This is a genomic window from Methylobacterium fujisawaense, from assembly GCF_039619325.1.
Lineage (GTDB): Bacteria > Pseudomonadota > Alphaproteobacteria > Rhizobiales > Beijerinckiaceae > Methylobacterium > Methylobacterium fujisawaense.
The window spans coordinates 6144719-6368888 of the sequence record NZ_CP155000.1 but is presented as its reverse complement, the minus strand read 5'-3'; the positions used below and the strand labels follow the sequence as shown (position 1 = coordinate 6368888).

Genomic DNA, 224170 nt, shown 5'->3' with positions numbered 1-224170 from the left:
AGCCGGCGAGGCCGAGGGCGGCGAGGCCGAGGGGCAGCAGAGCTGCGGGTCGTCGCATCCTCGTCATCCCAAGAGGGTCCCAGCCCGCGGCCCGGATCCGCCGCCTTCCCGGCGGGGCGCCGCGGTGCATTGAAACGGCTCCGCTTGCGCCGTCAATGCGTTTCTCGACCTTGCCCCCGCGAGCGCGGAGCGACGCGCCAAGCGTAGCGGTGCCGCCCTTGCGGAACACTTGCGGAACGTTTAACCTGTTCGTGATTTGTTTCAGAGACCGTCACGGGGCGGTCTGCCAAGCCGCGAGTCCCCCTTCGATGCTCACGCGCAAGCAGCTGGACCTCCTGCGTTTCATCCAGAGCCGGATGCAGGAATGCGGCGTCCCGCCGTCCTTCGACGAGATGAAGGACGCCCTCGACCTCAAGTCGAAATCCGGCATCCACCGGCTGATCACGGCCCTGGAGGAGCGCGGCTTCCTCCGGCGCTTGCCGAATCGGGCGCGCGCCATCGAGGTGATCCGCATCCCCGAGAGCCTGAGCCAGACGGCCCCATCTTCGGCCCCGGCCGAGCCGCGCCGTTTCACCCCGAGCGTGGTCGAGGGCGGCAAGTCCAAGCCGCCGCCGGCCCCGGCCAGCACGCGGATGATCGATGACGCCGGTCGTGCCATTTCGATCCCGGTGATGGGCCGGATCGCCGCCGGTACGCCGGTCTCGGCGATCCAGAACCAGAGCCATGCCATCACCCTGTCGCCGGATTTCGTGGCCGGCGGCGAGCACTACGCCCTGGAGGTGCGCGGCGACTCGATGGTCGAGGCCGGCATCCTCGACGGCGACCTCGTGGTGATCCGCAAGCAGGACACGGCCAATACCGGCGACATCATCGTGGCGCTGATCGACGACGAGGAGGCGACGCTCAAGCGTCTGCGCCGCCGCGGCTCCTCGATCGCCCTGGAGGCCGCCAACCCGGCCTACGAGACGCGCGTCCTCGGGCCCGACCGGGTCCGGATCCAGGGCCGCCTCGTCAGCCTCGTCCGCCGCTACTGAAGCGGCTCGGCCGGCGCGTCGCCGGGGGCGAGGTCCCCGCCCGACGCATCGGTTTCCGGAGGCGTTGTCGCCCCGTCGTCAGAGGCGCGGGCCTCCGCGGAGGGCGCGGTGACCGGTTGTGGTGATCCCGGCCCGTGTTCCGAGCGTGGTCGCCAGGGCACGGCGCGGCCATCGGCCCGGGCGTGACGGGCGACGAAGCTCTCGCCGTCGGACCTGAGGGCGACGGCGCCCTGGGCGGCCAGGACGCGCCGATCGATCACCAGGGGGCCGGTGCAGGTCGGTGGGGCCACGAGACCCGTGATCAGCACCGCGGCGCGGGCGCAATCCTCCGGGAAGGCCCGCCGGTCCCGGACCAGGGCGACCGCCCGTCCGTCCGGCAGGCGCGCGGTGCATCCGAGCCGGTCACAGCGGCCGCTGCCCGATCGGACGATCAGTGCCCCGGCTCCCCGTCCGTCGCCGTCCGCCTTCAGCCATTGTTCGAGGACGAAGCCGGACGGGCTGCCGAGGGCCGCGAGCCGCCCGTCCGCCGCCCGCACCGCGGCCCCCGCGCCCTGCCGATCGACATAGAGGTCGTAGCGGTCGGGTCGGGCCGCGACGACGAGCCCGAGCAGGATCGGCGGCACGGCGAGCCAGCGCAGGCGGGAGGCCGGTAACGTCGCCAGCAGCAGGCCCGCGGTCAGCAGGAACAGCGCCGCGGTGCCGAAGGCCGGCACGACCACGATGGCCCGCTCGAACCCGGCGATCCACTGGGAGACGGCGAGCATGCCCCCCACCGCCTGACCCATCAGCCACCAGATCGGGCGGTCGAGGGCGAAAGGATAGGCGAGGATCCCGATCACCGCGGAGGGCATCACCACGAGGGAGACGAGCGGCAGGGTCAGGGCGTTGCCGACGAGGCCGAAGGGCTGGATCGTCTGGAAATGGTAGGTGGCGAAGGGTGCGGTCGCGACCTGCGCCACTAGGGTCGTGGCCAGGGTCCCGGTGACCGCCGAGAGGCCGGTGCCGACGAGCCGACCGAGCCGGCCCGCCCCGGGGCGCACGAACAGCCGCCCGTCGATCAGCCGCGCGCAAGCGATCAGCCCGGCCACGGCGCCGAAGGACATCTGGAAGCTCGGGCCGAGCAGGCCCTCCGGCTCCCGGGCCAGGGCGATCAGCGCCGCGAGGGCGAGGTTGCGCATCGACAGGGCGGGCCGGTCCACCAGGATCGCGCCCAGCATGATCAGGGTCATGATCAGCGAGCGTTCGGCGGCGATGTCCCAGCCCGAAAAGGCGCAGTAGGCGGTGACGCCGACCATGGCGAAGCCGGCCGCGATCTTCTTGATCGGCCAGAGGAGCGCGCAATGGGGGACCAGCGCGAGCAGCGCCCGCACCAGCCAGAACACCACGCCGGCGGCCAGCACCATGTGGAGGCCCGAGATCGACACCACGTAGTCGCAGGTTAACCGGCAAGGTCCAGGGTACCGATCCCTACGAAGGATGGGCACTATGGATCTTGAGATCGCCGCGCAGCCGCGCGAGCCGGCGCTGGCCTTTTCCTACCTGCGGCTGAGCTCGAAGCGGCAGGCCAACTCGGACGAGCGCAAGAAGTACCGCGACGGGTTCCGGCGCCAGATCATGATGCGGGACCGGTACCTCGCGAAGAACCCGCACCTCACGCTCGACACGCGCCTGGCCCTGCACGACATCGGCGTCTCAAGCTTCCGAGGCGACAATGCCCGGAAGGGCAGGCTCGCGGTGTTCCTCGCCGAGGTCGAGGCCGGGAAGATCCCGCGTGGCAGCTACCTCCTGGTCGAGAACCTCGACCGGATGAGCCGCCAACAGGTCAACCTCGCGCTCGCGACCCTGCTCAGGATCGTCAACGCAGGCATCGTCGTCGTCTCGCTCCATGACGGGCAGGAGTACCGCGAGGACGCGCACCCCCAGCAGTTCCTCATCTCGATCATGAGCCTGGCGCGTGCCAACGAGGAATCGGCGGTTAAGTCGGCGCGACTCAAGGAGACCTGGGAGCGCAAGCGCAGCGTCGCAGGGACCCGGCGCATGTCCGACCGCGTGCCGGCTTGGTTCAAGGTGGTCGACGGAGATCTGGAGCTGAACGGCGATCGGCCCGAGATCGTCCGTGAGATCTTCGGCTACCTCGCCGCCAGCTGGGGGCGCGACCGCATCGCCGCCCTGCTCAACGCCCGTGGGGAGAAGCCCTGGGGCCATGGGAAGCTCTGGCACGGAGGGACCGTCCAGAAGATCACCGACAACCGCGCGGTCCTCGGCGAGTTCCAGCCCCATCGGATCGAGCACGTCGCCCAGGGCGGTATCCTGGTGGCCCGGCGCGTTCCCGTCGGCGACCCGATCCCCGACTACTACCCCCGGATCGTCGACGAGGACCTGTGGCTGGCCGCGAGGAAATGGGCGGTGATGAGGCGCCGCAAGGGCAAGGTGGCCAACGCCGGCGGGCGCCTGGGGACCGTCGTGTCCAACCTATTCGGCATGATCGCGACCTGCGGATGGTGCGGGGCGTCGATGACCTACCGGGACCGCGGCCCGCGCTCGACGCCGGTCCTGCGCTGCTCGCGCGAGCGGGGCGGGTCATGCGACAACGCCTATCGCATCCCGTACCAGGACACCGAGAACGCGATCCTGTCGTGGCTGGTAGACCTCGACGTGTCGGGCGCGGCTCCCGGCGAGCGCGCCCGCGTCGACCAGGCCCTCACGACCGCGATCGCGCGCCGGGACGACCTGGTGGCACGCGGCGACGCCATCGCCGACGAGATCGGCAAGGGCAGCCGCTTCGGCGCGCGCGCGATCGAGCGCGTCGAAGCCGAACTTCGCGAGGCCGAGGCCGAGATCTCCGCGTTACGGGACCGGCTGGCGGCCCTCGCCTCGGCCGGCATCGACGACGGCCGCAAGGCGGCCATCCTGGCGCTGGTCGCCCTCGACGCCGAGACCGGGCTCGCCGACGAGGAGAGGCTGGAGCGTCGGTTCGCCCTCAGGTCGCGGATCCGCCAGGTCATCCGCAACACCTTCGACGAGATGGCGTGCATGCCCGACGGCCACGTGTCGATCCGGACGGTCGACGGCCGCCAGCACCTGTTCCGGGACGGCTTTTGGTGGAACACGGAAGCCAACGGGTGGATGCCGTGGGCCGGGTCCCTGTTCGGCATGGGCTATCACGCCACCAAGGCGGAACTACGCCGGCGCGCAGAATGGCTCGCCGAGGCCGAGGCGGCCTCTCCGCCCCTCTCACGGACAGACATGGAGGCGCCCGCGTCGCCCTAGCCCGGTTCTCGCCGTCGGAGCGGATCCGAAAGCGGCCGGGGGCGAACGGACGACCTTGTCCCATCGGCGAGAACCGGGCATGCTCTCACCTTCAACCCTAGGTCAGATGCCCTTTCGATCCGCTCCGCCGGATCCCGACGATCGCTTCGGACCAGCCCTCCTGGCTCACATCAACCTGACGTGATCGTCTCGTTCGAAACCGCCGCCCTGCGCACGTTGTGCGCCACTCAAGACGCTGCCGAGCGCGAACTCGGGGTGGCCGATGCGCGCTCGCTCCTCACGATCCTGTCAGACATCGAGGCTTTGGATACCGCCAATGAGTTCCTGGAACTTGCGGTGGACGATGCTAGAGTCTCCCCAAGCGATGAAATCGAGGTGACCGTCGGACCGGAGCGTCATGCGGTCCTCGTGCCGGTCGGCTCGCGCTACCAGAAACATCCCGACGGGAGCCCCGATTGGTCGACCGTCAAATATCTCAAGCTGACGGCCTTGCCGCCGCGCCCATGATGAACGAGCCCGCCTTCGACCGCGACTGGTTTTCGAAGCCCGCCGATTCGATGCTGGCGATGATGCAGCGCAAGCGGCTGGCCCCCTCCGACGTCGCGCGGGAGTTGCCGGGCGGCCTCGCCACGCTCCGCGGCTTGCTGACAGGCGACGTCGCGATCGACGAGGCTGTCGCGGGAGGCCTCGCGGCCAGCGTGGGCGGCACGACGACGTTCTGGTTACGCCGGCAGGGATTGTACGAGGCCTGTCTCGGCCGCGTGGTCGACGCGGTGCTGGCAACCGACGGCGACGCATGGCTGGCGAAGGTCCCTGTCCCGGCATCGGCCGGGCCGGCCACCCGCGGGCGAACGGCCGATGACAGCCGCCGCGCCGCCGTAGAGCGGCGGCTCGTATTCTTCGACGTCAATGGTGCTGAGGCATGGTCCCGCCGCTATGGGGCTTTGCGCTGCGAGACCCGATTTCGTGAGTCCGCCGCGTTCGAGGTGCATCCGGGCGCCACTGCCATGTGGCTGCGGCAGGGAGAGGTCGAGGCCGCGCTGGTCTCAACGGCCGCATGGGATCCCGACGGGCTGCGTGCAGCGATCGGCGAGATCGTCGAACTCAGCCGGATCGGCCAGCCCGTTCGTTTTCTCCCCCGGCTGAGGGCGCTGCTGGCCCGGTTCGGCGTCGCGCTTGCGGTCGTGAGGGCGCCCGAGGGCTGCCGGGCGAGCGGCGCGGCACGGATGCTGTCCCCGACCAAGGCCATGGTCCTGGCGAGCTTCAGGCACCGCTCGGACGACCATTTCTGGTTCACGTTGCTCCATGAGATCGGCCACCTGCTCCTGCACGGGGGACGAACCTTCGTTGACGAGGAGGGCGCGGACGAGGACGGGCCCGAACGCGAGGCAAACGCGTTCGCAGCCGACCACATCATCCCGCCGGGTCGGCGACAGGAACTCGCTAGCCTCCGGCCGGACCACGAGCCGGTCATCCGGTTCAGCCGCGAGCTGCGCGTCGCCCCGGGGCTTACGGTGGGACAGATGCAGCACAGCGGCCTGATCCCGCGCAGTCGGCTTAACAAGCTGAGGCGGACTTGGACCTGGGACGAGATCGATCCGGCGCTGGCCTAGCCCTTGAAGTGGATGAACCTGGTCGGGCTCTTCTGCCAGTTACAGAGCGCGTCCTCCATGACCGCCATCCCAACGCCGATGTCCTTGTCCAGGGCGTCGAGGCCCGTTTGCAACCTCTGGATCGACGAAGGGCCGTCCCGCCGGCCGTCGAGCAGCAGGCGGGCGCCGTTTGCGGGACCGGTGGCCCCTTGGAGGTAGGCCGAGCCCGCCGCGATCGGGGCAATGCCGTACCGGCCGATTAGGGACAGGTAATCGAACTTTGCGAGTCTGCCGAAGGTCGGGACCCGCAGGTCTCGATAGAGGGCATCGTAGATGGCGTGCGGATCGTTGCCCGTGCGCCTGACGACGTTGGCGTAGAAGCGGGCGTGGCCGCCCGGTCCGATCCAGCGGACATAGGCCGCGACGACCGCGGATATCGGCCGGTTCGAGTCGGGTCTGAGGCTCTCGTACTTCCTATGGTTCCCGAACTTGCCGCCGACCGACATCCAGTTCGCGGCGAGCCACGCCGTGAACGCCCCGGGATCCGCGCTCACCGTGACCCAATCCCATCGGCCCGTGCCGAGGCGGCCGTACACGTCTTGCAAGCGTCGCCAGCCGCTATCGGCTGGCCGCGCGAAATGGGTCATGAGGAAGATGAGCCATCCTGCCTCGTCCACGTCGCCCTGACGGACATGGTACGCGACCGCCCGTTCAGCGTCGAAGCTCGCGCTGTTCGGGTCCGCGCGATCCGCAGAGATGGGCTTCGCCTGCACCTGCCTGTAATAGCTTTCGCGCCGCAGGCTCGCCACGAACTGCCATGCCAGGACGTCAAGGGCGCGAGGATCCGCCAAGCCCGGCAGCGGGCCCGCATGGGTCTGGAGGGCCGCGGTCAGACGTGTGTGTTCGGGGGTCCAGCTCGGCCACATCAGTGCCCCCTCCCCCTTGTCAGGCGACACGGCAAACTGACCCCCTGACGCCATGAGGATCTGACCCCCTCGATGAGCGAGGAGGTCGAGATGATCAGGAACGAGGCTCAGGCTCTGACGCGGATGGACGATCCGTGGAGGGCCGAGATGAAGACGCCGGACGACGTGTCGGCGATGATGCGGCTGCAGGCGCTCGGCTGGGGCGCGAAGCGGATCGCAGCCGAGCTTGGCTGTTCGAAGAACACGGTGAAGCAGTGGCTGCGACGGGGGGATTGGCGCCCCTGCGCGACGCCCTCGCGCTCGAAGCAGCTCGACGGCTTGGCGGACTGGCTGGTCGAACGCTTCCGGCAGCATGCGGGCAACGCCGACGTCGTGCGCCAGGATCTGGCGACCGAGAAGGGCATCCACGTCAGCCTGCGCACGGTGGAGCGGGCGGTCGCGCCGTTGCGGCGGGATCTGGTGATCGCCGCGCGGGCGAGCGTGCGGTTCGAGACGCGGCCGGGCGAGCAGATGCAAATCGACTTTGGCGAACGGCGCGTCGAGATCGGCGGCGTGCCGACTCGGGTCTCCCTGTTCGTAGCGACGCTCGGCTACTCGCGCCGCCTGCACGTGCGTGCCTTCGGCCACGAACGGCAGGAGGACTGGTTCGCCGGGCTGGAGAGCGCTTTCCGGGCTTTCGGCGGCGTGCCACACGAGGTGTTGCTCGACAACGCTCGCGCCCTGGTCTTGCACCACGACCCTGTGAGCCGCGAGGTCGTCCTGCACCCGCGCCTGCACGCCTTCTCCCGCCACTGGGGCTTCCGGGTGCGGGCCTGCGCCCCGTACCGGGCGCGCACGAAGGGCAAGGACGAGCGCGGCGTCGGCTACGTCAAGAACAATGCCGTGGCCGGCCGCCGCTTCGCGAGCTTCGCAGCCCTGGAGGCGCATCTCGATGCCTGGACGCGGGACGTCGCCGACCGGCGCGTGCACGGCACGACCGGCGAGGCGCCGGGCGAGCGGTTCGCCCGCGACGAGGCTCGGGCGCTACGGCCGCTCGCGGGCGTGCCGCCGTTTTCCGCCGCGCGCGATCTCGTGCGCCGGGTCGGAGCGGACTGCGCGGTTGCGGTCGACGGCAACGCTTACTCGGTACCCTGGCGGCTGATCGGTGAGCGGGTGCGGGTCACCGTGAGCGGAGCGGTGGTGCGCGTCCACCACGGCGGACGGGAGGTCGCCGCGCATGCCGAACTGAAGGGACGTCACGGCCGTGCGGTCGACGACGCTCATCTGGCCGGGCTCGTGGGTAGCCGTGAGCGACCGGCTCATCGGCGCGACCCGCCTCCTCTCGTGGCGACGCCGGAACTGCTGCGTCCGCTCGCCGAGTACGAGGCTGTCGCCGGGGGAGGCTTCTGATGAGCGAGGAACACGATCACCTCACCGTACTGCTCGACCGCCTGAAGCTGACGGCCATGCGTGACCAACTCGACAGCCTGATCGACGAGGCCGGCCGGGGCGAACTGACGATCCGCGAGGCGCTGACGCTGTTCTGCGAGCGGGAGATCGCCCGGCGCGATCAGCGGCGCATCGACATGGCCTTCGGGCTGGCCCGCTTCCCGTTCGTGCGCGACCTGACCGGCTTCGACTTCGGCGCACAGCCCTCGTTGGACAAGGCGCAGATCCGCGAGATCGCCACCGGCCGCTTCATCGCCAACGGTGAGGCGGTGCTGCTCCTCGGACCACCCGGGGTGGGCAAGACGCATCTGGCGGTGGCGATCGGGCGTGCGGCGATCGTGGCCGGCTACGGCGTGTTGTTCACCCCAGCCACGACGCTCGTGGCGCAGTTGGCCAAGGCGCACGCCGAGGGGCGGCTGGAGGAGCGGCTGACGCACTATGCCAAGCCGAAGCTGCTGATCATCGATGAGCTCGGCTACCTGCCGTTCGAGCCGGATGCCGCGCACCTGTTCTTCCAGCTCGTCAGTCGCCGCTACGAGCGCGGCGCGATGCTGGTGACCTCGAACCGGGCGGTGGGCGAGTGGGGCAGCGTGTTCGGGGACGCGGTGGTGGCCACCGCCATCCTCGACCGGCTGCTGCACCATAGCCACGTCGTCACCATCCGCGGTGACAGCTACCGCCTGCGCGAGAAGCGTCGCAGCGGACTTCTACAGAGGGCCGCTATCGTCCCCAACCCCACGCCCGTCTAGGCGAGGAAACCGGCATGGGGGTCAGATCCTCGTGACGCGAAGGGGTCAGTTCCGGTTGTCGCTTGAAACCCCTGATGAACTGCGCTTGCCGCGGCATGGGCTGACGCCTTGGTTTGTCGCGACGGCTGTCGACGAACATCCTAAAGGCCGGCGTGATGCCCGCCTTGAGCGCATCGAGCTTGGCCTCGTCGCCGGACGCCCAGAACGCCTCAAGGAGACGTAGGAAGTCTGCCCAATAGGGTGCCAAGGTCGTCTCGGCCGCGGAGCGAGGTTCCCCGGCGCGGATCCTGCCCTCCGCCGCGACGAGGGTCTCGGCGAGCCCGAACGCATCGCCCGGGGGCATCGGCGGCATCTCGACCATCTTCTGGTGGCCTTCCGTGATGTAGCCACGGACCTTGTCGAGATCCGGTTCATAGATGTGCATGCTGCCCGCGTAGTGGAGGTACTCGCCCGGCTCCACGTCCAGGCGCCTCGCCATCATCTCCTGGATCATGGTGAAGCAGAACACGTCGTGCGGGAGCCCCTTGTAGGCGTCGTTGGACCGCATGTTGGCCGACAGGTGCAGCAGCCCTTCCCGCAGGTGGAACTGCAGGCTCACGGTGCAAGGCACCTCGCGGTAGATGAAGCCCTCGCCTCGCGCGGCCGCATAGTCGAGGGCGATGTCCTCCGCATCGAAGAGTTGTATGACGGCGCGCTTCGACGTCGGCTTCCATTTGAGGAGCTTCGTGACGTTGTCGAGCTGATCGATGCCATACCGCATGGAGAAGATGCGAGGGCCATAGGCGCCCGGGATCATCCCGTCGACGGCCTCCGCCTCATAGTCCGGAATGTAGGGCCGTATGAACTCAAGTTCCCCCGATCCTGAGAGGTACCAAAGAAACTCGGCGAGGGCGCTGAAAGGTTTGCCCCGGTTCTCAGACCGGCTGAGGCGCGCTCTGGGCTTTCGAAGCCGGATCGCTGCCCCCAGGACTTCATATGTAGAGCCGCGGGATCCAGTGTTAGGACGACCTGATCCCAACAAGGATTGATACAGGTCGATTAGGATCTCATCCAAGCTGTCGCCGCATATCTCCATTGAACGCGCAATCGCTCCCGGGTCGATCAACGACAGGCAAGATGCTCGATATCGGCTCGCTCAACGGATCGCGCAAGCGTGCGTTGAGCGAGCCGACGCCGATGGCGCCTGCTGGTAGAGATGGAGCGGTTGCTGGGTACCAGCGCGGCCATCAGGTGAGCAACGTAGGCCCCGCGGCAGTGCTCACGCCGGACGCGGGGCTTACGTTGCTTCGTATGGGTCTGCGACTGGAGGCGCGGAACTCCGCCGAATGGTTTGCGGCCAGTGCGGCAGGTGGTGAGGGCTTGCAGGTTGGCGTGGCGCCGAGAGTGGCCGGCCAGGATCGTCGTCAGGGCGGAAAGTGTACGGTGGGCCCCCCGCCATTGAAAGGATCAGCGTACGGGTCTTGTGAGACGTTCCCGCCCCGGGTGGAGCGGATACCCTAGGGCGGATCCCGGACGTCCGTTGGACGAACCCCCTACCGTACGAGCGTGAGTGACCGCTCGGGGTGGTTTTCTGCCCGTCCGCTTTCGGGCAAATTCGCGAGGAAGCAGACGTTGAACGCTACATGGACCAGCATACCAACGCCACTGAGGTGCGTGCATTCCACGCGAGGCTGATGGCTGTGGCCAGCGGTGGCGACGACCACCGGCTCGAACACGTGTTTGAAAGCGTCCCGCGAGAAGCGTTTCTTGGTGTCGGCCCATGGAAGATCAGGGTGAACGAGCGCTACGTCGAGACACCGAGTGCGGATCCTGTTTTTATCTACCAAAACGTCCTCGTTGCCCTTGATGCTGCCAAGGGCATCAACAACGGCGAACCGTTCCTGCACGCCCGCTGGATTGGCGCTGTTGCCCCGAAGAGCGGCGAGACCATCGTCCACATCGGGGCAGGTGCTGGGTACTATACCGCGCTCCTGTCGATGCTGGCCTTGCCGAACGGCCGCGTGCATGCGTTCGAGATCGAACCGGCGCTGGCACGTCGAGCATCTGACAATCTCGCACCATTCGAGGGCGTGAGTGTCGTGCAGGGCGATGCAACGGAACTACCTCTGCCGGATTGCGACTTGATCTACGTCAACGCGGGCGTGGTCTCACCGCCCAGCTCTTGGTTGAAGGCATTGCGGCCCGGTGGGCGCATCGTCTTTCCCTGGCGGCCGACGCAGCAACTAGGGCTCGCGCTGATCATGACGCGAGCGGGCGCGGGCTTCACGGTTCGCCTCTTGGGACCGGCGTGGTTCATACCCTGCGTCGGCGCATCGGACCCGGCAAGTTGCGTCAAGGCCCCAACCATGCCCAAGGCACGCTCCATCAGCGCGGCGTGGCTGATTGAGGATCGAGCGCCAGACGACACGGCTGTAGCCGTATGTCGGAATATCTGGTTCTCGGACAAATCGGGATAATGCAGAGCATCGTGCAAGGGCGACAGCATATTGTCCGCTGCTGCCGCATCAATCATTGCTCGCTCTCGAAGCCAACCCGCAAGCCCCGCTTCCTAAAATCTCTTGCGAAGAAAAAAACGACTTTGTCCAATAGGATGATCTTCAATCTTTCCGAATATCTCAAATCCCAACTTCTCGTAAAAACCGCAGGCCTGAAACTCGAACGTATCGAGCCAAATCCCAACGCAATTGTTAGATCTAGCTAGCCGCTCAGCTTCATGTAAAATCATTGTCCCGTAATCGTTGCCTCTGTAATTTTCGTGTATTGCAAGAAATTCTATGTGCAACCAATCATATGTACATTTCCCCCAAAGTCCTCCCACATGGGCCCCGTCCTCGTCGACCAACAATATGGCCACGGGGCGGCGAAGAGGATTTGCTACTTGAGACGCGTTATAAGCGCGTAACGGCTCTATAACAGCGTTGCGATCCGCCTCGCTCGGACTTTCAGGAATGACAACGCGAACCGCCATGGCGTGAGCTTATTCCAACCTCGCCCATTTTCAACGGCTGCTTTTGGGAAGCGGCAACGGTGTTGCGAACGGCTCAGTTGGGTCGCTTGCGGAACGGCTGCGTGGGGTGGATTTCAGCCAATCCGTTTACGAGCGGAAGGGCATTGAAGCCGACGTGGCTGCCTCACCCAATCACGACCCATCGCGGATGGGCGGCGGGGCTCACGAGAGGTCGTGCAAGTCTTTGCCATTGGGACCGCTGATCGAGAAATCGGAGAACGCAACATTCAAGCCTGAGCGCTCGGGTGTGCAGCACATCGGGCCAACACTGTAGTTTGAAGTCGGCGGGAACGGGCAGAGCCGCATCAAAGGCCAGTATTGTCCATCAGACGATACCTGCAAGCGCAGAACGCCGTCGGATACGGTTGCTCTCAGCCAAAAGTCGCTCGCATCGCCGTTGTATGGTGCAGTAGACCAATCGGACTTTCCCAATGTGAGAACGCTGCTAATCATGGGCAGCCCATCAGACAATTCGATCCCAGCTTTGATCCAGCGCTCTCCCGAAATGCGCACCATTATTCCGGCTTGGTCATACAATTGTTCGTAGCTTGCTCGAATGCGCAACTGTGCAGTGAAAGCACTACCCGTATTCACTGCGAAGAAGTGGCCAGTATCGCGGGTGAAGCCGTAATGCGTTTCCCGCCAGAAATCCGTGGCCCTGTCGGTTACGACGAGGAGGCGGCCGTCTTCGATCCGCCAGTCGGTGGGCTCGTTGAGCCACGCGCCATCGTCAAAGCCTACGTGATCCGCCATGTCTCGGTGCCAAGGTGGTTGATACATTCGAAGCCGCGCAACATCGCACTTTGGGGTCTCTCGGCAATGCCCCGTTTTCCACAATTAGCCGGATTAGACGGACGGTTGACGAACGGCCGCTTTGGCGGAACGCCGACTTCGCACCCGGCGACCGGGTCGGGTCGGCTGCGGAAGGTCCGCATTTTGGCGTCCAACGCCCCGCGCCGCTACGACCCGGGGCCGCCGATGTGGGCCCGGACATCCGCTCAAATCTCAGCGACGACCGTCTTCAGGTCCGGCCTCATTCAGGCTTGGGACAGTCGCGGCCGGCATGCCCGGGTGCAGGCCCTTCGAAGGACCGCCCCGGTTAGCGGAGGTCCACGCGGACGGCTTTCCTGCCGGTCGGGCAGCACCGCGCGTCGTCCGGCCTCATGGCCTCGATCGTGAACGTGGCGGTGTCGCCGCGGAAGACGACCTTGCCGGCCGGCTTGGCGTGGATGCCGGGCAGCCGACGCGTGATCCGCCAGCCGTCCGGGCCGTCCCGGAACACCGCGGCGGCGGTCCCCTCGGCGTTGCCGGTGGGATCCGTCAGCCAGGTCAGGAACACCACGGCGGCGGTGCCCGCCGGGTCGAGGCTGACGTTCGTGGTCAGGTCGTCGGACAGCGGGCACCGGCTCGGCCGCCCTTGCGGCGAGACGCAGACGATCGCCGGGTCGGTGCGGTACCAGCGCTGTATGGCGTCCGCGAGGGACGCGCGTGCGGATGCGGGGGCGGCGGGGGCCGCAAGGGCGAGGCCCACGGCCACGCCGGCCGCGCGCCGCAAGAGGATCGACGTCGCCCGGCTCATCCGGCGACCGCCAGCCGACCATCGGCGCCCTTGCGGAAGCGCGCCTTCATTCCGGGCCGGACGATGCCGTTGACTGTCATGGCGAACTCGCAGTCGTACCCGTCGCCTGCTTCGACGGGCTTGCATGCGGTCTTCCTGAGGTCGGACACCTCGATCCGGTCGTCGACATGCCCGGGAGCCTTGCCCCCGAGCTGGAGATTGGCCGCGGCGGTCTCCGGGCCGGACATGGCGGCGACGTTACGGGCGAACGCCGCCTGCATCTCGGGCGCCGACGGCTCCCCGTCGCAGGCTGCGAGGGCGAGGCAGAGCGTCGCCGCGACGAGCGGCGGCGTCGTCTTCATGGTCATCGTTGGTTCCACGATTTCGAGGGGTGACGACGGGCGCCGCGGCCGGGGCGCCCGGGTTCAGCGAGGAGGCTCGGCTGCGAGGCGTGGCCGGACCGCGGCCGGCGCGGGACGGCCGGCTAGCGCAGTAGCTCCGCCCGGTGCCTGTCGGCCCGCTCCGCCTGATCGACGAGGATCCCCTGCATCGCGGCATCCGGATGCCCGAGGAAGCGATAACGCAGCGGAACGTCCCCGCGGCGGCGCTGCACCGCGTACATCCGGCCCGTCTCCGGCACGATCAGCGCGACCACGTCGTTGGCCGCGCAGTTCCGGAGCTCGCAAATCGTGCCGGTGACGTAGCTCCGCCCGTCGTACCGCACGACGAGCATGAGCGTCGCCGGGCCGGCCAGCGACCGCATGAATCCGGCCTCGCGGTCGCCCGCCGGGACTTCGGCGAGCAGGCCGTGCCAGGATGAACGGTAAGCGGCATTCTTCGCGACGACCTGGGGGAAGGTCATCGCCCCGCCCGGCCATGCCGGGACGGGCGCCATAAAGCAAAGGGACGCCGCGACGGCGAGGCTTTGGGAGAGGATCGACATCGCCGGCCTTACTGGGCCATCGCCAGCGTGCCGTCGGCCTTCCTGAAGAAGCGCCCCCGGCCCCGGACGGCGGGGCTGCCGTTGATGGCGGCCTCGTAGCCGCACGTGTACCCGCCGAGGCTCGGCAGAGCGGGCTCGCATCCAACCTTGCGGAACGACGTGAAGGCCAGGTCCGCGCCGCCACCGGACGGGCCCATGCGGAAGAGTTGGGCCTGCTGCCGGACCAGGTCGGCGGCGGCGTCGCGCATCGCGGATTCCGAGGGTTCGTCGGAGCAGGCGCCGAGGCACAGGCCGAGGGCGGCCGCGAGCGGCAACATGGTTTTCGGGATCATGGGACGGGTCCGGGCTGGTGGGAGGCGCAAGGGACGGGGACGGCGGCCCCCGCGACGGCTGGCCGGACGCGCCGGATCGGCCGCCGCGGGGCGGGCGGGATCAGCGCAGGAGCTGGAGGATGCCCTGGTTGGCGGTGTTCGCCAGCGACAGCGCCGAGATGCCGAGCGACTGGCGCGTCGACAGCGCCTGGCTGTTGGCCGCTTCCTCGTTCATGTCGGCGTTGGTCAGGTTTGCCGCGCCGGTGGTCAGCACGTCGATCATCGACTTGGTGAAGTCCTGCCGGTTCTGCACCGTCGACAGGTTCGAGCCATAGTTCGAGGAGAGCGACTTCAGGCTGGCGAGCGCGTTCGTCAGCGCGTCCGACGCCTTTGTCAGGTCGGCGTTGTTCTGGATGCCGACGTCGGCCCCGGCCTGGGTCGTGGCGGAGTCGACGAACTTGCCGATGCCGAGGCTGTCGGTCGTCAGGGCATTGCCCTGGATCGACAGCTTGGACTGCGCGGTCCCGGTCTTCTCATTGAATGCGATGGTCAGGTTGTCGCCGGTGAGCAGGTTGGTGCCGTTGTAGCCGGCGTCCTTGGCGGTCTGGTTGAGCTGGTCGCGCAGGGTGGTGAACTGCGAGACGAGGGCTGAGCGTTGCGCCGACGTGCCGCCGGCCGCCGAGGGCGCGGCGCCGCCGGTGAGCTTGGCGAGCTCGCCCGCATCGGCCGTGAGCGCGCCCGTGGTGGCGTTGAGCTTGCCGGCGGCGACCGTCAGCGTGTCCGAGCCGGTGCCGGTGATCTGCAGCTGCCCCAGGCTGTCGATCGCCGCCGTGGCGATGCCCGACTTGTTGATGTTGTTCACGAGGTCGTTGACCGTGCCGGAGGTCATGCTGACGTTGTAGACGGTGTTGCCAGCTGCGAGTTGCAGCGTGTCGGCCTTGGTGTTGTCGATGCCGACGACGCCGACGGCGGACGAGGTCGCGGGCCCAGCTGTACCAGCGAGCGTCTTGGCCACTGCGACGTCGTGCAGGCTCTTGCCGGTGGCGGTGGCCTCGCCCGCCGTCGCCAGGGCCTGGGTGCCCTGAAGCTTCGGAAGGTTGGTCGCGGCGTTCGACTGCGCCTGCGCGACCACGGACTGCATCTGCTTGACGATGCTCGTGATGCTGTCGATGCCCTTCGACGCCGCCTGGATGGCCTGGATGCCGTTGGAGATGCCGTCGAGCAGGCTGCCCAGGGCGGTGGAGCGGTCGGTCAGACCGGCGGCGGTGAAGTAGTTCACCGGGTTGTCGAGCGCCGAGTTGACCTTCTTGCCGGTCGACAAGCGGTTCTGGTTGGTCGCGGCCAGCGCCGCGGTGTCCTGCAGGGACTGGAGGTTCTGCCGCGTCGCGGCGGACAACGTGATCGACGAAGACATGAAAAGGCGTCCTTCTGAGCCTGGCGCGACGGCGCCTGAACAAGCAAAAGGTTCGGCTCTCGAAGTTTAATCAGCTGTAATATTTTCGATCGATGCAGATGTGTTGTGTCTACTGGCGTCCTCAATATGTCTACTGGCGTCCTTAACACATTTTTGGGGACAATAGTCGGACGATCCAGGTCGGGCGATTGACCCAGGACTTCGGCGTGGCCCAGTGGGGCGATCGCCCGGGGAGCCGCGATGCAGCATCCAGACGTCATCGACCCCGAGTTTCACCGCATCAAGGACGACGGTGCCCGGCGCGAGGCCTGGGTGCGGGCGATCGGCGGCGTCTTCATGCCAATCCTCGACCGGTCGGTGCCGGTCCCGCGCGACGTCGGCTTTCGATGCTGGCGGGTCGGCCCGATCCTGCTCAGCGCAATCAAGGCGGGTCCGCAGGCCGTCGAGCGCACGCAAACCCAGATCGCCACCCAGGCCGTCGACCACGTGATCCTCCGCCTCTACACCGGTGGCCGCTCCAGCATCGACGGGCCGTCCGGGGACCGCGAGATCCCGGAGGGCGCGCTGGCGCTGTACGACCTCTCGCAGCGCTCGCGCTCGGTCTCCCAGGGAATGACCGGGATCAACCTGGCGCTGCCGCGGCGCATGTTCGACGCCCGGATCGGCGAGGTAGGGGCCCTGCACCGCGGGCTGTTCCTGCAGGAGGGGCGCCCGCTGCTTCGGCTGCTGTCAGAGCACATGCGCGCCACCCGGCACTGCCTGGACACATCGGACGCCTGGCAGCGCGAGCTGCTCGCCACGGCTACCGTAGCCCTCTGCAACGCCGCCCTCGCACCGACTACCGATAGCGCGCACAACCGGCCGGCGATCCTGGCCATTGAGGTGAAGCAGTTCATCGAGGCCAACCTCGGTCGGTCCGATCTCGGCGTCGACGTGATCCGCGCGCGGTTCGGGCTGTCGCGCTCCCCGTTGTTCGCGATGTTCGAGGCGGAGGGCGGCGTAGCGACCTACATCCGCAACCGCAGGCTCGCCCGGGCGATGCGGATACTGTCCGGGGTCGAGGGGGGCAAAACCCAACGCGTCTCCGCCGTGGCCTACGCCTGCGGCTACGAGAACCTGAAGAGCTTCAGCAAGGCCTTTCATACCCGCTACGGCGTCGTCCCCCGCGAGGTCGACGAGACGTTCCGCCCGGACGCCCGGTGGGAGACGGGCAGCACCCTGCTGTCTTGGATCAGGGAGCTCTGAGGATGTCGGTAGAGCTGCCGGGCCGCTGGCTGGACCCCGCCGGGGTTGAGCGGGACTGCACGGTCGTCGGGGACACGCTCGATGCGCTGCAGGTCAGGACCGCCGCGGCACCACTGGAGGGTGCGCGGGTCGTGTGCCGGGTTCCGGATCTAGGCACGCTGAGGGGCCTTGCCTCGGGCCCCTCGGCGGACGGCTTCCGCCTGGAGCTGCAGGCGGGCGAGGAGGCGCTTCGCCGGCTGTCCGCCCGCCTGCGCTGGCATGCGGCCGGTCCCGGGCCAGGGGCCGAGCGACGGGACGCAATCCGGATCGTGCCGCACCGGCCCGAGGTCCGTGTCGCCTGGGACGGTGGCGGCGGTCTCGGACGGCTGCGCGACGTGTCCACCCATGGCGCAGCGGTCGAACTCGACCCACTCCCCCCGGTCGGGGCGGCGGTCACGGTCGGGTGCCGCCGGGCTCACGTGGTTCGCCGGATGGACGCGGCCGTGGGCTTGCGCTTCATCCTGCCTTTGAGACCGGCGGACGTCACCGAGGACGTCGTCCTGTAACGGGCGTGAGCCCCGGTCCGGGGGTTGCAGGCAAGGATCCCTCGGGATCGCCGGTCATAAGGGATCGGCGAAGCGATCGTGGCCGTGGCAAGGGAGGCCCGGACGTCCGGCCGCTCGGCGGCTGGCGAGCGCTACACGAGCGGGACGCCCCAAATGTCGGTGAGGCCCCATAAGGCCCAAGCTCGCTCTCGCTCGTAGTGCGCCTCTTCCTCCATGCGTGCGACCGCTGCCCGGGCGCGCCCGGCGGCCGCGATGCAGGCGTCGTGACGCGGATCCAGCGCGCTCAGACGCCGGCGCAGGATCATGGCCCGGCCGGCCGGCATCGCGCGCAGCCGGCCGAGCGCATCTCCTGCACGGCCACGGTCACGTCGGCCACCGCCTCCGTCAGGTCCGCTAGCACCGCGACCAGGTCCTCGAATCCCGAATTCTCCGATTCGGCCGGATCCGGGGCCAGCGCCGCCGCGATCAAGTGCAGGAGACTGTTCTGCGCGTCGAGGCGCCGTTCGATCTGCGACTGTTCCATCGTCCATCCCTTTCAGTTCCAGCCCCGCGAGCCGCGCGCGGACGGTCGCCGCCAGGACCCTTTCCCCCTCGAAGCGGCGCGCCGCCGCCCCGATCAGCCGCGTGGCGAGGTGGGCGGCACCGCTCGCGTCGACGACGACCGGCCCCTTGCGGCCCGCCCGCAGGTCGAGGCCCCGCGCGCGCAGCGCGGCCACGAAGGCCGCGCCGTCCCCGCCTTCCCGCCATGCCGACAAAGCCGCGCGGCGCACGTCGTCCAGGGCGACACCCGTCCTCACCTGTCGGAGGCGCTCCATCGGCGTCAGGGGGGCGACGGGACGGGGCGCCTCCGTGCTTCCCGAGGCCGCCAGCCAGTCCGCGACGTCCGCCATGCCGTCGCGCCGCAATCCCCGTTCGACCGCGCGCGCGTGCTTGGAGGCGACGGGGCGAAGGCCGAATTGCCGCTCGACGATGCGGCTGATCTTCTCCCGACGGGGGTAGTCGAAGGACAGGCCGACGACCGACCCGTCCGGCCTGACGAGCCCGTAGACACGATGGTCGTGCCGCCTGCCATCCTTGACGTGCTCGACCCCGCAGAAGGGTTGTCCCGACAGGCCGAATTCCGTCTCGAACCGGCGCCACCATTCGGCGCGCGCGGCGTCTGCGTCGCGCAGGTTCGGGTCGGGGGACAGGTGAACGTGGTAGACCGGGCGATCCGTCCGGCCGCCCGCGGACAGCGCGACGAGCTCGCGGATCTGGCCGGCGAGGTCGGCGCTGCCGAGCCCGCGGGCGGGGATCACGACGACTTCGGTGTTCTCCGTCTTGAGCAGGTGGCGGGCGAGCGCGTCGCCTATCCCCTGTCCCCGCGTGGCGCCTGAGATCATCGCGGCGGCAACCGCACGACCATCGGGATCAGGATGGCGCGCACTTGGTCGAGGCTCGCCCGCGCCGCGCGGCCGTCGTTCATGGCCAGCGCGGCATTGACCGCGGCGAGCTCGCGCACGGCCGCCGAGATGGCGACGATGTCCTCGGGCGGGCGCCGCGTCGGCTGGGCGCTTTGGGCGTCGATGGGGGAGCGGAGCCCGATCGCGTCGAGGAGACGCTGCCGGGCCCAGGCGCTGGCGGTGACGCCCTCCTCCCCGGCGCAGGCCGCGATGGCCGCGTCGAGCGTCGCGCTGATGCGGATCACGAAGCGGACATCCAGGGTTGGCCGCCTGCTCCTGTCGGGCGTGCCCGAGGTGACCGTCCCGGCCGGAGGATGGTCGTCTCGGTCGGGTAGCGTCGTCGACATCCGGCTCGTCCTGTGGGTCGCAGCGGCCGGCTCAGGCCGGCTTTGACGGGAGGGGTGGGTGATGCGCGCCTTCGTCCGGGACCGGTGCCGGTCCCCCGGAGGCGTCCGTGGGCCGGCCGCGGCGCCGGCTAAGGCGATCCAGCGCGGCCTTGCGGCGCGCTTCGAGGCCGAGGCGGACTTCCTGGGGCAGGGCCAGCGGGGGCGGTATCGGCAGCTCCCCGACCCGGGCCCGATCCATCCTGGCGTCGAGGACGCGGATCGCCCGGTCCCACGTGTCGAGGTCCGCGATCATGAGGCGGTTCGCGATCGCGCGCTCGATCCGCTCATCGGTGCCGGGCCGAGCCCGCCACGGGGCCTGCCCGGTGAGCCGAAGCGCATAAAGCCAGGACCAGATCTCCGGTCCCATGGCCTCGGCCAGCGGCCGTAGGTCGGCGTCGCGGGCGCTGTCGAGCAGGCCGCTCTCCAGCCTCCTAGCGTAGTCCCTGGTGGCGGTAGCGAGAGTGAGCATCCGGACGGGGCGGAGACCGCTATCACCGCGACATGCCGGCGGTGCTGGAGCTGCGTTCTCGACCGGAGGCAAACCACTTGATGCCGTCACTGCCGGCTTCTGGCGCACAGAGCGGAATATCCGTAAGATTTTAAGCATCTGCCTCGCTCCAATCGGCAGAGCTTCCGCTTAGATACGCCTCCCGAGAAGAGGAGATGCAGCATTAAATCGGACCAGCAGGCCGGGGAGCGCAGTTTAACCATGATGCATGCCGTCCGCATGCCAATCGCATGACGCCAAGCGAGGATAATCAGCCTGATTCTACTGACAGTTGCTGCAGACGGAGCTTCAGATTGCGCTCGTCGGCGAATCGGCGATCACCGCCGGGTGAGCCGGGACGGCAGCCCCTGATTCGTCCCGAAAACCGTCTCCGAACGGGGATGCGACGGCACGGCCGCATGCCAACCATGGCCTGTGATGCCGCCCCACCCTGCCTCAGGTCTCCATGGATTTGGCTGCACGGGACCGCACCGGGATCATCCGTGTCCCACCGCGGAGCCGAGAGCCATGATCAAGACCCTTCGACGCCTATTCGGACCGATCCTCGGCACCGGCGCGGGAATGACGGTCCCGGTATCCGTCCCGGCCCACCGGCGTGCCCCACCGGGGCAAGACGGTCTGCGTCGCACCGCACCGGTCGTGGGCGGCGTCATACAGGCGCATAACAAGCGTCTGCCAGAGGGGCGCGAGGGGAAGGCCGGGGCTAGGGATGAGCCAGCCATGGCCGTCATCCCGAGGGATGACGTCCAGATGCCGCCACAGGCGGCGGCACCAGGGCTCCCGCCCGTGGACCCGGTGAGACGGCCGATGTCCGGGATGACGAACGCCGCCGGAGCGGCGCCGAATAGATCGTCGGGATTGGCGCCCACGGTCGTCCCGCCCCCGGAATCGACCCCTCCGATCCCTCCCGCGAATCAGCTTGGCAATAAGGATTGCGGTACGGGGAAGCCCAATGAGGAGCACTGCCGGACCCAGGCGGCGTGGCAGGGCGTCGCACCCGGCGGCAACGGCCTGCCGTCCGGGGGGCGGGAACCAACCGTCAATCCAGCTATCGACGGGAAAGATCGCCCGATCGATCATGAAGAAGAGCGTGACCTCTCTCCTTCCATGGATTTTTTTGATGACCTGACAGTCGCCTACGGGCTTTCAGTAGTGCCTGCCGCTGCGACGGCGGGAGCGCCTTCCATGGATTGTTCCCTGGACGAGGCACGCCTGCCGAACGATGCCCCCGTGGCCGCGCGGGTCGATCCGAGGCCTCCGGGCCCAGGGATTGACGACCCGGCGCGATCCGGGGTGTCTCGTGCGGGAGAGCCGGCCGGTCGGGGTTCCCGGATCCCCCCACGGATCGCCGACCGGCCCGGACCCGAGGACTGGAACGAGGACGAGCTGCTGACCCTGCCCGAGGCCGCCGCCCTCTTCTGGCCAGCGGGCCCGATCACCACGAACACCCTACGGACCGCGGGCAGGGACGGGACGCTGGCAATCACGAAGGTCGCGGGAAAATTCTTCACCACCCCGATGGCGATCCGCCGGATGGGCGTGGCTGACGACGGTGGGATGCCGGACCCTGCGCCAGCGAGGACCTCGGAGATCTCTCCCCAGGCCCTGTTCGCGGCAAAGCTGGAAGAAGCGCGGCGCCAGGGCCGCGACAGGAAACGCCGACAGCGAGCGGCCAAGAGATCCGTCGCGTCCCTCGACAAGGGGCCCGGACGGTAAGCGGCGGACACGGGGCGCGTTCAACTTGGCGGAAGATCCGCCCCGCGTCCGCCTCCCGGAACGCCCGCACACGTGCGGGCACAGGATGCAGGACCCTAGAATCGTGAGAGAGACGATGCAAGTGGGCGCGCTCGCGCGCGCCTCGGAGGACATCCGCGTCGCGCTGATGACGACCGCGGCGGCCATCCCCGAAATGGATCGTAGGCGTGGGCCGGCCCCGAAGGGACCCCACCTGATCGAACGGACGTCGAGGACCGACGCCGCCAAGGTCACCCTATACATCCGGGACGGCCGAAACGAGATCTCGACGCGGCTTCCACCGGCGCGGCGGGCCGAGGCCGAGACGCTCCTCGACCTGTACAAGCTGCAGAAAGGCGCCCGCGAGCGCGGGATCGTCGGTCCGAGGATGGTGCCCGTCGCGGCCGCGCTGGCGCATCTGCTCGACGCCGCCCGGCCTGTCGGCAAGGTCGCGCAGATCGAGCATGACAAGCACATCGCGCTCGCAACGAGGCTCGCGACCCTCGCCCGTTTCTTCGGCGAGGCCGCGTTCAAGGACGTCACGACCGCGCGGTGCAAGGCGTTCATCGAGTGGCGCACCAGCCAGCCGGACGCCCGCTATCGGCCAGGTAACCCCGATGCGCCGTTGGCCAAGGAGGCCAGCGCCCGGGAGGACCTGTTCGAGCTGAAAAAGGCGATCAAGCTTTTCGCCGACGAGAACGCCCTCGCATGGCATCCGGAAGTCTACGTGCCGAAGTCCGGTCCGGGACGGACGCGGTGGCTGCGACGCACCGAGGTCGCGCGGATCATGTGGGCGATCCGCGGCCGGATCTGGGACCCGGAGACCCAGGATTGGAAACGCGAGACCGTCCTCGGCGACGACGACAAGGTCGTCACCCGCTACGTGCTGCGCGACCCCGATACGATCGCGAACCGTAAGATCCTTCGCCGCTTCGTCACCCTCGGCCTCTACACGGGAACCCGGGGTGGGGCCATTCGGGACCTCCGCTGGGAGTGCTCCGCGGACGGCGGCTGCATCGATGTCGAGGGACGCTACATCCACCGGCGCGGGTTCGGCCTCGATCCAAGCAAAGGGAAGCCGCGGGCGAGCTCACGCATCTCCCGCAAGCTCGCGTCTACGGTGGCGCGATGGAGGAACGCCGACCGAGCCGCAGGCATCGACTACATCCTCCACCAAGCCAACGGCGAGAGGTACCTGTCCACACCGGTATGGATGTGGAACTGCGTGATGGCCGATGCCGGCATCGGCATTGACGTGGTGAGACACACCCTTCGCCATACGGCGGCGACCTGGCTGCGGATCGCACGCGTCGATGTGCGCGCCGCCGCGGACCTGCTCGGCATGAGCATTCAGACGATGGTGCGCATCTACGGACAATGGACCCTGGAGGGGCAGGACGACGCGGCCGACGCGCTCGCGAGCGGCACCGGGGTCAAGGCCGCGACCTTCTTCGGGGTACCGAGACCGTCTCCCGCACCAGACGTGTTGGTGCCCCCGGTGGGGGACTCGCCGCGACCGGCACCCCACGTCGCCCTGCGGCGCAAGCGCGAGCATGTCCGGGCGAACGGTGCCAGCCTCAGGGCCCGCGTCGGCTACGCACCGGCCGGGATCAGGGGCGGCAGGCCGGCGTAGGCCGCGCGCGAACGGACGGAAGGGTCGCATCGTGCCCTGCCGCCCCTCGCACGCCGGATGCCTTCGAGGCGGCGGGAGGGCTTGATCGGCCTCTTTCCGCCGCCTCGCGGCCGGGACGGCCCGGGATCGGCCGATCGGCCGATCGGCCGATCGACCGCGTGGCCGCGCGCGAGATGGGCTGGCGTAGGACACAACCCGTGGTACTAGGAACAAACGACGAACCGCTGGGACGGTCGGGTTGGGGGGCGCATGCCGGTCTTGAGCCAGGGGGAGCGGGATGCGCTCACCGTCGAGCACTTCATCTTTCACGTGGTGCACCACGGCGGGGATGAGCCGATCCTGTTCGAGAGCACCCCGATCGGCGACTTCGAGCGGTTCTTCGTCGGCCGGATCGTCGACACCCTGTCCGGCAACCGTTTCGTGTTCTCCGAGGGGTCCGAGACGCATGCTGCGCTCCGGACCGCGGAGGCGGACCCAACGCAATTCGTCGAGATGTCGAAGACGCTCGCCCGCCGGTTCCACAGGAACGATGGCCGCTTCCAGCGCGGCATCCTCATCGTCACCGCGCTGCGCGCCGGCGATCGCCGGTTCCACTCCCTGATCAAGTACGACCACGAGCGCATGGTGGCGTTCGAAGTGATCGACGCGGGCGCGGCCCTGCGCGACGTGGTGAACGGCCTGACTGAATCGCGCAAGGCGCTGCAGAAGTCGGCGTTGATCGAGCTCGGGGACGCCGGGGGCGACCTCGTGGTGGTCGATCGCAGCAAGCCGACCGGGATCACCGATTTCTTCCGTGAGTTCCTCCAGGCCGAGCGCCTGCACGGCGAGGGCGAAATGACCGCGACCCTGGCGAAGGCCCTGGTGCGGACGGTTCGAGACCATGCCGACGCGCTCCCGGTCGCGATCACCGCGCACGTCCGCCCACGGCTGGTCGAGATCGCGCGGCAGCGACCCGACTTCGAGCCCGACGTCTTCTTCACGGACTTCTTCGGCGCGCACGGTTCGGAGGCGGTCCGCACCGGGTTCGACGCCAACCTCGCCCGGCTCGGGCTCGACGGCGAGAGCTTCACCTTCGAGCCGGCGGCCCTGCCCGCAGTGGGCCAGCGTCGTTTCCGCACCCGCGAGGGAGTGAGCATTGTGGTGCCCGAGCAGGCGAGCGACACCGTGGCGTTCGAGCCGCAGGAGGACGGATCCACGGTGGTCCGCATCCGCACGGGCCACGTGACCGAACGATGAGCGCCGGGTTCGGCCCGTACCTCGCGGAGCTCGCCGACGGGCTCGCGCGGGCGCCCGGCGCGTCCGTGACCGAGACGGCGACGCACTGGCGGCTGGACGGCGCTGCCTCCGCCGACGCCGCGGCGCTCGCCCGGATCGCCGAGGCCGCGCGCCTCGCGACCGTCGAGGGCTGCGGGTCGCTGCGCGTCTACGCCGAGGTCGCCGGGGAAGTCGACCCGGCCGCCTGCTCGCCGGAGGATGTCGCCGAGGAAACGCTGACGCTGGTCCTGGCCAAGTTCCGGGAGCCGGGCTGGTGCTACTTCCTGACGGTGGCAGGCTTCGAGGGGGCCCTCGACGACGCCTTCGCCGCGGCGCCATGCGCCGTATGGGTCGCGATGGATTTCGCGCCCTTCGCGACGGCGACCTTGTCCGTGACGCCCTGGGGAGGCCCGAAGGAGCCGCCCGCGCCGGGCGAGCGGACCGAGCGGCCGCGCAAGTACGTCCGAGACTTGACGCACGGGCACACGCCGTCCGAGGTCGGGCCTTGGCTGCCCACCGGGCCGCTTCCCGCAGATTCGGCCGTGTTCGCGGCGTGGCGCGGCAAGGCCGCCGATCGCCTCGCCGCCTGCCTCCCGAGCGAGATCAGGCCCTTCGAGGACGGCCTCGCCGTAGTGCTCAAGGGGCCGCGTTCCTCGCCGGTGCCAGTCGCCCCGGCCCCCGCGGGATGGGCGGCGGGGGCGCTCCCCGCGCTCGCCGAGGCGGCGGGCTGGGTCTACGGCCAGCCTCGGGAGACGGAGGCGCGGTTCCAGTTCCTGAACAACCACCTCTCCATCGGTTGGCGGGAAGGCGAGACGTGGCCCATCGGCTTGGCCGGCGCCTTGCCGGGCGGCCTGGCGAGCGCCCGAGAGGCCTATGCCTTCCACCTGCAGGATCAGAGCAAGGACGCGCTGAAGACGCTCGGCGACCTGCGGAAGGCGCTGCAGGACGAGGTCGCCCGCGCCCAGACGGCGACGCGGGATCTCCTGTCCGCTCTGTGGCGCGACCTCGGCGTCGCCGGGATCGTCCTCGCGCTGCGGTCCCCAGCCGCGGCGCAGATCGCATCGGCGCCGACGCTTCGATGGGTGACCCTGGCGACCGCCGTGGTCCTCGTGGTGAGCCTCGTCGTGACCGTCCTGGCGAACCGGCGCTTCAACCGGCTCGCCGACGAGGGCCGCGCCCAGTGGCGCGGCCGCCTGTACGCCTTCCTCCCGGATGCGGAATGGGACAGGCTGGTCGAGGGGCCGATCCGGGACGGGCGGCGCGCCTACCACGGCGCCCTGCCGTTCATCATCCTCCTCTACGGCGCCGCCGTCCTCTACCTGCTCGTCCTGTCGGTTCCGTCCCCGAGCCCGCCGCCGCAGGCCGACACGGCTTCGTCGTCCGGAGCGATGCCGCCGTACCGAGCCTTCCGCGTGCCTTATCGGATGCCCGGCTCGATGCCGTAGTCACTGCCGGACGGGCCTTCATGGGCGCGGTCCCGGGAGGCGTCCGGCCGTGGACATACCTCGCCCGGGCCTCCCGCCGGGCCGATCCCGTGTCGGCAATCTCCGGCCTGGCGAGCATTCGCTGGCGCCCGTCGAGCCGGAACGGTGGTGCGGATCCCGGCTCTCCCCCATATCCTCGGGGCCGACGTTCAGATCGGCCATACGGAGTTGAGCGGGTGGACGAGGCGATCAGAGCAAAGCTCGTTGAGATCTTGAAGCGGGCCTACGTCGACGGGGCGGCGGCGGTCTACGACGCCTGCCTCGCTGCGCAGGACGAGCTGGCCGAGGGCGAGAAACGGGTCGTGGCCGACGGCATGCGATGCCTGCGGGCGGAGGACGTGACCGTGAGGGTCACCCCTTTCGCCTTCCACGCGTCCGGCCGCAACCACGTCGTGCGGTTCCATTTCGAGCTGTCGGGGTCGGCTGGCAACGCGTTCGGTTCCGTCGATTGCGAGGCCGCGCTGAAGTCCATGACGCGGTGGCCGGTCACCGCCGCCGCCTTAGTGCCGCTGATGGACGTCACGGGGGGGCTGCGGGAAGCGATCCTGGCGGTGGACGCGGCGGCCCTGGAGCGCGCGGACTGTCCCTGAGACGGGGGAGTTCACGGGAAACCGTCGGGAATGGCCCTCCGGCCCTAGGCGTCGTTGTTGATGGGTAAGAAACAAGCTGCCCACAACTCATTGAAAATGAACGATGCCGGTTCGACACCATTCGCTCCGGTTCGTTCCCGTCCCTTCGGGCTGAGCGAAACCTGCGGGAAACCTGCGGGACCGATTTCGAGGCCCAGGAATGCTTTTTCGGTGCGATCGAAGCGATGCGAAAAGGCGTTCCCGCGATGGTGTGTGGTGCCCCCGGTTCTATTCCACCGGCCTTCAGACACTGTCGAGGCGACAGCGCCTTCCCTCCGATCGTATGAGCCCGGCCCCCACCAGGACAGCCTTCGCCGTCTCCGCTGTCCCCGACTTGAGGCCGGCCGCGTAGGCTGCGTCTGTGAGCTCCCGGGTGGTCATGCCGTCAGCTCCGGCCGCCTTCAGGATCCGAAGCATCACCGTCATCGCCTCGGCGGTCTTCGTCCCGGCCGGGGCCGGACCGCCACGCGGCGCGGTGCCCTGGATGGCCTCTATTGCGAGGTGCAGCTCCTCGATCCGCCTCCCCTGACGGTCGATCGCCTCCGCAAGCTCCGATGAGGCCGAGGCGGAAATGGGTGCGACCGGCGCCGGATCCGCACCGACCTGCCGTCCGCGGGCTTCCAGGAATTCCCGGGCGGCCTCGACGTAGACCGAGCTTATGCGTCGATCCCCTTCGAGGGCGAACTGCCCCATCGCCCGATGAACGTTCGAGGCGACGTAGATCATGACCTTGCGATTGCCCGGAAGCACGCCCGGTTTCGAAGCGGGTTTCGTTGTGGGCACGGCGGATCGCCTCGTTGCAGGCCGACAGCAAAACAGCATGACAGCAAACGATTAATACCTTCTCGTCCGGGTGCCGGGTGGGGAAGACCCAGCCGACGGACACAGTCCCAAGATCTTTCCGTCATCTCCCGCCTTTCGGGGAAGCGGCGAAGGGACGGGTGGCTGGCCGTAGACGTGAGCCTCCACCCCGTAGAAGCCGGGGACAGCGAGACAGCATGACAGCTTGCTGTCCCAAGGACGCTGAAAGGGCCCGGGGCGGGGCCCCTTGCCCTGGTGGGGCTTCGGCACCCAATCCTCAGTCGAGGTCGCTCCCGGCCGGGCCTCTCGGTAACGTCTTCTGGGATGGGAACCCAGCGCCGGCCGCCGCTCGTCGGCACGTCGTAAGTTGAGTTCCTGGGGGAATTGCCCGAGGTGGCAACTGTCCGGCACGAGTAGCTTGAGGGGTCGCATCCCCGAAGCGTGTTCCTTCGTGCGCAAGCCGAGCCGTTGGGAACGGCGATCGACGTCACCCCCTCCCCGTAGGCTTGGCGGGGCCCAAGGCATCGCTTTCCACCGAGATCGATCGCCGCGGCTGCCGGAACGTATGGCGCGGGCCCCCGGGAGATCGTTCCCACTGTTCCCGAGCCGTCGGGCGCCAGGGAGGGCATCGACTGAGAAAAAAGCCTGCCGGCCAACCCGCTACATCAACACAACGTGGTAGATTCCGGCGGCGCGCAGCGCATCGTTGGTCGCCGGGCCGATGAGGCCGCGCTTGCCGGTCACCAGGGCCGCCGCCACCGCGCCCGCCTGGCCGCCGGCGGCCTCCGCGATCCGGCGGGTGAGCCCGTTCCGGGCCGCGTCGAGCGCGGCGGCGAGCCGCAGGCGGAGGGGCGGCGGCTCGGTCGGCGCCCGGATCGTGACCGCCCCGACCAGGGAGCCCACCGCGCCGATCCCCTGGAAGTAGGCGTCTCGGGCAAAATCGTAGCCCCCGGGCCGGGCCGCCTCCGGGGGTGGCAACAACCGGGCGGTGGCGGCGACGACGTCCCCGGGAAGCGGTGTCGGGGTCTTGCGGAATGACACCCGCACCCGGGCGGGCCGCGCCTCCGGCGCAAGGCCGGCGAAGCTCTCCACCCGGATCAGCAGCCGGGCGCCGACCTCGCGCTCGTCCAGGGCCTCGACCGTTCCGATGAGGGGGCCGATGGTGGTGCGGGTGAGGACCGGGGCGGCGACCTCCGCGACCCGCCAGGCTGCCGCCGCGAAGCCGAGGAACGCGGCCGCCACCGCGAGCACCGCCGCCAGCGCCGCCGGGCGCGCGCCGAGGAGCGGGATCGGCGCCAGGGCAAGGGCGGCGGCGACAAGGGGCGCGGCCAGGCTCGGCGCGCCGTCGGTCGCCGCGAAATAGACCAGGATTCCCCCGCCGAAGGCCACCGCCAGCCAGGGGAACAGCCGGCGCTGCTCGGCGTCCCGGGCGAGGCCTTCGGCCACCCAGTGGCGGATGACCGGGAGGGCGGGCGCGCGGGGGCCGGCCAGCACCACCGCGCCGCCCGCCAGCCTCGCGCCGATCCGCCGCATCGCCGCCGCCCCGTTCCGCGCGACCTGTCTCGGGGCCGGGCGATTCTGCGGGCGATTCTTAACGCATCCTCCGGCTCGTGCTACAGCCGGTGCTTCGTGCTACGGGCGCCCTGTCGAGCCCCTCGCCGCTCCGCCGCCCCTTCGCCGTCCGTCGCGCTCCGTCCGCGACCAGCCCCGGAACATACCGGACCGATGTCCTCAGCCGTCGTCACGCGCTTCGCCCCCTCGCCCACCGGCTACCTGCATATCGGCGGGGCCCGCACGGCGTTGTTCAACTGGCTCTACGCCCGCCACACCGGCGGCAAGATGCTGCTGCGCATCGAGGATACCGACCGGGAGCGCTCCACCAAGGGCGCGATCGACGCGATCCTCGACGGCCTGTCCTGGCTCGGCCTCGACTGGGACGGGGACGTGGTGTTCCAGTTCGCCCGGGCCGAGCGCCACCGGGCCGTGGCCGAGGAACTGCTGGCAGCCGGCCGTGCCTACCATTGCTATGCCACCGCCGAGGAGCTGACCTCGATGCGGGAGACCGCCCGGGCCGAGGGCCGCGCCCCCCGCTACGACGGCCGTTGGCGCGACCGCGACCCGTCCGAGGCCCCCGCGGGGGTCAAGCCGGTGATCCGCCTGCGCGCGCCGACCGAGGGCGAGACCGTGGTCGAGGACGCCGTCCAGGGCCGCGTGACCTGGGCCAACAAGGACCTCGACGACCTCGTCCTGCTCCGTTCGGACGGGACGCCGACCTACATGCTGGCCGTGGTGGTCGACGACCACGACATGGGCGTCACGCAGATCATCCGCGGCGACGACCACCTCACCAACGCGGCGCGCCAGAGCCAGATCTTTTCCGCCTTGGGCTGGGACATTCCCCGGATGGCCCATATCCCGCTGATCCACGGGGCGGACGGAGCCAAGCTCTCGAAGCGCCACGGGGCGCTCGGCGTCGAGGCCTATCGCGATCTCGGCTACCTGCCAGCGGCCCTGCGCAACTACCTCGTGCGGCTCGGCTGGAGCCACGGCGACCAGGAGGTCTTCTCCACCGAGGAGATGGTCGCGGCCTTCGACCTCGGCGCGGTGGGGCGCTCCGCGGCGCGGTTCGACTTCGCCAAGCTCGCCAACCTCAACGGCCTCTACATCCGCACCAGCACCGATGCCGATCTCGTCGCGGCGATCGAGACGATCCTGCCCAATGTCGGTCCCGGACGCGGCCTGTCGGCGCCGCTGCAGCCCGACCTCAAGGACAAGCTCACCCAGGCCATGCCGGGCCTGAAGGAGCGGGCCAAGACGCTGATCGAGCTCCTCGACAGCGCCTATTACCTCTACGCCCAGCGGCCGCTGGCGCTGGACGACAAGGCCCGCGCCCTCCTCTCCGACGAGGGCCGCACCCGCCTCGCCGGGGTGCGGCCGGTGCTCGAGGCGCTGCCGGACTGGAATGCGGCCTCGACCGAGGGTGCGGTCCGCCAGTACGCGGAGGACGCCGGCTGCAAGCTCGGGCAGGTGGCCCAGCCCCTGCGCGCGGCGCTGACCGGCCGCACCACCTCCCCGCCCCTGTTCGACGTGATGGCGGTGCTCGGTCGGGCGGAAACCCTCGCCCGCCTGGGCGATCAGGTGCCGCAGGTCTGAAGCCACCGGGCGTAGCCGGGGAACTGCCGGCCCCGGCTCGAATTGCGCTTGGTGGAATTTGCTTGGCGTCGGGGTCGGGTTGTCACCGACCCCGTTGCTGCTGCAGTGCCGTTTGGGTAACCCATGCCTGTGAGCACCCGCAGCATAATGCGTGTGCTCAGGCCCCCGGGACCGACTCGGGCAGCCCGAGCCCGGCATCCGCCACGTCGCCAGAGAAGGGTCCACGATCCATGAGCGCACCCAGCACCATCACCGTGGACGGCAAGTCGATCGAGCTGCCGGTGAAATCCGGCACGATCGGGCCGGACGTGATCGATATCGGCAAGCTCTACGCCCAGACCGGCGCCTTCACCTTCGACCCGGGCTTCACCTCGACGGCGTCCTGCGAATCGAAGATCACCTATATCGACGGCGACGAGGGCGTGCTGCTCTATCGCGGCTACCCGATCGAGCAGCTCGCCGAGAAGGGCGACTTCCTCGAGACCTGCTACCTGATGCTGTTCGGCGCCCTGCCGACCGCCGCCCAGCGGGCCGATTTCGAGTATCGGGTCACGCGCCACACCATGGTGCACGACCAGATGAACCGGTTCTTCACCGGCTTCCGCCGCGACGCGCACCCGATGGCCGTGATGGTCGCCTCGGTGGGCGCCCTCTCGGCCTTCTACCACGACTCGACCGACATCACGGACGAGAGCCAGCGGCTGATCGCGTCGATCCGCATGATCGCCAAGATGCCGACGCTCGCCGCGATGGCCTACAAGTACTCGATCGGCCAGCCCTTCGTGTACCCGAAGAACGACCTCGACTATACCTCGAACTTCCTGCGCATGTGCTACGCGGTGCCGTGCGAGGAGTACGAGGTGAACCCGGTCTTCGCCCGGGCGCTCGACAAGATCTTCATCCTGCACGCCGACCACGAGCAGAACGCCTCGACTTCGACCGTGCGGCTCGCGGGCTCCTCGGGCGCCAACCCCTTCGCCTGCATCGCGGCCGGCATCGCCTGCCTGTGGGGCCCGGCCCATGGCGGCGCCAACGAGGCGGCGCTCAAGATGCTGATGGAGATCGGCACCCCGGAGAACGTCGGCAAGTACGTCGCCAAGGCCAAGGACAAGAACGACCCGTTCCGCCTGATGGGCTTCGGCCACCGGGTCTACAAGAACTACGACCCGCGCGCCCGGATCATGCAGAGCACCACCCATCAGGTGCTGAAGGAGCTCGGCAAGACCGACGATCCGCTGCTCCACGTCGCCATGGAGCTGGAGCAGATCGCCCTCAAGGACGAGTACTTCATCGAGAAGAAGCTCTACCCGAACATCGATTTCTACTCGGGCATCACCCTCAAGGCGATGGGCTTCCCGACCGACATGTTCACGGTGCTGTTCGCCGTGGCCCGCACGGTCGGCTGGATCGCCCAGTGGGCCGAGATGATCGAGGATCCGTCGCAGAAGATCGGCCGTCCCCGCCAGCTCTATGTCGGTCCGACCCAGCGCGACTACGTGCCGGTCGACCAGCGCGGCTGAGGCAGGACCACCTGTCCTGTGACGCGAGCGACGGGGCGGCCGAGAGGCCGCCCTTCGTGTTTGCGGGGGCGATCGAACGTCGCCTGCCCGTCCGGCCGCCCTACGACTGGGCGGCGATCCGCGCGTTCCTCGCCAAGCGGGCGATCCCGGGCGTCGAGGCGGCCGATCCCGCGGCGGCCTACGCCCGCACGATCAGCATCGCGGGGCGGCACGGGCTCCTGACGGTGGCGCCCGGCGCGGATTGCCTGCACGTCGCGCTGCGCGGCGTCGAGGCGGGGCACGCCGAGGCGGTCGCGGGGCGCCTGCGCCGCCTCTTCGACTGCGACGCCGATCCCGGCGCCATCGCGGCCTGCCTTGTCGGCGATCCGGTCCTGGCCCCGCTCGTCGCCGCGCGGCCGGGATTGCGCCTCCCCGGGGCCTGGGACCCGTTCGAGACCGGCTGCCGGGCGATCCTCGGTCAGCAGGTCTCTGTGGCGGCCGCGATCGGGCTCGCGGGCAAGCTGGTGGCGGCGTTCGGGACGCCCCTCGCGGAGCCGATGGGCGGGCTGACCCACGTCTTTCCCACGCCGGCGGATCTGGTCGAGGCGGATATCGCCCTGGCGCTCAACATGCCGCGGGCCCGCGGCGCGGCGATCCGGGCGCTGGCCGCGGCGGCTTTGGCCGATCCGGACCTGTTCGCCCCGGCGGAGTCGCTGGAGGCCGCGGTGCTCCGCTTCACGGCGATCCGCGGGATCGGTCCCTGGACGGCGCAGTACATCGCCATGCGGGCGCTCAAGCTGCCCGACGCCCTGCCGGTGGGCGATGTCGGCCTGCTGCGAGCGCTGGAGAGCCGCACCGGGCGTCCGAGCCCGGCGGCGCTCCTGGCCCGGGCCGAGGCGTGGCGCCCGTTCCGGGCCTACGCGGCGCAGCACCTCTGGGCGGCGGACGAGGCGGCTGTGAAGGCGCGGTGATAGGGGTGCTAACCCGTCGCTTCGGCGCCGCTGTCCTTGCGAGCGGAGCGAAGCAATCCAGTCGGCACCACGCTAACGTATGCCGCTAGCCCTGAGTCACTTTGCTGTGCTCGCGATGACGGAGGGGCTGGTCGACCCGGTGCCCCCATGGTCGTTGTGGGGCCATGGATGGCGCCCTACAGGGGGCGGGTGGCACGCACCACGGACCCTTTGCCCGTGACGACAGCCCAGCTCTTTCTTCTGGCGGTTCCGATCGGCGGCGTGGTGGCCCTTGGCGCGCTCTGGCTCGATCAGCGTTCGCGCTGAGACCGTCTCCGAACGAGGTGCGGGTCCCCTCTCCCGGGCGGGAGAGGGACAGGGTGAGGGATGAGAACGATCCGGAAGAGGCGCGACCCAAACGCGCGTCGATGACGGGGTCTATTCTGATCCTTCTCGACCCTCACCCCAACCCTCTCCCGAACGGGAGAGGGAGCCTGTCGCGCCTACATGAACGGACGTGCGTATGGCCGTCCTCTTTCAGTCGGCCCCGCTTCAGCGCCCGAACCGTTCGAATTTCGGGAAGCTGCGCGCCATCATCAGCCCGACCTCGGCGCGGTGGCCGAGCCACTTCTCCAGCACCGACGCGTTGGCGAGCCGGCCCTCCGGTGAGCCGTCCTGCCAGGGCAGGCCGTCCGCCAGCTTGAACACGTGCGCGTCGAGCAGCCCGCCGCTGCGGCAGCGCTGGAGGCGCACGCCCTTGCCGCGGGCGAGTTCGGCCACCTCGGAGATCGGGAAGATCAGCAGCAGCTTTTCCGTGTTGACCACCGCGACGTGGTCGCCCTCGGCCGGCACCAGCACCGCCGCGGTGGCGTCGCCGTCGAGGCCCAGCACGTTCTTGCCCTTGCGGGTGTTGGCCACCAGCGCGTCGGCGGGCGCCACGAAGCCGCGCCCGTCCGAGCCCGCGATCAGCAGCTTGGTCTCGGGCCGGTAGGGCAGCGCCGCCACGATCTCGGTGCCGTCGTCGAGGTCGGCCATCAGCCGCACCGGGTCGCCGAAGCCGCGCCCGCCCGGCAGCTTCGAGGCTTCCAGCGTGAACACCTTGCCGTTCGTGGCGAGCAGCAGGATCTTCTGCGTGGTCTCGGTGGGGAAGGCGATCTTCAGGGTGTCGTCGCCCTTGAACGCAACGCCCGAGAGGTCGGCGACGTGGCCCTTGAGCGCCCGGATCCAGCCCTTGGTGGAGACGATCACGGTGATCGGCTCGCGCTCGACCAGGGCCGCGGTGAAGTCGATGCCACCGACATCCGGGGGGCTCGCCAGCGTCGTGCGGCGCTTGCCGAGCTTGGTCTCGGGCCCGAAGGTCTTCTTCACGGCGCGGATCTGCGCCTGGATCGTCTTCCACTGCGCCGGCTCGGAGGCGAGCAGGGCGTCGATCTCGGCCTTCTCGGCGGTGAGCGCGTCGAACTCGCGCTTCAACTCCATCTCCTCCAGCTTGCGCAAGCTGCGCAGGCGGGTGTCGAGGATGGCGTTGGCCTGGATCTCGGTCAGCGCGAAACGGGCCATCAGGGCGGCCTTCGGCTCGTCCTCCTCGCGGATGATGCGGATCACCTCGTCGAGGTCGAGATAGACGATGAGCAACCCGCCCAGGATCTCCAGGCGGCGGTCGATCTGGCCGAGGCGGTAGCGCGAGCGGCGCTGCAGGACGACGCGGCGGTGGTCGACCCATTCCCGCAGGCACTCGGCGAGCCCGATCACCTTCGGCACGAGGCCGCCGACCAGGACGTTGAGGTTGAGCGGGATCCGCGCCTCCAGCTCGGTGAGCCGGAACAGCGATTCCATCAGGATCACCGGATCCACCGTGCGCGAGCGCGGCTCCAGCACGACACGCACGTCCTCGGCGGATTCATCCCGCACGTCGGCGAGCAGCGGCAGCTTCTTCTCCTGCAGCAGCTCGGCCATCTTCTCGATCAGCCGGCCCTTCGGGATGCCGTAGGGGATCTCGGTGACGACGATGTTCCAGGTGCCGCGGCCGAGATCCTCCTTGGTCCAGCGGGCGCGGACCCGGAAGGCACCGCGGCCGGTGCGGTAGGCCTCGGCGATCGACTCGGCCGAATCCACCAAGATGCCGCCGGTCGGGAAGTCCGGCCCCTGCACGAACTTCGCGAGCTGCCCGGACGTCGCCTCGGGATGGTTGATCAGGTAGAGCGCCGCGTCGCACAGCTCGGCGGCGTTGTGCGGCGGGATCGAGGTCGCCATGCCGACCGCGATGCCCTGGCTGCCGTTGGCGAGCAGGTTCGGGAAGGCCGCCGGCAGGACGATCGGCTCCTCCTTCTCGCCGTTGTAGGACGGCCGGAAATCGACGGTGTCCTCGTCGATCCCGTCGAGCAGGAGGCGGGCGACCTCGGTGAGCCGCGCCTCGGTGTAGCGGTAGGCGGCCGGACCGTCGCCGTCGATGTTGCCGAAATTGCCCTGCCCGTCGACCAGCGGGTAGCGCTGGGCGAAGTCCTGGGAAAGCCGCACCAGGGCGTCGTAGATCGCCTGGTCGCCGTGCGGGTGGAAGTCACCCATCACGTCGCCGACGATCTTGGCGCATTTCTTGTGCGCGGTGTTGGGGTCGAGGCGCAGCAGCCGCATCCCGTAGAGGATGCGCCGATGCACGGGCTTCAGCCCGTCGCGGGCATCCGGCAGCGCCCGGTGCATGATCGTGGACAGCGCATAGGCGAGGTAGCGCTCTTCCAGCGCGGATTTCAGCTCGACGCTCTCGATCCCGTCGCCGGACGGCGGCTCGAAGGGCTGGCCCATGACGGCTCCTGTCTCAGGGCGGGGCCGCCGACCGGCAGCGCCGCCTTTCCGGATGGTTCGTCAGTCCGGGGCACCGAAGGCGAGCCCGGAATCCAGAACCACCGACCCTGTCCGAGGAGGCGGACGAACCTTGCGGGCCGAGCGATTCTGGATTCCGGGCTCCGCTTCGCGGCCCCGAAACGACGGGATGACACAGCCCGGGTTGAGCCGCGCTCAGACCCGGGCGCGATTAGAACATAGCGCGAACATTACCCGGCCTCTCGGCCGAGCGCAACGAATCGCGCCCGCTCCTCGGACGGCGCGAGGCCCCGAGGGCCCCAGACGTGCCGGTCGAGGAAGTACCCCGTCAAGGTAAACCCTTGGGCAACGCCGTCCGGACCCGGGGATCCGCCGGCGAGCAGGAAGGTTGGAAGCGCGAGAAGACGGTCCCGATAGGGCTCGCCCGCCGAGGCGCTGACCGCCCGGCCGCTCTTCGGCGAGACGTAGGCGAGGGCGTCGTTGCCGCCGGTGGCGGCGCAGGCTGTCAGGTCCAGGCCGAAACCGAGCTCCGACAGGATGGCCAACTCGAACCGCACCATCAGGGGCGGCGCGATGGCGGGGTCGTCGAGGTGCTCGACGAGGATCCCCGCCGCCGCGTAGAGCGCCGGATGCGGGTCGCGCTCGGGGAGGAGCCGCAGCAGCGCCGCGAGGTGTCCGATGCCGTATAGGGCCAGGCTCGATCCGATCAGCCGGGAGACCTGCGACTCGAGGGGCTCCACCGCGTAGGCGCCGAGGCCCTCGTCGAGGCGCGCCCGCCAGGTCAGCCGGACCCGGTTGCCGGGCTGGAGCACCGGCTGCATCCGCCGCGAGCGTCCGCCATGGACGAGGCCAAGATGGCGTCCATGGGCCTCGGTCATCGCCTCCAGGATGACGCCGGTCTCCCCGTGCCGGCGCAGGCCGAGCACCAGGGCGTCGTCGGTCCATTGCATCGAACGTCGCGTCGTGAGGTGAAAGGGGCGCGGCGCGCGACGGGCGCGTGCCGCTCGTTCTCCTCATATAGGGACCCGCAGCCTTCGGCGCTGTCCAGCCTCAGGCAGCCTTGGCCGGATAGCGAAGGCCGATGCCGCCCCGCGCCGCTCTTGCCATCATCTTCGCCCTCGCCTCCGCCGGCGCGCAGGCCGGGCCGCGCAAACCGAAGCCCGCGGCCGAGGACGTGCCCTCCCCGGCCCTCCTCCAGCGGATCGCCGCCCTGGCGCTCAAGCAGGTCGCCTTCGGTTCGATCTCGCTGCTGCCGGTGCGCTTCGAGGGCAGCCGGATCGCCGGGCCGATCGCGGATGGCGGCCGGGTGATCTACTGCGTGTCGGGCCGGATGTACGGCCGGACCTTCGGCAAGCCCGAGCGCCCGAAGGTGACGTTGCTCTACGAGGCCGACCGGCTCACGGTGCTCGACGACGACGAGGTCTGCACCGGCCACCGCACCCGGCCCTTCCCCGAACTCGACGCGCTGGGCAACAAGCCGTGAGGCGGCTGCGTTGAGGGCCATGCCCTGCGCGCCCGCCCGCACCCTCGACCTCAGCCTCGACCTGATCGCCCGCGCGCATTCCGTCCCGGTCCCCGACGACCCGAGCGCCCTCGACGTGCTGTCGGATTCGGAGTTGCGCCCGGGCCTGGAGGCGATCGTCGCCGGGCGCGAGGGCTGCGATCTCTGGGTCTTCGCCTACGGCTCGCTGATGTGGAATCCGGAATTCGAGGTCGCCGAGCGCCGGATCGGGACGGTGCGCGGCTTCCACCGCCGGTTCTGCCTGCTGCAGCGCCGGTTCCGCGGCACGCCGGAGCGGCCGGGCTTCGTCCTGGCGCTGGACCGCGGCGGCCTCTGCCGGGGCGTCGTGTTCCGCCTGCCCGGGATGGAGATCCGCGAGGCGCTGATGCCGGTCTGGCGCCGGGAGATGCGGGGCCGCGGCTACGTCGCTCGCTGGCTGCCGGTCGCCACCGAGACCGGGACCGTGTCGGCGCTGACCTTCCTGGCCAACCGCGCCAGCGACCGCTACGCCGGCCGCCTCTCGGACGCCGAAATCGCGGAAAAGATCGCCGCCGCCTGCGGGCACAAGGGACCGAGCGCCGAATACCTGTTCCGGACCGTGGACGCCTGCGAGCGCCTCGGCATCCGCGACCGCCATCTCTGGAATCTCCAGGCCCTCGTGGCCGCGCGGCTCAGGGCCTGCGCTCCGGGGGCGTGAGGTTCAGGTCCAGGCCCGCTTCATCACCACGGCGACACGTCCGCCCGCATGCTCGGCATCCGGATTGCGCGGCTCCCGGATCCCGGGGGCGCGGCCGGTGGTGACGTAGACCAGCAGGGTGAGGGCGAGCAGGATCTTCGTGCGCATGGCGACGCTCAAGCTTGAGCGCCGGTGCATAGGATCGATCGCTTTTTAAGGAGTTGCTGCGGTGCACACGGACGGGATCGCGGCCTGGTTCCTGCGGACGTGGTGAAGGAAGGGTTGCGGGCCGGCCGCGATCGTCTATGCCGCCGGCCCGGGATGTCCACAGGTGGAGGATGAGATGCGGCTCCGGATCGGCGTAGCCCTGGCGGTCGTCGGCATCGCCGCCGTGGCTCTCCTGGCGGGGCCGCTGAGCCGCGGCGACAGGCTGTCCGACATCCTCACCGGGCGGACGCCGCTGCTCGCCGGCGGCACCCGGGCGCCCGGTGGCGGCGCGAACCTCACCGGCACTGCCGACCTGGGGACGGATCAGCGTCCGGCGACCCTTTACCTCGCCTGTGATCCGGGCGGGACCGGCCTGTCGGCGGCGCTGACGCTGCCGCGCTTCGCCGAGCTGGCGCCGCGCTTCGACTTCGCCGGGCTCGAAGGCTCCGGCAGCGCGACGCCGCTCACCGGCATCCTCGTCTCCAGTGCCGGCAGCGTGCGCTCCATGCGGATGCCCGTGCAGGGCGCGGCGACCGGGGCGGATTCGGGCTTCACCCTGACGGTGACGGGCGCCCGCCGCGGCGAGGATCCGCTGCGCGGCCTCGCCGTGGCGCTCACCCAGCCCGGCACCAAGCTCACCTGGACGCAGGCGAGCCCGCGCTCCGGCGATCCGGCCCTTACGGCGGTGTTCACGGTGGCGGAGAGCGACGCCGCCGCGCTGAAGGGCGCCCTCACCGGCTGCCTGGCGGCCCCGTTCTAGCTCACCTCCACCTGCACCACCCCCGGCACGGTCCGGAGCTGGCCTGCGAGCGTCGGCGTCGCCTGGAACTTGCCGGGCAGGCGGATCTCCACCTCGCGGCTGCCGCCGTCGAGCTTGAGGATCAGGGAGACCTCGCTCTCGCCGCGCATCGACAGGCGCTGCTGCACGGGGGCGACGCCGCGCGGGTCGCTCAGGTGGATGCGGATCCCCTTCTGGTGGCGGGCCACCGCCTGGTCGAGGGGCTCCGCGGTGAGGATCCGGGCGCGGACATCCTCGCCCTCCAAATTCGCCTGGAGCTGCAGCACCAGCGGGCGGCCCGGCTCCAGGATGTCGCGGTACTGGCCGAGTCCCTCGGAGAAGATGATCGCCTCGAAATGCGCGGTCCGGTCCGAGAGGGTGACGATGCCCATCTTGTTGCCGGTCTTGGTGCGCCGCTCCGCCCGGTCGAGCACGGAGGCCGCCACCCGGCCGACGCTGGAGGTCCCGGCCCGCACCGCGCGGCAGAAATCGGTCCAGCTCTGCACCCGCAGCTTGTCGAGCAGGTCGCCGTACTCGTCCAGCGGATGACCGGAGATGAAGAACCCGATCGCCGCGTATTCCCGCTTCAACGTGTCGGCCATCGGCCAGATCTCGTGGGGCGGGATCCGCAGGGACACGTCGTCCGCCACCACGCCGCCGAACATGTCGGTGACGCCGGCCGATTCCGCCTCCGCCGCGCTGGCGGCGAGCTTCATCATCGGTTCCACCGCCGCGAAGGCCCGGGCCCGGTCCGGCTCGATGCAGTCGAGTGCCCCGGCCTGGACGAGGCTCTCCAGGGTGCGCTTGTTGATCTGCCGCGGGTTGAGGCGGCGGGCGAGACAGGCCAGGTCCTTGAACGGTCGGTCGCCGCGGGCCTCCACCAACGCCCGCACCGCCTCCCGGCCGACGCCCTTGATGGCGGCGAGCGCGTAGAAGATCTTGCCTTCGCGCACCTCGAACACCTCGCCGGAGGTGTTGATCGAGGGCGGCTCCACCGTGATCTTGAGGCGCTGGGCGTCCTGGCGGAATTCGGCGAGCTTGTCGGTGTTGTCGATGTCGAGGGTCATGGCGGCGGCCAGGAACTCGACCGGGAAGTTCGCCTTGAGATAGGCGGTCTGGTAGGTCAGCAGCGCGTAGGCCGCCGCGTGGCTCTTGTTGAAGCCGTAATCGGCGAACTTCGCCAGAAGGTCGAAGATCTCGTTGGCCTTGGCCTTGGTCAGCCCGCGCTCGGTGCAGCCCTTCAGGAACCGGTCGCGCTGCGCGTCCATCTCGGCGCGGATCTTCTTGCCCATCGCGCGCCGGAGCATGTCGGCCTCGCCGAGCGAGTAGCCGGCCAGGACCTTGGCGATCTCCATCACCTGTTCCTGGTAGACGATGATGCCGAAGGTCTCCTTCAGCATCGGCTCCAGCTTGGGATCCGGGTACCACGTCGCCTCATTGCCGGCGTCGCGGCCGAGCTTGCGCTCGCAATAGACCGGGATGTTGGCCATCGGGCCCGGCCGGTAGAGCGCCACCAGGGCGATGATGTCCTCCAGCCGGTCGGCCTGCATTTCGCAGAGCGCCTTGCGCATGCCGGCCGATTCCACCTGGAACACGCCGACCGTCTCGCCCCGGCCCATCGGCCCATAGGTGTTCGGATCGTCGAGCGGCAGCGACGCGAGGTCGATCTCGATGCCGCGCTGCTTCAGGAGATCGGTGCAGCAGCGCAGCATGGTCAGGGTTTTGAGGCCCAGGAAGTCGAACTTCACCAGCCCGGCCTGCTCGACCCACTTCATGTTGAACTGGGTCACCCGCATGCCGGTCTTCGGGTCGCGGTAGAGCGGGACCAGCTCCTCCAGCGGCCGGTCGCCGATCACCACGCCGGCCGCGTGGGTCGAGGCGTGGCGGTGCAGGCCCTCCAGCTTCTTGGCGATGTCGATGAGCCGGCCGACGATGGGCTCCTCCTCCATGGCCTGCTGGAGCTTCGGCTCGCCCTCGATCGCCTGGGCGAGGGTCACCGGGTTGGCGGGGTTCTGCGGCACCAGCTTGGTCAGCTTGTCGACCTGCCCGTAGGGCATCTCCAGCACGCGGCCGACATCGCGCAGCACGCCGCGGGCGAGCAGGGTGCCGAAGGTGATGATCTGCCCGACCTGCCCCTCGCCGTAGCGCTGCTGCACGTAGCGGATCACCCGCTCGCGGCCCTCGACGCAGAAGTCGATGTCGAAATCCGGCATCGAGACGCGCTCGGGGTTGAGGAAGCGCTCGAACAGCAGGCCGAAGCGCAGCGGGTCGAGGTCGGTGATCAGCAGCGACCACGCCACCAGCGAGCCGGCGCCGGAGCCGCGGCCCGGACCGACGGGGATGTCGTGGTCCTTGGCCCACTTGATGAAGTCCGAGACGATCAGGAAGTAGCCCGGGAACTTCATCGACACGATGACGTCGAGTTCGAAGGCGAGGCGCTTGCGGTAATCCTCCTCCGAGAAGCCCGGCGCCGTGCCGTGCTGCTTCAGGCGCAGCTCCAGCCCGGCCTCCGCCTGCCGGCGCAACTCGGTCGGCTCGTCGGCCGAGACCGCCTGCACGCCCGTGTCCGCCGCCTCCGCCAGGGCCTCCGCCATGGGAGGCGTCTCGCCCGCCGCCACGGCGCCGAAATTCGGCAGGATCGGCTTGCGGGTCCGCGCCCGCACGGCGCAGCGCATGGCGATCTCGACGGTGGCCTGGAGCGCGTCCGGCAGGTCGCGGAACAGCGCGGCCATCTCGGCGCGGGTCTTGAAGGCGTGGCTCGGCGTCAGCCGGCGGCGGCGCTCGTCGGAGACGACGCGACCCTCCGCGATGGCCAGCAGGGCATCGTGGGCGTCGTAATCGTCGGGCTTGGCGAAGTAGGGCTCGTTGGTGGCGACGATCCCGAGGCCGTGGCGGCCGGCAAGGTCGAGAAGTGCGGTCTCGACCCGCCCCTCCTCGGGCAGGCCGTGGCGCTGCAACTCGACGTAGAGCCGGTCCTCGCCGAATGCCTCCTTCAGCCGCTGCAGGCGGCCGAGGGCCAGTTCCGGCCGCCCGGCCCGGAAGGCGGCATCGAGGGGCCCCGACAGGCCGCCGGTGAGGGCGATCAGTCCCTCCGAGGCTCCGACGAGGGCCGCGGCGTCCAGGCGCGGCGCTTCGCCGAGCGCCGTGTCGAAATAGGCGCGGCTCGCCAGCCGCAGCAGGTTGGCGTAGCCGGCCTCGTCCTGGGCCAGGAGCACGATGCCATGGTGCGTCGGCGCTTGGCGCTGGTGCGGATCAGCGGCCTCGAACGCCACCGAAAGCTGGATGCCGGCGATCGGCTGGACGCCCTCGCCGGCCGCCTTCTCGGAGAATTCGAGGGCCCCGAACAGGTTGTTGGTGTCGGTCAGCGCCAGGGCCGGCTGCCGGTCGGCGACCGCGGCCTTGATCAGGGAGCCGACCTTCAGCGCCCCTTCGAGCAGGGAATAGGACGAGTGGACGTGGAGGTGGACGAATCCGACCTCCTTGAGCTGGCGTGGCATGGCCGACCTTGTTCCGGGGTCGGCCAGCATCCCCGCTCGCCGGCTCCAAGTCGACGTGTGCCGGGCCGACGAAAGGCGATATCCACCGGTCGTGCCCCGGAAGCAGCAGTTCGGGCCAGGCCTGTGGATTATCGGCCGCGCCGGGCGGATCGCCTGTGCATAACCCGCCCATCGCAGGAACCGGGGGCGCCTTGGAAAAATCCGGCTAACGAACCGGTGCCAAGGCTATCGCCCAGGCGCCGACCGCCGCGAACAACAGCCCGAACGCCATGAACTCGACCATCCCGGTCAGGACCAACCGCTTCAGCATCGATCTGCCTCCCGTGTTCCGGTCCTAGTATGTTCATGTTTTGTTCCAATGGAAGGGCGTTCGGGCCACAAACCGGCGCCCGCTTATCGGTACAGTAAAAAGTGTCTTGATGCGGATCGGGCGGGCTGGCATGCCCCGCCTTCGAGACGAGCTCGTCACCGCTTGGGGGGTTCGAAGGAGTAAGCCATTCCCGCGCACCGGACGGTCGAACGGTTCGACGTCGCCCTCGTGGCCGTCGGCACGCACGGTGACGTGCTGCCGTTCATCGCGCTGGGTCACGAACTCCTGAAGCGCGGTCACGGCGTCTCGCTGGCGGCCCCGGCGCCCTTCGAGGCGATGGCCCGCCGGGCCGGACTCGCCTTCCAGCCCCTGGGTACGGTCGCGGATTACGAGGCGGTGATCCGCCAGCCGGATCTGTGGCACCCGCAGCAGGGCTTCCGCCCGATGTTCGATTACGCCCTGCAGGTGGCCGAGCCGGCCTGCCTGTGGCTCGGTGCGACCCGCGCCCGGGGGATCGACCTGCGGGTGGTCGCCTCGCCGCTGGGTTGGGGCGCCCGGCTCGCGCAGGATCTGTATGATCTCCCGACCGCGACGCTGCACGTCATGCCGTTCCTGATCGAGAGCCGGTACGATCCGCCGCGCCTGCCGGGCCTGCCGCTGCCGCGCGTCCTGCCGGCCTCCCTGCGGGCCTACGTGAATCTCGGCGTCGACAAGGTGGCGGTCGGCCCGTTCACGCTGCCGCCGCTCAACGCCCTGCGGGCCCGCCTCGGCCTCGATCCGGTCTACCGGCTGCGTCACTGGTGGAACAGCCCGACCGGCATGCTCCTCATGTTCCCCGACTGGTACGCGGAGCCGCAGGCCGACTGGCCGGGTCAGGCGGTGCAGCTCGGCTTCCCGCTGGTCGACCGGTTCGGCGACGTGGCGGCCATGCCGCCGGAGCTGGAGGCGTTCCTCGCGGCGGGCGACCCGCCGATCGTGTTCACCTACGGCTCGGCCATGCGCCAGGGGGCCGGCTTCTTTGCCACCGCGGTGCGGCTGTGCCGGCGGATGAACCGGCGCGGCGTCCTGCTCGCTCCCCAGGGCGGCCAGATCCCGAAGCCGCTTCCGGCCGGGATCATCCACCTGCCCTACGCGCCCCTGAGCGCCCTGTTGCCGCGCAGCGCGGCCCTGGTTCATCACGGGGGCGTCGGCACGGTGGCGCAGGCTTTGGCCGCGGGGATCCCGCAGCTCGTGGTGCCCGTGGCTTTCGACCATTTCGACGAGGGGCGGCGGCTGAAGGACCGCGATCTCGGCGCCACCCTGAGCCGCCGCGCCTTCCGTCCCGCACGGGCGGCGCGGGTGCTGGGCCGGCTGCTCGCCGATCCCGCCGTGGCGCGGGCCTGCGCGGCGGCCCGGGCACGGATGGCGGGGAGCTCCGACGCCATCATCGACGCCTGCGACTACGTCGAGAGACTGATGCCGACCGAGGCCGGTTCCGGCCCCTCCGTCGCTCCCTGACCGCACCGGTCGCGCGGGGCGGCCCGAACGCGAGCGGCGCCGCCCCGGGGGGGCGGCGCCGTCTGCTTACTGGCCGAGCAGAGTCGTGGCCGAGCCGACGAGCGTCATGAGCAGGCCGCTCACGAAGGCACCGATCATGACGTAGGAGAGAGCCTTCAGCTTCATCTGTCCTCGCGTCGGATCAGCAGCGGTAACCGCCGGCGGTCTGGCCGTACTGCTTCACCGGCCGGGTCTGCTGATCGGCGTTGCCTTCGGCGGCCGAGCTCATCGGGCAGCCCACGTAGTTGGGATTGTCGTGGACACCGAGGCCGAGGGAGCCGGTCGTCTCAACCTCGTAGGGAGCGAAGCCGGTCCAGCGCGCGCCGTTCTCCGCCAGAGCGGACGAGATCGGAGCGGCACCAAGAACAAGAGCAGTGACGGCGGCGGCGATACGGGTCTTCATGGCAGGGCTCCAGAGATCACGCAGTACAGGCCGGTTGTTCGGCTCTGTTTTATCTAGCGTGATGATAAGATAGGGAGCCGGTGTCTTCCGTGACGTGACTCGCCGCACGCGACGGGACGGATTAAAAATCGTGTGCATTTATGGAGGCGTGAAGCCAGGCATGGACTTCGCCGACGGCGCGGGCGGGGCGAACCGCGGGGTTGAAGGACCGCCCGCATGGCGCGTTGGGGGTGACGTCCGGGCGCACGAAGTCCGCCGCCGCCTTGACCGGAAGCGATCTTGAGCCGAGCCCGTCCGCGTCGATGCGCGCGGCGCCGCGCGCGCCGATCCGCGGACACACGGGACGGTCCGTGCGGACGCGTCGCCGGACTCAGTCGAGCTGCGTGATCAGCCCGTCGCGGATGGTCACCCGCCGGTCCATCCGGGCGGCCAGCTCGAGGTTGTGGGTTGCGACCAGAGCGGCGAGGCCCGAGGCGCGGACCAGCGCCATCAGGACCGAGAAGACGTGGCCTGCCGTCCCGGGGTCGAGATTGCCGGTGGGCTCGTCGGCCAGCAGGAGGCGCGGGCCGTTGGCCACCGCCCGCGCGATGGCGACGCGCTGCTGCTCGCCGCCCGACAGCTCGGCCGGGCGGTGCGGGAGCCGTTCCTTGAGGCCCAGGAAGCTCAGGAGTTCCGTGGCGCGGGCCTTCGCCTCCGGACCCTTCAGACCGCGGATGAGCTGCGGCATCACCACGTTCTCCAGGGCGGAGAATTCCGGCAGGAGATGATGGAACTGGTAGACGAAGCCCATCTCCTCGCGCCGCAGACGGGTGCGCTCGGCATCGGCCATCGCCGCGGTGGGATGGCCGCCGATAAAGATCTCGCCCCCATCCGGCCGCTCCAGAAGGCCGGCCAGATGCAGCAGGGTCGATTTGCCGGCGCCCGACGGCGCCACCAGCGCCACCAGTTCCCCCGGCCAGATCGCGAGGTCAGCCCCGCGCAGGATCTCCAGGGCACCTTCGGCCTGGGGATAGCGCCGCTCGACGCGGGAAAAGAACAGGGCCGGGACCGGCTGGTCGCCGGTTGTCTGGCTCGACTCGCTCATCGGATGCGGCCCGTCAGCCGTAGCGGAGGGCCTGCACCGGATCGAGCCGGGCGGCGCGCCAGGAGGGATACAGCGTCGCCGCGAGCGACAGCAGCAGGGACGTGATCACCACGGCGGTGATCTCCTTCGGATTCATCTGGGCCGGGATCTCGGCGAGGAATCGCACGGTCGGATCCCAGGCGCCGGGAAACAGCACGTGCTGGATCGGCTTGATGTTCAGGGTGATCAGGACGCCCAGCGCCAGCCCGCTCAGCGTTCCGACGACGCCGATCAGGGCGCCGTTGATGAGGAACACCCGCATGATCGTGCCGGGCGTCGCCCCCATGGTCCGCAGGATCGCGATGTCGCTCGACTTGTCGCGCACCAGCAGGATCAGGCCGGAGACGATGTTGAGCGTCGCCACCACGACGATCAGGCTGAGGATCAGGAACATCACGTTCCGCTCCACCTCCAGGGCTCCGAAGAAGGTCCGGTTGCGCTGGCGCCAGTCGGTGAGCAGGATCGGGCGCTCGGCCGCCATCTCCAGGGGCTCGCGCATGTCGCCGACATGATCGGGATCGTCGACGTAGATCTCGATCATGCTGACGTCGCCGTCCCTGTTGAAGAACGCCTGCGCCTCGGCCAGGGGCATGAACACGAAGGTCTGGTCGAACTCGGTCATGCCGACCTCGAACACCGCCTTGACCGTGTAGCTCTTGGTTCGCGGCGCCGTTCCGAAGGGGGTCGACGAGCCCTTGGGCGTCACCAGCGTGATCGTATCTCCGGCCTGCAGGCCGAGGGTGTCGGCGAGCCGCCGGCCGATCAGCACGCCCGTGCCGTCGTCGAAGCCCTCCAGGGTGCCCCCGCGGATCGCCGAGGATACCGCCGCCAGGGCGTCGAGGTCGGCGGCCCGCACGCCGCGGATGATCACGCCGGAGCCGCCATATTGCGACGACGCGAAGGCCTGGCCCTCCACCAGCGGCACCGCGGCGCGCACGCCCGCGACCTTCGACAGGCGCTCCGACAGGTCGGTCCAATCGTTGAACGGCCGGTCGATCGGGGTGGCGAACAGGTGACCGTTGATGCCCACGATCTTCGAGAGCAGCTCCGCCCGGAAGCCGTTCATCACCGACAGGACGATGATCAGCGTGGCGACACCCAGCGCGATGCCCAGCACCGAGAAGAACGCCACCACCGAGACGCCGCCGCCCCGTCGGCGGGCGCGCAGGTAGCGGCCGGCGAGGATCCACTCGAACGGCGCGAACGGGGCAGTGGTGCCCGCACGGAACGACGCCGCGAAGGTCCTGACCCGGTCCAGCGCCGCTGATGCCGCCATCGGCACGCCTCAGACGCGCCGGATGCGTGCCAGCAGATCGACGATGGCGAGGCTCTCGCGCTCGCCCCCGGCACGCCGCTTCAGCTCGACCTTGCCCTCCGCCAAGCCCTTCGGCCCGACGATCACCTGCCAGGGCAGGCCGATCAGGTCCGCGGTGGCAAACTTGGCGCCGGGGCGCTCGTCGCGGTCGTCGTAGAGCACCGACAGGCCGGCGGTCTCGAGATCCGACTGGATCTGCGCGCAGGCGGCATCGGTGCCGGCATCGCCGACCTTCAGATTGATCAGGGCCACGTCGAACGGCGCGACCGAATCCGGCCAGATGATGCCGGCCTCGTCGTGGCTCGCCTCGATGATCGCCGCCACCAGCCGGCTCGGACCGATGCCGTAGGAGCCCATATGGACCGGCCGCTCGATCCCGTCCGGCCCGGCGACCTTGGCGCCCATCGGCTCGGAATACTTGGTGCCGAAATAGAAGATGTGCCCGACCTCGATGCCGCGTGCCGCGAGGCGGCTGTCCTCCGCAACCTCCGCAAAGGCCTCCGGCTCGTGCATCTCCTCGGTGGCCGCGTAGTGCGAGGTCCAGGCATCGACGATGCCCTGGAGGGCGGCGACGTCGTCGAAATCCACGGTCTCCGGCGGAATGTCGAAGTCGAGATAGGCCTTGTCGCAGAAGACCTCGCTCTCGCCGGTCTTGGCCAGGATGATGAATTCGTGGGACAGGTCGCCGCCGATGGGGCCGGTATCGGCGCGCATCGGGATCGCCTTGAGGCCGAGCCCGGCGAAGGTGCGCAGGTAGGCGACGAACATCCGGTTGTATGCGTGGCGGGCGCCGGCCTGGTCGAAATCGAACGAGTAGGCGTCCTTCATCAGGAACTCGCGGGAGCGCATCGTGCCGAAGCGCGGCCGCACCTCGTCGCGGAACTTCCACGAGATCTGGTAGAGGTTCTTGGGCAGGTCCTTGTACGAGCGCACGCTCGCCCGGAAGATCTCGGTGACCATCTCCTCGGCGGTGGGGCCGTAGAGCATCTCGCGCTCGTGCCGGTCCTTCAGGCGCAGCATCTCCTTGCCGTAGGCGTCGTAGCGGCCGGATTCCCGCCACAGCTCGGCGGATTGCACCGTCGGCATCAGGATCTCGATGGCGCCGGAACGGTCCTGCTCCCGCCGGATCACCGCGCAGACCCGCTCCAGCACCCGCAGGCCGAGCGGCAGCCACGCGTAGATGCCGGCCGACTCCTGACGCACCAGGCCGGCGCGCAGCATCAGCCGATGCGAGACGATCTCGGCTTCCTTGGGCGTCTCGCGCAAGGTCGGCATGAAATAGCGGGAGAGACGCATGTCGTCAGAGTCTTGGAAGAGGATCGGCCGGGAGGAGCCGCGGCGCGCCGGCACACAACACGCCGGAGACGCAAATTACAAGCACTGCGCGACCACGGCGGGGCGTAATCGCGGCGAACCGGAGGCGGCGGCCCGGCCGCGGTTGGGCCGCTGCCTAGGCGGAAAGCGGTATGCCCATTTGCCGGCAAGAAAGCGCAGATTTTTCTCGCAGACCCGGTGACAACACGAATTGTTGTTCCTATAAGCGTCCGGCGATGTTTGCGACGCCCGGAAGAGGTGGCGCAAGGTCCGAGTCTCGGGAGGAAAAGCGACCGCTCCGCAGCCAATGCGTGGGATATTCAAAGGTCGAGCCATTGAAGCTTGAAAGCAAGGCCTCGGGCCTTGCTTTTTTTATTCTTGGCGGCGGGCTGCGTTGCCCCGTCCGCCGGGCGCTTGTCGAGGGACAGCGCTGAAGGCCGCCGGAGGCGATCCGTTCAGCACCGAGAGCCGGGCGGGTCCCGACCCTTCGACCCCCGGGAGACAAATGGTCGCCGTCAGACCGCTGCGTGCGGCGGGCCTATCCCTCCGATGACGTCCCGCACGCATCGCCCGGAGACGTGAGCCCGGGCATGGCCTGTCTTACGGCGAGCTCAGAGAAACCCCGGCTCTGAGCCGTCCTACAGCCCGGCCAGGGGGAACACCGCCAGGGCGATCAGGAAGGCGGCCCCTGCGACCAGCGTCGTCCAGATAGCCTTCTCGCGCAGCCGCGGCGCCGCCGGAGCGCCGGGATCCTGTCCCGGGACCACGTGGGTGGGCCGCGTCTCGGGCTGGTTGCGCAGGGGCAGGACCGCGAAGAGCAGCGTCCACCAGACCACGAAGTAGAGGGCGATCGCGCCGCCCACCGTCAGCTTGAACAGGCTCACCGCCGCGGCCACGAAGGCGGCGATCAGCACGGTGATCACCGCCAGGGTCACCGGCGTCGAGCGGGCCAGGCTGTGCATCATCCGGCTCACACCTGCTCCAGCTCGACCAGGGTTCCCAGGAAGTCCTTGGGGTGAAGGAACAGGACCGGCTTGCCGTGGGCTCCGATCCGCGGCTCGCCGGTGCCGAGGACCCGGGCGCCCTGGGCCTTGAGCTTGTCGCGGGCGGCCAGGATGTCGTCGACCTCGTAGCAGACGTGGTGGATTCCACCGCCCGGGTTGCGGGCCACGAAGGCTTCAATCGGCGAGCCCTCCCCGAGGGGGGACATCAGCTCGATCTTGCTGTTCGGCAACTCGACGAACACGACCGTGACACCGTGCTCCGGCTGCGGGAGCGGCGGGGTGATCGTGGCGCCGAGCGTGTCGCGATAGACCGCGCAGGCGGCGTCGAGATCCTGTACGGCGATGGCCACGTGATTGAGACGGCCGATCATGTTGCTTCCTCCCCGTTCGCGTACCGATCGGCAGGCCGCTGCTTCCAGGCGCACCCTCATCCTCGGGGCCTGCGCGGGCCGCCGCGAAGGCGCCCGCCAAGGAACGCGCCAAGGATCGCGCGTCCCGCTGGAGGGCGCCCCTGAGACCCCCTGTGCAGGGGTCTCAGGATGAGGGTCTGGACCGGACCTGCCGTGGTCCGTTCGTCTGTTGTCGTAACTTAAACTTCGACCACCTGCACGTGGCAGGCGGGCTTCTTGCCCCAGACCTCGTTGACCGCGGTGCGCACCGCCCGGTCGACCGTCTTCTCGACGCTCTCCGAGTCCTTGAGCTTGCCCCGCGACATCCCCGACAGGGTGCGGGAGACCGCATCCACGACGGTCTCGATCAACGGCTCGCCGGACCGGCCGCGGTTCGGCAGGCCGATGATGTCCACCGCCGGCTCGCCGAGAACCACGCCGTCCTCGTCGATGGCGATCGCCACCGAGACCAGGCCGGCCTGCATGAGCTTGCGCCGTTCCGGGATCGCCCGGTCCTTCTCGTCGATCAGGACGTCGCCGTCCTTGAACAGCCGGCCGGCCTTCACGTGGTCGACCACCGCCGGCGTGCCGGGGCTCAGGCGGATCAGGCTACCGTTGCGGGCCTTGACCACGTTCTGCACGCCCTGCGCCCGGGCGAAGCGGGCATGCTCGTCGAGGTGCAGGGCCTCGCCGTGGACCGGGATCGCCGTGCCGGGACGGGTCCACTTGTACATCTCGACCATCTCGTCCCGGCGCGGGTGGCCGGAGACGTGGACGAGGTCGGTGCGGTCGGTGATCACCTCGACGCCTTGCTCGATCAGGTCGTTGATGATCGATCCGACATCGCGCTCGTTGCCGGGAATGGCGCGCGAGGAGAAGATCACCTGGTCACCGGCGGTGAGGCTGATATCCGGGTGGTCCCGGCGGGAGACCCGGGCCAACGCGGCCCGCGGCTCGCCCTGCGATCCGGTGAGCAGGGCCACGACCCGCTCCCGCGGCAGGCTCTTCCAGGAATCGGCGCGGCGGAATTCCGGCAGGCCGTCCAGGTAGCCGCATTCGCGGGCCACATCGATCACCCGGTCCATGGCGCGGCCGACTGCGATGACCTCGCGGCCGCAGGCGACGGCGGCTTCAGCGACCGCGCGGATGCGGGCGACGTTCGACGCGAAGGTGGTCACCGCGACCCGGTGGGGGGCGTCCGCGATCAGCGTCTTGAGGGTCTCGGCCACGGTCTTCTCGCTGGGCGAGAAGCCCTCGCGCACGACGTTGGTCGAGTCGCATACGATGGCGAGGATACCCTCGTCGCCGAGCGCCGTGAACGCCTCCGGCGAGGTGACCGAGCCGGCCACCGGGGTCGGGTCGATCTTCCAGTCGCCGGTGTGGAGCACGAGGCCCGCGGCGGTGCGGATCGCGATGGCGTTCGATTCCGGGATCGAGTGCGAGACCGGCACATACTCGAGCTCGAACGGTCCGACGGTCACACGCCGGCCGGGCTTGACCTCACGCAGCTCGACCTTCGGGGCGCCGGGCTCGGAGAGACGCCGGGTCTCCAGCAGGTTCTTGGCGAAACGGGTCGCGTAGACCGGCACCTTGAGCCGGGGCCACAGCTCCGAGATCGCCCCGATATGGTCCTCGTGCGCGTGGGTGATGAAGATCCCCAGCAGGTCCTTGCGCCGCTCCTCGATGAAGGAGAGGTCGGGGAACATCAGGTCCACCCCCGGCATCTGCTCTTCGCCGGCGAAGCCCATGCCGCAATCGACCATGATCCATTTCCGGCCCTTCTCCGGGCCGAACCCGTAGAGCGCCGCATTCATTCCGATCTCGCCCACGCCGCCGAGCGGCAGGAAGACCAGCTCCTCCTGTCCCATTGCCATCTGTCGTCGTCCAAACTCAGGCCGCCGTCGCGGCCGTTCCGAAATGCACCTCGCCCGCCGTCACGGTATGCCGATTCCCATCGGGGGCGAGGATCACGAGCCGCCCCCCCTCGTCGATCGTCTCGAACACGCCCCGCAGGATGTGCCCGCCGCTGCGCACCGCGATCTCGGTTCCGAGACCCGCGGCCCGCGCGAGCCAAGCCGCGCGCAGGTCAGCGAAATTCCGTCCCCGGTCCCAGGCGCGCGCCTGCGCGGCCATCCGGTCCGAGAGATGTTCCAGTAGCGCCTCGGCGCCCCCGGCGTAACCCGCCGCCGCCAAGCTCATTGCGGCGAGCCCGTCCGGGGCCGCCGCGACGTTGACGCCGAAGCCGATCACCGCGGCGCGCCGGCCGCCCGGCAGCGTCTCGGCCTCCAGAAGCAGGCCGGCGAGCTTGGCGCCGCCGAGCAGGACGTCGTTCGGCCACTTGAGCTGCAGAGATCGGGCGGCGCTGCCGGATCCGGTATCCGGCAGGGTGCCGCAGGTCGCCTCCAGCGCCTCGATCAGCGCGAGGCCGGCCACGAAGCCGAGTTCGGCGAGGTGGTCTGGCGCTACCCCGGCGATGGGCCACAGCACGCTCGCCGCGAGGTTGCCCGGCAGCGAGGCCCAGCTGTTGCCGCGCCGGCCGCGGCCCGCCTCCTGACGGTGGGTCACCACCCAGAGGGGGCCGGTCTCGCCCGCGCGCGCCTGAGCCATCGCCTCCGTGTTGGTGGAGCCGAGGGTCTCGTGGACATGCAGGCGATGGCCCTCGGCGCGCGCCGCGGACCCCAGTCGGTAGGGCAAGGCTGTCCTAGAACAGAGACCGGGCGGCCCGGCCTGCGGCGCCGACCAGCGGCCCGGGCAGGAGGAAGAACAGCACCACCACGACGCTCGAGAGGGCGAGCACCACGCGCAGGCCCGGCGCCATCGTCTCGTAGGGCTCCCGGGGCTCGTCGAAATACATGATCTTGACCAGCCGCAGGTAGTAGTAGGCGCCGACGACGCTGGTGACGACGCCGATCACCGCCAGGGTGACCAGGCCCGCCTTGATCGCGGCGGCGAAGACGTAAAACTTCGCGAAGAACCCGGCCAGCGGCGGGATGCCGGCCAGCGAGAACATCATCGCGGCGAGGCAGAAGGCCAGCCACGGATGCGTCCGCGACAGACCGGACAGGTCGTCGATCTTCTCGAACATCACCTCCCTGCGCCGGAGCGACAGGATGATCGCGAAGGTGCCGAGGGTCATCGCGAGGTAGATGATCATGTAGATGACGAGCCCGCTGATCCCCTCCTCCGAGCCGGAGGCCAGCCCGATCAGCGCGTAGCCGATATTGGCGATCGACGAGTAGGCCATCAGGCGCTTGATCGACGTCTGGCCGATGGCCGCGAAGGAGCCGAGCGCCATCGACGCGATCGAGACGAAGATGAAGATCTGCTGCCAGATCGCCGTCACGTCCGGCATGGCGCCGATGAAGACCCGCACGGTCATCGCCACGGCGGCCATCTTGGGCGCCGAGGCGAAGAAGGCCGTCACCGGGGTCGGCGAGCCCTCGTAGACGTCGGGCGTCCACATGTGGAACGGCACGGCCGCCAGCTTGAAGCACACGCCGGCCGCCAGGAACACGATACCGAGCACGATGCCGAAGCCGGCATTCTCGGTGAGCGCCGAGACGATGCCGGGGAACGAGACGGTGCCGGTGAAGCCGTAGACCAGCGAGGCGCCGTAGAGCAGCATGCCGGAGGAGAGCGCGCCGAGCACGAAGTACTTGAGGCCGGCCTCGGTGGACTTGACGTCGTCCCGGTGGAAGGCGGCGATCACGTAGGCGGCGAGCGACTGAAGCTCGAGGCCGAGATACAGCGCGATCAGGTCGTTGGCCGAGACCATCACCATCATGCCGATGGTGCAGAGCACGATCAGCACGGGGAACTCGAACCGGTCGATGCGCTCGCGCTTGAAGAAGTCGTGCGCCAGCAGGATCGTCGCAGAGGAGCCGAGCAGCACCAGCGACTTCATCACCTTGGAGAAGGCATCCGACACGAACGCGCCCGACAGGGTGGTCACCCGACCTTGGGCCGGCTGGGAGATCACCACCGACAGGGCGACGAGGAGCAGGACCAGGGCGCCGATGCTCACGGTCTCGGCGGAGCGTTCGCCGCGCCAGGCGCCGTAGAGGATCAGGACCATGACGCCGACGCCGAGGATCAACTCGGGCAGGAGCGGCGCCAGTGAGGGCAGGACGGAGTGGACGGTTGTCATGGTGTCCGCCTCAGCGCGGGATCGGCAGCGCCGCGGCGGCCGTCTGGGTGTTCGAGAGGGCGGCCTTCATGCTCGCCATCAGCGCATCCGTGGAGGGCGCGAACACGTCGAGCACGGGAGCCGGGTGCACCCCATAGTAGATCGTCAGCACCACCAGCGGCGCCAGGATGATCTTTTCGCGGGTATCCAGATCCAGGATGCCCTGGAGGTTGGGCTTCTCCAGCTTGCCGTAGACCACCCGGGCGTAGAGCCACAGGGCATAGGCCGCCGACAGGATGATGCCGAAGGTCGAGAAGAAGGCCACATTCGGGTTCGCCTTGAAGGCGCCGAGCATCGCCAGGAACTCGCCCACGAAGCCGGAGGTGCCGGGCAGGCCGACATTGGCCATGGTGAAGATCAGCATGGCCACCGCGTAGAGCGGCATCCGCTTCACGAGGCCGCCATAGGCGGCGATCTCGCGGGTGTGCATCCGGTCGTAGACGACGCCGACGCAGAGGAAGAGCGCTCCCGACACGATGCCGTGCGAGATCATCAGGAACAGAGCGCCCTGGATGCCCTGCTCGTTCAGGGTGAACAGGCCGAGCGTCACGAAGCCCATATGGGCCACCGACGAGTAGGCGATCAGCTTCTTGATGTCGGTCTGCATCATCGCGGTGAGCGAGGTGAAGATGATCGCGATCACCGACAGGGCGAAGACGAAGGGTGCGAAGTCGTGGCTCGCCACCGGCAGCATCGGGAGGGAGATCCGGATGAAGCCGTAGCCGCCCATCTTCAGGAGGATGCCGGCCAGGATCACCGAGCCGGCCGTGGGCGCCTCCACGTGGGCGTCGGGCAGCCAAGTATGGACCGGCCACATCGGCATCTTCACCGCGAAGGAGGCGAAGAAGGCGAGCCACAGCCATGTCTGCATCTGCACCGGGAAGCGGTACTGCAGCAGGGTCGGGATGTCGGTGGTGCCGGCCTGCCAGTACATCGCCATCACGGCCAGCAGCATCAGCACCGAGCCGAGCAGGGTGTAGAGGAAGAACTTGAAGCTCGCGTAGATCCGGCGCGCGCCGCCCCAGATGCCGATGATCAGGAACATCGGGATCAGGCCGGCTTCGAAGAACAGGTAGAACAGCAGCAGGTCGAGGGAGGCGAACACGCCGATCATCGTCGTCTCGAGGACGAGGAAGGCGACGAAGTACTCCTTTACCCGGAAGTGGATCGAGTGCCACGACGCGCCGATGCAGAACGGCATCAGGAAGGTGGTCAGCAGGATCAGCGGCATCGAGAAGCCGTCGACGCCGAGCTTGAACCGGATCGTCTCGGTGAGCCACGCGTGGCTCTCCACCAGCTGGAAGCTCGACGAGGCGGCGTCGTAGCGGTTCCAGGCCACCAGGGAGAGCAGGAAGGTGACGATTGTCGTCGCGAGGGCGGCCCAGCGGCTGTTGCGCGCGACCGATTCCTCGTCGCCGTTCAGCGTCAGGATGAAGGCCGCGCCGCAGAGCGGGACGATCAGCAGGCCGGAGAGGATGCCGAGGCCGAGCATGTCAGTGAGCCCCCTTGGGCAGGCCGGACATCAGGTACCAGCTGATCAGGCCGGCGACGCCGATGAGCATCACGAAGGCGTAGTGGTAGACGTAGCCGGTCTGGAGCCGGACCACGCCGCGGGTCACGTCCACGACGCGCGCCGCGATGCCGTTCGGCCCGAGGCCGTCGATGATCCGTCCGTCGCCCTGCTTCCAGAGGAACAGGCCGAAATCCTTGGCCGGGCGGACGAAGATCCGGTCGTAGATCTCGTCGAAGTACCACTTGTTGAGCAGGAACCGGTACAGCGACGGCTGCTGCGCGGCGAGCTCGCCGGGCAGCTCCGGCCGGCGGATGTACATCCAGTAGGCCAGGACGAAGCCGAGGATCAGCATGATCAACGGGGAGTAGGAGACCAGCGCCGGGACCTCGTGGATCTCGTGCATGATGTGGTTGTTCGGCCCGTGCGCCAGGGCGTGGCCCCAGAACGCGTCCATCCCCTCGCCGATGAAGCGGTCGTGGAAGATGATCCCGGCGAACAGCGCGCCGAAGGCGAGGATCGCCAGCGGGATCGTCATCACCAGCGGGCTCTCGTGGGGCGTGTGGTCACCGTGGTGGCCGTGCCCGTGATGGTCGTCGGCGACGAGGTCGCTCCTGTGGGCCGGCTCGATGTCGTGGCCGTGATCGTCGTGGGCCGCGCCCTCGGTGTGACCGGGCAGGCCGTCGGCCTCGTGCGCCAGGGTGGAATGCGCCACCGCGGGAGCGTCGTGATGGTCGTGCGCGGCATGCGCACCCCAGCGGGCCGGTCCCTCGAAGGTCATGAAGAACAGGCGCCAGGAGTAGAACGAGGTGAAGAACGCCGCCACCACGACGCACAGGAAGGCGAGCGTGTGGCCCGGCCGGGTCGAGGCGTAGGCGGCCTCGATGATCGCGTCCTTCGAGTAGTAGCCGGCCGTGTAGGGGAAGCCGATCAGCGCGAGGGAGCCGATCGCCATCATGGCGCTGGTATAGGGGATGTAACGGCGCAGGCCGCCCATGTTCCGCATGTCCTGCTCGTGGTGCATCGCGTGGATGACCGAGCCGGCCCCGAGGAACAGCAGCGCCTTGAAGAAGGCGTGGGTGAACAGGTGGAACACGCCGGCCGAATAGGCGCCGACGCCGAGCGCCACGAACATGTAGCCGAGCTGCGAGCAGGTCGAGTAGGCGATCACCCGCTTGATGTCGTTCTGCACGAGGCCGATCGTTGCCGCGAAGAACGCCGTGATGCCGCCGATCACCGTCACGACGATGAGCGCGTTCGGCGCTTCCTCGAAGAGCGGCGACAGGCGGGCGACCATGAACACGCCTGCGGTCACCATGGTGGCGGCGTGGATCAGCGCCGAGACCGGGGTCGGGCCCTCCATGGCGTCCGGCAGCCACGTGTGCAGCAGGAACTGCGCCGACTTGCCCATGGCGCCCATGAACAGGAGCAGGCAGGCGAGCGTCAGGGCGTTCCAGTCGTAGCCGAGGAAGTGGAAGGAGAGCGTCTTGATCGCGTCGACCTTGTCGAAGATCGCGTCGAACGCCACCGAGCCGGTGAGGACGAAGGTCAGGAAGATGCCCAGCGAGAAGCCGAAATCGCCGACGCGGTTGACGATGAACGCCTTCATGGCGGCGGCGTTGGCCGAGGGCTTCTCGTACCAGAAGCCGATCAGCAGGTAGGAGGCGAGGCCCACGCCCTCCCAGCCGAAGAACATCTGCACGAGGTTGTCGGCCGTCACCAGCATCAGCATGGCGAAAGTGAACAGCGACAGGTAGGCGAAGAAGCGCGGCCGGTGCGGGTCCTCCTCCATGTAGCCCACGGAGTAGAGGTGCACGAGGGTCGAGACGGTGGTGACCACCACCAGCATCACCCGCGTCAGGGTGTCGACCTTGAAGGCCCAGTCGACCTGGAGGTCGCCGGCCGCGAACCAGGAGGCGACCTGCACGCGCTCGGCCGGACCGCCGTCGATGAACACGCCCCAGGCGATCAGCGCCGTGAAGGCGAGGAAGGATGTGGTGATGTACTCACAGGCCCGCGCCCCGATGTACCGGCCGAACAGGCCGGCGATCAGGAAGCCGATGAGCGGGAAGAAGACGATCGCGTGATACATCGCTCTATTGCAGTCCGTCCTCCGGGCCGACCGCGGGGCGGCGGCGTCCGGATGTCACTCGGGGCGCGCGAAGAAGAAGGCCCTAGCCCTTCATCATGCTGACGTCTTCCACCGCGATCGACCCGCGATTGCGGAAGAACACCACGAGGATGGCGAGGCCGATCGCCGATTCGGCGGCCGCCACGGTCAGCACGAACAGGGCGAAGACCTGTCCGGTGATGTCGTTGAGCTGCGTCGAGAAGGCGACGAGGTTGATATTGACCGAGAGCAGGATCAGCTCGATCGACATCAGGATGACGATGATGTTCTTGCGGTTGATGAAGATGCCGAGCACGCCGAGCGTGAACAGGATCGCCGCGACGGTGAGGTAGTGGCTCAGGCCGATCATCGTTCGAAACCTCCGGCGGACATCAGACCTCGACACCCTGGCGCGACGGGACCTTGCGGGTCTCAACAGCCATGGCCTGGGTGCGGGCGTTCTGGACCGCGATGTCCTGGCGCTTCACGCCCGGCCGGTCGCGGAGCGTCAGCACGATGGCGCCGATCATCGCCACCAGCAGGATCAGGCCGGCGAGCTGAAAGAAGTAGGCGTAGTCGGTGTAGAGCACCCGGCCGAGCGCCTGGGCGTTGGTGAGGTTCTCGGCCGACGCGACGTTGCCGAGGGGCGCCTGGACGAGGCCCGGATCGATGCTCCAGGAGCCCACCACCAGCAACAGCTCCACGAGGAAGATCGCCCCGATCAGGCCGCCGATCGGCAGGTATTGCTGGAAGCCCTGGCGCAGCTCGGCGAAATCGACGTCGAGCATCATCACCACGAACAGGAACAGCACCGCCACCGCGCCCACGTAGACGACCACGAGGATCATCGCGAGGAACTCGGCGCCCATCAGGACGAACAGCCCGGCGGCGTTCACGAAGGCGAGGATCAGGAACAGCACCGAGGCTACGGGATTGCGCGAGGCGATCACCATGAAGCCCGACGCGACCGTGACGCTCGCGAACAGGTAGAAGAAGGCGGCTGCTGCGGTCATGCGCTGATCGGGATCGGCCGCCGGAGCGGCCCCTTCTGCCGTGCGTTGAAACGGTCCGCAGCGGGCGGCCCGTCTATAGAACCCGGTCGGCGGGGGCACAACAGCGCCTCCGTCATGTCTCGCGCATCGTCATGGACAACGGGACCGGGACGATGCGCCATCCCCTTGCGACTCACCGCCTTCTTGCGAAAGCAGGTGGCCGCCTTTCGGGACGATGCGTCAGCGATACGGTGCGTCCATCGCGATGTTGCGGGCGATCTCGCGTTCCCAGCGGTCACCGTTCAGCAGGAGCTTCTGCTTGTCGTAGAGCAGTTCCTCACGGGTCTCGACCGAGAACTCGAAATTCGGCCCCTCGACGATCGCATCCACCGGGCAGGCCTCCTGGCACATGCCGCAATAGATGCACTTCACCATGTCGATGTCGTAGCGCGTCGTGCGGCGGGTGCCGTCATTCCGGCGGGGGCCCGCCTCGATGGTGATGGCCTGCGCCGGGCAGATCGCCTCGCAGAGCTTGCAGGCGATGCAGCGCTCCTCGCCGTTGGGATAGCGGCGTAGGGCATGCTCACCCCGGAAGCGCGGGCCGCGATGGCCCATCTCGAAGGGGTAGTTGATCGTGGCCTTCGGCTTGAAGAAGTAGCGCATGCCGAGGACCATCCCCGACACGAACTCTTTCAGCAGAAGGCTTTTGGCGACCTGATCGAGCTTCATGCCCGGATCTCCGATTCGACGAGTGGGCTCAGGCGCCCGGCGCGAGGCCGGTCAGCTTGAGCACGAAGGCGACGACGACGACCGAGACCAGCGAGATCGGCAGGAAGACCTTCCAGCCGAGGCGCATGAGCTGATCGTAGCGGTAGCGGGGGACGATGGATTTCACCATCGCGAACAGAAAGAACAGGAAGCTCGCCTTCAGGACGAACCAGATCACGCCGGGAACCCAGGTAAAGGGCGCAAAGGGGATCGGCGAGAGCCAGCCGCCCAGGAACAGGATGGTTCCGAGCGCGCACATGCTCATGATGGCGACGTACTCGCCCAGCATGAACAGCAGGTACGGGGTCGAGGAATACTCGACCATGTAGCCGGCCACGAGTTCCGATTCGGCCTCCGGCAGGTCGAAGGGCGGGCGGTTCGTCTCGGCGAGCGCCGAGATGAAGAACACCACGAACATCGGGAACAGCCACAGCCAGTACCAGCCGAAGATCCCGAGGCTCGTGTCCTGCGCCATCACGATGCGGGAGAGGTTGAGCGAGCCGGCGCAGAGCAGCACGCAGATGATCACGAAGCCGAGGGAGACCTCGTAGGAGATCATCTGCGCCGCCGAGCGGAGCGCCCCGAGGAAGGCGTATTTCGAGTTCGACGCCCAGCCGCCCATGATGACGCCGTAGACCCCGAGCGACGAGATCGCGAAGATGTAGGTGATGCCGACATTGATGTCGGCGATCGCCCAGCCGTCGGCGAGCGGAATCACCGCCCAGCTCGACAGGGCGAGCATCGCGAAGACCAGCGGCGCCAGCAGGTAGATCGCCTTGTTGGCCCCGGCCGGGATCACCGGCTCCTTGAGCACGAACTTGATCAGGTCAGCAAAGGACTGGAACAGGCCGAAGGGTCCGACCACGTTCGGCCCGCGCCGAAGTTGCACCGCCGCCCAGATCTTCCGGTCGGCGAGCAGCGCATAGGCGATGAAGACGAGGAGCGCCGAGAGCAGCACGAAGCTCTTCAGCACGATCAGGAGCACGGTCCCGAGGATTTCGAGCGACGTCATCGGTGGGCTCCTACTCGGCCGCCGCGAGGGGCTGCGCCTCGGCGGCGCGCTCCCGGGCAAGGCGCGAGCACTCGGCGAGGATCCGCGAGGCGCGGGCGATCGGGTTGGTGAGGTAGAAGTCGGTCACGGGCGAAGCGAAGGCCGGCCCGCCGGTCGCGCTGCCGAGACGGATCAGCTTCTCCGCCGCCTCCACGACGTCGCCCGGCTCCACGGCGCCGATCGCCGCGAAATGCGGGTGGGCGGCATAGAGCGCTTGGCGGAGCGCGGTGAGCGAATCGAAGGGCAGGCGCTTGCCGAGGACGTCCGACAGGGCGCGCAGGATCGCCCAGTCCTCGCGGGCGTCGCCCGGCGGGAAGGCGGCGCGGTTGCCCATCTGGACCCGGCCTTCCGTGTTCACCCAGGTCGCCGACTTCTCGCTGTAGGCGGCCCCCGGCAGGATCACGTCGGCGCGGGAGGCGCCGCGGTCGCCATGGCTGCCCTGGTAGATCACGAAGGCGCCCGGGGCGACGTCGCGCTCGTCGGCGCCGAGGTTGAACAGGACGTCCAGCGCGCCCGACTCCAGCATCTGCGCGAAGGTCAGGCCGCCCTCCCCCGGCACGAAGCCGAGATCGAGCGCACCGACGCGGGCAGCGGCCGTGTGCAGCACGCCGAAGCCGTTCCACTCGGCCGAGATCGCGCCGATCGACTTCGCCAGCGACGCCGCCGCGGCCAGGACGCCCGGCTCGGCATGGGCGCCGACGAGGACGAGCGGCGCCTTGGCCTCCTTGAGGACGTCGAGGAAGCTGTGCTCGCCGCGGGCGAGCGCCGCCAGCGAGTCGGGGCCGGCGCCGATATAATGGCTCGGATAGGTCAGATCGACCGGCTCCCCGATCACGCCCAGCGCCAGCGGCGCCATGCGCCAGCGCTTGCGGATGCGGACATTGAGCAGCGAGGCCTCGGTGCGCGGGTTGGCGCCGACGATCAGGATCGCGTCCGCCGCCTCGATGCCCGGAATGGTCGGGTTGAAGATGTAGGAGGCGCGGCCGAGCGCCGGGTCGAGCCCGGCATCGGTCTGGCGGCAATCGAGGTTCGGCGAGCCGAGGCTCTTGATCAGCTCGCGGAGCGCGAACATCTCCTCGACGCCCGCGAGATCGCCGACCACGGCGCCGATGCGCTTCGGATCCGCCCCCTTCACCTTGGCGGCGATCGCCTGGAACGCCTCACCCCAGGAGGCGGGCCGCAGCCGGCCGTTCTCGCGCAGGTAGGGCCGGTCGAGGCGCTGCATCCGCAGCCCGTCGATGTGGTAGCGGGTCTTGTCGGAGATCCACTCCTCGTTGATCTCCTCGCTGATCCGCGGCTCGATCTGCATGACCTCGCGGCCGCGGGTGTCGATGCGGATCGCCGAGCCGACCGCGTCCATCACGTCGACCGACTCGGTCTTGTTCAGCTCCCACGGCCGGACGTTGTAGCTCTGCGGCCGGTGCACGAGGGCGCCGACCGGGCAGAGATCTGCGACGTTGCCCTGGAGCTCCGAGGCCATCGACTGCTCGAGGTAGCTCGTGATCTCCATGTCCTCGCCGCGGCCGATGGCGCCGAGGTCGGGCACGCCCGCCACCTCAGCGAGGAAGCGCACGCAGCGGGTGCAGTGGATGCAGCGGTTCATCGCGGTCCGCACCAGCGGGCCGATATGCTTCTCCTCGACCGCCCGCTTGTTCTCCGTGTAGCGGGTCGAATCGACCCCGTAGGCCATGGCCTGGTCCTGCAGATCGCAATGGCCGCCCTGGTCGCAGATCGGGCAGTCGAGGGGGTGGTTGATGAGGAGGAACTCCATCACCCCCTCGCGGGCCTTCTTGGTGCCCTGCGAGCGAGTCAGCACCTCCGGCGGCTCGCCGTTCGGGCCAGGGCGGCAATCCTTCACCGCGTAGGCGCAGGAGGCCACGGGCTTGGGCGCGCCCTTCAGCTCGACGAGGCACATGCGGCAATTGCCGGCGATCGACAGGCGCTCGTGGAAGCAGAAGCGCGGGATCTCGGCCCCTGCGGCCTCGCAGGCCTGGAGCAGCGTGTAATCGGCGGGGACGTCAACCTCGGTGCCGTCGACGAGGATTTTTGTCATCGGATCGTCTCGTAAACTGGCCCAAACGCACGAGGCCGGATCCCACCCGCACCCTCATCCTGAGGTGCGAGGCGCAGCCGAGCCTCGAAGGAGATGTCCAGCCCGCCTCGCGATCTCGGGAGGCCTCCTGCGAGGCCCGCCGACGCGGGCATCTCAGGCTGAGGCTGTGGGTTGGACACCGGCATAGCGCCTTTACTCCGCAGCCATCGGCACAGGCTCGCTGTGCGGGTTCGCGGTGTAGCGGTCGATGCGCTTCTCGATCTCGGGGCGGAAGTGCCGGATCAGGCCCTGGATCGGCCAGGCCGCCGCGTCGCCGAGCGCGCAGATCGTGTGACCCTCGATCTGCTTGGTCACCTCGAACAGCATGTCGATCTCGCGCTTCTGGGCGCGGCCCTCGGTCATGCGCTGCATCACCCGCCACATCCAGCCCGTGCCCTCCCGGCACGGCGTGCACTGGCCGCAGGATTCGTGCTTGTAGAAGTACGAGATCCGGGTGATCGCCGCGACGATGTCGGTGGACTTGTCGAGCACGATCACCGCTGCAGTGCCCAGGCCGGAGCCGAGGTTGCGCAGGGTGTCGAAATCCATCTTCGCGTCGATGATTTGTTCCGCGGGAACAAGGGGGACTGAGGATCCGCCCGGGATGGAACACAAAAGATTGTCCCAGCCGCCGCGCATGCCGCCGCAATGACGGTCGATCAGCTCCCGGAAGGTGATGCCCAGCTCCTCCTCGACGTTGCACGGCTTGTTGACGTGCCCGGAGACGCAGAAGAGCTTGGTGCCGGTGTTGTTCTTGCCGCCCAGGCCCGCGAACCACGCGCCGCCCCGGCGCAGGATCGTGCCGGCAACCGCGATCGACTCGACGTTGTTCACCGTCGTGGGGCAGCCGTAGAGGCCCATATTGGCCGGGAACGGCGGCTTCAGCCGCGGCATCCCCTTCTTGCCCTCCAGGCTCTCGATGAGCGCGGTCTCCTCGCCGCAGATATAGGCGCCGGCGCCGTGGTGGACGTAGATGTCGAACGGGTAGTCGTGCACGTTCGACTGGCCGACGAGGCGGGCCGCGTAGGCCTCGTCCACGGCCTTCTGGAGGGCGTGCTTCTCGGCGACGTACTCGCCGCGGATGTAGACGTAGCAGGCATGCGCGTTCATCGCGAAGCAGGCCAGCATGCAGCCCTCGATCAGGAGATGCGGGTCGTGCCGCATGATCTCCCGGTCCTTGCAGGTGCCCGGCTCGGACTCGTCGGCGTTGACCACGAGGTAGTGCGGACGCCCGTCGGACTTCTTGGGCATGAAGGACCATTTGAGGCCGGTGGGGAAGCCCGCGCCGCCGCGGCCGCGCAGGCCAGAGGCCTTCATCTCCTCGATGATCCAGTCGCGGCCCTGTTCCAGCAGGAACTTGGTCCCGTCCCAGGCGCCACGCTTCTTGGCGGCGTCCAGGCCCGGCGAGTGGAGCCCGTAGAGGTTGGTGAAGATGCGATCCTGATCCGACAGCATGTCAGGTCCTCACTGAGCCGGCGCCGACAGGGCCTTGGCCTGCCCCACCCAGTTCTCCCGGTCGATGCGACCCGGGAACGCGAGGTAGGTGCCGACCCAGGTGATCTCGTCGCGGGACCACGCGGCGATCTGGTCGAAATGGTAGATGCCGAGCCCGTTCAGGCGCTGGCTGTTGCCCGGGCCGACGCCCGTGATGCGCGTCAGATCGTCCGGCTTCCCGGCGCGGGCGGCGTCGAGGCCCGGCGGGCGCTTGCCCACGGCGTCGGCCTTCCGCTCCGGGCTCGCATCCTTCGGCAGGGCCGCGAGGGCGCCGGCGATGCGGGCTTCCTCGGCCTCGGCCGCGACTTCGCCCGCGCTAGCGCCCGACGCTTCCGGCTGCTGCGGGACGGCGTCGCGCGCCGGCACGTCCTGATGGCCCTGGTCGCCGGCGGCGGGCTCGCCCTCGGCGACACGCTTGGCCGGCGAATCGAGCACGTCCGCGTCGCCCGGCCGGGCGGAGCCGTGCTTCGCGGTGGACCGGCCGCGCTCGGCCGCGTCGGCGCGATCCTCCGCCTTGACCGGCGTCTCGCCGTTGGCGGCGCGCTGGGCCGGCGCGTCGGAGGCCGGACGCTCGATCGGCCGGCCGGCATCGGGCCGCGCCGGCTTCGGGTTCTCGGCGGCCTGCTGCGTTCCGGAGGCCGCCTCGCCGGTCTGGGCGGCCGGCGCCTCGACCTTTCCGGCCTCCTCGAAGCGCTTGCGCCACGCGCCGACGCGCGAGCCGTCGAACAGGGTCGGGTCGGTGAGCGTGTTCACGGCGCCCTGGGGCTCGGACGAGACGCGCCCGGTCTGCGAGCCGACCTTCACGGGCCGTCCGGCGGCGAGGTCGTCCATCAGCTGGCCGAGGGATTCGGGCGTCAGGTCCTCGTAGTAATCCTGATTGATCTGCACCATCGGCGCGTTGCAGCAGGCGCCCAGGCACTCGACCTCGAGCCACGAGAAGGTGCCGTCCGCCGAGACGTGGCCGGGGGGGCCGAGCCGGGCCTGCAGCATCGCCTTGAGACCCCGCGCGCCGCAGGAATCGCACGGCACCGTGCCGCAGACCTGGATCCAGAAGCGACCCACGGGCTCGAGAGCGAACATCGTGTAGAAGGTGGCTACCTCCAGCACGCGGATGTTCGGCATGCCGAGCTCGGCCGCCACCGCCTCGATGGCCGCCCGCGGCAGCCAGCCGCCGTTCTGCTCCTGCGCCCGCCACAGGAGCGAGATCACCGCGGAGGCCTGACGGCCTTCCGGGTATTTGGCGATCTGGGTCTTGGCCCACTCGGCGTTCTCGGGGGAGAACGCGAAGCTCTCGGGCTGCTCCGAGGCGGGGGCGAGTCTGCGGTTTGCCATCGCTCTAACTTACCGATCCACTTCGCCGAACACGATGTCGAGCGTGCCGAGCACGCAGGACACGTCGGCCAGCAGGTGCCCGCGGCACATCCAGTCCATCGCCTGAAGATGCGCGAAGCCCGGCGCGCGGATCTTGCAGCGATACGGCTTGTTGGTTCCATCCGACACGAGATAGACGCCGAACTCGCCCTTCGGCGCTTCCACGGCGGCGTAGACCTCGCCCTCGGGCACGTGGAAGCCCTCGGTGTAGAGCTTGAAGTGGTGGATGAGCGCCTCCATCGAGCGCTTCATCTCCCGACGCGGCGGCGGGGCGAACTTGCCGTCGACCGAGGCGATCGGCCCCTGACCGGCGGGCTCGCGCAGCTTGGCGACGCATTGCTTCATGATGCGCACGGACTGACGCATCTCCTCCATGCGGATCACCTGGCGATCGTAGGTGTCGCCGTTCTTTCCGACGGGGATGTCGAACTCCATCTCCTCGTAGCACTCGTAGGGCTGCGCCTTGCGCAGGTCCCAGGGAATCCCTGAGCCGCGCACCATCACGCCCGAGAAGCCCCACTCCATCGCCTCGTCCACCGACACGATGCCGATGTCGACGTTGCGCTGCTTGAAGATGCGGTTGGCCATGACGAGGTCGTCGAGATCCTGGACGACCTGCAGGAACGGGTCGCAGAACGCGTCGATGTCGTCGATCAGCTTCGGCGGCAGGTCCTGGTGGACGCCGCCGGGCCGGAAGTAGTTGGCGTGGAGCCGGGCGCCGGAGGCCCGCTCGTAGAAGATCATCAGCTTCTCGCGCTCCTCGAAGCCCCAGAGCGGGGGCGTGAGGGCGCCGACATCCATCGCCTGCGTGGTGACGTTGAGGAGGTGCGACAGCAGGCGGCCGATCTCGCAGAACAGCACGCGGATCAGCTGCGCGCGGCGCGGCACCTCGATCCCGGCGAGCCTCTCGATCGCCAGGCAGAAGGCGTGCTCCTGGTTCATCGGCGACACGTAGTCGAGCCGGTCGAAATAGGGCGTCGCCTGCAGGTAGGTCTTGTACTCGATGAGCTTCTCGGTGCCGCGGTGGAGCAGCCCGATATGCGGATCGACCCGCTCGACCACCTCGCCGTCGAGTTCCAGCACGAGGCGCAGCACGCCGTGCGCGGCCGGGTGCTGCGGGCCGAAGTTGATCGCGAAGTTGCGGATGTTGTGTTCGGTCACGGGCGGTCTCCGCGGCTCATGCCGACGTCTTCTCGTCGCCCGGCAGCACGTAGTCGGTGCCTTCCCACGGGGACAAGAAGTCGAAGTTCCGGAATTCCTGCGTCAGCTGGACCGGCTCGTAGACCACCCGCGCCTGGTCCTGGTCGTAGCGGACCTCGACGAAGCCGGTCAGCGGGAAGTCCTTGCGCAGGGGATGCCCCTCGAAGCCGTAATCGGTGAGCAGGCGGCGCAGGTCGGGATGGCCCGAGAACAGGATCCCGTAGAGGTCGTAGGTCTCGCGCTCGTACCAGTTGGCGGCGGGGAACACCTCGATCACCGACGGGACGGGGGTCACCTCGTCGGTCTGCACCTTCACCCGGATGCGCAGGTTATGGCGCAGGGAGAGCAGGTGATAGACCACGTCGAAGCGCTTCTCGCGCTGCGGGTAGTCCACGCCGCAAATGTCGATGAAGTTGCGGAAGGCGCACGCCGGATCATCGCGCAGGTAGGTCAGCGCGTAGACGATGTCGGAGGCCTGGACCACCAGCGTCAGCTCGCCGAACGCGATGGTGTGGGACACCACCGCGGGCCCGAGGGCGCCGGTGACCCGCTCGGCCAAGGCCGCGACGGCGTCGGCGCCGTAGGCCGGCTGGGTATGGGGCAGGATCGAGATGCCGTTCGTCATGGCCGCTCCTCAGCGCTCGATCGTGCCGGTCCGGCGGATCTTCTTCTGCAGCAGCAGCACGCCGTAGAGCAGCGCCTCGGCGGTGGGCGGGCAGCCGGGCACGTAGATGTCCACCGGCACCACCCGGTCGCAGCCGCGCACCACCGAATAGGAATAGTGGTAGTAGCCGCCGCCGTTGGCGCAGGAACCCATGGAGATGACGTAGCGGGGCTCCGGCATCTGGTCGTAGACCTTGCGCAGCGCCGGGGCCATCTTGTTGGTCAGCGTGCCGGCGACGATCATCACGTCGGACTGGCGGGGCGAGCCGCGGGGCGCGAAGCCGAACCGCTCGCAATCGTAGCGCGGCATCGACATCTGCATCATCTCGACCGCGCAGCAGGCGAGGCCGAAGGTCATCCACATCAGCGAGCCGGTGCGGGCCCAGTTGATCAGCTCGTCCGTGGTGGTCAGCAGGAAGCCTCGATCGGCCAACTCGTCGCTGATCGACAGAAAGGTCGGATCGTCCGCGCCGATCGGACGGCCGGTGTTGGGATCGATGATCCCCTTCGGCTGGGGCGCGATCGCGGGGGCGCGGGACAGGGCGCGGTTCGTGTCGGTGATCAGGGCCATCGGCGACTCAGGAATGCAATGCGGGCGGCGAGCGGCGGGGCATCAATCCCATTCGAGGGCGCCCTTGCGCCACTCGTAGACGAAGCCGACGGTCAACACGCCCAGGAAGACGATCATCGACCAGAAGCCGAACCAGCCCAGATCCCCGAAGGTGATCGCCCAGGGGAAGAGGAACGCGACCTCGAGGTCGAAGATGATGAACAGGATGGCGACAAGGTAGAAGCGCACGTCGAACTTCATGCGGGCGTCGTCGAACGCGTTGAAGCCGCACTCGTAGGCCGAAAGCTTCTCGGGATCGGGGCTCTTGAAGGCGACCAGGAAGGGGACGACCAGCAGCGCGGTGGCGATGAACAACGCCACGCCGATGAACACGATGAGCGGCAGGTAATCCGCCAACAATCCGGTCATGCCAGGGCCTCGCGAGAGGAGTGAAACCGCGGTGCGACGCCGACCCGGATCCGCCCGTGGAATTGTTCTTATGCCAGGATGCGCGCGGCCGGAGGCTTAGTCGAGCCGCCGGCCCGTGACAATGGCTTGTCGCGTCGCACAAAGCGCACTGTCAGCCGTCTTGTCAGTCATGTCCAAGATGGGCTTGCGCGGCGCTGGCGCAACACGGCGGAAGCGCGCAGGCCCCGAGTCGGGGTGCCTCGCCGCGTTCCTCAGTCGACGCGCATGCGAATCCGCGCCGGATGCGCTTGACAGGGCCCGAAGCGCCCCATAAACCCCGCCCCGTCGCCGGGCAAAACGCCCCCTCCGAAGCGACCACGCCGTGCGGGCGTAGCTCAGTTGGTTAGAGTGCCGGCCTGTCACGCCGGAGGTCGCGGGTTCGAGCCCCGTCGCCCGCGCCACGTCCCTTCTTCAACATTTGTCGGTCCGATCTCGCAAGAGCGAGGACGCTTGTCATGAGCGGCAGGTCTGCGCGGCGCATGCGGCGGGACTTTGGCGTCAGGGCTGCGGAGCATCCGCCGCGGGGCCGAGGGCGTCCCGCCCTGAGGACCGGACGGCGGACCGGCCGCCCCTGAGACTCAACGCGATCCCGATCAGGATGAGGCTGCCACCGACCAGGATGTCGGCGCTCAGCGGCTCGCCCAGGACGAGATGTGTGCTCAGGATGCCGGCCACCGGCACCAGCAGGGCGAAGGGCGTCACGGCGGCCGCCGGGTAGCGGGTCAGGAGCCCGTTCCAGAGGCCGAAGGCGAGGAGCGTCGTCGGGTAGGCCTGGAACGCGACCGATCCGATCGCCGCCCAATTCGGATGTTCCAGCGCCGCCAGGGCGCCCGGTCCCTCGATGATCAGCGACAGGATCAGGAGCGGCGGCGTGGTGGCGAGGCTGCCCCAGACCATCAGAGCCAGCATGTCGACCCGGCCGATCCGCTTCACGATGACGTTCGCGCAGGCCCAGGACAGGGCCGCGCCGACGACCAGGAGCAATGGGCCCGGCGGGGCGCCCCCGCTCCGCTCGAGCGCCACCGCGGCGACGCCGAGGAGCGCGATCCCGCCCCCCACCACCTGAAGGCCGCGCGGGCGCTCCTTCTGCACCGCCCAGGCGAGCGCCACGGTGAGCGGCACCTGGACCTGGATCAGCAGCGACGACAGCCCGGCCGGCATCCCGAAGCGGATGGCGGTCATGAGCAGCCCGAACTGGCCGACCCCGAGGGCGAGCCCGAATCCGGCCACCAGGGCCATGGGGGCCCGGGGCGGCCGGATCACCAGCGCCGCCGGCAGGGCCGCGAAGCCGAAGCGCAGGGCACACAGCATCAGCGGCGGCACCGTCTCGAGGCCGGCCTTGATGGCCACGAAGGCCAGCCCGAGGATCGTGACCACCAGGATTGCGGCGAGCCCGTCGCGCAGCGTCATGGGCGGATCCTACGCCGCACGCGGCCGCGTCACCACCGCCGCGCCGCCACCCGTGCCTGGCGGCGCTCGTCGCGGCGGCCGATCAGCCGATGGATCGCGTCGCCGGTGCCCGGAACGCAGGCATCCGCCACGTCCTGGCGCGTCAACCCGATATCCTTCAGCTCCCGGTCCGACAGGGTCGACAGGCGGTGGAGCACGCGGCGGTTCATGGCCGCCCGCGACAGGCCGGCGCGGATCTCGGCGGCGAGGGCGAGGACGGTTCCGGCCATCCGGGCGAGCCGCCCGGTCCGGGCCTCGAGGGTGGCGGTTTCGGTCATGCACGGGTTCATGGATCCCCTCCTCCATCGTTCCGGGGCGGGGCGATCCTGGCGCCGCGGGGCTGGCGGCGACAGGAACACTTCGGTACGGTTCCGAAAAATTGTCCGGACGAAAGAGCAGTACGGATGGCGGTCGCAGTCAGAAGTCCCGGGACGCGCGTCGAGGCCGTGGTCGGCGAGATCCGGGAGCGGATCGCGGCGCGGCGGCTGGTTCCGGGCGTGCGGATCCCGTCGGTGCGGGCCTTTGCGGAGACGATGGGCGTCTCGAAATCCACGGTCGTGGAAGCCTACGAGCGCCTCGCCGCCGAGGGCGCCGTGGTGGCGCGGCCGGGCTCGGGCTTCTACGTCGCCGGCAAGACGCGGCCGCTCTCGCTCCAGGCGATGGGGCCGCGGCTCGACCGGATCGTCGACCCGCTCTGGATCACCCGGCAGGCGCAGCAGGCCGGCTCGGATCAGCTGAAGCCCGGGGCCGGCTGGTTGCCCGATTCCTGGATGCCCCACGAGGCGATCCGCCGGGGCTTGCGCCGGGTGGCCCGGGCCGACCTCGCCGAGATGACCAATTACGACCGGCCCCTGGGCTACGCGCCCCTGCGCCACCAGATCGCCCGCAAGATCGGCGAGAAGGGCGTCGGCGCCGAGCCGGACCAGATCGTGCTGGTCGAATCGGCCACGCAGGCGCTGGACCTCGTCTGCCGCTTCCTGCTCCAGCCCGGCGACACCGTGCTGGTGGACGATCCCTGCTATTTCAACTTCCTGGCGCTGCTGCGCGCACAGCGCGTCGCGGTGGTCGGCGTGCCGATCACGCCGGAGGGGCCGGACCTGCGGGCGCTCGCGACCCTGCTGGAGCAGCACCGGCCGCGCTTCTACCTGACCAACGCCGCCCTCCAGAACCCGACGGGGGCGAGCCTCGCGCCGACCGTGGCGCACCGCCTGCTGAAGCTGTGCGAGGCGCACGACACGCTGATCGTGGAGGACGAGATCTTCGGCGACCTCGAACCCGAGGCGGCCCCGCGGCTCGCGGGCTTCGACGGGCTGGAGCGGGTGATCCAGATCGGCAGCTTCTCCAAGACCCTGTCGGCGGCGGCGCGCTGCGGCTGGATCGCGCTCCGGGCCGACTGGGTCGAGCCGCTGGTCGACCTCAAGCTGGCCCTCAGCCTCGGCAACGGACACATCACGGCCGCGCTGGTGCATGCGCTCATCACCGAGGGCGCCTACCGGCGGCACCTCGCCGAGACCCGCCGCCGGCTCGCCGGCGCGATGGTGCAGGCCGCCGCGGAGCTGCGCGCCTGCGGCCTGGAGACCTGGGCGCAGCCCCGGGGCGGCTTCTTCCTGTGGATGCGCCTGCCGGACGGGCGCGACGGGGCCGATGTCGCCCGCCGGGCGCTCGCCCGCGGCATGGTGCTGGCGCCGGGAACCTCGTTCAGCCTGTCGGATGCCTGGAACAGCTACATGCGCTTCAACGTCGCCCATTGCGCCGATCCGCGGATCCGCCCGATCCTGCGGGAGGCGCTGGGCTGAGCGTTCCCGGTCAGGCCGGGAGAACCAGGTCCGCCCGCAGGCCGCCGAGTTCGGACCGTCCGAGGCTCAGGCCGCCGCCGTAGAGTTCGGCGAGTTCCAGGGTGATCGGCAGTCCGAAGCCGTGGCCCGGCACGCCCTCGTCGAGGCGGCGGCCCCGCGCCATGACGGCGGAGGCTGCTGCCGGGTCGAGGCCGGGCCCGTCATCCTCCACCGACAGGGACACACCGCCGTCGCGCGCCGTCGCGGAGACCCGCACGCGGCTCCGGCACCAGCGGCAGGCATTGTCCACGAGGTTGCCGAGCATCTCGTCGAGATCCTGGCCCTCGCAGGGGACCGACAGGGCCTCCGGGACGTCGAGGTCGATCGCCATGCCCTTCTCGGCATAGATGCGGGTGAGCGCAGCCCGCAGGTCCGAGAGCCGGGACGCCAGGGCCGTGCGACCCCGGGCCGATCCCGCCAGGGCCGCGGCCCGGGCGCGCCGGAGGTGGTGCCGCACCCGCCGGTCCATGTCGTCCACCTGCTGGCGCAGGGCACCGTCCGGGTCGCGGGCAGGCTCCGCGAGCGCCATCGACAGGGTAGCGAGCGGCGTCTTGAGGGCGTGGGCGAGGTTGGCGACGTGGCCGCGGGCGCGTTCCAGGTTCTGCGCGTTCTGATCGAGGAGGGCGTTGAGTTCCGCCACCACCGGCGCGATCTCGGCGGGCTGGTCCGCCGGCACGCGCTCGCGCCGCCCCGCCCGGACCGACGCGAGGTCCGCGCGCAGGCGCGTCAGCGGCGCGAGGCCGAGGCGTACCTGGACCGCCAGACCGACGAGCAGGCACAGGCCGAGGATGCCCAGCGCCACCGCGAGGCTGGTCAGCGCCTCGCGCAGCGGCCCGCGCAGTTCTCCCTCCGGCGCCGCCGCCACGATCGTCGCGGGCTCGGGCCCTGGCACGACCAGCACCCGGGCGATGAGGGGCTCGCCGTGCGGCCCCGTGCCGGAGGCCGGATGCGGCCGGCCCGAATCGTCGTCCGGACCGGGGTCGGACAGGCGGATGTCGCCGCCCCGCAGGGAGCCGGAGCGGATCGTCTCGGGTCCCCGGCGCACCTCCCAGGCCCAGCCGGGGCCGGGCCGGTCGAAGGGTGGAGCGTCGAGCGTCTGCGGGAGGATCCCGGCCTCGAGTCCCGCGCGCAGGGCCACGATCTGCGCGTCGAGGCGGCCGTCGAGCTGCCCGCGCACGAACCGGTGCAGGATGACCCCGATGGCGAGGCCCGCCACCACCAGGGCGGCCAGGACCAGCACCAGGGCCGCGGTCAGAAGGCGTGTGCGGAGCGAGCGCCGCTGCGTCGCCTCCGTCATCAGGCGGGCTCCGCGTGCAGGCGGTAGCCGTGGCCGCGCACGCTCTCGATCCGGGCCGGCGCAATCTTCCGGCGCAGCCGCGTGATGATCACCTCGACGGAGTTCGAGTCCACGTCCGCGTCGCCCTCGTAGACCCGCTCGATCAGGTGCAGGCGCGGCACCACGGTCTCGCGGTTCAGCATCAGGCAGGAGAGGACCCGCCATTCCAGGCCGGTGAGCTTGAGCGGCAGGCCCTCGTGCTCGAAGGCGCCGAGCCCCGGATCGAAGCTCAGGGGGCCGCAGGTGATCCGGCTCGCCCCGCCGCCCTGGGACCGGCGGACGAGGGCGCGCAGGCGGATCACCAGCTCCTCCACCCGGACCGGCTTGACGAGGTAATCGTCCGCCCCCGCCTTGAAGGCCGCGACCTTGTCGCTCCAGCCGTCCCGGGCGGTGAGAACCAGCACCGGGAGGGTCCGCCCGGCCCCGCGCCAGGCCCGCAGGACCGAGACGCCGTCGCCCTTCGGCAGGCCGAGATCGAGCACGACGGCATCGTAGCCCTCGGTCTCGCCGAGATGCTGGGCGTCCTCGCCGGTGGCGGCGTGGTCGAGCACGAAATTCTCGGCGCGCAGGACCTTGGCGACCTCCGCCGCGAGGGCCGCGTCGTCCTCCACCAGCAGGATCTTCACGCGTCTGATCTCCCCGTCTGGCCCCCGATGGCCGGTTTCGACCGCCGCCGGAGCGATGCGCCGGGCATCCGGCTGGTTTCACCCGCGGCCGCGGCCGCGAACCCTGCCGCCGCCAGGACTTAGGGCCGTTGTCTCACCTGGGCCGCCGGGACGGCCACGCGGGCGCCGAGCTGCCGGCCCGCATCAGCGCCCGCTGCCAAGCCTTTGAACGCGCACGGGTTCCACACGAGGCGCTCTAGGGCGGCGCGTTTAACCGGGCCTGAACCGCGCGGTTCAGATCGGATTGCCGGCGGCGCCCTACGAAGGGGCATCGGATCGAGCGGATCCGGACCCTTTCAGAGGATGAGATCATGAGCGACGACAAGACCATCGACGGGACCGCGCGGGAGATCCGCGAGCCCGAAGCCGCCGCGCCGGCGTCGAAGGCGATCCCGCGACGGACCTGGGTGGTCGGCGCGGTGGCGCTGCCGCTGGCGCTCGGCGCCGTCGGCCTGTCCCTGGCGCAGGGAACGCCGTTCCAGCCGACGCCGGTCGCGCCGGTGGCGATCCGGGCCCTGGCCCCCTCGGGCGCGACGGCCATCAAGGGCGAGGTCGCGGAGATCTTCGGCAACAAGTTCGTGGTGCAGGACGGGACCGGGCGCGCGCTCGTGGAGACGGGTCGCGAGGGCGAGGACGGCGGCCTCGTCGCCAAGGGCGAGACCGTGACGGTGCAGGGCCGTTTCGAGACCGGCTTCCTGCATGCCCGGATCCTGACCCACGGGGACGGGCGCACGCTGCTGCTCGGGCCGGCGGGCGGTCCGCCGACGGGGAGCCTGGACTGGGCCAAGGACCGGCTCGGTCTCGGGCCGAAGCTCGACACCGCCGCCCTGACCGCATCGGTCCAGGCGGCGGGCTACAGCGACGTGCGGGTCACGGGCCGCGGTCCGCGTCATCTGGAGGTGGCCGCCAAGGACCGGGACGGGCGCGAGCAGCAGCTCCATGTCGGCTTCGACGGCCAGGTGCGCAAGCGGCCGGCACCGGGACTCCCGCCGCTGTGAGGTCCACCGCGGCGGGCGGGACGCATGCAACCCTTCCTCTCCTGCCGCGTCCTCCTGTCTCTCGACCGACAGGAGGTGCGCGCCATGGAACCGATGAAGCCGATGGAACCGATGAAGCCTATGGAACCCATGAAGCCCATGGAACCGATGAAGGGCATGGAGCCCTGGTGGCCGAAGGATCTCGGCGAGCCCGCGACCAGCGGCGCGCAGAACGGGATGAAATATGCCTTCTTCCCCGACAAGCGCCGCCTGCTGATCGACCGCGACGGGCAGGTCTCGACCTACGACAGCGGCGACCACCGGATCGGCGGCGTCGCGCAGGCGGACGGGACCGCCAAGACCCTGACCTTCACCAGCCAGAACGGCGACGTGGATCTCGGCGCCCTCAAGAAGCTCGGCTGAGCCCCGGCGTGGACAGGCCGGGACGGCGCGCTTAAGCCCGGCCGACCATGCGAGCCGTCCCGCTGACACCCGCGACGCCATGCGCGCGCTGATCGACCTCGTCCGGGCCATGCGGGCCGCCGACCGGCGGCGCCTCGCCCTGATCGCCCTCGGGCTCGCGGTGGCGGCGCTGCTGGAGGTCGTGGGCGTCGCCGCGGTGATCCCGTTCCTGACGCTGGTCGGGGATCCGTCGGCGGCGACCCGGGTCCCCTATCTGGCCCAGGCCCGGAGCGTCCTCGGCCTGACCGACGAGCGCAGCTTCCTGCTGGTCACCGGCGGCGCGGCGCTTACCGCGATCCTCGTCACCGCGCTGGTGAATGCCGGGCTGACCTACGCGCAGCTCCGGTTCACCCATCTGACCGGCTACGGCTTCAGCCGGCGGCTGCTGTTCCGCTACCTCGACCGGGAGCGGCTGTTCTTCGCGAAAGCCAACAGCGCCGAGCTTGCCAAGAACGTGCTCTCGGAGACCGACCGGCTGGTGATCGGCGCGCTGACGCCCGCCACGGTGCTCGCCTCGCGGGCGAGTTCGGCGCTCGCGGTGATCGCCTTCCTGCTGGCCTACGCGCCGCAGCTCGCGCTGATCCTCGGGGGCGGCTTCGGCGGACTCTATGTCGGGATCTACCTCGTGATGCGCGCCCGGCTCGCCCGGCTGGGCAGCCGCACCGTCGCCGACAACGAGGCCCGCTTCCGGATCGTGCAGGAGACCTTCGGGGCGCTCACCGAGCTGAAGCTCTACGGGCGCGCGGAAGCGTTCGCCTCGCGGTTCGACGCCCCGGCCCGGGCCTACGCCCTCGCCACCGCGGCGAGCCAGCTCACCGGCCAGATGCCGCGCTTCGTCATCGAGGCCCTGGCTTTCGGCGGGGTGATCGTGGTGGTGCTGTTCGCGCTCGCCCAGGGTCTCGACGTCGCCGGGATCCTGCCGCTCCTCGGCCTGTTCGCCTTTGCGGGCTACCGCATGCTGCCGGCCTTCCAGAACATCTTCACCTCGGTGGCGCTGATGCGCTTCACCCTGCCGGCGGTGCGGGTCATCGTCGACGAGCTCGCCGACGAGCGGGAGCCCCTGCCCCGCACCGCGGACAGGCTGCCCTTCGCCCGGGCGATCCGGCTCGAGGGTCTCGGCTTCGATTACGGCACCGGGCGTCCGGCCCTCGCCGGGATCGACCTGACGATCCCGGTCAACACCACGGTCGGCCTCGCCGGGCGGACCGGCTCGGGCAAGTCGACGCTCGCCGGACTGATCCTCGGCGTCCTGAGCCCGACCGCCGGGCGGATCAACGTGGACGGCCGCCCCCTCGATGCCGGGACCCTGCCCGCTTGGCAGAACCGGATCGGCTACGTCCCGCAGGAGGTGTTCCTGGTGGACGGCACCGTGGCGGAGAACATCGCCCTGGGCCTCGACGCGCCGGACCTCGCCGCCGTCGAGCGGGCGGCGCGGCTCGCCGGCGCCCACGACTTCGTCGCCGCCCTGCCCCACGGCTACGCGGAGCGGGTCGGTGAGCGCGGGGCCCGGCTGTCCGGCGGCCAGCGCCAGCGCATCGGCATCGCCCGGGCGCTCTACCACGACCCGGACGTCATCGTGTTCGACGAGGCGACCTCCGCCCTCGACGACGAGACGCAGGGCGCCGTGATGCGGGCACTCCGCGCCCTATCGGGCCGGCGGACGCTGATCCTGATCGCCCACCGGCTGTCGACCCTGGAGGGCGCCGACGCGGTCCACGTCCTGGAGGCGGGCCGGATCGTCGCCTCCGGGCCGCCCGAGGCGGTCCTGCCGGGGCTAGGCACGGCGGCGTGAGCCGCCCCTTGCTGGCCCCTTGCTGGCCCCTTGCGTCCGGCCCCGCCTCCGTTACCTCGGCTCTCCGAGGCAGACCGGGAGAGCACCGTGACCACGCGCATCGAGCTGACCGCACCGGACGGCACAACCGCGACCCTCGCGACCCACGGGGCCGAGCCGGTCTCCTGGCGGGTCGGCGGGACCGAGTATCTCTGGAGCGGCGATCCCGAGCACTGGAACCGGCACGCGCCCTGGCTCTTCCCGGTCGTCGGCGCCTCGGCGGGCGGGCACGTGACGGTCGGGTCGGAGCGCTACCCGATGGCCCAGCACGGCTTCGCCCGGGACCTGCCCTTCGCGGTGGTCGACCGGAGCGCCGACGCGGTGACCCTGCGCCTGACCGACGGGCCCGAGACGCGGGCGCATTATCCCTTCGCGTTCCGCCTCGATATCACCGCGCGGGTCCGTCCGGCGGGTCTCGATCTCGACGTGACCGTCGCCAATCCTGGCGACGTCCCCCTGCCCTACGCCCTCGGCTTCCATCCGGCCTTCCCGTGGCCCTTCGCGGGGGGCACCCGCGCCCGGGACGGCGGCTACGCGGTGACCTTCGAGCAGGCGGAGCGGCCCTTCGCGCCCCAGGTCGGCCCGGGCGGCCTGCTGCTGCGCGACGAACAACCGATCCCCCTCGCCGGAGACACGCTGCCCCTCGATCCGGTGCTCTTCACCGAGGCCTTCGTGTTCCGGAACGCCCGCAGCCGCTGGATGCGCTTCACCGGCCCCGGACGGGCGATCCGCATGGAGATGGCGGATTTTCCCCACCTGGCGGTCTGGACCAAGCCCACCGCGCCGTTCCTGTCGCTGGAATGCTGGACCGGCTACGCCGACTGGTCGGATTTCGCGGGCGACCTCGCCGAGCGTGATTCGCAGCGCCTGCTCGCCCCCGGCGGCACCGCGCATCACGGCGTCCGCCTCACGCTGGACACCTAGCCCGTGCGCATCTGGGTGGCACGGCCCGAGCCGGGGGCGACACGGACCGGAGCGGCCCTGGCGGCGCAGGGCCACGCGCCGCTCGTCGCGCCCGTTCTGGCGGTGCGGCCGACCGCGGCGGCACCGCCCGCGGGACCCTTCGCCGCCCTGCTCCTCACCAGCGCCAACGCGGTGCCGGCGATCCGGAACGCGCCGCCCCTGCGCGGTCTCCCGGTCTTCGCCGTCGGTGCGCGGACGGCTGCGCTGGCACGCGCGGCCGGCCTCGGTCCCGTGCGCGAGGGGCCGGGCGATGCCGCCGGCCTCGCCGCCCTGGTGGCGGATGCCCTGGCGCCCGGCGAATCCCTTCTCCACGCGACCGGGGCCGAGCGAAAGCCGGAGCCGGCGGCAACGCTGATGGCCGCGGGGTTCCGGATCACTACCTTCGTCGCCTACCGGGCCGAGGCGCTGCGGACGCTCCCGCAGGCGGTGGCCCTCGAGCTCGCCGCGGGACGCCTCGAAGCCGCCCTTCACTATTCCCGGCGCAGCGCCGCCGTCGCCCTCGCCCTCGCGGATGGATCGGGTCATGGCGGAGCTTTCCGCCGCCTGGGGCATTACTGCCTATCGTCGGATGTCGCGGCCCCCCTGGAAGCCGCCGGTGTTCCGGTCCATTTCGTCGCGACACGCCCGCGCGAAGCGGATCTGCTCGACGCCCTGGCGCCGCCACCGGGTTAGCCGTGCGGTGACAGGGAGGCCGGGCCGCCGTATCTCGCCCTCGCGCCCGGCGCCGCCGCGGTGCTAGGGGGGCGCGGCGACGCCGAAGAGTTGGAGGACTTGCCCGTGACGCCACCACCCAGCGACGCCGACAAGCCCGGTCCCGGCGGTCGGAAGCCGGACGCCGCGCCCGGCAAGCCCGGATCGTCCCTGCCGCCCGGGGGCGCGTCCCGGTCGCCCGCGACATCGGCGTCCACCGCCTCGGCGTCGGCCTCGACATCCTCGGCGTCCACCGCCGCCGGTGCGAAGCCGAGTGTCTCGGGTCCGGCCGAGACCGTGAAGGTACCGCAGGGATCCCCGCTCGGAACACCGCCCAAGCCGGCGACCGAGCCCGTCGTGTCCGCCAAGCCCGGCACGAGCGACGCCCGCCCCGACGGCGTCAAGCCGGGGCCCGGTACCGACAGCCTGAAGCCGACGTCCGGCCCGGCCGCCCAGCCGCCCGGCGCCAAGCCCGATGCGCTCAAGGCCGGGTCCGACAGGTTCGAGACGAAGCCGGGCACGACCACCTCGTCGTCGGCCACGGCGTCGTCGTCGACGGCCTCCACCACCGCGTCGGCGGCCACCGGGGCGACGGCCGATCCGAAGGCCTCACAGCCCGGCACCGGCCCCCAGGGCGGTCCCCGTCCGGGCGGTCCCGCTTCGGGTGCCGCGGGTCCGGCGGCCGCCAGCGCGGTGACCGCCGGTCCGATCATCGACCTCAAGGCCAAGCGCATCTCCGATCCGCCGTCGGCCGGCAAAGATTCGGCCAAGGACGCCTCCAAGGACACCTCCAAGGATGCCCCGAGGGATGGCAAGGAGGCGCCGAAGGGGCCGATCCCCGCGGCGGCCTCCGTCGATCCGGCCAGACCTGCGGCTGGATCGTCTGGCCGGGCGCGGGCCGGGTTCGGATCGATCGCCGCTGCCGGGCTGCTCGGCGGCGTGATCGGCGCCGGCCTGCTGTTCGGTGCCGAGAAGGCCGGGATCGGTCCCGATCCGCGCCTGAACGCCCTGGACCAACGGCTTTCCAGCCAGATCGCGTCCCTTGACAAGCGCCTCGACGGGCTGGCCCCGCGCGATGCGCTGGCGGCCCTCGACAAGCGCATCGCCACCGCGGAATCGAGCGCCAAGCAGGCCTTCGACAAGGCCGGCGCGGCGCCGGCGGCCGCGACGGACGGCCAGGCCTCCGGTGCGGCGCCGGCCGTGCCGCCGGATCTCGTCGCCCGCCTCGACAACCTCGACCAGCGCGTCGCCGCGCTTCAGGAGGAGCCCGGCCAGGAGCCGGGCCGGGACCAGTCGGCGGGCGCGAAGCTCGGCGTGGTCCAGGACAACGCGAAGCAGATCGTCGATCTCGAGACCCGCCTGAAGGCGGTGGAGGACGCTGGCGGCGACAAGGGGGCGGCCGAGGACGTGTCCCGGAAGATCGCGGCGCTGCAGGGCGAGGTGGAGCAGAAGACCAAGGCGAATGCCGAGGCCGACGCGGCGCTCGGTCAACGCCTCGACGCGCTGCAACAGGCCCTCGACGCGCGGGTGAAGGCGGCCACGGAGGCGGTCCAGGCCGCCGCCCAGGCGAGCCGCACCGCCGCCGAGGCGGGGCAGACCCAGGCCGCCGAGTCCGCGAAGGCGGTGGATCGGCGTCTGCAGGAGCAGGCCGATCAGATCGCTGCGCTGGACAAGAGCGTGGCGCAGCGCGCCGAGGCCAGCACCGTCCAGGCGGCTCTCCGGGTCGTGGTCGCCGATCGCGTGGCGGCCGCCCTGGAATCCGGCACGGCCTATGCGGAGCCGCTGGCGACCCTGCGCAAGCTCGATCCGGGCACCGAAGCGCAGGCCAAGGCCCTCGCCCCCTTCGCCGAGGGCGGCGCACCCTCGGCGGCGGATCTCGCCGACACGTTCCGGCCGATCGCCGAGCGGATCGCGGCCAAGCGGCAGGCGCAGCGGGCCAAGAGCGCCGCCGAGACCGGGGATTTCCGCTCCAAGCTCCTCAGCATGGCCGACGGTCTCGTGCAGATCCGCAAGGCCGACGCGCCCGCCCCCGAGGCTTCCGACGCTCCGGAGGGCAAGGTCCAGGCGGCCCTCGACCGCGGCGACCTCACGGCGGCCTCGGCGGCCTTCGCGGCGCTCCCGGCCGAGGCCCAGGAGCCGGCCGGCGATTTCGGTGCCAAGCTGAAGGCCCGGGCCGAGGCCGAGCAGGCCGTGCGCACCCTCCTCGACAGCGCCTTCAAGGCCCTGCCGGTCGGCGCCGCCCAACCGGCCCAGGCCGCCCCCGGGCGCTAGTCCGGTGACGGACCCGATCCGCGCCCTGCGCGGCCGCACCCTCTCCGAGCGGACGCGCAGGCGCCCCGCTCCTCCCGCCCCCCGCGACGGCCGCCAGCCGGCCGCCGACAGGAGACACTGACCCCATGTGGCGCGCCCTCGCCTTCCTGGCCCTGCTCGCACTCGCCGCCTTCGGAGCGGTCTGGATCGCCGACAGGCCCGGTACCGTCACCGTCGTCTGGAACGGCTACCAGATCGGCACCAGCCTCGCGGTCGCCCTCGTCGGGGTGATCGCGGCGGCGATCGTCCTGGGCGTGCTCTGGGCGATCGTGCGCGGCGTGATCGGCCTGCCGGAGGCCCTGGTCCGCGGCTCCGCCGAGCGGCGCCGCGCCAAGGGCCTCTCCGCCCTCTCCCGCGGCATGGTAGCGGTGGGCTCGGGCGATCCCCTGGCGGCCCGCCGCTTCGCGGGCGACGCCGAGCGGCTCCTCGGCACCGAGCCGCTGACCCTGCTGCTCAAGGCCCAGGCCGCGCAGATCTCCGGCGACCGGGACGCCGCCGAAAGTGCTTTCCAGCGCATGGTCGACGATCCCGAGACCCGGGTCCTGGGCCTGCGCGGCCTGTTCGTGGAGGCCCGGCGCCGGGAGGACGAGACGGCCGCCCGCGCCTACGCCACCGAGGCCGCCCGCCTCGCCCCGAGCGTCACCTGGGCCAACGAGGCCCTGCTCGAGGCGCAGAGCGCCGACGGCGACTGGGCCGCCGCCCTGGAGACCATCGAGCGCCGCTCGTCCCTCGGCCTGATCGACAAGGCCACCGCCCGGCGGCAGCGGGCCGTGCTGCTGACCGCGATCGCCGGCGAGCGCGAGGCCGGCGAGCCGGAACTCGCCGCGGAGCGCATCCTGCAGGCGGTCAAGCTCGCCCCCGATCTCGTCCCGGCGGCCTGCATCGCCGGACGCCTCCTCGCCCGCCGCGGCGACGTCAAGAAGGCGGCCCGGATCGTCGAGGCGGCCTGGAAGGCCAATCCCCATCCCGACCTCGCCAAGGTCTATCTCGGGCTGCGGCCCGGCGATTCGGTCCGCGACCGTCTCGCCCGCGCCGAGGTCCTGGCGAAGCTGTCCGTCTGGGATCCGGAATCCCGGCTCGCCCTCGGGCAGGCCGCCCTCGACGCGCGGGATTACAAGCGGGCCCGCGAGGCCGTGAAGCCCCTGCTCACCGACCGGCCGACCGCCCGCGCCTGCCTGATGATGGCGGCCATCGAGGAGGCCGAACACGGCGCCGCCTCCGGCCAGGCCCGCGAGTGGCTGGCCCGGGCCGCCCGCGCCCCGCGCGACCGCGTCTGGATCGCCGACGGCATCGCCACCGAAACCTGGGCGCCGGTCTCGCCGGTGACCGGGCGCCTCGACGCCTTCACGTGGCGCGAGCCGCCGAACACCCTGGCCGCCGCACCCGCGGTGGAGCCGGAAGCGGATTCGACCGCCCCGGCCCTCGTCCCGGCCGCGACGCGCCCCTCTGCGCCCGTCCCCGGATCGGTCGCCCCGTCGGCCTCTGCACTGTCCTCTGCATCGGCCTCTGCACCGGTCGCCACCGGACCGGGAACGCCGGTGCCGGTGCCCACCGTCCTGCCGGCGAAGGCAGCCAGCGCGAAGACCGCCGGCGCCGATCCGGTCTCGGCCGGGATGGCGGCCGCAGCGCTGCCGCCGGGATCGGCGGATCGCGCCGTTCGTCGGATGGGATGACCGGCGGCACCAAGCGCCGATCATCCCCGCAGATCATGACAGGACCGGCGCGACTTCACGGAGAGGTCGCGCCGTTCGTCTACTGGCAGTTGAATGTGCCGGCTCGCCCTATAGCGTGTGCTCAGAGCCGTCGACCGAGGGTCCGATCATCCGCCAGACTGCACAGAGCCCGCACGCGGCGTCGATGACGCCGGGTCGGGGCAGCCTTCCGCCTCGCGCAGTGCGACCATGACCCTCAACGACGATGACGGGGAGCCGCGTCGGCAGGTGGGAGCCTTGCCGTTCCGGCGCGGGCGGGATGGCCAGCCCAAGATCCTGCTGGTGACGTCGCGGGAAAGCCGTCGGTGGGTCATCCCGAAAGGGTGGCCGATGAAGGGGCGCAAGCCGTTCGAGGCGGCTGCGCGGGAGGCCTACGAGGAGGCGGGCCTGCGCGGTGCGGTCGGCAAGCGTCCGATCGGCTTCTACCTCTACCAGAAGCGCCTGAGGAACCTCGACACCGTCCTGTGCCAAGTGAAGGTCTTTCCCCTCGAGGTGCGCAAGCAGCTCAAGGACTTTCCCGAGGCGCGTCAACGGGACCTGCGCTGGTTCACACCGGTGGAAGCCGCCGAAGCGGTTTCCGAGCCGGGCCTCGCGGCCCTGATCCGGGCCGCATCGCGCACGTAAAATGCGCGGAAGCGCAACACGGCGTTGCCAACGCGGCGGCGATCCGTTATGGCCCCACTCGGCCGGACGGACACGCCCCCCGCGGGGGCGCCCCGGTCACCTGCTGCGGTAGCTCAGTGGTAGAGCACTTCATTGGTAATGAAGAGGTCGAGAGTTCAATCCTCTCTCGCAGCACCAGAAACCTTCTCGATCTGATCACCGGTCCGGCTGACGCTGCGGGTTCCTCGATGGGTCCCGGCGCAGACTGAGGATCGCAGCGGCTGCCCTGCCGACATCATCCGCGGAAGGGGACGTGCGGACGTGAACTCGACAGCCCTGTTCACCATGCTGGGCCTCGTCTTCGGCTGGGCGGTCCTGGCCGGCGCGGCCCTGATCACCGGCCGGCTCGCCACCTTCGCGTTTCTGATCCTGACGCTGATCGCCCTCTACCTGTATGTGCCGTGGGTCCGGCTGCGCGCCAGCGGGATCGAAGGCTCCAGCCGGCCGGTGCGCTTCTGGACGAACGTCGCCATGCTGGGGGTCAGCCTCGCCGCCTGCCTCGCCTTCGCGATCATGCTCGCCCGCCGAGCCGGGCTCCTCTGAGCTCCGGGACGTCGGTGCGGCATCCTCGTGAGGCCGCACGGGCCGCGACCGCCGGACCGAGGACGCTTGCACGGTGCCCGGCCGGAGATGCCCGCCAAGCGCCCTGAACCGGGGTTGGTCTCCCTTAACATACGTTATGTAATACGAGATGCTCTGGCGAGGGAATGATCGAGATTGACCGTGCCAATAGCCTGATCGAGCTTAAGAAAATAGCTTTGACCAAATATTGGTCGTTATAAATAGATCCAGAAATCGAACCGTCGTTCTGACGCGGGGTTGGACAGGGTGAGAGGCTCGATGCTCCCACGGGGGTGCCGAGCCGACGGCCGCTCGTGCGGTGGGCTTGAGCACGCCTTGCCTCTCGCGAGGGACAGACACCATGTACTATCACGACAAGCGTCTTCAGTATCCGGTCAAGGTCGACAGCCCCGACCCGATCTATGCCCGCATGCTCCAGCAGGCGATCGGCGGAATCGAAGGTGAGATCCGGGTCTGTATGCAGTACTTCTTCCAGGCCTGGGGCAATCGTGCTCCGACCACGAAGTACCGGGACATGCTGCTCGCCACCGCGACCGAGGAACTCGGCCATATCGAGATGCTCGCGACGGCGGTCGCGCTGAATCTTGAGAACGCGCCGACCAAGGTGCAGGAGGCCGGGGCGGCCGACGCGATCGTCGGGGCCATCATGGGCGGTGAGAACCCGCGCCACATCGCCGAGGGCATGCTGCACAAGACATTGCTGTCCACCGGCATGGCCGCCTTCCCGGGCAATTCCGACGGCCTGCCCTTCGACATGAGCCACGTCTACGCCAGCGGCAACATCGCGGCCGACATGTACTGCAACGTCGCGGCCGAGAGCACCGGCCGCGTCCTCGCAGTGCGGCTCTACAACGCCACGAACGACGCCGGCATGCGGGACATGTGGAGCTTCCTCATCGCCCGCGACACCATGCACCAGCAGCAATGGCTGGCGGTGATCGAGGAACTCGGCGGCCACGCGGGCACCCTGCCGATCCCGAACTCCTTCCCGCAGGAGAAGGAGAACCAGAAGTTCAACTACGCCTTCTTCGGGACGTCGGCGGACGGTTCGCCGCCGCCGGCCGGCCGCTGGACGCAGGGCCCGTCGCTCGACGGCAAGGGCACGTTCAGCGTCGTCCAGAACCAGCCGATGGGCGAGGAGCCGGTGCTCGGCCCGGCGCGCCCCGACAGCGGCGCCGAATCCCAGCAGATCGGCTGATCGACCGGACGCTCCGATCCGCGCGCCCTCCGGTCGAGGCGTTTTCCTCGGAGGGATCCGCGCCCTGCGGTCCATCGGTCGGGGCGCGGGGCGGACCACCCGGCACAGTCGGCGAGGGTCGCGGCCGGTCGGCACGGCCGCGACGAGATCCGGCGGATCCGGGCGACGGCCGGGGCCCCCGAGGGGCGCCTCCCGATCGTCGGCCCGCATGGCACCGAGGGGGGGCACTGCGGGCTTGCGCGTGGTGGCGACCCGATCCGGGTCGGGCGTCGGCGGGCCGCGATGCCTGAGACCGGAGCGGCGTTCGGATCTGCGGTCCGGGCGTCTCCCGTTGGCCGGCGGTGGCTCAGTGCCGGGTTCGCGTCCCGACGGCCGTGTCCGGCCCGCTGCGCGCCGCGAAGCGGGCGAGCCGGCCACGGCTCGGCTCCTCGAGGCCACCGGCATGCGCAAAGGTCGTCAGGGCGATGCCGACGAGAAAGCGGGCCTCAGCGGCCGTCACGGCGCGACCGCTCAAGGTGCTGGCCGCGCCTCGCAATGCGCTGACGGCTTCTTGGAAGGCGGGATCCATCTCGAGATCCGAGAGTCTGGTCATGGAGTCGATCCTTGTGTTCAACCCGCCGCGCCTGACCCCGTGTCGAAGACGACATGCGGAGCGGCGCGGTCTCGAACGGCGTCGCCACAGATTCGGCGCCGGGGCGTAGCGTTTTTCAGCGCGTCCAATGCCATCGAAACCCTCCTCGTTCCGGGGCGTTTCTCGTGTCCGCCGCGCCGACCGGCATGTTTCTGTCCATATATATTCGTATTGGCTGATCTATGTTGCGGCGAGTGTGACATATTCCGGGATTAATATCCGAAATCATGTTTTCATCCTGTTTAGGTGATCGGCTATCATGCTCGGAGTCTTGCTGGACGCTGATACAATCGACCCACCGGCGCCCCGGCTCCCCGACAGCGTGCAATCTCATCTCGGCCATCTGCTGGCGGCGACCTACGCGCAGGACGCCGTTGAGCCGACGATCGCGGAGCGCTTCGCCGAACTGCTGAGGTTGCTGGACGGTGCCTTCGGCGAGGCGCAAGACGGCCGTGAGAAGGAATTCCAGGCCTCGCTCCTGGGCATGGTGCCGAACCTGCAGCGCTTCGCGCGCTCGCTGCTGCGCAACCACGTCGGTGCCGACGACCTGCTGCAGAACACGCTTCTGCGGGCTTGGCGCTCGCGCGCCAGCTTCGTACCGGGCACCAACCTGGAAGCGTGGCTGTTCACGATCATGCGCAACGCGTTCTACAACGAGCACCGGAGGCACGGGCGCGAGGTGCAGGACGAGGATGGAGCGCAGGCGGAGCGGATGGTCTCGCTGCCCGAGCAGGGCGGCCATCTCGACCTGAGCGACGTCCAGGCGGCCCTCGGTCGTCTCACGCCGCCGATGCGGCAAGCGCTCGTGCTCGTGGCGATCGAGAACCTGACCTACGAGGAGACCGCCGCGATCATGCGGTGCCGGATCGGCACCGTGAAGAGCCGGGTCTGGCGGGCCCGGACGCAACTCGCGCAGATGCTGGGCTATACCGGCCTCGAGATCGGTAGCGACGACGTCATGCTGGCCGCCGCCGGCCCGAAAGGCTGGAAAACCGCCGCCGTCGCGTGACGGCGACACGGGATCGGGGTCGCAAGCGGCCCGTTCGGGGCGTAGGGTCGCCCCTCGATCCTGGGCTCAGGGAGCCACCGTTTCCCATGTCGCCGCGCGTCCTGATGTCCGGTGCTGTTGTGTTCGGTCTGGCTCTGGCGAGCGGAGCGCAGGCGACTCCAGGACCCGCGGTGCGGGCCTGGCTCTCGGACCTCGTCACGCGGATCGATGCCGCCGACCGCGCTCAGAGGGGATCGGGTACGGCTCGGGGCGGCGGAACCGTGCTGGTCCACGTCCAGATCGGTCCGGACGGGGCGGTGCAGAGCGCGGAGATCGAACAGAGTTCGGGCTCGCCGAAACTCGATCAGCGCGCGCTCCGCGCCCTGCAGGGGATCAGCCCGACCTCCGCCCCGCCGCCCGCTCTCCTGAGCGGGGACGGGATCGTCGATCTCAGCATCCCGGTGGAACTCGGCCACTGAGCTCTGGCAGCCGGTGGTGGCGCCCGGAGAACGGGTTGTGCATCCCGGCTTCGTCTTCGATCGCCCCGCCGGCCTGTCTGCGCCGCTGCGTCAACCTGGCGTCGACATCGCCACGATGATCGCAGCCCACGGGCCGACGATCCGTTCGGTCAAGAATCTTCGCCGAAATCCGCCCCGAGATAGGCGCCGACGAGATACCCGGCCTGATGGGCGGTGAGATAGGCGAACAGCAGTAGGATCTTCTCGGCGTCGAGATGCGTCCATACGAAGGCCCACAGGCCCAGCCACCCGATGCTGACCAGCATCGAGCTGGCTATCAGAACCGCTGCCCGATACCGCCAGCCCTCCCATACGCCCACCGCGAAGAGCAGGGCAGCAACCAGCAACGGGCCGTCTCCTTCCGCGCGAAAAGATAAACTTTTACGCGTTAAGTCTCTGTGGGTTCACAAACATTCAATGGGCTGACCGACCTTCGGGGGTGCGGTTTAATATTGTATGAACTCGGTCCGTCCTTCCGGTCGGCCGATTCTTGGCGATGCATCGGCCGGCTGCCCGCGCGCGGTCTCCTCGAGCCGACCGGTCGATGAAGCGCAGGCGGCAAGGTCCGCCTGCCGAGTCGCTCGGAAACGGAATCGGCACAGCAAACATTGATCGTATCGATATGTGGTATCGATTGCATCTGTTTGGATCATGTTGCTCTGCAACGTAAATACCCCCTCGAAGCCGGGCACGACCCGGACAACGAGAGGACTTCGCATCATGACCGTTCGCACCATCGTTCTCGCCGCCCTCGCCGCCGTTCCGATGATCGGCACCGCCCTGGCCGACGAGACCATCGCGCTGACTCCCCCGCTCTACCGCGAGCAGGCGCGTCCCACCGCCGCGGTTCGTCCGGCCTCGGAGCTGACCACGACGCCGCGTCTTGTCCCGGCGAGCCCGGCCTCGCGGCGGGTCGTCGCCACCGCGGTCTCGACCCGCTGAGGCGGGCGATGGCCGCGATCCGGCGCCACCGGGTCCATCCGGTGGCGCCGGCCGCGTCGCCGGATCGCCCGCGCCGCGCTTGGAAGACCGCCGCCGTGCCCGCGCACCCCGTCCTGCGTGCCGCAGGCGCCATCCTCCATCGCCGACCGGATTGCCGCGGAGGACCGGCCTCCGCTCGACGGGCCTGCCACCGTCGGCCCGTTCAGGCCGGGCAGGGCTTGCCGCCGGGCAGAACCACCTCGCTCTGTCCGTTGTAGATCTCGCCCCCGCGCACCGGCCAGACCTTTCTGGATCGGAAGGTCCACCGGGTCAGCTTCGAGAGCACCGGGAAGATCGGATTATAGATCATCGTCACCTCCGACACGACGAAGCGATCGCCGTTTCGGGTCATCCCCGGGGGCGGTGGGCCGAGGGAGGTGCCGGCCGCGTAGGCCTGCCCGTTGGATTCGGCACTCGAGCAGACTTTGGTCGTCGCCGAGCTGCCGTCGCTGTAGGTGCCCGCGGCCGTCAGCACGATGCTCGCGCCGCTCACGTCGTAGGGGTTGGAGATCGCGCTGGTCGCGGCGAAGACCGGCTTCAGGTCGGCGTAGCTGCCGCGGGCGATCAGATCCGCCATCGTGGCCGACGCGTTGTCGAGCCGCTTCCCGATCATGAAGGCGCGGGGCAGCTCGATCGACCCCATCAGGATCAACAGCAGGATCGGCGCGATCACGCTGAACTCGATCGCGCTGACGCCGTCCCGGCTGCCGATCAGGTCGGTCAGGCCCGCGCGGGGACGGAGGCTCAGCACGGTTTGGGCTCGTAATCCTCGGCCCGGAAGATCTCGGTGGTGACGAGCAGCTGCGACTTGTCGGACATGATCCGACCGGTGAAGTCCAGCATCTGGAAGAGGCGCATCACCGGCACGGCGACCCGGACCGTCACCGTATCGCCGCCCTGCGGGCATTCGAACCGGGTGCCGAAGCCCGTCGTCCACGTCTTCGTGGTCTTGTCGAACGGCTCCGCCGGCTGCGATGCCGAGAACGAAGCCGTCCGCGACACGTCGAGGCGCAGATCGGCGCAGGGGAACAGCGCCGACGGGCCGGCACAGACGAGCTTGCGCAAGCGCTGGCTTGGATCGCTGCCGTCGGCGCCGTCCTGGAAGGCGCCCGTGCGCAGCTGGCGCACGCTGCGGTCGACGGCGATATCGAGGGTCTGCTGCTCGATGGCGACGACGCCGGATTCCGCCACGACGCCCAGAAGTGCCAGGAACGGCGCCGCCAGGAGCGCGAACTCCACCGCCGAGGCGCCGCCGCGGTGGCCGCGCAGCCGTCGGATCCATCCGTCGGTGCCAGCCCGGCCGCCCGGCTCGCGTGTGCGCCAGACAGTCGCGACGCGCCGCAAGATGCCCATCATGACAAACGAACTCTGCAGGTCCTGTGCCTGCTGCCGTCCCGGCTCAACGGCCGGACGAAGCTAGATGTAAGATCGGCTCGTTTAGAAAACGTTCAAACATGAGTAGAATTTGCCACCTTATCGAGGTTCGGCGGCGACGAGTCTGTGGAGGACTGTCTTTTCGCGCTTGAGTTGTATATAATTCGATTATACACTCTTCTGCTTGTATCGCGGCCCTGTGTTCCGGGGCGAGCGGTCTTCGGTCTGCAAGGGGTCCGACGATTTTCACAGCCAAGCGTGGCCGGACGGGTGGCGCTGGCATTTTGGCGTTCCAACGCGACGGATTCTTAGGAGCTGGGCGCTAGCCAGGTCGGGTTGGCGGTTGATGCCGTCGCGATGGCCGCACCGATCCCGCCCGGGGAGAACTGTCCATTTTGCCCTTCTGGAGAGCGCTCCGCATCGGCTCGCGCGCCCTGGCGGACCGATCCGGCTCGGTGGCCCTGACCTTCGGTCTGAGCGCCGTGGTGCTGCTCGGCCTGACCGGCGGCGGCATCGACTACGCCCGCCTCGCCTCCCGGCGCAGCCAGCTCCAGAACGCGGCCGATGCCGGCGTTCTGGCGGCGGGCAATTACCTCAAGCTCGCTGTCGCGACCTCGGCGGCGGCCAAGAGTATCGTGGTCGATACGATCCAGGCCCAGGCGGCGCCCCGCACCGAGAGCCCGTATGCGCTCCAGGTCGACGTGGCGGACGACAGGACCAGCGTCGCCGTGACGGTCGACGAGACCGTCAAGCTCGCCTTCGGCGGCTTCGTCGGCGTGCCGACGGTCAAGGTCGCGGTGCGCTCGAAGGCGCGCGTCGTCGGCAAGATGCGCCTGTGCCTGCTCACGCTGGATCCGCTCGCCGACGGGGCCTTCGAACTGGAGAAGAGCGCCGAGGTCACGGCCCAGGACTGTTCCCTCTACAGCAACTCGCTGAGCCCCCGCGGCATGGTCGGCAAGGACAACGCCTATGCCCGGGCGCAGACCATCTGCACCGCGGGCGGCTTCGACGGCGCCCGCGCGAACTTCGCCCCGCCGCCGCAGACGAGCTGTCCGCCCATCCAGGATCCCCTGAAGGACCGGGCGCCGCCGCCGATCGGCGCCTGCACGGCGATCCCGGCCTCGGCCAACAGCAAGCGCGACACCAGCGGCAATCTCGTCGATCAGAGCGTGACCCTCGATCCGGGCACCTATTGCGGCGGCCTGCACATCACCAAGAGCGCCTCCGTCGCGTTACGCGCCGGCACCTATGTGATGAAGGACGGGCCGCTCATCGTCGACAAGGATGCCGCCATGACCGGTATCGACGTCGCCTTCTACTTCACCGGCAACAAGGGTGGTCTCCTCTTCGACAAGAAGACCACGGTGAGCCTGTCGGCGCCGACCACTGGCGCCATGGCCGGACTGCTGATGATGGAGGAGCGAACGGTCAGCAACCCTGTCGATCCCGCCGTGCTTCTCGCTGCCCTGGCGAACCAAACCCTGGGGCCGCCGCCGCCGCCGACGCCGCCGCCGCTGGCTGCCACCAAGCCCATGCGGACTTACCGGATCATCAGCGACAATGCGCGGACCATGTTGGGCACGCTCTACCTGCCGGCGGGCCGCGTGGTGATCGACGCGAGCAAACCCGTTGCCGACCAATCGGCCTACACGGTGATCGTGGCCCAGCAGGTCAACCTCTACGAGGGTCCGAATCTCTATCTGAACGCGAATTACGACGCGACGAGCGTGCCGGTGCCCAAGGGGGTCGGCCCCCTCTCGGGCAAGCTGCTGCTCTCGCAATAGCGGAGACCACGATGCCGATCCTCCGCTGCCGGCCATTCGTCTGGGAGTGACGCGGTGCTCGCACTGATCATCGACGATTCCGAGATGAACAACCTGCTGGTCATGCAGGCGCTCAAGCCCGTGGCCGGCTGCGAGCCGGTCGCCTTCACCTGCCCCAGGGCGGCGCTCGACTTCCTGCGGGCGCATGTCGACAGGATCGGGGTCGTCGTCACCGACTACGACATGCCCGGCTTGACCGGACTCGACGTCATCGCGGCGGCGCGGGCGGTTCCGGGCTTCGCGCACGTGCCGATCGTCATGGTGACGAGTCTCGACCAGCGCAGCCTGCGCCATCAGGCCCTGCGCGCCGGCGCGACGGATTTCCTCGGCAAGCCCTGCGATCCCGTCGAGATCCAGGCGCGCATCACCAACCTGATGACGATCAGCGCGGCCCACCGGCAGGAGCAGGACCGGGCCGCGGTGCTCGCCCGCGAGGTCGCGGCGGCGGTCGCGGTCATCGAGGCGCGGGAGCGCGAGATCATCGCCCTGCTGATGCGCGCCGCCGAGCACCGGGACACCGATACCGGCGATCACATCGCCCGGGTGGCCGGCTACGTGGGCCTCATCGCCGCCAATCTCGGCTTCGATCCGGCGGAGATCCGGATCCTGAAGCTCGCCTCCACCATGCACGATGTCGGCAAGATCGGCGTTCCCGACGCGATCCTGCTCAAGCCGGGGCCGCTCACGGTCGAGGAGCGCGCCGAGATGGAGAAGCACGCCGAGCGCGGCCGGCGCATCCTAGAGGGCAGCACCTCCGACGTCGTGCGCCTCGCAGCCGAGATCGCCGAGAGCCACCACGAGCGCTGGGACGGAACCGGCTATCCCAAGCGCCTGCGCGGCGAGGCGATCCCGATCTCCGGCCGCATCGTGGCGGTGGCGGACGTGTTCGACGCCCTGGTGACCGAGCGGCCCTACAAGGCGGCCTGGCCCCTCGAGCGCGCACGGGCCTTCGTGGCGGACCAGGCAGGCCGCCACTTCGACCCGCGCTGCGTGGAGGCCTTCCTGGCGGGCTGGGAGATGGTGACGCGGACCTGCATCCGCGCCGCCGCCTGATCCCGCCTCTTCCGCCGCCCCCGTCCCGCGACCGGGCCCCTCCGGGCCGCCTGAAGGAGAAGAGCGTGCATCTCGCGTGGCTCAGGTCGAGACGTTCCCTGGCCGGCCGGCTGGCGCTGGCGGTGACCGGCGCCGTCACGGCGGCCCTCGTCCTGGCGGCGGCCCTCTCGGTCTGGCGCGAGGTCGACCGCTACGCCGCCGACAAGCAAGCGGCGCTGGAGGCCGTCGCCCAGGTCTTCGCCCACGGGGGCGCCCGGGCCACGGCCGCCAACGACGAGGCCGCGGCCGCCGCCTCCCTCCGGGCGATCGGCAACGTGCCGTCCATCGTCTACGGGGCGATCGAGCGACCGGACGGGTCCGTCCTCGCCGAGCAGGGGATCGGCCTGCGGCTGACGCAGGACGCAGCCCTGGACGGGGCGGATCTCTCGCTCCTTCATCTGTTCGCCACCCAGAGTCTCCGGGCGACCGCGCCGATCCTCGAGAACGGGCGCCCCGTCGGTCGGGTCGTCCTGATCGGCGAGACCGACGACATCCGCGACCACGTCTGGGCCGCCGGCCAGAACGCCGCCCTGGCGGCCCTGCTGGCCGTCGCGATCGGGATCGGCGTGTCGTTCTACCTGCAGCGCAGCGTCACGCGGCCCCTGGGGGCCCTCACCCGGACCATGGAGGCGGTCCGCCTGCGCCACGATTACACGCAGCGCGCCCCCGTGGAGAGCGACGACGAGGTCGGCGCGCTGGCGCGCACCCTCAATGACCTGCTCTCCGCGGTCAACGAGCGCGACCACCGCCTCGCCGCCCACAGCGCCCACCTAGAGGCGGAGGTCCAGGCGCGGACAGCCGATCTGAGGGAGGCCAAGCAGGCCGCCGACGCCGCCAACGCCGCCAAGTCGACCTTCCTGGCCACGATGAGCCACGAGATCCGGACGCCGATGAACGGCGTCCTGGTCATGGCCGAACTGCTGGCGAGTGCCGACCTGCCGGTGCGCCAGCGCCGCTACGCCGAAGTCATCGCCCGGTCCGGCCGGTCGCTCCTGGCGATCATCAACGACATCCTCGACTTCGCGAAGGTCGAGGCGGGCAAGCTCGATCTCGAACGCGTGCCGGTGTGCCCCGCCGAGATCGCCGATACCGTGGTGACGCTCTTCGCCGAGCGGGCTCGCGCGGCCGGGCTCGACCTCGCGGCCGACATCGCGCCGGAGGTGCCGCAGGCGATCCTCGGCGACCCGGTCCGCCTGGGTCAGGTGGTGAGCAATTTCGTGTCGAACGCGCTGAAGTTCACCGAGGCCGGACACGTCTCCGTCCGGATGGCGCTCGATGCCGGGGACGGATGCCTCGTCATTGCCGTCACCGATACCGGGATCGGCATCCCCCAGGACAAGCTGGCCACGATCTTCTCGGCCTTCTCGCAGGCCGATCAATCCACGACCCGCCGTTTCGGGGGGACCGGCCTCGGGCTCTCGATCGCCCAGCAGATCATCGCCGCGATGGGCGGCACCGTGGCGGTGGAGAGCCGCGTCGGCGCGGGCTCGACCTTCTCGGCGCGCATTCCCGTGACCGTCGCCGAACCCGCCCGGCCGATCCTGCGCCACGGCACGGTGCCGGCCGCGATCGTGCTGGACACCGCCGGTCCCGCGACCCGGGTTGCCCTCGCCGCCAGCCTGAGCGCGGCCGGCTTCGCGCCGGTCGCGCCGGTCGCGCCGGTCGCGGCGGACCGTGGCGCCGCCCCCGCCCACTGGGTCCGCGACGCGGCCGCCCTCGTGGCGGCGGGTCGCCGGCCGGATCGGGCCGGGCGCGTGCTCGTCCTGGCGGGGGCGGGCGACAATGCGGCCGATCAGGCTCTCCGGTCCGGCCTCGCCGACGCGGTGCTGCGCTGGCCCGTGATCCAGGCGGAGTGGCGGCCCCTCCTGGCGGCGCTGGCCGCGGGCGATCCCTTCACCGCGTCCGCGGCGGTCGCCGTCGCGACCGATCTGCTGCCGCAGTTCTCGGGCGCGCGGGTGCTCGTCGCCGACGACAGCGCGGTCAACCGCGAGGTCGCCCTCGAGGCCCTGGCCCGTTGCGGCGTGACCGATGTCGTGACCGTCGAGGACGGGGCCGCGGCCGTGGCGGCGGCCGGGGCGCAGCGTTTCGATCTGATCCTGATGGATGGCAGCATGCCGGTCCTGGATGGCTTCGCGGCCGCCCGGACGATCCGGCAGCGCGAGGCGGCCACGGACCGGCGCACCCCGATCGTCGCGCTCACGGCCCACGTCCTCGGCGAGGCTGCGGAAGCCGCAGAGGCCGCCGGCATGAACGGAACGCTCCTGAAGCCCTTCACCCTGCGGCAGCTGGCCGATCTCTTGGAGGCGCATGTCCCGTCCCTCCGGGACGCGGCACGGGAGGCTGCGGTGGGATCGGAAGAGGCCCGGGCCGCCTTGCCGACCGGAGCATCACCCGAAGCATCGCCAGACGGCGATCTGCTCGACGCCGAGGTGCTGGACGGGCTCCTCGGCCTCGGAGACGGTGCCTTCCTGGACCGCGTCCTCGATCTGTACCGGGCGCAAGGCCCTGTCGCGCTCGCCACCCTCCGATCGGCCCTCGCCGTCTCGGATCAGCCTGCCATCGCCAGGGCGGCCCACAGCCTCAAGTCGATGAGTGCGAATATCGGCGCCCGCGCCCTCGTCGCGCGGTTGCGCGCCATCGAGGATGCCGCCCGGAACGCAGCCTGCGCCGAGCCGCAAGAGGCCTGCGACGGGCTGGAGACCCTTCTCGCCGCGACGATCCGCGACCTCGAGGGGCGGACGCGCGCCCAGGCGGTGGCCGCCTGAGATCGACACCGGATCGGCGATGTCCTGCGCCGATGGGCCGGAGCAGCGGGGCCCGCTCCGCCCGGGACATCCGCCCCTCAGCCGATCCGCGCATCCGCCGGCCCGTTGGAGCCGGCGCTTGGGGGATGTCACGGTCGCCCGCCGCCGCGCACCCGCGGGGCAGTGGGCGCCAATGCCCCTGAGGAATGCCTCGTGATTTCGCAGACCTGCCCTGCGTTCCCAGGGCTGGTATGCCAGATACGAGCTTCGTAAAGCTGCGCTTCCTCCCAAGCACTCCCTCAGCCCGCCCGGTTCGCCGCGGCGGGCCTTTTCGTCGGTGCGACGCGGGATACCGCCGCCGGCTGCACGGCAGGTTCCGGTGCGATCGGCTCGTCCACCGTCACGGACGAGAACCGATCCGCGCCCCCGTCAGCTCGTGATCATCCGGCGGGTGAACATCGCGGCCGCGAACAGCACGGCGGCGCCGGCCGTGACGAGGCTCGTCATCAGGATCCGTCTCGGCTCCGTGGAAGAGCCGGCCTTGACGGGTTCGACGATCGGCACGAGGGCCACGACCTGTTGCTGGGCCACGATCCGGGCCCGGTCATAGGCCAGTTGCACGTCGCGGTGGTATTTCTCGGCGTTCTCGCGCTCGTGCTCGAGGTCTTCGAACCGCGTGAGCGCGTCCGAGAGGCGCCGCTTCTCCGTCGGTGCTGTGCCGGCCAGCTGCTGCCGAACCTTGGCGATGTTGGCATCGAGATCGGCAATCTGCTGCTTCAGGTCGATGATGCTGCGGGATTGCGGGCCGAGATCCCGCTGAAGCACGGCGAGCTGGATGGCGAGCTTGGTGCGCGAGTCCCGCAGCTCCGACATCGCCTTGATGGTGGCGGTATTCGACTTGACGACGTCGAGCACGCCCTCGCGGTTGCGCAGATCGTTCAATGCGGCGTTGGCCTGCGCCTCCCGCTCCTCGGCGAGCTTCAGGACACGCGCGCTGACGTCCAGCGCGTCCTGGCGGGACCTCATGCTCAGGTCGTTCAACATCCGCTCGGTATCCGCCATCACGGCCTTCGTGATGGCAAGCGACTCGTCGGGGTCGAAGGCCTCGACTGTCAGCGACATGATGCCGGACGCCGACTCGACGTCGACGTCGACGCGGCGCTTCCAGTACTTCAGGAACTTCTCGACCGGCTTTTCCGGGCTGAACCGCGAGAACATGTCGATGCTGTCGCGACCGAACCAGTCGCGGATCGGAAGCTCCGCCGCGACGGCTTCGACCAGCGGCCGGCTGTGGATGTATTCCTGTGCGATGAGCGTTTCCTGGGCGACCGTCGCCTTGATCACGCCGGCATTCGTGCCGACCGTGTCCGGCGTCGCCTTGTCGGCCGTCCCGACGGTCGGCCGGATCGCGAACTGTGCCTCGGTCACGAAGCGGTCGGAGGCGATCAGGCCGTAGAAGATCGCGCCGCCCAGGGTCGGCAGGACGAAGCAGACGACGAAGAGGAGCGGTAGCCAGGGATCGCTTTTGACGTGACTCTGGTACGAGCGCACGCCCTTCTTGGTGTCGGGAAGGCCCGGCAGGCGTGCGAACTGCCGCAGCGAGTGCGCGATCACCTTGTTCCGGTCGATGCCTTTCGAAGGCCTGCCCCCCGCCTTCTCGACCTGCGTGTTCATCGTTGCTTCTCGAAACTCGGGCTGCCACGGGCGCGATCGGCCCGCGAGGCTGTGATGCCGCTCGCGCAGCCCGTCGCACGGCGAGGCGGCGAAAGCATGTCAGCCGAAAGACACCGGAACGAGAACCCGACAGAGGGGCCGGTCCCGAACGCCGTGCCGCCATCGGCGGCGTGCGGCGACCGACAACGGGCCGCACATCCGGCCGCCGGTGCCGTTCGGGACCCCGAGACGTCCCCCGAGGGAGCCCTCGATCTACCGCCTGTATTCCGGCGAGAGATGATCGAGCGGGTTGGTGCGCGCGTCCTTGTTCCGGCCGGATACGGTCCCGGTGCTTCCCCCGCGCATGACGTCCGTCGATGAAGAGAGGGCGCTCGGGGGTGAGACAGGGCCGCTCGGTCGATCGGCAGGGGAAGGGCTGCCCGGCGTGGTGCTGACCCCGGGGGGCAGCGTCGCCGGCGTCGGCTGATCGATCCGGCTCGCCGCCGATTGGGCGAGCACCGGTCCAGAAAGCGCGATCAGCGCGCAGGCCCCCATGGCCGCGCGGCGCACGGCAGTCCGTGCGGAGCCGACAGGGAGAGCGTGCATCAGGATCATCAATCCAGTCATCCTCGAAAGCCGGTCGCCCCGCGTCCGGTGAGCCAATGGATCAGCGCATCGGCAGTTCCGAACTGGCGATGACCGGTGCCGCGCCGAGGCTTCTCCGGCGCGTCGCCTCGGCGGCACCCTGCGCGCATGAGGCGAACGGCGGTCGAGACGGCCGAGCCCGCTTGGGCATCAGCGCAGGGTCAGGGCCTCCACGGCGGCCTTTTCCGACGGGACCATCAGGGCGAAGCCCGCATGCTCCGTGACCAGGATCGAGGCGCGCGCGGCTGCGGCGGAGAAGCACTCCGGGGACATGCTTCGCAGGGCCGCCAGGCCCTTCTGCAGCCGCACGCCGACCTGCACGATCCCGCCGCCCTCACGGGCCAGCGGATGGAAGAAATCCGCAATCAGGTCGTCGGTCGACAGGGCCGGGACCCGGATGCGCGGATGTTCGGGTTCGCGCGGCGGCCGGTCCGGGTCCGGTATCCACTCCGAGAGCACGCGCAAGCCTGCGCCGATCACCGCGATCGCGGTCCCGTAATCGGCGGCCGTCGGCGGAAGCGCCTTCGATCCGATCTCCGCGAGGACGGACAGGCCGAAGCGCGGATCCTGCTCCCAGGCACGATCGTCGGCGATCAGGAAGGCCCGGCGGACGGCCGCCAGGGCGGCGGCCTCCATCTCCGGGTCGACGAAGGCGAGGGGCGTGGCGGCGTGGACGAAGGCGCCAGGGAGCACGGCCACGTCCAGCATCGCGTCGCGGCCGCCGAGGGCCCGCGTCAGCACCGCCAGGTCGACATGCTGGATGTAGCCGATCCGATCCGCGAGGACCGGCCGCGCGTGGCGGTGCGCCGGATCCGGGGGGATGCCACCGAGATGCGGTTGGTCGCGCCGGCAGCGCAGCGCCTGGGCCGCCGCCTGCTCGACCAGCCGGATCGTCTCGCCGACCCGGCCGAAGCGCGTGAGCTGCTGCATCCAACGCAGGAGGGTGACGACGATCAGGCCGATGACCACCACCGTCGCGCCCAGCATGACGAGGCGCCCGCCCGGCCCGTAGAGGCGGGTCGACAAGGCCACGATCCCCACCACCGAGAACAGGAACGCCCCGAGGAACGTGGCGAGCGCGTCGTGCGCCCGCCGGTCCTCGCTCCAGAGGATCGTGGCGCGCGGCGTCACGCCCGACGAGGCGGACCCCAGGGCGTTCACCAGCACGGTCAGCGAGAAGGTCGTCACCGTCAGCATCGAGGAGGCCAGGATGCTCAGGACGTTGCCGACGGCGTCGGCACCGACGCTGAGGGCGAAGTTCTCCTCGACGTGAAACTGGAAGCGCCACGCCACCAGGGCCGCCAGGACGCCCCCGACGCAGTAGAGCGCGGCGCGGACCCAGGCCTGGCGGAGGGTTCGGGACAGGATCAGCCGCCAGCGCGGCATGACGGTCTTCATGCGCGCTTCGGCCCCCTCCCGCCGCCGATCCCGATGTCCGCGCCGATGTCCGCGCCGATGTCCGCGCCACCGGCACTGCGACGGACCAACGCCGCTACTCGGCCGGCAGTGCCGCGTCTCCGGCCCCGGACGGCTCGGGCGCGGCCGGATCGCGGCGCCCGAGCAGCCGCTCGAAGGCGACGTAGAAGGTCGGCGTGATGAACAGGGTGATGAAGGTCGCCACGACGAGGCCGCCGATCACCACGGTCCCCATGGAGACGCGCGCATGCGCCCCGGCGCCGCTGGCGATGGCCAGCGGGATCGAGCCGGTGATGAAGGCGAAGGAGGTCATGAGGATCGGGCGCATGCGGAGGCGCGCCGCGTCCTGGGCCGCCTTCAGCACGTCCTCGCCCTGCCGGCGCAGATCCTCCGCGAAGGACACGAGCAGGATCGAGTTCTTGGCGGCCAGGCCCACGAGCAGCAGGAGCCCGATCTGGCCGAAGATGTCGAGTTCGAGCCCCCGCACCGCCAGGAAGCCGATGGCGCCGAAGATCGCGATCGGCGTCGCGAGCAGGATCACGAAGGGCAGGCGCAGCGACTCGTACTGGCCCGCCAGCAGCAGGAAGATCATCAGGACGCCGAGGCCGAAGATCAGCGGCGCGTAGCCGCCCGCGACCTTCTCCTGATAGGCGACGTCGGTCCATTCCACCGCGTAGTCGGCCGGCAGGCGGCTCTTGGCGAGCGCCTCGACCTCCTTGAGCACCGTGCCGGAACTCGCGGTGGAGGCCACCTCGATCGCCACCTCGATGGCCGGGTAGGTGTTGTAGGACAGGACGGCGGTGGGGCCGGTGGTGAACTCCGCCCGCACCAGGGAGCCGATCCGCACCGGCTCGCCCCGACTGTTCAGGACCGGCAGGGCCTCCAGATCCTGGATCGTGCGCCGGCCCGCGGCCTCGCTCTGCACGTAGACCTGGTAGACGAAGCCGAAGCGGTTGAAGAGGTTGACGAAGCTCGATCCGACATAGGTCCCGAGCGCGTCGAACAGGTTCTGGAGGGGCACGCCGAGCTGCTCGGCCTTGGCCCGGTCGATCTCCAGGCGGATCTGCGGGACGCCGTAGCTCGTCGTCGGGAGCGCCTGGGCGATGTTGGGGCTCTTCTCCATTTCGTCGATGAAGCGCTGCGCCGCCGCGGCGAGCTTGAGGCCCCCGGTGCCGCTGCGGTCCTGGATCTCCAGGGTCAGGCCGCTGCGCGTGCCGAGGCCGGGCAGCGGCGACGGGTTGACCACCCGCACCGTCCCGTCCGGATCGTGCCGGAACTGCTTCTGCACGCGGGCGATGATGGCGTCGGCCGAGGCCGTCCGCTCGCCCCAGGGCTTCAGGACCGGGATCTGGAACCCGTAGAACGGCGCCACCGCGTCGGCGAGGATGCTGCGCCCGACGACGCCGATCGTGTGATCGACCTCCGGCATGTCCCGCAGGCTCTTGCCGAGCCGCTCGACCATGCGGTCGGTGCGCGCCACGGCGGCGCCCTTGGGCAGGGCGACGTCGGCGAAGAAGTAGCCCTGATCCTCGTTCGGGACGAAGCCGGTCGGGCGCTGCATCACGAGGAGCACGGTGAGCGCCGCGAAGGCCGCGAAGGCGAGGCCGACGAGCACCAGATGGCGGCTGAGCCGCCCGATCATCGCGGTGAGGAGGCCCGCGGCCCGCTCCAGCGTCCGGTTGAACCAGCGCAGCGGCGCCTTCCACCGGCTCTGCCGGGCCTGCGCCCCCTCTGGCCGGTGCCTCAGGATCAGGCCGCAGAGCGCCGGCGTCAGGGTCAGCGAGACGACGGCCGAGATCATCACCGAGATCGCGATGGTCAGGGCGAACTGGTTGTAGAGCTGGCCGGTCAGGCCCGGGATGAAGGCCACCGGCACGAACAGGGCGGCCAGGACCAGGGTGGTGGCGATCACCGGGCCGGCGACCTCGTTCACCGCCTCCCGGGCGGCCGCCCGCGGCTCCATCCCCTCGTCCATCAGCCGCTCGGTGTTCTCGACCACGATGATCGCGTCGTCGACCACGAGGCCCACCGCCAGCACCATGCCGAGCAGGCTCAAGGTGTTGAAGGAGAAGCCGAGCAGCGCCATCGGGCCGAAGGTCCCGACCAGCGCCACCGGCACGGCGATGGAGGGGATCAGCGTCGCCCGCCAGTTCTGCAGGAACAGGTAGGTGACGATGACGACGAGGAGGAGTGCCTCGAACAGGGTGTGGACCACCTCGCGGATCGCCTCGCGGACGAACTCGGTGCGGTCGAGGGCGATCTTGTACTTGAGCCCGGGCGGGAACCGCCGGGCCAGCTCTTCCATGGTGGCCTTCACCCCGTCCATCACATGGACCGCGTTGGCGCCGGGCGTCTGGTAGAGGCCGAGCGTCGCCGAGGGCTGCCCGTCGAAGCCGGAGCGCACGCCGTACTGCTCCGAGCCCAACTCCACCCGCGCCACGTCCCGGACCCGGACCACGGAGCCGTCGGGGTTGGCCCGCAGCAGGATGTTGGCGAATTCCTGGGGCTGGCTCAGCCGCCCCTGAGTCACGACCTGCAGCTCGAAGGCGGTGGGCTGCCCATCGGTCGGCGGCTTGCCGAGGGATCCGGTGGTGATCTGCTCATTCTGCTGGCTCACCGCGCGGATCACCGCATCGGGGCTGATCGCCAGGGCCTCCATCTTCACCGGATCGAGCCAGATGCGCATGGCGTAGCGCTTCTGGGAGAAGTTCTGGATCCGGCCCATGCCGTCGACCCGGCGCAGGGGTTTGATCACCTGCGTCTCGGCCCAGTTGGCCAGGAACAGCTCGTCGTAGGGCGAGCCCGGATCGGCGTAGAGCACGATGTTGCCGAGCCGCTGGCGGGAGCTCTTCTGGATCTCCAGGCCCTGCGCGCGCACCGAGGCCGGGAGCTTCGATTCGGCCCGGTTGGCGCGGGTCAGGACCTCTGCGGCGGCGGCGTCGAGATCGGAGCCGATCTCGAAGGTCGCGTCGAGGTTGACGCTGCCGTCGGTGTTGCTGGTCGAAGCGATGTACAGGAGGTGCTGGGCGCCGTTGATCTCCTGCTCCAGGGGCGTCGTGACGGCGTCGTAGGCCTGCTGTGCGCTCGCGCCCGGATAGGTCGCCTGGATGTTGATGATCGGCGGCGCGATCTCGGGAAACTGCGCGATCGGCAGGGTCAGGCCCGCCACCGCGCCGATCAGGGTGATCAGAACCGAGATGACGGCCGCGAGGACCGGCCGATCGACGAAGCGGGCGAACATCGGACCTCGACGGTGGTCGGTGGCCGCGAGGACCGGGCGTGCAACGCGAGCGTGTTTGGCGTGTTCCCTGTCCGGTTCGGCGCCGAGCGCGCCGCAGCGGGGAGCAGGCGGCGTGCGGGCGGGGATTCGGTACGGCTTACTCGGATGTGGCGCCGCGCTGGTCCTTGCGGCGGGCGGCTGGTTCGCGATGGGCCGACCGGACCCGTCCGTGCTGATGGCGGCCCTGCCCTGGTCGGACCGGCCGCCCGAGACCGCTGAGGCCGAACCGCCGATCGCCGTGACGGTGACGACGGCGCGGACGCAGGCGGTGCCGATCAGCTTCACCTATACGGGGACGATCATCGCGCAGCAGGACGCGGCCCTGCGGGCCCGGGTGACCGGCAACGTCACCGATCGCCCCTTCGAGCCGGGTGGCCACGTGAAGAAGGGGCAGGTGCTCTTCCGGATCGACCCGCGTCCGTTCCACGTGGCGCTCGCCCAGGCCCAGGCGCAGGAGGCGCAGGCCAAGGCGCAGCTCCAGTTCGCGCAGGCCGAGGTGAGCCGGACCGACACGCTGGCCGACAAGGGCTACGCGTCCGAGCAGCGCCTCCAGCAGCTTCAGTCGAACGCCGCCTCCGCCGCTGCCCAGGTCCAGGGGGCCGAGGCCGCGATCGCGCGGCAGAACCTCAACCTCGACTACGCGGTGGTGAACGCCCCCTTCGACGGGCGGGCGAGCCTGTCGATCGTCAACCCCGGCGACCTCGTCATCGAGAACCAGACGCAGCTGGTCACGGTGGTGCAGCTCGACCCGATCGACGTGCAGATGGCGCTCTCCTCCGAGGATTCCGAGGCGCTGCGCGAGGCGATGCAGAAGGGCCCCGTGACCGTGGAGGTGCTGGACGAGGCCGGCAAACCCATGCGCGACGCGAAGGTCTATCAGCTCGACAACCGATTTGACCCCCGCACCGCCCGTCGCCTGGTGCGCGCCCTATTACCGAACACCGACGAGCGCTTCCTGCCGGGTCAGTTCATCCGTGCCCGGGTGAAGACCGGCACCGAGGAGAAGCTTCTGGTCCCCACGATCGCGTTGTCGGCCAGACTCGCTCAGCAGATCGTCTACGTGGTCGACGATCAGGGTGTCGTACGCCAGAAGCCCGTGACGACGGGCGACAGCTTCGGCGAGGACACCGCGATCCTGGCCGGGCTCAAGGCCGGCGAGCGGGTGGTGACCGACCACCTTCAGGACATGCGGCAGGACCTCAAGGTTGAGATCCGGTCCGCGGAGGCCGACGGCCCGTCCAAGTCTCCGGCGACGAAGACGGGGGGCCGGGATGCGGACGATCGCGGCTGACCGCGCCATGCGAGCCATCCCCCCGCTCGGGCTGATCCTGGCGCTCCTGCAAGCATCGGCCGCCCAATCGGCCTCGACGGCGGCGCCGGCGGGCTGCCGTGTCGATCATGCGCGGTACGAGGCCCTCAAGACAGGCATGACCTATCGGCAGGTGCGGGCACGCCTGGGTTGCGATGGCCGCCGCATTTCGCACCTGACGATCGGCCGGGTCCGGCGCGCGACCTATTCCTGGCCCGGGCGGGGCACGTATGGGGCCAATCTCACGCTCACGTTCCGCAACGAAAGGCTCACGGACAAGGCGCAGCTCGGCCTGCGCGTGCCCTGAGCGATCCGCTCGGCCCGAGAGCGGCCTTCCCGCCAGGCCTGAGGGGCAAGACGGGCCTCGGAGCCGACCGGGTGATGACCACACGCCGGAGGCGTTCGAGCGCCGCCCCCGACGGTCCTGGCCCGTGTCGGGCGCGGCCGCGCCGACGGCAGGGGGCATCACGGTCGGGAGGGATCGCGTCCTTTTCCGGGAGAGCCCCAGGTTCCGGTCCCGCTTCAGGCGCGGTTTCGGCGAGGGGCGTCGTCGTCCACGCATGGCCGGATCGGCGCGTGACCTTGGCCGCGACAGTGCCGGCGGCCTCACGAGGTTTGATGCAGGGGCGACGGCCGCCTTCCCTCTGGCGGTTCGTTGAGCTCGCGGCCTCGGCGGCCTATGCATAGACCCCATGGAACTCCACGCGCCCGCCAACCGACCCTTGGCACCCATCGTCTGCCAACCGCCGCCCGCCGGAAAGGCGGCGCCGTTCCTGCCGATGAGCCGCGCCGAGATGGCGGCGCTCGGATGGGACGCCTGCGACATCGTGCTGGTGACGGGCGATGCCTATGTGGATCACCCCAGCTTCGGCATGGCCATCATCGGCCGGCTGCTCGAAGCACAGGGGTTCAAGGTCGGCATCATCGCCCAGCCGGACTGGCAGTCGGCCGAGCCGTTCAAGGTTCTGGGCAAGCCGAAGCTGTTCTTCGGCGTCACCGGCGGCAATCTCGACTCGATGGTGAACCGCTACACGGCGGACCGCCGGCTGCGCCACGACGACGCCTACACGGCCGGCGGCGAAGGCGGCCGGCGGCCGGACCGCTCGACCATCGTCTACACGCAGCGCTGCCGCGAGGCCTACAAGGACGTGCCGATCGTGCTCGGCGGTATCGAGGCGTCGCTGCGCCGCATCGCCCATTACGATTACTGGTCCGACAAGGTGCGCCGCTCGATCCTCGCGGACGCGAAGGCCGATCTGCTCATCTACGGCAATGCCGAGCGCGCCGTGGTCGAGGTTGCGAACCGTCTCGCGGCCGGCGAGGCGCCGCAGGAACTCGACGCCGTCCGGGGCGTCGCCCTGTTCCGCCGCGTGCCCGAGCATTACACCGAGCTGCCCGCCGACGATCTCGATTCGACCGACGAGGCCGCCGCCCGCCGCCCCGGCGAGACCGTGATCCGGCTCCCCGCCTACGAGCAGGTCAAGGACGACAAGGAGGCCTATGCCCGCGCCTCGCGGGTGCTGCACCGGGAGGCCAATCCCGGCAATGCCCGCCCGCTCGTCCAGCGCCACGGCGACCGCGACCTGTGGCTGAACCCGCCGCCGATCCCGCTCTCCAGCGCGGAGATGGACGCGGTCTACGACCTGCCCTACGCCCGCGCCCCCCATCCGTCCTACGGGGACGCGAAAATCCCCGCCTGGGACATGATCAAGTTCTCGGTGACGATCATGCGCGGCTGCTTCGGCGGCTGCACCTTCTGCTCCATCACCGAGCACGAGGGCCGCGTCATCCAGAACCGCTCGGAGGGCTCGATCCTGCGCGAGATCGAGAAGATCCGCGACAAGACGCCGGGCTTCACGGGGGTGATCTCGGATGTCGGCGGGCCGACGGCGAACATGTACCGGATGGCGTGCAAGGACCCGAAGATCGAGGCGGCGTGCCGGCTGCCGTCCTGCGTCTTTCCGGATATCTGCCCGAACCTGAACACCTCGCACGACGACCTGATCCGGCTCTACCGCAAGGTCCGGGAGGTGAAGGGCGTCAAGAAGGTCATGGTCGCCTCCGGCGTGCGCTACGACCTCGCCGTCCGGAGCCCCGAATACGTCAAGGAGCTCGTGACCCATCACGTCGGCGGCCGTCTCAAGATCGCGCCCGAGCACACCGAGCGCGGCCCCCTCGACCTGATGATGAAGCCGGGCATCGGCACGTATGACCGCTTCAAGGAGATGTTCGACGCCGCCGCCAAGCAGGCCGGCAAGAAATACTACCTGATCCCGTATTTCATCGCGGCGCATCCGGGCACGACCGACGAGGACATGATGCACCTCGCCCTCTGGCTCAAGAAGAACGACTATCGCGCCGATCAGGTCCAGACGTTCCTGCCCTCGCCGATGGCCACCGCCACGACCATGTATCACACCGAGATCAACCCGTTGCAGGGCGTGCGGCGCGGCGGCAGCGAGCCGGTCGACGCGATCAAGGGGATGCGGCAGCGCCGGCTGCACAAGGCGTTCCTGCGCTACCACGATCCCGAGAACTGGCCCCTGCTGCGGGAGGCGCTGCGGGCGATGGGTCGCGCGGATCTCATCGGGCCGAGGCCGGACCAGCTCGTTCCGCTCTCGCAGCCGCCGGGAACGGGCGCCGGTGCGGGCAAGGCGGGTGGCCAGCCGCGCCCCATGCGCCATCCGGGTGCGCCGCGTTTCACCACGAAGGGCGTGCCGCTGAGGAAGTGATGACCGCGCGCGGCTGATCGACGGATGTTCCGAGAGCTGCGTTCGACCGAGGCTGCATCCAGATGGATCGAGCGCAGACATCCATGGATGTCGGGCGCGGACGAATGGCCACGGCTTGCGCGTGTTCGGGCTCGGATGGCTTTGCGCGGTCGCGCGTGGCGACGCGGGCGCCTTCGATCCGAGGGACACGAAGGACGCCGTCAACCTGCGCTTCGGGGTCGTGGACCCTGATGGAGGATTGCGGGCCGGGAAGGCGCGAGGGCCAAGTCCGACGCGAGCGCCTTCATCCTGAGTATCCCGGCCCCGCTGGAGACGGAAAACAAGGGTTAGCTCCCCCGGCCAGTTCGAGCCGGTCGCGCACCCCTGGATGTCCTGCACGGTGAGCCGGTGCTGCTGGTCGGCGAGGCTCGACAATCCTGCCGCGTGCGAACCCTCCGGGTCGGGCACCTCCCGCCGTTACTTTATCCGGTCGTCGCGGTGCCTGTTGCGCAGAATCGTGAAAAGCCACGCCTTTAAGGGAGCGCCGGGCCGCTAGCTGGTTCGATGCTCCCGGACCTTGAGCAACGTGTACTGCACGAGGTCGTCGCTCTCGGTGGCGTCGCGGTTCAGCGACAGCGCAGACCGGCTCAGATGCGGCACCCCCGCGACAAGTTCGGCCGCGAAGCCATGGCCCGACGGCGTCTCGGCCGTGTCCAGCGCCTCCAAGAGGCGCCGGAAAGAGGCCGCCAACGGGAATTTCTCATCGGGCAGCGCGACGTCTAAGTAGTAATTCTGCAGACCTCGCCGGATTTCGTCGCGCGCAGGCGAGATCACGGCACCGTGTGCGGCGGGCGAACGAAACTGTTCGGCGACATGGGGCACGCGAGTGGGCTCGCCATCGTCTTGAGGGCGGCGCCCAGGACCATCCGGCGGTCTCGCAGGCGCGATGAGCATCAATCTTGGGTCGCAAATCCCCGCGTCAATGATACGTGCGTACCGGGATAATAACATAAATTTTGGAACCTGCTTGTGCGCAACCCGTTTGTGCCCGGCTGCCGAAGGGCAGTGAGCGCGGGACGGGGTGCGGAAGCGGTGACGGCGGACATCGACAAGCATGAACTCCGGCCCATCATCGCCGGCCTGAGTGAGGGCGAGATCCTCGTCGAGCCCGACTGGGCCAGCGCGTGGTGTGCCAACGCGGCCGCCCCGGCGATGCAGGGTGCCGAGAGCCTGAACGAGCGCGGGCCGAACATGGACGCGTACCGGGACCGGCTCTGCCTGCGCGACCGCAGCGACCGTGGCGCCATCGAGAATCTCGCCAATCTGCGATGGCCGGACGTCGGCAAGGCGAAGGCATACGCCGTCCACCTGACGGTGCGCGAGCGCCAGATCCTGAACCTCGCCTGCGCGGGCCGGAATACCGCGGCCAACGCCTGCACGCTCAACCTGTCACGCAATCACGGCGCCGCGCTCCACCGGAAGATCGGCGTCCGCAAAGGGTCGGGGGTGGTCGTCTGGGGTCGAGGGAACGGATCTCCGATACAAGTCTCTGGAGCAAAATGATTACCGTACCGGTATAATTTGCTCATTGAACACGGAGACGGGACGATCATCTCATCGTCGGTGCAGGGTTTTCTCGAACACGACGGAGCACCCATGGCCGAAGACAGGAATTCCACTTCCGCCGAGCACCTCAAGGGCTCGGTCAAAGAAGCCCTCGGCAAGCTCACCGGCGACATCCGGGTCGAGGCCGAGGGGCGACGGCAGAAGCGCGAGGCCCGCGCCGTCAAGTCCGTCGGGATCCAGCCCGCCAAGCCGGGTGGGGACTGACGCGAATTCGACCGGCGCCCCGACGCGGAGGCGCCGACCCACACCACCATCACGCAAGGAGAACGACATGGTTGACACGGATCGGATCACGGGCGCCGCCAAGGAAATCGGCGGCAAGGTGCAGGGCGCGGTGGGCGATCTGACCGGCTCGCGGCGGGACTCGGTCGAGGGGCGCGCCCGCGAGGCGGCCGGCCAGGCCGAGAACCTCTACGGCCAGGCCAAGGACACCGTGCGTGACGCGGCCGAGCACGTCGCCGACACCGCCCGCGATATCGGCGGCCGAATTCGCGAGACCGTGGGCGGCCTCGTCGGCTCCGACGACGTCGAGGATCGGGCGCGCCGCGCGCAGGGCGCCGCCGAGGACCACTTCGACCGGGCCCGTCGCTCCGTGCGCCGCGCCGCCGACGACGCCTCCGATTACGCGGAAGACGCCTACGGGCGCGGCGCTCGCGCCCTGCGCCATGGCCAGGGCGGTGTGAGCGGCCAGGTCGCCGAGTACCCCCTCGCATCCCTGCTGATCGCCGGCGCCGTCGGCTTCGGCCTCGGCCTGCTCGTCTCGGGCACCCGCGACTGAGCCGCCGACCCACGACTTCGAACGACCCAAGACCCGGAGTGAAAGAGTGACCATCCAGACGACCGCTTCCCCCCTCGCCACGACAGCCACGCAGGCCGACACGCGTGCCGTGCTGCTCAACCAGGTGTCCTGGGGGGCCATCTTCGCCGGCGCCGTCACCGCCCTGGTGACTCAGGTCATCGTGAACCTCGTCGGCGTCGGGGTGGGCCTGGCCTCCGTCGGCACCACCGCCGCCGACAACCCGTCGGCCTCCACCGTCTCGATGGGCGCTGGCATCTGGTTCGTGGCCTCGGGCATCGTCGCCTCGCTGGCCGGCGGCCTGATCGCGGGCCGGCTCTCGGGCAAGCCCCTGCCGGGCGCCGCCGCCCTGCACGGTCTCGTCTCCTGGGCGGTGACGACGCTGGTCGTGCTCTACCTGCTGACCTCGGCCGCCAGCGGCCTGGTCGGCGGCACGCTGAGCACCGTCTCGGGCGCGCTCGGCGGCGCGGGCAACCTCGTGGGCGGCACCGTGCAGACGGCGGCCCAGGCTGCGGCGCCGTCGCTGTCGAAGATCTCGAACCCGCTGGACGGCATCGAGGACAAGGTTCGCCAGCAGGCCGCCGGCCAGGACCCGCAGGCGGCTCGTGATGCCGCGGTGGCGGCGGTGCGCGCCGTGCTGACCGGTGACCCCGCCCAGAAGGAGCAGGCCAAGAACCGCGCCGCCGATGCGCTGGCTAAGGCCCAGGGTATCTCGCCCGACCAGGCCAAGGCGCAGATCGACGACTACCAGAAGCAGTACGAGCAGGCCGTCGCTACCGCCAAGCAGAAGGCTGAGGCCGCTGCCGTCACGGCGAAGTCCGCCGCCACCCAGGGCGCGTTCTACGCTGCCATCGCCCTGATCCTAGGCGCGCTGGCGGCCTTCTTCGGCGGTCGCCTCGGCGCCCCGAAGCCGGCGACGCTCCTCTCCTCCTACGACGCCCGCCGCGTCTGAACCCCTTCACCGGCCCCCGCCCACGGGCGGGGGTCTCCACCGGCCGGAGCATCCGGCCTCACTCGCGAAGCAGGAGCGCACGATGAGCAGCACCACCGACAAGCTCAAGGGTCTGGCCAACGAGGCCGTCGGCAACGTCAAGCAGGGCGTCGGCAACGTGACCGGCAACGACAAGCTCGTGGCCGAGGGCAAGGCGCAGGAGCTGAAGGGCGAGGCGCAGAAGACCGTGGGCGACGTCAAGGACGGCGCCAAGAACCTCGCCGACAAGGTCACCGGCAAGCACTGATCGCGACTCCAGCGGCGCCGGTACGGCCGGCGCCGCCCGAGGGAGCCGTGTCCGATGAGCAGAGGAGTGAACCATGAACCGCGACCAGATTCGTGGCGCGTCCCGTCACCTCCAGGGTCGCGCCCAGACCGCCGTCGGCGGCCTGACCGGTGATCCGATCCGCCAAGTGCGCGGCGCCGCCAATCAAGTGGCCGGCGGCGCACAATACGCCTACGGCCGCGCCCGCGACCGGGCCGAGGACCTCGCCGAGGACGGCCGTCACCTCGCTCACGAGGTCTGGGAGCGCGCCGACGACCTCGTCGAGGACGGCCGCCATGTCGCCCAGGATGCCCGCCGCCGGGTGCAGACCCACGGCCGCCGCGCGATCCGCTATGCCGATGCCAACCGCACCACGACGCTGCTCGCCTTCGTCGGCGTGGCCTTCGCGCTCGGCTGGTTCGCCCGTTCCTCGCGCTGACACCGCGCCAACCTGGAGATCCCGATGATCCGCAAGCTTCTGACCGTCTTCCTGCTGCCGCGCGTGATCGCCTTCGTCACGCGCCGCGTCACCGGCCGGGCGACCACGCCGCCACGTCGCGGCTACTGACCGCCAAGCCCGGCGATTTCTGCCGATCCATCACGGAAAGGACGCGACATGAGCAAGGGATACCCCTCGATGACCGCCCTGCTGGGCCTGCTCGCGGTGGCGGGCTACCAGAACAGGGACAAGATCGCGGAGTGGCTCGGCACACCCGCCCGGGACGCCCACGGGTCGGTCGTGCCGCCGGTGGCGCGGACCTCCCCGGCGACCGGGTCCGCGGCTCCCTCCAACCTCGAGCGCGTGCTCGGCGGGGTCGGCTCGGCCGGGGTCGGCGGCCTGCTGGCCAGCGGGCTGGCCGAACTCGTCGAGCACTTCACCCAGGGTGGCCACGGCGAGACGGCGAAGTCCTGGGTCAATCAGGGCGCCAACCGCGACATCGCCGAGCCGGACCTGGAGCGCGCCATCGGCCCGCTGACCCTGGAGCACCTCACCCAGCAGACCGGCCTGAGCCGCTCGGAGATCCTTTCGCGCCTGTCGCGCGAACTGCCGTCTGCCATCGACCGCTACGCGACGGACGGCCGCCGCTTCGCCTGACAGCGAGACCCGAACGTCCCGGTCGTCCCATGGGGCGGCCGGGCAGCCGACCAGGGCCGGCATCAGGCGGCAGCTTGCACGATGCGGGGGAACCGTCACGCCATGATCACCGCCCTGCGTCGCATCCTCATCACGGCGCTCATCGCCGCGCTTGCCGGCCTCGGGGTGGTCGTGGCCCTGCTCGGCCGGCGCCCGAGGACACGCCTCATGCAACGGACCGCGGTCCCGGTCCCGGTTGCGGCTCCCGTGCCGGCCCCCCGCACGACCGGCGGCAGGCGGGGGCTGGCTATCGGGCTCGTGTGCCTGTTGCTCCTGACGGGGCTGGCCGGGATCGTCTACGAGCGCCATGACGCGACCTTCGGGGTCGGGTCTCGCGCGCCGGACGGCGCGGGCCAGCCGCTGGCCGCCCTGCCGCCGTCCGACACCGGGACCGCCCGCACGCCGAGCCAAGCGGACGAGAGGGCGACCCAGTCGGCGCGGACGCGCGAAGAGTCCGGCCCACCGGCCAACCGTCCGGCTACGCGCCCGTCGGCATCGGCCGCGCCGGGGTTCGACGTCGTGCGCGTCGAACCGAACGGCGACGCCGTGATCGCCGGACGGGCGGCGCCGAACGCGTCCGTCGAGGTGCTCGTCGATGGCCAGCCCGTGGCGCGCGCGCAGGCCGATGCCGGAGGGCACTTCACCCTCACGCCACCGCCCCTCCCGGCCGGGAGCAGCGAGATCGGGCTGCGTGCGACGGATGCGAAGGGTGACACGCAACGGTCGTCGACCCGCGTCGCGGTCGTGGTTGCGCCGGCCCAGGATGCCAGACCCCTCGTCGCCCTGTCGTCGCCCGATGCGCCGACCCAGGTCCTGTCCCGGCCGGATGGCCCGGCTCCGGGTAACCCGGCTCCCACGACGGTGCCGGGTCGGGATGCGCCGAACGCCGGGCGAGACGAGCCGGGCGCCGATGCCGGCATCCCGACGACGGGTATCGGGACCGGCGCGAGCCGAGCAGGCGGGGCGACGTCGCCGACCGATCCCAGACCCCGAGGGGCTCGCCCGGCCGAGAAGCCCGTCGCCGACGCGACGACGGCATCGCCCAAGGTCGTCAGCATCGATGCCCAGGACGGAGGCAAGCTCTTCGTCACCGGACGGGCAGCCCCCGGGGCCAGCCTGCGGCTCTACCTGAACGATTCGCCGGTCGCCCCGGCAACGGTGGGCCGCGACGGCGCCGTGACTTTCACCATCGGCCAGGGCGTGAAGCCCGGCCACTACACGGTCCGGCTCGATCTGGTCGATCCCGCGACGGGCAAGGTCCGGGATCGGGCAGAGGTGCCGTTCACGGCGCCCGGTGCCGGCCACGACGAGGGGGTGGAATACGCGGCGACCCAACAGGGCGGAGCTCCGCAGACCGCCGTGCCGGGCCCGTCGGGACGACGGACCCCCGAAGATGCCGCCGCGCCGCGCGCGTATCCGGCGGACCCGGCGCGACCCACCGGCACCGGCAGCTTGACGGCTGACGTTCCGTCCGGGGCCATGGCGGGCTCCGCCGCGGTCTACGTCCCCCGGATCGAGACAGCCCGCATCGTGCGTGGCGACAATCTTTGGACGATCAGCCGCCGGACCTACGGCGAGGGCGAGCGCTACACGCTGATCTTCGACGCCAACCAGGACCAAGTCCGCGATCCGGACCTCATCTATCCCGGACAGGTCCTCGTGCTCCCGGACAAGGACGTCGTCGGCTCCGGCCAGACCGGCACGCGCGACTAACTGGATAATCTCCCACGCTGCGAAGATTGGTTTCGCCGCGTGGGCGGGGTTGTCCGGGTTCGTCTGGGCGGCGGGTCAACCTCGGTTCGGGACGGCTATGACGCCGCCAGGCCGGTCCGATACAGCGACCAACCGGACCTGTGCGACGTGACAGGGCCGGATGGCATCGACAGGCGCTGCCGAGCACTCCGTGCCGGCTCCTGGCGCCTCCCTGTCGGCTTCGACGATCCGGGCGCGTGCGAAGGACGCATCTTGTCGATGCTCCAGCCGCCTGCGTGTTGCAGAGCGGGGCCGCGCCCGTGCGGCGCCGCGCTGGCGCGGCGCCGACTCCGGTTCAGTAGCTGACGTAGCCGCCGGCGCCCTGAGAGGGGCGCACCGGGCCGCCGGTATTCACGGACGGGGCTGCCCGCTGGCGCTCGGCCCGACGGTTGGCCAAGGCGCGGCCGGCGGCGCAGCCACCGACGGCGCCGAGGACGCCATGCCCGGCATAATGGCCGGCGATGCCGCCGACGATGGCACCCTTGATGCAGCCCTTCGCCTCGGCCGCCTGACCGGCGGCCAGAAGGGCACTCGCCGCCACAGCGGCCACAGCGACACGCTTCATCATGATAATCTTCCCTCCGCGGCATCTCCGTGGCCGCAACGACGATTTAGGTATTCAGAGCGCGTCATGAAGATGCCGAGGTGCAAATTTCCATAAATTTCACCACTTGAATTTTCGAGGCATACTACAGAATGACGATCCGTTCGTGTCGATGCTCCGCGATGACGAAGATGAACATTGCTTGAACGGGTGCGAGCCGTCGATTGAAGAGAGGGCTGCCCCTGTTCTGGGTATCCGCCGCGTCAGGTCTTCGTGGCGAGACCGGCCTGGCCTGCCGCCGTGGGCCGGCCGCCCGACCTGATCCTCCGGCGGCTCCGGACGACCTAACGGAGGACGACGGAGATCTGGTCGACCGAGCAGGGGTTGTGTCGGAACTCGAAGCCGTTCGCGCCCTCTCCCGCGTTGGCCGCCATATTGCAGGGCCACGGCGCGGATGCGCTGCCGACCGGTCTCGTCCGAGCGCCCGAGATCGCGCAGAGAACCGTTCTCGACGCACCACCGGAGGGTTCCGCGCTCCGTCGGGCTGAAGCCTTCGCGTTTCAGGCGTGCATCGCGTTCGCTGTCGTGCCCGGCCGCGAAATTCTTCGCGGCCGCCAGTGCCTGCAGACGGGCGAAGACGCCGAAATCCCGCGCATGTTTCCCCATGAGCAAAAACCAGTCGCCGACGAGGGGATCACCCGATGGCAGTGAGATCAGGTTGCAAGCGCGCGATCCGCGCGCTTCGCTCCCGGTCGATTTAGGTCCGAAAGCAGTCGCGGATCGTGGGCGCTACGCATGGAGTGATGATCACGAACGCGCAGACTTTCGGCGTCGCGCCCCCCGCCGCGTGTGCGCGCACCTCATGGGTCTGTGGCGCCCAGGCTCAGAGCGACCGTGGCGGATTTCCCCGCGTCGGGGCGCCGGACGGTCGAGCCCACTCATCGTCAGGAAATCGCCTTCGTCACCCGTATACGACCCCGTGACGGTACACGGTGGAACGAATCGTCAACGGCCCGACCCTGTGGGCCGGCGCGTGCAACAGGTCTGCATACAATCGGCACGGCCGCCGGGGCGGTCGATGGCAGATTGCACTTCGATCGACGACTTAGCGGAGGCTTGGCTGGGGCGCCAGGATTCTCAGCCAAAACCGAAGGGGTACGACATCAAGGGGTTAAGCCCCCGATCACCCGTCTTGAGCGGCATCGGACCTAGGAAATGGACCATCGGATTGGACCCTGGTCAACGCTCGGTTTTAAGCGCTCCACAGCCTGTAGAAATCGGCGGCGGATCCGCAAAGCGCCGTAAGCCGACCTTCCGTCGGCAGGCGCCGAACCGCCGCTCTGGACCTGATACGGACCCTCACGACGTCCACCTCGGGGCATTCCACAGCGCCGGCTCTCTATGAATAGCTTACTTGAGAAAGTCCGTTTCGAATGGCCTCTGACAGTATATAGAATAGATTGTAGATCACGGTGGACAATAAGATTCCAACCGAACTGCCCGAATTAAGTGAAGAAAGCGACGTGACTATTTGTGCGCCAAGAGGTACAACCCGGCAGGCAGAGCCAAAGAAAAAATTACAAGAGCGATTCTCAGCGAAAGAGGCACCATATCCTTCCAAGTAAATTTTCGCTGCTCGTTAATCCATGCTCTCTCTTGCTGTGCGAAAAACTTGTAGTGTGTGAACCAATCGGAAAAGAGTATCTGCTTGCTGATTGATGCAGCATAGAAACTGCTCTCGAGTTCTGCGAGGCGAGCGTGGCTTTGCTCCACGTCAGAACCACCTTGGACTTCATAATATAAATCTCGAAGCTGGTTGTAAATTTGGGTCAGCTTCCGGCCAACCTCATCATATTCTTTACTTCGATAGGCTGCGATATAGACGTTGCACAGTCCAAGCACGGCCAAGCACGCTGAGGGTACCTTTGCGGAGAGGGGCTCCCAAACCAGCGCAAATATTCCGACCGCGCTTGATATGAAGCCGATCCAACCCGGCACTTTCTCGACAAGATCGAAGGTTGCAAAATGCTTCTTCGCGCCGAACCCTACGTTGTAGCCGGTGTTGGCTATCGCCTTAAGAAGACCAGCTCTGTCCACCGGATATCCTACTCGGTTATGGGAACGTGAATGCGATCTTTGGCGACGACGACGCCGTCTTTCACGGCGTAGCATTCTACAATATGGTCGCCCCGAAAGTTGGTCCTTTCTATCTTCTCCAGACGGCCGTCATCCGGTACGATCTCGCCTCGGATACAATCACGTCTCACGGCCGTGGGACCTCTATTGAGCACCTTCCACAGCAACGTGAAAGGCGGAGGTACGTCGGTATCAGTGACGAAGAATTTCAAGTCCTTCTTCGCCTGGAGAACGCGGCTCGCGGCAAGCAAGCTGCGTAGGAGGGATGGGCGAAAGCCATCCTGCTTCACCTCGCACTCCAGTTCGATATCGAAGCGGATATCGATTGGGTACATGTCCTCGATAAAGCGTTCGGTGTTTCGAGCCTCGTAGCCCCCAGACTTGAGAGCGGACTCGAAAGCCGAGTCCGCAGCCGTGGTTGCAACGGGTCTGGGCGGGAAGTTCGATCCGAAAACTTTGCGCCAGCGGTCGTTGCGGTAATCCTGTGTTTCCGCCTCGATCGCTTTCAAGCAAAGATCGTACGCCTTCCCTGCCTTTCTGCGAAAATCCTTCTTTACCTTGACACGCTGGCCGCTCCCCAGTGCGGCGTAATAATCTTGCTTCGGCTGATCCTTGAGAAATGCAAAGAAATCTCGGCTCATCCAGTCGTAATATAGGTAGCTCTTTCCGTCGTAAGCGTCAGTCTTGTGTGGATGGCTCCCGCATTGCAAGCGGCGAATTGAGCTTCTGACGCGTTGGTCGGGTGCAGTCTTGTGTCCGGCCTGTTGATGCAGTCGTTCATGTGACCGCTGGCCCTGATGGTATCCGCGAGCTGGGTCCCACTCTGCTTTGCGGGCTATCACGCCCTGGACTAGCGGCGGGGTGTCCCGGCTCCCGGGCTGACCGGTTCGCCATCAACTCTCATCGTCCTCGCAACCTGGAAAAGTCTCCTTGCCGTGCTGTCAGGCGGCCGCGGCCAGGGGTGCGCGGTAGGTGCCGCCGCGGGTCATGATCGCCCAGGCGACCCGCGCCGTGCGATTGGCCGCCGCAACGGTCACCACGCGCACCGGCTTGCGCTGCAGCAGTGCCGGCAGCCGCGGGTCGACCGAGGTCGGCGTCGCCTTCGCGCGCCGGATCAGAGAGGTCATGCCGACCACGAGCAGGCGACGCAGGTAGCGGTCGCCCATGCGTGAGATCCGGCCCAGGCGCTCCTTGCCGCCGCTGCAGTTCTGAAGCGGCGTCAGCCCTAACGAGGCGGCGAACTGCCGACCGGAGCGGAAGCGCTCGGGCTCGCTCACCGAGGCGGCCAGCGCGGTCGCCGAGACGATGCCGACACCCGGGATCGTCGCAAGCCGCTGCGACAGGTCGCTGTCCCGATGCCAGGCCAGCAACTCCTTCTCCAGCCGGGTGAGCTGGATCTGCACGGCACCGATCTGGTCGGCCAGCCCGGTCACCACGCGCTGGGCGAGCGGCGGCACCTCGGCCGCGTCTCCGGCCGAGAGCCGGGCCGCCAGTTCGAGCGCGTGCCGCAAGCCCCGCGCCATCTCGATCCCGAACTCGGCGAGCAGGCCGCGGATCATGTTCACCAACTGCGTGCGTTGCTTGACCAGCAGATCGCGCGTCCGGTGCAGCGCCAGCGCCGCCTGCTGGTCGGTCGACTTCACCGGCACGAACCGCATGCTCGGGCGCGTCACCGCCTCACAGATGGCTGCGGCATCGTTCGCATCGGTTTTGCCGCGCTTGACGTACGGCTTCACGTAAGCCGGCGGCATCAGCCGCACGTCGTGGCCGAGGCTCATGAGCTCCCGGGCCCAGTGGTGCGCCGTGCCGCACGCCTCCATGCCGACCAGGCAGCGCGGCAGCTTGGCGAAGAACGGCACGACCTGCGCCCGCCTCAAGGCCTTGCGCACGACGACGTGCCCAACTGCATCGACGGCGTGAACCTGAAAGATGCTTTTGGCCAGATCGATGCCGACGGTGGTGATCTCCATGGGGATGGCTCCTGCATGAGCGTGGCTGCTGCTTTGACAGCAACCACATCTTGGCATCGAGATGCCGTCAGTCGGAGCGGGAGCCATCCACCCCATCTGCTTTAGAAAGTTGTAGGCGAGAGTGTCTATCAGCAACCCGCCCATCGCAACGCCATGCTTATTTTTCCAAGCGCGTGCCATCCGAGCCAGCCGACGAAGGTTGTCATTCTTCTGGGCGTTGAATTCCATCATAGCCTTGAGCTCATCTCGCGGCTTAGTAATTTTCCAACTTCCATCCTTGTAGCTATCTGGATATTTGTAAGAGTTATCACTCTGCTCGAAAACAGGCTGAACCTCGATATGGAAGTTCGAATAGAGCACACGTACCACGAGGCGATCGACTTTGACTGTCGTGGAAGGATAGCGGGCCTTTATGGCTGCTGCGCAGTCAGAGAGAAGCCGATACTGACCGCCGTCCTTATAGTCATTCCATGTTTTAGCCGGCATGATATAGAGCATGTCGAGATCGGAAACGCCTTTGATGGCCGTATGACGACCATAGGAGCCGACCTGCAGACTGTTTGCAATTTTTGACTCAGTGTCCCGGAATTTCTTATTCAGCGCAGCCGTGATCTCGCCGTAACGTGCCGAGATCGTCAGGCCGTTCGTAATCTTGATATTGCCAAGAAAGCTTCGAAATGCATCCGCAACGCTCATGGCGCATCCCAGCGAGGCCACGCCGAGCGCGCGACGGCACGATCTAACACTATGATGGATTATCGGACGAGCTGCTAACTTTACGAGTAGCATCTTGCGAGAAAGTTGTGGAATAGTGTCTGGAGGCGAGTATGGCTACGAGGTAGCAAGCCTCATGACCGCACGGCTAAATTTTTGGATTTGCGGCAATAAACGTTGCCTAACTCGCGGCGTCGGAATGTGTTACTGCAGAAAACACTTCGTTAAACCGGCCAATCTGTATCTGCGATCTGAGCGATAGAACGAGATGCAGCCTACTGGATGGCACGGTCCGATTGGGGTGCACTCAAATCAGACCGATTTCTACCGACTTGAACGTCTTCTCTCGACCACGACCCAGAATTTCACTCTCCACCTTGTCCGAATCTTCAGGTGAAACGGGTCAAATGTCCGCAAGGGGTTAGCAATTCGCATGTTGCTTGTTCGGCTTCGAGTCGGAAGCCGGCCTGCAATGCCTAACTAGAATTGGACCATCGCGGCTGGCTTACTCACGCGCGCTTCCAGCTACTGATTCACATCATCTGCGGACCAGCCGGTAGTACCCCGCTTTCCCAGCGCTACCCGACCCTGGATCTGGTTGGTGGAGGGCTCGTAGATGAATCCCGCTTGGCGCGATTTCAGGCCTAATAGCGTGCGGACCTCAGACGCCATGGCGACACGTAGCCCGTTCGGTGACGCGACACCGGCTTCGATCCGGCATTTACCCTTGCGAAGAGCCGCCGCCTCCTGAGCTGCCGCCATGACCCACACATCTTGCCGATCAGTGGCACGGTTGACGCCGTCGAGCAGGGCAACCAGTGGCGCAAGACGCGGTGGAGCAGCATTCGTTGCGAACGTGTAGAGGATCCCGATTCCGGTAAGCGCACAGATCCTAACATCCTCTGGGTGCACAGATTGTCCACTCCAGCCACACGTTTGGGCTTCAGCAGGTAGACAATATACTCCATGCGCGGCCCGCACGGCTTTCTCCTCCAGCATCAGCGCTCCAGAAACGCTACTCGGCACGAGGAGACGCTTTAACGCCCGGTGTCCCGTAACGACGCAACGGTCAAGCTCCGATGGAAGGGCGCGAGTTCCCGTGGCTGCGCAGGACTCCAGGATACCGGGACGAACCAGATGTCCCGTCACCCCGCACCGTTCGCCCTCGCTCGGGGCGAGGAGGGCTTGCGACTGGTGGCAGGCCACGAATTCGTCCTGATGGCCAATGCGCCCGGATACGGCCGACGACGCGGCCCGATCCTCTCGGAACAGCTTGCCTGACAGATCACTCGTCCGGAGCTCGCTTCGCAACGCTTCGTCGCCCGAGAAGACGCAGCGCCCGAAATAGTTGGCCTCTGCATGCTTGCCGCTGACTGCTGATGTTTTGAGATGGTCACGTCCTACGAGTTTGCCAGTCATGGCCGACCGCTCGACCTCATCGGTCAGGAGGCAGCGATTTGTCAGCGCACACCGGACCACGAACTCAGGCAGCGCCCGACGTCCATTAAGTTCCGACACCACCAAGCGATGCCGCAGTTCCCGCTTCCCGCTGATCGCGCATGCATCGAGGCAGGTCTCCGGTAAGGCCTGCTGATTAGGGCCGCATGATACCAGTGCCGGCGCCGCTAAAATGTGGCTAGAGGAGGGGACGATCGTCAGCTCATCTGCATAGCCGCCGTCGCCGACCCGGTAGCTGACCCGCAGCTGCACGTCCCGGAGAACAGCGCCTTCCGCGCCTGCCAGCACGAACGACAGGCGCGGTGTAAAATCCTCCTCCATCTTGGCACGCTTTCGGGCATCCTGGCCCGCCGAGGCCATCTCCTGTCCGCGCCGTTCCAGGTAGAAGCGCGTGAACTCCGCGATGCCCGGGTCCTGACGGGCCGCCTCCATGACTTGGTCGATGCTAAGCCCCAACGCATCGGAGGCTGCATCGAGAACCAGAGGGAGCGGAGCTAAAGCATCACGGGTAAATGAGAACTTTGCCCGATTGCGCGGTGCACAACGCACCTCGATCAGCCGCTCGTAGGCGTCGTGCGCAACGGTCGCCCGTACACGAACCAGGATAACCCCTTCGAACCAGCGGCGCGCGGCCGCGCTTTCCGTGCCGACCAGAGTCCCCCCGAAGCTTTCGACCCATTGTCTCGCCGCTGCATCTGCCCCACGCCGCGGATCCTCGTCGAGGTCACGGACCGCATAGCGGCCGCTGACCACCATCCGCTGTACCATCCGGCTGAAGGCAGGCGACCCCGGCTGGTAAAGCGAGGACCGCGTCCCGCTCATCGCGTCGCGCTCGAAGCGGATCACTTCCTGGCCGCCCTCATCCTCAACCGCGAACAGACGGTTGGCCAACGGCGTGACCCGCGCGCCGAGCTGGCCCAGAGCGCCAAGAGCAAAGGGCTGGTACTCCATCGAGCGCGTCTGCGGCGGCAGGCTTGGTGCCTGCGGCCCGACATAGCCCTGGCCATCCGTGTCCCCGAGCATCGCATCGATGCGTTTTTCTTCCTCTAGGAGCGCCTGCTTAGCCGCCGCGATGCTCTGCTCGGCCATTGCCACGCTTGCTTTGACGTCCGCGCCCTTGAGCGCTGCCACCACAAGTTCGCGGATCCGTTCTTCGAAGCCCGCGGCGCCATCCTCGCCCCCCACGGAGCCTTCCAGCAGAGATTCGATGTCGCCTATGGCGCTCGTCGACATTTGCAGCTTCTCCATGAGCCGCCCGACAATGTACTCCTCGAAAGTCCCCTGCAGCGTGACATTCAGAATGCTGACATGGGCGTGCTGGGATGCAAGCCGTTGTACCCGGCCGATGCGTTGTTCCACGATCATCGGGTTCCAGGGTAGGTCGTAGTTCACCAGCACATTGGCGACCTGCAGGTTCACGCCCTCTGACCCAGCCTCGGTCGAAACGATGACGCGGTAGCCGGGCGGATTGGCGCGGAAGCGTCCGATTGTCTCCTGGTTGCGCGCACCAGACGTGCCGTTGATAATCCCCACCGTCAGGCCGTGTCCCTCCAGAAACTCCTGGATGGTGGTCTGAGTCTCCCGCCGTCCCGTGAAGACGACGAGCCGCCAGCTGTCCGGATTCTCGTGTTTCAATTGGGTGATCAGTCGTCCGAGGCCATCTAGCTTCGCGCTCGTCGTCATGCCCCGCACGACTGACCGCACCGCGCCCGCGAAATCGGGCCCAATCGTGCCGTTGCGCTCCATGTTATCGAGCTGGGCGCTGAGCGCGTGCGGGCTACTTGTCAGCGCCTGGAGGATGCCGATCTGCGCCAGACGATTGAGCTTCTCGATACCCTTGGCGACGATTGCGATCAGTTCGAGCTCGGCTGGTGTCGGCTGCACCCGGTGCAGCTGCACTTTGCGGTCGGGGAAATGGAGCTTGGCGTCGCCGCGACGCACCCGAGACATGTAACCATAGACGATCGACCGGAACGCCTCGGCCGCCTCCGGCTTCAGCTGGCGTGCCTGCTCTCGGTCACCTGCGATGAAGCGCCGGGCAAACTGGCCTTCGTTGCCGAACGGGTTCTCGTGTCCTCTCGCCACGGTGAGCAGATCGACTAGCGAATAGAGGTCCCAAAGCCGATTCTGGATCGGCGTGGCTGTCAGCATCAGCACGAACCGGAACCGCCGCGCCGCTAAGGAACTCCGAATGACCTGCGCCACTTTGGGCGGCTCCGGTGTACCGTAGAGATTTCGTAGCTTGTGTGCCTCGTCGAGGATCAGCAGCTCGAAGCGATCGGCAGGAAGTTTCTCCAAGTAAAGTCGCGCTGAATTGTACGTTGTGATGATCGCGCCGACGCCGTCCGGGTTCGCGCTCAGCAGGTCACGGCCCGTTGCGACCTCGGCCGGAATATCGAACTTCGTTTCCAGTTCCTCCTTCCACTGTGGTCCAAGGAGTTTGGGGCAGACGATCAGGGACCGCGACAGCCGTGAACGCGCGATGAGCTCACTCATCACTAAGCCCGCACTAATCGTCTTGCCGAGCCCAACATCGTCCGCGAGCAGCGTTACAGGCAGGCGGCGACAGAAAGTAATCAGGTTGCTGACTTGATGATGGAACGGCTCGACCCGGTCACGCCACTGCGCTTCCGACTTCACGTCCTTGCGTGACTCAATCACGATCGGATCGGTCAGGTCCCATTCAAGGGCTGCCTTATAGATCCGATATTCCTCAGGCGAGCGCACCGCGCGAAGAAGCTTCGTCTGCCATTCTGAATCAGCGGTTATGTGCTGCAAGGGATTTTCCTTTTCGAAGCTCATAATGCCGGGACCAGGGAGGCTCACTCAAAATTGTAGGGAGTTTGATTTTCGTCCGATGGCAGTCATCAACATCCTCGCGCGCCGCGGCAGCGCAGCGTGCGATGTCATAATGAATTTAGCTCGCCTCAACCCTCGACTTCGTCGTCATCCTTTTAGACAGTGTAGCCATCGCTAGCGTTTCTGGGCATGTCGTAGAGGTCGGCCTCAGGGATCTCCACTTGTACGGCTGGATGGCCGGACGTCGAATTATCACCTGTCGTCGGGGTCGGATCGGCCCGAGGTATGTATCCAGTGGACCGATGGTCGGCTCGGCTCCGATGCTATCACTGCACCGGAGCCGCCACAGAGGCTCGGCGAGCCCATCTGCCTCAGGTCGACCGCGCGCCGTAGTGAACGTCGTCCTCGTAGGCGGAGGCGTCGCTGCCGTCGCCTTTGGGTACCGCTTGCAGCCCGGCGCCCGACGCGAGCCAAGGACGCCCTGGAAGGAGCATGACGAGTTCTTCCCAGACCGGATGCAAAACGGGGTCAATGGGAAAGCGACACCAGTCTTTGTAGTAAGCAAATTTCACCTCAGCCTCCTCAAGCGTCGTCGTTCCGCCCGGGCCGCCCGGCGCTATTGCCAGAACCAATCCATACAATTCGAGGAGATCGGGCCAGACGTGGCGTCGCGCCTGCTCGCGCCAGATCGCCTGCTGGATCGGCTCTCGGTAGCCAGCTCCCCCATCGGACAAGAGCCAAGTCAGCACTTCATCCTCAGCGGCTGGCAGCGCAGACGAAGGGATGTCGCCGATCTCCGGGAGCACCGGCATGAGCTCACCGATATTGAGAGGGCTTAGCTCCCATTGGTCACCAATGCGCATCCCGCACAGCGGGAACCGCGCACTGACGCAGGGCGGCGGCGCGTCGACATCCAGCCAACCGGGCGTTGATGCGGCGACCAGCGCGTACAGCCCCCGCAGATCCAACCGAGGTTCCTCCTCGTCCAGCTCGTCGGTGCCATCCATGATGGCAGCAAGACTGGGAACGTCGTCGGGGCTGTCATAGTCGTCCTGTTCCCAAGGGTCCTCCTCAGGGTCCGGATCGTCCCAGGCTCCCCATTCGGAATGGCATCCGGATAGCGAAAGATGCTCCGCCGAACCTACGGATTGCGCCGATCGCATCCTGCGACCCGCGCGGCGAGCACGCTCCCCGTTCATGATTGCCGTAAAGGTCTCGACCTCGGCGCGATCGACCGCGTAGGAGATCTGCTTGTGCATCAGGACCTGAGAACGCTCGAGGAACTCCCGAATAAGGGCCTCGCCCTTCGCGTTCGTACCCGCGATACCCTTTTTCAGTGCGGCCAGGCGAGCGCCGACCTTCTGCTGGCCCCATGGGTAAGGGTCGTCGGGCTGACGCGTGCGTGATCTCAAGCCGAGCTCGATTCGAACGGCCGCGAACGCCGTCCCGATCATCTGGGTGTACGACAGGGGTTCCACGGGTCTCCAACCTCATCGATCGCCTCATGCGTGAAGGCGACAAGATGACGAGCGAACGGTCAAGCCTCATGCCGGACCGCACGTGCTCCGGATCGGCCCGCTGGGCAGCCACGGCGGGTAGCCTGAACAGCCGTTAAAACCCCGGAAGGGAACCCCGGGAGACGGCCGCCCCGACGGGCGGCGGCCGGGCTTTGCCGTTCGCTCGGGCGCGCGAACCAAAGCCCGACCAGGACCCCGGAAGGACAGCGTTCCCGGGAAGGACGATCCCAAAAAGACGTTCCGGTGCGCCTCGCGTGTCCGAGGCGCACCGGAACAGGGCTCAGCTCCCCTAATCCGGAGCAGCCCGGCGGCAGCTCCAAATTAGGCGACTCCTGCGAGCCGGCTTCGATTTCCCAAATGGAACAGACTGAGTAAGGCGTCTTGCGAAGAGCCGAACGTCGGCCATCCCCGCATTACGAGATCGAACGAGCGTCTCTGCAGAGGCCGTTTGGCGGCGGCCGAACAGAAGTTAACGAGCTGCCAAATTCGATCTGAGGTCAGGCAAACGCTCAGGATGCGGCAGAACAACGCACCCCCCTTTTAAGCGTCCCGGAGCGGTCTTTGGAGGGTTCGATGCTTAATGAATCGCAGCCGTCGCCTAGAGCCTGATTAAATTTCTGGCCTCGATTCGCGCCGAAACCAACTCCACTTGCTCGAATCGAGCGCACCTGCCTAAGCTTGGCCTTGAACATTTGGCGTTGCTTCTCAGGCGGCCACCACCAATGCCCAATATCACCGGCACGCACTGCTTCGTGCGCGAGGCAATCACGCGCCTATGCGGCACCGCGAACGGTCTTGGTACTCTTCAGACCGAGCGCGACCGCGAACTCGCATATCGGCTCTACGCGCAGCCGGGAATCCGCTTCGCCACACGCGAGAGCCGTGAGCGCCCGATCTCGCCGAGTGGTGCGGTGACCTGCCACTTGTCCCAGACCGCGATCTCCAAGACCTCGCCGATCTTGAAGATGATCCGGGCTGCCAAGACGGGGCGGCGCATGAGCAAATCGTACGCTTGCGCGCATCAGGAGTATATTGATCGACCGGGCGCCGCCGAACGCCTCCCGCGAGCAATCGGCGGTAGCGTCGGCGGACGAGGCGGAGCTGAGCAGCAGGCTTATGTTGAGCGGGCGGGCGCGGTCGAGGCAGACCGGCACGGCGGCACTACGCTCTCTTCGTTCGGTACTCTCGGGGATACGGCCGAGCAGCGCGCGCATTTTTGGGAGGTCGTTGAGTCGACTGAGCGCTCTCCGGCCGGCGACCGTGTCACGGTCAAGCCAGGCGAGAACCCTAGTTGGTGGACCCAGGCTCTCGCGGCGATCGATGAGGCGCCACCGGTTGTTCAGGCCGTACTACGAGAGGCGGGTGCGAGGCGTACAGCCCCCCTGAAGCTGAAGCTGTCGACGCAGGATGCCTTCGCATTCTGGCGATGGGCGGAGACGGTCGGAGAACATGCGCCTATCGACATTGCGCCAGGTCGTGGCGGTCGCACACAGACTCGGATCATCGCAGAGCTTCCGTTTGAACTGGATGGCCACGCGCGCCACGCCATCGTTTGCGCATTCACGGAAAAGCTCAAGCAGCGCGGCTTTCCCTTTTGGGCCGTCGTGCATGCGCCCGATGCCAACAACGATCAGCGAAACTTCCACTGCCACATCGTTTACTACGACCGTCCGGCTCGGCGTATTCCGCACCCGGATACGGGCGCGCCCACCTGGGACTTCGCGATCACGCGAACCAAGCGGCGCGCAAACCGCACCACGGTTCTCGAGCGTCCCCATCGACAACGCAAAGATCGTGATTGTCACGAGCGCGCTTGGATCAAGGATCTGCGAACGGACTGGGGTACGTGCTGTAACGCGGTTCTAGCCGAGGTTGGACTGGGGAAGCGGGTCGATCTGAGGAGCTACAAAGAGCTCGGCATCGACCGGACGCCGGGCAAGCACATCCCCGCGCGCCAATATAATAAGGAACGCAAAGGCGGGCTGACGGCGGCGGGCGCTGACCTCGCCCGCCAGCAGTGGGACACCGAGGCTGACCTCATCCTTACGGAGCGGGCGGCTGCGACCGGGATCACGATCAGCCTGATGCTGGCGAATGGTCGCCAGGCCGAGATCATGCAGGTCGGGCGACAGACACCTGTAGCCTACGGCACGATCGAAGGCCCGGCCGACCATGTGCGGGCACTGACGAGGCGTGGCCTCGAACTCATCATGGAAATCGGTCAGCTGGAACTCGCGCGCGATCTCGCCCGGTTGGTCTTCGGGCGGACGATCTCACGGCCGCGCCTCTTGTTGGCGACAAACGAGGCGCAAGGCAAACGAGAGACCGCGAAGGCCGCTCCATTACACTCGGGGGTGACCGATCCAGCCGTCCGGGAAGGTCATAGCTTCGGATTCTCCCGCCGGAGCGAACTGGTCGAGTTCTTTGACCGGCTCGAACAAGGGCACGAGCGTCTGGCCGCAGCCTACGACGCGCAGATCGTAGAACTGCGTCGGCAACTTGGGCTGAAGCGTGCCGAGCTTCTCCATTATGTGGGAGCGGCCGATCGAGTTCAGGCCACTGACGTCGCATCCCGCAGTCCGGCTCGGGTCGGCGGTGGCGACGCAGATGCAGTTGTCGAGCGTCCGACTGGGTACGTTCTGCCGATCGAAGCAGTGCCGGCTTCAACGTTCCGCGACCAAGTTCGAGCAAGCCTCGATCGAAGCGCTGTAGCGCTTTGGGATCGAGTTACAGCCGTCGAGCCGGGGAGGAACGACGCTGCCGTCGCGAAGCTCTCACGCCCTGCGATCTCGCTCGGACGGTCGCCGATTGTGGTCCCGGCGACGCTTGACACGCCAGCCCAATCCCCTGGAGGGGCGGAAGCCTCACCTACGTCATCCTGGGCGAATGCCGTAAGCCAGGCGGCTAAACAGCGTGGCCGTGAGTTAGACGATGCCGCGCGTCGCAGCTTTCGAGCGACCTCTCCGAGCGTGGGGGGCTTTCCCGCGGTCTTGGGCGGTCTGGGAACGTCGCAGCTTCGGCCTTACCACGAGCTCGCTTCCGGCCTCGCATATAGGCGCACGTCGAATGGTGCGCCTCTGATCCATCCGCCCACTCCCGCAACCACCTCGAGTCCGGCCGAGCGGCCGCCAGTCGCCGCGAGTGTTGCGTCACAGCTCCCGGCGACGGGTTCGACTAACACTGCGGTCGGGCAACCAACCTCGGCGGCACACAGCCCCGGTCCGAAATCGGATCGGCCAGCGACGCCGGTAGGCGCAACACCGGCCGCTCCCGAACTTATCGGGACAAAGGCAGAGGTCTCCAGTTCTCGGTCACCGCCGCCGCCCCCTACAGCTGCACCGAAACCCGCTCCAGTCGCGTCGCCTCCGGACGAGCGTAGCGTGGCTCAAGCGGCGGTACACGCGGCGGATCCCCAAACAGTCCAAGCCAACGCTGGATCAGAGTCTCGCGAGCTGCTTCCACCGGCAGGCGCAACCGCCCCGGCCGAGGTCGAGGCAATAGCTTCCGTCCGAGCTGGTTCACCAGGGCCACGTTCACTCAATCCCACTTTGCATCCATCAGAATTGGATCCGGTCCAGGATTGCGGGGCCGAGCCGCAATCCGAGATCCCAAGCCTCATCCGGGAGCACGTCGCGGCCGGGCCGCCAATCGCTTCGGATCAGCATGATGATCTGCCTGCCATGAAGGATCAGCCCCGGTCAGAACCTTCTCTTCTCGCGGCATCCGAGCGCGCCGTCGATGCAAGCCGAACTGCGGTGCGCGTGGCACCTCCTCCCGCCTCCTCGACCGAGACACCGCCGCCGAGCGTGCCTGCCTGGGCAGTCAAGGGCGTGAAGGGGGCGGCGATGAGCAAGGACGAAGGCGTCCGGCCAAGCCTCACGTCCTCGCGGAACGGGCGAGGCGGACGAGGTGGTCGCGGGATCGGAGACTGAGATGAAGAGATCGCATCATATCCTTGGCAGGCAGGAGCCGCGCTGCCGAATTTTCGCAGAAAACGGGAATCGTCGAGCGAAGCATCGTAACGCCGTAGCGTCACGGCGTTCTGGCGCTGCGATGCCGAGGCGCTGGGGCGCTTCGATGGGATGGCGTCGCGATGCCATAAGGCCATGGCACCGCGACGCCGAAACGCCATGGCGCCTTGATGCCATAGCCCCCTCTTGCGGAGGGCGACGCTGATGGACACGGTCGCCATCGCCGGACAGAAGGGCGGTACCGGCAAAACTACCACCGCAGTCAATCTGGCTGTCGCCGCCCAACAGGCCGGACGACGCGTGGCCGCCCTGGACCTCGACCCGCAGGGCTCGCTCGCCGCATGGGCCGCCCGGCGCGAGGTTGACGATCCGGCCGTCGATCATCTCGGGCTCGAACGCGTCGAGCAGTTGCCGAAGATCCTCGCCGCACTCGAGCGGCGCGGTTTCGACCTCATCATCCTTGACACCGCGGGATCCCTAAGCCCCGCGGCCAATCTCGCCATGCGCTCCGCCGGCCTTGTTCTCGTCCCAGCGCGGCCAAGTCTACTCGACTTGATGGCGACCGAGCCCACGCTTCGCGCGCTCGGTCAGATCGGCCTCGCCGGACGCGTGGCGCTCCTGCTCACGCAGTGCCCCACTCAAGGGCAAGCGCGCACCGCCGCTTATGCCGCGCGCCTGCGGCGCTGGGGGCATCTCGCAGAGCCTCCACTGACGCAGCGCGTGGACTGTCAGGACGCGCTGCTGGGCGGGCAGGGCGTCACCGAGTTCGCGTCGGCTGGCAAGGCCGCCGCTGAGATCCGCGCCCTGTGGGCTTGGACCGAGCGACGCTTGGAGCAAACCCATCGATGAGCAAGCCGACCCAACGCCCTTCGAAGCGCCTCTCCCTGCTCAGCGACTTAGACGATCTTGTCGAAGCATCAACCGGCATCGAAGCTGACTCGAAAGATCGGATGCTCACCGGGGGGCATCGTGGCGTCCCGTCCTCAGGCCGTGCTCCGGCACCTACGCGGCGCACGTCGGTCTACCTGCCGGCCGCAACGTTACGGCGCCTGAAAGAGGTCGCCCTCGCACGCGATTGCAAGGTGAACGATCTCCTCGTCGAGGGCGCGGAGGCCGTCCTGCGCGAAAGTGGCCACCTGCCATCGCCGACCTCTCAAGACACGAGCTGAGCGTGCTCGCCTCTCCAGCAAGAGCATCGTGATGCCACGGCGTCACGATGCTCCAAGTCCATGACGCTTTGGCGTCGAGGCATCTCAGCATCACAGCGCACCAGTAGCGGAGCGTCGTGAGCCCTTCATCCTCCGAAGCCGGGCGAAGACCGCCCCGGCCGCCATCCCCCCGCCGCCACGCCCCTCGGCTGGCAACCTCTCAGCATGACTATCGGGAACCGACGATCATGGACGACGCACGATACACCCTCCATCCCTCCTCCGATCGGGATAGCCGTCACGACCCAGCGACCATCGCCACGCTCCTCGGCCACATCCGCCACGACCTCGTCCGCCAGCGCTTCCGCCTGTCCCTGATGGGAGCGCAGGTCCCTGAGGTCGTCAACGTGACGTCAGATCGGCCCGACGTCGCGGTCGCTGACGTCGACCGGTCGGCACAGCATCGCATGACGCCCGAATTCTCGGACGAGGCGCGCCGTCTCGCAGTTCGAGAGCATCTCAACGACCAAATGCGCCCCATCCTGCGCGCAGTCGCTCAGATTGCTGGCCTCGACTTGGCGATCTGGAAGGCGCGGATCGATGGTCCGATGCCGTTGACAGATCCCGATCTCGTGCAAGCGCTGCCCGCGGTGTTCGCGTCCGGTGCCTTCCGGGAAGCCCGCCGAGCGTGTCGCGACCTTACCTTACTGCCACCGGAGCTAAAGGTTTATGGCGAAAAGCCGTTCGACCTCGGCTTCCGCGGACGCCCGCCCGCGAAGATTCTGGCCGATCACCCGTGCTGGGATCTCCCATTCTTACCTGGAGCCCAGACCCTCGATTGCTGGACCATACACGATGCCTCCGAATTCATGTCCAGCTGGCCGCCTGATCCCGGCGACCTGAAGGAACCGATGGATGCCTGGGACGCGCTTACTGCCGACCTCTGGCTTCGCCAGCACAAGCTCTCTGACGGCCAAGAGGCGGATAGGAGAAATCCGGTCGTCGCGTACAGGGAGGGGCGTACGAAGAAGAGCCCGCTCAAGGTTCTGGCCGGACTCGACGAGGACGCCCTGCTAGTCTTAACCGACGCGGTACTCTGCGAGCGTTTGCGCCGCGATGTGATGGCCGTGCTGATGCAGGATCGTGCCGACCTGATCCACGCGGGCCTTGAGATGGTGGCGTGCGGGTACCTATGCCTGGACGACGTGCGCGCGGCGCTTGCATTCCATGACGACGCTCAGGAGGACGCCTTCGCGGAGGCTTTCGCCGAGAACGACGACTGGATGAGTGAATGGATCGTCGATTGGAGTGTTTGGCTGATCAGCAGATATGATTGGCCGCTGGTCGCTGCCTCTCGTGCCTGAGGCTTAGATTGCGGGATACCGAAGCCGGAAGGCAAGGCCGGGCCAGGCACCTGTTGCTGCGAGCGCTGCGAAGACGAGGCAAGGAGCTGTCGGATCGTCCTGATCCGACAGCGGGGCCTGGGGTACGACGCCGTAAGATATCCTGCTTTCGAACAACGGCAGAAGTTCGAGTAGTTGGGCTCAGCCGGCGCCCCTCCGCTCGGACTTAGGATCGAGGTGGTCGCCGTCACGTGGGATATCACCAAAATTGGATAGACGTCGGTTATCACTCCCAACCCTACGTCGGTTATCGCTTTGAGCCTGAAAGACGTTCACTGACAGAGCGTTGCCGCCCGAGAGCCCGGGGGCTGATCGTGCCGAGATCGATGAGACGAGAACCGAGGCGGGGTGAAGCAAAGACAGTTCGCGAACACCGGGAGTAATGCGACGACGGAGGGCGGCGAGGCATCTGTGCTCTCTTCCTCACGAACACGAAGAGATCACAACCTACGACATGCCCGCCGGCGAGAACGAGGCTGGCTGCGATCTCGAGCTGGCGAGGCTCTGGGTGCGCGCTCGCGCCGATCATACGGGCCCATACCGAGGCAGTTTCCCCCACGAACTGCAGCGATTTCATCCGAGCCAGGACGGAAAGCTGTCCGCCCGCATTTGCGACCTTTCGTGGACGCCTGGAGCGCGCCGCGGAGGTGCGGTTATCGCCCGACGAGTTCACGCTCTTCCTATCGCTGACGCTCGACCCCTTGCGAGCCTTGAGCGCTCGGATCGTCGGCGTTGCGGCCCGATCGGGGAGCCTGAAGCAAGTCGAAACACAGCAAACTTAGAAGAACATAATCAAGCGAAAGGCGACGCGCTCCCGAGCCTCTGCGGCTGCGGGAGCGGAGGGGAAAGCAGTCCAATCACAGCAGATCAGGCGAAGGCCCTTCGCCCCAAAAGCCCAAGGAGGACGGGGACGGCAGAACGCGGCGCTCGGACAGCGCTCGCTGGACGGTCGGTGAGGCGCCTTCGCCCCTTCCCCTGACGATGGACATCACAAATGACAGATACAGATCATGACGCGCCCACCGGCGCGAACGAGCCCGGCCGCCCGCACGAGTCGCCGGGCTTGCGGGTGCGCGCACGGGTCGAGCGCCCGCGCCGGCACAAGGACGGCCTTACCCTCGAACTCCAACCTGTCGATCCTGACCGTACCGGAAGGCTTCACGCCTTCCTCTCCGGCGACCTCATCCGCGAGATCCAGGACGCGACCGGCATCCTGCTCGATCCCGGTGCGATCATCGGCGAACACGAACTCAAGCTGACCTTCGTGGCCGAGCCGCTGGGCAACCTCACCGCGGGGGTCGCCGGCTTCGTGCGCGACGCCTTCCTGACGGGATGGGCCGAGCAGGACGCTGTGGTTCGGGATGGCCTGGAAGCCGACTATTTGTGGGTCCGGCAGCACGACCTGCCGGTCCCGCGCCGGCTCCGGCGGGTGTTCCTAATCGAGCCGGATGACGGCGCTCAGCACCCGCTGGTCAATGCCCTCGCCCATTGGTGGGATCAGGGCGCCATCGAGTTGATCCGACATCCGATCGCGTTCGAGCAGCCGGGCTCGGTCGCCGCGCTTCGGCATGCGTTCGATTGTGCGATCGATCAGTACGAGTGGGGTTCCCTGGACGTGGTGGTCGTGGACCCGGGCTGTGGGTTCGCGTTCCGCGAGCTGTCGGACGACGGGCTGATGCGTCAGGTCGCCGTTTTGCCGGTGCCGGTGATCACGCGCCGCGCGTCGTCGCCGACGCTGCTCGACGGCTTGGCCCACCGCTGTTTCGATCACCCGGACGAGATCCTGGCCTTCCTCGCCGGCATCCTCCGGCAGGAGCTGCGGCTGGCCGACCGGGCGCGGCTCGATGCGATCGCCGAACTGATCGAGGCGATCCCCAAGCCCACGCGCAAGGCGAAGACGCCGCACGGCAAGCCCGGGCCGCTGTTCGACTGACGCCACCCTCGACGATCCGGCCGCCGGCATGCTGGCCGCCGGACCACTGCCCCATCCCGACCTCAGCGAACGACACGATGCGACACCACAGATTCTTTCCTAAGACCCACGGGGGGCCTGTACCCCCGGCTGAACCGGGCGATGCCCGTCCTCCTCCTATCCCGCTGGACGACGCAGGGGCGACCCGGGTCGCCGACGAGATCCGCGAGCTCCGCGATCTGCTCGGCTGGCTGCGCCAACGCCTGCGAGGCGAGCACACGGTGCGGGCCAGCGTCCTGACCGTCGCACCCCTCGGGTCCGACGGACACCTGCTCCTGCTCGGCGAGGCCGATCCAAGCAGTAGCCTCGAGCCGCCCCGGCTCAAGGTTCGGCTCGCCGCTGCCGACCTCGCCGCCTGCCGGGATGCGATCGGCGACGCCCTCGATCCGGCGGCCTTGGTCAACAGGACCGTCGTGCTCCGGCTGCAAACCAGCCTGCGTCAGCGCTACGGGCGCGGTGCCGGGGTACAAGCCAGGGTCATCGCTGTGATCTCGGTCGGCGCGGTGCCGGTCGAGGGCGAGATCCAGCGGGAGAGGACGCTGCAGCGCCTGAGGCGCGAGGGGCGCCGCTTAGGCCCGGGGACCTGGGAGGTGCCCGAGGATCCGCGCCACATCGCGCTGATCGCCGCCGAGTTCGGCGATGCCCGTCGCGACGTCGAGCACGTCCTGCGCCCACTGGAGGAGAACGGCCTGATCCGGCTCCACCGGATCTACGCGATGTTCGAGGGACCGTCGGCGGAGCACTCGTTGAGCGAGGCGTTCGGCCGAGCGGGCGAGCTGCACCGCGAGCACGGCCTATCGGCGACCCTGGTCTGCCGAGGGGGCGGTCCGGTCGAGGGCTTCCAGGCCCTCAACGCCTACGCGACCGTGCGCGCGGCCACCGGGGCTCCGAACGTCATCGCAGGGCTCGGCCATGCCGGGACGCCGCTCACCGCCCTGGATGCGGTCGCGGCGCGATCTGAGCCGACCCCGACGGCCGCGGCGATACTGGTGCGCCGGCTTGTCGAGGCCACCGGCGTACGAGCCGAGCGCGCGCTCGCGGCGTTCGACGCCGCCCTCGCGGAGAATCTGGAGGCGGCTGGGCGCATCGCCCTGGCGGGGGCCTTGCAGGGCTTCGCCGCGAGCCTCGGCGATCTCGCGGAACTCGCCGATCGGCGGCTGCGACAGCTCAATCGAGGCGTTGAGCGCAGCCTGCTGACCGGCCTTGCCGCGGCAGCTGGCGTTGGGACCGGCGCGACAGCCGAGATCAAGCCATATGCCGCTCCCATCGAGGTGCTCGGCTTCGGCGATGGGGATGACGACGACCCGGCCTGGGAGCCGGGTTGGGCGCTGGTGACGGCGGCCGACACCGGCCTCGTCATCGAGCGCTATCGCGAGCTCAAGTCCCACATGCCGCTGTTCCTGCACTTCCGCGACGGGACGATCTTCGTCCGGGTCGTGCCGACCTTCGTCACATACAACTGATCTGCGACCAGGAGATTGACCATGTCCAAGACCCGCTCACCCGAGACGCCGAGCTTCCTGACCGCGGTCCGGCGCATCGAGGCGCTGACCCAGGAAATCCAAAAGGACGGATTGTCCGCCTTCGAGAAGGCCGAGGCCGCCTATGTCGAGGTGCAAGAGTTGCGCGCCGTGCTGAACGCCCGGATCGCTGACCTGCGCCGCCGGTCGGCATAGCCCGAGGATCCGGGTCACCGCCGATGTCATACCATCGGCGGTGGCGCCTGAGGAAACACATCCGCGACGCCCGTCGCGGATGCCGCCTCGGGAGAGGCATGGGTACCTATCCAAACCCCGGAAGGGCCGATTACCTCTGCCTCGGACAAAGCGTCAGCTACGGTCGGACGTGTTGCCTAAAAAAACGCCATTCCGGACATGCTCTTGTTGGAGCGGATGACAATCTTTGAGAGCCGCCGGCCGTAATGGGATTTGCTGACGCAAATGCGGACGGACTGATTGCGACCAAACGCCATCGTTCACACGTAGCCCTTCGGATCCCGATAGCGGACGTGTGCTGGACGGCTCCTCTGGCTGCTTTGCGCCCATCCCGGTCATTCACGAAGCCGCGGACGCCACTCCATAGCGGACGTTCACCGTGACGGCAGCGGCCGCCCATTCGCATAAGGGTACGCTATGAAACGAGGAGCGATCCGGTATTCCAAGGCTGTTTCCAGGCTAACAACCGGTTCCGGTCAGCCTCCGAAGGCCGCGTCCCGCTCCACCGGTCGGTGGGCATCGTCCAATCGATGTCGCAGCGTCGCGGCCAGGGTGTCGTGCGCCTCGTCTGGAATGGGGTAAACCGAGCTCGCGTTGATCTCGCAGAGCACGTAAGTGTCCTCGCCGGCGGCGCCCTTCGGCCCGAGCAGGAAGTCGGCGTCCCAGACGACCGGCAGGTCGTCCGGGACCAAGCCGAGCAGAAGCGTCATCTCAGGTATCCATTCCGCTTCCATCAGGCCGCGCAGGTGCTGGAAGCGCGCGTCGTCCGGCCCAGAATAGAGGCGCGGTGGGGCCCGTCCATGCTCGGGCGAGGCGAGCGCGGTCACGTACTGGGCACCGAACCCGGCCACCCGCGTACCGCTCACGTAGCAGCGGACCATCCCCTCCAGGTGCCGCGCCTGGAACGGCTGGTCGACGAGGGGGCCGCCCGCCGCGAAGTCGGCGGCGCGCTCGGCCAGGAACGCGTCGAGTGGCATCGTGCGCCGGCTCCGGTCGCGCGCCTCCTGCACCAGCACGTCGGGACCCGCGGCGCGCTCTACCTTCCAGACGCCGATGCCGCCGTTGCCGCGGCTGCACTTCAGCACCCGCGGCCCCTCGGCGACGCGCGCGGGGAACTCCGCCGCGAGCGCGGCATGGCTGGCGTAGAGGTGCGTATCCGTGCCCCAACCCAACTCCCGCGTCCGGACCAGCACCTCCTTCGTGCCTATCCGGTCGATTACGTCGGGATGACAGCTGACGAGGATCCCGGCGGCCGCCACCTCCCGCAGCACCGCGTCGAGAGCTCTGCGGTCCTCGCCGGTGTCCTCAGTCACTGGGTTCACCCAGACCAACACGGCGTCCACCGCCATAAGCTGGGCCCGGACGTCATCGGCGAGCTCCTCCACCCATACGGCGGGCTCGCCGGCGAGCCCGTGCCGCTCAAGGACGGCGAACACCGCCGCGAACCGGCTGGTTTCCGGACGCGCTTCGGCTCGCGCCCGGGCGTCGCCCCGCCAGACGACGGCGACCTTGAAGGGATGCTGGCCTGGACCCGTCATCTTTGGCACCGGGAGCATTGCTGGCGCGGATCGTGAGGGAGGCGGGCGCGCTCCGGTTCACCGCCCACAGGGCCAGCACTGCCGGAAGGCGAGGCTGGCCCCCGCCAGCATGTCGGTCTGGAGCAGGGCCTCGTTGGCGTGCGCCCAGGCCATATACGCCTCGGTCAGGGCCTCGATGGTGTAGTCGACGGCGCAGATCCCGGCCTTGTCGCCGCCATCGCCGAAGGCCGCCAGCGTATCGGCGACACCCATGAGGTAGGCGCTGCACCAGCCCGACGCCTTGCCCCGCTCGGCGAGGCAGACGCGGTACAGGTCCCCCGACCGCCTCTCGCGGATGTCGACCGAAGCGGCCGGCGGCACCGCCGGGGCACCGACGCCCTGGCCGCCCGCATTCAGGGCGCAGGACGTGCCCTCGCAGCCGGCGGCGTTCGCCGGCGGAACCGTCGCCGGAAGTGAGACGGTGACCGAAGCCGCCGCCAGGACCGCGAGGCACCGCCCCCTGAGGTTCACCGACATCGTCATCATGGCGATGCTCCTGGCATCAGCCCTTCGCGACCTTCACCTGGTCGAGCGCGTCGCGCAGGCCCTTGGCGAGCTTGCCCGCGTCGTCGTTCGCCCAGAAGTGCATGAAGAACAGCCGCGGCTCGTCGTCGAGCATGTGGTTGTGAAGCGCCGTGACCTCAATGCCGCTCGCCCGCAACGCCTTGATCACCGGGTTCACCTCGTCGGCGGTGAGCACGAAGTCGCCCGTGATGGCCGCCTTGCCGCCGCCGGTCGGCTGGAAGTTGATGGCGATCGCCGAGCCCATGGCCTCGGGCACGACCATGCCGTGGTCCTTCGGGGTCTCCGAGCGCGGCACGCTCACGGCGTAGACGCCGCCGTTGACCTTGCCTTTGCGCCCGATGGCGGCGTCGATGGCCGCCGTGTCGAGGTCGAGCGACTGATCCGGCGCGGTCGCCTTCGCCGGCACCGGTCCCTCGCCGGCCGAGGCCGGTTCGGTCTTCCCGGACGGCGGGGAGCCGCCGGCGGTCTCGCCGCCGAAGGGCGTGCGGCTCGCGCCCAGCGCCCCCGCCAGGATCGTGGCGAGCTTCCCGGGCTCGCCCTGCCCGGAGACGTGCATGTAGAGGGTGCTCGGTGAGGCCCGCAGCAGGTGGTTGTGGATGGCGGTGATCTCGACGCCGTTCTCGACGAGGCGCTTCATCACCGGGTTCACTTCGTCCTCGGTTAGGACGAGGTCGCCCATCACCATGACCTCGTTCCCGCCCCCGTGCCGCACGAAGGCGAGCCAGGAGCCAAGGGCGAGGGATGGCTTCAGCTGCACGCCGTCGAGGGTGACCTTCAGGTCGGTCCGGGGCAGGCCGACGCGGTAGACCCCGCCCGGCATGGCGGTCCCGGGCTTGCCCAGCCCGGTGGCGATGGCGTCCTGCCAGGGCTCCGCGGCCGACGCGCCGGTCGCGAGGGTGCCCAGGACGGCGATGGATGCAAGCAAGCGACGCATGGTCGTCTCCTCGATTGTGGTTGCGGTTCGAAGTCCTCAGGACCGGCGTGCCGGTGCCTGCAGCACACCCTCGTCCGGCAGGGTGCCGTCGCCACGCCGGAGCTCGACGCGGTTGCCGGCCATCCAGACCTGGACGCAGGGAACGGCCTCCAGGCAGAGCTCGTCCTTGTCGATCCGCCACCGCGCGGTGTGAGCCCGCCCGAGGGACACGACGTGCAAGCGGCCGCCCGGCTCGAAGCGGTAGGCCCAGTGCACCTCGTCGGTGACCTCCTTGCCGACAAGGCGCGCCCGGATCTCGGACGCGGTCAGGCGCCGGAACGCCTCGCCCGCGGGTGCCGGACCCGCCGCCAGGACGAGAAGGATGACCGCCGCGGTGCGGCGCCCGGTGCCCATCACACCAAACCTCCCAAGTGCAGGGCGACGCCGGCAGCGGCGCAGGCCGCGAGCGTCTGGACCATGCCGACCTTGCACCGGAACACCGCCAGCACCGCCGCGGCCGCCAACGCGAGGGCCCAGGGGTTGAGGCTTGACGGGACCGGCACGTCGAACCGGACAGGGCCGGCCGCGAACGGTCGCGTCTCGGCGAAGACGGTGTGCAGGGCGAACCAGACCGCGAGGTTCAGGATCACGCCGACGACCGCGGCGGTGATAGCCGAGAGCGCGCCGGCCAAGGCCCGGTTGCCGCGCAGCCGCTCAACGTAAGGGGCGCCCACGAAGATCCAGAGGAAGCACGGCGCGAAGGTCACCCAGGTGGTCAGCAGCCCGCCGAGCGTCCCCGCCAGGAGCGGCGGCAGACTTCCCGGCGCCCGGTAGGCGGCGAGGAAGCCCACGAACTGGGTGACCATGATCAGCGGGCCGGGCGTGGTCTCGGCCATGCCGAGGCCGTCGAGCATCTCGCCGGGCTTCAGCCAGCCGTAATGCTCCACCGCCTGCTGGGCCACGTAGGCGAGCACCGCGTAGGCCCCGCCGAACGTCACCATCGCCATCTTCGAGAAGAACACCGCCACTTGGCTGAAGACGTCGTCCGGGCCGGCGGCGAGCAGGATGGCAGCGACCGGTACTAGCCAGATAGCGCCCCAGGTCAGCAGTATCCGCAGCGTTTGCCCGGCGGCGGCCCGCTCCTGCGGAAGCTCGTGATCGTCGAGTAGGAAGGGGCCCTCGACGACCTTGCCACCACCCCCGTGCCCTCCGGCCTTGAACTGCGGCAGGCCGGCTCGGCCGCCGAGGTAGCCGATGACGCCCGCGCAGAGCACGATCAGCGGGAAGGGCACGTCGAAGAAGAAGATGGCCACGAACGCCGCAGCCGCGAGGCCGACCATGACCGGTCCCTTGAGTGCCCGCTTGCCGATCCGGATCACGGCCTGGAGCACGATGGCCAGCACCGCCGCCTTCAGGCCGAAGAATAGGCCGGCGACGAAACCGACGTTGCCGTAGAGCGCGTAGACCCAGCTCAGCGCCATGATCGCGAGCACGCCCGGTAGGACGAATAGCCCGCCGGCGACGAGCCCGCCGCGGGTGCCGTGCATGAGCCAGCCGACGTAGGTGGCGAGTTGCTGCGCCTCGGGGCCAGGCAGCAGCGTGCAAAAGTTCAGGGCGTGCAGGAAGCGGTTCTCGGAGATCCAGCGCCGCTCCTCGACGAGGATGCGATGCATGACCGCGATCTGCCCGGCCGGCCCGCCGAACGAGAGCGCGGCGATGCGCGCCCAGATCGGCACGGCCTCGGCCAGGGTCACGGGCAGCGGCGCTCCCGGGGCAGCTGCGCTATGCTCCGGCGCAGTCTGGATGCCTGCGGTCGCGGCCATGGTCAGGCCTTCCCCTTAGTGCGGTCGCCCACCCAGTCGTGACGCTCCTCCGTTGCGTCCCGGCACCAGCGATAGAAGGCGTCGTAGAGGAGCATGCCGGCGTCGAGCTGCTCCATGTCATTGGCATAGATGCGCGACAGGCCGAGCGATGCCGCGAGCAGCCCGGCCGCCTCCGGCGCCAGGTCTGGCCGGCCCGTGTCGGCCCCGCGCACGAGCGTCGCGAGGTGCAGGAGCGGCGGCGTGGCGAGGCCGAGCTCCTCGACCATGACGTCGAAGGTGCAGAGCTCGCCCCGGTGGCTCCAGAAGGTGCCCGGGTCGTCGATGTCGAAGGGTGCGGCCTCGAACCGTTCCGCAACGCCGACGACCTCACCCGGCGGCACGAACAGGAAGACCGCGTCGGGGTCGACGAAGCGGCGGATCAGCCAGGGACAGGCGATACGGTCGACTTTGGGTCGGGCGCGCGTGACCCAGACGGTTCGGCCCTGCTCGTCGCGGTTGCGGACCTTGTCGGCCGGGACCATCGGCAGTTCGGCGGCCGCCCAGTCTGCGATACCACCCTGCAGAGCCTCGGCGTTCACGCCGGCGCTGCGCAGCCAGGCAGCGACGCCGTGGCTGTGCCGGCGCCCGTCCTCGCAGACCACGACGACCGACCTGCCGCGCAGCGCCGGCGCCCACTCGGCGACCCGGCTAGCCTCCCGGACGAGGGAACCGGGCACGTACCGCTGGTCGGCGAGGAATTCCTTGTAGGTGCGCACGTCGACGACGGCCGGGCAGCCGGGAGTTCCGATCAGGCGCGCGAGTTTGTCGACGGTAATGGTGTTGGGCACAGGCATGACGCGTCCTTGCAGCAAGTGCAGATGGGACGCGATTCTTCAGCCGAAGCCTCGTCGGGGGATCGCTCCCCGATGAGTCAATACATCCCGCCAGCGCCCACCCTGTCAAGCGTCCCCGAGGTCGGAGTGGGCCGGCTCCCGTGTGGCCGAGACTTGCTCGACCCGCCGGGGCAGCTCGCGCGCGAGGGCGGTCCGCCGGTAGGGTGTCATTTTCTTCCACGCGCGGATCTCGGGGATTGTGCGGCCGCAGCCGAGGCACCAGCCGGTGCGCCCGTCCCACTGGCAAACCCCGATGCAGGGATCGTCCTTCTTCATGGTACGGCTCCGCACACACCACGGCATCGACGCCGCTGGACACACATAGGGTACCCCCCTATGTGTCGCCATAACGAGGAAGCCTGTGATGGCCCACACGATCAAGGAAAGGACCAAGCTCCTGGCGCGTGTGCGCCGGATCAAGGGACAGGCGGAAGCCGTCGAGCGGGCCCTGGAGGCCGAGCTCGGCTGCGCCGACGTCCTGATGCTGGTCGCCTCGATGCGGGGTGCCATCAACGGGCTGACCGCCGAATTGATGGAAGACCACATCCGCCACCACGTCGTGAACCCGGACGCCGAGCCGGACACAGAGCGCGCCCGGGGGGCCGCCGAGCTGATCGAGGTGGTGCGGACCTACCTCAAGTGACGAGACCTCATGACCTCCTTGCCTGACCTGCTCCAGCAGGGCACCGCGCATGCCTGGCTGTTCGTGCCGAGCGCGATCCTGCTCGGCGCCCTGCACGGGCTTGAGCCCGGCCACTCCAAGACGATGATGGCCGCCTTCATCATCGCGGTCCGAGGCACGGTCACGCAGGCGGTGCTGCTTGGGCTGGCGGCGACGCTCTCGCACACCGCCGTAGTTTGGGTCATTGCCCTCGGCGGGCAGTATCTCGGCCAGGAATGGGGCGGCCAAGCGAGCGAGCCGTACTTCCAGCTCGCCTCCGCGGTGCTCATCGTCGGCATCGCGCTTTGGATGGCGTGGCGCACGTGGCGCGAGCAGCACCACGACCATCATCACCATCACGACGAGACGAAGCACGTCACGACCAGGGCCGGTCTCCTGACGCTGGAAGTGTTCGAGGACGGGGTGCCGCCGCGCTGGCGGGTGCGTGCGGAGCGGGGTGAGCTACCGGCTCCCGGGAGCATGACCGTCGAGACGCTTCGCCCGGACGGCGGTCGGCAGGCGTTCGCCTTCGCGCACCGCGGCGAATTCCTGGAGAGCCTGGAGGAGATCCCGGAGCCGCACGCCTTCACGGCACGTCTGCGCCTCAACGGGCCGGCCGGAGCCGAGATCCACGAGGTCGCGTTCGAGGAGCACGACCATGACCACGGGCACATGAACCTGGGCGACGAGGACGACGCCCACGCCCGGGCCCATGCCGAGGACATCCGCCGCCGCTTCGCGGGCCGGCATGTGACGACCGGCCAGATCGTGCTGTTCGGCTTGACCGGAGGGCTGATCCCGTGCCCGGCAGCCATCACGGTCCTGCTCCTGTGCATCCAGCTCAAGCAGTTCAGCCTGGGCTTCGCGCTCGTCGTCTGCTTCAGCATCGGCCTGGCGCTGACCATGGTCTCGGCCGGCGTCGTCGCGGCGCTGAGCGTCAAGCATGTCGCCTCCCGCTGGTCCGGGTTCGACGCCTTCGCCCGGCAGGCCCCTTACGCCTCGGCCGCCCTGATCGTCCTGGTCGGCCTCTACACCGGCTGGCTAGGCTGGCAAGGCATCAGCCACGCACACCAGGACCACGCGGCCGCATGGACTGTCGACATTCAAGGCTGACCGACCGGCCATGAGCCGAAACAGGTTCAGTCGTCGGCGATGGCACGCGACCTGGGATCGACCAGGAGGCGGACCTAACGGCCATCACGCTCGCACGGGCTTTCCTCAACGCACTGCCTCGCACAGCGCAGGTTGCCGCACCTCCGTGACACGCACTCCCGTCGCCGCCCGGCCGAAGCGGACGTAGAGCGCCGGCAAGACCAGCAGGGTGAGCAGGGTCGCGCTGACGAGGCCGCCGATGACCACCGTCGCCAGCGGCCGTTGCACCTCGGCGCCCGTCCCCGTCGCCAGGGCCATCGGCACGAAGCCGAGGGCGGCGACCAGCGCCGTCATCACCACGGGACGCAGCCTGGTCAGCGCCCCGTCCCGGACCGCCTCGGGGATGGCCATGCCCCCCGCAACCAGCGTCCGGATATGGTTGAGCAGCACCAGGCCGTTCAGCACCGCCACGCCCGACAGCGCGATGAACCCCACCGCCGCCGATACCGAGAACGGCATGTCGCGGACCCACAGGGCGGCCACGCCGCCGGTCAGGGCCATCGGCACGGCGCTGAACACGATGGACGCGTCGCGCGCGGAGCCGAGCGCCCCGAGCAGAAGGATGAAGATCAGCGCGAAGGCCGCCGGCACGACCACCATCAGGCGTTGCCGGGCGGCGGTCAGGTTCTCGAACTGACCGCCCCAGCGCACCTCGTAGCCGGCTGGCAGCCTCACCTCCGCGGCAATTCGCTCCTGCGCCTCCGCCACGAGCGAGCCGATGTCGCGACCGCGCACGTTCGCGGTCACCACCACGCGCCGCCGCCCGTTCTCGCGGCTGACCTGGTTCGGCCCCTCCGTGAAGGTGAAGGTCGCTAGTTGGCGGAGCGGCACGCTCATGCCCATCGCTCCCGGCGCGGTCGGCACGCCGGTACCCGACCGGGCCGGAGCCGCCTGCGCGGGCGGCAGCGGGACGGGGAGGTTCTTCAGGGCCTCGACGTCTCCTCGGACGTCGTCGGCGAGGCGAACCACGATGGCGAAGCGCCGGTCGCCCTCGAACACCAGCCCGGCATCCTTGCCGCCGACGGCCGTGCCGATGACGTCCTGCACGTCGGCCATGCTCAGGCCGCGCCGGGCGATCTCGCGCCGGTCGATCTTGATCTCAAGGAACGGCAGCCCGACCGCCTCCTCGACCTTCACGTCGGCGGCGCCCTCCAGGCTGCGCAGGATGCCGGCGATCTTACGGGCCCCCTCGACCATCGGACCGAACTCCTCGCCGAACACCTTCACGGCGAGGTCGTCGCGCACGCCGGCGATGAGCTCGTTGAAGCGCATCTGGATGGGCTGGGAAAAGCCGAGCAGCGTGCCGGGGATCAGCTTCGCCTCCGCCTCCATCCGTCCGATAAGCGCCTCTTTGCTCTCGTGCGGGTCGGGCCAGGCGCTCTGCGGCTTGAGGATGAGGTAGGCGTCGCAGGCGTTCGGCGGCATCGGGTCGGCGGCGATGTCGGGCGTGCCGCAGCGCGAGTAGACGAAGGCCACCTCCGGGAACTTGCTCATCGTCTCCTCGACGCCGAGCTGCATCGCCTGCGACTGCGTGATCGACGTCGATGGGATGCGGCGCGCCTCCATGACGATGTTCTTCTCGTCGAGCGTCGGCGTGAACTCCTGCCCTAGCCGCGTCGCCAGCGCTCCGGCGATCCCGAGAACGACCAGCGCACCGACGATGAAGGTTATCGGTGACCGGATGGCACCGCACAGTACCGGCCGGTAGGCCGCCTTCAGGACGCGGACCAAGGCGTTGTCGCCCTCGCTGACCCGCCCGGTGACGAAGGTCGCGATCATCGCCGGGACGAAGGTGAGCGACAGCACAAACGCCGCCACGAGCGCGATCAGGACCGTCAGCGCCATTGGCGTGAAGGTCTTGCCCTCCACGCCGGTGAAGGTCAGCAGGGGCACGTAGACCAGGATGATGATGGCCTGCCCGTAGACGCTCGGCTTGATCATCTCCTCGGCCGAGACCCGCACCGTCTCCAGCCTCTCGTCCAGGCCGAGCCGGCGTCCAAGCTCGTGTTGTCGCTCGGCGAGGTGCCGCAGGCTGTTCTCCGCGATAATGACCGCACCGTCGACGATGAGGCCGAAGTCGAGGGCGCCCAGGCTCATCAGGTTGGCGCTGATCCTCCCCGCCAGCATGCCGGTGGCCGTGAGCATCATCGTCACGGGGATGACCAGGGCGGTGATGACGGCTGCCCGTATGTTCCCCAGCGTGAGGAACAGCACCGCGATGACCAGCAGCGCGCCCTCGGCGAGGTTCCTGCCCACCGTCCGGATGGTCGCGTCGACGAGGTCGGTGCGGCTGAGGAGCGTCCGGGCCTGGATGCCGGGCGGCAGGAGCTTGTTGATCTCCCGGATCTTGGCGTCTGCGGCGGCCGAGACCGTGCGGCTGTTCTCGCCGATCAGCATCAGGGCCGTGCCCAGCACCACCTCGTGCCCGTTCTCGCTGGCCGAACCGGTCCGGAGCTCCTGTCCGATTCCGACCTCCGCGACGTCCTTCACTAGGATGGGCACCCCGGCCCGGGTCGCCACCACGATGTCCCGGATCTGGTCGACGTTCTCGATGAGGCCGCCGGCCCGGACGACGTAGCCCTCGCCGTTGCGTTCGACGTAGTTAGCCCCGCGCGTGGCGTTGTTCGCCTCGATGGCGCGGGTGACGTCAGCGAAGGACAGGCCGTAGCCCACGAGCTTCATCGGGTCCGGCCGGACCTGGTACTCCTTCACGAAGCCGCCGATGGCGTCGGCCCCGGCCACGCCCGGCACACTCTTCATCTGCGGCCGGATGATCCAATCCTGCACGGTCCGCAGGTAGACCGTGCGCTCGAAGTCGGACCTCAGCCGCTCGCCCTCGGGCGTCAGGTAGCTCCCGTCCGTCTGCCAGCCAGAACGGCCGTCCCTCACGGGCACGCCCTCGCCTGGGGGCAGATACTCCACCGACCACCAGTAGATCTCGCCGAGGCCGGTCGAGATCGGCCCGAGCTTCACCTCGACCCCGGGCGGAAGGGTGCCGCGCACCTCGGTCAGGCGCTCGTTGACCTGGGTCCTCGCGAAGTACACGTCGACCTTGTCGCTGAACACGGCCGTCAACTGGGCGAAGCCGTTGCGCGAGAAGGAGCGCATGCTTTCCAGCCCCGGCGTGCCGGCCAGCGCGCGTTCCAGCAGCACCGTGACCTGCTTCTCGATCTCGACCGGCGTCAGCGCCGGGGCGATGGCGTTGATCTGCACCTGGTTGTTGGTGACGTCGGGCACAGCGTCGATGGGCAAGCGCGCGAGCGACCACGCCCCGAAGGCGGTGGCGATGAGGGTCACCAGGATGACGGCGTAGCGGTTGGCGACGGAGAAGCCGAGGATGGAACGGATCATGGTTCAGTCCTCCGCCGCGGCCTTGCCGAGCTCGGACTTGAGCGTGAACGAGTTCGCTACGACCACCGCCTGGCCGGGATCGAGCCCCTCCGTCACCTCCACGTCGTCGTCGTCCGACCGCCCGAGCTTGACCGGGCGCGCCTCGAAGCCTTCGGCCACGCGCACGAAGACGTTGGGCTTGCCCTCCAGGGTCTGGATCGCCGAGGCCGGGACGAGGACGCGCACCGGCTTCTCGGAGATGACGATCTCCGCGGCGACGAACGAGCCCGGCCGCCACGTCTCGTCAGGGTTGGCCAGTTCCGCGACGACCCTGGCCGCGCGGGTGGCTTGGTCGAGGACGGGCACGATGAAGACGATCCGGCCCTTCGCGGCCTCCCCGGTCGCCTCGGCCCGGACGGTCACGGCCTGGCCCTCGCGCACGAGCGGCATGTCGCCGGGACTGACCGCGAGGTCGATCCAGACCTTCGACAGGTCGACGACCGAGTAGAGCTCGGTCTCCAGGTTGTCCCGTCCGACCGCGGCCCCGGGGTCGACGCGGCGCTCGACGATCTTGCCCGCGATGGGCGAGCGGATCTCCTGACGCTCGAACTGAGCCTCCGGCTGCTTCGGCAGGGCGTCGATCTCGGCTTGGCTGAGGCCCAGGAAGGTCAGCTTGCGCCGGGCGGCGTCCTCCTTGACCTTGAGGTCCTGGTAGCTGGCCTGCGAGCGCAGGTACTGCTGCTCGGACGAGATGCGCTTGTCCCAAAGCTCCTTGTCGCGCTCGTAGAGCGTCTTCTGCAGGGCGGCCGAGACCCGCGCCGCCAGGTACTCGCCCTTGGTCTCGGCGATCTCGCGGCTGTCGAGCAGCGCCACGACCTCGCCCTTCGCGACCGTGTCGCCGAGCCCCTTGCGCAGTTCGACGACCGTCCCGGTGGTCTTGACCGCGATGCGGGCGGTCAGGTTGGCGCTCGGGATGACGGTGCCCGGCACGTGCAGGTGGCGCGAGAGGCTGCCTCCGCCGACCGTGCCCGTCCGAATCCCCGCCTTGGCGATCTGGTCGTCCGTCAGCGCGACGAGGCCGGGCCTCTCCGGCTCGCCCTTGGCCGCCGGAAGAGGCTCTGGCTTGGCGGGAGCGTTCCCGCCCTTGGTGGGGGACAGCATCGCGCGGACGGCCTCGGGAGCCCCGGGCCACCAGGTCGCGATCAGGAAGCCGCCGGCGACGGCCAGCAGCACGGGTATGAGGCGTTTGAGCATGTCGATGCCATGGCGGCGTGCCGCGCACCTGCGCGGAGCCGTGGTTCGAGGAAAGGGCGAGGTGAGCGGCCTCAGGCCCTCGGTGGCTCGAACGGCCCCTCGGCAGCGCCGCCGAAGCGGCAGGCATCGTCCGCGCAGGTGAATGGTCGCGCCACCGAGGCCCGGCCGGCCGCGGGAGCCTCGGCCGCGGTCGGCATGACACCCTGCGCGTGCGATTGCGTGTGGTGGATCAACTCGTCGGCATCCTGGTGGTCGGTCGCATGATCCTGCACCGCCGTCGACGGCATGGCGTGCGCGACGGGACCCGTCGCCTCGTGCCGGCCATGGGCGAGCAGCGGCAGCACCGTCACCGCCGACAGCAGCAACGCCACGGCCATCGTCATGAGACGCCGCCCGAATGACACCCGATCCAATCTCCCCGTCGAGCCGTGGTCCGACCGACGCGTCAAATACCCTTCCCTTATCCTATCCAGGAGGATAGCATGTCAACATGGAACACGTGCACGCCTCCCACCCGGACATCGTCAAGCGCCTCAAGCGCGCACACGGCCACCTCGCCGGTGTCATCGCGATGATCGACGAGGGCCGGCCCTGCCTCGACCTCGCCCAGCAACTCCAAGCGGTCGAGAGCGCCATCGCCAACGCGAAGCGCACCCTGATCGAGGACCACATGGAGCACTGCATCGGCGACGGCGTCGCCGACGGCGGCAAAACGGCCAGGGCCGCGCTCGCCGAGTTCAAGGCGCTGGCGAAGTACCTGTGAGGGGTGCCCGATGCTGAGCGTCCTCGCAAACCGGACCTACCGCCACCTGTTCGCCGCGCAGGTCGTCGCCCTGATCGGCACCGGCCTGCTGACGGTCGCCCTCGGGCTCCTGGCCTATCGCCTCGCCAAGGCCGAGGCCGGTGCGGTGCTCGGCACGGCGCTGGCCATCAAGATGGTCGCCTACGTGCTGGTCGCGCCGGTGGCGAACGCCTTCACCGGGCAGTTGCCGCGCCGCGCCTTCCTGGTGACGACCGACCTTGTGAGGGCCGCCGTCGCCCTGATCCTGCCCTTCGTCGACCAGATCTGGCAGGTCTACGTCCTCGTCTTCGTGCTCCAGTCCTGCTCGGCCGCCTTCACCCCGACCTTCCAGGCAACCATTCCCGACATCCTGCCGGAGGAGCGCGACTACACCCGGGCGCTCTCCCTCTCGCGGCTGGCCTACGACCTGGAGAACCTGCTCAGCCCGGCGCTCGCCGCCATCCTTCTGACGGTGATCAACTTCCACTGGCTGTTCGGCGGCACGGTCGTCGGTTTCCTATGCTCGGCGGCGCTCGTCGTGTCTGTCGGCCTACCGAGCCCGAAGCCGACCGAGCGCCGCGGGATCTACGAACGGACCACCCGCGGCCTCCGCATCTACCTCGCGACGCCGCGCCTGCGGGGCCTCCTCGCCCTGAACCTCGCGGTGTCGGCGGCCGGCTCTATGGTCATCGTCAACACGGTCGTGATCGTGCAGGCCATCCTGCACCGGCCCCAGAACGACGTCGCGGTCGCGCTCGGCCTGTTCGGCGGTGGCTCGATGGTCGCGGCTCTTCTGCTGCCGCGGGTGCTCGACCGGCTGCCGGACCGGACCGTGATGCTGCCGGCGGCGGCCCTCCTCGGCGTCGTGCTGCTCGCCTTCGCCGCAACGACCTGGGGCGGCGTGATCGGCTGGCCGATGCTGCTCGCCACATGGCTGGTTCTCGGGATCGGTTACTCGGCCGCTCAGACCCCGACCGGGCGGCTCCTCCGGCGCTCGGCCACGACCGAGGACCGGCCCGCGGTGTTCGCGGCTCAGTTCGCCCTGTCGCACGTCGCCTGGCTCGTCACCTATCCGCTGGCGGGCTGGCTTGGAGCCGAGGCCGGCATGCCGGTCACGCTCGCGGTGCTGGGCGTGCTCACCCTAGCGGCCATCGCGGCGGCGGCCGTGCTGTGGCCCGCCTCGGACCCGGACGTCGTCGAGCATGCACACGCCGACCTCGGGCCAGACCATCCGCACCTGGACGGCGCCGCGGCACGGCGGCACGCCCACGCCTTCGTCATCGACGACCTGCACCAGCGCTGGCCGGCGCACCGCCCTGGATAAGGATGGCGAGGCGCCTGACCGCCCTGCTCCCGTTCGCATTTGGGTGGGGGCCGTCCGCTTATCCGACGAAGCGGCTCGGAAGCGGACCAGCCGGTCACGGCCATTTCCAGTCAATTGCCGAGCGTCTGCTTTTGTCGGACCTGCTCCCTAAACCGGAACAGCTGCAATCCACCCGATTTAGCCGTCCGATTATCGTTTGGAAGGTCCGCTGCGAAGCCGCGTATCTGACATGACAATAGCCCACCAAGGAATTCGCAAAATTTTCACATAAACGAGCCGGCCTAGTTTCTGTAGAAGCCGTGTGGAAGGTCGCTGCATAGCCAAAACAGCGTGCCGATTTCATTTTCAGGCAGTCAGTTGCCGTCGAGTATCAGATACCCGATGTGGTTCGCCGGTGCGCGCGGCCTCGGTCATTTTCTCGATGTTAATTGGTAAGATGAGACGATCAATAACGTCTTTAAGTTTGATCAAGGCCTGACCTTTGTAATAACGCTCCATTTCAGACCGTCTGGTCTTGCTCTCGTGGCCAATCACCTCCTCCACAAAGTTCGGCTGAGCACCTGCGTTTATGATGAGCGTGGTCGCCGAATGTCGAAATGAGTGGAACGTGACGTCAGCACGTACACCGTGGTACGATTTAAAGCGCTGAAACCACTTCCCGAAGGCGCTGCCGTATGGCGAGTTCTCTCCATCATTGAGAGTATCCGTCTTCTCGGCGCCAGCCTCACCCTCAGGGAGGAGCAATTCATTCTCTTCTCGTCCCTCCACCAATGCCTCAATCAACCCGAGACTCAGCAGATTCTGATGGAGAGGGACCCATCGGGCGCTTCCTCCGGCTTTCAGGTCAAGAGTCGGATCCTTGAGATTGAAATGCCAGATTCCTGTCTCCTTGTGTCGTACGACGTGTCGTACCCGGAGTTGGAATATTTCACCGCGTCGCATGCCGCTGTGGCAGCCGATGAGGATGCCCCAGTAGCGTTCGTCACGTAGGACGTGCGGACCCGGCTTCTTCCAGCTTCGGCGACTGCGAATTCCGAAAAACAAATCTGCATTCAGCACGGCCGCGAGTTCGTCACTGTTCCACGCCGGCCGCTCGTCCCGAGCGCTGTGATGCCGACCTCGGACGCGGCTCATGTTGATGTGCAGACCGTCGAAGATCGACGGCGTACCCTTGGGAACGACTTCGTTGACCTGAGCCCATGGCCAGATGCCCGACAAGGCCGCAAGGTGCCGGTTGAAGGTCTGAGGCTTCAGGCGATCGATGTCCGCCTTACCGTTGCAATGCTCGATCAGGCCGCGGATGCCGCTTCGGCGCTGAATGTCACGCCACTCAACGCACTTGTCGTATTTCCCAGGAAGGCTGAGCAGAGCACGCCTGAACTCTGCGGCATCGGCGGGTCCATAGGCCTCGAGCGGCTTGTCGCCACATATCTCGACGAAAAGACGCCCTGTCGACTGGGCTTGGCGAGCAATAGCCTCTTTCCATTCGTTGTGTCTGACGCGATCGTCGCTATAGGCGGTCCAAATCTCGCTGAACAATCTCTCAGATTGATGCGCCATCTTTTTCGTTGGCGCATCGGACCGAGTGGGCGGGTTAGGAACAATCGGACGATGGGCGACCGCGTGCAGGGGGTGATGAGGCCTGACGACGTCGCGCAGATAGGCCAGTTTCTGCTCAGCGATCGTGATTTCGGCGTCGAGTAGCGCGCGGCAGAGCGCGTATTCCTGAGTGGGGGTGTCGAGGTCGATCTCGTTGCGTAAGGCGAGTTCCTGTGCCGCGCTGCGAACGGATGTGAATTTGTTGAGTGACCGGTCGCGCTTTAGGCCGTCCAGTCGGCACTGATAGAGGAACTCCCATTCGGCCGGATCATTGAGGGTCCCCCTCGGACAGTCTCCGACGAAATCGCTGCCATCGGCTATTCCGTCTTCAAGCATCGCGCTGTCGACACCAGGAAGGTCGTCGATCTTGGGGTAGTGCCCGATAGCCGTTATGAGGCCTTCGTGCTTCAGAGATTCGGAGTCTAAGTACTGCTCCGCGAGCCGGGCGATATCGGCGCGCGTGAGCGATCGGTTGAAACGGACGAGGGTGAACAAGGTCTCTGTCCCATCCCACAAGCGTTGCGCCATCCGTCGGGCCTCGCCCGGCGTGGCTTGGCCGAGCGAGCGCAGGATCTCGCGCTGACCGAACCTCTGACGCAGGTCATGGGGGATGATACGGCGAAAAAAGACCGTTTGTCGGCGACGGCGGAGGTGGGTGCGGGGCAAGGCAGGAATCCCTGCCGTCCAGACAAGTGGACCTCCCGAGTGGACCTGGACGGAGCGGTCGGCCCGGGCGGGTCCGAAAACAGCCGGAGAATCAACGGTCGGCTGAGAATCTTGAGACTTTGGCTGGGGCGCCAGGATTCGAACCTGGGAATGGCGGTACCAAAAGCCAATACCCCCAAGTATTAACGTCTTGCACGACTTCGCTTTTCCAGATCAGTCCGCTGCCCCTGTGCCGGCTTTTGTGCGACGATCGCCAAGCCGGTGGCGGCGTCGATCTCCTGCGGAAATGCCTCGCCCTCCCCTGTGCCGGGATTTGTGCCGGCTCCGTGCGCGGCTGTGCGCCGGGCCTCGACCTCGAGGAACGCATAGGCGCGCTCCGTCTGGACGACGCTACGGTGGCCGAGCTGGTCGCGCACCATCTCCATCGTCCACTTTTCCTCCTGGAGCAGGCGGCAGCCATGGGTCCGACGCAGGTCGTGCCAGCGCAGGTCCCTCACCTTCGCGCGGCCGGCCGCGTTCCGGAGCCCTCGGTCGAGGTGGTTGAACCGCTCGCCGTCGTTGCGCTCCGGACGCGCGACCGCCGCCGCTCGGGCCGCGCCACGCTTCGTCGTCGCCGCACCATGGTGGAAGACGTAGGGGCTAGTCAGATGCCGCGGCATCCGGGCGAGCACCTTGAGCGCCGGCTTCAGCAGGATCACCGTGCGCTCGCGCTTGCCCTTGGCGGTCTCGGCCGAGACGGTGAGTTGCTTCCGGGCGAGGTCGATCTGCGGCCACGTGAGCGAAAACTGCTCCTCCTGGCGCAGGCCGGTGTAGATCGCGAACAGAATTGCGTCACGGACGTAGGGCACCGCCGATTCCAGCAGCCTCCTCTCCTCCGCCCGGTTGAGGTAGCGGGTCCGCGGCGGTGCCTCGCGCAACCCGCGCTTCGCCCGCTGCTTGAGGAACGGGATCACCGGGTTGAGGTCGGCCCACTCATTCTCAATCGCGAAGCCGAAGATCGTCGACAGGCAGGCGAGGTCACGTCGGACCGTCGGAGCCGAGGCACCGGCCGTGCGCCGCGCGGTCTCGAACTCCTTCAGATCCTTGGCGCGCAGCTCCAGGAGCAGGCTGCCCTTGAAGTGCTCGTTCAGCCAGTTGATCGACACGCCGTAGCGGCGGAGCGTGCTCGGCCGCAGAGACGGCCCGTGATCGGTGATGAAGGACGCGATGACGGCATTGAGCGTCAGCCGCGGCTTCCCGCCCCACGCTTGGGCTTCGAGGTCGGAGAGCCAGACCGCAAGACGTTGGCGAGCAACGCTTTCAGATCGTGTTCCGAGGGATTCGCGGATGTCCTGGCCGTTCTTCTGGACCCGGGCCCACCACGTCTTACCGCGGAGGTAGATGTCGGCCATTCTGGCACCGTCCTCGTCGAAGCATCCCACCACTGACGCACGGCACGCAGGTCGAACACCCACGATGACCGCGGACCGAACGGCTGTCGAGCACCGGGGATTCGCCCGGCCGCAGCCTGACGGATCCAGTGCCGTTCGGTGAAGCCGAATTCGCGCACCAAGTCGGCGGCGCTGGCCAACTGCTCTCGGGGCATCAGCGCGGGCCCTCCAGCATCAGCGTGTCGGTCGGCATCTGGCCCTTGTCGTAGGCGACCTGGAGCTGCGGCTCGACCCAGTCGCCGACCGTGCTGCCGTCGGGCAGAACGACGTGCGCGAGCCACTCCTGCTCCACGGTGGTGATCCCCTGCGCCACCGCCTCGATCTTGGCCTTCACCACCAGGTGGATCGCCCGCCAGATCGCCCAGCGCTTCTGCTCGCTGGCATCGCCCGGGATCTCAATTCGGAGCCGGATCAGCCGGCCGGCCAACATGAACATCCCGATCGCCTCGAGCGGCTCGTCCATGGTGGCAATGCGGCTGGCGCCGGCCTTGCGCAGGATCGCCTCGATCTGCCCCCTGCTCTGGACGGCCGAGACCTTGGTGTCCTTGGCGTAGACGCGGCGGTTCATGCGGTCCTCCCGCTCGTGCCCTCGGTCGGCCGAATGATGCCGTCGACCGGTTTCCCGGCCTTGGCCCGGATCGCCTCGATGTCCGCGACCATCTTGGTGCGTCCGCGCTGCTGCGCGTCGAAATAGCTGGCCCCGTAGCGATCGGTCTCCAGCGCGCCAGCCTGGATCGCTAAAGCGCGCTTGCCCTTCGCGATGTCGAAGTGGACCCACGAGGCGTTGCGGTGCTTCCCGAACGAGAGATCCGGGTGGCCCTGGATCCACTTCCGGTCGACGCCGATGCAGTCCACCATCGCCAGCAGCTCGTCGAGGCTGTCGGCCCAGAGGTGGCACATCATCATGCGCCCGAAAGGGAAGATGGGCTGATCGACGTAGCAGGTCATTCCGCGGCCTCGGCGATCGGCGCGAGCTGGTCGATGTTGCGCGCGTGGACGGAGAAGGTGACGGCGACCACCCACGGGTTGGCCTGCCAGGACTCGGGCCCGTTGATGTGCCCCCAGAGCTTGGCGAAGCTGCGCGCGGCGTGCCGGCCGCCGGGCTCTTCGACGCCGACGGCAGTGATGCTATGCGGCCAGATCCCGGGCACGTAGTGGAAGGGCGGGTCCGCGCTTTCGAGCTCGACGCCCTCCGCGGTCGCATCCCCCTCGCTGATGTCCTGCAGGCGCTCGACCCGGACGTCCGTCACTAGCAGCGTGAGGCGCGAGGCCCAGCGCGGCATGAACAGCGACGGCCGGAGCTTCCCGAGTGCCCAGAGCCGGTTCCGGTTTTCAGGGTCTGCCTCGTAGGTCACCTTCGACCGGTCGTCGGCCAGATCCCGCGGCTTCAGGCAGTCGACCTTCTGAAGCGTCCGCCACGACTCTCTCACCCACAGCCGATCGCCGACCTGCCAGGGCAGCCGCATCCAGTAGTGCTCGCCCTCGGCATCCACCGGCCACGAGCGCAGGGGCCGCCGCGGGGTCTGCTCCGGCTCGCTCCAGCGCCAGAGGCCGGACGGAACCCAGCGGTGCTCCACGTTGAGCATACTGGGTTGCTGGCAGAACGTCGCCCATTCCGGCGGCTGCGGCTTCAGGAGCCGCCGCGTCTGCGTCTTGCCCGTACCGGGCTGGCGCGCCTCGCGGAGCAGGGCCTGGACCATCGGCGCGCTGAACAGGATGGGACGGTCAGCCACGGGACACCTCCGGGAATCCGTTGTGCTCGACGCCGTCGAGGAGGCGGCCGGCCGCCTTCTTGCCGACGAGAGCCATCATCTCGGGAGCACGGCCCTGCCAGCCGTTCTCGCGGTCCTCGGCCTTGCACGCCGGCATCGTGACGTCAGTCAGGATCCGCCCATCGTTGAAGACGATCCGGTCCAAAGACGGGGCCCGACCCATCGTCGAGCCGTGCTGGTAGGCACCCCATTGCTTGAAAAGGTACGCCACCCCCGCGACCGCGCAGGCGTCGCGGATCTGGCGCGCCCAGTCCGGGTGCATCGGCCGCGCGCCGGGGCCGCTCTCGCCGCCGACGATTATCCACGAGAGGCGCGTGCCGATGCCGTGGCTGTCGGGATGAAAGATGGTCGGGCTCGGGTAGTGCCCCGCGCCCCCGGTGAGGCTGTTGATGCGCTTCGGGTACGCAGTGGTACGCCCTTGCGCGTCCTTCTCCGGCGCCGCCTCGATCCGTGTGAAATCGATCGGCCCGAGTAACGGCTCGGCCGAGACGAACCGCACCGCGGCCGGCGTCGCCAGCAGATCCGGCACGCGCTCGTCGGCACGGCGCTGATCCTCCGCGGAGACGCCGAGCCAGACGTTCGGGAGCGGCCACCCCGGCCACTTCCGCGAGCCGTCCGGGTTCCAGAACCGGTCGCTGTCGGTATCGAGGTCGAGGAACTCGCCGGCCGCCTGATAGACACGCTCGTGTCGGTCATCGCCCTCGGCCTGAGCGGGCATTTCGAAAGCAGGCAGGCCGGGGCACTCGATCCGCTGGGCGGGTGTCGGCTGCCAGCGCTCCTCGAACCATTCCCGCATCCGGGCCGGTCGCTTGGTCAGCACCTGGAAGGTGTGCTGCGGGCAGAGCGCCATCACGGCGAACACCCGGTCGATCCACTCGTCCGGCACGCCCTCGGCGAACAGGTCGCCGTGCGCGCAGACGAAGATCTTGCGCGGCCGGCGCCACGTGAGCGGCTGGGTCAGCCACTCCTCGTTCAGCCGCACCTTCCCGTTCCACACCGGGCCGGCCTTCGTCTGGACGGTGAGCCCCTTCCGAGACGGCAGGTTGCGGAGCCGCGTACCGGCGAGCTTCATCGCGTAGCAGTTGGTGCAGCCCGGAGAGACGATGGCGCACCCGGTGATCGGCTGCCACGTCGCGTCGGTCCACTCGATGGATGAGGTCTCAGCCACGGGCGCCTCCCGTCGCGAGAGCGGGCGACAGGTCGGCGACCTTCTTCTTGGGCCACGCCTCCATGCGGTCGGCGTGCTCCAGCGCCACCGCGATGATGTCCGGAGCCGCGCCCACGTTCTCGGCCTGCTCGACCCACCAGCGCACGGTGTCGGCGGCGACCACATCCTGCCCGCGGAGCAGGAACACCGGCTCTTCTGCGGGGATGATGCGCACCGTGCCGTTGGTCGTGATCGTGGAGCAGGCGACCGCCTCCTCGCCCCACGCCTTGATGCCGGCAAGCGCGAAGTCCCGGCGCTTCCCCGTGTCCGGCTCGTCGGCCGTCATCAGCCACTGCGGTTCCGGGTGCCACTCGGTCGACCCGAACCACGTCGGACCCGGCACGATCCGGCGTACCGACGTCTCGCCGCGCCAGTTCACGTAGAGGATCGGGACCGGCGTCGTGGAGACGGGCGGCTCGCGCGTGATGGTGCTGGACTCGGCCATGCTGCTACTCGGCTGCGGTGAGGGACGGGGACGGTGCGAGGAGGGCTGGAGCCTTCGGCGCCCAGCGCTCGCGGTCGGCGGCAATCTCGCCGTAGTTCCGGGGGTGCTGGACCTTAAAGTCGGGAGTCTTGGGCCCGCGGACCCAGCCCGCCGCGGTCCGCTCCAGCCAGCCGCCCGGGCTGAGCCAGTTCGTCGGCGAGAGCTGGAGGTGCTTGAAGTCGGCGCGGGTCACCGGCCGCTCGTCGAGCAGCACAGACAGCCGGATCGCTTTCACCTTCCAGGCCGTGAGCGCGACCGGCGCCGAGGCGCCCGCGACGACGTCCGGGATGTAGTCCGGCAGCTTGATCCGGGTGAGCGGCGCCCACTCGAACCAGTTCCGAGCATCTGATCCCCAGAAGCTCTCGTGCGGCAGGCTCGGCCCGAAAGCGGGCCCATAGCGCCGCTGCTCGCCGGGCGGATCCGAGAACATCCGGATGACCGTGACGCCGAGCGCCTCGCAGATCTCCGGGAGGCTGTTCTGGACCTTGTCGGCCGGCACCAGCACCGCCCGGTAATCCGGGCCGACGAGACCAGCCGTCCACTCCTGCCGCTTCGGCAGGACCTGCGAGACCACGAGCGGGTTCAGCGCCAGCTTGGCCTCGATCCCGATCTGGACGCCGTCGGTCTGCCGGACGAGCAGGATGTCGAAGCCGCCGGTCTCGGGGTACGCGACCCACTGCGCATGGTCGGTCCGCTGCGGCTTCGCGGTCGCTGCGGTGATGAAGGCGGCGCAGAGATCCGCCTCGGAGAAGGGCTTGGCCTTCATGCCGCCCTCCGGTGATCCGGCAGGACGTCGAGGCAGGCAGCTATAAAGGTCGCGGCAGCTTCCGCGTTGATCGCGTTGCCGTAGCCCTTGAGCATGCCGATCCGCGACTGGCCTTCAAAGGCGCTGCCCGATCCCACCCGGAAGGCAGCCCCATCAACCAGCGGGAATGTGCCGGGCTCAACTGGCCTCCACCGGTCATCCCGGCAGAGGATCCAGTCAGCATCGTCCCAGCCACCGTGATGCGCGCCGGGCCATCTGTGAGACACAGCGCTACCGTCTTCCGGCTGCTGTCCGTGTTCCCCGCCTCGTTGTAGCCCTTCTGCGCTGGCGTATCGGCCATCGGCGTTGGCCAACTGGCCAAGTGCACCACCTGATTGTTGAGTTGCTCGCCCTTCTTCCCGCCGCCCCGCTCCGCGAAGCTCTGGGCATTCGCATGCCGGTAGTCCCGCGCTGCCGGCGTCGCCCAAGCCGCGAGCTGAGCCGCATCCCGCAGGTTCGCGAAGCCCGGCGCTCCCCCGCCCTTCCGCTTCGGCGCTTCCTGTCGTCGTCGCGCCTGCCGCTCCAGCGAGTTCGCTCCCGTGCCGTCGTTCGCCTGCGGCGTCGGCCAAGAGGCCATAGACGCTACTGTCGCGAGGTTCGGCGCGGAACCTCCCCCACGCTGTGATCGAGGTCTGATCGTCCGCTGGTGCTGACCGCCCTGCAAGGGCTCCACCGCGCAGGGCGTGGGCCACGAACCAGGAGCGCTGCCGGATGTGCGGCGCGCCGACGCCCGCAGCGCACAGATCAGCAGCCCCGAAGGCGTAGCCAAGGCCGTCCAGGTCAGCGTGAACAAGGTCGAGCCAGTCGAGGCCGTCCGCGCTCGCAACCTGTTCGCCAAAGACCTCTGAAGGTCCGCACTCTGCGATGAGGTGATGCCACGCCGGCCAGAGGTGCCGCTCGTCAGCAGTCCCGCCTCGGCGGCCTGCCGCGGAGAAAGGTTGGCAGGGGCACGATCCGGTCCAGACGGGCCGGTCCGCGGGCCAGCCTGCGAGGCCCAGGGCATAGTCCCAGACGCCGATGCCGGCGAAGAAGTGGCACCTGGTGTAGCCCCGAAGGTCGGATGGCTGAACATCGACAATTGATCGAGTGTCGACATCTCCCGCCGTGATGAGACCCGACGCGATGAGGTTGCGGAGCCACTGGGCGGCATAGGCATCGACCTCGTTGTAGTAGGCGCGGACCGTCATGCCGCCACCCCTTCGCCGCTCGCCGGGGCGCGCCGCTTCGTGCCGCGGTGCCGCTGGGCCCAGATCCGCACGTCGTCGTAGGTCGTCGCGTGAAGGACGCGCCATGCCTGCCGGAGCTGATCCAGGTTGAGGTGGTTGAGGAGCCCATCCTGGTCGGCCAGATCCAGTTGGTCAGCGAGGAAGGCGCGGACGCGGGCCGCGGCGAGGGTCTGCTCGTTCGGCGGGGCCTGTCGGACGAGCGGCACCATCACCTGCAGGCGGAGCAGCGCGCGGGCATTGACCGTCGCCTGTCCGGCCGGGAGCCCGACGCAGCCGCCGTCCTCGTCCTGATGTGCCCACGACGCGGGGCACACCGGGCAGGCCCAGACCCACGCGTCGGCGATGTCGGGGTCGTGGGCGTCGACATCGCGGCCGTCGACGAGAGCGCATTCGGTGCCGCAGTCGGCGCAGAAGATGGTCGCCACGTCAGACATCAAACATCTCCGCGATGTCGCGATCGACAGGCAGGCCCATGGCCCGGTCGAGCTGCGCCTCAATCACCAGGTCGGCCGTGCTGGGTTCGGGGTCGCCGCCCTGGCGACGCGCGCGGCGCTCGGCCTCGCGCACGAAGACCGGGTGCTCCGGCACGCAGGCGCGGGCCGCCTTGAGCCCGTGCTTCGCCTTCACGTGCGAGAACAGCGCCTCGGTGCTGGCGAGCGTTCGGTTGCAGTGGGGGCAGCGGAGGGCCGTCATGCCGCCACCTCGGCGGCAGGCGCCTGGGCCTTCATCTTGGCGGCCCAGAGCTTCACGGCCTCGAACGCCCAGCGCGATTGCGCCGTGTGCCGATAGAGCGGATCTTCGAAGTCGCCAGTCAGGTTGTAGATGCGTTCGGCCGACATGCTGTCGTCGTCGCGGAACCTACGGACAGCGTCCTTCCGATCGGCCGGATCGTTCTCGTCGCCGCCGTATTCGTCGCAGAGCTGCTTGAACAACTGCGGCTGCCATTTATGCCGCAGGCCCTCGTAGGCGCTCTGGATCAGGGCTTCGACGGTTGCCTCGCGGTCGTATTCCTCCTTGAACTCCGACTTACTCGTGAGATAGTCGAAGTTGGCTTTGTCGACGAAATCAACCGCCCCCTCCAAAGTGTTGAATGCCGGCCAAACCTCGTAGACGGCCGTGCCGAGATCGCCTCCGACCGCCAGCATGCCGGCGGCCCAAGTGACGCGGAATGCGTAGGCGCCCGTTCCCGGCTTGCCGAGCCGCCACGACATTGCAGGTGCATCCTGCATGACATGCTCGGCGAAGCTCAGGGCGGCGATGCGCTGGATGTTCTCGCGCTCGCTCATGATCAGGCGGCCTCCTCAGCGACGGCCGCGAGCGGCACGTACCGCTCGCCGCAGAACGGGCAGAAGGTCGGCGCCATGACGACGGGGCGCTTGCCGCGCGGGGCGACCTTCTCGGTGAGCAGGGTCACGGTGACGTAGCCGGGGACACCGTTGCGCGGGAGCGCGATCGTGCCCGGCAGCTTCGTGTTGTGCTCCGCAAGCAGAGCGTTGGTCTGGGTGAGGCAGTCGCAGGCCATCAGGCGGCCTCCTCGGCGGGAGGTGCGAAGCCCGGGAACCCGTCGTCGTCGGCGACATCAGCGGCGGCGGCGATCCGCTCCAGATCGTCGGCGATAGCGTCCAGAGCGCGGTCGGCCCGCGGGTCGAGGTCAACTCGGAAGGTGCGCAGCGCATCGCTGCCCTTCGCGGCCTCGGCCCGGGCGGCGGCGTACAGGCGGTCGCGCGAGGACGGCTGGCGCGACGCGTCCTGCTGCTCACTGGCCGGAGCAGGATCGTCCTGCCTCTTCTCCGGCGCGCGTGAGCGCTCCTCGGGCAGCGGCCTGACCGTGAACGGCTTGCGGCTGGCCCGGGCCACCGTGAGCGGCATCGTCACCGCCGAGGAGATCCCCGACATGTGGCTGATCCGGATCCCGCCGACGGCCGCGCCGCCGAACTGCACGGCGTCGTCCCGGTAGAGGGTCATCCGCCGACCGACGTAGGCGGTGCCGTCCTGGCCCCAGATCCGCAGGAGCACGCGGCGCATAGACTTGCCGGGCTTGTACGGCTTGCCGCCATCGCCCTCGAAGTAGATCGCGATCGGCTGGTCCGGCTCCTTCATCTTCGACACGCGCGTCACCGTGATGGTGCGCGGGCCGCCGATCAGGTCGTCGGCGTTGAGCTGGTCGCTCTTGGGCGCGACCGTCTGCGAGATGTCGATCACGCCATGATCTCCCGTTCGATGCGCTGGGTCGGGATGGCGCCGGCCGAGGCCACGGCGTCGCGATAGCGGTCCATCGCGGACCGGAGGCGCTGCTCGAAGTCGCCGGCGGCGGACAGGATCGCGGCCTGGATCGCCTCGTCCGGGTACGCGCGGATCACCGCGAGCGGCAGGCCACCCGAATACGAGACGAGGTCACACCAGAGCCGCTCGGAGACGAGGAGCCCGGTCTGGATCTGGAGGACGTACTCGGCCGGGATCGCGCCCTCGGGCACGTGCTCGAGGAAAGTCTGGACCTGGTACTTCTGCCGGCGCGACTTGCACTCGACGAGGCCGTCGCTGCCGACCAGCGCGTCGGGCGAGTAGCCGAGCGTGAAGCCCCAGCGGTCGTTGGTGATGAAGCCGACCGTTTCGGTAGGCGCGTAGTGCTTCGCGTAGAGGGTGAGCGCCTCGACCTCGTCGTCCCGGCCGCGCAGCATGTCGTCGCTGACGTATCGGGGCTCGACGAACTTGGTGATCCGCTGGGCGAGCAGCTCGTAGAGGTGCGCCCGCTCCTTCTCGTTCCTGGCCGCCTTGAGGGTCGGCGTGAGGATCAGCGACATCTCGCTGGCGGTGAGCATGCCGCATCGGGCCGCGATCCACTCGTCGGTGCCCTGGTAGAGGTCGACGTGGATGCGCACGGTGGACGGACGCGTGGGGGCGTCGGGTGCGAGCAGAGCCATGCCGGTCACTCCGCAGCCTGCGCGACCTGGACAGCGCCCTTCACGGCGCCGTCCTCGATCACGATGGCGGCGGACCGCCCGGACTGAACCACCTCGATCCAGACCTGATAGTCCGCGGCCTGGGCCATCTCGGCGAGGATCCGCATGGCCTCCTCATCAAGGAGCGACCCGTCCTGCACGCGGATGACGCGGAGCTTCGGGTTGGCCGCCATGGCGATGGCGACCGATGTCCGGAGCTGCTCGGCGCTCGACGCCTGATCGAACGGTACGCCGTCGAGCAGGATCTCGTCGTCACCGAAGCCCAGCCCGGGGACCGGCAGCTCGGCCTTGGCGATGGCCTCGCGCTTGGCCGTGACGCGCTCCTCGATCGCCTTCGTGAGGGCGGCCGACTGCGCCTCCGCCTCGGTGGCCTCCGCCTCGACCCGGGCGCGTTCCTCGCGGCGCGCCAGGGCGGCGTTGGCCCGGCCAGCATCGGCGATCCGCTCGCGCAGCGCCGCGGTGTCGATCGCCTCCGGCAGGGCCTCAGCCTTCGCGAGCTGCTCCCGCTTCTCGGCCGCGGCGCCCTCCAGGTAGGTCAGACGCTCGGTCAGCGCGGCGATGTTCGACCGAAGCCGCTCGGCTTCGTCGTCCATGTGCTTGACCTCGGTCGCGACGGCCTGGCGGCCAGCCCGGCGCCGCTCGATCAGGGCGTTGTGGTCGCCGGCCTGCTCCAGCTCGGCGACGAGCGCGGCATCGTCGATCCGCTCGGCCGGGGCGTCCGCCGGGACCACGATCGCGGAGGCCTGCGCACGGAGCGCCTTCACCTGTCGATTCACGTCGGTGCGCCGGTCGTAATCGGCCTTGTTCGCCCGCTCGATCGCCTCGAAGTCGACGCCGGTGACGAAGCGCTTCAACGCCTCGAGCTGCGCCTTGCCGTCCATGCGAGTGAAGGCGAGCGGGTCGAACGACAGGGCGCCGAGCAGCCCGTCGAGCATCCGCTGCGGGGACGGGTACCGGGCGCCGTCCGTGCTCTCGACGGCGATCGACGTGGTGAAGGTCTCGTCCTCCCGCTTCCGGAAGGTGCGCACGACCTTGATCTCCCCAAGGTCGAGACGGATCCGGGCCTCGTTCTCGCCCTTGCGGATCGGGACGGCCTGGATGTGCGTGGTGCCGGCGAGCGCCCACCAGATTGCGTCGAGGACGGAGCTTTTGCCCTGTCCGTTCCGCCCGGTGATCTCGACGATGTGGCCCTCGGGCGAGATCTCGACGGCCTTGAGCCGCTTCACGTTCTCGGCCTGCAACTGGACGATCTTCACGGGGCGCTCCTCAGAAGGGGATGTCGTCGGGGAAGCGACGGGCGCGGCTGCCCGGCACGGGTCCGGGCAAGACCTCGGACGGCTCGCCGAAGGTGAGGCGCTCGAACTCGACGAGGCGGATGGCCTCGACGGCCTCCAGCACGACGAAGGCCTGCCCCGGGTTCTCGCGGGCGAGGCGCTCGGCCTCGCGGATGGCGCTAGCCTTGGTCGGGTGCGCGTAGTTCGTCGGCCCGGCACCGTGGACGAGCCAGTAGGGTTCGAGCTGCAGCGCCATCGCCGTCACTCCCCTGCCCGCTTGGCCTGGCACTCCAGCCAGCCGCGGACCTTCGCGTCGTCGGTCTGGACGAGGACGGATTCTCCACTGTCCCGCGTGAAGGACAGGCCGAACCCGGCGGAGCGGGCGGCGAGCGTGAGGCGCCGATCCCGGCCAGCGCGGAGCGCCGCGATGAGATCGCGGCGCTCCCAGCGGGCGCGGATCTCGCCGACCATGACGTGGACCATGCAGGCGCGCGGGAGCAGCTCGGTCGCCTCAGCGGGCGTGAGGTGCATATCCTCGGGCGCCGGCGCGGTCGGGCGCGGCTCGGGAGCGGCGAGGGCCAGGGCCGCCGGCAGCGCGAGGGCGAGGTCGAGATAGCTGACGATGCTCACGGGCGGGCAAGCTCCAGGAGGGCCCGGCGGTCGGCCGCGGGCATGTGGCGGAAGGCGGTGAGGAGGGAGCGCTCGTCGTCGGTCAGCGCGACGCTCTCCGCGTCGAGGCCAGCGATGAGGCTGAGATCGAACCCGTAGAGGCCGGCGAGCTGGGCGCGGCGGGCGAATGGCACAGGCTCGTCGCCACGCTCCCAGGCGCTGAGAGCGGTCTGGGAGGCGCCGAGCAGGCGGGCGATCTCCGCCTGCGGTACTCCGGCCCGCAGGCGGGCCTCGCGGATGATGCCGGCGACCATCTGGCGCTCGGACATCTCCGTTGCGCTCGGCACGCCGCGCGGACGAGGGCCGATGGCGGCGAAGCGCGGTCGGGACGGCGGCCGGTGGCCCGGGCGCAGGAACGCTGCGTCGGAGGTGCGGGCGGGCCTCATCGCGCACCCGCCAGCTTCGTCGAGAGCCGGGCGGCCGCCATCTCGATCTTCAACGCCACGTCGTTGAGCGACGAGCTGATGCGTTCCAGCTTGTCGAGGTCCATGCGCTGGCCGGCGCCGCGCTCGAGGGCGTGGTCCACGTACCAAGCCGCGGCCTCGATCGCGAAGGCGGCCTGCTCAAGGCCGGACATGCCCGCGGAGAGCTGGCCCATCGCGTAGAACCGGTCATCGCGATTGGTCTCGATGGTCTCGACGACCGCTAGATGCCCGTGCAGGGCCCGGATCGGGTGCGGCGCGTTCATGCTGCCTCGCGGAACTGATCGGCTTCGAAATCCTCGATGGCGGCCAGCTCGTCGGCAGCCTCCAGCGCGAGGGAATCGGCGTGGTCCTGGGCGGCGAAACAGGCCGCGGCCCAGCAGTCGAAGTCGTCGCCGAGGAGACCGTAGGGGCTGTGCGCGGCGTAGCCGACGGAGGAGTCGGTGATCCGGTAGCCGGCAGGGAGGTCGAGGCGCGCCATGATCACGCGGCCTCGGGAACGAGGGCGAGCGAGCGCGGGCCGACAACATCACCGGCCACCAGCCGCGCCTCGACGTAGAGGTCGGCAGCTCGCAGAAGCTGCTCGCGGGCCCTGTCGACGGTCTGCGGAGCCGTCAGCGGTGTGGGCGTCTCCGGCGCATCGAAGAAGGACGCGATCGGTGCCCCGGTGAGCTTGGCGATGATGCTCAGCGCGATGGCGCTGATGCGGTTCGTGCCCTTCTCGTACTTCTGGAGTTGGGCGGCCGAGACGCTGATTGCGGCGGCAACGGTGCGCTGGGTGAGACGCGCCCGGATCCGGGCGGCGCAGATGCGCTCGCCGATGCGGACGTCGACGTCGGTGGCGGGCTGGCCGGCCATGTCAGCGCCCCCATCCGAGAGCGTTGCCGCCGAGTGCGAAGGTCCCGACGATCAGCGCCGGGATGACCAGGCCGAGGATGACGACGGCGCCCATCACGCGGCCTGTGCAGTGAGCGTGGCGACGACCCGGCAGCCCAGGCGGCGGATCATGCCCTCGCGGGCGCCCTTCTTCGGCTCGTAGGCGCCGCGGACGCGCTTCACCGGAATGGCTCGGAAGGCGTGGGCGAGTTCGGTCGAACCGGCATCACGAACAGCAAAGAGCTGGTTCGCGCTGTCTTCGATGATTTGGGTGTAGGCGGTGAGCATCTGGGGCTCCGTCGCTAGGGGCGATGGAGCAAATTAGCCAAATGGCAAAAGCGCCGTCAAGCGTTTTTTGCCATTTGGCGAAAATGGCGCGCAGGCTTCAGTCGACCGGCTCTTGTCGCAGGCTCACCAGCGTGGCGATGTTGTTCTCGCACTCCGAGCAGCCGAAGTTCTGCCGCTGAAGCCATGCGCTCTCCAGCAGCTCGTCGACGGTGCAGGGGGCGTCTTCCAGGTCGGGAGACTCGATCGTCCGCTTGGTCATGTGATGGCAGTTGTGACAGCGCAGGCGCATCGTGAACCGCGCCCGGATCGTCGACACCTCAGCGAACATCCGCAGGCTCCTCCTTCTCAGATGTTCGCACTTTGTTCCTGGCCGGGGATGGAGTCGAGGGCGGCCTCAACCTGCGGTTCGGTCTGTGGATAGCGGGGGAAATGCCGCTCGGCTAAGGCCTATCCGCCCTGCGGCGCAGGCCCGGGCGCACGCGCATGGAGACGTCGCGCACAAGGCCGATCACCTCCATTGAATTCCATTCCACCGCTGACGGGTTGTTCGGCACCCTGATTGGCTTGTGCTTCTTGTTGGTTGAGCGGGGACAGAACCAGACCTCGTCCTCGTGCAACTCGACTTCCTTGACCGACCATTCGCGGAGGTGCCCACCCTCACGGGTGCGCTGCAGGACGACGATCATGCCATCAAGGAGTGGCTGACCGGTCTGCTCGAAGTCGACGCAGATAGCTCGGGCACCGTCGGGAATCGGCGGATCGGCAGCATTCATGCTGTCGCCCTCAACGGTGAGAGCGAACCGCCGCGCTTTGGGGAAATCCTCGTCCTCGGGCTCGAACACGTATTCCGGCTCCGCGTCGTCGAACTCGACGACCTCGCGGAATATGCCGGCGGCGGTCCGGCCTGCCACTGGGATCGGCAGCAGCTTCTCGTAGACGGGTGAGGCAGGCGCCGGCTCGGCTTCGATCAGGTCAGAGACCGAGCATTCGAGCACTCGCGCCAGGTTCTCAAGGTCGATCTTCCGCGGCTCGCGCTCGCCGGTCTCAAACCGTTGCACCTGCGACGTCGATAGGCCCACCGCAGCAGCGAGCTTCTCAAGCGACAGCTTGCGCGCTTTCCGGCGCGCTTTCAGTTCCGGCATAGCCATTCGGCGAAGCTGCGTTGGCTCTAGCGCGCTCTCCAGAGCCAATCGGCAAATCCCCCGTTGACATTTTTCGCCATTTGGCAAATTCATGAGGCATGGACCTCGCCGCCTACCTCTCGGAGCGCAACATCAAGCCAGCGACCTTCGCGGGCGAGATCGGCGTTCCGCCATCCACGATCACGCGCATCCTCCGCGGTGAGCGCGATCCGCGCGGCGCCACCATCCGGAAGATCGTCGCCGGCACCGGTGGCAAGGTCACCGCGGCCGAGCTGATCGCCGGACCTGCCCCCGTCGAGGGAGCCGCCGCGTGATGCGCCGCGCCCTCCTCCTCGCCGCGACGCTCGCTCTGGCCGGCTGCGAGGCCGACGCGATCGCCGCGCGCGCCACGCTCAAGGACCTCGGCTTCCACAACATCGCCGTCGAGCGTGCGCCCGTGCTCGGCCGGCCCTGCGGCTGGGGTGAGCCCTTCGCCGTGCGGTTCCGGGCCACCCGCGAGGATGGCTCGGCCGTCAGCGGGATCATGTGCTCCGCTGATGAGGCGACCGAGGACGCGCGGCTGCTCCCCGACGTGGAGGGCCGGAGCTGATGGGACTCGCATCCTTCCTCCTCGGCACATGGATCGTCGCGAGCTGCACCCTCGGGCGCGCCCTCATCTCGGGTGGTGCTGGTGAAGCCCTGATCCGCCGCGCGAGCCACGTCGGCCTCGCTGTCGGCGCCGGGCTGATCGTCTGCGGAGCGCTCCAGTGAGCGCCGCCCCTCGCCTTTCGCCGCGTGACCCTGCCGTCGCCAGCGTCGAGGCTGCGGCCTCGGTGGCGGTCTCCCTCCGGACGACTGCCATGCCGCAAGCCCTCACCGCTGCCGACCGCCTGATGCAGCTCGCGCGGATCCTCCGCTTCGGCGCCTCGGGGCTATTTCTTGAGGTCGAGCAGATCCAGCGCCGCCGTCCCGAGGAAGCGGCGTCGGGCCGGAGCGCGGACATCGCGCTGCTGGCGCTCGGGATGCACGAGGCGGCGCAGGAGCTGGACCGCCAGGCGGCGGACGCGGACCTGCAGGCCTACCTCGCGCACCGGGCCGCCGGCGGCGACGTCCTGCTGCTCCCGCTTGCGGTTGTCGTTCGCCAGCCGGAGCAGCCTCGGCCCGCGGCGAACGATGCTGGTCTGCTGGACCGCGTAGCTCGCGCGGTCGGCCGCCTCTTCCGGAGGGCGGCCTGAAATGTCGGTGCCTGTGCACATCGCCGGTTCCATTGCCCTCGGTTGCGAGAACAGTAACCGTTGCACGGTATCGGCGTCTCTACTGGCTGTTGCGCGGCTGTGCACAGCTTCCTCCCATCGCAGCGGTCGCAGGCTCACGCCTCCCGCCGGCGAGCGACCCGGCCGAGACCATCGCAAACTTGGACCCTCGGCCGGGTCGTCCTTTCTCCTGCGCGCGCGGCATCAGCTCCCCAGCCCCGCCGTTCGCGCTGTGTGTCGTGCGTACCCTCAAGAACTCCCTCTGCATGTCAGCTCCCTCCGTCCGTGGTCGCAAGTAACCACGGGTGGATTTGTGGATGTGCAAAAGGTTTTTGCGGAAAGCTCAAATGCCGGACGCTGACGTGATGCGGGCGCGGAGCGCCTTCGACGAGCTGCTGCGCTTCGAGACGCGCGGCCCAGGCGACACGGCCAACGCCATGCGCCGGATCGCGACGCGCGCCGCCATCCCCTTCGGGAAGCTGTGGGCGCTCCGGTACCGGCCCCCCAAGGAAATCGCCTCGCACATCCTCGCCCGGATCGAGGCCGCCCACGCCGCCGAATGCGAGCGGCAACTCAGGAGGCTCGCCCATGACGTCGAGGTCACCGCCGCCGCCGTCGGGTCTGCTCACCCTGCGGTGGTTGCGAGCGCGGCTGTTCTTCGCGCGGCAGGCCGCCCGCCTGAAGGAGCAGCTGCGAGCCGTCCAGGACGGTCGCCCGCCCCGGCACTGGCTGCTGTGGCTGCTGGACCGCCTGACCAGGGCCTGCCGGCTCTGGCGGACCTGACGGACCTGCCGCTGTGGCGGGCCGCGAACGAGGAGGAGTGAACGATGAACTGGGGCAACGATGTGGCTGACGGCTACAAGGATTCCGCTCGGATGGCCGAGAAGATGGCCGCGAGCGGCCAGTCCTTGAACGCCGCCACCAACACCTCGCAGGCAATCGGCGGTCGGAACCCTTCGATCGCGACGGTGATCGACGCCGCCAACGTGGCTGATGAGGCCGTTGGCCAGCGCGTGAAGTCGCTGTTCGCGCTGGCGGAGCGTGCCGAGACCATCGCGACGACGCTTACCGGTCCGTACCCATCACGCGGCCCAGCCGAGGGGCGTGGCGATATCTCGAAGGAGACCAGCCCCGGCTCCGCTTTCGCCGCCATGCAGGTGTCGGTGGATCGCGTCACGTCACGCGCCGTGTCTGCCGATCCTGCCCTCGGCCGCCTGTCCGCCGCTCTCGACCAGATCGAGCGCGTGATCGGCTGACCCGCCACCTCCGGGCGGCGATCGGCGCCGCTCGGCCACCTTCAGGAGTCGAACATGGGTATGCGGGGCAATGGCGCCGACGGTGACACGGTGCCGGAGGATCAGGAGGTGGTCTCGGCCGGCCTCGGCGCCTTCGAGCCGACGCACGTCAGCCACAAGCGCGTCGAGGGCTACCTGATCGCGGCAGCCGAGTTCGAGGAGGACGGCTCCGGCAAGGTCGGTGTCGACCATCCGGCGCGCGGCTACATCGTCGTGCCGGTGCCTCCGCGCTTTCTGCGCAATCCGGGCGACGTGGCCGAGGGCGATTACCTCGTCCGATACGAGCCCACCGACGAGCAGCCGCACGGCTACCTGTCCTACTCGCCGCGGGCGGTATTCGAGGCTGGCTACTCGGAGATCGTCCCAGTCGAGCACCGCAAGTCCTACGAGGGCGGAGGCCGCGGGCTGACGTTCGGCCAAGCGCTGGAGCAGCTCAAGGACGGCGACCGGATCGCCCGCGAAGGCTGGAACGGCAAGGGCATGTGGCTCGCGCTGTCCGGACCGCTGGCGGGCCGCGAGATTGCCGCCGAGAGCTTCTGGTCGAAGCCGTGCAGCGAGTTCGCTTGCCTCAACGGCGGCTCCGCGACCGTCCTGCCCTGCATCAACATGAAGACCGCCACCGGCGAGATCCTAATGGGCTGGCTCGCCTCCCAGACGGACATGCTCGCCGAGGACTGGATGGTCGTTCCGGCCGACGCCGCCTGACCTCCCTCCCCGCCGCACAGAAGGAGCCGACGATGTCGGACCGGAAGCACCAGGGCCTGCCCGTCGCCGGCTACCGCCCGCAGTCGGCCGAGAACGTGGCCCTCAGCAACGTGAACAAGGAACTGGAGGAGCGTTGCATCCGCCAGGCCGAAGCCATCCGCGACATGCCCGGGATGGACGCTCGCATGGCGGCGCTGGCGATCACGAACCTCCAGCAGTCCTTCATGTGGCTGAACCGGGCGGTGTTCCAGCCGGGGCGCGTCGCGCTCCCGGAGGACAGCCAGACGCCGGCGGCCTGACGATGTCCGACGGCGCCTTCGTCACTACCCTCCCGGAGCACCTCTCGACCCTGCGTCAGAGCATCGAGCTGCACGTGCCGCAGACGCCCGTGAACGGGCTCCTCCGGAAGTGCCTCCTGCTCACGCTCGGTCGCGCGGAGGTGCTGTCGATGGGCCTTGCGTCGGTCACGCCGGCGCCCGCCGCGCAGCAGCAATTCCACGCGCCGCTCGGCGACCGCTCGCCCGTCGTCGAGGAGCCGACGGTGCCGCGCTTCGGCGGCCGCGACCCACGCCTGCCGGGCAAGCGCCCTCACCCCTGACCTTCGCCCGCCTGGAGCCGTCCCGTGTCCGCACCGCAAGACGTGATCGCCGAATTCCTCCGCGCCAAGTTCGGCCGACCCTCTCCCGATGTGGAGCGGGTGATCGAGGCGTTCGGCGCGCTGTCCGGTTCGTCGCCGGCCGCCGGCGGCGAGGGTGCTCTGGACGATCTCGCTTCGCGGCTCACCGCGATCGAGGAACGCCTCGCAAAGCTCGAGGCCGCTGCCCCCGCGACGGATGCGTCGGCCGACCTGCATCGCCGCCTCGCGGCCCTCGAATCCGCTCGTCCCGCCCCCGCCCGTGCCGTCGCGCCCGCCGCCAAGGCGCCAGCGGCGTCCGCGTAGCCCCTCACCCTCAGGAGACCTTCCATGGCCGAGCAGTTGCCCCCGAACGTCGTCAGCCTCCTCAAGGAACTCGTCGGCGCCGTCATCACCCAGCAGGCCCAAATCGCCGAGCTGCAGGGTGATCGCACGACGCAGATGCAGGTGACCGAGGGCCTGGAGAAGAGCGTCGCCGCCCTCCAGGAGCACGCCGAGACAGTGGCTGGCGAGACCGGCCTCACGTCGCAGCTCGGCGACCTGTCGACCGTGCCGGCGCTCCACGATCAGCTCACCGCCGCGCTGCCGGCGCCCGCCGCCGATGCCGCCCCCGCGTCGGCCGAGCCGCAGGCCGCCTGACCCCGAAACGAGAACCGCCCGGCCTGCTGTGGGAGCGGGTGCCGGGCGGTCTGAAAAGAATGGGCGTCGTGCCCATCCATGGAGAGAGCAATGGAAGCCACAATAGACGCTGTTGCGCAAGCTGAAGCCGCTGTTGAGCTCGGCATCGAGACCTTGCGCGGTGATATCCGCGACCGGATCCTCGACAACATCTGCCGGCAGATGCCGTGCTGGACCAAGATGTCCGAGCACGAGCAGCGAACCATGATTGGGCGCGCTGACGAGGTGGCGGCTAAGACGGTGCGGGAGGCCATCAAGGTCGTGGCGCACCAGGGCTTCGACCACTTGGTGGTCTCGACCGGCAAGTGGACTGTGAAGGACGGCCTCAAGCTCGAGGTCGGCGCGTCCGGCTCGGTCGACGACATCACGAAGCTGGCCGAGCACGGCGCCAAGCCCGCGGTCCTCGTCCTGGCCGAGCCGAGCGTCTTCTTCGGCCAGCGTGCCGATGCGGTCGCGGACAAGGATCAGCCCGACCTCCCGATCGACGACGGCGAGGGGGATGAAGCCGAGGACGGCGACGAGGGCGACGAGGGCGACGAGAAGGGTGTCGATCGCTCACCTCTGCCGGAGCCGCCGACGCGCGAGACCCGGTCGCGCCGCTCGCGCGAACCCGCGGACGCTTGAGCCTGGAGGCGCGCGGTGTCCGAGACCGTCATCATCCGCCTGCCCGGCGCCCCTCGTGGGAAGGGTCGGCACCGCGCGCAGCTCGTCCATCGGGGAGGAGTGGCACGCATCCACTCCCACCCCGACCAGAAGACCGAAGCTTACGAGAGCGCCCTGCGCCTTGCTGCGGGCACTGTGATGCGTGGGCGCGCGCTCCTCACCGGACCGCTGGAGGTCCGGATTTTCGCCACCATGCCGATCCCGGCGAGCTGGTCGAAGCGGAAGCGGCTGGACGCGATCGAGCGTCGCCTGCGGCCCACGACCAAGCCCGACTGGGACAACATCGCCAAGGTCATCGACGCGCTGAACCACGTCGTCTGGGCCGACGACGCGTCCGTGGTCGATGGCCTGGTCCGCAAGTTCTACGGCGAGACGCCCGAGCTGGTGATCCAGGTCACGGCGCTGGAGCCGCAAGCCGTGAGGGCGGCGGCATGACATGGGTGCTCATCTTCTCGGGCCGCGAGCTCTTCCGCGGTACCTATGCCGGCGCGCTCGACGCGGCCGAATCCATGCGCCTCTGCGAGCGCTCCTTCCATCCGGACGGGACGGAGCTGGCGCCGCGCCTGGATCGCGGCGTGATGCTGGTGCTTGCGCGGATGGTCCCGGCCTTCCGGCGGAGGGCTGCAGCGTGAGCCACCGCGAGAACAAGGCGCACGCGCTCTCGGAGCGCGGAAACGACCTCTACGAGACGCCGGCCGTGGCCGTGCGGGCGCTGATGGCGATCGAGTGGATGCCGCAGCGGATCTGGGAGCCGGCCTGCGGGCCCGGCGCCATCGTCCGGGAGCTGTGCGCGGCCGGTCGTGAGGTCCTGGCCACGGACCTCGTCGACTATGGCTGGAAGGGGCAGGTCTCCGGCCGCGACTTCCTGAAGTTCGACGCTGCGCCCGAGGGCATCGACTGCATCGTCACGAATCCGCCCTACAAGGACGCCCGCGCCTTCGTGGAGCACGCGGTGCGGCTCTGTCCGCGCGTGATGATGCTGCTGCGGTTCTCGTTCTACGAGAGCATCTCCCGCGGCTCCATCCTCGACACCGGCACGCTGGCCCGGGTGCATTGCTTCCGCAAGCGACTGCCGATGATGCACCGCGACGGCTGGGAGGGCCCGAAGGCGTCCTCGAACATGGCCTTCGCTTGGTTCGTCTGGGACCTCTCCCACCGCGGTCCGACGCAGCTCAGCCGCATGTCCTGGGAAGACTTCACCGAGGCCGACCACGCGCCCGGTCCGATGCCGATGGCGGCGGAGTAGCGGCCATGTCGGTACAGGCACACGCATGGGCCAAGCGGGCCCGGACAGGCAGCGGGACCCTCAAGTCGGTCCTGGTGGCAATCGCTGACTACGCGGACGCGAACGGCCAAGCGTGGCCCTCGCAGGAGCAGCTTGCCGAGGACACCGAGTTCTCGGTCCGGGCCGTACGCAACGCCATCGCCGCTCTGGTCGACGCCGGCCTGGTCGAGCGGAGGGAGCGTCGCCGCAAGGACGGCACCCGGGCCTCGGATATCTTGGTCTTGAGCATGGGCGAACCACTCAACCGGCACGAGATACCGGCTGATGGCGAGCAATCGGCACGTCGTTCCGATCAACCGGCACGTCGTTCCAAGCAAGCGGCACGAGGTGCCGGGCTCACTACGTTTGAACCGTCACTGAACCACCAAGGGAACCGCCAGGTCAGTGATGCTGCCCGCGGTGCGCGAGCGCTGGACGGTGGTGGCGAGCCAGCAGGCTCGAACGCCGACCTGATCGCGAAGGGCAAGGCCGACCGCTTCGCCGCCGTCGAGCGCGGCGTGGCGCTGATCTGCTCGAACACCTCCAGGCCGGTCGATCTCGCCCGCAAGCTCATGGGCCACTGGCTGTCGATCGCCCGGGACGAGGCGGTCTTCGTGCTCAGCGTGATCGAGGACGCCGACGGCCGCGAGCTCGCTGACTTCTCGAGCTGGGTCGAGATCCGCCTGCGGAAGCGCCGCGAGGATCAGGACCGCCTCCCGGCCCTTGGCCGCCCCGCTGACCGCCCGACCGGCCTCGCCGGCCGCCTGATCCGCCTTCACCAACAGTCCCAGCAGGGAGCTTTCGATGTCGAGCCGCCTTCCGTCGACGCTAACAGCCCCGCTGCCGAGCCAAGCCGTGGCCAGGATCGAGGCGTTGCATGGCTGTCTGGAGGGCCATCCCGTCCATCCGACGCGATACTGCGTGCGGCGGGACAGGGCGGTCACGACAGCCGAGCGTCGAGCGCTCTGCGACGTCTCCGAGCGGCTGGTGGCTGAGCTGGCTCCATGGCGGGAGGAGGCGCGTGGACGCGAGGCAATCTCGCCGGATCGTGTGGCTGTCGATGCGATCGTGACGCGGGTGCTGCTCGGATTCGAGCAGGGGCGCGGTCGCGATGACGAGGAGAACGACAAGCTCATCGCGGAGTACATCTCTGCGGTGAAAGGGCTCCCGCTGGCGGCGGTTCACACGGCGGCCGAGCGCTTCCGCTCGGGCGATACGCGCCTGCCCTGGTCGAAGCGCTTCCGCCCCTCGCCGGCCGAGTTCGCCGCGGAGGCGCGCGAGGGCCTGATCCCGCTCCGGACGCAGCTCCTTCACATCCGGCGGGTGCTCGACGCGGAGATCTACGATGTGCCGACGGCAGAGCAGCGCGCAGAGGTCGCGAAAGCGGCCGAGGCGCATCTCCAGCGGATGCGGCAGGCCGAGCCCGCTCGACACCGCGCCGAGACGCCGGCCGAGATCGCCTGCGCGCAGAGGGCGAAGCTGGACGAGGACCTCGCTCGGCTCCGCGCGACCGGCCACGGGCCGGACATCGGCCGGCTGATCGCCCACTTCGACCGGCGTCATGGCCTGACGGGAGACGCGTCGTGAGACCCGATCTCTGGAAGGCCGAGCTGCAGCGCCGCAAGGCGGCGCAGCAGGCAGCCGAGGAGGCCGCGGAGCAGGCGGCCAAGCGCCCGGTCGAGCGCTCCTGCGCATCCTGCTGGGTGTTCGGCGCCTCGTTCGGCTTCGGCGTCTTTCGGAATCGCAGTGACGGAATGTGGTCGTGCGCCGACCGAGAGTGCCTCGCGATCGTAGAGGCGCGGGTGGCGGTGCCCCCGATGCCGGCCGAGCCCGCCCGTGTTGATCCGCCGGCGCCCGACCTCTTCGGCCGCTCGGCCGCGTGAGGAGAGCGCGTACCCGGTGCTGATGGCGAACCCGCTGAGGATCGAAGGCCCGGATCCGCCGGCCGTCGACTGCAAGGATGTGTCGCGCTGGCTCGTCGCGGCATTCCAGGCCCTGCCCGACACCCCGATCTTCTCGGCGCGGGCTGGCATCGGCACGTTGCTCAACCCGGACGCAGCGCCCGGCACCTTCGACTGGGTGAACTTCTCGTCGGAGGTCCTGGGCCGCGACAGCGAGGAGCGCATCGCCCTGCTGACCTGGGCCCGGGCGAAGGCGCGGCGGCGGATCAAGCGCCACCGCCGGCTCCGTCTGCTGAAGGAGGTGCCCGGCGGCACGATCTCGGATCATTGCCGCGAGTTCGGCATCTGGCGGCGGACCTTCGACCGGCGCTGGAAGAGGGCCTGCGAGCGGCTCGCCGATGCTTGGAACGCACGCGATACCGGCCGATCGGAATGACGCAGGCATAGATCACGCTTGCGTGTGTCCAAAAACGGGACGCAGATCAGGTGTCACGGATCGACGGAAGGTCGACCGCCGCAAGGGGCACCACCGTGGCAGCGTCCAGGACCAAGGCCATCACCCTCGCCGGCTCGCCGGCTTTCCACCCGCCGGGCGCCGTCGACCGCCTCGCCGTGCTTCGGGCACAGCAAGCGGATCTTGCCGAGAAGCGCGCCGACAACGCCGAGCTGAAGGCACGGCTCTCTGCGAAGGAAGCCGCCGAGGACAAGCAGGCGAAGGATTGCTGCTTGGTCGTCATCGGGCGCATCCAGGCGCGGGAAGCCGAGAGGCGCGAGCGCCTGAAGCTCCAGTCGCCGCAAGAGCGGTATCGCGCGAACCAGAAGCGCAAGCGTCTGCGGCTCAATCCGCACACCGAGCGCGACGCTGCGGTCCAGCTCGGCCGCCGCATCGTCACCGATCCGACGAGGCTCGGCGGCTTCGTCGAGGTCCAGGTCAACAAACAGCTCGACGTGCTGACCGTGGAGCACTCGGCCAACCGGATCAGCGATCAGGAGTTCGCGGTCGGGCGCCTGCTGCAGGAGGCATGGACGGACAACGGTGACAGCGCGGATCGCCGACTGGTGCGCCTGGAGCGTCTGGGCGTGACGATCGACGGTCGCGAGGAGGAGGAGCTGGCGCCCCGCGAAATGGGGATGCTGCGCGAGGTGTTCCGGCTCCGCGCCGTGGGCAAGCTCGACGAGAAGCTCGCGGGCATCGTCGGGTGGATCGGCGTCCGGTTCCTCAAGGCGATCCTGGTTGAGGGGCATACCCTCAAGTCCTACGCTTCGTGCACCGTCGGTGGTGGTGATCGCGGCGTCGGCCGGGTCGGCGACCGCTTTCGGTGGCTGCTGGAATCGGTGACCGACGGCCTGCACACTGCGGAGGGGGCGCGGCTGCCGACCCCTCGGGATATCTACTCGGCCGATGCCGACACGGTGCCGGCTCGGGTGGCGGCGCTGAAGGCTCGGGCCGAGGCGGCGAAGGAGGCGGAGGCCGAGCCGGCATGATGCTCACCGACGAGGAGCGGGCGATCTTCAGGCGGCGGCTCGGCGCCGCTCGTGTCGAGCTCGTGCCGCTCGGCGAACGGTACCGGGAGGCGGATCGCCCCTTCACCCTTGAGGCGCGCTGCACGGTTGGGGGTCGGTCGTGCCTCATGGGGGCACGGAGCGCTTTCCGGATCAGGGAGCCCAGCCCCCGCCGCACGGACGTGATGTGGCACTTCGCGCATGCGTTCGCTGCTGCGGCACCTTACCCGTTCCCCGTAGCCGCGTGACACCGGCAGCCCGATGCGCCAGCATGGGCGTGTCGGAACGGAGGTGCGTTGTGGGCTTTATCAAGGTTGACCGTGGAAACGGGCATGTCTGGTTGAATACCGATCACATTATCCGGGTGATGGCTGGTACGTCTGGCGCGCGAATACTCACGACTGCCACTGACGATAAAGGTAAGTCGCAGTCAGTGCCGTGCCGAGAGAGCGTTGATCAGGTGATGGAGATGATCAAGGGAACCGGGGTCGAGATCGTTCAGCGCTTCCCGCGCGCTTGACCCGTCGGGTGAAACCCGGCAAAACGCCAACGTCGCGAGACACATGCCCGGGCCGCAAGGTGCCGGGCATTCTTGTGTCCGGCGTTGGAATGTAGCTCAGCCGGTAGAGCACCGCCCTGTTAAGGCGAGGGTCGCAGGTTCGAGCCCTGCCGTCCCAGCCATCGCACCCCATCTCTTCGAACCCGCTCAACAGCTTAGGCGTTGCTCCGGCAGACGCGGGCGCGGTTCCGTACTATCGTGGCTCCCATGATCCTGCCGACCGCGCCCTCGGGGGCACGATGAAGCCCTGGATGGTCTGGCCGCTGATGGCGGTCATCTTCGGGCTGTGCTGGATCGCAGGGAAGACTTCCGAGTGCCCGGACGGGCAGATCGCGATCCGGCAGGGCTACGCGGTGGCCTGCGTCACCGGCAGTTGGCGGTAGGCCCATGAGCGCACACGCCATCGTCACCGCGATCGAGGAGGAGAGCCTTGCGCTCTGCCGCCTGCGCGCGACCGGGCGCCAGGACGTCGACCTCGAAGCCCGCGACCATCACTGCCGGCGCATCCGGTCCCTGATCCGCCAGCTCCGCCCCCTCATCGGCACCGTCGAGAAGCGCACGTTTGGCGCCTCCGGCCAGAGCACGAAGGGCAAGCCGTTCACCGTCGCGAGGCGGCGCCGGGCGGCCTGATTTGTAGGCCGATGCGGAATTACCAAGACATTTCCGCAAGAACCGTCCTGCCAGCGTAAATAGCGCAACAAAATGAGTGACTTACCCGCGATTTCAGGGTCGCGGCGAACCGCTCGCGCCCGGGGCAGAATAAAAACCCAAGAGGCCGCGAAGGCGGTTCTGGCCACCCGGGCGGTGGCCTACCTCCGAGTCTCCACAGACGAGCAGGCCGCTCACGGTTTCGGGCTTGAGACGCAGGAGCGAGCCCTCCGCGCCTTTGCTGAGAGCCAAGCCTACGAGCTCGTCGCGGTCATCACCGACGCGGGCGTGTCCGGGGCGACCCGGCCTGCCGACCGGGCCGGCTTCGGCGAGGTCCTGCAACTCGCGGCCGACGGGAAGTTCTCGGTGCTGCTGGTCTACCGCTTCGACCGGCTCGCCCGCGAGATCCGGTACGCCGTGACCACAGTCGCCGATCTTGCCGAGACGCACGAGGTCGGCATCCGGTCCGTCACCGAGCCGATCGACACGGCGACGCCGATGGGGCGCACCGTGTTCGCGATCCTCGCCGGCATGGCGGAATCGGAGCGGTTCACGATCCGGGACCGCACGGCAGGCGGCAAGCTGGCCAAGGCCGGCCGCGGTGGCTTTGCCGGTGGTCGAGTCCCCTACGGATACGCCACCGACCGGGCTGGTGGCCTGGTGGTGGTGCCGGAACAGGCGGCGATCGTCCGGCGGATCTTCCGGGAGCGGGGTCGCGGCAAGCGCCCGCGGGCGACCCTCCAGGCCATTGCCGAAGGGCTGAACCGCGACGGCATCCCATCCCCGACCGGTCGCCGCTGGCGGCACGACACGGTCGGCTACCTCCTCGACAACCCGAAATATCGCGGGGCTGTCGAATACCTCTTCACCTGGACCGGCGCCGAGCAGCATGTGCTCCAGCCGGGCGCCCACGAGGCGATCATCTCTTGACCGCACGCCCCGACTTCACCGCGGCCGACGCCGAGCGGGCGCTTCGCCATGCGCAGCGCCTTCAGCGCGACCCGGCGGCCCAGGCCTACGGCGACCATCTTCGACGGCAGGGCATCATCGGGAAGCCGGTGGCCACGCCTCTCCCGGACGATTCCCCGTACGACGAGGCGAAGGCCGGCGAGTTCGAGGTCCGCCGCTCCATGGCGATGAGGAACGCGCGGCCATGCTGAAGCGCCTCGTCCTCCGCTGGCTGCGCCGCTCGCACCCGGCGGCCCCCGCGCCGACCGTCCACCGCGGTGAGCGCGAGCTGTCCGCCGGTCCTGACCTCGGCGCCCCGACCGGTCCGATCGCGAAGCTGTCCTACGACGAGGCGCTCGCGTGCTTCGGCGTCCACCAGGGACGATGACGATGCCCCGCCTCTGCGCTGCCATCCTGCTCGCCGGCATCGCCGCGGCGGCCTTCCGCTCGCGCCGGCCGGCCGCCTTGGGCATGGTCCGCCCGGCCATCCCCGCCGACGTGCTGGTGATGGCTGAGCGCCTAACCCTATTGTTCGGCGACATGCCGTCCCGGGCGAAGCACTGATGCGCGGCGTCGCGGGCCTCCAGCACGCCGCCGGCATCCTCCTGGTCCTGGCGCTCGGCTGGGGCTGGGTGTGGGTGTTCGACCGGCCCGCGCAGGCCTCGACGGTCGGCTACCGCATCGAGGTCCGTGCCTGCCGAGGATCGGACTGCCGCCTGCTGCCGGTCTCCGGCCGGCGCTGGATCGGCCGGTTCGCCTGCGAGGGGCACGCCTCCACCATTGAGCAGTTCGGCGAGGCCCCGCGCGGACGCACGCTGTCGGCGCGCTGCGTGGCGGTCGAGGGGATGACGGGGGCCTGATGGCGAAGACCGCGTTCACGACCGAGGAGCTGCTCCGCTCTCAGGCCGAGATGAGCGAGCGGCTCAAGCGCCTGCGTGAGGACAACCTCGCGAGCACGCTGTTCGGCCAGACCACCTCGCAGACATCTGACACCTTCGACTTCCGCACCATGCGGCCCGCCGAAACCCCGAAGCCCTGGCGCTTCGACGGCCTTGAGGTGGTCGACTTGGAGCCCGACGCCGATGGCGTCTGGTGCGTACCGGATGAGATGCTGCCGTTCGTGCGAGCGCTCTGATGCTGGCGCGCCCTCGTCCGCCGGAGCGGCTGCTCGGCCAGGAAGGCGCTCTCACGGCGCTGCCTTTCGAGCCTGCGCCCGAGCTGGAGGCCTGGGCCCGCGCCGCCTTCATCAGCGAGGACGCGGTGCTGCTGAACGAGGAGCACGCGCACCTCCGCGAGGCGACGATCGGCTTCATGTGGACGTCCGTGCCGAACGCGCGCGGCGGGAACGGTGTCGTCGGCCAGGCCGAGATCCCCTCAATCCAGGGCGGGAAGTGGGCCCGGGCCCGGTTCTTCCAGCAGGTCGAGGCCTGGTTCGGCCTCGTCCCGGATTTCATGATCACGCTCGACGCCGGCTTCGCGGACCAGGCCGACGACGCCACGTTCTGCTCCCTCGTCGAGCACGAGCTCTACCACTGCGCGCAGGCGAAGGACGCCTATGGCGCCCCTCGGTTCTCGAAGCAGACGGGGCGTCCGATCTTCACGATGCGCGGCCACGACGTCGAGGAGTTCGTCGGCGTCGTCGCCCGCTACGGCGTCGGTGCGGCGGCAGGCCAGACCGCGGCGCTGGTCGAGGCGGCCAACCGGCCCCCGATCGTGTGCGAGGCGGACATCGTCGGCGCCTGCGGCACCTGCGGGCGCCGGGTTTGATCCTGAATTGACGGATTCGCGACTGTGTCGACGCTCTCCGACGAGGTGAAAACCTTCATCGTCCAGCAGCTTGCGTGCTTCGACCCGCCCTCCGTGGTGGTGAAGGCGGTCAAGGCCGAGTTCGCCGAGACGGTCTCGCCGCAGCAGGTCGAGGCCTACAATCCGGAGCGCCGGGCGGGCCAGGGCCTGAGCGAGCAGTATCGAGAGCTGTTCCGCGTCACCCGGGAGCAGTTCCTGGAGAACGCGGCGGCGATCGGCATCTCGCACCGGGTGACGCGGCTCCGCGCGCTGCAACGCCTCGCCGAGCGCGCCGAGACGCAGGGCAACATCGCGCTGGCGGCCCAGTTGCTCGCCCAGGCCGCGAAGGAGGTCGGGGGCGTTTTCACCAACAAGCGGGAGAACGAGCTGACCGGGAAGGACGGCGCGCCGCTGGTTGATGGCGGGATCACCGTCGCGTTCGTCCGGGCGGCGCCCGTCGATGCGGGTTGAGTTCCCGGAGAAGCTCGACTTCCTGTTCGAGCCGGCCCGCTACAAGATCGCCTACGGCGGCCGCGGCGGGGCGAAATCCTGGGGGTTCGGCCGGGCACTCGTGATCCTCGGCGCCCAACGCAAGCTCCGGGTGCTCTGTGCCCGCGAGTTCCAGAACAGCATCGCGGAATCGGCGCACGCGCTCCTGGCGCAGCAGATCGACCTCCTCGGGCTGTCGCACCTCTACGACACGCAGGAGAAGCGGATCCTCGGGACCAACGGGACCGAGTTCATCTTCAAGGGGCTCCGGCACAACGTCGCCTCGGTGAAGTCGACCGAGGGCGTGGACGTGTGCTGGGTCGAGGAGGCCCGCACCGTCTCGAAGACGTCCTGGGACGTGCTGATCCCGACCATCCGCAAGGAAGGCTCGGAGATCTGGATCAGCTTCAACACGGAGCTGGAGGGGGACGAGACCTACCAGCGGTTCGTGGTGCATCCGCCGACCGGCGCGCGCGTGGTGAAGATCGGCTGGGAGGACAATCCCTGGTTCCCCGACGTGCTCCGGCAGGAGGCGTTGGACCTGAAGGCCCGCGACCCGGTCGCCTACGAGACGGTCTGGGGCGGCCACTGCAAGCAGGTCCTCGACGGGGCGATCTACACCCACGAGATCCTCGCGGCCTCGCGCGAGGGCCGGTTCCGAAAGGTGCCCTACGACCCCACGAAGCCGGTCCACACGTTCTGGGACCTGGGCCGGGCCGACAAGACGAGCGTGTGGTTCGCCCAGCAGGTCGGCCTCGAGTTCCGGCTGATCGATTTTTACGAGAGCCGCGGGCACTTCTTCCGGCACTACCTCGACGAGCTGGACGGCAAGGCGACCGAGCTGGGCTACGTCTACGGCGAGCACTGGCTCCCGCACGACGCGCAGAACGAGCTCCTCGCCTCCGAGCGGACGATTGAGCAGCAGATGTGGGCGGCCGGGCATCAGGTCCGGATCACGCCCAAGCTCTCCGTGGCATCCGGCATCGACGCGGCCCGCCAGGTGTTCGCGCGGTGCTTCTTCGATGAGGAGCGCTGCGCCGACGGCATCCAGGCGCTGCGGAACTACCGCTACGACGTCGACGAGAAGACGCAGGCCTTCTCGAAGAACCCGCTCCACGATTGGGCGAGCCACGCGGCCGACGCCTTCCGCTACTTCGCCGTCGCCATCGCCGAGCCCCGCCCGGACGATCCGCCGGTGAACACCCCGAACGACCGCTACGACCGGCGCCGCCGCCGCGAGCGCTCTGAAACTCACGAAGGTACCGGATGGGCGTGACGGACACCGACGCGCCGGCCGACGAGGCCGTGTCGCCCGAGGAGCAGGCGGGCCTCGACCGTGAGGCGCTGATGCGCAAGCTGCGGGCGTGGTTCCGCGCGGACCGCGACGCGTCGTCGGAGTGGCGGAAGGAGGCGAAGGTCGACTTCGACTTCGTGGCCAGTCACCAATGGGACGAGCGCGACCTTGCCGTGCTAAAGGAGCAGGGCCGGCCGCCGATCACGTTCAACCGGGTCCTGCCGGTGATCAAGGCGGTGGCGGGCTCCGAGGTCTCGACCCGCCAGGACATCCAGTACCTGCCGCGCGAGGTCGGCGATTCCGCGCTGAACGAGGTGCTCACCGAGGCCTCCCGCTACCTCGCCGACGAGGCCGACGCGGAGGACGAGGAGAGCGACGCCTTCGTGGATGCCGTGATCTGCGGCGTCGGCGTGATCGAGATGCGTCTCGACTACGAGATCAACCCCGACGGCGCCTACGTCGAGGACCGGGTCAACCCGCAGGAGATGTTCTGGGACCACACCGCGACCAAGCGCGGGCTGTCCGACGCGCGCCGGGTGTTCCGGGCGAAGACGATGGACCGGGCCGAGGCCGAGGGCCTGTTCCCGGATGCCGACCCGTCCGACCTCGATGCGGCCTGGGCGGAGGATCGCGACGGTGGCGAGCCGCACCACCAACTCCAGCCCGGCGAGCACCGCATGGACCGCCGCGAGGCGGCCGACGCCGGCACGGACCGCGTCACCATCGTCGAGGTGCAGTGGTGGGAGCGGAAGAAGGTCGCGGTCGTCATCGACCCGCAGACCGGCGAGCCGATGGACATGGACCCGGCCCAGGCGAAGGTGCTGGTGCAGCGCGCCGCCGCGATGGGCATGCCGCCCGTGCGGGTGTTCCACCAGATGAAGCGCGTCTACCGGCGCGCGTTCCTCGGTGCGACCGTGCTGGAGGAGGGCCCGGCCCCGGCCGGTGACCGCTTCTCGTACGCCTTCCTCACGGGTGACCGGGACCAGAACAAGGGCTCGTGGTTCGGGATCGTGCGCCCGATGCGCGACCCGCAGCGCTTCGCCAACAAGTGGCTGAGCCAGACCATGGACATGCTCAACCGGCAGTCCAAGGGCGGCCACTTCGCCGAGACCTCGGCCGTGAAGGACATCCGGCAGTTCGAGGCGTCCGCGGCCAAACCCGGCGCCACGACCTGGGTGAACCCGGGCGCGCTGCGCTCCGGCGCGATCAAGGAGAAGCCCCTGCCGGTCCTGCCCTCGGGTCACTGGCAGATGATGGAGTTCGCAATCGGCTCCATCCGCGACTCCTCGGGCGTTAACCTGGAGTTGCTCGGCCAGCAGCAGAACGATCAGGCCGGCATCCTGGAGTACCACCGCAAGCAGGCGGCGATGAACATCCTCGCCACCGCGTTCAACGCGCTGCGGCGGGCCCGGAAGCACATCGGCCGGGTGCGGCTCTACTTCATCCAGCGCTACCTCTCGGACGGCCGCCTCGTGCGGATCACCGGCCCGGCTGGCCAGAAGGTCATCCCGCTCCTGCGCGACCAGACCGCGGGCGACTTCGACGTGATCATCGACGAGGCCCCCTCCTCGCCGAACCAGCAGCAGGTGGTGTGGCAGACCTTCGTGTCGGTGCTGCCGATCATCCGCGACATGATCACCCCGCAGGTGCTCCTGGAGGTGCTGCCCTACTCGCCGTTCCCGGACAGCTTCGTCGCCAAGATGCGCGAGCTGCTCGCCAGCCAGCAGAACGACCCGCAGGCACAGCAGCAGAAGCAGATGGCCGTGCAGCAGGCGCTCACGGCGATCGAGGAGAAGGCAGCCGGCGCCGACCTGAAGCGCGCCCAGGCCGAGCATCAGCGCTCGCTCAGCACGTACGACAAGGTCGACACGGTCGGGCGCACCTTGGAGATCGCGCACGGCACCCAGCAGGCGTCGCAGGGCGCGGCCCCCTCACCCGAGCAGCACCGGCACGCCGCGCCGGCCCCGACGCCGCTCCCCGTGGATCGGGCGCCCTTCGCGATGCTGCCCCCGCCGCCCGCCGCCGGGCCCGATCAGTACCCGACCCGGGTCGGCTTCTAACCAGCAGGACACAGCATGGCAGTCGACAGGAACGCCGCCGGGGTCATCCGCGGCGAACACACCATCGTGCCCGCCTCGAACGGCGGCTTCATCGTCTACAGCACTGGCGACATCTGCGACTTCAGTCGGCGGATGCCGGAGGCGCTGATCGCCGGGTCTCTGGACGAGGTTCTGGGATGGCTGCGTCAGCGCCTTATGCCCGTGCCGCCGTCCGTTGAGCGGTCCGCGGCCTGATGCGGCTTGTCCAGCTCCGGATCTACTCCGGCGATCCCGAGACGCCCGGCGAGGCGGTCTACGTCGCCCCGGACAACGTCGGCATGGTCGAGAACGGCATGGCCGATCCGCCCGCCTCTCAGGTGTGGCTCAAGGTCGGCGTGCCGATGCTGCTGGTTGAGGGCTCGCCGCAGCGCGTCGCCGCGATGGTGGACGCGGCGCTGATGGGCCGGACCCACGATGACTTCCGCGACCGCGCCCACACCGCGCTGGGCGAGCGCATGGCCGACGGCCGCCCGCTCCGTCCGGGCGAGGTGATCCCCGTCCGCTGACCTCTTCCGCCCGCCGACGGCGCACGTCGGCTTCCGTACCCTTCACGTCACGAGGACATCATGGACGACAACGACCTCGCCTCCACCAGCGACAACGCCGAGGGCTTCACCCCCGAGGAGCAGGCCGCCTTCGACGCCTACGAGCGCGGCGAGGAGATCCCCTCTGCTTCGACGGCGGCTCCCGCTGCTGATGGCGCCCCGGCCGGTGGTGATGCTGCGCCGGCTGCCGCTGCCCCCGAAGCCGCTCCCGGCGAGGTCGTGGACCCCGAGGCCGACGCCGGCAGCCCGGACGAGAACAAGGGCAAGTTCGTCCGCCACGGCGCATTCCACCAGGAGCGCGAGCGCCGGAAGGCTGTCGAGAAGGAGCTGAACGACCTCCGCGAGAAGTATGCGCGCGGCGATGAGCGCCTGAAGCTGCTGAACGAGGCGATGCAGGCCCGGCCCGCGGCCGCCGCCCAGCCCGAGACTCCGCTCGCGCCGCCCAGCCCGGACGAGGACATCTTCGGCTACGCGAAGCACCTCGAGAAGCAGATCGAGGAGCTGAAGAACGGCTTCACGCAGGAGACCACCCGCCAGCGCCAGGAGCGCGAGGTCGGCGAGGTCATCCGGGACTACCAGTCCGACCTCAACCGCTTCGCCTCGGCCGAGCCGACCTTCGCCGACGCGTTCCGCCACGTCATGCAGAGCCGGACGGCTGAGTATGCGGCGCTGGGCGTGCCGGAGGCGCAGATCCAGCAGGCGCTCCAGCAGGACGAGTTCCAGATCGCCCTCGAAGCCCGGAAGGCCGGCGTCTCGCCCGCCGAGCGCATCTTCCAGATCGCCAAGGCCCGCGGGTTCGCCCCGAAGGCCGCGGAGCCGGCACCGGCCGCTGTCCCGGCCGAGACCCCGGCCCAGAAGGTCGAGCGGGTCGCCGCCGGCCAGGCCGGCCCGGGCAAGTCGCTGTCGGCCGCTGGTGGCGCGCCGGCCGGCGAGGTCACCTTCGAGATGCTGGCCGCGATGAGCGAGAAGGACTTCGAGGCCTTCGCCACCAAGAACCCGGACAAGCTCGCCCGCCTGATGGGCGCGGAGGCCTGATCCGATGCGGCGCGCCTGCCTCGTCGTCGCGCTGTCGGCCTTCCTGACGGGGGCAGCCCGCGCAGCGCCTCCAATGGAGACCAGCCAGCTCGTCGATGGCACCGGTGCGCCGCTCGGCGTCGGCGGGAACCCGCTTGCGGCCAACCCGCCCGCGACCGGCGCGTTCAGCGTTGCTCGGGTCGCGGGGATCGGCACGTCGGGTGTGCTGGTGTCAGCCGCCGACCCGGTCAGCCGGCGTACCGTGACCAACACTGGCTCCATGGCGTGCGAGATCATGCCGGGCGCCGCCGCCTACGGCACGGGCTACCCGATCGCCCCGGGCGGCTCGTTCACCTTCGACGCGGCGGGGCGCACCACGGCGGCCATCTACGCCGCCTGCGCATCCTCGGGCGGCTCCGTCGCCGTGATGAGCTACTGAGGCTGGTTGTGCGCACGATCCTGCTGGCTCTGCTGCTCGCGTCCCCGCCGGCCCTTGCGGCGGGCCCTGGCGCCAGCCCGCCAGATCTCTCGGCCTATGCCACGACGGCGCAGGTGCCGGCGCCCTGTGCCGCGGTCCCGACCGCCGACACGCTGCTGGGCTCGACTGGTACCGCGGGCTGCTACGTGCCGAAGGACGCCTCGCGGCCGACATCGGTCCAGGCGGCCAATGTGATCACCAGCGCCACCGACGGAACGTGGTCAGTGACCTGGGCGCGCCCGTTTACCTCGGCCGCGCCGGTGGTGCTGCCGATCCCGGTCAACACCGGCACGCTGCCTCTGGTCTGCAACGTCACCGCCCGCTCCGCGACGGGCGCGACCGGCAAGTGCTGGCAGTCGACCACCACGACGCTGTCCGGCACGCTCATCGGCCTCTTGGTGAACCCGTTCGGTTCGCCAGCCGCGAGCGCGCCAGTGATGATCGTCGGTCGCGAGCCGACGCAGTAGGATCCGCTTGACCTGACGGGCGAAACACCGGATATCGCCATGATCGCGTGACGTGCGGGCCTGAGGCCCCGTCCCGCTTTCCTCCAGTTTCCGTCCGGCCCACGCGCCGCACCCTGCTGTTCCCAGCGGGGCGCTTTCGCGTGTCCGGTCGTCCGATTGGCCCCCGTCACAGGGCTCGCCCGGCCGCGTCACAGCCTCCGTCCGCGCCACGCACGGCGCCCGTCCGATCACCGTCCCCAACGGTCACCTGGGGCCCGGCTTCCGTCCGCGCGGCGACGACACGGCCCGCACGCACCCCTCCCCCACGGAATCCAGCCTTCAGAGGCACCTCTCATGTCGTTCACGAATTTCGGCATCGGCGATCCGATGGCCCAGAAGCTGTGGAGCAAGAAGCTCGCAGTGGAGGCCAACAAGTCCATCGACATCGACCCGCTGGTCGGCACCTCCGACGGATCCATCATCCAGGAGAAGACCGAGACCAAGAAGGGCAACGGCGATCAGGTCACCTTCGGCCTGCGCATGCAGCTCAAGGGCGACGGCTTCACCTCCGACGACGTCGCCGAGGGCAACGGCGAGCAGCTCGGCACCAACTCCGACAAGGTGACGATCGACGAGCTCGGCCACGTGGTCGGCGTGAAGTCGGACAATACCATCGACGCGCAGCGCGTGCCGTTCAACATGCGCGAGCAGGCCCGCTCCGGCATCGCCGACTGGTTCCAGACCCGCCGCGCGAAGATCTTCTTCGCCCACGTCTGCGGCTACACCCCGGTGAACGCGCTGCCGGGCAAGAACGCCCGGAAGTACAACGGCAACAACCTCGTCACGGCCCCGTCCGCCGGTCGCATCCTGCGCCCGAACGGCCGCGCCAACGACGCCGCCCTCGTCGCCGGCGACATCTTCACACTCAGCCTGATCGACCAGGCGGTGGAGCTGGCGAAGACCGGCGGCGCCGCGGGCAAGGTGATGATCCGCCCCGTCGTGGTCGACGGCCAGAAGGTCTACGTGATGTACCTGCACTCCACGCAGGTCACTTCGCTGCGGACCAACACCGGCGCCGGCCAGTGGCTCGACATCCAGAAGGCGGCGATGGCCGGCATGCAGTCGAGCAAGAGCCCGATCTTCTCGGGCGCGCTCGGCATGTACAACGGCGTCGTGCTCCGTGAGGCCCAGGACATCACGCAGGGCGTCTCGGTCGACGGCACCTCGGCCGTGGCCAACACCCGCCGCGCCGTCCTCCTCGGCGCCCAGGCCGCGACCGTGGCCTACGGCAAGGCCGGCGGCGACGAGCGCTACCGCTGGAACGAGGAGCTCTACGACCACAAGCGGAACCTCGAGGTCTCCGCCTGGGCGATCTGGGGCCTGAAGAAGACGACCTTCAACGGCGACGACTTCGGCGTCATCACCGTCCCGACCTACGCCGCGCCCGCCGGCTAAGCCCCCGCCGATCCAGCCTGACGGCTGACCCGGGCCGGGGCCTCGCGCTCCGGCCCATCCCGCCTTTCCCCCGATCCGTCTGAACAGGAGGTCCTCGTGGCCACCAACGTCCCCCCCGCGTCCCCATCGGTGCGTGAGTATCGCCGGCAGGAGTCGCAGTACGTCCGCCTGACCGTGTCCTACGTGAACGGCGCCTTCGTCCTGCCGGCCTCGCTCCCGGCCGGCGCGCTGATCACCTCGCTCCTCGTGCTCGTCGAGGCTGCGTTCTCGGCCGGCGCCTCGATGGTTCTCGGCTCCGCCCCGGGAGGCAACGACCTCGCCGTTGCGGGCGACACCGCCGTGACCGCGGCGGGCGTGAAGCGCATCGACACCGCCACCCTGAAGGGCCGGCTCGCCGCCGACACGCCGATCTACGGCACGATCGCGGGCGCCCCGGTCGCGGGTGTGGCCACCATCGTGCTGCACTACGCCCCAAACAACGACGGCTGATGCACGCCGCGCTCTGGGTGCTGCACGCGGGCGCTCACGCGCTCGCCGACGCGCCCGCACCGGCCCCGGCACCCTCGCCGGAGCCGGTTCCTCTTCCCCAGCTTGACCGCCAGCCCGAGCCCGCGCCTGGTGCGCCTCGGAAGCCCGCGCGCCGCTCGAAGGGCCGTCGATGATGCAGCACCAGTTCCGGCGTCTAATCGGCGCCGCCATCCTCTCGCTGGCGCCCTCGCTCGGCTTCGCGCAGTCCGCTCTGAAGCAGCCGGTCCTTGTCGCGACCCCGGGCGTGCCGGTGGATCCGATCCCGGCCGCGGTCACGAAGCTCTACCAGAACGACCTCCTGCTCCAGAGCCTGATCTCGACGCGGTTCGGCGCGCTCGGGAACGCCTCGGTCCTCAACGTCGGCACCGTGTCGGGCACCGTGGCCGACGGCGGCGCCCTGACCACGGAGGCCGCACGTGCGCTCGCGGCCGAGCAGGCGAACGCGAGCAACATCACCGCCGCCGCCACCGCGATCGCGAACGAGATCACGCGGGCTCAGACCGCAGAGGGACTAAAGGCGCCGCTGGTCTCGCCGGTGTTCTCGGGTGTCCCGTCCGTCCCGACCGCGCAGGCGGGTACCAGTACGACCCAGGCGGCCTCGACGGCATTCGTCACCAGCGGCATCGCGAGTGAAGCAGTTCGCGCACAGGCGGCGGAGGCGCTGCTCGCACCCTTGTCGTCGCCAGCCTTGTTCGGCCTCCCCACGGCGCCGACAGCGGCAGCCGGCACGGCGACGACACAGATCGCGACGACCGCTTTCGCCACGGCCGCAGTGTCCTCGGAGGCCGCGCGTGCACAGAGCGTAGAGGCTTTGCTCGCCCCCAAGGCAAGCCCGTCGTTTACCGGAACCGTGTCCCTCCCCACGCTGGCCCTGACCGGCTCCGGTTCGACCGGCGATGTGTCGGGGACGAGCGTTCCAGCGCCGAGCAACGCGGCGACCCAGGGCAGCCTATCGTGGCTTATCGGATGGCTCGCGGGCACCAACACCGTCGCGGATCTGCGCACGAACCTCCGGGCCACGATCTTCAAGAGCGTCCAGACGCTCGGCTACACGACGGTCGGCGACGGCGGCGGCGGTCGATATTTCTGGACGAGCGACACGAGCGCGGCCGATGACGGCTGCTCCGTCATCGTCGCGGCGGACGGCGGGCGCTGGAAGCTCGACCTGACGGGCGCGATCAGCCCCAAGCAGTGCGGGGCGAAGCTCGACAACTCCGTCGATGATACCGCCGCGATCAACAAGGCCATCGCGGCAAAGGCGGCTGCCGGCGGTGGGCGGGTTCAGTTCCCGGCCTTCACGGCGTTCAAGGCCGGCGACGTCCAGCTCCGCAGCATGGTTGAGGTGGTCGGCCCCGGCCCGCGTGTCGGTGTCTGGTACTGCTCGGCCGACCCGTGCATCTCCAAGGTCGCTGGCGAACAGCTCTCCGGCGCCAAGTTCACGGACTTCCGTATTTTCCCGGGCAGCCTCGCGCTCTACACTGCGACGGTGATGTCCTTCGGGACGATGAACCATTCCGAGGTCGGCAGGCTACTGATCGAAGGGTTCCTGTCGAGCACCAGCGGCGCGACGATCCTCAGCCTCGGCGGCGAAGTCGCAACCAACATCACGGACAGCAATCTCGGGTCGAACGTGACGTGGAACCGCTTCCACGACATCACGGTCTACGGCTGCGGAATTTGCTGGATCATCCAGGGCAAGTATGGCTCCGGCACGGCGAGCGACGGCAACGCGCCGTACCCGCTGGCCCAGGTCACGACACACAACACGTTCGACCAGATCAATTTGTTCTACGTGCAGAACAAGTGCATCTCGATCGTCAACGCGGCAGACACGAATGTCTGGCTCGGCGGCATGTGCAATCTGCACGGCACCACCGTCATCGGGGTCGCGAATGGAGATGATCCGAACTACACCGGCAACACCTATGTCGGGGCCAACAAGTTCATCGGGTTCGGGCTTTCCGCCGATGGAGGGCCGACCAGCCTAACGCTTTGGTCGTCGCAAAATTACTCGTCGGCCACTGAGTGCATCGGGTGTGAGAGCGACGTGGACCCGTCGCGCCCCGGTTATACGATGATCAACATGCCGAATGCTAAGAGCTACAGCATTTGCGGCAAGCGGCTCGACAACATCGGTAACGACTGGCTGGGCTGCCAGCGCAAGGGCATCGCCTGGGATCAGACAAGCGTCATCGGCGCCCCGGCCTCCGGGTTCTCGCTGACGTGGCCTATCGCCTACAACAAGCTGATCCTGGCCGGCGGTGGCACGCTGGCTTCCGGCACGGTGGCGCTGCCGTGCAACCCGCCCAACGGTCTACGCGCCGTCTTCGCGACCTCCGGTTTGACAGTCACCAGCCTCAGTGTGGTGTCATGCGCGGGCGCTGGCCAGAACATCTACGGCTCGCCCGGCACGGTCAGCCAAACCGCCCCCGTCGCCTTCCGCTACGATGCCGGCTCGAACGGCTGGTTCCGGGACTGACGTCCGCTCTCCCATCGACCATCCCCTGAGCCGAGCGCAAATAGCCCATGGCCGACGAGACGCTCTTCCCTGACTCCACCGCGCTGGTGAAGTCGGCCTTCGGCGCGACGGTCGACAACCCGTTGATCCTCGCGGATGGCACCTCGACCGACGACGGGTCGCCGACCCTCTTCCGGATGATCAACCAGATTGTCGACGACCCTCGACCGACCGGACCTGATCGGGCACGTCCGCGCCGCGATCCGGGCCGCGATCGGGTTCTGGCAGCGGGAGCGGTTCGCCTTCAACGACGGGGTGTTGTCGTTCGCCACCGTGGCAGGGCGGGCCGGTTACGGCGGCGTCGCGCTGGCCGGGCAGAACGTCATGCTGGCGATCGACAGCGCCATTGCCGTGGATGGCAGCGGCACGACCTGGGTGCTTAAGAGCGTGCCGCTGGCGAGCCTGGAGGCGCTCGGCGCGCAGGATCAGGCCGGCCAGCCCGCCTACTTCGCGAAGTTCTCCGAGGGGTACCGCCTCTACCCGATCCCGGACGCGGTCTACACGATCCGCTTCACCGGCCACGTCCGCCTCGGCGCGCCGGCGACCGACGCCGACACGAACGCCTGGGTCGACGAGGCGTACGACCTCATCCTGTCCTACGCGAAGCGCCACCTCGCCCTGCACGTGCTGAAGGACCCGGCGCTGCGGTCGGCGATGGACATCGCGGTCGGCGAGGCCTCGGTCTCGCTGAAGGGCTTGGCCACCACCATGGCCGGCACCGGCGTCGTCCAGGCCTACGACCTGTGAAGATCCCCTTCGGCACCTGGGCGCCCGACGTCGCCTCGAACGACGCCGGGTCGTCGGCGATCGCCCGCAACGTGTTCCCGCGGCCCGACGGCTACGGCCCCGTGCCCTCGCCGAACCCGGTCAGCCAGCCGCTGCCGGAGGCCTGCCGGGGATCGATCGCGGCGCAGCTCCCGAGCGGGGCGTGGGTGTTCTTCGCGGGCACGGCGTCGCGGCTCTATCGGCTCGACCCGGTCACGAACGCCTGGGAGGACGTGTCCGGCCCGACGCCGTACCTCGTGCCCGAGGGCGATTACTGGTCGTTCGCGCTATACGGCACGCGGCTGTTCGCCGTGCATCTCGGCGCGCCGCCGCAGGTGATCGACATCGCGCTCACCACGGCCACAACCTTCGCCGACCTCACCGCCGCCGACCCCGCGAACCCGCCGCCGCGGGCGCGGTTCGTGGTGGTGGTGAACGAGTTCCTGGTGCTCGGGTCCCTGCTCGCCGACCCGACCATGATCCAGTGGTCGGGCATCGCCGACCCGACCTTCTGGACGCCGGGGGTGTTCGACTCCGACGTGCAGATCTTCCCGGACGGCGGCCACGTCACCGGTCTCGTCGGCGGCGAGACCCTGATCGTGTTCCAAGACCGGGCCATCCAGCAGATGGTGTTCGCGCCGGGGACGAGCGAGGTGTTCCAGCGCTCGAAGCTGGAGGACGACCGCGGCGCTGTCGCGCCCTGGTCGGTGGTGAAGATCGGTCCGACCATCTTCTTCCTGGACCGGGACGGCGTCTACGCCTTCGCGGCCGGCACGTCGGTGCCGATCGGCAAGAACAGGGTGAACACCTGGATCCAGGCCCTGCGGGACCCGACCTTCGCGCACACCGGCGTGGCGGTGGCGGATCCCACCGGCAGCCGCGTGCTGTTCGCGATGAAGAGCCTGCGCGTCTCGGACCCGACGCTGCTCGACCTCGTGCTGGTGTACGATTCCGTGCAGGATCGGTGGACCCAGCTCGACCTCGTGATCCGTCACTGGATGCGCGCCGAGACGGCGCCGATCAGCATCGACGACATCCACGAAGACATCGACAACGGCACGACGCCGTACAATTTCGCCGGAGGGCTGTCGTTCGACTCCGCGCTGTTCTCGGGCGGCGTGCCGCTGGTCGGCGTCTGGGGCACGGACAATCGGCTGGCCCTCCTCGAGGGGCCGAGCATGGAGGCGCTGGTCGGCACGCCCGACGCGATGCTGTCGCGCCCGAACCGGACCTACGCGCGCGGCATCCGGGTCGATACCGATGCTGAACGGTGGTTCGCCGCGGTCGGCACCCGGGAGTCGCTCGGCGCCTCGACCGCGGTCCGCTGGCGGCCGGAGACCGGGCCGAACGTGGAGCGGGTCGCGCCCTGCCACGCCTCGGGCCGGTACCACCGCGTCCAGGTGCGGATCCCGGCCGGCGACCCCTGGACCTACGTGACGGCGATCGAGCCCGACGCCACGCCCGAGGGCGCACGATGAAGATCCCGGCCCGAGGCCGCGGGCTGACCGCGCAGAACCTCGACACGCACGGCGACGCGATCCGCGACCTCGCCACGGGCGGCACCAACGCGGGCAGCACCGTGACGCTGGTGGCGAATGCCACCTCCACCTCGGTCCCGGACCGGCTGTGCACGGCCGACACGATGGTGATGTTGTCGCCCCGCAGCGCCAGCGCGGCCGCGGCGCAGGTGTGGGTGGAGGCCACGGCGAACGGCACCTTCACGCTCGGCCACGACGCGTCCGCCGCCGCGGACCGCACCTTCGATTACGAGCTCCGACGCCGGTGATCCTCACGCCCGTGCCCGCCGACCAGGTCGATGCGATCTGGCCGGTGGCGGAGCCGTGGCTGGCGCGCGTCTGCGCCCGCCGTGAATCCGACCTGACCCTCGATGGCCTGCGCGCGATGTGCCGGGCCGGCCAGGGGCAGCTCGTGCTGATCGGGCCCGCCAACGGGCCGCCGGTCGCCGCCGGCGTCACGCAGGTCCGCCAGCACGCTGACCAGACCCGGTCGTGCTGGGTGCTCGCCGTCGGCGGCGCCGGCGCCCGGGCGTGGCGCGACACGCTCAGCCTGATCGAGGCCGGCGCGCGGCGGCTCGGCTGCGCCACCGTCGAGTTCGCGGGCCGCTCCGGCTGGGCCGGGCTGCTGCCCGATTACGCCGCTCACACGCACTTCATGAAGAGGCTCTGATGGGCTCCTCGACGACGACCTCGACCGAGCAGCAGCACTCGGAGAGCCAGCCCTGGGCGCCCGCGGTCGGCAACCTCCAGCAGATCCTCGGCGACTCGAAGACGCTCTACTCGAACGGCGTCGGCTCGGGCGTCTACGGCGGCCAGCGCGTCGCCGGTCTGAACGGCGACACGCTGACCGGCCTCCAGTCGATGCGGGACCAGGCCGCGTCCGACAACGCCGGCGCCCAGGGCACGTCGTTCCTGCAGAACGTGCTCGGCTCCGGCGGGATCAGCGCCACGACCCAGCAGGGCCTCGGCATGCTGGCCAACGTGCCGAACGTGACGCCGCAGAGTGTCCTGGCGCAGTCCGGTCTCGACAAGAACGGCCTGTCGGCCGGCTCGGTCGGGGCGTTGGGCCAGCTCGGGAACGTGAAGGGCGTCGACCTCTCGCGCCTCGGGTCGCTCGCGGACAGCCTCGGCTCGGCCTCGAACCCGGTGAACCAGACCGCGGCCGGCTTCATGAACGGCTCGCGGGACCTGACCACGATCCCGCAGCTCCAGGACCTCTACGCGAAGAGCCAGGCGCCGTCGGCGGCCGAGACGAACCTGTCGGGCATGGCGGCCGGCAAGGATCTGGACCCGACCAAGAACGCGATCTTCCAGAACCTGGTGAACACCGCGTCCACCAACGCGCTCCAGGCGCAGAAGGAAGCCTTCGCCGCGTCCGGCCGGTACGGCTCCGGCTCGTTCGCGGGCGCGGCCAACAAGGCGGTGAACGACACCCAGTCGGCCCTCTACGCCGACCAGTACAACAAGAACCTCGCCAACCAGCTCTCGGCGAACACCCAGATCGACTCCGCGCGGCAGGCCGCCAGCCAACTCGGCACCGGCATCACCAACGCGATCTCGGGCGTGCAGTCGACGAACAACCAGCAGCGTCTCGCCGGGGCCGGTCTGGCCCAGTCGCAGACCGCCCAGCAGGCCGGCGTGCTCGGGCAGTTGCTCTCCGGCGGCCAGTTCAACTCGAGCCTCGACCTGTCGAAGGCCCAGAGCGCGCTCGGCGCCTACGCGCAGGGCACGCAGAACCGGCTCGGGGCGCTCACGACCGACGTGAACAACGACCTCGCGGGCCAGCAATTCAATTCGAATCTGGGGGTCACGAAGGCCAACGGCTTCATCAGCGCCGGCCAGACCGGGCAGAGCCAGGCGATCCAGGCCGCGAGCCAGCTCCCGGCGCTCGACGCGCTGCGCTACTCGCCCGGGCAGACCCTGGCCGGCATCGGCTCGCTGCTCCAGGGCCAGGACCAGTCGAACATCGACGCGGCGATGCAGTCCTACCAGGAGGTGCAGGACGCCCCCTGGAACATGATCAACCGCTACGCCGGGATCTCGGGCGGCATCGGCGGCATGGGCGGGACGACCGACAGCTACGGGAAGTCGACCCAGAAGACGAGCCAGAGCCCGATCCAGACGCTGCTCGGCGGCGCGCTCGGCATCGGCGGCCTCGTGTCGAAGTTCATGGGGAAGTAGGCCATGGCGTTCGGCTTCAGCATCCCGGCGATGGGTTCGCAGGACGACGGGTTCGGGCTCAGCCCCGACATGCTCGCGGCGATCCGGCAGATGGCGACCAGCGGCGGACCGGCCGGCGGCGCGGGCGCGCCCCCGGCCGCGGCCGCCCAGTCGGCAGCCCCGCAGCAGGGTTCCGGTGCGTCGGTCAGCCTGCCGATGATCTCGGTGGCGCCGCCGCAGCCGCCGCAGGCTTCCAGCGCCGGCTCGGCCAGCGCGCCCGCGGCGGCGGCCGGCGGCGCGATGACCGACCAGCAGGCCCTCATCGCGTCGGCGCAGCGGCTCGGCCTCTCGCCCGTCGAATGGGGCGGGATCATCCACTACGAGAGCGGTGGCGACCCCTCGCGCTGGGGCGGTACCGGCGGTCGGCACGTCGGCCTGATCCAGTTCGGGCCGAACGAGCAGAAGCAGTTCGGCGTCACCGGGCGCGAGAGCTTCCAGGAGCAGCTCCTGAAGGCCGAGCAGTTCATGCTCGCCCGCAAATACCAGCCCGGCTCGGGCGTGATGAACGCCTACTCGACCATCAACGCAGGCTCGCCCGGCATGTTCGGAGCGTCCGACGCCACGAACGGCGGCATGCCCGGGACGGTCGCGGACAAGGTCAACACCCAGTTCGCCCCGCACTACGCCTGGGCGAACAAGTTCCTCGGGGGCGGCATGCAGCTACCGGCCTCGTCCGGCGGTTCGAGCCGGCCGGCCGCGTTCGGGCTGTCCGGCCCGACACAGGGGGGGGGCGCCGGGACCGTGCTGCCGGCGGGCGGTGGCGACATGGCCACCCCGAACCCGTCCGGCTCGGATGGTGGGGGCGCCGGTGCGCCGGGCGGCGTGAACGTCGCGCAGGGTCTCGCCGGTGCGGCGGATGCCGCGGGCGGCGGCCAGGGCGGTCAGAAGCAGGGCGGCGGCAAGTCCCGCATGCAGCTGCGCGCCGCGCCGCGCCACCCCTTCAGCTTCTTCCAGCCGATGCAGTTCGCCGGCCAGGGCAAGGGACAGTAGGATGAGCGACGGTATCCCCTTCGGCGCGGCCTCGCCGCTCGACGACCTATCCCCCGAGCTGATCGCGCGGTTGCTCCAGTCGCAGCAGCCGCAGCAGCCCTCGCCGGTCGACAGCCTGTTGTTCGACCGCGCCGGCATGGGCGCGCCGGGGAACGGCTTCTCGGGCTCGTCCGGGACCATCGTCCCGCCGCCCGCGCCGGTAGCGCAGGCCCGCCCGGACCCGCGTGAGACCGGCGCGCTCCCCCAGCCTCCGGCGGCCCCGGCCGGCGACGCGTCGCCCGGCCCCGCCGCTCGCCCCGCGCCCGCCCCGGCTGTCGTCCCCGGCCCGGCCGACGGCGCGCAGCCGGTCAACAGCTTCGACCCGCTTTCGGGCCAGCCGGTGTCGGACTCGCCGAAGCCCGTCGCGCCGGCCCAGGGCGCCAAGCCCGAGGGTGGTTTCGACCTCGGCAGCGCTCTGTCCCGGATGAGCCAGTCCGGGCTGTCGGATCAGCTCATCGCGATCGGCGCTGGCATCCTGTCGGGCCGGAACTTCGGCGAGGGGCTCGGCCAGGGCCTGTCCAACGCGCAGAAGACCGCCACCGCCGCGGCGGCCAACCAGCTCCAGCAGCTCAAGCTCCAGCGCGAGCAGGCCGCCCTCACCGGCAACGCCCAGATCCTGAAGCGGGCCTATCCGAACCTGTCGGATTCCGAGCTCGCCGCGATGGCGACGAACAGCGGAAACGTGACGACCGCGCTCCAGATCCTGCGCGACCCGACCCACGGCCTGCCGAAGACGCCGGAGCAGATGCAGGCCGAGGCGCGCGCGACTGCTGCTGGCTCGATGGAGGGTGGCGCCAAGCCGCTCGACCGGATCAAGGGCGAGGCGCAGGCGCAGGCCGAGGGTTCGGCCGCCGGGTCGAAGGACGATGTGCAGATCATCATGCGCCCGGATGGGTCGATCGTCGGGGTGAACAAATCCCGCATCGGCGAGCCCGACGGCCCGGCCGCACTGACCCCCGTCGCCCCCGCGACGGGTGGCGCGCGCGTCTGGGGAACGACGGGTGCCGACGGTCGCGTGATCGAGCCGCCGCCCGGGACCCCGCCGGGTACCCCGGGCGCCTACGACGAGAAGGGCATGCCGCACGTCGCCCTGACGCAGGGCACGAACCAGCTTCCGCAGAAGGCCAACGCCGAGCTGGATCAGGCGGCGGTGAAGGCGATCACGGAAAGCCGGGCGAAGGCCGAGGGCGCCATCGGCACGATTGCCGCCATCAACCGTCAGAAGGAGGCGATCGATAAGGGCATCGTGTCGGGCGCCGGCGCCGACTGGCGGACGCAGGCCCGCGCGGTCGCGGCGCAGGTGCTGGGCATCCCGGACAGCTACGTCACCCAGTCGCAGCTCTTCGACCAGGCCGTGACCCAGAAGAGCGCCGAGCTGGCCAAGGCGATCTCGCAGTCGGGCCACACGACCAACATGGACCTCCAGCTCGGCAAGACGATTTCCTCGGGAGACCGGTCCAGCGTCGAGGCGGCCCTGCGCGCCGGCATCGAGGCGCAGGAGATCCTCGCCAAGAAGACGATCGACCACCACAACGCGAGCGTCGACCGGTTCGCGACCCCCGAGACCGCCCAGCGCGCCGGCTTCTTCAAGGTCGAGCAGCCGGAGGTCTACCAGTACCGCCCGGCCGCCCCCGACAGGTCGGCGGTCGAGGCCGAGATGCGCCGCCGCGGGATGATGCGCTGATGGATCTCTCGAAGCTCTCCGACGACGAGCTGCAGCAGCTCTACGCCGGCACCTCCGCGCCGAAGCCCGAGCAGGGTTCGGCCCCGAAAGTCGACCTGACGAAGATGTCGGACGCCGACCTTGCGGCCATGCACCGGAGCTTCTCGGATGCCCCGGCCGCTGGTCAGCCGGGCGACGATGTTGCCGCGATCGGGCGCGGGATCATCGACGGCGTGCCTGTGGCTGGCCCGTACATGCTCGCGGGTGTGAACCGGGCCGTCGCCGGCATCCGCGCGCTGAAGAACGACAGCCGGTACAGCGACGAGCTGAAGGCCGTCGAGGACTTCGGGACGAGGACGGCCGAGGAGCACCCCATCGCGGACATCGCGGGGCATGTCGGCGGTGGCGTCATCGGCACGGTCCCGCTCGTCATGGCGGCCCCGGCCGCGTTCGGCGCCTCGAGCGCGGCGCTGCCGGTACGGATGGCGGCCTCGGGTGTCTCTGGGGCCGCCCTGGGCGCTGCGGATTCCGCAGTACGCTCGGGCGGCGACCTTGGCGAGATCGAGAAGGGCGCCGCGATCGGCGGCGGCCTCGGCCTGGCCGGCCCCGCCATCGGCGCCGGTGTCGGCAAGGCCTGGCGAGCGATCACCGGCGGTGAGCCGGGCATGCACCTCCTCCGCGAGGCGGCGCATGGCCTGTCGGAGTCCGAGCTGGCTTCGGCGCAGGCGATCCGTGACGCCGCGGCCAACTCCCCGGGCGGTCCGGTCGGCATCTCGGTAGACGAGGCGCTGAACGCGGCGACCGGTGGCAAAGCCACGCGCGCCTCGCAGCTCGCCCGTGTCGCGGCGAACTCCGGTGGCGAGGGCGGCCAGATCGCGGGCGAGTTCTACGCGGCGCGCCCGGCGCAGGTCGACAACGCCGGTCGTGCCCTGTTCGAGCAGATCGGACCGGAGCCGACCAGCCCGACCGATCTCGGGTTCGACGTCCAGCGGGCGGCGCAGGCCGGCGTCGCGCAGACCCCGCAGGGCATGGCGCTGTCGCAGGCGCGTGCCGCGACCGGGCCTCGGATCACGCCGGAGCAGGCCGGGCAGACGATCCAGAACGAGTTGCGCGGGGTCGCTGACGGGCTGGAGGCCCGCCGCGCCGCGCAGGCCGATGTCGACTATCGCGCCGCTCGAGCAGCACCGGAGACGGTCGGCATCGAGCGCACGGCCACGGTGGAGCGCCCCGGCGACCCGATCGTCACGGAGCAGCGCTACAGCCGCCCGCAGTTCGGCGATGGTGCGCCGGCCCCGCTCGGGCCGCCGCCGGGTCGTGCCGACGGTGCCATCCAGGAGGCGGGCCCGGTCAGCCTCGGGCGGTTCATCGCGCGGAACGGCGGTCTGCCGCTCGAGGGCGACGTGCTCGCGACCGACCTGCACAAGTTCAACCTCCCCGGTCTGGGCAACGTCGCCCGCCAGGGAGGCAAGTCGATCGACAATTTCTGGCGCGAGCGGCTGATCGAGGAGGGGTATTTCCGACCCGATGCTGACGGCGGCATGGCCCGGGACATCTCGTCCGAGCTGCTGCGGAAGCTCCAGAACGAGCAGCGCGGCTTCCCGTCGTTCCCGCTCGGCTCAAACCGCGCGGCTGGCGCCGGACCGACTGCCGGGCAGCTCGGCGACGAGTATGCCGCGGCCCTCTCGCATGCCGAGACGCGGCTGAACGCGGATCTGCGTGCAGTCGGGATCGACCCGGCCAGCGTGCATCCCGACCTCCGGTCCCGGACGCTCGGGGCCCTGATGCGGGGCGAGACGGCCGAACCGCTCGACGCGTTCGAGCGGACGGTCGGCGCGATGCGCGAGCAGCCCGCACCGCTGGTGAAGACGCCGACCGTCACGGAGGAGATCCCGGACGTGCGGTTCGGGCAGGTCGACCCGCGCCCGGCGCTCGCCGCTGTCGCGGAGCAGGGTCGCACGGCCAAGGGTGATGTGCGGGGCGCTCTGTCGGCAGCCGGCCGCGACCTGCGCGAGCCCGGCGGCGACCTCGACATGAGCGTCGCTGGCCTGCTGCACGCCCGCGAGCGGCTCGACTTCAGCATCCGCGCCGCACAGGACATCGGCGATGCGACGAAGGTCCGGGATCTCCAGGCGACCCGCTCGGCGCTCGATGCGCAGTTGAAGAGCGTGCCGGAGGTGGCAACGGCCGACGCCAACTTCGCCGCCAATTCGGCGCCGCTGGAACCGTTCACCGGCAACAACCCGCTGGGCCGTGTGGTCCGCCGTGACGAGCTCACCGGGCGCATGGCGACGCCGGCTGAGCAGGTGCCGGGCATCGTCGGCGGCCCAACCGCGGCGCGCGAGTTGCTCGCCCAGCCGGCGCCGGCGTCGCGGGCGGCCTTGGGACGGCACGTCGAGACCCAGATCCTCGACCGGGCCGTCGGGCAGGACGGCGTCCGCACCGCCGATGCTCTGCGCGGTGCGATGCGCGAGAACGCCGATGTCCTCGACCAGCTCCCCGAGGTGCGCGACCGGCTCTCGAACCTCGTGTTCGCGCACGATGGGATGGAGAGGGTCGCCGCCTCGCCGCTCGGCCAGATCGCCCAGCGCCCCGACGTGAAGCATGCCGCCAGCGTGTTGTTCTCGGCCGAGCCGTCCAGCCACGGTGAGATCGCGAGCGCGATGCAGGCCCTGACGCGCAACGACCCGCGGTCGGCCCAGATGCTGGCGCGGCACTACCTAGAGAGCACGTTCAACGCGGCGACCGCAGAGAAGCGCGGGCTGCCGGCGCAGTACGGCGGTTCGATCTTCGCCTCGGCGGTGAGCGAGCACCCGCAGCGGTACCGGAACCTCCAGGAGGTGATGAAGGCGCTTCCTGAGGGCGAGACCCGCTGGAAGGCGCTGGACGGGCTGCTGACGACGCTGAAGGCGACCGCCTATCGGCCGCAGAAGGGCTCGGACACCGCCTTCAACCACGCGATCCAGAAGGAGTTCGCGTCGGGCAAGACGCATGTCGGGCAGGTCGTGTCCGATGCGCTGACGGGCGCGGCGGCCGGGACGATCGCGGGTGGCGTGAAGGGTGGCATCGCGGGCGCCGCGGTCGGCCTCAAGCACGGCGTCGGGGATGCGATGATGCGGACCCGGATGCTGAACTCGGGTGAGGCCGTGGCGCGCCTCATGTTCGACCCGAAGGCGCTCCCGGACCTGCGCGCGCTGGCGAAGTCGCCGCCCGGCAGCAAGAACGCCGAGCTGTTCACGGCGCGCCTGCTATCGCTCGCGAACGCGGGTGCCTCGTCGGCGCGCCAGCCAGTCGCGCAATAAGGGGCGGTAGGCGTAGATCGCCAGCGCCAGCCAACCGATCAGCATCAGAACGCCGAGGGTGCCGACCCCAATGGCGTTCTGCAGGCTGATCATCACCGACGGAACGAAGGCGTGCAGCAGGATCGACACCAACGCCATCAATCCGGTGAAGGCGAGCCAGCAGACGATGATCTGGGTGCGGTTCGGCATCATGGAGCTATAGTATATTGTGGACCGCACTCCGCCTGCATCACTGCCGTTTTGGTGATCGCGTTCGTGGTCTTGCTCTGGGTCCAAACCAGCGTCCCAAGACCCATCTCATTGGTCCTGATCTGGTAGGTTTCTGATGCCATAGATCCAGTCGCGTTAATTATGATGGTGCGGCTTTTTGGATCAACTTGAACAACGGTGAGCTTGTATCCCTCCTTCAAATAGCTTTGAAGTGGATTTGCGGCATCTTTGGACAGAATATCGAGCTGATCGTGATCGTTTATTAGGAACGTCAGCCGACCATCACTGATACCATCGTCTCGCCATCCACCTCGCCCTGGCGGAACGAACCCACCTTCGAAATAGAAGCTTCGGCCGGTCGACGGGCCACAGCGGGCGAGGATTGTAGCGTCCTTCGCAGAAGCAATGCCCGGTGCTGCCAGGAAAGGCGTCAGCATTCCGGCTAACGCTAGCGCCGATCTCAACCACATGGTCGTTCCCTCGTCTCGGGATCAACCTACGCGAGCAGCCAAGCTTCCGTCGATGACGCGGCAGTCACACTGGAGCAGTGGCCGCAGCGGCTACCGCCCGGTCCGCTTCAAGGTCCCCTGGAACTCGCACGAGGCGCCGTGCCACATCGTGCAGCCGTCCTCGTCAAGGTCGACGGTGCGGAAGCCGGCGGCGTAGCGGGCGGTGATCCGGCAGACCTGACCGTCGTCGGCCTTGCTGAAGACGATGGTGGAGGGGCCGGTGGCGCGGCCCTTCATCTTCACTTCGCCGCCGCAGCCGCGGTTCGTAGCCGTGGAGAAGTTGCCGGTGTAGCCGCCGCCAGCGGCCTTGACCGTGACGCCCTGCTCGTAGCCGTCTTCCTTGTGCTCGAAGGTGCCAGTGAGGCCGGCGGCCGCCACTCCTGTCGGGATGAGGAAAGCGACGAGGGCGATGCGAGCGAAGGGCATCGCTCACGATAGCACGCGGCCGAGCTTGGGTCAGCGTGCGATCCACCGCGAATACTTGACCCGACGGGCCAAACCGTCGAAACCGTCACCGTCGCGAGCGCTATGCGCCCGACCCCGAGGCCCGCCATCGCGCGGGCCTTTCGCGTTTCAGGACGCTCCCGCACATGCCGATGTCCCCGGAAGTCGCCGCCGCGATCCAGGCGGCGGCGGAGCGCAGCGGCCTGTCCTGGTCGCGGCCGAACTACCTGCCGCGCGTCGCGCAGATCGAGTCCACGGGCGATCCGAATGCCCGCAACGGCAGCGCCGCCGGGCTGTTCCAGTTCATGCCCCGCACGGCCAAGGCGTTCGGACTCAGCAACCCCTACGATCCGGCGGAGGCCTCGGATGCTGCGGCCCGCCTGACGGCCACGAACGAGAGGTCGCTGACGAAGGCGCTGGGTCGCGCTCCGACCGACGGCGAGATGTACCTCGCGCACCAGCAGGGCTCGACCGGGGCCTCGAAGATCCTGGCGAACCCTGGATCTACCATGGGCGCACTCGGCCTCGGGAATGCCGCCACAGGGAACGGTGGCTCGCCCGACATGCTCGCCCGCGACTTCGCCTCGAAGTGGGTCGGGAAGGTCGACCACACGCCGACTGCGCCTGCTCCGACCGCGCCGGCGGGGCAGCCCATGACGCTGCCCGGAGCGTCGGCGGCCCCCGGGTCCCTGGCCTTGAACGGTCCGACGCAGAACGGCGCCGCGCCTTCGGCCGATGGGCTGAGCCTGCCCGATGCCGGCTCCGACCTCGCCGGCACCCTTCCGCGCCTCGCCTTCGGGTTCGGGCCGCTCCAATCCTTGAGGATGCCCTGATGACCGTCCCGCATCACTGGTCGGAGACGCCGGCCAACAACGGCTCGTCCGATCCGAACGCCGACCTGCGCCCCGGCCGGCCGGCGAGCACGGTGCTCGGCGCGATCCGTGGCCTCATGGCGACGGCCGCGCTCGCCCGCGACGACAACGCGGGCCTGCTGATCGCCTCGCTCGGGGCGAACAACGTCTACGCGGTCACGACGAACGAGGGGATGATCGACCCGCAGACCGGGGTGAACGGCATCCCGGTCTCGATCACGAAGCCGTTCACGCTCGCCATCACCTTCGGGGCGGTCCCCGGGGCGCCCCTCGCAACGACTCCCGCACGCCTCGTCGTCGACGGCTTCGACTGCGGGCCGATCCTGCGCAGCGATGGTTCGGCCCTCACCGACGGCGACATCGCGACCGGCCGCGTCTACCGCGTGCTCGGCGACATGGCGGCGGCCACTGACACGAAGGTGACGCGCGTCCGCTCCCTGGCGATGTCCCCGAACGAGGTCACCGCGCTGGCGCAGGCGGCGATCGCCGCAGCGGTCCCGGCGCTCATCGCTACCGCGGTGACGGGCCGCGTAGCCAAGACCGGCGATGCGATGTCGGGCAAGCTTACGATCAACGGGGCGCCTCTCGAGATCGGCGGGGGCCCGTCCCCGTACCTCGACCTCGTCTACGGCAACGTGCTGCGCGCCCGTCAGATCATCGACGCTTCGGGCAACTGGATCCTGCGGAACGGCGATAACGGGGACAACTTCATCTACGTCAGCCCCGCTGGAGCCATCTGGACCAAGCAGTTCGGCGATCTGAACAGTCGCATCGAGGCCCGCGCTGCGAGTTTCGCAGACGACCGACGCAACAACTCGGTCGTGAGCATGCGCTTCGTCTACGCGGGCGACCTGTACAATTCCTGGATGATCGACGCGCAGTTCCACTCCCCGTTCGGAGGGTACGGCTGCATCGTCGACCGCACGACCTTCTACGAGAACGACGGCACTTGGAACATCGGCCTGTTCCGCTGGCGCTACCTGCAGATGCTCATCCCGTATCAGGGTTGGGTCACGGTCGGCGCCGCCTCGTAGCCTCATCGGGAGCCCCAGCGATGGCCTACACCTTCAAGGACCACGGCACGTGGTCCGAATACGTGCCCGACCCGATGCCGGATTGGACGAAGCTCGCCGGCGGGCAGGTGATCTTCCTGCGCCGCGACAGCGACGGGATCGACTGGTACGCCTACCGCAACGCCGACGACACGTTCCAGGCCGGCTCCGTGCTCGCCAACACGATCAAGGATCCGACCGCCGGGCGCGAGGTGATCAAGGCGGTGTTCCGCGATCCGAGCATGATCTTCCCCGTGGGGCAGCGGCTGATCGAGATCTTCGGCGTCGAGCCGACGGACCAGAAGCCGCACAACCTGTTCGCCGAGATGGTCTTCGATCCGGCCACGCACACGCTCTCGGATCAGCCGCCCCAGCCGATCATGTCGGTGCGAGATTACCAGTTCGCCGGCCAGGCCGCGGCCGAGGGCATCATCTCGGACGACGACGCGATGGCGTGGGTTGCCAACGGGAAGACGCCCCAGAAGCTCATCGACGCGGTGACGGCCTCCGTGCCGGATCCGGACCGGCGGAAGCGCGTGCTGCTGTTCCTGGCCGGGACGACGATCTTCCCGCGCAACCACGAGCTGACGCCGATCCTCGCCGCCTCGTTCGGCAAGGACACGGGCGCGAAGCTCGACGCCTTCTTCCAGGCCGCCAGCGACCGCTGAGCGGCGCCGAGCTCCCCTCCTAAGCTCCCCTCCTTCGAGGTCCTGATGCCCCTGCGCTTCCCGGCGCGGGCCGCCCTCGCGTGCCTCGTGCTCGCGGGATCGGTCCCGTGCGCCCATGCTGAGGTCGCCTCCTGGTACGGCCCCGGCTTCCACGGCCGCCGCGCCGCCGACGGGTCGCGCTTCGATCAGGACGCGCTCACCGCCGCGCACAAGACGCTGCCCTTCGGCACCCGGGTGCGGGTGACCTGCGCCGCCACCGGCCGGTCGGTCGTCGTCCGGATCACGGACCGCGGCCCGTTCATCGCCGGCCGGGCGATCGACCTCTCGCGCGGCGCGGCCCGGGCCATCGGCCTGTCGGGCGTCGGCCGCGTCCACCTCGCCATCCTCGGCTGACCCGGAGACCACCTTGGCCGCGAGCCTCAACCGTTCTGCGTTCTTCGACCGCGTGCGCGCCGCGCCCTTCGGTGGCCGGCTCTCGGCCTCGCAGGTCGCCGGCATCGAGGCGATCCTCGACGCGTGCCCGGCGCTGCTCGGGCTCGCCTCGCTGGCCTACTGCCTGGCCACGACCTTCCACGAGACGGCGCGCACGATGCAGCCGATCGAGGAGTACGGACGCGGCAAGGGCCGGACCTACGGCCCGACCGGTTTCTGGGGGCGCGGCTTCGTGCAGCTCACCTGGGAGGCGAATTACGCCAAGGCCACGGCCGCGCTGCGCAAGCTCGGCGTGCTCACCGCGGCCGAGGACCTCGTAAAGACGCCAGCCCTGGCGATGCGCCCGGACGTGGCCGCCGCGATCCTGTTCTACGGCATGGTCGAGGGCTGGTTCACCGGCAAGAAGCTGGCGGACTACTTCGGCCCGGGCCGAAGCGATCCGGTCGGCGCCCGGCGCATCATCAACGGCACGGACAAGGCCGCGACGATCGCCGGCTACCACGCCACCTTCGTGGATGCCTTGAGGGCAGGCGGCTACGCGGCGATCCCCGCCGCCGCGGCGCCCGCGCCGGCCGCGCCGAGCTCCCCTCCCAGGCTCCCCTCTCAGCCGGCGCCGACCGCCCCCGTCGAGCCCAGCTTCTGGGCGCGCCTCCACGCCCTCCTCTCCCGCAAGACCAAGGTGGCCTGACATGCACCGCGCCCGCTTCCGCCGGGTCCGTCTCGGCATCCTGCGCTGGTACGCCGCCGCGCGCGGGTACCGGATCTACGCGCTCGCCCTCGTCCTGGCCGTGCCCGACATCCTCGACGCGCTGGCCGGTGTCGACTTCACTGTCCTGCTGCCGCCGGGTTGGGGGGCGAAGGCCGCCTCCATCCTCGCGATCCTGCGCGTCGTGCTGGGCATCGTGATCCGGCGCCTCGCGATGGTCGGGCCGCCGCCGGCCGCCGGTCCGCGCTGATGGGCGCCGTCCTCGCCATGGCCGGCAGCCTCCTCGTGAAGCTGTTCGGCTCCGGCATCGTCCAGGCGGTCCTCGCCTACCTCAACAAGCGCTCCGACAACGGGGTGCTGACGAACGCGCAGAACGTGACCGGCGACGTCACGGTCGCGCAGGCGCAACTCACCGCCTATGTCGAGGAGCGGAAGGTCATCGCGCAGGAGCGCGCCGAGCAGCATCTGTCGCCCTGGACGGCCTGGATGATCCCGACGGCGTTCGGGTTCTGCATGATCCACTTCGGCGCGATCGTCCTCGACAGCACCTTCCGGTTCAACTGGCAGGTCGCGAAGCTGCCGGCGCCGTACGACGCGATGGAGAACGCCATCGTGCTCTCGGTGATCGGCGTCGCCGGCATCGCCCCGACCGTCCGCCGGATCTTCGGCCGGTAGTCTCTCATCCGCTGAACGCAACGCGGCTTGTCTCTCACCAGGGGCCGGTTCGCTTAACACAAGCCCCTCTCTCGACCGGGAGGGAGCCGCGAAAGACCGCCGCCATGGACACCTCCTTCCTGTCGCCCGGGCCGATCACCTGGGCGCAGCTCATCGCGCTCGCGCTGTTCCTGTTCTCGGTCGGCAAGGGTGCGGACTGGATCATCGGGAAGCTGCGCACCGGCACGAAGGAGGCGGTCTCGCCGCTCACGATCGACATGGCCGCAGCCAAGATCGAGATCCGCTCACTCGAGGAGAAGCTGAACGCCTTCAAGATCGAGGTGGCCCGGACCTACGTGACCGGCGACGTCATCACCCGCCTCGAGCGGCGGATCGACGACATGGTGGTCTCGGTGCGGGATGAGATGAAGGAAACGCGCGAGGCGATGCTGAAGGCCTTCATGCGGCGGCCCGACTGACCGCTACGCCGCCTCTATCTGAGAGTGACGCTTCGGCGCGCGGATCAACGAACAGCTCCGAGGTCATGCCTCGCGCTTCGTGCCGAAGCTCGAACCGCCACATCACGCTGATCGTGTGGTTGTTCGGCAGGATGAGGCGCGTGCCCTCTACGGCAGAACCCGGCGGCGCCATCCGCGCCATACTCGGGACGGTCTCACTCGCGTGCGCGGCGCTGCGCACGACGAAGATGCTCTTGCCGGCGTCGACCGAGGCGGCATGAAGTAGGCAGCGAAGGCGTTCGCGGTGAACGGCGAGGCCGTGCCTCACAGCACTGCGCTCCCTCTGTAGCTTCTTCCTGATTGTATCTCGGCTAGCCATGGCCAGTCCCCTCCGGCGCTCTGAGCGCTTGGCGGCGCGAATATACATCATCCGCACACCTCGGGCGCCCTGGCTTCGTCCGGGGCGCTCTTTTCGCGTTTCAGGGGTGCGCGAGAGGCTTCCCGGTTCGCTCGCTCCAGGCCTTCGCCCGACCCCATGCGGCGGCGAGTGCCTCGATCGCCTCCTCCCGGGTCGGAGCCTCGCCGTTGAGCGGCCGGACGCCCTCGGCCTCGTGGCCGCGCTGGCACCCGGTGCAGCTCCAGAACCAGGTGCCGTTCTGCGGGCCGCCCGCGATCCGCCGGATCCTGCCGACGTGCTGGCCGGCTTCCTCGGCGACGAAATCATGGTGCGTGTCGGGGAAGGTACGGCGCCAGGTGAAGGTCATCAGCAACTGTGCCGACTTTTGTGCGCCGGAAAAACACCTTCTGTTCCGGGGTGTCCGTAATGTCCCGGCCCTGAAGGGCTTGTTTTCCTTCAGGAATTTGGCTGGGGCGCCAGGATTCGAACCTGGGAATGGCGGTACCAAAAACCGCTGCCTTACCACTTGGCGACGCCCCAAGGTGAGCGGAGGCTGTCTAGACGCCGCGCCCGCCCCTGGCAAGCGGTGGATCGCGGCCGTCTAGCCCCCCGCCCGCAGCGGCTTACCGGCGCTCGGGGACGCCGTCGATCCGGCGGGGCAGGCCCAGCGGATTGGCGGCCTGAAGCGCTGCCGGCAACAGCGCGTCGGGAACGTCCTGATAGCTCACCGGCCTCAGGAACCGGTCGATGGCGAGGCTGCCCACCGAAGTCGTGCGCCCGTCCGAGGTCGCCGGATAGGGGCCGCCATGCACCATCGCGTGCGCCACCTCGACCCCGGTCCCGAAGCCGTTGACCAGGATGCGGCCGACGCGGCGCTCCAGGAGCGGCAGCAGGTCCCGCGCCGCCGCGTGATCCTCCGGCGCGAGGTGCAGCGCCGCCGTGAGCTGGCCTTCCAGATGCTCCAGCACCGCCCGCATCGCCGCGAGATCCGCGCAGCGCACCACGAGGCCCGAGGCCCCGAACATCTCCTCCTGCAGCGCGGGATCCGCGAGGAACACGTCCGAATCCGTGGCGAACAGGCTGGCTCGGCCTTGTGTCACCCCGCCCTCCGCACCCTCGGCGATGCGGGTGACGGCGGCGTGCCCGGCCACCCGCGCGACGGCCTCCCGGTAGGCGCGCTGGATGCCGGGCGTCAGCATGGTCGCGGCGGGGCTGTCGCGCAGGGCCGCGCCGGCCGCTTCCAGGAAGGCGTCGAGGCCCGGGCCGGGCAGCGCCAGGATCAGGCCCGGATTGGTGCAGAACTGTCCGGCACCCAGCGTCAGCGACGCCGCGAAGGCTTGGCCGATCGCGGCGCCCCGCGCGGCCAGCGCGCCCGGGAACAGCAGCACCGGATTGATGCTGCTCATCTCGGCATAGACCGGGATCGGCACCGGGCGTGCGGCCGCGATCGCCATCAGGGCCGTGCCGCCCCGACGGGAGCCCGTGAAGCCCACGGCGGCGATCCGGGGATCGGCCACCAGCCCCTGCCCGATCGATTGGCCGGCATCGAACAGCAGTGAGAAGGTCCCCTCGGGCAGGCCGCAGGACGCCACCGCCTTCTGGATGGCGCGGCCGACCAGTTCCGAGGTGCCGGGATGGGCCGGGTGCGCCTTGACCACCACCGGGCAGCCCGCCGCCAGGGCCGAGGCGGTGTCGCCGCCCGCCACCGAGAAGGCGAGCGGAAAGTTCGAGGCACCGAACACCGCCACCGGGCCGACGGCGATCCGGCGCAGGCGCAGGTCCGGCCGGGGCAGCGGCTTGCGGTCCGGCAGGGCCGGATCGATCCGCACTGCGACGGAACTACCCTCGCGGACCACGCCGGCGAACAGGCGCAGCTGGCCCACCGTCCGGGCGCGCTCGCCCTCGATCCGCGGCCGGGGCAACCCCGTCTCTTCCATGCAGCGGGTGACGAGGGCGTCGCCGGTCTCCAGGATGTTGGCGGCGATCGCCTCCAGGAAGCCGGCCCGCGTCTCCGGATCGGTCTCCCGGTAGGTGTCGAAGGCGGCCTCCGCCAGGGCGCAGGCCCTGTCGAGATCGCCAAGGCTCGCGCCGGGGAAATCCGGCTCCAGGGATTCGCCGGTGGCCGCCGCGACGGCCCGGACGGCCGCCTCGGTGCCGCGCCGCGCCTCGGCGCCGATCAGGTTCTCGCCGCGCAGGGTCATGAGCTGCTCCTCTTCGTAGGGGTGCGGGCGGGCCGCACCGGGACGGACGCGCGACGGGCGGTCAGCCCCGCTGCGCCGCCAGGGCCTTCTCGCGGATGGCCGCGAGGGTCATGGTCGGGGTGAGCGCCTCGGGATCGACGCGGCAATGGATCATCGCCGGCAGGCCGGAGGCGAGGCTGCGCTCGAAGGCGGGCGCGAAGTCCGCGGTGCATTCCACGCGCTCGCCATGGCCGCCGCAGGCGCGGGCGAGCGTCGCGAAGTCGGGGTTGCGCAGCTCGGTCGCCGAGACGCGGCCGGGATATTCGCGTTCCTGGTGCATCCGGATCGTGCCGTACATGCCGTTGTCGAGCACGACCGCCACGACGGCGATCCCGTACTGCACGGCGGTGGCGAATTCCTGCACGGTCATCATCACGTCGCCGTCGCCCGCGAGCGCCACGACGATCCGCTCCGGGTGGCTGCGCTTCGCCATCACGGCGGCGGGCAGGCCGTAGCCCATGGAACCCGAGGTCGGCGCGAGCTGCGTGCCGAAGGCGCGGAACCGGTAGTAGCGGTGGACCCAGGTGGCGAAATTGCCGGCGCCATTGCAGATCACCGCGTCCCGCGGCAGCCGCTCCCGCAGCCACGTGATCGCTTCCCCGTACTGGAACGCGCCGGGTTTCGGCTCCGGCGTCTCGGACCATGCGCGGTAGGCGGCGTGGGCCTCGGCGGCGCGACCGCTCCCGGTCGGCGTGAAATCCGGCAGGGCGGCGCAGAAGGTCTCGGGCGCCGCCTCGATCGCCAGCACCGGCTGATAGACCCGCCCGAGCTCCGCCGCGTCGGCATGGACGTGGACCAGGGGCAACCCGGGATTGGGGATGCCGAGGAGGCCGTAGGATTGCGCCGGCATCTCGGACAGGCGTCCGCCCACCATCAGCAGCAGGTCGGCCTCCCGGATCCGGGCCAGCAGCGCCGGGTTCGGCCCGATCCCGAGCTCGCCCGCGAAGTTCGGATGGTCGGCGGGAAAGAGCTGCGCCCGCCGGAACGAGACCGCCACCGGCAGGTCGTGGCGCGCGGCCCAGGCGGCCAGGGTGGCGACGGCGCCCTGCGTCCAGCGGGAGCCGCCGAGCAGCACCATCGGCCGCTGCGCCTCCGCCAGCATCGCCCGCAGACGCTCCACATCGTCCCCGGACGGGGCCGGGGCGGCCGGGACGACGCGCGGCGCGTCGGACACCGCCACGACGTCGTCGAGCATGTCTTCCGGCAGGGCCACCACGACGGGACCGGGACGGCCCTGCATCGCCACCCGGAACGCCCGGGCGAGGATCTCCGGAATGCGCGCCGCGTCGTCGATCTCCACCGCCCATTTGGCGAGCCCGCCGAACATCTGCCGGTAATCGACCTCTTGGAAGGCCTCGCGGTCCCGCATCCGCCGGGCAATCTGGCCGACAAACAGGATCATCGGCGTCGAATCCTGGCGGGCGATGTGCACGCCCGCGGAGGCGTTGGTGGCGCCCGGCCCCCGGGTGACGAAGCAGATGCCGGGGCGGCCGGTGAGCTTGCCCGCGGCCTCGGCCATGATCGCCGCGCCGCCCTCCTGCCGGCAGACCAGCACGTCGATGCCGCTGTCGCGCAGGGCGTCGAGCACCGCGAGGTAGCTCTCCCCGGGGACGCAGGTCACGCGTTCGACGCTCTGAGCGCGGAGCTGGTCGACGAGCACCTGCGCGCCGGTGCGTGGGGGCAATCCGCTCAAGCCGTTCCTCCCTGGCCCTCGGGCCGCATCCGGGGCGTTCCGCCGGGATCGGCCACCGTTCCGCCCGCCGCTGGGATGCTGCTGATATCCCAGTTTCAGGATAGGGGCAGGTTCGGGGCGGTCAACCTGTCAGACCAGGGGCCGCCGGTCGAGGGCCCGGCGGGTCATCCGGTCGAGAAAGTCGAACAGCGTTCCGATCCCGGCCAGGGCCGCCGCTTCGTCCCGCGCCGCGATGCCGGACAGGATCGCCCCGTGGATCTTGGCGCAATCCAGGAAGCTGGCGGTGGGCTCGTAGGTGTACCAGAACCGACGGGACTGGGCGTGGAGCGCCGCCATGGTGCCGGTGAGCGTCGCGTTGTAGGCGGCGCCGACGAGGGCCTCGTGCAGGCCGCGCTTGGTCCGGAAATAGGCCTCCCGATCGCGGGCCTCGGCGGCGCTGCGCAATCCGGCTGCCCGGTCCAGCAGGTGTGCCATGTCCTCCGCCGTGCCGCGCGCGATGACGCAGCGGGCCACGGTCTCGTCGAGGGGGCGCCGCACCTCCAGCAATTCGAGATGCTTGATGACGTCCACCTGGGTAACGAGAACGCCGCGCCGCGGATGGACCTCCACGAACCCGATCGTCTTGAGCCGTGCCAGAGCCTCGCGGACCGGCGTCCGGCCGAGGCCCAGCTCCGCGCCGAGTTCGCCCTCCGAGACCATGGCGCCCGGGGCGAGACGGCGGCTGATGATCATCTGCTCGATGGCGTCATAGGCGGTCTCGGCGAGGGAGCGCGGCCTGCGCCCATCCTCCGGCGGCACCTGTCCGCCGCCCGCAAATCCCAATCCGGCCAAGGGCTTCCCCGTCGATGTCGGATCCTGTCTGTCGCAACCCGTGCCGGTTGACAATGGCGCCGCGCACCGTGCTACTCAAGATCTGGGATATCAGTCCGCGTTCAGTGCGGGCGGGAGCCAAGGCCGGCGCAAGCGACATGTGATTGTCACCGTTCGCGGGTGCCGAGACCGAGGCCCAGGGAGGAGGAGCGGATGTCCGGGATGTCCCCTGAGACGCGCGCCAAGCTGAAGACCGTCAGCACGGCGACGCTGATGACCGCCCTCTACAAGCGCGGCTTCCGCAACCAGATGATCCAGGGCGTGCTGCCCCTGAAGGCCGGCGGCCCGACGATGGTCGGCGAGGCCTACACCCTGCGCTACATCCCGGCCCGGGAGGACCTGAACCCCATCACGGTGTTCCGGGACCGCGCGCATCCGCAGCGCAAGGCCGTGGAGGAGTGTCCGCCCGGCGCCGTGATGGTGATCGACAGCCGCAAGGACGCCCGGGCCGCCTCCGCCGGCTCGATCCTGGCCACCCGGCTGATGGTGCGCGGCTGCGCCGGGCTCGTCACCGACGGCGGATTTCGCGATGCCGACGAGATCGCCCGGCTGGAGATGCCGAGCTATCACGCGCGCCCGTCGGCGCCGACGAACCTCACCCTCCATCAGGCGATCGACATCAACGTGCCGATCGGCTGCGGCGACGCGCCCGTCTTCCCCGGGGACGTGATCGTCGGCGACGGCGACGGGGTGGCGGTGATCCCGGCCCATCTCGCCGACGCCGTCGCCGACGAGGCCGTCGAGATGACCGCCTACGAGGACTTCGTCACCGAGGAGGTTCGCAAGGGCCGCACAATCCTCGGCCTCTACCCTGCCACCGACGAACAGAGCCTCGCCGATTTCGCCGCCTGGCGGAAGCGGGCCGGCCGCTGAGCGTGCCGGACCGGCCCGCTCCAGCCCGGCCCGCGATCGGCAACGGGCCGGAACGCGTCGGATTCGGCTTGGGGGGACGCCATGGCGGCGGGGTTGCGCGGGGGCGCTGCGGCGCCGGAGATCGAGCGGCGGACGGTCGCCAAGGTGTCGTGGCGACTCCTGCCGCTGATCGTCCTGATCTACTTCGTCGCCTACATGGACCGGACGAATGTGGGCTTCGCCGCGTTCGGCCTGAAGCGGGACTTCGGGTTCTCCGCCACGCTCTACGGCTGGGCTGCCGGCATCTTCTTCCTCGGTTACGTCATCTTCGAGATTCCGAGCAACGTCCTTCTGGAGCGCGCCGGGGCGCGGCTCTGGATCGCTCGGATCATGGTCACCTGGGGACTGGTGGCGGGCAGCATGGTCCTCATCACCGGCCCGGTGAGCTTTCTGGCCCTGCGTTTCCTGCTGGGCGTGGCCGAGGCCGGCTTCTTCCCCGGCGTGATCCTCTATTTCACCTTCTGGTTCCCCAAGCGGTACCGGGCCCGCGTGGTCGCCGCCCTGTTCCTGGCGGTGCCGGGCTCGAATGCCCTCACGGCGGTGATCTCGGGGGCGCTGCTCCAGCTCGACGGCGTGCTGGGCCTGCACGGCTGGCAGTGGCTGTTCCTCCTGGAGGCCGCGCCCTCGATCCTGCTGGCGGTCGCGGTTCTGGCGCTGATGACGGACCGGCCCGAACAGGCGGCGTGGCTCGCGGTCGAGGAGCGGCGCTGGCTGAGGGACGAACTCGCGGCGGAGCGTGCGGGCACGCTCAGGGCTCACGGGCATCTCACCCTCAAACAGGCCCTCACCGATCGGCGGGTGCTCGCCCTCGGGGCGATCTACTTCACCATCGGCACCGCCACCTACGGCATCACCTTCTTCATGCCGCCGATCCTGAAGAGCCTGCATCTCACCGACTGGGAGACCGGCGTCGTCACGGCGGTACCCTACGTGGTTGGGACCTTGGGCATGGTCGCCTGGAGCTGGTCGTCGGACCGGCGCAACGAGCGGCGATGGCACTTCGTGATCGCCGCGCTGGTCGCCGCCCTCGGCCTCGTCGCCTCCGGCCCCCTGCTCGGCAGCCTCTGGGCGCTGACGGCGATGTCGGTGGCGACGATCGGGCTCTACGGCAGCAAGCCCGCCTTCTGGGCGATGCCGGGGGAGTTCCTGTCCGGGCCCGCGGCGGCCGGGGGGATCGCCCTGATCAACGCGATCGGCAATCTCGGCGGCTTCGTCGGCCCCTACGTCCTGGGCTGGCTCAAGGATTACACCGGCAGCTACGAGGCGGGACTTTATTTCCTGGCCGCTTGCGCGCTCGCCTCGGCGGCGATCACGGTCGTCTCTGTCCGGTCAGGCCGGGCGGAGGCGGACCCGCGCGATGGGACCGGCGGCGTGTTCCGCCCCGCCGGCCCGAACCCCTGAGACCGGAGACAGAGCGATGACCGCGCGCAAGAAGGACCTGGGCGACCTGCGCAGCCAGCGCTGGTTCGGCGCCACCGACCTGCGCAGCTTCGGCCATCGCTCGCGCATGCTGCAGATGGGCTATGAGCGGGCGGATTTCAGCAACAAGCCTATCGTCGGCATCATCAACACCTGGAGCGACATCAATCCCTGCCACCTGCATTTCCGCGAGCGCGTGGAGCAGGTGAAGCGCGGCGTCTGGCAGGCGGGGGGCTTCCCGATCGAATTGCCGGCGCTGTCGCTGTCCGAGAATTTCGTCAAGCCGACCACGATGCTCTACCGCAACCTCCTGGCCATGGAGGTGGAGGAGCTGCTGCGCCAGCACCCGGTGGACGGGGCGGTGCTGATGGGCGGCTGCGACAAGACCACGCCCGGCACCGTGATGGGCGGCATCTCCATGAACCTGCCGATGATCTTCCTCCCGGCGGGGCCGATGATGCGCGGGCATTTCGGGGGCAAGATCCTCGGCTCCGGCTCGGATGTCTGGAAGTACTGGGCCGAGAAGGAGGCCGGCACCATCACCACGCAGGAGTGGAACGACATGGAGGCGGGCATCGCCCGCTCCGCCGGCACCTGCATGACCATGGGCACCGCCTCGACCATGACGGCGATCACCGAGGCGCTGGGCCTGTCCCTGCCGGGCGCGGCCTCGATCCCGGCGGCCGACGCCGACCATCCCCGCATGGCGAGCGCCTGCGGCCGGCGCATCGTGGACATGATCTGGGAGGACCTGAAGCCCTCCGACATCCTCGACCGGCGCTCCATCGACAACGCGCTCGTCGTCCACAACGCGCTGGCCGGCTCCACCAACGCGATGATCCACCTCGTCGCCATGGCGGGCCGGGCCGGCATCCCGGTCAAGCTCACCGCGTTCGACGAGGTCGCCCAGAAAGTCCCGGTGATCGCCAACCTCCGGCCCTCGGGGCAGTGGCTGATGGAGGATTTCCACATCGCGGGCGGAATCCGGGCGCTGATGGCGCGGCTCTCCTCCCTCCTCCACCTCGACGCCCGCTCGGTCACCGGCGGCACGATCGGCGACGGGCTCGCCGGCGCGAAGGTCTACAACGACGACGTGATCCGCCCCCTCGACAAGCCCATCGTGTCGATGGGCGGGACCGCGATCCTCTACGGCAACCTCGCGCCGGACGGCTGCGTGATCAAGCCGCCCGCCGCCGACCCGCGGCTCCTGCAGCATACCGGCCCCGCCCTGGTCTTCGACAGCTACGACGCGATGAGCGCGGCGGTGAACGACCTCGACCTCGACGTCACCCCCGACCACGTCATGATCCTGCGCAATGCCGGCCCGATCGGCGGGCCCGGCATGCCGGAATGGGGCATGCTGCCGATCCCCAAGGTCCTGCTCCGCCAGGGCGTGCGCGACATGGTCCGCATCTCGGACGCGCGGATGAGCGGGACGAGCTACGGCGCCTGCATCCTGCACGTGGCGCCGGAATCGGCCGCGGGCGGCCCGCTCGCCGCCGTGCGCGACGGCGACCTGATCAGCGTGGACGTGGCCGCCCGCCGGATCCACCTGCACCTGGACGATGCCGAGATTGCCGCGCGGGTGAAGGCCTTCGTGCCGCCCGACCGGGCCTATCCCCGGGGCTACAACCGCCTGTTCGCCCAGCACGTGCGGCAGGCCCACGAGGGCTGCGACTTCGACTTTCTGGAGGGCGCCGGGGGGATCCCGGAACCCGAGATTCACTGACCGGCCCGAGCCGTCGGCAACAGGCGGCGGGCCCGATCACAGGGAGGACACATGGTGATGATCGCACGCAGGGGCCTGCTCGCCGGAGCGGCCCTGCTCGGCGCCGCGCGGGCGGCCGGGGCCGGCTGGGAGCCGTCGCAGCGGGTGCCGGACCCGGCCGTCGAGATCCTCGATCCGGCCTTCGCCAAGTACCGCCTCGCCTCGGCGACGGTGGAGCGGGTCGCCACGGGCTTCCGCTGGGCCGAGGGGCCGGTCTGGTTCGGCGACCGGGGCGCGCTGCTGTTCAGCGACGTGGTCAACGACCGGATCATGAAGTGGGAGGAGGCGTCGGGTTCGCTCTCGGAATTCCGCAGGCCGTCGAACTATGCCAACGGCAACACCCGCGACCGGCAGGGGCGGCTGATCACCTGCCAGCACAGGACCCGCAGCGTCACCCGGACCGAGCATGACGGGACCATCACCACGCTGATGGACCGGTTCGACGGCAAGCCGCTGAATTCGCCCAACGACGTGGTCTGCCATGCCGACGGCGCGGTCTGGTTCACCGATCCCGCCTTCGGGCCGAACCCCCACGAGGCGATGGCGGCCCCGGAACTGCCGGGCAACGTCTACCGGATCGACCCGGGGACCGGGCAGGCCAGCGTCGTGGTCGAGGGTGTGGCCGGGCCGAACGGCCTGTGCTTCGCGCCGGATGGAACGAAGCTGTACCTGATCGAGGCCCGGGCCAAGCCCAACCGCCTGATCCGCGTCTACGACGTGGTCGAGAACGGCACGAAGACCGCCAACGGCCGCGTGTTCTACGACGCCGGCACCGGCACGCCGGACGGCTTCCGCGCCGATGTCGACGGCAATCTCTGGTGCGGCTGGGGGATGAGCGAGGCCGAGGACGGGGTCATCGTGCTCTCACCGCAGGGCAAGCTGATCGGCCGGATTCGCCTGCCCGAGCGCTGCGCCAACCTGTGCTTCGGCGGCCTGAACCGCAACCTGCTGCTGATGACGGCGACGCACTCGGTCTACGCGCTCTACGTGAATACCCGGGGCGCTGGGACCTGCTGAGGCCGCATCATACGGCGAACCGCTCCGCGATGACTTGCGGGGCGGATCCCGGGTTCCATTTCCGTTTTCGTTGCACGCGGCCCGGTGAGGGCCAGCGGAATCTCAGGCGGGACCCAGAGGCGGCAGGCACGCTGTCGACTCGCCTCCCTGATGTGTGTTGGTTCTCTTGCCAACAGCCGTCGCCACCGGCATTTTCGCTGCCGTGAAGGCCGAACTCCTGCTCAAGGAGCGAATCGCAATCATCCCTGGGCGGTCGTTCGCAGAGCTGGTGGTCTGGCGCGTGCCGACGCCTGTCCGCGAGAGCAGCCACGCCTTCAAGTACCGGCTCGCCCTCGTCGTCGATGGTGCATGCGTGCTTCGCTATGACAACGAAGCCGGCAAGGACGACCACAGGCACGTCGGCGAGGCGGAGATCGCCTATCGCTTTACCACCCCCGAGGCCCTGCTGGCCGATTTCTGGGCCGATGTCGAACCCTGGAGGGAGTCATGAGAACCGTGACCATCGGCGTCTCTTCGGTCGAGGAGGCTAGTGCCCGCGTACTGGCGGCCTTCCGGGGCGAGAAGCGCGGCGCGTTCATCTCTTTCCCCAGCGTCGAGGGCTTGTGGACCGTCCTGACGCCCCGTCGCTGGGCGCTGATCCGAGCGCTCGCGGGCCAGGAGCCCATGTCGCTGCGCGCCGTGGCGCGGTTGCTGGATCGGGACGTAAAAAACATCCACGCCGACGTGCACGCGCTCCTGAATGCCGGCATCCTGGATCGTACGGACGACGAGCGCATCGTCTTTCCCTACGACGCCGTGCACGTCGACTTCACGATCGGGAAGGCGGCCTGAGGACTCTTCCATCCCAGGCTCGCATTCGGCTGGCGGCGCAGGCGCCCGGGACAGGGGTTCCGTTTCATCCGAAACGCCGCTTCCCCGGACAGGATGCGCTGTTCACACATCTCCGGTGGACATTGCCGCTGATCGGGGAGCGCGATCAACTCCCTCTCCCGTTCGGGAGAGGGACCCGCGCTCCGACCTAAGACCGTATGGCCTCGTGGTGCGTCGAGCCCCCGCCCCTATTCCGCCGCCTGCGCCAGATACCGCGCCGGATCGTAGTTCAGGATCGGCCCGAGCCAGCGCTCGACCTCGCGGACATCCATGCCCTTGCGGACGGCGTAATCCTCGACCTGATCCCGCTCCACCTTGGCGACGCCGAAATAGTGCGCCTCCGGGTGGGCGATGTAGATCCCCGACACCGACGAGCCCGGCCACATGGCGTAGGATTCGGTGAGCTTCACGCCGATCCGGCTCTCGGCCCGCAGCAGGTCGAACAGGGTCGTCTTTTCGGTGTGGTCGGGCTGGGCCGGGTAGCCGGGAGCCGGGCGGATGCCGTCGTATTTCTCCAGCACCAGCTCCTCGGGGGCGTAGGCCTCCTCCGTCGCGTAGCCCCAGAACTCCTTGCGCACCCGTTCGTGCATGCGCTCGGCGAAGGCCTCGGCGATGCGGTCGGCGAGTGCCTTCACCAGGATCGCCCGGTAATCGTCGTTGGCCCGCTCGAAGCGCTCGGCGATCCGCACCTCCTCCAGGCCGGCCGTCACCACGAAGCCGCCGACATAGTCGGCGATGCCGGTCTCGGAAGGCGCCACGAAGTCGGACAGGCAGGTGTTGGCGCGCCCGTCGCGCTTCGAGAGCTGCTGGCGCAGGCCGTGGAAGGTGGCGAGCCGCTCCGACCGGCTCTCGCCGGTGTAGAGCGCGATGTCGTCGCCGACGCTGTTGGCCGGCCAGAAGCCGATCACCGCCTTCGGGTTGAACCAGCGCTCCTCAACGATCTGCTTCAGCATCGCCTGCGCGTCCTCGTAGAGGGCGCGGGCGGCCGGTCCCTGCTCGGGATCGTCCAGGATCGCCGGAAAGCGGCCCTTGAACTCGTAGGTCTGCAGGAACGGCGTCCAGTCGATGTAGGGCACGAGGTCGGCGACCTCGTAGGAGCCGTAGACCCGGGTGCCGGTGAAGGTCGGCTTGGCCGGCTTGTAGCCCGACCAGTCGATCTTGAACGGGTTGGCGCGGGCCTTGGCGAGCGGCAGCCGCTGCTTGTCGAGTTCCGAGCGCTTGTGGGCGTCGGCGACCTTGGCGTACTCGGCCCGGACCTTCTCGATCGTGGGCCCACGGGTCTCCTTGGAGATCAGGCTCGACACCACGCCGACCGCCCGGCTCGCGTCGGTGACGTAGACCGCCTGCCCCTTGGCGTAGGCCGGGTGGATCTTCACCGCCGTGTGAACGCGGCTCGTGGTGGCGCCGCCGATCAGCAGCGGCACGTCCAGGCCCTCGCGCTCCATCTCGCCCGCCACGTGGACCATCTCGTCGAGCGACGGGGTGATCAGGCCGGACAGGCCGACGATGTCGACCTGCTCGCGCTTGGCGGTCTCCAGGATCTTGGCGGCCGGCACCATCACGCCGAGATCGATGATCTCGTAGTTGTTGCAGGCCAGCACGACACCGACGATGTTCTTGCCGATGTCGTGGACGTCGCCCTTCACGGTGGCCATCAGCACCTTGCCGGCGGCCTGGCGCTTGCCGTCGCCGCCATTGGCGAGCTTCTCGGCCTCCATGTAGGGCTCGAGATAGGCCACCGCCTGCTTCATCACCCGGGCGGACTTGACCACCTGCGGCAGAAACATCTTACCGGCCCCGAACAGGTCGCCGACCACGTTCATGCCGGCCATCAGCGGACCCTCGATGACGTGGAGCGGCCGCTCCACGCCCTGGCGGGCCTCCTCGGTGTCGGCCAGGATGTACTCGGTGATGCCGTTGACCAGGGCGTGCTCGATGCGCTTCCCCACCGGCGCCTCGCGCCAGGTCAGGTCGGCGGTCTTGGCCTGGGCCGAAGCGCCGGTCTTGAACCGCTCGGCGGCCTCCAGCAGGCGCTCGGTGGAATCGTCGCGCCGGTTGAGGACCACGTCCTCGCAGAGCTCGCGGAGCTCCGCCGGGATCTCGTCGTAGACGGCGAGCTGGCCGGCATTGACGATGCCCATGTCCATGCCCGCCTGGATGCAGTGGAACAGGAACACCGCGTGCATCGCCTCGCGCACCGGCTCGTTGCCGCGGAACGCGAAGGACAGGTTCGAGACGCCGCCCGAGATGTGGGCGTGCGGCAGGGTCTCGCGGATCGTGCGGGTCGCCTCGATAAAGGCGACGCCGTAGCCGTTATGCTCCTCGATGCCGGTGGCGACCGCGAAGATGTTCGGGTCGAAGATGATGTCTTCGGGCGGGAAGCCGACCTGCTCGGTCAGGATCCGGTAGGCCTTGGTGCAGATCTCGACCTTGCGCTCGTAGGAATCCGCCTGCCCCTGCTCGTCGAAGGCCATCACCACCACGGCGGCGCCGTAGGAGCGGCAGACCTTGGCGGCCTCGATGAACTTCTCCTCGCCCTCCTTCATGGAGATCGAGTTCACGATCGGCTTGCCCTGGATGCACTTCAGGCCGGCCTCGATCACCTCGAACTTCGAGGAATCGACCATCACGGGCACCCGGGCGATGTCGGGCTCGGCGGCGACGAGGTTCAGGAACTCGACCATCGCCTTCTGCGAATCGAGCAGGCCCTCGTCCATGTTGACGTCGATCACCTGGGCGCCGGCCGCCACCTGATCGCGGGCGACGTCCAGCGCCGCCGCGTAGTCGCCGTTGGTGATGAGCTTGCGGAACTTGGCCGAGCCGGTGACGTTCGTGCGCTCGCCGACATTCACGAAGGGGATCTCCTTCGTGAGGACGAAGGGCTCCAGGCCGGAAAGCCGCATCAGGCGCGGGATCTCGGGGATCGGCCGCGGCGCCTTGCCGGCGACCGCCTCGCTGATCGCGCGGATATGGTCCGGGGTGGTGCCGCAGCAGCCGCCGACCATGTTGACGAGGCCGGATTCGGCGAACTCGCCGACCAGCTTGCCCATGGCCTCCGGGCTCTCGTCGTAGAGGCCGAACTCGTTGGGCAGGCCGGCATTCGGGTAGGCGCAGACCAGCGTGTCGCAGATCCGCGACAGCTCGGCGATGTGGCCGCGCATCTCGCGGGCGCCCAGCGCGCAGTTGAGGCCGAAGGTCAGCGGATCGGAGTGGCGCAGGGCGTGCCAGAAGGCCGCCGGGGTCTGGCCCGACAGGGTGCGGCCCGAGAGGTCGGTGATCGTGCCGGAGATCTGGATCGGCAGGCGGATGCCGGTCTCGTCGAAGACCTGCCACGCCGCCGCCACCGCCGCCTTGGCGTTGAGCGTGTCGAAGATCGTCTCGATCAGGATCAGCTCGGCGCCGCCGTCGATCAGGCCGCGGACCTGCTCCACGTAGGCCTGCTTGACCTGATCGAAGGTGACGGCCCGGAAGCCCGGGTTGTTCACGTCCGGAGAGATCGACAGGGTGCGGTTCGTCGGGCCGATGGCGCCGGCCACGAAGCGGCGGCGGCCGTCCGTCTCCTCGGCGAGTCTGGCGGCCTCGCGGGCGAGACGCGCGCCCTCCCGGTTCAACTCGTGGATGATCGACTCCATGCCGTAATCGGCCTGGGCGATGGTGGTGCCCGAGAAGGTGTTGGTCTCGCAGACGTCGGCGCCGGCCAGGAAGTAGTCGAGGTGGATCTGCCGGATCGCGTCGGGCTGCGTCAGGATCAGCAGGTCGTTGTTGCCCTTCTGATCGTGCCCGTGATCCTTGAACCGGTCGCCGCGAAAATCCTCTTCCGAGAACTTCAGCCGCTGGATCACGGTGCCCATCGCACCGTCGAGGACGAGGATCTTCTCCGCCGCGCGCTGGCGCAGCGCCTGTGCGATCGCGGTACCGTCGACGGGGGCAAAATCGGTCATCATGCGTCCTGTCAGATCACCTCGTCCCGAGGTGCCGGAGCGAAGCGGAGGCCTCGCAGGAGGCCTCCAGATATCTCGGTGTTCCCTGGAGCCCGCCTTCGAGGCCGCTCGCGCGGCACCTCAGGAGGGTGAAAACCTTCATTCTACCAGACGCTTCCGTGCCATGGGCGCGGAGGCGTCCCCGTCTCTGCGAGCGGAGCGAAGCAGTCCAGCAGCGCCACGCTCACGGATGTCGCGCTGTCCTGGGTCGCTTCGCTGCGCTCGCGAGGACGGATCGGGGGCGTCGAGCGCGGCCTCGAGAATTAAGCCGCCGCCTTGGCGGCCGCCAGCTTCGGCGCCTGGGCGCGCAGGCCGAGCAGGTGGCAGATCGCGTAGACCAGATCCGAGCGGTTCATCGAGTAGAAGTGGAAGTCGTTGACGCCCTCGTCCACGAGGTCGAGCACCTGCTCGGCCGCCACCGCGGCGGCGACGAGGCGGCGGGTCTCCACGTCGTCTTCCAGGCCCTCGAACCTTGCGGCCAGCCAGTAGGGCACCGAGGCGCCGGTGCGGCGGGCGAAGTTCGCCGCCTGCTTGAAGTTCTGCACCGGCAGGATGCCCGGGATGATCGGGATCGTGATCCCCGCGGCCCGGACCTTCTCCAGGTAGCGCAGGAAGACCTCGTTCTCGAAGAAGAACTGGGTGATCGCCTGATCGGCGCCGGCATCGACCTTGGCCTTCAGGGCCTCGATGTCCGCGTCGAGCGATGCCGCCTCCGGGTGCTTCTCGGGATAGGCCGAGACCGAGACCTTGAAGTCGCCGATCCGCTTGATCCCCTCGACCAGCTCGGCGGTCGACGCGTAGCCGCCCGGATGCGGCCGGTAGGCGTGGCCGACGCCCTCCGCCGGGTCGCCGCGGAGCGCCACGATGTGGCGCACGCCCGCATCCCAGTAGGACTGGACCACCGCGTCGATCTCCTCCCGGGTGGCGTCCACGCAGGTGAGGTGCGCGGCCGGCTTCAGGCCGGTCTCGCGGACCATCCGGGCCACCGTGTTGTGGGTGCGCTCCCGGGTGGAGCCGCCGGCCCCGTAGGTCACCGAGACGAAGCTCGGCTGAAGCGGCGCCAGACGCTCGATCGAGCCCCAGAGGATCTTCTCCATCTCCGCGGTCTTCGGCGGGAAGAACTCGATCGAGACGCGGATCGGGTGGTAGCCGTCGCGGCTGGCGCGGTGGGTTGAGCGGCGCATCGGGGTCTCGTCCTCTATGTCGATCGGTTCAGACGAAGTCTGCGAAGGTTCTGGATGTCAGGCGACGGCGCGCCGGGGCTGTTCAGTCTCGTCGGCCAGACCGTCCTGGGCCAGCCAGAGGGTGACGGTGAGCTGACCCGACTCGCGCGGCGCCAGATCGCGCGTGCCGACCGTGGCGAGACCGGCCTCCGCGAGCCAGCCGGAGACCTGCTCGGCGGAGAAGCCGAGGCGTCGGTGGGCTTGGCCCGTGCGCAGGAATTCCAGCTCGTGCGGCGCGAAATCCACCACCAGCAGACGGCCGCCCGGCGCCACCAGCCGCGCGGCGCCGCGGAGCGCCCGGGCCGGGTCGTCGAGATAATGCAGCACCTGATGGACCACCACGAGGTCGAAGCTCGACCGGGCGAAGGGCGGCGCGTGGATGTCGCCCTGCCGCAGATCCACCCGCGACAGGCCCTGGCGCTCCAGGTTGGCCCGGGCGACGGACAGCATGGCATGGCTCGAATCGAGCCCGGTGGCGCGGCTGGCCCGGGGAGCCAGCAGGCCGAGCATGCGGCCCGTCCCGGTGCCGAGATCGATCAGGCTGCCGATCGGCCGGTCGCCCAGGGCGTCCAGGACCGCCGCCTCCACGATCGCCTCAGGCACGTGCAGGGAGCGCAGCTCGTCCCATTTGGGCGCCAGCCGGGCGAAGAAGGTCTCGGCCGCCTCGGCCCGCTGCGTCCGCACGGCGTCGAGACGGGCGCGGTCCTCCGACAGGGGCGGTGCGGTCCGGTCGAGACCGGACAGCAGCGGATCCGCCAGGCCGGCGCGGGCGTCGGACAGCCGGAAAAACGCCCAGGCCCCTTCGCGGTGACGCTCGACAAGCCCGGCTTCCACCAGAAGCTTGAGATGCCGCGAGATCCGCGGCTGCGACTGGCCGAGGATGTCGGTCAGGTCGGACACCGACAGTTCCCCCTCGGCGAGCAGCGCCAGGATGCGCAGGCGCGTCTCCTCGGCGGCTGCACGCAGGACGCCCAGGGCTTCCGGAAAGGGGATCGATCCC

The 224170-nt window shown here is 69.2% G+C and carries 229 protein-coding genes, 4 tRNA genes and 4 pseudogenes (2 of these 237 cut by a window edge); 128 read left to right on the top strand and 109 right to left on the bottom strand.

What is annotated here, in order from left to right:
* A protein-coding gene (locus ABC766_RS30390; protein ID WP_043349584.1) for a hypothetical protein crosses the window boundary here: on the bottom strand, positions 1-58 show its beginning. The gene continues 389 nt to the left of window position 1, outside the view; 58 of the gene's 447 nt are visible here — the first part of the coding sequence; its start codon is at positions 56-58; the stop codon falls past the left edge of the window.
* A 250-nt stretch (positions 59-308) separates the two neighbouring features.
* Between ABC766_RS30390 and lexA the strand changes: the two genes are divergently transcribed.
* Positions 309-1034: a transcriptional repressor LexA gene (gene lexA, locus ABC766_RS30385; protein ID WP_287090357.1), complete on the top strand. Its 726-nt coding sequence runs from the start codon at positions 309-311 to the stop codon at positions 1032-1034.
* Here the strand turns inward: lexA and ABC766_RS30380 are convergent.
* Positions 1028-2464 (bottom strand): annotated as a pseudogene (locus tag ABC766_RS30380) (ComEC/Rec2 family competence protein); the annotation flags it as partial. The gene lexA and the pseudogene ABC766_RS30380 sit on opposite strands and share 7 nt — an antisense overlap.
* Positions 2465-2519: 55 nt before the next feature.
* Between ABC766_RS30380 and ABC766_RS30375 the strand changes: the two are divergent.
* From ABC766_RS30375 to ABC766_RS30365, 3 genes are all read left to right on the top strand, one after another.
* Positions 2520-4304 (top strand): recombinase family protein, encoded by a 1785-nt coding sequence (locus ABC766_RS30375; RefSeq protein WP_345820259.1) that lies wholly within the window; start codon positions 2520-2522, stop codon positions 4302-4304.
* A gap of 180 nt (positions 4305-4484) precedes the next feature.
* Positions 4485-4811: a hypothetical protein gene (locus ABC766_RS30370; RefSeq protein WP_345820257.1), complete on the top strand. Its 327-nt coding sequence runs from the start codon at positions 4485-4487 to the stop codon at positions 4809-4811.
* On the top strand, positions 4760-5917 hold the full coding sequence (locus ABC766_RS30365) for an ImmA/IrrE family metallo-endopeptidase (RefSeq protein WP_345820256.1): 1158 nt from the start codon (positions 4760-4762) through the stop codon (positions 5915-5917). Before ABC766_RS30370 ends, ABC766_RS30365 begins: the two co-directional genes overlap by 52 nt.
* Here the strand turns inward: ABC766_RS30365 and ABC766_RS30360 are convergent.
* On the bottom strand, positions 5914-6822 hold the full coding sequence (locus tag ABC766_RS30360; protein WP_345820255.1) for a hypothetical protein: 909 nt from the start codon (positions 6820-6822) through the stop codon (positions 5914-5916). The genes ABC766_RS30365 and ABC766_RS30360 overlap by 4 nt on opposite strands.
* Positions 6823-6912: 90 nt before the next feature.
* Between ABC766_RS30360 and istA the strand changes: the two genes are divergently transcribed.
* Both istA and istB read left to right on the top strand, forming a co-directional pair.
* On the top strand, positions 6913-8211 hold the full coding sequence (gene istA, locus ABC766_RS30355) for an IS21 family transposase (protein WP_427902312.1): 1299 nt from the start codon (positions 6913-6915) through the stop codon (positions 8209-8211).
* Complete coding sequence (istB, locus tag ABC766_RS30350) at positions 8211-8999, top strand: IS21-like element helper ATPase IstB (RefSeq protein ID WP_127991182.1); 789 nt, start codon at positions 8211-8213, stop codon at positions 8997-8999. Before istA ends, istB begins: the two co-directional genes overlap by 1 nt.
* Here the strand turns inward: istB and ABC766_RS30345 are convergent.
* A complete protein-coding gene (locus tag ABC766_RS30345; RefSeq protein ID WP_345822855.1) occupies positions 8971-10074 on the bottom strand; it encodes a thymidylate synthase in 1104 nt (367 codons plus the stop codon). The two genes, istB and ABC766_RS30345, sit on opposite strands and share 29 nt — an antisense overlap.
* Before the next feature lie 547 nt (positions 10075-10621).
* Between ABC766_RS30345 and ABC766_RS30340 the strand changes: the two genes are divergently transcribed.
* Complete coding sequence (locus ABC766_RS30340) at positions 10622-11455, top strand: protein-L-isoaspartate O-methyltransferase family protein (RefSeq protein WP_345820254.1); 834 nt, start codon at positions 10622-10624, stop codon at positions 11453-11455.
* 92 nt (positions 11456-11547) lie between these two features.
* Here ABC766_RS30340 and ABC766_RS30335 read toward each other — a convergent pair whose 3' ends face one another.
* From ABC766_RS30335 to ABC766_RS30305, 7 genes are all read right to left on the bottom strand, one after another.
* Positions 11548-11967 carry a GNAT family N-acetyltransferase gene (locus tag ABC766_RS30335; protein ID WP_345820252.1) on the bottom strand — a complete coding sequence of 140 codons (420 nt, stop codon included), beginning with the start codon at positions 11965-11967 and terminating at the stop codon, positions 11548-11550.
* Positions 11968-12168: 201 nt separating this feature from the next.
* Positions 12169-12759, bottom strand: coding sequence for a DUF1349 domain-containing protein (locus ABC766_RS30330; protein WP_345820251.1), 591 nt, complete (start codon positions 12757-12759; stop codon positions 12169-12171).
* Between the two features lie 346 nt (positions 12760-13105).
* On the bottom strand, positions 13106-13585 hold the full coding sequence (locus ABC766_RS30325) for a hypothetical protein (RefSeq protein WP_345820250.1): 480 nt from the start codon (positions 13583-13585) through the stop codon (positions 13106-13108).
* A complete protein-coding gene (locus ABC766_RS30320) occupies positions 13582-13932 on the bottom strand; it encodes a hypothetical protein (protein WP_345820249.1) in 351 nt (116 codons plus the stop codon). Before ABC766_RS30320 ends, ABC766_RS30325 begins: the two co-directional genes overlap by 4 nt.
* 116 nt (positions 13933-14048) lie before the next feature.
* Positions 14049-14426, bottom strand: coding sequence for an Ivy family c-type lysozyme inhibitor (locus ABC766_RS30315; RefSeq protein WP_345820247.1), 378 nt, complete (start codon positions 14424-14426; stop codon positions 14049-14051).
* An 89-nt stretch (positions 14427-14515) separates the two neighbouring features.
* Positions 14516-14839, bottom strand: coding sequence for a hypothetical protein (locus tag ABC766_RS30310; protein WP_345820246.1), 324 nt, complete (start codon positions 14837-14839; stop codon positions 14516-14518).
* Between the two features lie 100 nt (positions 14840-14939).
* Positions 14940-16232 carry a flagellin gene (locus ABC766_RS30305; RefSeq protein ID WP_345820245.1) on the bottom strand — a complete coding sequence of 431 codons (1293 nt, stop codon included), beginning with the start codon at positions 16230-16232 and terminating at the stop codon, positions 14940-14942.
* Between the two features lie 240 nt (positions 16233-16472).
* Between ABC766_RS30305 and ABC766_RS30300 the strand changes: the two genes are divergently transcribed.
* Positions 16473-17477: an AraC family transcriptional regulator gene (locus ABC766_RS30300; protein WP_345820244.1), complete on the top strand. Its 1005-nt coding sequence runs from the start codon at positions 16473-16475 to the stop codon at positions 17475-17477.
* A gap of 2 nt (positions 17478-17479) precedes the next feature.
* Positions 17480-18022, top strand: coding sequence for a PilZ domain-containing protein (locus ABC766_RS30295; protein ID WP_345820243.1), 543 nt, complete (start codon positions 17480-17482; stop codon positions 18020-18022).
* Between the two features lie 131 nt (positions 18023-18153).
* On the opposite strand, the gene ABC766_RS30290 is transcribed toward ABC766_RS30295, so the two are convergent.
* Genes ABC766_RS30290 through ABC766_RS30280 form a run of 3 tightly spaced genes read right to left on the bottom strand, consistent with a single transcriptional unit; the run spans position 18154 to position 20319 of the window.
* Positions 18154-19404 carry a relaxase/mobilization nuclease domain-containing protein gene (locus ABC766_RS30290; RefSeq protein WP_345820242.1) on the bottom strand — a complete coding sequence of 417 codons (1251 nt, stop codon included), beginning with the start codon at positions 19402-19404 and terminating at the stop codon, positions 18154-18156.
* On the bottom strand, positions 19401-19811 hold the full coding sequence (locus ABC766_RS30285; protein ID WP_345820241.1) for a hypothetical protein: 411 nt from the start codon (positions 19809-19811) through the stop codon (positions 19401-19403). Before ABC766_RS30285 ends, ABC766_RS30290 begins: the two co-directional genes overlap by 4 nt.
* 31 nt (positions 19812-19842) lie before the next feature.
* A complete protein-coding gene (locus ABC766_RS30280; RefSeq protein ID WP_345820240.1) occupies positions 19843-20319 on the bottom strand; it encodes a hypothetical protein in 477 nt (158 codons plus the stop codon).
* A gap of 855 nt (positions 20320-21174) precedes the next feature.
* Here ABC766_RS30280 and ABC766_RS30275 point away from each other — a divergent pair.
* The 5 genes from ABC766_RS30275 (at position 21175) to ABC766_RS30255 (ending at position 27053) form a co-directional block, all read left to right on the top strand.
* The gene (locus tag ABC766_RS30275) at positions 21175-22074 is read left to right on the top strand and encodes a hypothetical protein (RefSeq protein WP_345820238.1); all 900 of its coding nucleotides are present in this window, start codon (positions 21175-21177) and stop codon (positions 22072-22074) included.
* 406 nt (positions 22075-22480) lie between these two features.
* Positions 22481-23725: a tyrosine-type recombinase/integrase gene (locus ABC766_RS30270; RefSeq protein WP_345820237.1), complete on the top strand. Its 1245-nt coding sequence runs from the start codon at positions 22481-22483 to the stop codon at positions 23723-23725.
* 249 nt (positions 23726-23974) lie between these two features.
* Positions 23975-24961: a nucleoid-associated protein gene (locus ABC766_RS30265; RefSeq protein WP_345820235.1), complete on the top strand. Its 987-nt coding sequence runs from the start codon at positions 23975-23977 to the stop codon at positions 24959-24961.
* Entirely contained in the window at positions 24958-26424 is a 1467-nt protein-coding gene (locus ABC766_RS30260) for a hypothetical protein (protein WP_345820233.1), read from the top strand. The genes ABC766_RS30265 and ABC766_RS30260 overlap by 4 nt, the downstream gene beginning before the upstream one ends.
* A gap of 215 nt (positions 26425-26639) precedes the next feature.
* Positions 26640-27053 carry a hypothetical protein gene (locus ABC766_RS30255; RefSeq protein ID WP_345820232.1) on the top strand — a complete coding sequence of 138 codons (414 nt, stop codon included), beginning with the start codon at positions 26640-26642 and terminating at the stop codon, positions 27051-27053.
* A gap of 282 nt (positions 27054-27335) precedes the next feature.
* Here ABC766_RS30255 and ABC766_RS30250 read toward each other — a convergent pair whose 3' ends face one another.
* Together ABC766_RS30250 and ABC766_RS30245 are read right to left on the bottom strand one after the other, a co-directional pair.
* Positions 27336-27842, bottom strand: coding sequence for a hypothetical protein (locus tag ABC766_RS30250; RefSeq protein ID WP_345820231.1), 507 nt, complete (start codon positions 27840-27842; stop codon positions 27336-27338).
* A gap of 720 nt (positions 27843-28562) precedes the next feature.
* Positions 28563-29426, bottom strand: a pseudogene (locus ABC766_RS30245) (DUF4131 domain-containing protein); the annotation flags it as partial.
* Between the two features lie 192 nt (positions 29427-29618).
* Between ABC766_RS30245 and gltX the strand changes: the two are divergent.
* The 3 genes from gltX to ABC766_RS30230 all read left to right on the top strand — a co-directional run bounded on the left by gltX (position 29619) and on the right by ABC766_RS30230 (position 33516).
* Complete coding sequence (gltX, locus tag ABC766_RS30240; RefSeq protein ID WP_053608494.1) at positions 29619-31046, top strand: glutamate--tRNA ligase; 1428 nt, start codon at positions 29619-29621, stop codon at positions 31044-31046.
* 230 nt (positions 31047-31276) lie between these two features.
* On the top strand, positions 31277-32566 hold the full coding sequence (gene gltA / locus ABC766_RS30235; protein WP_012319002.1) for a citrate synthase: 1290 nt from the start codon (positions 31277-31279) through the stop codon (positions 32564-32566).
* 56 nt (positions 32567-32622) lie between these two features.
* Positions 32623-33516, top strand: a complete 894-nt coding sequence (locus ABC766_RS30230) for a DNA-3-methyladenine glycosylase family protein (protein ID WP_342141805.1) — start codon at positions 32623-32625, stop codon at positions 33514-33516.
* A 531-nt stretch (positions 33517-34047) separates the two neighbouring features.
* On the opposite strand, the gene parC is transcribed toward ABC766_RS30230, so the two are convergent.
* Both parC and recO read right to left on the bottom strand, forming a co-directional pair.
* Complete coding sequence (gene parC, locus ABC766_RS30225) at positions 34048-36294, bottom strand: DNA topoisomerase IV subunit A (protein ID WP_274927351.1); 2247 nt, start codon at positions 36292-36294, stop codon at positions 34048-34050.
* Between the two features lie 248 nt (positions 36295-36542).
* The gene (gene recO, locus ABC766_RS30220) at positions 36543-37262 is read right to left on the bottom strand and encodes a DNA repair protein RecO (RefSeq protein ID WP_043349601.1); all 720 of its coding nucleotides are present in this window, start codon (positions 37260-37262) and stop codon (positions 36543-36545) included.
* 131 nt (positions 37263-37393) lie between these two features.
* On the opposite strand from recO, the gene ABC766_RS30215 reads away from it, so the two are divergent.
* Both ABC766_RS30215 and ABC766_RS30210 read left to right on the top strand, forming a co-directional pair.
* The gene (locus ABC766_RS30215) at positions 37394-37795 is read left to right on the top strand and encodes a hypothetical protein (protein ID WP_179696583.1); all 402 of its coding nucleotides are present in this window, start codon (positions 37394-37396) and stop codon (positions 37793-37795) included.
* A 19-nt stretch (positions 37796-37814) separates the two neighbouring features.
* Positions 37815-38510, top strand: a complete 696-nt coding sequence (locus ABC766_RS30210; RefSeq protein WP_043757238.1) for a gamma-glutamylcyclotransferase — start codon at positions 37815-37817, stop codon at positions 38508-38510.
* 3 nt (positions 38511-38513) lie between these two features.
* Here the strand turns inward: ABC766_RS30210 and ABC766_RS30205 are convergent, their stop codons facing one another.
* Positions 38514-38657 (bottom strand): hypothetical protein, encoded by a 144-nt coding sequence (locus tag ABC766_RS30205; RefSeq protein WP_164706385.1) that lies wholly within the window; start codon positions 38655-38657, stop codon positions 38514-38516.
* A 175-nt stretch (positions 38658-38832) separates the two neighbouring features.
* Here ABC766_RS30205 and ABC766_RS30200 point away from each other — a divergent pair, with 175 nt between their 5' ends.
* On the top strand, positions 38833-39456 hold the full coding sequence (locus ABC766_RS30200) for a hypothetical protein (RefSeq protein WP_345820230.1): 624 nt from the start codon (positions 38833-38835) through the stop codon (positions 39454-39456).
* On the opposite strand, the gene dnaE is transcribed toward ABC766_RS30200, so the two are convergent.
* Entirely contained in the window at positions 39453-42971 is a 3519-nt protein-coding gene (gene dnaE / locus ABC766_RS30195; protein ID WP_342141802.1) for a DNA polymerase III subunit alpha, read from the bottom strand. The two genes, ABC766_RS30200 and dnaE, sit on opposite strands and share 4 nt — an antisense overlap.
* A 538-nt stretch (positions 42972-43509) precedes the next feature.
* Between dnaE and ABC766_RS30190 the strand changes: the two genes are divergently transcribed.
* A complete protein-coding gene (locus tag ABC766_RS30190) occupies positions 43510-44778 on the top strand; it encodes a glycosyltransferase (RefSeq protein WP_043354256.1) in 1269 nt (422 codons plus the stop codon).
* Between the two features lie 181 nt (positions 44779-44959).
* Here ABC766_RS30190 and ABC766_RS30185 read toward each other — a convergent pair whose 3' ends face one another.
* The 22 genes from ABC766_RS30185 to ABC766_RS30080 form a co-directional block, all read right to left on the bottom strand.
* On the bottom strand, positions 44960-45220 hold the full coding sequence (locus ABC766_RS30185; protein ID WP_043354255.1) for a hypothetical protein: 261 nt from the start codon (positions 45218-45220) through the stop codon (positions 44960-44962).
* Positions 45221-45590: 370 nt separating this feature from the next.
* Entirely contained in the window at positions 45591-46304 is a 714-nt protein-coding gene (locus ABC766_RS30180; RefSeq protein ID WP_043354253.1) for an ABC transporter ATP-binding protein, read from the bottom strand.
* Between the two features lie 13 nt (positions 46305-46317).
* Positions 46318-47619 carry a lipoprotein-releasing ABC transporter permease subunit gene (locus tag ABC766_RS30175; protein ID WP_043381918.1) on the bottom strand — a complete coding sequence of 434 codons (1302 nt, stop codon included), beginning with the start codon at positions 47617-47619 and terminating at the stop codon, positions 46318-46320.
* A 9-nt stretch (positions 47620-47628) separates the two neighbouring features.
* Positions 47629-48954, bottom strand: a complete 1326-nt coding sequence (gene proS / locus ABC766_RS30170) for a proline--tRNA ligase (RefSeq protein ID WP_043381915.1) — start codon at positions 48952-48954, stop codon at positions 47629-47631.
* A gap of 656 nt (positions 48955-49610) precedes the next feature.
* Positions 49611-49937: a DUF1467 family protein gene (locus tag ABC766_RS30165; RefSeq protein ID WP_043381913.1), complete on the bottom strand. Its 327-nt coding sequence runs from the start codon at positions 49935-49937 to the stop codon at positions 49611-49613.
* 5 nt (positions 49938-49942) lie between these two features.
* Positions 49943-50347: a methylmalonyl-CoA epimerase gene (gene mce, locus ABC766_RS30160; RefSeq protein WP_043381911.1), complete on the bottom strand. Its 405-nt coding sequence runs from the start codon at positions 50345-50347 to the stop codon at positions 49943-49945.
* Positions 50348-50565: 218 nt separating this feature from the next.
* Positions 50566-52239 carry a ribonuclease J gene (locus tag ABC766_RS30155; RefSeq protein WP_043354241.1) on the bottom strand — a complete coding sequence of 558 codons (1674 nt, stop codon included), beginning with the start codon at positions 52237-52239 and terminating at the stop codon, positions 50566-50568.
* A 16-nt stretch (positions 52240-52255) separates the two neighbouring features.
* Positions 52256-53059, bottom strand: coding sequence for a biotin--[acetyl-CoA-carboxylase] ligase (locus ABC766_RS30150; RefSeq protein WP_043354228.1), 804 nt, complete (start codon positions 53057-53059; stop codon positions 52256-52258).
* Between the two features lie 7 nt (positions 53060-53066).
* Positions 53067-54512 (bottom strand): NADH-quinone oxidoreductase subunit NuoN, encoded by a 1446-nt coding sequence (gene nuoN / locus ABC766_RS30145; RefSeq protein ID WP_043354226.1) that lies wholly within the window; start codon positions 54510-54512, stop codon positions 53067-53069.
* 10 nt (positions 54513-54522) lie between these two features.
* The gene (locus tag ABC766_RS30140) at positions 54523-56043 is read right to left on the bottom strand and encodes an NADH-quinone oxidoreductase subunit M (RefSeq protein WP_043354224.1); all 1521 of its coding nucleotides are present in this window, start codon (positions 56041-56043) and stop codon (positions 54523-54525) included.
* A gap of 1 nt (position 56044) precedes the next feature.
* Positions 56045-58153: an NADH-quinone oxidoreductase subunit L gene (gene nuoL / locus ABC766_RS30135; protein ID WP_043381907.1), complete on the bottom strand. Its 2109-nt coding sequence runs from the start codon at positions 58151-58153 to the stop codon at positions 56045-56047.
* An 82-nt stretch (positions 58154-58235) separates the two neighbouring features.
* A complete protein-coding gene (nuoK, locus tag ABC766_RS30130; RefSeq protein WP_043351891.1) occupies positions 58236-58541 on the bottom strand; it encodes an NADH-quinone oxidoreductase subunit NuoK in 306 nt (101 codons plus the stop codon).
* Between the two features lie 22 nt (positions 58542-58563).
* The gene (locus ABC766_RS30125) at positions 58564-59184 is read right to left on the bottom strand and encodes an NADH-quinone oxidoreductase subunit J (RefSeq protein ID WP_043354219.1); all 621 of its coding nucleotides are present in this window, start codon (positions 59182-59184) and stop codon (positions 58564-58566) included.
* 219 nt (positions 59185-59403) lie between these two features.
* Entirely contained in the window at positions 59404-59892 is a 489-nt protein-coding gene (gene nuoI / locus ABC766_RS30120) for an NADH-quinone oxidoreductase subunit NuoI (RefSeq protein ID WP_043354217.1), read from the bottom strand.
* 28 nt (positions 59893-59920) lie between these two features.
* Complete coding sequence (gene nuoH, locus ABC766_RS30115; protein WP_043354215.1) at positions 59921-60943, bottom strand: NADH-quinone oxidoreductase subunit NuoH; 1023 nt, start codon at positions 60941-60943, stop codon at positions 59921-59923.
* A gap of 10 nt (positions 60944-60953) precedes the next feature.
* Positions 60954-63035, bottom strand: coding sequence for an NADH-quinone oxidoreductase subunit NuoG (gene nuoG / locus ABC766_RS30110; RefSeq protein WP_345820227.1), 2082 nt, complete (start codon positions 63033-63035; stop codon positions 60954-60956).
* A 192-nt stretch (positions 63036-63227) separates the two neighbouring features.
* Positions 63228-64529 carry an NADH-quinone oxidoreductase subunit NuoF gene (nuoF, locus tag ABC766_RS30105; RefSeq protein WP_043353978.1) on the bottom strand — a complete coding sequence of 434 codons (1302 nt, stop codon included), beginning with the start codon at positions 64527-64529 and terminating at the stop codon, positions 63228-63230.
* A gap of 9 nt (positions 64530-64538) precedes the next feature.
* On the bottom strand, positions 64539-65900 hold the full coding sequence (nuoE, locus tag ABC766_RS30100) for an NADH-quinone oxidoreductase subunit NuoE (protein WP_345820226.1): 1362 nt from the start codon (positions 65898-65900) through the stop codon (positions 64539-64541).
* A 9-nt stretch (positions 65901-65909) separates the two neighbouring features.
* Complete coding sequence (locus tag ABC766_RS30095; RefSeq protein WP_043353981.1) at positions 65910-67100, bottom strand: NADH-quinone oxidoreductase subunit D; 1191 nt, start codon at positions 67098-67100, stop codon at positions 65910-65912.
* A 16-nt stretch (positions 67101-67116) separates the two neighbouring features.
* Complete coding sequence (locus ABC766_RS30090; protein WP_043381896.1) at positions 67117-67764, bottom strand: NADH-quinone oxidoreductase subunit C; 648 nt, start codon at positions 67762-67764, stop codon at positions 67117-67119.
* Between the two features lie 9 nt (positions 67765-67773).
* Complete coding sequence (locus ABC766_RS30085; protein ID WP_043353985.1) at positions 67774-68373, bottom strand: NuoB/complex I 20 kDa subunit family protein; 600 nt, start codon at positions 68371-68373, stop codon at positions 67774-67776.
* A gap of 42 nt (positions 68374-68415) precedes the next feature.
* Positions 68416-68781, bottom strand: coding sequence for an NADH-quinone oxidoreductase subunit A (locus ABC766_RS30080; RefSeq protein ID WP_007560754.1), 366 nt, complete (start codon positions 68779-68781; stop codon positions 68416-68418).
* 363 nt (positions 68782-69144) lie between these two features.
* On the opposite strand from ABC766_RS30080, the gene ABC766_RS30075 reads away from it, so the two are divergent.
* Positions 69145-69221: transfer RNA gene (locus tag ABC766_RS30075), tRNA-Asp, on the top strand.
* 97 nt (positions 69222-69318) lie between these two features.
* On the opposite strand, the gene ABC766_RS30070 is transcribed toward ABC766_RS30075, so the two are convergent.
* Together ABC766_RS30070 and ABC766_RS30065 are read right to left on the bottom strand one after the other, a co-directional pair.
* The gene (locus ABC766_RS30070) at positions 69319-70230 is read right to left on the bottom strand and encodes an EamA family transporter (RefSeq protein ID WP_345820224.1); all 912 of its coding nucleotides are present in this window, start codon (positions 70228-70230) and stop codon (positions 69319-69321) included.
* 29 nt (positions 70231-70259) lie between these two features.
* Positions 70260-70547, bottom strand: coding sequence for a DUF1127 domain-containing protein (locus tag ABC766_RS30065; protein WP_345820223.1), 288 nt, complete (start codon positions 70545-70547; stop codon positions 70260-70262).
* Positions 70548-70673: 126 nt separating this feature from the next.
* Here ABC766_RS30065 and ABC766_RS30060 point away from each other — a divergent pair, with 126 nt between their 5' ends.
* Entirely contained in the window at positions 70674-72065 is a 1392-nt protein-coding gene (locus ABC766_RS30060) for a PLP-dependent aminotransferase family protein (RefSeq protein ID WP_345820221.1), read from the top strand.
* Between the two features lie 10 nt (positions 72066-72075).
* Here ABC766_RS30060 and ABC766_RS30055 read toward each other — a convergent pair whose 3' ends face one another.
* Both ABC766_RS30055 and ABC766_RS30050 read right to left on the bottom strand, forming a co-directional pair.
* Positions 72076-73401: a sensor histidine kinase gene (locus ABC766_RS30055; RefSeq protein ID WP_345820219.1), complete on the bottom strand. Its 1326-nt coding sequence runs from the start codon at positions 73399-73401 to the stop codon at positions 72076-72078.
* Positions 73401-74066 (bottom strand): response regulator transcription factor, encoded by a 666-nt coding sequence (locus tag ABC766_RS30050; RefSeq protein WP_043381882.1) that lies wholly within the window; start codon positions 74064-74066, stop codon positions 73401-73403. Before ABC766_RS30050 ends, ABC766_RS30055 begins: the two co-directional genes overlap by 1 nt.
* 350 nt (positions 74067-74416) lie before the next feature.
* On the opposite strand from ABC766_RS30050, the gene ABC766_RS30045 reads away from it, so the two are divergent.
* The 5 genes from ABC766_RS30045 (at position 74417) to ABC766_RS30025 (ending at position 79010) form a co-directional block, all read left to right on the top strand.
* Positions 74417-75103 (top strand): DNA-binding protein, encoded by a 687-nt coding sequence (locus tag ABC766_RS30045; protein WP_345820217.1) that lies wholly within the window; start codon positions 74417-74419, stop codon positions 75101-75103.
* Between the two features lie 93 nt (positions 75104-75196).
* On the top strand, positions 75197-75505 hold the full coding sequence (locus ABC766_RS30040; protein ID WP_345822854.1) for a hypothetical protein: 309 nt from the start codon (positions 75197-75199) through the stop codon (positions 75503-75505).
* 79 nt (positions 75506-75584) lie between these two features.
* Positions 75585-77336: an ABC transporter ATP-binding protein gene (locus ABC766_RS30035; protein ID WP_345820216.1), complete on the top strand. Its 1752-nt coding sequence runs from the start codon at positions 75585-75587 to the stop codon at positions 77334-77336.
* Positions 77337-77423: 87 nt separating this feature from the next.
* Positions 77424-78299: an aldose 1-epimerase family protein gene (locus tag ABC766_RS30030; protein WP_345820214.1), complete on the top strand. Its 876-nt coding sequence runs from the start codon at positions 77424-77426 to the stop codon at positions 78297-78299.
* A gap of 3 nt (positions 78300-78302) precedes the next feature.
* On the top strand, positions 78303-79010 hold the full coding sequence (locus tag ABC766_RS30025) for a uroporphyrinogen-III synthase (protein ID WP_345820213.1): 708 nt from the start codon (positions 78303-78305) through the stop codon (positions 79008-79010).
* Here the strand turns inward: ABC766_RS30025 and ABC766_RS30020 are convergent.
* Complete coding sequence (locus tag ABC766_RS30020) at positions 79007-79741, bottom strand: hypothetical protein (RefSeq protein WP_345820212.1); 735 nt, start codon at positions 79739-79741, stop codon at positions 79007-79009. The two genes, ABC766_RS30025 and ABC766_RS30020, sit on opposite strands and share 4 nt — an antisense overlap.
* Here ABC766_RS30020 and ABC766_RS30015 point away from each other — a divergent pair.
* From ABC766_RS30015 to ABC766_RS29990, 6 genes are all read left to right on the top strand, one after another.
* Positions 79722-81299 carry a translation initiation factor 2 gene (locus ABC766_RS30015; RefSeq protein ID WP_345820211.1) on the top strand — a complete coding sequence of 526 codons (1578 nt, stop codon included), beginning with the start codon at positions 79722-79724 and terminating at the stop codon, positions 81297-81299. The genes ABC766_RS30020 and ABC766_RS30015 overlap by 20 nt on opposite strands.
* A gap of 125 nt (positions 81300-81424) precedes the next feature.
* Positions 81425-83011 (top strand): heme biosynthesis protein HemY, encoded by a 1587-nt coding sequence (locus ABC766_RS30010; RefSeq protein WP_345820209.1) that lies wholly within the window; start codon positions 81425-81427, stop codon positions 83009-83011.
* A gap of 228 nt (positions 83012-83239) precedes the next feature.
* The gene (locus tag ABC766_RS30005; RefSeq protein WP_043353036.1) at positions 83240-83674 is read left to right on the top strand and encodes an NUDIX hydrolase; all 435 of its coding nucleotides are present in this window, start codon (positions 83240-83242) and stop codon (positions 83672-83674) included.
* Positions 83675-83776: 102 nt separating this feature from the next.
* Positions 83777-83851, top strand: a tRNA-Thr gene (locus ABC766_RS30000).
* Between the two features lie 123 nt (positions 83852-83974).
* Complete coding sequence (locus tag ABC766_RS29995; protein WP_043353034.1) at positions 83975-84256, top strand: hypothetical protein; 282 nt, start codon at positions 83975-83977, stop codon at positions 84254-84256.
* A 379-nt stretch (positions 84257-84635) separates the two neighbouring features.
* Positions 84636-85493, top strand: coding sequence for a manganese catalase family protein (locus ABC766_RS29990; protein ID WP_278307116.1), 858 nt, complete (start codon positions 84636-84638; stop codon positions 85491-85493).
* Between the two features lie 346 nt (positions 85494-85839).
* On the opposite strand, the gene ABC766_RS29985 is transcribed toward ABC766_RS29990, so the two are convergent.
* Complete coding sequence (locus tag ABC766_RS29985) at positions 85840-86085, bottom strand: hypothetical protein (RefSeq protein WP_075380186.1); 246 nt, start codon at positions 86083-86085, stop codon at positions 85840-85842.
* Positions 86086-86383: 298 nt separating this feature from the next.
* Between ABC766_RS29985 and ABC766_RS29980 the strand changes: the two genes are divergently transcribed.
* Positions 86384-87133, top strand: a complete 750-nt coding sequence (locus ABC766_RS29980) for a sigma-70 family RNA polymerase sigma factor (protein ID WP_051044873.1) — start codon at positions 86384-86386, stop codon at positions 87131-87133.
* An 86-nt stretch (positions 87134-87219) separates the two neighbouring features.
* Complete coding sequence (locus tag ABC766_RS29975) at positions 87220-87591, top strand: energy transducer TonB family protein (RefSeq protein WP_043353029.1); 372 nt, start codon at positions 87220-87222, stop codon at positions 87589-87591.
* A 149-nt stretch (positions 87592-87740) separates the two neighbouring features.
* Here ABC766_RS29975 and ABC766_RS29970 read toward each other — a convergent pair whose 3' ends face one another.
* Positions 87741-87977, bottom strand: a complete 237-nt coding sequence (locus tag ABC766_RS29970; RefSeq protein WP_043353028.1) for a hypothetical protein — start codon at positions 87975-87977, stop codon at positions 87741-87743.
* 373 nt (positions 87978-88350) lie between these two features.
* On the opposite strand from ABC766_RS29970, the gene ABC766_RS29965 reads away from it, so the two are divergent.
* The gene (locus ABC766_RS29965; RefSeq protein ID WP_078946968.1) at positions 88351-88572 is read left to right on the top strand and encodes a hypothetical protein; all 222 of its coding nucleotides are present in this window, start codon (positions 88351-88353) and stop codon (positions 88570-88572) included.
* A 202-nt stretch (positions 88573-88774) separates the two neighbouring features.
* Here the strand turns inward: ABC766_RS29965 and ABC766_RS29960 are convergent, their stop codons facing one another.
* Positions 88775-89362, bottom strand: coding sequence for a TadE/TadG family type IV pilus assembly protein (locus ABC766_RS29960; protein ID WP_342141756.1), 588 nt, complete (start codon positions 89360-89362; stop codon positions 88775-88777).
* On the bottom strand, positions 89356-89967 hold the full coding sequence (locus tag ABC766_RS29955) for a TadE/TadG family type IV pilus assembly protein (protein ID WP_342141755.1): 612 nt from the start codon (positions 89965-89967) through the stop codon (positions 89356-89358). The genes ABC766_RS29960 and ABC766_RS29955 overlap by 7 nt, the downstream gene beginning before the upstream one ends.
* A gap of 413 nt (positions 89968-90380) precedes the next feature.
* Here ABC766_RS29955 and ABC766_RS29950 point away from each other — a divergent pair, with 413 nt between their 5' ends.
* The 3 genes from ABC766_RS29950 to ABC766_RS29940 all read left to right on the top strand — a co-directional run bounded on the left by ABC766_RS29950 (position 90381) and on the right by ABC766_RS29940 (position 95665).
* Positions 90381-91769: a TadE/TadG family type IV pilus assembly protein gene (locus ABC766_RS29950; protein ID WP_345820205.1), complete on the top strand. Its 1389-nt coding sequence runs from the start codon at positions 90381-90383 to the stop codon at positions 91767-91769.
* 54 nt (positions 91770-91823) lie between these two features.
* Complete coding sequence (locus tag ABC766_RS29945; protein WP_345820204.1) at positions 91824-92861, top strand: HD-GYP domain-containing protein; 1038 nt, start codon at positions 91824-91826, stop codon at positions 92859-92861.
* A 65-nt stretch (positions 92862-92926) separates the two neighbouring features.
* A complete protein-coding gene (locus ABC766_RS29940; protein ID WP_345820203.1) occupies positions 92927-95665 on the top strand; it encodes an ATP-binding protein in 2739 nt (912 codons plus the stop codon).
* A 408-nt stretch (positions 95666-96073) separates the two neighbouring features.
* Here the strand turns inward: ABC766_RS29940 and ABC766_RS29935 are convergent, their stop codons facing one another.
* The 3 genes from ABC766_RS29935 to ABC766_RS29925 all read right to left on the bottom strand — a co-directional run bounded on the left by ABC766_RS29935 (position 96074) and on the right by ABC766_RS29925 (position 102599).
* On the bottom strand, positions 96074-97318 hold the full coding sequence (locus tag ABC766_RS29935) for a capsule biosynthesis protein (RefSeq protein ID WP_043381856.1): 1245 nt from the start codon (positions 97316-97318) through the stop codon (positions 96074-96076).
* Positions 97319-98092: 774 nt separating this feature from the next.
* A complete protein-coding gene (locus ABC766_RS29930; RefSeq protein ID WP_345820202.1) occupies positions 98093-99340 on the bottom strand; it encodes a DUF2254 domain-containing protein in 1248 nt (415 codons plus the stop codon).
* 94 nt (positions 99341-99434) lie between these two features.
* A complete protein-coding gene (locus ABC766_RS29925; RefSeq protein ID WP_345820201.1) occupies positions 99435-102599 on the bottom strand; it encodes an efflux RND transporter permease subunit in 3165 nt (1054 codons plus the stop codon).
* 187 nt (positions 102600-102786) lie between these two features.
* Between ABC766_RS29925 and ABC766_RS29920 the strand changes: the two genes are divergently transcribed.
* The 3 genes from ABC766_RS29920 (at position 102787) to ABC766_RS29910 (ending at position 106679) form a co-directional block, all read left to right on the top strand.
* Positions 102787-103929: an efflux RND transporter periplasmic adaptor subunit gene (locus ABC766_RS29920; protein ID WP_427902272.1), complete on the top strand. Its 1143-nt coding sequence runs from the start codon at positions 102787-102789 to the stop codon at positions 103927-103929.
* Complete coding sequence (locus tag ABC766_RS29915) at positions 103910-104254, top strand: hypothetical protein (protein WP_345820199.1); 345 nt, start codon at positions 103910-103912, stop codon at positions 104252-104254. Before ABC766_RS29920 ends, ABC766_RS29915 begins: the two co-directional genes overlap by 20 nt.
* A gap of 472 nt (positions 104255-104726) precedes the next feature.
* On the top strand, positions 104727-106679 hold the full coding sequence (locus ABC766_RS29910) for a YgiQ family radical SAM protein (RefSeq protein ID WP_345820198.1): 1953 nt from the start codon (positions 104727-104729) through the stop codon (positions 106677-106679).
* A 531-nt stretch (positions 106680-107210) separates the two neighbouring features.
* Here the strand turns inward: ABC766_RS29910 and ABC766_RS29905 are convergent.
* A complete protein-coding gene (locus tag ABC766_RS29905; protein WP_345820197.1) occupies positions 107211-107540 on the bottom strand; it encodes a hypothetical protein in 330 nt (109 codons plus the stop codon).
* Between the two features lie 210 nt (positions 107541-107750).
* Between ABC766_RS29905 and ABC766_RS34055 the strand changes: the two are divergent.
* From ABC766_RS34055 to ABC766_RS29865, 8 genes and pseudogenes are all read left to right on the top strand, one after another.
* Positions 107751-107954, top strand: a pseudogene (locus tag ABC766_RS34055) (helix-turn-helix transcriptional regulator); the annotation flags it as partial.
* Positions 107955-108314: 360 nt separating this feature from the next.
* Complete coding sequence (locus ABC766_RS29895) at positions 108315-108488, top strand: CsbD family protein (RefSeq protein WP_345820195.1); 174 nt, start codon at positions 108315-108317, stop codon at positions 108486-108488.
* Positions 108489-108555: 67 nt separating this feature from the next.
* Complete coding sequence (locus tag ABC766_RS29890) at positions 108556-109062, top strand: CsbD family protein (RefSeq protein ID WP_345820194.1); 507 nt, start codon at positions 108556-108558, stop codon at positions 109060-109062.
* Between the two features lie 46 nt (positions 109063-109108).
* Entirely contained in the window at positions 109109-110032 is a 924-nt protein-coding gene (locus tag ABC766_RS29885) for a PhnA-like protein (protein ID WP_075380196.1), read from the top strand.
* 82 nt (positions 110033-110114) lie between these two features.
* The gene (locus ABC766_RS29880; RefSeq protein ID WP_043346039.1) at positions 110115-110318 is read left to right on the top strand and encodes a CsbD family protein; all 204 of its coding nucleotides are present in this window, start codon (positions 110115-110117) and stop codon (positions 110316-110318) included.
* A 73-nt stretch (positions 110319-110391) separates the two neighbouring features.
* On the top strand, positions 110392-110775 hold the full coding sequence (locus tag ABC766_RS29875; protein ID WP_345820193.1) for a CsbD family protein: 384 nt from the start codon (positions 110392-110394) through the stop codon (positions 110773-110775).
* A gap of 177 nt (positions 110776-110952) precedes the next feature.
* Positions 110953-111432 (top strand): YidB family protein, encoded by a 480-nt coding sequence (locus tag ABC766_RS29870; protein WP_345820192.1) that lies wholly within the window; start codon positions 110953-110955, stop codon positions 111430-111432.
* Positions 111433-111534: 102 nt separating this feature from the next.
* A complete protein-coding gene (locus ABC766_RS29865; protein ID WP_345820191.1) occupies positions 111535-113184 on the top strand; it encodes a LysM peptidoglycan-binding domain-containing protein in 1650 nt (549 codons plus the stop codon).
* A gap of 334 nt (positions 113185-113518) precedes the next feature.
* Here ABC766_RS29865 and ABC766_RS29860 read toward each other — a convergent pair whose 3' ends face one another.
* The gene (locus ABC766_RS29860) at positions 113519-113788 is read right to left on the bottom strand and encodes a hypothetical protein (RefSeq protein ID WP_278307282.1); all 270 of its coding nucleotides are present in this window, start codon (positions 113786-113788) and stop codon (positions 113519-113521) included.
* A gap of 402 nt (positions 113789-114190) precedes the next feature.
* Here ABC766_RS29860 and ABC766_RS29855 point away from each other — a divergent pair, with 402 nt between their 5' ends.
* The gene (locus ABC766_RS29855; protein ID WP_345820190.1) at positions 114191-114478 is read left to right on the top strand and encodes a hypothetical protein; all 288 of its coding nucleotides are present in this window, start codon (positions 114191-114193) and stop codon (positions 114476-114478) included.
* Positions 114479-115294: 816 nt separating this feature from the next.
* On the opposite strand, the gene ABC766_RS29850 is transcribed toward ABC766_RS29855, so the two are convergent.
* From ABC766_RS29850 to ABC766_RS29825, 6 genes and pseudogenes are all read right to left on the bottom strand, one after another.
* Positions 115295-115864: an SLATT domain-containing protein gene (locus ABC766_RS29850; RefSeq protein WP_099954284.1), complete on the bottom strand. Its 570-nt coding sequence runs from the start codon at positions 115862-115864 to the stop codon at positions 115295-115297.
* 8 nt (positions 115865-115872) lie between these two features.
* A complete protein-coding gene (locus tag ABC766_RS29845) occupies positions 115873-116544 on the bottom strand; it encodes a nucleotide-binding domain-containing protein (protein ID WP_123834322.1) in 672 nt (223 codons plus the stop codon).
* Between the two features lie 300 nt (positions 116545-116844).
* On the bottom strand, positions 116845-117873 hold the full coding sequence (locus ABC766_RS29840; protein ID WP_024830198.1) for an IS110 family transposase: 1029 nt from the start codon (positions 117871-117873) through the stop codon (positions 116845-116847).
* A 228-nt stretch (positions 117874-118101) separates the two neighbouring features.
* A pseudogene (locus ABC766_RS29835) lies at positions 118102-118569 on the bottom strand (SMODS domain-containing nucleotidyltransferase); the annotation flags it as partial.
* 543 nt (positions 118570-119112) lie between these two features.
* Positions 119113-122847: a DEAD/DEAH box helicase gene (locus ABC766_RS29830; RefSeq protein WP_051475892.1), complete on the bottom strand. Its 3735-nt coding sequence runs from the start codon at positions 122845-122847 to the stop codon at positions 119113-119115.
* 368 nt (positions 122848-123215) lie between these two features.
* Positions 123216-124322 carry a hypothetical protein gene (locus ABC766_RS29825; RefSeq protein ID WP_024830196.1) on the bottom strand — a complete coding sequence of 369 codons (1107 nt, stop codon included), beginning with the start codon at positions 124320-124322 and terminating at the stop codon, positions 123216-123218.
* 761 nt (positions 124323-125083) lie between these two features.
* Between ABC766_RS29825 and ABC766_RS29820 the strand changes: the two genes are divergently transcribed.
* The 7 genes from ABC766_RS29820 (at position 125084) to ABC766_RS29790 (ending at position 134531) form a co-directional block, all read left to right on the top strand.
* Complete coding sequence (locus tag ABC766_RS29820; RefSeq protein WP_099956650.1) at positions 125084-128293, top strand: MobA/MobL family protein; 3210 nt, start codon at positions 125084-125086, stop codon at positions 128291-128293.
* Between the two features lie 243 nt (positions 128294-128536).
* A complete protein-coding gene (locus ABC766_RS29815; protein ID WP_024830192.1) occupies positions 128537-129181 on the top strand; it encodes a ParA family protein in 645 nt (214 codons plus the stop codon).
* A complete protein-coding gene (locus ABC766_RS29810) occupies positions 129178-129501 on the top strand; it encodes a hypothetical protein (protein WP_123834324.1) in 324 nt (107 codons plus the stop codon). The genes ABC766_RS29815 and ABC766_RS29810 overlap by 4 nt, the downstream gene beginning before the upstream one ends.
* A 227-nt stretch (positions 129502-129728) precedes the next feature.
* Positions 129729-130844 (top strand): hypothetical protein, encoded by a 1116-nt coding sequence (locus ABC766_RS29805; RefSeq protein ID WP_024830191.1) that lies wholly within the window; start codon positions 129729-129731, stop codon positions 130842-130844.
* 1033 nt (positions 130845-131877) lie between these two features.
* Positions 131878-132816, top strand: coding sequence for a hypothetical protein (locus tag ABC766_RS29800; RefSeq protein ID WP_024830190.1), 939 nt, complete (start codon positions 131878-131880; stop codon positions 132814-132816).
* A 77-nt stretch (positions 132817-132893) separates the two neighbouring features.
* Positions 132894-134318, top strand: a complete 1425-nt coding sequence (locus ABC766_RS29795) for an exodeoxyribonuclease VII large subunit (protein ID WP_024830189.1) — start codon at positions 132894-132896, stop codon at positions 134316-134318.
* 21 nt (positions 134319-134339) lie between these two features.
* Positions 134340-134531, top strand: coding sequence for a hypothetical protein (locus ABC766_RS29790; RefSeq protein WP_024830188.1), 192 nt, complete (start codon positions 134340-134342; stop codon positions 134529-134531).
* 515 nt (positions 134532-135046) lie between these two features.
* Here the strand turns inward: ABC766_RS29790 and ABC766_RS29785 are convergent.
* From ABC766_RS29785 to ABC766_RS29755, 7 genes are all read right to left on the bottom strand, one after another.
* Positions 135047-136108 carry a Cj0069 family protein gene (locus ABC766_RS29785; protein WP_024830187.1) on the bottom strand — a complete coding sequence of 354 codons (1062 nt, stop codon included), beginning with the start codon at positions 136106-136108 and terminating at the stop codon, positions 135047-135049.
* 57 nt (positions 136109-136165) lie between these two features.
* Positions 136166-136633 (bottom strand): Rap1a/Tai family immunity protein, encoded by a 468-nt coding sequence (locus ABC766_RS29780; RefSeq protein ID WP_024830186.1) that lies wholly within the window; start codon positions 136631-136633, stop codon positions 136166-136168.
* 16 nt (positions 136634-136649) lie between these two features.
* A complete protein-coding gene (locus ABC766_RS29775; RefSeq protein WP_024830185.1) occupies positions 136650-137606 on the bottom strand; it encodes a DUF1259 domain-containing protein in 957 nt (318 codons plus the stop codon).
* A gap of 36 nt (positions 137607-137642) precedes the next feature.
* Positions 137643-137999 (bottom strand): hypothetical protein, encoded by a 357-nt coding sequence (locus ABC766_RS29770; protein WP_024830184.1) that lies wholly within the window; start codon positions 137997-137999, stop codon positions 137643-137645.
* Positions 137999-139408 carry a chromate efflux transporter gene (chrA, locus tag ABC766_RS29765; protein WP_024830183.1) on the bottom strand — a complete coding sequence of 470 codons (1410 nt, stop codon included), beginning with the start codon at positions 139406-139408 and terminating at the stop codon, positions 137999-138001. Before chrA ends, ABC766_RS29770 begins: the two co-directional genes overlap by 1 nt.
* Before the next feature lie 2 nt (positions 139409-139410).
* On the bottom strand, positions 139411-140241 hold the full coding sequence (locus ABC766_RS29760) for a chromate resistance protein ChrB domain-containing protein (RefSeq protein ID WP_024830182.1): 831 nt from the start codon (positions 140239-140241) through the stop codon (positions 139411-139413).
* 105 nt (positions 140242-140346) lie between these two features.
* The gene (locus tag ABC766_RS29755; RefSeq protein ID WP_024830181.1) at positions 140347-140556 is read right to left on the bottom strand and encodes a DUF1289 domain-containing protein; all 210 of its coding nucleotides are present in this window, start codon (positions 140554-140556) and stop codon (positions 140347-140349) included.
* Positions 140557-140644: 88 nt separating this feature from the next.
* Between ABC766_RS29755 and ABC766_RS29750 the strand changes: the two genes are divergently transcribed.
* Together ABC766_RS29750 and ABC766_RS29745 are read left to right on the top strand one after the other, a co-directional pair.
* Entirely contained in the window at positions 140645-140923 is a 279-nt protein-coding gene (locus ABC766_RS29750) for a metal/formaldehyde-sensitive transcriptional repressor (RefSeq protein ID WP_024830180.1), read from the top strand.
* 9 nt (positions 140924-140932) lie between these two features.
* On the top strand, positions 140933-142054 hold the full coding sequence (locus tag ABC766_RS29745) for a nickel/cobalt efflux transporter (protein WP_024830179.1): 1122 nt from the start codon (positions 140933-140935) through the stop codon (positions 142052-142054).
* Positions 142055-142159: 105 nt separating this feature from the next.
* Here ABC766_RS29745 and ABC766_RS29740 read toward each other — a convergent pair whose 3' ends face one another.
* From ABC766_RS29740 to ABC766_RS29730, 3 genes are all read right to left on the bottom strand, one after another.
* Entirely contained in the window at positions 142160-145444 is a 3285-nt protein-coding gene (locus tag ABC766_RS29740; RefSeq protein ID WP_024830178.1) for an efflux RND transporter permease subunit, read from the bottom strand.
* A gap of 3 nt (positions 145445-145447) precedes the next feature.
* Positions 145448-146677: an efflux RND transporter periplasmic adaptor subunit gene (locus ABC766_RS29735; RefSeq protein WP_024830177.1), complete on the bottom strand. Its 1230-nt coding sequence runs from the start codon at positions 146675-146677 to the stop codon at positions 145448-145450.
* Between the two features lie 71 nt (positions 146678-146748).
* Entirely contained in the window at positions 146749-147048 is a 300-nt protein-coding gene (locus tag ABC766_RS29730; RefSeq protein ID WP_345820185.1) for a hypothetical protein, read from the bottom strand.
* A 119-nt stretch (positions 147049-147167) separates the two neighbouring features.
* Here ABC766_RS29730 and ABC766_RS29725 point away from each other — a divergent pair, with 119 nt between their 5' ends.
* Together ABC766_RS29725 and ABC766_RS29720 are read left to right on the top strand one after the other, a co-directional pair.
* The gene (locus ABC766_RS29725) at positions 147168-147440 is read left to right on the top strand and encodes a metal-sensing transcriptional repressor (protein ID WP_024830175.1); all 273 of its coding nucleotides are present in this window, start codon (positions 147168-147170) and stop codon (positions 147438-147440) included.
* A 10-nt stretch (positions 147441-147450) separates the two neighbouring features.
* On the top strand, positions 147451-148782 hold the full coding sequence (locus ABC766_RS29720; protein WP_024830174.1) for an MFS transporter: 1332 nt from the start codon (positions 147451-147453) through the stop codon (positions 148780-148782).
* Between the two features lie 345 nt (positions 148783-149127).
* Here the strand turns inward: ABC766_RS29720 and ABC766_RS29715 are convergent, their stop codons facing one another.
* The 25 genes from ABC766_RS29715 to ABC766_RS29595 form a co-directional block, all read right to left on the bottom strand.
* A complete protein-coding gene (locus tag ABC766_RS29715; RefSeq protein WP_123834326.1) occupies positions 149128-151047 on the bottom strand; it encodes a DUF6538 domain-containing protein in 1920 nt (639 codons plus the stop codon).
* Positions 151048-151229: 182 nt separating this feature from the next.
* Positions 151230-152438: a site-specific integrase gene (locus ABC766_RS29710; protein ID WP_345820184.1), complete on the bottom strand. Its 1209-nt coding sequence runs from the start codon at positions 152436-152438 to the stop codon at positions 151230-151232.
* A gap of 193 nt (positions 152439-152631) precedes the next feature.
* Positions 152632-153045 carry a hypothetical protein gene (locus ABC766_RS29705; RefSeq protein WP_345820183.1) on the bottom strand — a complete coding sequence of 138 codons (414 nt, stop codon included), beginning with the start codon at positions 153043-153045 and terminating at the stop codon, positions 152632-152634.
* The gene (locus ABC766_RS29700) at positions 153042-153425 is read right to left on the bottom strand and encodes a DUF4031 domain-containing protein (protein ID WP_345820182.1); all 384 of its coding nucleotides are present in this window, start codon (positions 153423-153425) and stop codon (positions 153042-153044) included. Before ABC766_RS29700 ends, ABC766_RS29705 begins: the two co-directional genes overlap by 4 nt.
* Entirely contained in the window at positions 153422-154210 is a 789-nt protein-coding gene (locus ABC766_RS29695) for a hypothetical protein (protein WP_345820181.1), read from the bottom strand. The genes ABC766_RS29700 and ABC766_RS29695 overlap by 4 nt, the downstream gene beginning before the upstream one ends.
* A complete protein-coding gene (locus ABC766_RS29690) occupies positions 154203-155417 on the bottom strand; it encodes a phage Gp37/Gp68 family protein (RefSeq protein WP_345820180.1) in 1215 nt (404 codons plus the stop codon). The genes ABC766_RS29695 and ABC766_RS29690 overlap by 8 nt, the downstream gene beginning before the upstream one ends.
* Positions 155410-155901 carry a hypothetical protein gene (locus ABC766_RS29685; protein WP_345820179.1) on the bottom strand — a complete coding sequence of 164 codons (492 nt, stop codon included), beginning with the start codon at positions 155899-155901 and terminating at the stop codon, positions 155410-155412. The genes ABC766_RS29690 and ABC766_RS29685 overlap by 8 nt, the downstream gene beginning before the upstream one ends.
* Before the next feature lie 4 nt (positions 155902-155905).
* Complete coding sequence (locus ABC766_RS29680) at positions 155906-156706, bottom strand: hypothetical protein (RefSeq protein ID WP_345820178.1); 801 nt, start codon at positions 156704-156706, stop codon at positions 155906-155908.
* On the bottom strand, positions 156703-157932 hold the full coding sequence (locus tag ABC766_RS29675; protein WP_345820177.1) for a DNA cytosine methyltransferase: 1230 nt from the start codon (positions 157930-157932) through the stop codon (positions 156703-156705). Before ABC766_RS29675 ends, ABC766_RS29680 begins: the two co-directional genes overlap by 4 nt.
* On the bottom strand, positions 157929-158405 hold the full coding sequence (locus ABC766_RS29670) for a hypothetical protein (RefSeq protein WP_345820176.1): 477 nt from the start codon (positions 158403-158405) through the stop codon (positions 157929-157931). The genes ABC766_RS29675 and ABC766_RS29670 overlap by 4 nt, the downstream gene beginning before the upstream one ends.
* Entirely contained in the window at positions 158398-158664 is a 267-nt protein-coding gene (locus ABC766_RS29665; protein WP_043387410.1) for a hypothetical protein, read from the bottom strand. Before ABC766_RS29665 ends, ABC766_RS29670 begins: the two co-directional genes overlap by 8 nt.
* On the bottom strand, positions 158661-159257 hold the full coding sequence (locus ABC766_RS29660) for a hypothetical protein (RefSeq protein ID WP_043387411.1): 597 nt from the start codon (positions 159255-159257) through the stop codon (positions 158661-158663). The genes ABC766_RS29665 and ABC766_RS29660 overlap by 4 nt, the downstream gene beginning before the upstream one ends.
* Before the next feature lie 2 nt (positions 159258-159259).
* Positions 159260-159493 (bottom strand): hypothetical protein, encoded by a 234-nt coding sequence (locus tag ABC766_RS29655; protein WP_043387412.1) that lies wholly within the window; start codon positions 159491-159493, stop codon positions 159260-159262.
* Entirely contained in the window at positions 159493-160173 is a 681-nt protein-coding gene (locus tag ABC766_RS29650) for a hypothetical protein (protein WP_345820175.1), read from the bottom strand. The genes ABC766_RS29655 and ABC766_RS29650 overlap by 1 nt, the downstream gene beginning before the upstream one ends.
* The gene (locus ABC766_RS29645) at positions 160170-160892 is read right to left on the bottom strand and encodes a YqaJ viral recombinase family protein (RefSeq protein ID WP_345820174.1); all 723 of its coding nucleotides are present in this window, start codon (positions 160890-160892) and stop codon (positions 160170-160172) included. The genes ABC766_RS29650 and ABC766_RS29645 overlap by 4 nt, the downstream gene beginning before the upstream one ends.
* Before the next feature lie 5 nt (positions 160893-160897).
* Complete coding sequence (locus tag ABC766_RS29640; RefSeq protein ID WP_345820173.1) at positions 160898-162187, bottom strand: AAA family ATPase; 1290 nt, start codon at positions 162185-162187, stop codon at positions 160898-160900.
* Between the two features lie 10 nt (positions 162188-162197).
* A complete protein-coding gene (locus ABC766_RS29635; protein ID WP_345820172.1) occupies positions 162198-162461 on the bottom strand; it encodes a hypothetical protein in 264 nt (87 codons plus the stop codon).
* 5 nt (positions 162462-162466) lie between these two features.
* Positions 162467-162835: a hypothetical protein gene (locus tag ABC766_RS29630; RefSeq protein ID WP_345820171.1), complete on the bottom strand. Its 369-nt coding sequence runs from the start codon at positions 162833-162835 to the stop codon at positions 162467-162469.
* Entirely contained in the window at positions 162832-163143 is a 312-nt protein-coding gene (locus tag ABC766_RS29625) for a helix-turn-helix transcriptional regulator (RefSeq protein WP_345820170.1), read from the bottom strand. The genes ABC766_RS29630 and ABC766_RS29625 overlap by 4 nt, the downstream gene beginning before the upstream one ends.
* 113 nt (positions 163144-163256) lie before the next feature.
* Entirely contained in the window at positions 163257-163562 is a 306-nt protein-coding gene (locus ABC766_RS29620) for a hypothetical protein (RefSeq protein WP_345820169.1), read from the bottom strand.
* Positions 163559-163777 (bottom strand): hypothetical protein, encoded by a 219-nt coding sequence (locus tag ABC766_RS29615; protein ID WP_345820168.1) that lies wholly within the window; start codon positions 163775-163777, stop codon positions 163559-163561. The genes ABC766_RS29620 and ABC766_RS29615 overlap by 4 nt, the downstream gene beginning before the upstream one ends.
* A gap of 2 nt (positions 163778-163779) precedes the next feature.
* The gene (locus tag ABC766_RS29610; protein WP_345820167.1) at positions 163780-164154 is read right to left on the bottom strand and encodes a helix-turn-helix domain-containing protein; all 375 of its coding nucleotides are present in this window, start codon (positions 164152-164154) and stop codon (positions 163780-163782) included.
* A 93-nt stretch (positions 164155-164247) separates the two neighbouring features.
* The gene (locus ABC766_RS29605) at positions 164248-164460 is read right to left on the bottom strand and encodes a hypothetical protein (RefSeq protein ID WP_345820166.1); all 213 of its coding nucleotides are present in this window, start codon (positions 164458-164460) and stop codon (positions 164248-164250) included.
* 97 nt (positions 164461-164557) lie between these two features.
* Entirely contained in the window at positions 164558-164788 is a 231-nt protein-coding gene (locus ABC766_RS29600) for a hypothetical protein (RefSeq protein ID WP_345820165.1), read from the bottom strand.
* 112 nt (positions 164789-164900) lie between these two features.
* A complete protein-coding gene (locus ABC766_RS29595) occupies positions 164901-165602 on the bottom strand; it encodes a helix-turn-helix domain-containing protein (RefSeq protein ID WP_345820164.1) in 702 nt (233 codons plus the stop codon).
* A gap of 98 nt (positions 165603-165700) precedes the next feature.
* Between ABC766_RS29595 and ABC766_RS29590 the strand changes: the two genes are divergently transcribed.
* From ABC766_RS29590 to ABC766_RS29340, 51 genes are all read left to right on the top strand, one after another.
* Entirely contained in the window at positions 165701-165916 is a 216-nt protein-coding gene (locus ABC766_RS29590) for a helix-turn-helix transcriptional regulator (protein WP_345820163.1), read from the top strand.
* On the top strand, positions 165916-166191 hold the full coding sequence (locus ABC766_RS29585; RefSeq protein WP_345820162.1) for a hypothetical protein: 276 nt from the start codon (positions 165916-165918) through the stop codon (positions 166189-166191). The genes ABC766_RS29590 and ABC766_RS29585 overlap by 1 nt, the downstream gene beginning before the upstream one ends.
* Complete coding sequence (locus tag ABC766_RS29580) at positions 166191-166352, top strand: hypothetical protein (RefSeq protein ID WP_345820161.1); 162 nt, start codon at positions 166191-166193, stop codon at positions 166350-166352. The genes ABC766_RS29585 and ABC766_RS29580 overlap by 1 nt, the downstream gene beginning before the upstream one ends.
* Before the next feature lie 89 nt (positions 166353-166441).
* The gene (locus tag ABC766_RS29575) at positions 166442-166816 is read left to right on the top strand and encodes a hypothetical protein (RefSeq protein ID WP_345820160.1); all 375 of its coding nucleotides are present in this window, start codon (positions 166442-166444) and stop codon (positions 166814-166816) included.
* Positions 166817-167181: 365 nt separating this feature from the next.
* A complete protein-coding gene (locus tag ABC766_RS29570; protein ID WP_345820159.1) occupies positions 167182-167658 on the top strand; it encodes a hypothetical protein in 477 nt (158 codons plus the stop codon).
* 3 nt (positions 167659-167661) lie between these two features.
* The gene (locus ABC766_RS29565) at positions 167662-168090 is read left to right on the top strand and encodes a hypothetical protein (protein ID WP_345820158.1); all 429 of its coding nucleotides are present in this window, start codon (positions 167662-167664) and stop codon (positions 168088-168090) included.
* Positions 168091-168144: 54 nt separating this feature from the next.
* Entirely contained in the window at positions 168145-168834 is a 690-nt protein-coding gene (locus tag ABC766_RS29560) for a DUF2829 domain-containing protein (protein ID WP_345820157.1), read from the top strand.
* Between the two features lie 32 nt (positions 168835-168866).
* Positions 168867-169133: a DUF7681 family protein gene (locus tag ABC766_RS29555; RefSeq protein ID WP_345820156.1), complete on the top strand. Its 267-nt coding sequence runs from the start codon at positions 168867-168869 to the stop codon at positions 169131-169133.
* 2 nt (positions 169134-169135) lie between these two features.
* On the top strand, positions 169136-169432 hold the full coding sequence (locus tag ABC766_RS29550; RefSeq protein WP_345820155.1) for a hypothetical protein: 297 nt from the start codon (positions 169136-169138) through the stop codon (positions 169430-169432).
* A gap of 42 nt (positions 169433-169474) precedes the next feature.
* Complete coding sequence (locus tag ABC766_RS29545; RefSeq protein ID WP_345820154.1) at positions 169475-169774, top strand: hypothetical protein; 300 nt, start codon at positions 169475-169477, stop codon at positions 169772-169774.
* Positions 169775-169798: 24 nt separating this feature from the next.
* Complete coding sequence (locus tag ABC766_RS29540; protein WP_345820153.1) at positions 169799-170107, top strand: hypothetical protein; 309 nt, start codon at positions 169799-169801, stop codon at positions 170105-170107.
* Positions 170108-170260: 153 nt separating this feature from the next.
* Positions 170261-170770, top strand: a complete 510-nt coding sequence (locus ABC766_RS29535; RefSeq protein WP_345820152.1) for a hypothetical protein — start codon at positions 170261-170263, stop codon at positions 170768-170770.
* 15 nt (positions 170771-170785) lie between these two features.
* A complete protein-coding gene (locus ABC766_RS29530; RefSeq protein ID WP_345820150.1) occupies positions 170786-171244 on the top strand; it encodes a RusA family crossover junction endodeoxyribonuclease in 459 nt (152 codons plus the stop codon).
* On the top strand, positions 171241-171441 hold the full coding sequence (locus tag ABC766_RS29525) for a hypothetical protein (protein WP_345820149.1): 201 nt from the start codon (positions 171241-171243) through the stop codon (positions 171439-171441). The genes ABC766_RS29530 and ABC766_RS29525 overlap by 4 nt, the downstream gene beginning before the upstream one ends.
* On the top strand, positions 171438-172055 hold the full coding sequence (locus ABC766_RS29520; protein WP_345820148.1) for a class I SAM-dependent methyltransferase: 618 nt from the start codon (positions 171438-171440) through the stop codon (positions 172053-172055). Before ABC766_RS29525 ends, ABC766_RS29520 begins: the two co-directional genes overlap by 4 nt.
* A gap of 5 nt (positions 172056-172060) precedes the next feature.
* Positions 172061-173068, top strand: a complete 1008-nt coding sequence (locus ABC766_RS29515; RefSeq protein ID WP_345820147.1) for a helix-turn-helix domain-containing protein — start codon at positions 172061-172063, stop codon at positions 173066-173068.
* A gap of 55 nt (positions 173069-173123) precedes the next feature.
* Positions 173124-173660 carry a hypothetical protein gene (locus ABC766_RS29510; RefSeq protein ID WP_345820146.1) on the top strand — a complete coding sequence of 179 codons (537 nt, stop codon included), beginning with the start codon at positions 173124-173126 and terminating at the stop codon, positions 173658-173660.
* The gene (locus ABC766_RS29505; protein ID WP_345820144.1) at positions 173657-173956 is read left to right on the top strand and encodes a hypothetical protein; all 300 of its coding nucleotides are present in this window, start codon (positions 173657-173659) and stop codon (positions 173954-173956) included. Before ABC766_RS29510 ends, ABC766_RS29505 begins: the two co-directional genes overlap by 4 nt.
* A gap of 22 nt (positions 173957-173978) precedes the next feature.
* The gene (locus tag ABC766_RS29500; protein WP_345822853.1) at positions 173979-174410 is read left to right on the top strand and encodes a hypothetical protein; all 432 of its coding nucleotides are present in this window, start codon (positions 173979-173981) and stop codon (positions 174408-174410) included.
* 95 nt (positions 174411-174505) lie between these two features.
* Positions 174506-175459, top strand: coding sequence for a hypothetical protein (locus ABC766_RS29495; RefSeq protein ID WP_345820143.1), 954 nt, complete (start codon positions 174506-174508; stop codon positions 175457-175459).
* Positions 175456-175725, top strand: a complete 270-nt coding sequence (locus tag ABC766_RS29490) for a hypothetical protein (protein WP_345820142.1) — start codon at positions 175456-175458, stop codon at positions 175723-175725. Before ABC766_RS29495 ends, ABC766_RS29490 begins: the two co-directional genes overlap by 4 nt.
* Positions 175726-175775: 50 nt before the next feature.
* Positions 175776-175997 (top strand): hypothetical protein, encoded by a 222-nt coding sequence (locus ABC766_RS29485; protein WP_345820140.1) that lies wholly within the window; start codon positions 175776-175778, stop codon positions 175995-175997.
* Between the two features lie 85 nt (positions 175998-176082).
* Positions 176083-176158: transfer RNA gene (locus tag ABC766_RS29480), tRNA-Asn, on the top strand.
* A 117-nt stretch (positions 176159-176275) separates the two neighbouring features.
* Positions 176276-176419, top strand: a complete 144-nt coding sequence (locus ABC766_RS29475; protein ID WP_345820138.1) for a hypothetical protein — start codon at positions 176276-176278, stop codon at positions 176417-176419.
* A gap of 4 nt (positions 176420-176423) precedes the next feature.
* A complete protein-coding gene (locus ABC766_RS29470; RefSeq protein ID WP_116656274.1) occupies positions 176424-176666 on the top strand; it encodes a hypothetical protein in 243 nt (80 codons plus the stop codon).
* Between the two features lie 174 nt (positions 176667-176840).
* Entirely contained in the window at positions 176841-177614 is a 774-nt protein-coding gene (locus ABC766_RS29465; protein WP_345820135.1) for a recombinase family protein, read from the top strand.
* On the top strand, positions 177611-177844 hold the full coding sequence (locus ABC766_RS29460) for a hypothetical protein (RefSeq protein WP_345820134.1): 234 nt from the start codon (positions 177611-177613) through the stop codon (positions 177842-177844). The genes ABC766_RS29465 and ABC766_RS29460 overlap by 4 nt, the downstream gene beginning before the upstream one ends.
* Entirely contained in the window at positions 177838-178020 is a 183-nt protein-coding gene (locus ABC766_RS29455) for a hypothetical protein (RefSeq protein ID WP_345820133.1), read from the top strand. The genes ABC766_RS29460 and ABC766_RS29455 overlap by 7 nt, the downstream gene beginning before the upstream one ends.
* A gap of 2 nt (positions 178021-178022) precedes the next feature.
* Positions 178023-178196, top strand: a complete 174-nt coding sequence (locus ABC766_RS29450; RefSeq protein WP_345820131.1) for a hypothetical protein — start codon at positions 178023-178025, stop codon at positions 178194-178196.
* Positions 178196-178492, top strand: coding sequence for a hypothetical protein (locus ABC766_RS29445; RefSeq protein ID WP_345820130.1), 297 nt, complete (start codon positions 178196-178198; stop codon positions 178490-178492). The genes ABC766_RS29450 and ABC766_RS29445 overlap by 1 nt, the downstream gene beginning before the upstream one ends.
* Positions 178492-178767 carry a hypothetical protein gene (locus tag ABC766_RS29440; RefSeq protein WP_345820129.1) on the top strand — a complete coding sequence of 92 codons (276 nt, stop codon included), beginning with the start codon at positions 178492-178494 and terminating at the stop codon, positions 178765-178767. The genes ABC766_RS29445 and ABC766_RS29440 overlap by 1 nt, the downstream gene beginning before the upstream one ends.
* Positions 178767-179399 carry a putative metallopeptidase gene (locus ABC766_RS29435; RefSeq protein WP_345820127.1) on the top strand — a complete coding sequence of 211 codons (633 nt, stop codon included), beginning with the start codon at positions 178767-178769 and terminating at the stop codon, positions 179397-179399. Before ABC766_RS29440 ends, ABC766_RS29435 begins: the two co-directional genes overlap by 1 nt.
* A 24-nt stretch (positions 179400-179423) precedes the next feature.
* Positions 179424-179888 carry a DUF2280 domain-containing protein gene (locus ABC766_RS29430; RefSeq protein WP_345820125.1) on the top strand — a complete coding sequence of 155 codons (465 nt, stop codon included), beginning with the start codon at positions 179424-179426 and terminating at the stop codon, positions 179886-179888.
* On the top strand, positions 179878-181182 hold the full coding sequence (locus ABC766_RS29425) for a PBSX family phage terminase large subunit (protein ID WP_345820124.1): 1305 nt from the start codon (positions 179878-179880) through the stop codon (positions 181180-181182). Before ABC766_RS29430 ends, ABC766_RS29425 begins: the two co-directional genes overlap by 11 nt.
* On the top strand, positions 181173-183260 hold the full coding sequence (locus tag ABC766_RS29420; protein WP_345820122.1) for a portal protein: 2088 nt from the start codon (positions 181173-181175) through the stop codon (positions 183258-183260). The genes ABC766_RS29425 and ABC766_RS29420 overlap by 10 nt, the downstream gene beginning before the upstream one ends.
* Before the next feature lie 15 nt (positions 183261-183275).
* Positions 183276-183494: a hypothetical protein gene (locus ABC766_RS29415; RefSeq protein ID WP_345820121.1), complete on the top strand. Its 219-nt coding sequence runs from the start codon at positions 183276-183278 to the stop codon at positions 183492-183494.
* Positions 183494-183805, top strand: coding sequence for a hypothetical protein (locus ABC766_RS29410; protein ID WP_345820120.1), 312 nt, complete (start codon positions 183494-183496; stop codon positions 183803-183805). Before ABC766_RS29415 ends, ABC766_RS29410 begins: the two co-directional genes overlap by 1 nt.
* A 60-nt stretch (positions 183806-183865) precedes the next feature.
* Positions 183866-184879: a hypothetical protein gene (locus ABC766_RS29405; protein ID WP_345820119.1), complete on the top strand. Its 1014-nt coding sequence runs from the start codon at positions 183866-183868 to the stop codon at positions 184877-184879.
* 4 nt (positions 184880-184883) lie between these two features.
* Positions 184884-185297, top strand: coding sequence for a hypothetical protein (locus ABC766_RS29400; protein WP_345820118.1), 414 nt, complete (start codon positions 184884-184886; stop codon positions 185295-185297).
* Between the two features lie 8 nt (positions 185298-185305).
* The gene (locus tag ABC766_RS29395) at positions 185306-185803 is read left to right on the top strand and encodes a hypothetical protein (RefSeq protein WP_345820116.1); all 498 of its coding nucleotides are present in this window, start codon (positions 185306-185308) and stop codon (positions 185801-185803) included.
* A 333-nt stretch (positions 185804-186136) separates the two neighbouring features.
* Complete coding sequence (locus tag ABC766_RS29390; protein WP_345820115.1) at positions 186137-187237, top strand: N4-gp56 family major capsid protein; 1101 nt, start codon at positions 186137-186139, stop codon at positions 187235-187237.
* Between the two features lie 96 nt (positions 187238-187333).
* Complete coding sequence (locus ABC766_RS29385; RefSeq protein ID WP_345820113.1) at positions 187334-187726, top strand: hypothetical protein; 393 nt, start codon at positions 187334-187336, stop codon at positions 187724-187726.
* Between the two features lie 169 nt (positions 187727-187895).
* Complete coding sequence (locus ABC766_RS29380; RefSeq protein ID WP_345820112.1) at positions 187896-190244, top strand: hypothetical protein; 2349 nt, start codon at positions 187896-187898, stop codon at positions 190242-190244.
* A 189-nt stretch (positions 190245-190433) separates the two neighbouring features.
* The gene (locus ABC766_RS29375) at positions 190434-191030 is read left to right on the top strand and encodes a hypothetical protein (protein ID WP_345820111.1); all 597 of its coding nucleotides are present in this window, start codon (positions 190434-190436) and stop codon (positions 191028-191030) included.
* The gene (locus ABC766_RS29370) at positions 191027-192526 is read left to right on the top strand and encodes a hypothetical protein (protein ID WP_345820110.1); all 1500 of its coding nucleotides are present in this window, start codon (positions 191027-191029) and stop codon (positions 192524-192526) included. The genes ABC766_RS29375 and ABC766_RS29370 overlap by 4 nt, the downstream gene beginning before the upstream one ends.
* A complete protein-coding gene (locus tag ABC766_RS29365; protein ID WP_345820109.1) occupies positions 192523-192834 on the top strand; it encodes a hypothetical protein in 312 nt (103 codons plus the stop codon). Before ABC766_RS29370 ends, ABC766_RS29365 begins: the two co-directional genes overlap by 4 nt.
* The gene (locus ABC766_RS29360) at positions 192831-193235 is read left to right on the top strand and encodes a hypothetical protein (RefSeq protein ID WP_345820108.1); all 405 of its coding nucleotides are present in this window, start codon (positions 192831-192833) and stop codon (positions 193233-193235) included. The genes ABC766_RS29365 and ABC766_RS29360 overlap by 4 nt, the downstream gene beginning before the upstream one ends.
* Entirely contained in the window at positions 193235-194746 is a 1512-nt protein-coding gene (locus ABC766_RS29355; RefSeq protein ID WP_345820106.1) for a hypothetical protein, read from the top strand. The genes ABC766_RS29360 and ABC766_RS29355 overlap by 1 nt, the downstream gene beginning before the upstream one ends.
* Positions 194747-194749: 3 nt before the next feature.
* A complete protein-coding gene (locus ABC766_RS29350; RefSeq protein WP_345820105.1) occupies positions 194750-195775 on the top strand; it encodes a hypothetical protein in 1026 nt (341 codons plus the stop codon).
* A gap of 1 nt (position 195776) precedes the next feature.
* Positions 195777-197498, top strand: coding sequence for a hypothetical protein (locus ABC766_RS29345; RefSeq protein ID WP_345820103.1), 1722 nt, complete (start codon positions 195777-195779; stop codon positions 197496-197498).
* Entirely contained in the window at positions 197498-200776 is a 3279-nt protein-coding gene (locus tag ABC766_RS29340; protein WP_345820101.1) for a hypothetical protein, read from the top strand. The genes ABC766_RS29345 and ABC766_RS29340 overlap by 1 nt, the downstream gene beginning before the upstream one ends.
* Here ABC766_RS29340 and ABC766_RS29335 read toward each other — a convergent pair.
* The 3 genes from ABC766_RS29335 to ABC766_RS29325 form a co-directional block, all read right to left on the bottom strand.
* Complete coding sequence (locus ABC766_RS29335; protein ID WP_345820100.1) at positions 200723-200968, bottom strand: hypothetical protein; 246 nt, start codon at positions 200966-200968, stop codon at positions 200723-200725. The genes ABC766_RS29340 and ABC766_RS29335 overlap by 54 nt on opposite strands.
* On the bottom strand, positions 200965-201423 hold the full coding sequence (locus ABC766_RS29330) for a hypothetical protein (RefSeq protein WP_345820099.1): 459 nt from the start codon (positions 201421-201423) through the stop codon (positions 200965-200967). Before ABC766_RS29330 ends, ABC766_RS29335 begins: the two co-directional genes overlap by 4 nt.
* Before the next feature lie 123 nt (positions 201424-201546).
* Positions 201547-201921: a hypothetical protein gene (locus ABC766_RS29325; protein ID WP_345820097.1), complete on the bottom strand. Its 375-nt coding sequence runs from the start codon at positions 201919-201921 to the stop codon at positions 201547-201549.
* Between the two features lie 164 nt (positions 201922-202085).
* On the opposite strand from ABC766_RS29325, the gene ABC766_RS29320 reads away from it, so the two are divergent.
* The 8 genes from ABC766_RS29320 (at position 202086) to ABC766_RS29285 (ending at position 206802) form a co-directional block, all read left to right on the top strand.
* Complete coding sequence (locus ABC766_RS29320) at positions 202086-202772, top strand: transglycosylase SLT domain-containing protein (protein WP_345820095.1); 687 nt, start codon at positions 202086-202088, stop codon at positions 202770-202772.
* Positions 202772-203845: a hypothetical protein gene (locus ABC766_RS29315; RefSeq protein ID WP_345820094.1), complete on the top strand. Its 1074-nt coding sequence runs from the start codon at positions 202772-202774 to the stop codon at positions 203843-203845. The genes ABC766_RS29320 and ABC766_RS29315 overlap by 1 nt, the downstream gene beginning before the upstream one ends.
* A 20-nt stretch (positions 203846-203865) precedes the next feature.
* Positions 203866-204531: a hypothetical protein gene (locus tag ABC766_RS29310; protein WP_345820093.1), complete on the top strand. Its 666-nt coding sequence runs from the start codon at positions 203866-203868 to the stop codon at positions 204529-204531.
* 45 nt (positions 204532-204576) lie between these two features.
* On the top strand, positions 204577-204924 hold the full coding sequence (locus ABC766_RS29305; RefSeq protein ID WP_345820092.1) for a septal ring lytic transglycosylase RlpA family protein: 348 nt from the start codon (positions 204577-204579) through the stop codon (positions 204922-204924).
* Positions 204925-204937: 13 nt separating this feature from the next.
* Positions 204938-205651 (top strand): hypothetical protein, encoded by a 714-nt coding sequence (locus ABC766_RS29300; RefSeq protein WP_345820091.1) that lies wholly within the window; start codon positions 204938-204940, stop codon positions 205649-205651.
* A gap of 1 nt (position 205652) precedes the next feature.
* Entirely contained in the window at positions 205653-205919 is a 267-nt protein-coding gene (locus ABC766_RS29295; protein ID WP_345820090.1) for a hypothetical protein, read from the top strand.
* Positions 205919-206344, top strand: coding sequence for a hypothetical protein (locus ABC766_RS29290; RefSeq protein ID WP_345820089.1), 426 nt, complete (start codon positions 205919-205921; stop codon positions 206342-206344). The genes ABC766_RS29295 and ABC766_RS29290 overlap by 1 nt, the downstream gene beginning before the upstream one ends.
* 104 nt (positions 206345-206448) lie before the next feature.
* Positions 206449-206802: a hypothetical protein gene (locus ABC766_RS29285; RefSeq protein WP_345820088.1), complete on the top strand. Its 354-nt coding sequence runs from the start codon at positions 206449-206451 to the stop codon at positions 206800-206802.
* On the opposite strand, the gene ABC766_RS29280 is transcribed toward ABC766_RS29285, so the two are convergent.
* The 6 genes from ABC766_RS29280 to ABC766_RS29255 all read right to left on the bottom strand — a co-directional run bounded on the left by ABC766_RS29280 (position 206783) and on the right by ABC766_RS29255 (position 211942).
* Entirely contained in the window at positions 206783-207109 is a 327-nt protein-coding gene (locus ABC766_RS29280) for a hypothetical protein (protein ID WP_345820087.1), read from the bottom strand. The genes ABC766_RS29285 and ABC766_RS29280 overlap by 20 nt on opposite strands.
* A gap of 151 nt (positions 207110-207260) precedes the next feature.
* A complete protein-coding gene (locus tag ABC766_RS29275; RefSeq protein ID WP_345820086.1) occupies positions 207261-207545 on the bottom strand; it encodes a hypothetical protein in 285 nt (94 codons plus the stop codon).
* 98 nt (positions 207546-207643) lie between these two features.
* Positions 207644-207718, bottom strand: a tRNA-Gln gene (locus ABC766_RS29270).
* Between the two features lie 83 nt (positions 207719-207801).
* The gene (locus ABC766_RS29265; protein WP_345820085.1) at positions 207802-209379 is read right to left on the bottom strand and encodes an aldehyde dehydrogenase (NADP(+)); all 1578 of its coding nucleotides are present in this window, start codon (positions 209377-209379) and stop codon (positions 207802-207804) included.
* Between the two features lie 61 nt (positions 209380-209440).
* Positions 209441-211111: a thiamine pyrophosphate-binding protein gene (locus tag ABC766_RS29260; protein WP_345820084.1), complete on the bottom strand. Its 1671-nt coding sequence runs from the start codon at positions 211109-211111 to the stop codon at positions 209441-209443.
* Positions 211112-211240: 129 nt separating this feature from the next.
* Positions 211241-211942: a GntR family transcriptional regulator gene (locus ABC766_RS29255; protein WP_053609809.1), complete on the bottom strand. Its 702-nt coding sequence runs from the start codon at positions 211940-211942 to the stop codon at positions 211241-211243.
* Positions 211943-212134: 192 nt separating this feature from the next.
* Here ABC766_RS29255 and ABC766_RS29250 point away from each other — a divergent pair, with 192 nt between their 5' ends.
* The 6 genes from ABC766_RS29250 to ABC766_RS29225 all read left to right on the top strand — a co-directional run bounded on the left by ABC766_RS29250 (position 212135) and on the right by ABC766_RS29225 (position 217928).
* Positions 212135-212854, top strand: coding sequence for a ribonuclease activity regulator RraA (locus ABC766_RS29250; protein ID WP_342143061.1), 720 nt, complete (start codon positions 212135-212137; stop codon positions 212852-212854).
* A gap of 81 nt (positions 212855-212935) precedes the next feature.
* A complete protein-coding gene (locus ABC766_RS29245; protein ID WP_342143059.1) occupies positions 212936-214294 on the top strand; it encodes an MFS transporter in 1359 nt (452 codons plus the stop codon).
* Between the two features lie 16 nt (positions 214295-214310).
* Positions 214311-216041: an L-arabinonate dehydratase gene (gene araD / locus ABC766_RS29240; protein ID WP_053609808.1), complete on the top strand. Its 1731-nt coding sequence runs from the start codon at positions 214311-214313 to the stop codon at positions 216039-216041.
* A 51-nt stretch (positions 216042-216092) separates the two neighbouring features.
* Positions 216093-217097 carry an SMP-30/gluconolactonase/LRE family protein gene (locus ABC766_RS29235; RefSeq protein WP_345820083.1) on the top strand — a complete coding sequence of 335 codons (1005 nt, stop codon included), beginning with the start codon at positions 216093-216095 and terminating at the stop codon, positions 217095-217097.
* Positions 217098-217254: 157 nt separating this feature from the next.
* Positions 217255-217587, top strand: a complete 333-nt coding sequence (locus tag ABC766_RS29230; protein WP_427902271.1) for a toxin-antitoxin system TumE family protein — start codon at positions 217255-217257, stop codon at positions 217585-217587.
* Positions 217584-217928 carry a transcriptional regulator gene (locus ABC766_RS29225; RefSeq protein ID WP_043384355.1) on the top strand — a complete coding sequence of 115 codons (345 nt, stop codon included), beginning with the start codon at positions 217584-217586 and terminating at the stop codon, positions 217926-217928. Before ABC766_RS29230 ends, ABC766_RS29225 begins: the two co-directional genes overlap by 4 nt.
* Before the next feature lie 227 nt (positions 217929-218155).
* Here ABC766_RS29225 and metH read toward each other — a convergent pair whose 3' ends face one another.
* The 3 genes from metH to ABC766_RS29210 all read right to left on the bottom strand — a co-directional run.
* On the bottom strand, positions 218156-221908 hold the full coding sequence (gene metH / locus ABC766_RS29220; protein WP_345822852.1) for a methionine synthase: 3753 nt from the start codon (positions 221906-221908) through the stop codon (positions 218156-218158).
* A gap of 302 nt (positions 221909-222210) precedes the next feature.
* Positions 222211-223131: a methylenetetrahydrofolate reductase [NAD(P)H] gene (gene metF / locus ABC766_RS29215; protein ID WP_345820082.1), complete on the bottom strand. Its 921-nt coding sequence runs from the start codon at positions 223129-223131 to the stop codon at positions 222211-222213.
* A gap of 57 nt (positions 223132-223188) precedes the next feature.
* Positions 223189-224170, bottom strand: partial view of an ArsR/SmtB family transcription factor gene (locus ABC766_RS29210; protein ID WP_287091317.1) — the 3' portion only. It continues 26 nt past the right edge of the window; the window shows 982 of its 1008 coding nt (coding positions 27-1008); its start codon lies beyond the right edge, outside the window; the stop codon is at positions 223189-223191.

Bases quoted from the DNA above. Each gene is read 5' to 3' on its own strand.
- lexA (WP_287090357.1), top strand. From the start codon at position 309: ATGCTCACGCGCAAGCAGCTGGACCTCCTGCGTTTCATCCAGAGCCGG.
- ABC766_RS30375 (WP_345820259.1), top strand. From the start codon at position 2,520: ATGGATCTTGAGATCGCCGCGCAGCCGCGCGAGCCGGCGCTGGCCTTT.
- ABC766_RS30360 (WP_345820255.1), bottom strand. From the start codon at position 6,822: ATGTGGCCGAGCTGGACCCCCGAACACACACGTCTGACCGCGGCCCTC.
- istA (WP_427902312.1), top strand. From the start codon at position 6,913: ATGATCAGGAACGAGGCTCAGGCTCTGACGCGGATGGACGATCCGTGG.
- istB (WP_127991182.1), top strand. From the start codon at position 8,211: ATGAGCGAGGAACACGATCACCTCACCGTACTGCTCGACCGCCTGAAG.
- ABC766_RS30345 (WP_345822855.1), bottom strand. From the start codon at position 10,074: ATGGAGATATGCGGCGACAGCTTGGATGAGATCCTAATCGACCTGTAT.
- ABC766_RS30340 (WP_345820254.1), top strand. From the start codon at position 10,622: ATGGACCAGCATACCAACGCCACTGAGGTGCGTGCATTCCACGCGAGG.
- ABC766_RS30335 (WP_345820252.1), bottom strand. From the start codon at position 11,967: ATGGCGGTTCGCGTTGTCATTCCTGAAAGTCCGAGCGAGGCGGATCGC.
- ABC766_RS30330 (WP_345820251.1), bottom strand. From the start codon at position 12,759: ATGGCGGATCACGTAGGCTTTGACGATGGCGCGTGGCTCAACGAGCCC.
- ABC766_RS30325 (WP_345820250.1), bottom strand. From the start codon at position 13,585: ATGAGCCGGGCGACGTCGATCCTCTTGCGGCGCGCGGCCGGCGTGGCC.
- ABC766_RS30320 (WP_345820249.1), bottom strand. From the start codon at position 13,932: ATGACCATGAAGACGACGCCGCCGCTCGTCGCGGCGACGCTCTGCCTC.
- ABC766_RS30315 (WP_345820247.1), bottom strand. From the start codon at position 14,426: ATGACCTTCCCCCAGGTCGTCGCGAAGAATGCCGCTTACCGTTCATCC.
- ABC766_RS30310 (WP_345820246.1), bottom strand. From the start codon at position 14,839: ATGATCCCGAAAACCATGTTGCCGCTCGCGGCCGCCCTCGGCCTGTGC.
- ABC766_RS30305 (WP_345820245.1), bottom strand. From the start codon at position 16,232: ATGTCTTCGTCGATCACGTTGTCCGCCGCGACGCGGCAGAACCTCCAG.
- ABC766_RS30300 (WP_345820244.1), top strand. From the start codon at position 16,473: ATGCAGCATCCAGACGTCATCGACCCCGAGTTTCACCGCATCAAGGAC.
- ABC766_RS30295 (WP_345820243.1), top strand. From the start codon at position 17,480: ATGTCGGTAGAGCTGCCGGGCCGCTGGCTGGACCCCGCCGGGGTTGAG.
- ABC766_RS30290 (WP_345820242.1), bottom strand. From the start codon at position 19,404: ATGATCTCAGGCGCCACGCGGGGACAGGGGATAGGCGACGCGCTCGCC.
- ABC766_RS30285 (WP_345820241.1), bottom strand. From the start codon at position 19,811: ATGTCGACGACGCTACCCGACCGAGACGACCATCCTCCGGCCGGGACG.
- ABC766_RS30280 (WP_345820240.1), bottom strand. From the start codon at position 20,319: ATGCTCACTCTCGCTACCGCCACCAGGGACTACGCTAGGAGGCTGGAG.
- ABC766_RS30275 (WP_345820238.1), top strand. From the start codon at position 21,175: ATGACGAACGCCGCCGGAGCGGCGCCGAATAGATCGTCGGGATTGGCG.
- ABC766_RS30270 (WP_345820237.1), top strand. From the start codon at position 22,481: ATGGTGCCCGTCGCGGCCGCGCTGGCGCATCTGCTCGACGCCGCCCGG.
- ABC766_RS30265 (WP_345820235.1), top strand. From the start codon at position 23,975: ATGCCGGTCTTGAGCCAGGGGGAGCGGGATGCGCTCACCGTCGAGCAC.
- ABC766_RS30260 (WP_345820233.1), top strand. From the start codon at position 24,958: ATGAGCGCCGGGTTCGGCCCGTACCTCGCGGAGCTCGCCGACGGGCTC.
- gltX (WP_053608494.1), top strand. From the start codon at position 29,619: ATGTCCTCAGCCGTCGTCACGCGCTTCGCCCCCTCGCCCACCGGCTAC.
- gltA (WP_012319002.1), top strand. From the start codon at position 31,277: ATGAGCGCACCCAGCACCATCACCGTGGACGGCAAGTCGATCGAGCTG.
- parC (WP_274927351.1), bottom strand. From the start codon at position 36,294: ATGGGCCAGCCCTTCGAGCCGCCGTCCGGCGACGGGATCGAGAGCGTC.
- recO (WP_043349601.1), bottom strand. From the start codon at position 37,262: ATGCAATGGACCGACGACGCCCTGGTGCTCGGCCTGCGCCGGCACGGG.
- ABC766_RS30215 (WP_179696583.1), top strand. From the start codon at position 37,394: ATGCCGCCCCGCGCCGCTCTTGCCATCATCTTCGCCCTCGCCTCCGCC.
- ABC766_RS30210 (WP_043757238.1), top strand. From the start codon at position 37,815: ATGCCCTGCGCGCCCGCCCGCACCCTCGACCTCAGCCTCGACCTGATC.
- ABC766_RS30205 (WP_164706385.1), bottom strand. From the start codon at position 38,657: ATGCGCACGAAGATCCTGCTCGCCCTCACCCTGCTGGTCTACGTCACC.
- ABC766_RS30200 (WP_345820230.1), top strand. From the start codon at position 38,833: ATGCGGCTCCGGATCGGCGTAGCCCTGGCGGTCGTCGGCATCGCCGCC.
- dnaE (WP_342141802.1), bottom strand. From the start codon at position 42,971: ATGCCACGCCAGCTCAAGGAGGTCGGATTCGTCCACCTCCACGTCCAC.
- ABC766_RS30185 (WP_043354255.1), bottom strand. From the start codon at position 45,220: ATGAAGACCCGTATCGCCGCCGCCGTCACTGCTCTTGTTCTTGGTGCC.
- ABC766_RS30180 (WP_043354253.1), bottom strand. From the start codon at position 46,304: ATGAGCGAGTCGAGCCAGACAACCGGCGACCAGCCGGTCCCGGCCCTG.
- ABC766_RS30175 (WP_043381918.1), bottom strand. From the start codon at position 47,619: ATGGCGGCATCAGCGGCGCTGGACCGGGTCAGGACCTTCGCGGCGTCG.
- proS (WP_043381915.1), bottom strand. From the start codon at position 48,954: ATGCGTCTCTCCCGCTATTTCATGCCGACCTTGCGCGAGACGCCCAAG.
- ABC766_RS30165 (WP_043381913.1), bottom strand. From the start codon at position 49,937: ATGATGCACAGCCTGGCCCGCTCGACGCCGGTGACCCTGGCGGTGATC.
- mce (WP_043381911.1), bottom strand. From the start codon at position 50,347: ATGATCGGCCGTCTCAATCACGTGGCCATCGCCGTACAGGATCTCGAC.
- ABC766_RS30155 (WP_043354241.1), bottom strand. From the start codon at position 52,239: ATGGCAATGGGACAGGAGGAGCTGGTCTTCCTGCCGCTCGGCGGCGTG.
- nuoN (WP_043354226.1), bottom strand. From the start codon at position 54,512: ATGACAACCGTCCACTCCGTCCTGCCCTCACTGGCGCCGCTCCTGCCC.
- ABC766_RS30140 (WP_043354224.1), bottom strand. From the start codon at position 56,043: ATGCTCGGCCTCGGCATCCTCTCCGGCCTGCTGATCGTCCCGCTCTGC.
- nuoL (WP_043381907.1), bottom strand. From the start codon at position 58,153: ATGTATCACGCGATCGTCTTCTTCCCGCTCATCGGCTTCCTGATCGCC.
- nuoK (WP_043351891.1), bottom strand. From the start codon at position 58,541: ATGATCGGCCTGAGCCACTACCTCACCGTCGCGGCGATCCTGTTCACG.
- ABC766_RS30125 (WP_043354219.1), bottom strand. From the start codon at position 59,184: ATGACCGCAGCAGCCGCCTTCTTCTACCTGTTCGCGAGCGTCACGGTC.
- nuoI (WP_043354217.1), bottom strand. From the start codon at position 59,892: ATGAAGCTCGATCAGGTCGCCAAAAGCCTTCTGCTGAAAGAGTTCGTG.
- nuoH (WP_043354215.1), bottom strand. From the start codon at position 60,943: ATGACGTCGCTCGAAATCCTCGGGACCGTGCTCCTGATCGTGCTGAAG.
- nuoG (WP_345820227.1), bottom strand. From the start codon at position 63,035: ATGACAAAAATCCTCGTCGACGGCACCGAGGTTGACGTCCCCGCCGAT.
- nuoF (WP_043353978.1), bottom strand. From the start codon at position 64,529: ATGCTGTCGGATCAGGATCGCATCTTCACCAACCTCTACGGGCTCCAC.
- nuoE (WP_345820226.1), bottom strand. From the start codon at position 65,900: ATGGCAAACCGCAGACTCGCCCCCGCCTCGGAGCAGCCCGAGAGCTTC.
- ABC766_RS30090 (WP_043381896.1), bottom strand. From the start codon at position 67,764: ATGACGAACGGCATCTCGATCCTGCCCCATACCCAGCCGGCCTACGGC.
- ABC766_RS30085 (WP_043353985.1), bottom strand. From the start codon at position 68,373: ATGGCCCTGATCACCGACACGAACCGCGCCCTGTCCCGCGCCCCCGCG.
- ABC766_RS30080 (WP_007560754.1), bottom strand. From the start codon at position 68,781: ATGACCGGATTGTTGGCGGATTACCTGCCGCTCATCGTGTTCATCGGC.
- ABC766_RS30070 (WP_345820224.1), bottom strand. From the start codon at position 70,230: ATGACGCTGCGCGACGGGCTCGCCGCAATCCTGGTGGTCACGATCCTC.
- ABC766_RS30065 (WP_345820223.1), bottom strand. From the start codon at position 70,547: ATGACCGAAACCGCCACCCTCGAGGCCCGGACCGGGCGGCTCGCCCGG.
- ABC766_RS30060 (WP_345820221.1), top strand. From the start codon at position 70,674: ATGGCGGTCGCAGTCAGAAGTCCCGGGACGCGCGTCGAGGCCGTGGTC.
- ABC766_RS30055 (WP_345820219.1), bottom strand. From the start codon at position 73,401: ATGACGGAGGCGACGCAGCGGCGCTCGCTCCGCACACGCCTTCTGACC.
- ABC766_RS30045 (WP_345820217.1), top strand. From the start codon at position 74,417: ATGAGCGACGACAAGACCATCGACGGGACCGCGCGGGAGATCCGCGAG.
- ABC766_RS30040 (WP_345822854.1), top strand. From the start codon at position 75,197: ATGAAGCCGATGGAACCGATGAAGCCTATGGAACCCATGAAGCCCATG.
- ABC766_RS30035 (WP_345820216.1), top strand. From the start codon at position 75,585: ATGCGCGCGCTGATCGACCTCGTCCGGGCCATGCGGGCCGCCGACCGG.
- ABC766_RS30020 (WP_345820212.1), bottom strand. From the start codon at position 79,741: ATGATCGGACCGGCGGTCACCGCGCTGGCGGCCGCCGGACCCGCGGCA.
- ABC766_RS30010 (WP_345820209.1), top strand. From the start codon at position 81,425: ATGTGGCGCGCCCTCGCCTTCCTGGCCCTGCTCGCACTCGCCGCCTTC.
- ABC766_RS30005 (WP_043353036.1), top strand. From the start codon at position 83,240: ATGACCCTCAACGACGATGACGGGGAGCCGCGTCGGCAGGTGGGAGCC.
- ABC766_RS29990 (WP_278307116.1), top strand. From the start codon at position 84,636: ATGTACTATCACGACAAGCGTCTTCAGTATCCGGTCAAGGTCGACAGC.
- ABC766_RS29985 (WP_075380186.1), bottom strand. From the start codon at position 86,085: ATGACCAGACTCTCGGATCTCGAGATGGATCCCGCCTTCCAAGAAGCC.
- ABC766_RS29980 (WP_051044873.1), top strand. From the start codon at position 86,384: ATGCTCGGAGTCTTGCTGGACGCTGATACAATCGACCCACCGGCGCCC.
- ABC766_RS29975 (WP_043353029.1), top strand. From the start codon at position 87,220: ATGTCGCCGCGCGTCCTGATGTCCGGTGCTGTTGTGTTCGGTCTGGCT.
- ABC766_RS29965 (WP_078946968.1), top strand. From the start codon at position 88,351: ATGACCGTTCGCACCATCGTTCTCGCCGCCCTCGCCGCCGTTCCGATG.
- ABC766_RS29955 (WP_342141755.1), bottom strand. From the start codon at position 89,967: ATGATGGGCATCTTGCGGCGCGTCGCGACTGTCTGGCGCACACGCGAG.
- ABC766_RS29935 (WP_043381856.1), bottom strand. From the start codon at position 97,318: ATGAACACGCAGGTCGAGAAGGCGGGGGGCAGGCCTTCGAAAGGCATC.
- ABC766_RS29930 (WP_345820202.1), bottom strand. From the start codon at position 99,340: ATGAAGACCGTCATGCCGCGCTGGCGGCTGATCCTGTCCCGAACCCTC.
- ABC766_RS29925 (WP_345820201.1), bottom strand. From the start codon at position 102,599: ATGTTCGCCCGCTTCGTCGATCGGCCGGTCCTCGCGGCCGTCATCTCG.
- ABC766_RS29920 (WP_427902272.1), top strand. From the start codon at position 102,787: ATGGGCCGACCGGACCCGTCCGTGCTGATGGCGGCCCTGCCCTGGTCG.
- ABC766_RS29915 (WP_345820199.1), top strand. From the start codon at position 103,910: ATGCGGACGATCGCGGCTGACCGCGCCATGCGAGCCATCCCCCCGCTC.
- ABC766_RS29910 (WP_345820198.1), top strand. From the start codon at position 104,727: ATGAGCCGCGCCGAGATGGCGGCGCTCGGATGGGACGCCTGCGACATC.
- ABC766_RS29895 (WP_345820195.1), top strand. From the start codon at position 108,315: ATGGCCGAAGACAGGAATTCCACTTCCGCCGAGCACCTCAAGGGCTCG.
- ABC766_RS29890 (WP_345820194.1), top strand. From the start codon at position 108,556: ATGGTTGACACGGATCGGATCACGGGCGCCGCCAAGGAAATCGGCGGC.
- ABC766_RS29880 (WP_043346039.1), top strand. From the start codon at position 110,115: ATGAGCAGCACCACCGACAAGCTCAAGGGTCTGGCCAACGAGGCCGTC.
- ABC766_RS29875 (WP_345820193.1), top strand. From the start codon at position 110,392: ATGAACCGCGACCAGATTCGTGGCGCGTCCCGTCACCTCCAGGGTCGC.
- ABC766_RS29870 (WP_345820192.1), top strand. From the start codon at position 110,953: ATGAGCAAGGGATACCCCTCGATGACCGCCCTGCTGGGCCTGCTCGCG.
- ABC766_RS29865 (WP_345820191.1), top strand. From the start codon at position 111,535: ATGATCACCGCCCTGCGTCGCATCCTCATCACGGCGCTCATCGCCGCG.
- ABC766_RS29860 (WP_278307282.1), bottom strand. From the start codon at position 113,788: ATGAAGCGTGTCGCTGTGGCCGCTGTGGCGGCGAGTGCCCTTCTGGCC.
- ABC766_RS29845 (WP_123834322.1), bottom strand. From the start codon at position 116,544: ATGAGCCGAGATTTCTTTGCATTTCTCAAGGATCAGCCGAAGCAAGAT.
- ABC766_RS29840 (WP_024830198.1), bottom strand. From the start codon at position 117,873: ATGGAGATCACCACCGTCGGCATCGATCTGGCCAAAAGCATCTTTCAG.
- ABC766_RS29830 (WP_051475892.1), bottom strand. From the start codon at position 122,847: ATGAGCTTCGAAAAGGAAAATCCCTTGCAGCACATAACCGCTGATTCA.
- ABC766_RS29820 (WP_099956650.1), top strand. From the start codon at position 125,084: ATGCCCAATATCACCGGCACGCACTGCTTCGTGCGCGAGGCAATCACG.
- ABC766_RS29815 (WP_024830192.1), top strand. From the start codon at position 128,537: ATGGACACGGTCGCCATCGCCGGACAGAAGGGCGGTACCGGCAAAACT.
- ABC766_RS29810 (WP_123834324.1), top strand. From the start codon at position 129,178: ATGAGCAAGCCGACCCAACGCCCTTCGAAGCGCCTCTCCCTGCTCAGC.
- ABC766_RS29805 (WP_024830191.1), top strand. From the start codon at position 129,729: ATGGACGACGCACGATACACCCTCCATCCCTCCTCCGATCGGGATAGC.
- ABC766_RS29800 (WP_024830190.1), top strand. From the start codon at position 131,878: ATGACAGATACAGATCATGACGCGCCCACCGGCGCGAACGAGCCCGGC.
- ABC766_RS29795 (WP_024830189.1), top strand. From the start codon at position 132,894: ATGCGACACCACAGATTCTTTCCTAAGACCCACGGGGGGCCTGTACCC.
- ABC766_RS29790 (WP_024830188.1), top strand. From the start codon at position 134,340: ATGTCCAAGACCCGCTCACCCGAGACGCCGAGCTTCCTGACCGCGGTC.
- ABC766_RS29785 (WP_024830187.1), bottom strand. From the start codon at position 136,108: ATGACGGGTCCAGGCCAGCATCCCTTCAAGGTCGCCGTCGTCTGGCGG.
- ABC766_RS29780 (WP_024830186.1), bottom strand. From the start codon at position 136,633: ATGATGACGATGTCGGTGAACCTCAGGGGGCGGTGCCTCGCGGTCCTG.
- ABC766_RS29775 (WP_024830185.1), bottom strand. From the start codon at position 137,606: ATGCGTCGCTTGCTTGCATCCATCGCCGTCCTGGGCACCCTCGCGACC.
- ABC766_RS29770 (WP_024830184.1), bottom strand. From the start codon at position 137,999: ATGGGCACCGGGCGCCGCACCGCGGCGGTCATCCTTCTCGTCCTGGCG.
- chrA (WP_024830183.1), bottom strand. From the start codon at position 139,408: ATGGCCGCGACCGCAGGCATCCAGACTGCGCCGGAGCATAGCGCAGCT.
- ABC766_RS29760 (WP_024830182.1), bottom strand. From the start codon at position 140,241: ATGCCTGTGCCCAACACCATTACCGTCGACAAACTCGCGCGCCTGATC.
- ABC766_RS29755 (WP_024830181.1), bottom strand. From the start codon at position 140,556: ATGAAGAAGGACGATCCCTGCATCGGGGTTTGCCAGTGGGACGGGCGC.
- ABC766_RS29750 (WP_024830180.1), top strand. From the start codon at position 140,645: ATGGCCCACACGATCAAGGAAAGGACCAAGCTCCTGGCGCGTGTGCGC.
- ABC766_RS29745 (WP_024830179.1), top strand. From the start codon at position 140,933: ATGACCTCCTTGCCTGACCTGCTCCAGCAGGGCACCGCGCATGCCTGG.
- ABC766_RS29740 (WP_024830178.1), bottom strand. From the start codon at position 145,444: ATGATCCGTTCCATCCTCGGCTTCTCCGTCGCCAACCGCTACGCCGTC.
- ABC766_RS29735 (WP_024830177.1), bottom strand. From the start codon at position 146,677: ATGCTCAAACGCCTCATACCCGTGCTGCTGGCCGTCGCCGGCGGCTTC.
- ABC766_RS29725 (WP_024830175.1), top strand. From the start codon at position 147,168: ATGGAACACGTGCACGCCTCCCACCCGGACATCGTCAAGCGCCTCAAG.
- ABC766_RS29720 (WP_024830174.1), top strand. From the start codon at position 147,451: ATGCTGAGCGTCCTCGCAAACCGGACCTACCGCCACCTGTTCGCCGCG.
- ABC766_RS29710 (WP_345820184.1), bottom strand. From the start codon at position 152,438: ATGGCCGACATCTACCTCCGCGGTAAGACGTGGTGGGCCCGGGTCCAG.
- ABC766_RS29705 (WP_345820183.1), bottom strand. From the start codon at position 153,045: ATGAACCGCCGCGTCTACGCCAAGGACACCAAGGTCTCGGCCGTCCAG.
- ABC766_RS29700 (WP_345820182.1), bottom strand. From the start codon at position 153,425: ATGACCTGCTACGTCGATCAGCCCATCTTCCCTTTCGGGCGCATGATG.
- ABC766_RS29685 (WP_345820179.1), bottom strand. From the start codon at position 155,901: ATGGCCGAGTCCAGCACCATCACGCGCGAGCCGCCCGTCTCCACGACG.
- ABC766_RS29680 (WP_345820178.1), bottom strand. From the start codon at position 156,706: ATGAAGGCCAAGCCCTTCTCCGAGGCGGATCTCTGCGCCGCCTTCATC.
- ABC766_RS29675 (WP_345820177.1), bottom strand. From the start codon at position 157,932: ATGACGGTCCGCGCCTACTACAACGAGGTCGATGCCTATGCCGCCCAG.
- ABC766_RS29670 (WP_345820176.1), bottom strand. From the start codon at position 158,405: ATGTCTGACGTGGCGACCATCTTCTGCGCCGACTGCGGCACCGAATGC.
- ABC766_RS29665 (WP_043387410.1), bottom strand. From the start codon at position 158,664: ATGACGGCCCTCCGCTGCCCCCACTGCAACCGAACGCTCGCCAGCACC.
- ABC766_RS29660 (WP_043387411.1), bottom strand. From the start codon at position 159,257: ATGAGCGAGCGCGAGAACATCCAGCGCATCGCCGCCCTGAGCTTCGCC.
- ABC766_RS29655 (WP_043387412.1), bottom strand. From the start codon at position 159,493: ATGGCCTGCGACTGCCTCACCCAGACCAACGCTCTGCTTGCGGAGCAC.
- ABC766_RS29645 (WP_345820174.1), bottom strand. From the start codon at position 160,892: ATGGCTCTGCTCGCACCCGACGCCCCCACGCGTCCGTCCACCGTGCGC.
- ABC766_RS29635 (WP_345820172.1), bottom strand. From the start codon at position 162,461: ATGGCGCTGCAGCTCGAACCCTACTGGCTCGTCCACGGTGCCGGGCCG.
- ABC766_RS29625 (WP_345820170.1), bottom strand. From the start codon at position 163,143: ATGTCCGAGCGCCAGATGGTCGCCGGCATCATCCGCGAGGCCCGCCTG.
- ABC766_RS29620 (WP_345820169.1), bottom strand. From the start codon at position 163,562: ATGAACGCGCCGCACCCGATCCGGGCCCTGCACGGGCATCTAGCGGTC.
- ABC766_RS29615 (WP_345820168.1), bottom strand. From the start codon at position 163,777: ATGGCGCGCCTCGACCTCCCTGCCGGCTACCGGATCACCGACTCCTCC.
- ABC766_RS29610 (WP_345820167.1), bottom strand. From the start codon at position 164,154: ATGGCCGGCCAGCCCGCCACCGACGTCGACGTCCGCATCGGCGAGCGC.
- ABC766_RS29605 (WP_345820166.1), bottom strand. From the start codon at position 164,460: ATGCTCACCGCCTACACCCAAATCATCGAAGACAGCGCGAACCAGCTC.
- ABC766_RS29600 (WP_345820165.1), bottom strand. From the start codon at position 164,788: ATGTTCGCTGAGGTGTCGACGATCCGGGCGCGGTTCACGATGCGCCTG.
- ABC766_RS29595 (WP_345820164.1), bottom strand. From the start codon at position 165,602: ATGCCGGAACTGAAAGCGCGCCGGAAAGCGCGCAAGCTGTCGCTTGAG.
- ABC766_RS29590 (WP_345820163.1), top strand. From the start codon at position 165,701: ATGGACCTCGCCGCCTACCTCTCGGAGCGCAACATCAAGCCAGCGACC.
- ABC766_RS29585 (WP_345820162.1), top strand. From the start codon at position 165,916: ATGCGCCGCGCCCTCCTCCTCGCCGCGACGCTCGCTCTGGCCGGCTGC.
- ABC766_RS29580 (WP_345820161.1), top strand. From the start codon at position 166,191: ATGGGACTCGCATCCTTCCTCCTCGGCACATGGATCGTCGCGAGCTGC.
- ABC766_RS29575 (WP_345820160.1), top strand. From the start codon at position 166,442: ATGCCGCAAGCCCTCACCGCTGCCGACCGCCTGATGCAGCTCGCGCGG.
- ABC766_RS29570 (WP_345820159.1), top strand. From the start codon at position 167,182: ATGCCGGACGCTGACGTGATGCGGGCGCGGAGCGCCTTCGACGAGCTG.
- ABC766_RS29565 (WP_345820158.1), top strand. From the start codon at position 167,662: ATGAACTGGGGCAACGATGTGGCTGACGGCTACAAGGATTCCGCTCGG.
- ABC766_RS29560 (WP_345820157.1), top strand. From the start codon at position 168,145: ATGGGTATGCGGGGCAATGGCGCCGACGGTGACACGGTGCCGGAGGAT.
- ABC766_RS29555 (WP_345820156.1), top strand. From the start codon at position 168,867: ATGTCGGACCGGAAGCACCAGGGCCTGCCCGTCGCCGGCTACCGCCCG.
- ABC766_RS29550 (WP_345820155.1), top strand. From the start codon at position 169,136: ATGTCCGACGGCGCCTTCGTCACTACCCTCCCGGAGCACCTCTCGACC.
- ABC766_RS29540 (WP_345820153.1), top strand. From the start codon at position 169,799: ATGGCCGAGCAGTTGCCCCCGAACGTCGTCAGCCTCCTCAAGGAACTC.
- ABC766_RS29525 (WP_345820149.1), top strand. From the start codon at position 171,241: ATGACATGGGTGCTCATCTTCTCGGGCCGCGAGCTCTTCCGCGGTACC.
- ABC766_RS29515 (WP_345820147.1), top strand. From the start codon at position 172,061: ATGTCGGTACAGGCACACGCATGGGCCAAGCGGGCCCGGACAGGCAGC.
- ABC766_RS29500 (WP_345822853.1), top strand. From the start codon at position 173,979: ATGGCGAACCCGCTGAGGATCGAAGGCCCGGATCCGCCGGCCGTCGAC.
- ABC766_RS29490 (WP_345820142.1), top strand. From the start codon at position 175,456: ATGATGCTCACCGACGAGGAGCGGGCGATCTTCAGGCGGCGGCTCGGC.
- ABC766_RS29475 (WP_345820138.1), top strand. From the start codon at position 176,276: ATGAAGCCCTGGATGGTCTGGCCGCTGATGGCGGTCATCTTCGGGCTG.
- ABC766_RS29470 (WP_116656274.1), top strand. From the start codon at position 176,424: ATGAGCGCACACGCCATCGTCACCGCGATCGAGGAGGAGAGCCTTGCG.
- ABC766_RS29455 (WP_345820133.1), top strand. From the start codon at position 177,838: ATGCTGAAGCGCCTCGTCCTCCGCTGGCTGCGCCGCTCGCACCCGGCG.
- ABC766_RS29450 (WP_345820131.1), top strand. From the start codon at position 178,023: ATGCCCCGCCTCTGCGCTGCCATCCTGCTCGCCGGCATCGCCGCGGCG.
- ABC766_RS29445 (WP_345820130.1), top strand. From the start codon at position 178,196: ATGCGCGGCGTCGCGGGCCTCCAGCACGCCGCCGGCATCCTCCTGGTC.
- ABC766_RS29440 (WP_345820129.1), top strand. From the start codon at position 178,492: ATGGCGAAGACCGCGTTCACGACCGAGGAGCTGCTCCGCTCTCAGGCC.
- ABC766_RS29435 (WP_345820127.1), top strand. From the start codon at position 178,767: ATGCTGGCGCGCCCTCGTCCGCCGGAGCGGCTGCTCGGCCAGGAAGGC.
- ABC766_RS29425 (WP_345820124.1), top strand. From the start codon at position 179,878: ATGCGGGTTGAGTTCCCGGAGAAGCTCGACTTCCTGTTCGAGCCGGCC.
- ABC766_RS29420 (WP_345820122.1), top strand. From the start codon at position 181,173: ATGGGCGTGACGGACACCGACGCGCCGGCCGACGAGGCCGTGTCGCCC.
- ABC766_RS29415 (WP_345820121.1), top strand. From the start codon at position 183,276: ATGGCAGTCGACAGGAACGCCGCCGGGGTCATCCGCGGCGAACACACC.
- ABC766_RS29410 (WP_345820120.1), top strand. From the start codon at position 183,494: ATGCGGCTTGTCCAGCTCCGGATCTACTCCGGCGATCCCGAGACGCCC.
- ABC766_RS29405 (WP_345820119.1), top strand. From the start codon at position 183,866: ATGGACGACAACGACCTCGCCTCCACCAGCGACAACGCCGAGGGCTTC.
- ABC766_RS29400 (WP_345820118.1), top strand. From the start codon at position 184,884: ATGCGGCGCGCCTGCCTCGTCGTCGCGCTGTCGGCCTTCCTGACGGGG.
- ABC766_RS29390 (WP_345820115.1), top strand. From the start codon at position 186,137: ATGTCGTTCACGAATTTCGGCATCGGCGATCCGATGGCCCAGAAGCTG.
- ABC766_RS29380 (WP_345820112.1), top strand. From the start codon at position 187,896: ATGATGCAGCACCAGTTCCGGCGTCTAATCGGCGCCGCCATCCTCTCG.
- ABC766_RS29365 (WP_345820109.1), top strand. From the start codon at position 192,523: ATGAAGATCCCGGCCCGAGGCCGCGGGCTGACCGCGCAGAACCTCGAC.
- ABC766_RS29355 (WP_345820106.1), top strand. From the start codon at position 193,235: ATGGGCTCCTCGACGACGACCTCGACCGAGCAGCAGCACTCGGAGAGC.
- ABC766_RS29350 (WP_345820105.1), top strand. From the start codon at position 194,750: ATGGCGTTCGGCTTCAGCATCCCGGCGATGGGTTCGCAGGACGACGGG.
- ABC766_RS29345 (WP_345820103.1), top strand. From the start codon at position 195,777: ATGAGCGACGGTATCCCCTTCGGCGCGGCCTCGCCGCTCGACGACCTA.
- ABC766_RS29340 (WP_345820101.1), top strand. From the start codon at position 197,498: ATGGATCTCTCGAAGCTCTCCGACGACGAGCTGCAGCAGCTCTACGCC.
- ABC766_RS29335 (WP_345820100.1), bottom strand. From the start codon at position 200,968: ATGATGCCGAACCGCACCCAGATCATCGTCTGCTGGCTCGCCTTCACC.
- ABC766_RS29330 (WP_345820099.1), bottom strand. From the start codon at position 201,423: ATGCTGACGCCTTTCCTGGCAGCACCGGGCATTGCTTCTGCGAAGGAC.
- ABC766_RS29325 (WP_345820097.1), bottom strand. From the start codon at position 201,921: ATGCCCTTCGCTCGCATCGCCCTCGTCGCTTTCCTCATCCCGACAGGA.
- ABC766_RS29320 (WP_345820095.1), top strand. From the start codon at position 202,086: ATGCCGATGTCCCCGGAAGTCGCCGCCGCGATCCAGGCGGCGGCGGAG.
- ABC766_RS29315 (WP_345820094.1), top strand. From the start codon at position 202,772: ATGACCGTCCCGCATCACTGGTCGGAGACGCCGGCCAACAACGGCTCG.
- ABC766_RS29310 (WP_345820093.1), top strand. From the start codon at position 203,866: ATGGCCTACACCTTCAAGGACCACGGCACGTGGTCCGAATACGTGCCC.
- ABC766_RS29305 (WP_345820092.1), top strand. From the start codon at position 204,577: ATGCCCCTGCGCTTCCCGGCGCGGGCCGCCCTCGCGTGCCTCGTGCTC.
- ABC766_RS29295 (WP_345820090.1), top strand. From the start codon at position 205,653: ATGCACCGCGCCCGCTTCCGCCGGGTCCGTCTCGGCATCCTGCGCTGG.
- ABC766_RS29290 (WP_345820089.1), top strand. From the start codon at position 205,919: ATGGGCGCCGTCCTCGCCATGGCCGGCAGCCTCCTCGTGAAGCTGTTC.
- ABC766_RS29285 (WP_345820088.1), top strand. From the start codon at position 206,449: ATGGACACCTCCTTCCTGTCGCCCGGGCCGATCACCTGGGCGCAGCTC.
- ABC766_RS29275 (WP_345820086.1), bottom strand. From the start codon at position 207,545: ATGACCTTCACCTGGCGCCGTACCTTCCCCGACACGCACCATGATTTC.
- ABC766_RS29265 (WP_345820085.1), bottom strand. From the start codon at position 209,379: ATGACCCTGCGCGGCGAGAACCTGATCGGCGCCGAGGCGCGGCGCGGC.
- ABC766_RS29250 (WP_342143061.1), top strand. From the start codon at position 212,135: ATGTCCGGGATGTCCCCTGAGACGCGCGCCAAGCTGAAGACCGTCAGC.
- ABC766_RS29245 (WP_342143059.1), top strand. From the start codon at position 212,936: ATGGCGGCGGGGTTGCGCGGGGGCGCTGCGGCGCCGGAGATCGAGCGG.
- araD (WP_053609808.1), top strand. From the start codon at position 214,311: ATGACCGCGCGCAAGAAGGACCTGGGCGACCTGCGCAGCCAGCGCTGG.
- ABC766_RS29235 (WP_345820083.1), top strand. From the start codon at position 216,093: ATGGTGATGATCGCACGCAGGGGCCTGCTCGCCGGAGCGGCCCTGCTC.
- ABC766_RS29225 (WP_043384355.1), top strand. From the start codon at position 217,584: ATGAGAACCGTGACCATCGGCGTCTCTTCGGTCGAGGAGGCTAGTGCC.
- metH (WP_345822852.1), bottom strand. From the start codon at position 221,908: ATGACCGATTTTGCCCCCGTCGACGGTACCGCGATCGCACAGGCGCTG.
- metF (WP_345820082.1), bottom strand. From the start codon at position 223,131: ATGCGCCGCTCAACCCACCGCGCCAGCCGCGACGGCTACCACCCGATC.